Source organism: Dehalobacterium formicoaceticum, assembly GCF_002224645.1.
Lineage (GTDB): Bacteria > Bacillota > Dehalobacteriia > Dehalobacteriales > Dehalobacteriaceae > Dehalobacterium > Dehalobacterium formicoaceticum.
Genome location: NZ_CP022121.1, coordinates 1,583,874 through 1,814,559, shown reverse-complemented (window position 1 = coordinate 1,814,559; position 230,686 = coordinate 1,583,874). Strand labels below are relative to the sequence as shown.

General features: G+C 43.7%; 210 protein-coding genes, 7 pseudogenes, 1 riboswitch and 2 other annotated features (1 of these 220 running past the window's edge). Of the genes and pseudogenes, 37 read left to right on the top strand and 180 right to left on the bottom strand.

Features of this window, described 5'->3' with window-relative positions:
- Positions 1 to 62: 62 nt before the first annotated feature.
- The 11 genes and pseudogenes from CEQ75_RS08880 to yqeC all read right to left on the bottom strand — a co-directional run bounded on the left by CEQ75_RS08880 (position 63) and on the right by yqeC (position 9,392).
- The gene (locus tag CEQ75_RS08880) at positions 63 to 1,463 is read right to left on the bottom strand and encodes an APC family permease (protein ID WP_242965427.1); all 1,401 of its coding nucleotides are present in this window, start codon (positions 1,461 to 1,463) and stop codon (positions 63 to 65) included.
- 47 nt (positions 1,464 to 1,510) lie between these two features.
- Positions 1,511 to 1,636 (bottom strand): hypothetical protein, encoded by a 126-nt coding sequence (locus CEQ75_RS19205; RefSeq protein WP_257912090.1) that lies wholly within the window; start codon positions 1,634 to 1,636, stop codon positions 1,511 to 1,513.
- The gene (locus CEQ75_RS08875; protein ID WP_242965426.1) at positions 1,633 to 1,926 is read right to left on the bottom strand and encodes a hypothetical protein; all 294 of its coding nucleotides are present in this window, start codon (positions 1,924 to 1,926) and stop codon (positions 1,633 to 1,635) included. Before CEQ75_RS08875 ends, CEQ75_RS19205 begins: the two co-directional genes overlap by 4 nt.
- A gap of 21 nt (positions 1,927 to 1,947) precedes the next feature.
- The gene (locus tag CEQ75_RS08870) at positions 1,948 to 2,226 is read right to left on the bottom strand and encodes a hypothetical protein (protein ID WP_089610013.1); all 279 of its coding nucleotides are present in this window, start codon (positions 2,224 to 2,226) and stop codon (positions 1,948 to 1,950) included.
- 168 nt (positions 2,227 to 2,394) lie between these two features.
- Positions 2,395 to 3,780 (bottom strand): annotated as a pseudogene (locus tag CEQ75_RS18935) (monomethylamine:corrinoid methyltransferase).
- A gap of 19 nt (positions 3,781 to 3,799) precedes the next feature.
- The gene (locus CEQ75_RS08860) at positions 3,800 to 4,444 is read right to left on the bottom strand and encodes a cobalamin B12-binding domain-containing protein (RefSeq protein WP_089610012.1); all 645 of its coding nucleotides are present in this window, start codon (positions 4,442 to 4,444) and stop codon (positions 3,800 to 3,802) included.
- Positions 4,445 to 4,862: 418 nt separating this feature from the next.
- Entirely contained in the window at positions 4,863 to 5,882 is a 1,020-nt protein-coding gene (locus CEQ75_RS08855; protein ID WP_089610011.1) for a molybdopterin-binding protein, read from the bottom strand.
- 38 nt (positions 5,883 to 5,920) lie between these two features.
- Positions 5,921 to 6,217 carry an XdhC family protein gene (locus CEQ75_RS08850; protein WP_089610010.1) on the bottom strand — a complete coding sequence of 99 codons (297 nt, stop codon included), beginning with the start codon at positions 6,215 to 6,217 and terminating at the stop codon, positions 5,921 to 5,923.
- Entirely contained in the window at positions 6,214 to 7,863 is a 1,650-nt protein-coding gene (gene yqeB, locus CEQ75_RS08845) for a selenium-dependent molybdenum cofactor biosynthesis protein YqeB (protein WP_089610009.1), read from the bottom strand. Before yqeB ends, CEQ75_RS08850 begins: the two co-directional genes overlap by 4 nt.
- 47 nt (positions 7,864 to 7,910) lie before the next feature.
- Entirely contained in the window at positions 7,911 to 8,555 is a 645-nt protein-coding gene (gene mocA, locus CEQ75_RS08840; RefSeq protein ID WP_089610008.1) for a molybdenum cofactor cytidylyltransferase, read from the bottom strand.
- Between the two features lie 60 nt (positions 8,556 to 8,615).
- Entirely contained in the window at positions 8,616 to 9,392 is a 777-nt protein-coding gene (yqeC, locus tag CEQ75_RS08835; RefSeq protein ID WP_089610007.1) for a selenium cofactor biosynthesis protein YqeC, read from the bottom strand.
- Between the two features lie 254 nt (positions 9,393 to 9,646).
- Between yqeC and CEQ75_RS08830 the strand changes: the two genes are divergently transcribed.
- The gene (locus tag CEQ75_RS08830) at positions 9,647 to 9,973 is read left to right on the top strand and encodes a winged helix-turn-helix domain-containing protein (protein WP_089610006.1); all 327 of its coding nucleotides are present in this window, start codon (positions 9,647 to 9,649) and stop codon (positions 9,971 to 9,973) included.
- 36 nt (positions 9,974 to 10,009) lie between these two features.
- Here CEQ75_RS08830 and CEQ75_RS08825 read toward each other — a convergent pair whose 3' ends face one another.
- The 4 genes from CEQ75_RS08825 to ileS all read right to left on the bottom strand — a co-directional run bounded on the left by CEQ75_RS08825 (position 10,010) and on the right by ileS (position 15,362).
- Positions 10,010 to 10,708 (bottom strand): sulfite reductase subunit beta (hemoprotein), encoded by a 699-nt coding sequence (locus tag CEQ75_RS08825; protein ID WP_089610005.1) that lies wholly within the window; start codon positions 10,706 to 10,708, stop codon positions 10,010 to 10,012.
- Between the two features lie 69 nt (positions 10,709 to 10,777).
- On the bottom strand, positions 10,778 to 12,145 hold the full coding sequence (locus CEQ75_RS08820; protein WP_089610004.1) for a PFL family protein: 1,368 nt from the start codon (positions 12,143 to 12,145) through the stop codon (positions 10,778 to 10,780).
- A 46-nt stretch (positions 12,146 to 12,191) separates the two neighbouring features.
- Positions 12,192 to 12,467 carry an ACT domain-containing protein gene (locus CEQ75_RS08815; RefSeq protein WP_242965425.1) on the bottom strand — a complete coding sequence of 92 codons (276 nt, stop codon included), beginning with the start codon at positions 12,465 to 12,467 and terminating at the stop codon, positions 12,192 to 12,194.
- A 120-nt stretch (positions 12,468 to 12,587) separates the two neighbouring features.
- A complete protein-coding gene (gene ileS / locus CEQ75_RS08810; protein ID WP_089610002.1) occupies positions 12,588 to 15,362 on the bottom strand; it encodes an isoleucine--tRNA ligase in 2,775 nt (924 codons plus the stop codon).
- A 713-nt stretch (positions 15,363 to 16,075) separates the two neighbouring features.
- Here ileS and CEQ75_RS08805 point away from each other — a divergent pair.
- The gene (locus CEQ75_RS08805; RefSeq protein ID WP_089608955.1) at positions 16,076 to 17,308 is read left to right on the top strand and encodes an IS110 family RNA-guided transposase; all 1,233 of its coding nucleotides are present in this window, start codon (positions 16,076 to 16,078) and stop codon (positions 17,306 to 17,308) included.
- A gap of 216 nt (positions 17,309 to 17,524) precedes the next feature.
- Positions 17,525 to 17,732: a binding site (T-box leader), on the bottom strand.
- 195 nt (positions 17,733 to 17,927) lie between these two features.
- On the opposite strand, the gene CEQ75_RS08800 is transcribed toward CEQ75_RS08805, so the two are convergent.
- The 9 genes and pseudogenes from CEQ75_RS08800 to mttB (CEQ75_RS18930) form a co-directional block, all read right to left on the bottom strand.
- Positions 17,928 to 18,215, bottom strand: a complete 288-nt coding sequence (locus CEQ75_RS08800) for a DUF167 domain-containing protein (RefSeq protein ID WP_089610001.1) — start codon at positions 18,213 to 18,215, stop codon at positions 17,928 to 17,930.
- 35 nt (positions 18,216 to 18,250) lie between these two features.
- Complete coding sequence (locus tag CEQ75_RS08795; protein WP_089610000.1) at positions 18,251 to 19,048, bottom strand: YlmH family RNA-binding protein; 798 nt, start codon at positions 19,046 to 19,048, stop codon at positions 18,251 to 18,253.
- Positions 19,048 to 19,305 (bottom strand): YggT family protein, encoded by a 258-nt coding sequence (locus tag CEQ75_RS08790; RefSeq protein ID WP_089609999.1) that lies wholly within the window; start codon positions 19,303 to 19,305, stop codon positions 19,048 to 19,050. Before CEQ75_RS08790 ends, CEQ75_RS08795 begins: the two co-directional genes overlap by 1 nt.
- 15 nt (positions 19,306 to 19,320) lie before the next feature.
- Positions 19,321 to 20,130 carry a pyrroline-5-carboxylate reductase gene (proC, locus tag CEQ75_RS08785; protein ID WP_089609998.1) on the bottom strand — a complete coding sequence of 270 codons (810 nt, stop codon included), beginning with the start codon at positions 20,128 to 20,130 and terminating at the stop codon, positions 19,321 to 19,323.
- A 14-nt stretch (positions 20,131 to 20,144) separates the two neighbouring features.
- Positions 20,145 to 20,603, bottom strand: a complete 459-nt coding sequence (locus tag CEQ75_RS08780) for a cell division protein SepF (RefSeq protein ID WP_089609997.1) — start codon at positions 20,601 to 20,603, stop codon at positions 20,145 to 20,147.
- 156 nt (positions 20,604 to 20,759) lie between these two features.
- Complete coding sequence (locus CEQ75_RS08775) at positions 20,760 to 21,455, bottom strand: YggS family pyridoxal phosphate-dependent enzyme (protein ID WP_242965424.1); 696 nt, start codon at positions 21,453 to 21,455, stop codon at positions 20,760 to 20,762.
- Positions 21,456 to 21,473: 18 nt separating this feature from the next.
- Positions 21,474 to 22,454: a biotin/lipoyl attachment domain-containing protein gene (locus tag CEQ75_RS08770; RefSeq protein ID WP_089609995.1), complete on the bottom strand. Its 981-nt coding sequence runs from the start codon at positions 22,452 to 22,454 to the stop codon at positions 21,474 to 21,476.
- Positions 22,455 to 23,285 carry a peptidoglycan editing factor PgeF gene (gene pgeF, locus CEQ75_RS08765; protein WP_089609994.1) on the bottom strand — a complete coding sequence of 277 codons (831 nt, stop codon included), beginning with the start codon at positions 23,283 to 23,285 and terminating at the stop codon, positions 22,455 to 22,457.
- A gap of 392 nt (positions 23,286 to 23,677) precedes the next feature.
- A pseudogene (gene mttB, locus CEQ75_RS18930) lies at positions 23,678 to 25,093 on the bottom strand ([trimethylamine--corrinoid protein] Co-methyltransferase).
- 696 nt (positions 25,094 to 25,789) lie between these two features.
- Between mttB (CEQ75_RS18930) and CEQ75_RS08750 the strand changes: the two are divergent.
- Complete coding sequence (locus CEQ75_RS08750) at positions 25,790 to 27,241, top strand: sigma-54 interaction domain-containing protein (protein WP_089609991.1); 1,452 nt, start codon at positions 25,790 to 25,792, stop codon at positions 27,239 to 27,241.
- A 173-nt stretch (positions 27,242 to 27,414) separates the two neighbouring features.
- Here CEQ75_RS08750 and CEQ75_RS08745 read toward each other — a convergent pair whose 3' ends face one another.
- Positions 27,415 to 28,872 (bottom strand): APC family permease, encoded by a 1,458-nt coding sequence (locus CEQ75_RS08745; RefSeq protein WP_089612566.1) that lies wholly within the window; start codon positions 28,870 to 28,872, stop codon positions 27,415 to 27,417.
- A gap of 427 nt (positions 28,873 to 29,299) precedes the next feature.
- On the opposite strand from CEQ75_RS08745, the gene CEQ75_RS08740 reads away from it, so the two are divergent.
- Positions 29,300 to 30,763: a sigma-54 interaction domain-containing protein gene (locus CEQ75_RS08740; RefSeq protein WP_089609990.1), complete on the top strand. Its 1,464-nt coding sequence runs from the start codon at positions 29,300 to 29,302 to the stop codon at positions 30,761 to 30,763.
- Positions 30,764 to 30,789: 26 nt separating this feature from the next.
- On the opposite strand, the gene CEQ75_RS19350 is transcribed toward CEQ75_RS08740, so the two are convergent.
- The 11 genes from CEQ75_RS19350 to CEQ75_RS08690 form a co-directional block, all read right to left on the bottom strand.
- On the bottom strand, positions 30,790 to 31,509 hold the full coding sequence (locus tag CEQ75_RS19350; RefSeq protein WP_338032012.1) for a hypothetical protein: 720 nt from the start codon (positions 31,507 to 31,509) through the stop codon (positions 30,790 to 30,792).
- Positions 31,464 to 31,907 (bottom strand): hypothetical protein, encoded by a 444-nt coding sequence (locus CEQ75_RS19345; protein WP_338032011.1) that lies wholly within the window; start codon positions 31,905 to 31,907, stop codon positions 31,464 to 31,466. The genes CEQ75_RS19350 and CEQ75_RS19345 overlap by 46 nt, the downstream gene beginning before the upstream one ends.
- Before the next feature lie 231 nt (positions 31,908 to 32,138).
- Entirely contained in the window at positions 32,139 to 32,870 is a 732-nt protein-coding gene (locus CEQ75_RS08730) for a VWA domain-containing protein (protein ID WP_089609989.1), read from the bottom strand.
- A gap of 148 nt (positions 32,871 to 33,018) precedes the next feature.
- Entirely contained in the window at positions 33,019 to 34,575 is a 1,557-nt protein-coding gene (locus CEQ75_RS08725; RefSeq protein ID WP_089609988.1) for a sensor histidine kinase, read from the bottom strand.
- A 6-nt stretch (positions 34,576 to 34,581) separates the two neighbouring features.
- A complete protein-coding gene (locus CEQ75_RS08720; protein WP_089609987.1) occupies positions 34,582 to 35,283 on the bottom strand; it encodes a response regulator transcription factor in 702 nt (233 codons plus the stop codon).
- A gap of 443 nt (positions 35,284 to 35,726) precedes the next feature.
- Entirely contained in the window at positions 35,727 to 36,515 is a 789-nt protein-coding gene (locus CEQ75_RS08715; RefSeq protein ID WP_242965423.1) for a poly-gamma-glutamate hydrolase family protein, read from the bottom strand.
- Between the two features lie 26 nt (positions 36,516 to 36,541).
- Positions 36,542 to 36,766: a hypothetical protein gene (locus tag CEQ75_RS08710; RefSeq protein WP_089609986.1), complete on the bottom strand. Its 225-nt coding sequence runs from the start codon at positions 36,764 to 36,766 to the stop codon at positions 36,542 to 36,544.
- A 40-nt stretch (positions 36,767 to 36,806) separates the two neighbouring features.
- Positions 36,807 to 37,259, bottom strand: a complete 453-nt coding sequence (gene pgsC, locus CEQ75_RS08705; protein WP_089609985.1) for a poly-gamma-glutamate biosynthesis protein PgsC — start codon at positions 37,257 to 37,259, stop codon at positions 36,807 to 36,809.
- Positions 37,260 to 37,280: 21 nt separating this feature from the next.
- Complete coding sequence (pgsB, locus tag CEQ75_RS08700) at positions 37,281 to 38,501, bottom strand: poly-gamma-glutamate synthase PgsB (protein WP_089609984.1); 1,221 nt, start codon at positions 38,499 to 38,501, stop codon at positions 37,281 to 37,283.
- A 354-nt stretch (positions 38,502 to 38,855) separates the two neighbouring features.
- Positions 38,856 to 39,602 carry a poly-gamma-glutamate hydrolase family protein gene (locus tag CEQ75_RS08695; RefSeq protein WP_089609983.1) on the bottom strand — a complete coding sequence of 249 codons (747 nt, stop codon included), beginning with the start codon at positions 39,600 to 39,602 and terminating at the stop codon, positions 38,856 to 38,858.
- A gap of 75 nt (positions 39,603 to 39,677) precedes the next feature.
- The gene (locus tag CEQ75_RS08690; protein ID WP_242965422.1) at positions 39,678 to 41,804 is read right to left on the bottom strand and encodes a C40 family peptidase; all 2,127 of its coding nucleotides are present in this window, start codon (positions 41,802 to 41,804) and stop codon (positions 39,678 to 39,680) included.
- A 278-nt stretch (positions 41,805 to 42,082) separates the two neighbouring features.
- Between CEQ75_RS08690 and CEQ75_RS08685 the strand changes: the two genes are divergently transcribed.
- Together CEQ75_RS08685 and CEQ75_RS08680 are read left to right on the top strand one after the other, a co-directional pair.
- On the top strand, positions 42,083 to 42,757 hold the full coding sequence (locus CEQ75_RS08685) for a cobalamin B12-binding domain-containing protein (protein WP_089609982.1): 675 nt from the start codon (positions 42,083 to 42,085) through the stop codon (positions 42,755 to 42,757).
- Between the two features lie 245 nt (positions 42,758 to 43,002).
- Positions 43,003 to 44,316, top strand: coding sequence for a PocR ligand-binding domain-containing protein (locus CEQ75_RS08680; protein ID WP_089609981.1), 1,314 nt, complete (start codon positions 43,003 to 43,005; stop codon positions 44,314 to 44,316).
- A 161-nt stretch (positions 44,317 to 44,477) separates the two neighbouring features.
- Here the strand turns inward: CEQ75_RS08680 and CEQ75_RS08675 are convergent, their stop codons facing one another.
- The 16 genes and pseudogenes from CEQ75_RS08675 to CEQ75_RS08595 all read right to left on the bottom strand — a co-directional run bounded on the left by CEQ75_RS08675 (position 44,478) and on the right by CEQ75_RS08595 (position 61,481).
- A complete protein-coding gene (locus tag CEQ75_RS08675) occupies positions 44,478 to 45,116 on the bottom strand; it encodes a cobalamin B12-binding domain-containing protein (RefSeq protein ID WP_089609980.1) in 639 nt (212 codons plus the stop codon).
- A 132-nt stretch (positions 45,117 to 45,248) separates the two neighbouring features.
- A pseudogene (gene mtbB / locus CEQ75_RS08670) lies at positions 45,249 to 46,628 on the bottom strand ([dimethylamine--corrinoid protein] Co-methyltransferase).
- A 93-nt stretch (positions 46,629 to 46,721) separates the two neighbouring features.
- Positions 46,722 to 47,522, bottom strand: a complete 801-nt coding sequence (locus CEQ75_RS08665) for a methyltetrahydrofolate cobalamin methyltransferase (protein WP_089609979.1) — start codon at positions 47,520 to 47,522, stop codon at positions 46,722 to 46,724.
- 440 nt (positions 47,523 to 47,962) lie between these two features.
- On the bottom strand, positions 47,963 to 49,111 hold the full coding sequence (locus tag CEQ75_RS08660; protein WP_089609978.1) for an NAD(P)/FAD-dependent oxidoreductase: 1,149 nt from the start codon (positions 49,109 to 49,111) through the stop codon (positions 47,963 to 47,965).
- A gap of 1 nt (position 49,112) precedes the next feature.
- Positions 49,113 to 49,379, bottom strand: a complete 267-nt coding sequence (locus tag CEQ75_RS08655) for a (2Fe-2S)-binding protein (protein WP_089609977.1) — start codon at positions 49,377 to 49,379, stop codon at positions 49,113 to 49,115.
- Positions 49,369 to 49,872 carry a 4Fe-4S binding protein gene (locus CEQ75_RS08650; RefSeq protein WP_089609976.1) on the bottom strand — a complete coding sequence of 168 codons (504 nt, stop codon included), beginning with the start codon at positions 49,870 to 49,872 and terminating at the stop codon, positions 49,369 to 49,371. Before CEQ75_RS08650 ends, CEQ75_RS08655 begins: the two co-directional genes overlap by 11 nt.
- Positions 49,866 to 50,960: an NAD(P)/FAD-dependent oxidoreductase gene (locus CEQ75_RS08645; RefSeq protein ID WP_242965421.1), complete on the bottom strand. Its 1,095-nt coding sequence runs from the start codon at positions 50,958 to 50,960 to the stop codon at positions 49,866 to 49,868. The genes CEQ75_RS08650 and CEQ75_RS08645 overlap by 7 nt, the downstream gene beginning before the upstream one ends.
- Positions 50,957 to 51,262 (bottom strand): (2Fe-2S)-binding protein, encoded by a 306-nt coding sequence (locus CEQ75_RS08640; protein WP_089609974.1) that lies wholly within the window; start codon positions 51,260 to 51,262, stop codon positions 50,957 to 50,959. The genes CEQ75_RS08645 and CEQ75_RS08640 overlap by 4 nt, the downstream gene beginning before the upstream one ends.
- A gap of 387 nt (positions 51,263 to 51,649) precedes the next feature.
- Positions 51,650 to 53,404: a sigma-54 interaction domain-containing protein gene (locus CEQ75_RS08630; protein WP_198306672.1), complete on the bottom strand. Its 1,755-nt coding sequence runs from the start codon at positions 53,402 to 53,404 to the stop codon at positions 51,650 to 51,652.
- Positions 53,405 to 53,464: 60 nt separating this feature from the next.
- Positions 53,465 to 53,944 (bottom strand): anaerobic ribonucleoside-triphosphate reductase activating protein, encoded by a 480-nt coding sequence (gene nrdG, locus CEQ75_RS08625; protein ID WP_089609972.1) that lies wholly within the window; start codon positions 53,942 to 53,944, stop codon positions 53,465 to 53,467.
- A 52-nt stretch (positions 53,945 to 53,996) separates the two neighbouring features.
- On the bottom strand, positions 53,997 to 56,015 hold the full coding sequence (gene nrdD / locus CEQ75_RS08620; protein ID WP_089609971.1) for an anaerobic ribonucleoside-triphosphate reductase: 2,019 nt from the start codon (positions 56,013 to 56,015) through the stop codon (positions 53,997 to 53,999).
- A 17-nt stretch (positions 56,016 to 56,032) separates the two neighbouring features.
- The gene (gene nrdR / locus CEQ75_RS08615) at positions 56,033 to 56,488 is read right to left on the bottom strand and encodes a transcriptional regulator NrdR (RefSeq protein ID WP_089609970.1); all 456 of its coding nucleotides are present in this window, start codon (positions 56,486 to 56,488) and stop codon (positions 56,033 to 56,035) included.
- A gap of 223 nt (positions 56,489 to 56,711) precedes the next feature.
- Complete coding sequence (locus CEQ75_RS08610) at positions 56,712 to 56,999, bottom strand: YlmC/YmxH family sporulation protein (protein WP_089609969.1); 288 nt, start codon at positions 56,997 to 56,999, stop codon at positions 56,712 to 56,714.
- A gap of 96 nt (positions 57,000 to 57,095) precedes the next feature.
- Positions 57,096 to 58,301: an MFS transporter gene (locus CEQ75_RS08605; RefSeq protein WP_089609968.1), complete on the bottom strand. Its 1,206-nt coding sequence runs from the start codon at positions 58,299 to 58,301 to the stop codon at positions 57,096 to 57,098.
- A gap of 83 nt (positions 58,302 to 58,384) precedes the next feature.
- The gene (locus CEQ75_RS08600) at positions 58,385 to 59,848 is read right to left on the bottom strand and encodes a trimethylamine methyltransferase family protein (protein WP_089609967.1); all 1,464 of its coding nucleotides are present in this window, start codon (positions 59,846 to 59,848) and stop codon (positions 58,385 to 58,387) included.
- A 175-nt stretch (positions 59,849 to 60,023) separates the two neighbouring features.
- A complete protein-coding gene (locus CEQ75_RS08595) occupies positions 60,024 to 61,481 on the bottom strand; it encodes a trimethylamine methyltransferase family protein (protein WP_089609966.1) in 1,458 nt (485 codons plus the stop codon).
- A 454-nt stretch (positions 61,482 to 61,935) separates the two neighbouring features.
- Here CEQ75_RS08595 and CEQ75_RS08590 point away from each other — a divergent pair, with 454 nt between their 5' ends.
- Positions 61,936 to 63,369 carry a sigma-54 interaction domain-containing protein gene (locus tag CEQ75_RS08590; RefSeq protein WP_089609965.1) on the top strand — a complete coding sequence of 478 codons (1,434 nt, stop codon included), beginning with the start codon at positions 61,936 to 61,938 and terminating at the stop codon, positions 63,367 to 63,369.
- Positions 63,370 to 63,614: 245 nt separating this feature from the next.
- Here the strand turns inward: CEQ75_RS08590 and CEQ75_RS08585 are convergent, their stop codons facing one another.
- Together CEQ75_RS08585 and relB are read right to left on the bottom strand one after the other, a co-directional pair.
- Positions 63,615 to 63,974: a type II toxin-antitoxin system RelE family toxin gene (locus CEQ75_RS08585; protein WP_089609964.1), complete on the bottom strand. Its 360-nt coding sequence runs from the start codon at positions 63,972 to 63,974 to the stop codon at positions 63,615 to 63,617.
- A 2-nt stretch (positions 63,975 to 63,976) separates the two neighbouring features.
- Positions 63,977 to 64,201, bottom strand: coding sequence for a type II toxin-antitoxin system RelB family antitoxin (gene relB, locus CEQ75_RS08580; RefSeq protein WP_198306671.1), 225 nt, complete (start codon positions 64,199 to 64,201; stop codon positions 63,977 to 63,979).
- A gap of 352 nt (positions 64,202 to 64,553) precedes the next feature.
- Here relB and CEQ75_RS08575 point away from each other — a divergent pair, with 352 nt between their 5' ends.
- Complete coding sequence (locus CEQ75_RS08575) at positions 64,554 to 64,871, top strand: nucleotidyltransferase family protein (protein WP_089609963.1); 318 nt, start codon at positions 64,554 to 64,556, stop codon at positions 64,869 to 64,871.
- Positions 64,849 to 65,172: a HepT-like ribonuclease domain-containing protein gene (locus CEQ75_RS08570; protein ID WP_089609962.1), complete on the top strand. Its 324-nt coding sequence runs from the start codon at positions 64,849 to 64,851 to the stop codon at positions 65,170 to 65,172. Before CEQ75_RS08575 ends, CEQ75_RS08570 begins: the two co-directional genes overlap by 23 nt.
- Before the next feature lie 97 nt (positions 65,173 to 65,269).
- Here CEQ75_RS08570 and CEQ75_RS08565 read toward each other — a convergent pair whose 3' ends face one another.
- Positions 65,270 to 65,713, bottom strand: coding sequence for a hypothetical protein (locus CEQ75_RS08565; protein WP_089609961.1), 444 nt, complete (start codon positions 65,711 to 65,713; stop codon positions 65,270 to 65,272).
- A 99-nt stretch (positions 65,714 to 65,812) separates the two neighbouring features.
- A complete protein-coding gene (locus tag CEQ75_RS08560; RefSeq protein ID WP_089609960.1) occupies positions 65,813 to 66,352 on the bottom strand; it encodes a 4Fe-4S binding protein in 540 nt (179 codons plus the stop codon).
- A 305-nt stretch (positions 66,353 to 66,657) separates the two neighbouring features.
- Here CEQ75_RS08560 and CEQ75_RS08555 point away from each other — a divergent pair, with 305 nt between their 5' ends.
- From CEQ75_RS08555 to CEQ75_RS08545, 3 genes are all read left to right on the top strand, one after another.
- Positions 66,658 to 67,257: a Crp/Fnr family transcriptional regulator gene (locus CEQ75_RS08555; protein ID WP_089609959.1), complete on the top strand. Its 600-nt coding sequence runs from the start codon at positions 66,658 to 66,660 to the stop codon at positions 67,255 to 67,257.
- 188 nt (positions 67,258 to 67,445) lie between these two features.
- The gene (locus CEQ75_RS08550) at positions 67,446 to 69,122 is read left to right on the top strand and encodes a 2-oxoacid:acceptor oxidoreductase subunit alpha (protein ID WP_089609958.1); all 1,677 of its coding nucleotides are present in this window, start codon (positions 67,446 to 67,448) and stop codon (positions 69,120 to 69,122) included.
- Positions 69,123 to 69,983: a 2-oxoacid:ferredoxin oxidoreductase subunit beta gene (locus CEQ75_RS08545; RefSeq protein WP_089609957.1), complete on the top strand. Its 861-nt coding sequence runs from the start codon at positions 69,123 to 69,125 to the stop codon at positions 69,981 to 69,983.
- A gap of 26 nt (positions 69,984 to 70,009) precedes the next feature.
- Here CEQ75_RS08545 and spoIIR read toward each other — a convergent pair whose 3' ends face one another.
- Both spoIIR and sigG read right to left on the bottom strand, forming a co-directional pair.
- Entirely contained in the window at positions 70,010 to 70,678 is a 669-nt protein-coding gene (gene spoIIR, locus CEQ75_RS08540; RefSeq protein ID WP_089609956.1) for a stage II sporulation protein R, read from the bottom strand.
- A 100-nt stretch (positions 70,679 to 70,778) separates the two neighbouring features.
- Positions 70,779 to 71,552 (bottom strand): RNA polymerase sporulation sigma factor SigG, encoded by a 774-nt coding sequence (gene sigG / locus CEQ75_RS08535; RefSeq protein WP_198306670.1) that lies wholly within the window; start codon positions 71,550 to 71,552, stop codon positions 70,779 to 70,781.
- Between the two features lie 205 nt (positions 71,553 to 71,757).
- Here sigG and CEQ75_RS08530 point away from each other — a divergent pair, with 205 nt between their 5' ends.
- Positions 71,758 to 72,615, top strand: coding sequence for a DegV family protein (locus tag CEQ75_RS08530; RefSeq protein WP_242965420.1), 858 nt, complete (start codon positions 71,758 to 71,760; stop codon positions 72,613 to 72,615).
- 21 nt (positions 72,616 to 72,636) lie between these two features.
- On the opposite strand, the gene sigE is transcribed toward CEQ75_RS08530, so the two are convergent.
- The 17 genes from sigE to mraZ all read right to left on the bottom strand — a co-directional run bounded on the left by sigE (position 72,637) and on the right by mraZ (position 91,331).
- Positions 72,637 to 73,365: an RNA polymerase sporulation sigma factor SigE gene (gene sigE, locus CEQ75_RS08525; RefSeq protein WP_276327722.1), complete on the bottom strand. Its 729-nt coding sequence runs from the start codon at positions 73,363 to 73,365 to the stop codon at positions 72,637 to 72,639.
- Between the two features lie 57 nt (positions 73,366 to 73,422).
- A complete protein-coding gene (gene spoIIGA / locus CEQ75_RS08520; RefSeq protein ID WP_157677383.1) occupies positions 73,423 to 74,322 on the bottom strand; it encodes a sigma-E processing peptidase SpoIIGA in 900 nt (299 codons plus the stop codon).
- Between the two features lie 274 nt (positions 74,323 to 74,596).
- Positions 74,597 to 75,649, bottom strand: coding sequence for a cell division protein FtsZ (gene ftsZ, locus CEQ75_RS08515; protein ID WP_089609952.1), 1,053 nt, complete (start codon positions 75,647 to 75,649; stop codon positions 74,597 to 74,599).
- A gap of 30 nt (positions 75,650 to 75,679) precedes the next feature.
- Complete coding sequence (gene ftsA / locus CEQ75_RS08510) at positions 75,680 to 76,915, bottom strand: cell division protein FtsA (RefSeq protein WP_157677382.1); 1,236 nt, start codon at positions 76,913 to 76,915, stop codon at positions 75,680 to 75,682.
- A 155-nt stretch (positions 76,916 to 77,070) separates the two neighbouring features.
- Positions 77,071 to 77,838, bottom strand: a complete 768-nt coding sequence (locus tag CEQ75_RS08505) for a cell division protein FtsQ/DivIB (RefSeq protein ID WP_089609950.1) — start codon at positions 77,836 to 77,838, stop codon at positions 77,071 to 77,073.
- A 102-nt stretch (positions 77,839 to 77,940) separates the two neighbouring features.
- Positions 77,941 to 79,269, bottom strand: a complete 1,329-nt coding sequence (murA, locus tag CEQ75_RS08500) for a UDP-N-acetylglucosamine 1-carboxyvinyltransferase (protein ID WP_089612562.1) — start codon at positions 79,267 to 79,269, stop codon at positions 77,941 to 77,943.
- Between the two features lie 160 nt (positions 79,270 to 79,429).
- On the bottom strand, positions 79,430 to 80,842 hold the full coding sequence (murC, locus tag CEQ75_RS08495; protein WP_089609949.1) for a UDP-N-acetylmuramate--L-alanine ligase: 1,413 nt from the start codon (positions 80,840 to 80,842) through the stop codon (positions 79,430 to 79,432).
- A 90-nt stretch (positions 80,843 to 80,932) separates the two neighbouring features.
- Positions 80,933 to 82,054 (bottom strand): undecaprenyldiphospho-muramoylpentapeptide beta-N-acetylglucosaminyltransferase, encoded by a 1,122-nt coding sequence (gene murG / locus CEQ75_RS08490; protein WP_089612561.1) that lies wholly within the window; start codon positions 82,052 to 82,054, stop codon positions 80,933 to 80,935.
- Positions 82,055 to 82,059: 5 nt separating this feature from the next.
- Positions 82,060 to 83,187, bottom strand: a complete 1,128-nt coding sequence (gene spoVE / locus CEQ75_RS08485) for a stage V sporulation protein E (RefSeq protein WP_089609948.1) — start codon at positions 83,185 to 83,187, stop codon at positions 82,060 to 82,062.
- A gap of 11 nt (positions 83,188 to 83,198) precedes the next feature.
- Entirely contained in the window at positions 83,199 to 84,563 is a 1,365-nt protein-coding gene (murD, locus tag CEQ75_RS08480; protein WP_089609947.1) for a UDP-N-acetylmuramoyl-L-alanine--D-glutamate ligase, read from the bottom strand.
- Between the two features lie 25 nt (positions 84,564 to 84,588).
- Positions 84,589 to 85,572, bottom strand: coding sequence for a phospho-N-acetylmuramoyl-pentapeptide-transferase (gene mraY / locus CEQ75_RS08475; protein WP_089609946.1), 984 nt, complete (start codon positions 85,570 to 85,572; stop codon positions 84,589 to 84,591).
- 16 nt (positions 85,573 to 85,588) lie between these two features.
- Entirely contained in the window at positions 85,589 to 87,061 is a 1,473-nt protein-coding gene (locus CEQ75_RS08470) for a UDP-N-acetylmuramoyl-L-alanyl-D-glutamate--2,6-diaminopimelate ligase (protein WP_089609945.1), read from the bottom strand.
- 141 nt (positions 87,062 to 87,202) lie between these two features.
- On the bottom strand, positions 87,203 to 88,705 hold the full coding sequence (locus tag CEQ75_RS08465; RefSeq protein ID WP_242965419.1) for a penicillin-binding transpeptidase domain-containing protein: 1,503 nt from the start codon (positions 88,703 to 88,705) through the stop codon (positions 87,203 to 87,205).
- Positions 88,699 to 89,358, bottom strand: a complete 660-nt coding sequence (locus CEQ75_RS18925; protein WP_242965418.1) for a penicillin-binding protein 2 — start codon at positions 89,356 to 89,358, stop codon at positions 88,699 to 88,701. Before CEQ75_RS18925 ends, CEQ75_RS08465 begins: the two co-directional genes overlap by 7 nt.
- A gap of 30 nt (positions 89,359 to 89,388) precedes the next feature.
- Complete coding sequence (ftsL, locus tag CEQ75_RS08460; protein WP_089609944.1) at positions 89,389 to 89,901, bottom strand: cell division protein FtsL; 513 nt, start codon at positions 89,899 to 89,901, stop codon at positions 89,389 to 89,391.
- A 3-nt stretch (positions 89,902 to 89,904) separates the two neighbouring features.
- A complete protein-coding gene (gene rsmH, locus CEQ75_RS08455) occupies positions 89,905 to 90,864 on the bottom strand; it encodes a 16S rRNA (cytosine(1402)-N(4))-methyltransferase RsmH (RefSeq protein ID WP_089612560.1) in 960 nt (319 codons plus the stop codon).
- A gap of 29 nt (positions 90,865 to 90,893) precedes the next feature.
- A complete protein-coding gene (mraZ, locus tag CEQ75_RS08450; RefSeq protein ID WP_089609943.1) occupies positions 90,894 to 91,331 on the bottom strand; it encodes a division/cell wall cluster transcriptional repressor MraZ in 438 nt (145 codons plus the stop codon).
- 182 nt (positions 91,332 to 91,513) lie between these two features.
- Here mraZ and CEQ75_RS08445 point away from each other — a divergent pair, with 182 nt between their 5' ends.
- Positions 91,514 to 91,693 (top strand): hypothetical protein, encoded by a 180-nt coding sequence (locus tag CEQ75_RS08445; RefSeq protein ID WP_089609942.1) that lies wholly within the window; start codon positions 91,514 to 91,516, stop codon positions 91,691 to 91,693.
- An 83-nt stretch (positions 91,694 to 91,776) separates the two neighbouring features.
- Here CEQ75_RS08445 and CEQ75_RS08440 read toward each other — a convergent pair whose 3' ends face one another.
- From CEQ75_RS08440 to CEQ75_RS08405, 8 genes are all read right to left on the bottom strand, one after another.
- Positions 91,777 to 92,928 (bottom strand): M20 metallopeptidase family protein, encoded by a 1,152-nt coding sequence (locus CEQ75_RS08440; RefSeq protein WP_089609941.1) that lies wholly within the window; start codon positions 92,926 to 92,928, stop codon positions 91,777 to 91,779.
- Between the two features lie 80 nt (positions 92,929 to 93,008).
- Positions 93,009 to 93,773, bottom strand: coding sequence for a tetratricopeptide repeat protein (locus CEQ75_RS08435; RefSeq protein ID WP_089609940.1), 765 nt, complete (start codon positions 93,771 to 93,773; stop codon positions 93,009 to 93,011).
- A gap of 111 nt (positions 93,774 to 93,884) precedes the next feature.
- Positions 93,885 to 94,088, bottom strand: a complete 204-nt coding sequence (locus CEQ75_RS08430) for an FmdB family zinc ribbon protein (RefSeq protein WP_089609939.1) — start codon at positions 94,086 to 94,088, stop codon at positions 93,885 to 93,887.
- Positions 94,089 to 94,132: 44 nt separating this feature from the next.
- Complete coding sequence (locus CEQ75_RS08425) at positions 94,133 to 95,419, bottom strand: vWA domain-containing protein (protein WP_089609938.1); 1,287 nt, start codon at positions 95,417 to 95,419, stop codon at positions 94,133 to 94,135.
- 1 nt (position 95,420) lies between these two features.
- A complete protein-coding gene (locus tag CEQ75_RS08420) occupies positions 95,421 to 96,332 on the bottom strand; it encodes an AAA family ATPase (protein ID WP_089609937.1) in 912 nt (303 codons plus the stop codon).
- Positions 96,329 to 96,754: a Fur family transcriptional regulator gene (locus tag CEQ75_RS08415; RefSeq protein WP_242965417.1), complete on the bottom strand. Its 426-nt coding sequence runs from the start codon at positions 96,752 to 96,754 to the stop codon at positions 96,329 to 96,331. The genes CEQ75_RS08420 and CEQ75_RS08415 overlap by 4 nt, the downstream gene beginning before the upstream one ends.
- A 52-nt stretch (positions 96,755 to 96,806) precedes the next feature.
- Positions 96,807 to 97,166, bottom strand: a complete 360-nt coding sequence (locus CEQ75_RS08410) for a YlbF/YmcA family competence regulator (protein ID WP_089609936.1) — start codon at positions 97,164 to 97,166, stop codon at positions 96,807 to 96,809.
- An 83-nt stretch (positions 97,167 to 97,249) separates the two neighbouring features.
- Positions 97,250 to 98,053 (bottom strand): histidinol-phosphatase HisJ family protein, encoded by an 804-nt coding sequence (locus tag CEQ75_RS08405; protein ID WP_157677381.1) that lies wholly within the window; start codon positions 98,051 to 98,053, stop codon positions 97,250 to 97,252.
- Positions 98,054 to 98,281: 228 nt separating this feature from the next.
- Here CEQ75_RS08405 and CEQ75_RS08400 point away from each other — a divergent pair, with 228 nt between their 5' ends.
- The gene (locus CEQ75_RS08400) at positions 98,282 to 98,593 is read left to right on the top strand and encodes a DUF6951 family protein (protein ID WP_089609934.1); all 312 of its coding nucleotides are present in this window, start codon (positions 98,282 to 98,284) and stop codon (positions 98,591 to 98,593) included.
- A 168-nt stretch (positions 98,594 to 98,761) separates the two neighbouring features.
- Positions 98,762 to 99,523 carry a sulfite exporter TauE/SafE family protein gene (locus tag CEQ75_RS08395; protein WP_089609933.1) on the top strand — a complete coding sequence of 254 codons (762 nt, stop codon included), beginning with the start codon at positions 98,762 to 98,764 and terminating at the stop codon, positions 99,521 to 99,523.
- 113 nt (positions 99,524 to 99,636) lie between these two features.
- On the opposite strand, the gene CEQ75_RS08390 is transcribed toward CEQ75_RS08395, so the two are convergent.
- The 8 genes from CEQ75_RS08390 to CEQ75_RS08355 all read right to left on the bottom strand — a co-directional run bounded on the left by CEQ75_RS08390 (position 99,637) and on the right by CEQ75_RS08355 (position 109,480).
- Positions 99,637 to 100,476, bottom strand: a complete 840-nt coding sequence (locus tag CEQ75_RS08390) for an FAD/NAD(P)-binding protein (protein ID WP_089609932.1) — start codon at positions 100,474 to 100,476, stop codon at positions 99,637 to 99,639.
- The gene (locus tag CEQ75_RS08385) at positions 100,469 to 101,470 is read right to left on the bottom strand and encodes a 4Fe-4S dicluster domain-containing protein (protein WP_198306669.1); all 1,002 of its coding nucleotides are present in this window, start codon (positions 101,468 to 101,470) and stop codon (positions 100,469 to 100,471) included. The genes CEQ75_RS08390 and CEQ75_RS08385 overlap by 8 nt, the downstream gene beginning before the upstream one ends.
- A 14-nt stretch (positions 101,471 to 101,484) precedes the next feature.
- Complete coding sequence (locus CEQ75_RS08380) at positions 101,485 to 102,342, bottom strand: 4Fe-4S dicluster domain-containing protein (RefSeq protein WP_089609931.1); 858 nt, start codon at positions 102,340 to 102,342, stop codon at positions 101,485 to 101,487.
- Positions 102,339 to 102,767: a hydrogenase iron-sulfur subunit gene (locus CEQ75_RS08375; protein WP_157677380.1), complete on the bottom strand. Its 429-nt coding sequence runs from the start codon at positions 102,765 to 102,767 to the stop codon at positions 102,339 to 102,341. The genes CEQ75_RS08380 and CEQ75_RS08375 overlap by 4 nt, the downstream gene beginning before the upstream one ends.
- Complete coding sequence (locus CEQ75_RS08370) at positions 102,758 to 104,737, bottom strand: CoB--CoM heterodisulfide reductase iron-sulfur subunit A family protein (RefSeq protein ID WP_089609930.1); 1,980 nt, start codon at positions 104,735 to 104,737, stop codon at positions 102,758 to 102,760. The genes CEQ75_RS08375 and CEQ75_RS08370 overlap by 10 nt, the downstream gene beginning before the upstream one ends.
- Complete coding sequence (locus tag CEQ75_RS08365) at positions 104,734 to 105,624, bottom strand: CoB--CoM heterodisulfide reductase iron-sulfur subunit B family protein (protein WP_089609929.1); 891 nt, start codon at positions 105,622 to 105,624, stop codon at positions 104,734 to 104,736. Before CEQ75_RS08365 ends, CEQ75_RS08370 begins: the two co-directional genes overlap by 4 nt.
- 2 nt (positions 105,625 to 105,626) lie before the next feature.
- Complete coding sequence (locus CEQ75_RS08360; protein WP_198306668.1) at positions 105,627 to 106,181, bottom strand: 4Fe-4S dicluster domain-containing protein; 555 nt, start codon at positions 106,179 to 106,181, stop codon at positions 105,627 to 105,629.
- Between the two features lie 707 nt (positions 106,182 to 106,888).
- Positions 106,889 to 109,480, bottom strand: coding sequence for a DUF4127 family protein (locus tag CEQ75_RS08355; protein ID WP_198306667.1), 2,592 nt, complete (start codon positions 109,478 to 109,480; stop codon positions 106,889 to 106,891).
- A gap of 225 nt (positions 109,481 to 109,705) precedes the next feature.
- Here CEQ75_RS08355 and CEQ75_RS08350 point away from each other — a divergent pair, with 225 nt between their 5' ends.
- Positions 109,706 to 111,733: a catalase gene (locus CEQ75_RS08350; RefSeq protein WP_242965416.1), complete on the top strand. Its 2,028-nt coding sequence runs from the start codon at positions 109,706 to 109,708 to the stop codon at positions 111,731 to 111,733.
- Here the strand turns inward: CEQ75_RS08350 and CEQ75_RS08345 are convergent.
- Positions 111,698 to 112,105 carry a hypothetical protein gene (locus CEQ75_RS08345; RefSeq protein WP_242965415.1) on the bottom strand — a complete coding sequence of 136 codons (408 nt, stop codon included), beginning with the start codon at positions 112,103 to 112,105 and terminating at the stop codon, positions 111,698 to 111,700. The two genes, CEQ75_RS08350 and CEQ75_RS08345, sit on opposite strands and share 36 nt — an antisense overlap.
- Positions 112,106 to 112,224: 119 nt before the next feature.
- Positions 112,225 to 113,433 (bottom strand): NADP-dependent isocitrate dehydrogenase, encoded by a 1,209-nt coding sequence (locus CEQ75_RS08340; RefSeq protein WP_089609924.1) that lies wholly within the window; start codon positions 113,431 to 113,433, stop codon positions 112,225 to 112,227.
- A 519-nt stretch (positions 113,434 to 113,952) separates the two neighbouring features.
- Here CEQ75_RS08340 and CEQ75_RS08335 point away from each other — a divergent pair.
- Positions 113,953 to 114,132, top strand: a complete 180-nt coding sequence (locus CEQ75_RS08335) for a small, acid-soluble spore protein, alpha/beta type (protein ID WP_089609923.1) — start codon at positions 113,953 to 113,955, stop codon at positions 114,130 to 114,132.
- A 64-nt stretch (positions 114,133 to 114,196) separates the two neighbouring features.
- On the opposite strand, the gene CEQ75_RS08330 is transcribed toward CEQ75_RS08335, so the two are convergent.
- From CEQ75_RS08330 to CEQ75_RS08300, 7 genes are all read right to left on the bottom strand, one after another.
- Positions 114,197 to 115,336 carry a DUF362 domain-containing protein gene (locus CEQ75_RS08330; protein ID WP_089609922.1) on the bottom strand — a complete coding sequence of 380 codons (1,140 nt, stop codon included), beginning with the start codon at positions 115,334 to 115,336 and terminating at the stop codon, positions 114,197 to 114,199.
- 145 nt (positions 115,337 to 115,481) lie between these two features.
- Positions 115,482 to 116,672, bottom strand: coding sequence for a LysM peptidoglycan-binding domain-containing protein (locus tag CEQ75_RS18610; protein WP_198306666.1), 1,191 nt, complete (start codon positions 116,670 to 116,672; stop codon positions 115,482 to 115,484).
- Between the two features lie 105 nt (positions 116,673 to 116,777).
- Positions 116,778 to 117,689, bottom strand: coding sequence for an Hsp33 family molecular chaperone HslO (gene hslO / locus CEQ75_RS08320; RefSeq protein WP_089609921.1), 912 nt, complete (start codon positions 117,687 to 117,689; stop codon positions 116,778 to 116,780).
- A 56-nt stretch (positions 117,690 to 117,745) separates the two neighbouring features.
- The gene (locus tag CEQ75_RS08315) at positions 117,746 to 118,327 is read right to left on the bottom strand and encodes a flavodoxin family protein (protein WP_089609920.1); all 582 of its coding nucleotides are present in this window, start codon (positions 118,325 to 118,327) and stop codon (positions 117,746 to 117,748) included.
- 193 nt (positions 118,328 to 118,520) lie between these two features.
- Complete coding sequence (locus CEQ75_RS08310; RefSeq protein WP_089609919.1) at positions 118,521 to 119,072, bottom strand: YhcN/YlaJ family sporulation lipoprotein; 552 nt, start codon at positions 119,070 to 119,072, stop codon at positions 118,521 to 118,523.
- 144 nt (positions 119,073 to 119,216) lie between these two features.
- Positions 119,217 to 120,542 (bottom strand): ATP-binding protein, encoded by a 1,326-nt coding sequence (locus CEQ75_RS08305; protein WP_089609918.1) that lies wholly within the window; start codon positions 120,540 to 120,542, stop codon positions 119,217 to 119,219.
- Between the two features lie 61 nt (positions 120,543 to 120,603).
- Positions 120,604 to 120,882, bottom strand: coding sequence for a hypothetical protein (locus tag CEQ75_RS08300; RefSeq protein ID WP_089609917.1), 279 nt, complete (start codon positions 120,880 to 120,882; stop codon positions 120,604 to 120,606).
- A 183-nt stretch (positions 120,883 to 121,065) separates the two neighbouring features.
- Between CEQ75_RS08300 and sfsA the strand changes: the two genes are divergently transcribed.
- The gene (sfsA, locus tag CEQ75_RS08295; protein WP_089609916.1) at positions 121,066 to 121,758 is read left to right on the top strand and encodes a DNA/RNA nuclease SfsA; all 693 of its coding nucleotides are present in this window, start codon (positions 121,066 to 121,068) and stop codon (positions 121,756 to 121,758) included.
- 75 nt (positions 121,759 to 121,833) lie between these two features.
- Positions 121,834 to 122,580 carry an epoxyqueuosine reductase gene (locus CEQ75_RS08290; protein ID WP_089609915.1) on the top strand — a complete coding sequence of 249 codons (747 nt, stop codon included), beginning with the start codon at positions 121,834 to 121,836 and terminating at the stop codon, positions 122,578 to 122,580.
- Here the strand turns inward: CEQ75_RS08290 and CEQ75_RS08285 are convergent, their stop codons facing one another.
- Positions 122,581 to 124,482, bottom strand: coding sequence for an APC family permease (locus CEQ75_RS08285; protein ID WP_089609914.1), 1,902 nt, complete (start codon positions 124,480 to 124,482; stop codon positions 122,581 to 122,583).
- A 264-nt stretch (positions 124,483 to 124,746) separates the two neighbouring features.
- Between CEQ75_RS08285 and CEQ75_RS08280 the strand changes: the two genes are divergently transcribed.
- A complete protein-coding gene (locus CEQ75_RS08280) occupies positions 124,747 to 125,382 on the top strand; it encodes a DedA family protein (protein ID WP_157677379.1) in 636 nt (211 codons plus the stop codon).
- Positions 125,383 to 125,513: 131 nt separating this feature from the next.
- Here CEQ75_RS08280 and CEQ75_RS08275 read toward each other — a convergent pair whose 3' ends face one another.
- Complete coding sequence (locus CEQ75_RS08275) at positions 125,514 to 127,373, bottom strand: IS1634 family transposase (protein WP_089609912.1); 1,860 nt, start codon at positions 127,371 to 127,373, stop codon at positions 125,514 to 125,516.
- 640 nt (positions 127,374 to 128,013) lie between these two features.
- Between CEQ75_RS08275 and aroF the strand changes: the two genes are divergently transcribed.
- Together aroF and pheA are read left to right on the top strand one after the other, a co-directional pair.
- Entirely contained in the window at positions 128,014 to 129,027 is a 1,014-nt protein-coding gene (gene aroF, locus CEQ75_RS08270; RefSeq protein WP_089609911.1) for a 3-deoxy-7-phosphoheptulonate synthase, read from the top strand.
- Positions 129,028 to 129,051: 24 nt separating this feature from the next.
- Entirely contained in the window at positions 129,052 to 129,879 is an 828-nt protein-coding gene (gene pheA, locus CEQ75_RS08265) for a prephenate dehydratase (RefSeq protein WP_089609910.1), read from the top strand.
- On the opposite strand, the gene CEQ75_RS08260 is transcribed toward pheA, so the two are convergent.
- Positions 129,876 to 131,084, bottom strand: coding sequence for an amidohydrolase family protein (locus CEQ75_RS08260; protein WP_089609909.1), 1,209 nt, complete (start codon positions 131,082 to 131,084; stop codon positions 129,876 to 129,878). The genes pheA and CEQ75_RS08260 overlap by 4 nt on opposite strands.
- A 132-nt stretch (positions 131,085 to 131,216) precedes the next feature.
- Between CEQ75_RS08260 and CEQ75_RS08255 the strand changes: the two genes are divergently transcribed.
- Together CEQ75_RS08255 and CEQ75_RS08250 are read left to right on the top strand one after the other, a co-directional pair.
- Positions 131,217 to 131,717, top strand: coding sequence for a superoxide dismutase family protein (locus CEQ75_RS08255; protein WP_089609908.1), 501 nt, complete (start codon positions 131,217 to 131,219; stop codon positions 131,715 to 131,717).
- Positions 131,718 to 131,826: 109 nt separating this feature from the next.
- The gene (locus CEQ75_RS08250) at positions 131,827 to 132,657 is read left to right on the top strand and encodes a histidinol-phosphatase HisJ family protein (RefSeq protein ID WP_089609907.1); all 831 of its coding nucleotides are present in this window, start codon (positions 131,827 to 131,829) and stop codon (positions 132,655 to 132,657) included.
- Between the two features lie 243 nt (positions 132,658 to 132,900).
- Here the strand turns inward: CEQ75_RS08250 and CEQ75_RS08245 are convergent, their stop codons facing one another.
- The 6 genes from CEQ75_RS08245 to sdaAB form a co-directional block, all read right to left on the bottom strand.
- Positions 132,901 to 133,983 (bottom strand): MFS transporter, encoded by a 1,083-nt coding sequence (locus CEQ75_RS08245; protein WP_242965414.1) that lies wholly within the window; start codon positions 133,981 to 133,983, stop codon positions 132,901 to 132,903.
- The gene (locus CEQ75_RS18605; RefSeq protein ID WP_089609905.1) at positions 133,977 to 134,171 is read right to left on the bottom strand and encodes a hypothetical protein; all 195 of its coding nucleotides are present in this window, start codon (positions 134,169 to 134,171) and stop codon (positions 133,977 to 133,979) included. The genes CEQ75_RS08245 and CEQ75_RS18605 overlap by 7 nt, the downstream gene beginning before the upstream one ends.
- Positions 134,172 to 134,422: 251 nt before the next feature.
- Positions 134,423 to 135,139: an isochorismatase family protein gene (locus CEQ75_RS08235; protein ID WP_089609904.1), complete on the bottom strand. Its 717-nt coding sequence runs from the start codon at positions 135,137 to 135,139 to the stop codon at positions 134,423 to 134,425.
- A 234-nt stretch (positions 135,140 to 135,373) separates the two neighbouring features.
- Entirely contained in the window at positions 135,374 to 136,789 is a 1,416-nt protein-coding gene (locus CEQ75_RS08230) for a sigma-54 interaction domain-containing protein (protein WP_242965463.1), read from the bottom strand.
- 157 nt (positions 136,790 to 136,946) lie between these two features.
- A complete protein-coding gene (gene sdaAA / locus CEQ75_RS08225) occupies positions 136,947 to 137,831 on the bottom strand; it encodes an L-serine ammonia-lyase, iron-sulfur-dependent, subunit alpha (RefSeq protein WP_089609902.1) in 885 nt (294 codons plus the stop codon).
- A 63-nt stretch (positions 137,832 to 137,894) separates the two neighbouring features.
- Positions 137,895 to 138,563, bottom strand: coding sequence for an L-serine ammonia-lyase, iron-sulfur-dependent subunit beta (sdaAB, locus tag CEQ75_RS08220; protein WP_089609901.1), 669 nt, complete (start codon positions 138,561 to 138,563; stop codon positions 137,895 to 137,897).
- Between the two features lie 335 nt (positions 138,564 to 138,898).
- On the opposite strand from sdaAB, the gene CEQ75_RS08215 reads away from it, so the two are divergent.
- Positions 138,899 to 139,513 (top strand): hypothetical protein, encoded by a 615-nt coding sequence (locus CEQ75_RS08215; RefSeq protein ID WP_089609900.1) that lies wholly within the window; start codon positions 138,899 to 138,901, stop codon positions 139,511 to 139,513.
- Positions 139,486 to 140,139 (top strand): DUF3298 and DUF4163 domain-containing protein, encoded by a 654-nt coding sequence (locus CEQ75_RS08210; RefSeq protein ID WP_242965413.1) that lies wholly within the window; start codon positions 139,486 to 139,488, stop codon positions 140,137 to 140,139. The genes CEQ75_RS08215 and CEQ75_RS08210 overlap by 28 nt, the downstream gene beginning before the upstream one ends.
- Positions 140,140 to 140,329: 190 nt before the next feature.
- On the opposite strand, the gene CEQ75_RS08205 is transcribed toward CEQ75_RS08210, so the two are convergent.
- The 13 genes and pseudogenes from CEQ75_RS08205 to CEQ75_RS08140 form a co-directional block, all read right to left on the bottom strand.
- A complete protein-coding gene (locus tag CEQ75_RS08205; protein ID WP_089609898.1) occupies positions 140,330 to 141,697 on the bottom strand; it encodes a phosphomannomutase/phosphoglucomutase in 1,368 nt (455 codons plus the stop codon).
- 157 nt (positions 141,698 to 141,854) lie between these two features.
- On the bottom strand, positions 141,855 to 142,226 hold the full coding sequence (locus tag CEQ75_RS08200) for a ferredoxin-thioredoxin reductase catalytic domain-containing protein (protein ID WP_089609897.1): 372 nt from the start codon (positions 142,224 to 142,226) through the stop codon (positions 141,855 to 141,857).
- Positions 142,216 to 142,467, bottom strand: a complete 252-nt coding sequence (locus tag CEQ75_RS08195; RefSeq protein ID WP_242965412.1) for a glutaredoxin family protein — start codon at positions 142,465 to 142,467, stop codon at positions 142,216 to 142,218. The genes CEQ75_RS08200 and CEQ75_RS08195 overlap by 11 nt, the downstream gene beginning before the upstream one ends.
- 72 nt (positions 142,468 to 142,539) lie before the next feature.
- Positions 142,540 to 144,438 carry an ABC transporter ATP-binding protein gene (locus CEQ75_RS08190; protein ID WP_089609895.1) on the bottom strand — a complete coding sequence of 633 codons (1,899 nt, stop codon included), beginning with the start codon at positions 144,436 to 144,438 and terminating at the stop codon, positions 142,540 to 142,542.
- Entirely contained in the window at positions 144,431 to 146,167 is a 1,737-nt protein-coding gene (locus CEQ75_RS08185; protein WP_089609894.1) for an ABC transporter ATP-binding protein, read from the bottom strand. The genes CEQ75_RS08190 and CEQ75_RS08185 overlap by 8 nt, the downstream gene beginning before the upstream one ends.
- Positions 146,168 to 146,359: 192 nt before the next feature.
- Positions 146,360 to 146,980: pseudogene (gene prxU / locus CEQ75_RS08180) on the bottom strand (thioredoxin-dependent peroxiredoxin); the annotation flags it as partial.
- A 326-nt stretch (positions 146,981 to 147,306) separates the two neighbouring features.
- Positions 147,307 to 147,504 carry an anti-phage BREX system Lon protease BrxL gene (locus CEQ75_RS19520; protein WP_089609893.1) on the bottom strand — a complete coding sequence of 66 codons (198 nt, stop codon included), beginning with the start codon at positions 147,502 to 147,504 and terminating at the stop codon, positions 147,307 to 147,309.
- A 25-nt stretch (positions 147,505 to 147,529) separates the two neighbouring features.
- Complete coding sequence (gene pglZ, locus CEQ75_RS08165) at positions 147,530 to 150,112, bottom strand: BREX-1 system phosphatase PglZ type A (protein WP_089609892.1); 2,583 nt, start codon at positions 150,110 to 150,112, stop codon at positions 147,530 to 147,532.
- Positions 150,113 to 150,242: 130 nt separating this feature from the next.
- Positions 150,243 to 150,524, bottom strand: coding sequence for a nucleotidyltransferase domain-containing protein (locus CEQ75_RS08160; RefSeq protein ID WP_089609891.1), 282 nt, complete (start codon positions 150,522 to 150,524; stop codon positions 150,243 to 150,245).
- Positions 150,525 to 150,626: 102 nt separating this feature from the next.
- Complete coding sequence (gene pglX, locus CEQ75_RS08155; RefSeq protein WP_089609890.1) at positions 150,627 to 154,295, bottom strand: BREX-1 system adenine-specific DNA-methyltransferase PglX; 3,669 nt, start codon at positions 154,293 to 154,295, stop codon at positions 150,627 to 150,629.
- A 19-nt stretch (positions 154,296 to 154,314) separates the two neighbouring features.
- Positions 154,315 to 157,893, bottom strand: a complete 3,579-nt coding sequence (gene brxC, locus CEQ75_RS08150) for a BREX system P-loop protein BrxC (RefSeq protein ID WP_338032010.1) — start codon at positions 157,891 to 157,893, stop codon at positions 154,315 to 154,317.
- Between the two features lie 29 nt (positions 157,894 to 157,922).
- A complete protein-coding gene (locus CEQ75_RS08145; RefSeq protein ID WP_089609889.1) occupies positions 157,923 to 158,501 on the bottom strand; it encodes a DUF1788 domain-containing protein in 579 nt (192 codons plus the stop codon).
- Positions 158,502 to 159,098 carry a DUF1819 family protein gene (locus tag CEQ75_RS08140; protein WP_089609888.1) on the bottom strand — a complete coding sequence of 199 codons (597 nt, stop codon included), beginning with the start codon at positions 159,096 to 159,098 and terminating at the stop codon, positions 158,502 to 158,504.
- A 283-nt stretch (positions 159,099 to 159,381) separates the two neighbouring features.
- On the opposite strand from CEQ75_RS08140, the gene CEQ75_RS08135 reads away from it, so the two are divergent.
- Positions 159,382 to 160,104: a radical SAM protein gene (locus CEQ75_RS08135; RefSeq protein ID WP_089609887.1), complete on the top strand. Its 723-nt coding sequence runs from the start codon at positions 159,382 to 159,384 to the stop codon at positions 160,102 to 160,104.
- Positions 160,105 to 160,154: 50 nt separating this feature from the next.
- Here CEQ75_RS08135 and CEQ75_RS08130 read toward each other — a convergent pair whose 3' ends face one another.
- From CEQ75_RS08130 to CEQ75_RS08075, 12 genes and pseudogenes are all read right to left on the bottom strand, one after another.
- Positions 160,155 to 161,345: an MFS transporter gene (locus CEQ75_RS08130; RefSeq protein WP_089609886.1), complete on the bottom strand. Its 1,191-nt coding sequence runs from the start codon at positions 161,343 to 161,345 to the stop codon at positions 160,155 to 160,157.
- A 4-nt stretch (positions 161,346 to 161,349) separates the two neighbouring features.
- Positions 161,350 to 162,030: an NUDIX hydrolase gene (locus CEQ75_RS08125; protein WP_157677378.1), complete on the bottom strand. Its 681-nt coding sequence runs from the start codon at positions 162,028 to 162,030 to the stop codon at positions 161,350 to 161,352.
- Between the two features lie 485 nt (positions 162,031 to 162,515).
- Positions 162,516 to 162,812, bottom strand: coding sequence for a hypothetical protein (locus CEQ75_RS08120; RefSeq protein WP_089609884.1), 297 nt, complete (start codon positions 162,810 to 162,812; stop codon positions 162,516 to 162,518).
- 123 nt (positions 162,813 to 162,935) lie between these two features.
- Positions 162,936 to 164,168: an NAD(P)-dependent malic enzyme gene (locus CEQ75_RS08115; protein WP_089609883.1), complete on the bottom strand. Its 1,233-nt coding sequence runs from the start codon at positions 164,166 to 164,168 to the stop codon at positions 162,936 to 162,938.
- A 72-nt stretch (positions 164,169 to 164,240) separates the two neighbouring features.
- The gene (locus CEQ75_RS08110; protein ID WP_089609882.1) at positions 164,241 to 164,798 is read right to left on the bottom strand and encodes a Fe-S-containing hydro-lyase; all 558 of its coding nucleotides are present in this window, start codon (positions 164,796 to 164,798) and stop codon (positions 164,241 to 164,243) included.
- A 12-nt stretch (positions 164,799 to 164,810) separates the two neighbouring features.
- Entirely contained in the window at positions 164,811 to 165,650 is an 840-nt protein-coding gene (locus CEQ75_RS08105; RefSeq protein ID WP_089609881.1) for a fumarate hydratase, read from the bottom strand.
- 116 nt (positions 165,651 to 165,766) lie between these two features.
- Positions 165,767 to 166,129 carry a CGGC domain-containing protein gene (locus CEQ75_RS08100; RefSeq protein ID WP_089609880.1) on the bottom strand — a complete coding sequence of 121 codons (363 nt, stop codon included), beginning with the start codon at positions 166,127 to 166,129 and terminating at the stop codon, positions 165,767 to 165,769.
- Positions 166,130 to 166,239: 110 nt separating this feature from the next.
- Complete coding sequence (gene cooS, locus CEQ75_RS08095) at positions 166,240 to 168,150, bottom strand: anaerobic carbon-monoxide dehydrogenase catalytic subunit (RefSeq protein WP_420828392.1); 1,911 nt, start codon at positions 168,148 to 168,150, stop codon at positions 166,240 to 166,242.
- Positions 168,151 to 168,251: 101 nt separating this feature from the next.
- Positions 168,252 to 169,031: a 2Fe-2S iron-sulfur cluster-binding protein gene (locus CEQ75_RS08090; protein WP_089609879.1), complete on the bottom strand. Its 780-nt coding sequence runs from the start codon at positions 169,029 to 169,031 to the stop codon at positions 168,252 to 168,254.
- 10 nt (positions 169,032 to 169,041) lie between these two features.
- Positions 169,042 to 170,900, bottom strand: a pseudogene (locus CEQ75_RS08085) (NADH-ubiquinone oxidoreductase-F iron-sulfur binding region domain-containing protein).
- Positions 170,875 to 171,390: an NADH-quinone oxidoreductase subunit NuoE family protein gene (locus CEQ75_RS08080; RefSeq protein WP_242965410.1), complete on the bottom strand. Its 516-nt coding sequence runs from the start codon at positions 171,388 to 171,390 to the stop codon at positions 170,875 to 170,877. Before CEQ75_RS08080 ends, CEQ75_RS08085 begins: the two are co-directional and overlap by 26 nt.
- Positions 171,383 to 171,883 (bottom strand): 4Fe-4S dicluster domain-containing protein, encoded by a 501-nt coding sequence (locus CEQ75_RS08075; RefSeq protein WP_089609878.1) that lies wholly within the window; start codon positions 171,881 to 171,883, stop codon positions 171,383 to 171,385. The genes CEQ75_RS08080 and CEQ75_RS08075 overlap by 8 nt, the downstream gene beginning before the upstream one ends.
- A gap of 425 nt (positions 171,884 to 172,308) precedes the next feature.
- On the opposite strand from CEQ75_RS08075, the gene CEQ75_RS18315 reads away from it, so the two are divergent.
- Entirely contained in the window at positions 172,309 to 172,479 is a 171-nt protein-coding gene (locus CEQ75_RS18315) for a hypothetical protein (RefSeq protein ID WP_157677377.1), read from the top strand.
- Between the two features lie 145 nt (positions 172,480 to 172,624).
- Here CEQ75_RS18315 and CEQ75_RS08070 read toward each other — a convergent pair whose 3' ends face one another.
- On the bottom strand, positions 172,625 to 174,175 hold the full coding sequence (locus tag CEQ75_RS08070; protein ID WP_089609877.1) for an FAD-dependent oxidoreductase: 1,551 nt from the start codon (positions 174,173 to 174,175) through the stop codon (positions 172,625 to 172,627).
- A 127-nt stretch (positions 174,176 to 174,302) separates the two neighbouring features.
- On the bottom strand, positions 174,303 to 174,737 hold the full coding sequence (locus tag CEQ75_RS08065; protein WP_089609876.1) for a MaoC/PaaZ C-terminal domain-containing protein: 435 nt from the start codon (positions 174,735 to 174,737) through the stop codon (positions 174,303 to 174,305).
- A 220-nt stretch (positions 174,738 to 174,957) separates the two neighbouring features.
- Here CEQ75_RS08065 and CEQ75_RS08060 point away from each other — a divergent pair, with 220 nt between their 5' ends.
- Positions 174,958 to 175,518, top strand: coding sequence for a nitroreductase family protein (locus CEQ75_RS08060; protein WP_198306665.1), 561 nt, complete (start codon positions 174,958 to 174,960; stop codon positions 175,516 to 175,518).
- Between the two features lie 236 nt (positions 175,519 to 175,754).
- Here CEQ75_RS08060 and CEQ75_RS08055 read toward each other — a convergent pair whose 3' ends face one another.
- The gene (locus tag CEQ75_RS08055; protein WP_089609875.1) at positions 175,755 to 176,936 is read right to left on the bottom strand and encodes a class I SAM-dependent methyltransferase; all 1,182 of its coding nucleotides are present in this window, start codon (positions 176,934 to 176,936) and stop codon (positions 175,755 to 175,757) included.
- Positions 176,937 to 177,273: 337 nt separating this feature from the next.
- Entirely contained in the window at positions 177,274 to 177,762 is a 489-nt protein-coding gene (locus tag CEQ75_RS08050) for a hypothetical protein (protein ID WP_157677376.1), read from the bottom strand.
- A gap of 353 nt (positions 177,763 to 178,115) precedes the next feature.
- On the opposite strand from CEQ75_RS08050, the gene CEQ75_RS08045 reads away from it, so the two are divergent.
- A complete protein-coding gene (locus tag CEQ75_RS08045) occupies positions 178,116 to 179,015 on the top strand; it encodes a 1,4-dihydroxy-2-naphthoate polyprenyltransferase (protein WP_089609873.1) in 900 nt (299 codons plus the stop codon).
- Positions 179,016 to 179,042: 27 nt separating this feature from the next.
- Here CEQ75_RS08045 and CEQ75_RS08040 read toward each other — a convergent pair whose 3' ends face one another.
- From CEQ75_RS08040 to cdaA, 16 genes are all read right to left on the bottom strand, one after another.
- The gene (locus tag CEQ75_RS08040) at positions 179,043 to 179,792 is read right to left on the bottom strand and encodes an ABC transporter permease (protein ID WP_089609872.1); all 750 of its coding nucleotides are present in this window, start codon (positions 179,790 to 179,792) and stop codon (positions 179,043 to 179,045) included.
- A complete protein-coding gene (locus CEQ75_RS08035) occupies positions 179,785 to 180,573 on the bottom strand; it encodes an ABC transporter ATP-binding protein (protein ID WP_420838521.1) in 789 nt (262 codons plus the stop codon). The genes CEQ75_RS08040 and CEQ75_RS08035 overlap by 8 nt, the downstream gene beginning before the upstream one ends.
- Positions 180,557 to 181,174 (bottom strand): TetR/AcrR family transcriptional regulator, encoded by a 618-nt coding sequence (locus CEQ75_RS08030; RefSeq protein WP_089612552.1) that lies wholly within the window; start codon positions 181,172 to 181,174, stop codon positions 180,557 to 180,559. Before CEQ75_RS08030 ends, CEQ75_RS08035 begins: the two co-directional genes overlap by 17 nt.
- Positions 181,175 to 181,236: 62 nt before the next feature.
- Positions 181,237 to 182,205: an ABC transporter ATP-binding protein gene (locus CEQ75_RS08025; protein WP_089609871.1), complete on the bottom strand. Its 969-nt coding sequence runs from the start codon at positions 182,203 to 182,205 to the stop codon at positions 181,237 to 181,239.
- Positions 182,195 to 183,229 carry an ABC transporter ATP-binding protein gene (locus tag CEQ75_RS08020; protein ID WP_089609870.1) on the bottom strand — a complete coding sequence of 345 codons (1,035 nt, stop codon included), beginning with the start codon at positions 183,227 to 183,229 and terminating at the stop codon, positions 182,195 to 182,197. The genes CEQ75_RS08025 and CEQ75_RS08020 overlap by 11 nt, the downstream gene beginning before the upstream one ends.
- A 40-nt stretch (positions 183,230 to 183,269) precedes the next feature.
- Positions 183,270 to 184,349, bottom strand: coding sequence for a M24 family metallopeptidase (locus tag CEQ75_RS08015; RefSeq protein WP_198306664.1), 1,080 nt, complete (start codon positions 184,347 to 184,349; stop codon positions 183,270 to 183,272).
- A 156-nt stretch (positions 184,350 to 184,505) separates the two neighbouring features.
- Positions 184,506 to 185,318, bottom strand: a complete 813-nt coding sequence (locus CEQ75_RS08010; RefSeq protein ID WP_089609869.1) for a nitroreductase family protein — start codon at positions 185,316 to 185,318, stop codon at positions 184,506 to 184,508.
- A 211-nt stretch (positions 185,319 to 185,529) separates the two neighbouring features.
- Entirely contained in the window at positions 185,530 to 186,819 is a 1,290-nt protein-coding gene (locus CEQ75_RS08005) for a glycosyltransferase family 2 protein (protein ID WP_242965409.1), read from the bottom strand.
- Positions 186,820 to 186,966: 147 nt separating this feature from the next.
- The gene (gene nagB, locus CEQ75_RS08000) at positions 186,967 to 187,794 is read right to left on the bottom strand and encodes a glucosamine-6-phosphate deaminase (protein WP_338032009.1); all 828 of its coding nucleotides are present in this window, start codon (positions 187,792 to 187,794) and stop codon (positions 186,967 to 186,969) included.
- 75 nt (positions 187,795 to 187,869) lie between these two features.
- On the bottom strand, positions 187,870 to 188,544 hold the full coding sequence (locus CEQ75_RS07995) for a helix-turn-helix domain-containing protein (RefSeq protein ID WP_089609867.1): 675 nt from the start codon (positions 188,542 to 188,544) through the stop codon (positions 187,870 to 187,872).
- 23 nt (positions 188,545 to 188,567) lie between these two features.
- Positions 188,568 to 190,286, bottom strand: a complete 1,719-nt coding sequence (gene ade, locus CEQ75_RS07990; RefSeq protein WP_089609866.1) for an adenine deaminase — start codon at positions 190,284 to 190,286, stop codon at positions 188,568 to 188,570.
- Between the two features lie 137 nt (positions 190,287 to 190,423).
- Entirely contained in the window at positions 190,424 to 191,101 is a 678-nt protein-coding gene (locus CEQ75_RS07985) for a M48 family metallopeptidase (RefSeq protein WP_089609865.1), read from the bottom strand.
- Positions 191,102 to 191,205: 104 nt separating this feature from the next.
- Positions 191,206 to 192,543, bottom strand: a complete 1,338-nt coding sequence (glmM, locus tag CEQ75_RS07980) for a phosphoglucosamine mutase (protein WP_089609864.1) — start codon at positions 192,541 to 192,543, stop codon at positions 191,206 to 191,208.
- 2 nt (positions 192,544 to 192,545) lie between these two features.
- Positions 192,546 to 194,192, bottom strand: a complete 1,647-nt coding sequence (locus CEQ75_RS07975; protein ID WP_089609863.1) for an NAD(P)/FAD-dependent oxidoreductase — start codon at positions 194,190 to 194,192, stop codon at positions 192,546 to 192,548.
- Between the two features lie 3 nt (positions 194,193 to 194,195).
- Positions 194,196 to 195,398 carry a CdaR family protein gene (locus CEQ75_RS07970; RefSeq protein WP_089609862.1) on the bottom strand — a complete coding sequence of 401 codons (1,203 nt, stop codon included), beginning with the start codon at positions 195,396 to 195,398 and terminating at the stop codon, positions 194,196 to 194,198.
- On the bottom strand, positions 195,395 to 196,216 hold the full coding sequence (gene cdaA, locus CEQ75_RS07965; protein ID WP_089609861.1) for a diadenylate cyclase CdaA: 822 nt from the start codon (positions 196,214 to 196,216) through the stop codon (positions 195,395 to 195,397). The genes CEQ75_RS07970 and cdaA overlap by 4 nt, the downstream gene beginning before the upstream one ends.
- Before the next feature lie 227 nt (positions 196,217 to 196,443).
- Between cdaA and CEQ75_RS07960 the strand changes: the two genes are divergently transcribed.
- The 3 genes from CEQ75_RS07960 to CEQ75_RS07950 are packed head-to-tail and all read left to right on the top strand — an operon-like array spanning position 196,444 to position 198,250.
- Positions 196,444 to 197,187 carry a DUF881 domain-containing protein gene (locus CEQ75_RS07960; protein WP_089609860.1) on the top strand — a complete coding sequence of 248 codons (744 nt, stop codon included), beginning with the start codon at positions 196,444 to 196,446 and terminating at the stop codon, positions 197,185 to 197,187.
- A complete protein-coding gene (locus CEQ75_RS07955) occupies positions 197,188 to 197,562 on the top strand; it encodes a small basic family protein (protein ID WP_089609859.1) in 375 nt (124 codons plus the stop codon). It abuts the gene before it with no gap.
- Positions 197,549 to 198,250: a DUF881 domain-containing protein gene (locus CEQ75_RS07950; RefSeq protein ID WP_089609858.1), complete on the top strand. Its 702-nt coding sequence runs from the start codon at positions 197,549 to 197,551 to the stop codon at positions 198,248 to 198,250. The genes CEQ75_RS07955 and CEQ75_RS07950 overlap by 14 nt, the downstream gene beginning before the upstream one ends.
- Before the next feature lie 172 nt (positions 198,251 to 198,422).
- Here the strand turns inward: CEQ75_RS07950 and CEQ75_RS07945 are convergent, their stop codons facing one another.
- Genes CEQ75_RS07945 through CEQ75_RS07935 form a run of 4 tightly spaced genes read right to left on the bottom strand, consistent with a single transcriptional unit; the run spans position 198,423 to position 201,438 of the window.
- Complete coding sequence (locus CEQ75_RS07945) at positions 198,423 to 199,241, bottom strand: ABC transporter ATP-binding protein (RefSeq protein WP_089609857.1); 819 nt, start codon at positions 199,239 to 199,241, stop codon at positions 198,423 to 198,425.
- The gene (locus tag CEQ75_RS07940) at positions 199,234 to 200,340 is read right to left on the bottom strand and encodes a FecCD family ABC transporter permease (protein WP_089609856.1); all 1,107 of its coding nucleotides are present in this window, start codon (positions 200,338 to 200,340) and stop codon (positions 199,234 to 199,236) included. The genes CEQ75_RS07945 and CEQ75_RS07940 overlap by 8 nt, the downstream gene beginning before the upstream one ends.
- Complete coding sequence (locus CEQ75_RS18310; protein ID WP_157677375.1) at positions 200,315 to 200,626, bottom strand: hypothetical protein; 312 nt, start codon at positions 200,624 to 200,626, stop codon at positions 200,315 to 200,317. Before CEQ75_RS18310 ends, CEQ75_RS07940 begins: the two co-directional genes overlap by 26 nt.
- Positions 200,557 to 201,438, bottom strand: a complete 882-nt coding sequence (locus tag CEQ75_RS07935) for an ABC transporter substrate-binding protein (RefSeq protein WP_089609855.1) — start codon at positions 201,436 to 201,438, stop codon at positions 200,557 to 200,559. The genes CEQ75_RS18310 and CEQ75_RS07935 overlap by 70 nt, the downstream gene beginning before the upstream one ends.
- A 410-nt stretch (positions 201,439 to 201,848) precedes the next feature.
- On the opposite strand from CEQ75_RS07935, the gene CEQ75_RS07930 reads away from it, so the two are divergent.
- Positions 201,849 to 202,121, top strand: a complete 273-nt coding sequence (locus tag CEQ75_RS07930) for a type II toxin-antitoxin system Phd/YefM family antitoxin (RefSeq protein WP_089609854.1) — start codon at positions 201,849 to 201,851, stop codon at positions 202,119 to 202,121.
- Positions 202,108 to 202,362 (top strand): type II toxin-antitoxin system RelE/ParE family toxin, encoded by a 255-nt coding sequence (locus tag CEQ75_RS07925; RefSeq protein WP_089609853.1) that lies wholly within the window; start codon positions 202,108 to 202,110, stop codon positions 202,360 to 202,362. The genes CEQ75_RS07930 and CEQ75_RS07925 overlap by 14 nt, the downstream gene beginning before the upstream one ends.
- Before the next feature lie 99 nt (positions 202,363 to 202,461).
- Here CEQ75_RS07925 and CEQ75_RS07920 read toward each other — a convergent pair whose 3' ends face one another.
- The 17 genes from CEQ75_RS07920 to CEQ75_RS07835 form a co-directional block, all read right to left on the bottom strand.
- On the bottom strand, positions 202,462 to 204,225 hold the full coding sequence (locus CEQ75_RS07920) for an ABC transporter ATP-binding protein (RefSeq protein ID WP_089609852.1): 1,764 nt from the start codon (positions 204,223 to 204,225) through the stop codon (positions 202,462 to 202,464).
- Positions 204,226 to 204,461: 236 nt separating this feature from the next.
- A complete protein-coding gene (cimA, locus tag CEQ75_RS07915) occupies positions 204,462 to 206,042 on the bottom strand; it encodes a citramalate synthase (RefSeq protein ID WP_089609851.1) in 1,581 nt (526 codons plus the stop codon).
- A gap of 32 nt (positions 206,043 to 206,074) precedes the next feature.
- Positions 206,075 to 207,145, bottom strand: coding sequence for a 3-isopropylmalate dehydrogenase (gene leuB, locus CEQ75_RS07910; RefSeq protein WP_089609850.1), 1,071 nt, complete (start codon positions 207,143 to 207,145; stop codon positions 206,075 to 206,077).
- Positions 207,138 to 207,641, bottom strand: coding sequence for a 3-isopropylmalate dehydratase small subunit (gene leuD / locus CEQ75_RS07905; protein ID WP_089609849.1), 504 nt, complete (start codon positions 207,639 to 207,641; stop codon positions 207,138 to 207,140). Before leuD ends, leuB begins: the two co-directional genes overlap by 8 nt.
- The gene (gene leuC / locus CEQ75_RS07900; RefSeq protein ID WP_089609848.1) at positions 207,642 to 208,907 is read right to left on the bottom strand and encodes a 3-isopropylmalate dehydratase large subunit; all 1,266 of its coding nucleotides are present in this window, start codon (positions 208,905 to 208,907) and stop codon (positions 207,642 to 207,644) included. It abuts the gene before it with no gap.
- Positions 208,908 to 208,931: 24 nt separating this feature from the next.
- Positions 208,932 to 210,464 (bottom strand): 2-isopropylmalate synthase, encoded by a 1,533-nt coding sequence (locus CEQ75_RS07895; RefSeq protein WP_089609847.1) that lies wholly within the window; start codon positions 210,462 to 210,464, stop codon positions 208,932 to 208,934.
- Complete coding sequence (gene ilvB / locus CEQ75_RS07890) at positions 210,461 to 212,143, bottom strand: biosynthetic-type acetolactate synthase large subunit (protein WP_089609846.1); 1,683 nt, start codon at positions 212,141 to 212,143, stop codon at positions 210,461 to 210,463. Before ilvB ends, CEQ75_RS07895 begins: the two co-directional genes overlap by 4 nt.
- 14 nt (positions 212,144 to 212,157) lie before the next feature.
- The gene (gene ilvN, locus CEQ75_RS07885) at positions 212,158 to 212,649 is read right to left on the bottom strand and encodes an acetolactate synthase small subunit (RefSeq protein WP_089609845.1); all 492 of its coding nucleotides are present in this window, start codon (positions 212,647 to 212,649) and stop codon (positions 212,158 to 212,160) included.
- Positions 212,650 to 212,853: 204 nt separating this feature from the next.
- Positions 212,854 to 214,515 carry a dihydroxy-acid dehydratase gene (gene ilvD, locus CEQ75_RS07880; RefSeq protein WP_089609844.1) on the bottom strand — a complete coding sequence of 554 codons (1,662 nt, stop codon included), beginning with the start codon at positions 214,513 to 214,515 and terminating at the stop codon, positions 212,854 to 212,856.
- A gap of 92 nt (positions 214,516 to 214,607) precedes the next feature.
- Positions 214,608 to 214,848, bottom strand: a binding site (T-box leader).
- A gap of 278 nt (positions 214,849 to 215,126) precedes the next feature.
- Positions 215,127 to 216,959 (bottom strand): FAD-dependent oxidoreductase, encoded by a 1,833-nt coding sequence (locus CEQ75_RS07870; RefSeq protein WP_089609842.1) that lies wholly within the window; start codon positions 216,957 to 216,959, stop codon positions 215,127 to 215,129.
- Between the two features lie 178 nt (positions 216,960 to 217,137).
- Positions 217,138 to 217,536, bottom strand: coding sequence for a nucleotidyltransferase substrate binding protein (locus CEQ75_RS07865; protein ID WP_089609841.1), 399 nt, complete (start codon positions 217,534 to 217,536; stop codon positions 217,138 to 217,140).
- Positions 217,511 to 217,822 (bottom strand): nucleotidyltransferase domain-containing protein, encoded by a 312-nt coding sequence (locus CEQ75_RS07860; protein ID WP_089609840.1) that lies wholly within the window; start codon positions 217,820 to 217,822, stop codon positions 217,511 to 217,513. Before CEQ75_RS07860 ends, CEQ75_RS07865 begins: the two co-directional genes overlap by 26 nt.
- A 218-nt stretch (positions 217,823 to 218,040) precedes the next feature.
- Entirely contained in the window at positions 218,041 to 218,451 is a 411-nt protein-coding gene (locus CEQ75_RS07855; RefSeq protein WP_089609839.1) for a hypothetical protein, read from the bottom strand.
- A 38-nt stretch (positions 218,452 to 218,489) separates the two neighbouring features.
- Positions 218,490 to 219,263: a cobalt-precorrin-4/precorrin-4 C(11)-methyltransferase gene (locus tag CEQ75_RS07850; RefSeq protein WP_089609838.1), complete on the bottom strand. Its 774-nt coding sequence runs from the start codon at positions 219,261 to 219,263 to the stop codon at positions 218,490 to 218,492.
- Between the two features lie 19 nt (positions 219,264 to 219,282).
- Positions 219,283 to 220,065 (bottom strand): ABC transporter ATP-binding protein, encoded by a 783-nt coding sequence (locus CEQ75_RS07845; protein ID WP_089609837.1) that lies wholly within the window; start codon positions 220,063 to 220,065, stop codon positions 219,283 to 219,285.
- A 5-nt stretch (positions 220,066 to 220,070) separates the two neighbouring features.
- The gene (locus CEQ75_RS07840; protein ID WP_198306663.1) at positions 220,071 to 221,123 is read right to left on the bottom strand and encodes a FecCD family ABC transporter permease; all 1,053 of its coding nucleotides are present in this window, start codon (positions 221,121 to 221,123) and stop codon (positions 220,071 to 220,073) included.
- Positions 221,124 to 221,135: 12 nt separating this feature from the next.
- A complete protein-coding gene (locus CEQ75_RS07835) occupies positions 221,136 to 222,284 on the bottom strand; it encodes an ABC transporter substrate-binding protein (RefSeq protein WP_089609836.1) in 1,149 nt (382 codons plus the stop codon).
- A 289-nt stretch (positions 222,285 to 222,573) separates the two neighbouring features.
- Positions 222,574 to 222,743, bottom strand: a riboswitch (cobalamin riboswitch).
- A gap of 256 nt (positions 222,744 to 222,999) precedes the next feature.
- Here CEQ75_RS07835 and CEQ75_RS07830 point away from each other — a divergent pair.
- Positions 223,000 to 223,233: an RNA polymerase sigma factor gene (locus CEQ75_RS07830; RefSeq protein ID WP_089609835.1), complete on the top strand. Its 234-nt coding sequence runs from the start codon at positions 223,000 to 223,002 to the stop codon at positions 223,231 to 223,233.
- 118 nt (positions 223,234 to 223,351) lie between these two features.
- Here the strand turns inward: CEQ75_RS07830 and CEQ75_RS07825 are convergent, their stop codons facing one another.
- The 5 genes and pseudogenes from CEQ75_RS07825 to CEQ75_RS07795 form a co-directional block, all read right to left on the bottom strand.
- The gene (locus CEQ75_RS07825) at positions 223,352 to 224,287 is read right to left on the bottom strand and encodes a DMT family transporter (RefSeq protein WP_089609834.1); all 936 of its coding nucleotides are present in this window, start codon (positions 224,285 to 224,287) and stop codon (positions 223,352 to 223,354) included.
- A 154-nt stretch (positions 224,288 to 224,441) separates the two neighbouring features.
- A pseudogene (gene mttB, locus CEQ75_RS07815) lies at positions 224,442 to 225,923 on the bottom strand ([trimethylamine--corrinoid protein] Co-methyltransferase).
- Positions 225,924 to 226,082: 159 nt separating this feature from the next.
- Positions 226,083 to 227,315: an MFS transporter gene (locus CEQ75_RS07810; protein ID WP_157677374.1), complete on the bottom strand. Its 1,233-nt coding sequence runs from the start codon at positions 227,313 to 227,315 to the stop codon at positions 226,083 to 226,085.
- A gap of 134 nt (positions 227,316 to 227,449) precedes the next feature.
- Positions 227,450 to 228,925: pseudogene (gene mttB, locus CEQ75_RS18920) on the bottom strand ([trimethylamine--corrinoid protein] Co-methyltransferase).
- A 387-nt stretch (positions 228,926 to 229,312) separates the two neighbouring features.
- Positions 229,313 to 230,686, bottom strand: partial view of a sigma 54-interacting transcriptional regulator gene (locus tag CEQ75_RS07795; protein ID WP_089609828.1) — the 3' portion only. It continues 144 nt past the right edge of the window; 1,374 of the gene's 1,518 nt are visible here — the last part of the coding sequence; its start codon lies off the right edge, out of view — the gene reads right to left on this strand; it ends in the stop codon at positions 229,313 to 229,315.

The following is a 230,686-nucleotide window of genomic DNA, read 5'->3' as shown; positions in this document are numbered from 1 at the left end:
AAACTTTAAATATTAAATTAGGGAAACCCCAAAAATGTGTAAGATAAAGCTATTAATACCTTTTAATACCCTTTAGGACGGGGCCAACGACCGATGCCGGCTTCAATAAATTTCTTTGTATCCATAAATTTGGATCGATGCATGGTAAACCACAAAGAAGCTAAGAAATAGAAGACAAACCCGGCAAGCATGTTGCTCCAATACCCAAGGTACATACCTCCCAGAGTATCCAGTGCTAAGACAAATAACACCAAAGCAGGTACAGGATGCCATGGTGCTACATATCCTCTCTCAATGGTTCCTATGGGATACATGGCCCGGAATTTAAACATCATATAGGCTGTAAGTACATAGACTAAAAGGGCTGATAGAATAGAGAAAGTAATTACCTGATCCAAGAGGCCGGTAAAACCAAAGGCAATGGAAATGGGCAAAAGGAACAAAATAGCCCGATAAGGTGTTCTGTATTTGGGATGGATCACGGCAAAGACTCCGGGAATTAGGGTATCTCTGGACATGGCAAACCAGGCTCGGCTTGAATCGTTGATACAACCATTGGCACTAGCCAAACAAGCTAAGATAGTGCCTATGAAAAGGGCTACTATCACAAAAGGTTTTCCTGTGGCCAAGGCAGCATCATAGAGAGGGTATACAGATTCCCCCAGATTTTCAGCACCCACTAATCCAGAACATACAAACCAGGTAATGGTGGCTCCTATGAGTAATGTTACAAATCCGACCAATGCTCCTATAGGCAAGGCCCGACTTGTAGATCGACATTCTTCTGCAGCCAGGGCAGTTCCTTCAATTCCCAGGTAAAACCAAATGCCAAATTGAAGAGCGGCTAAGATACCAATCCATCCATAGGGTAGACCATTCGTCAGTTGGTTAATCTGCAGCAGACTTTCCGTAGGTGAATAAAATTTAGTTCCAAAGAGCAAGACAAAAATCGTAATAAAAGCGACAGCTGTGATAAAGAAATTTAAGGTTAGGGTAGCGTAAACGCCCCGATAATTTAAAAATGTCAAAAATAGTAGACTCAGGATTATATAGGGCAGGGCCTGAACATCCGGATGGAGTGACTGAAGAATTTGCCCTACAACTAGGGCATCTGCCGCTTCCAACATTACGTATTCAAAAACTAACATCAGTCCGACATTAAAAGATGCCAGCGGGCCTAGAAGGTATTTGGCCATGGTATATTGACCTCCGGCCTCAGGCATGACAGACCCCATTTCTGTATTGATCATGACAAGTGAAATATACAGGATCCCGATCACCCAGCAGGCAATAATAGCCCCTAAGGACCCTCCTTTGGCGATGGTGAAGTTCCAGCCCATGAATTCGCCGACCAATACGATCCCTACTCCTAATGCCCAGATGTGCATGGGTCCCAGCACTTTCATCAGATGGGATTCCTTGGTTTTTTCTTCTAATTCATTAGGGGGGGTGTTTTGTTCCAAAGTCTTCACCTTCCTTTCCGTATCCTAATTTTATCTCCATAAATTTATTAATTTTTACTCTTTTTTTCTTTAAATCTGTTCCTTTCCACTATAACAAAGTCTACGGCAATCCAGGTGAAGAGTACCCCACACAATCCCCAGGCAACCCAGTTCATTACTGCCCAAAAACTCATAGTTTTGCCTCCTCTTTTTTATTTTCTTTTTCACCAAAAATATGATTAACCATCTTCCTTAGTTCTTTATCGCTGTGGGGTATGATGTAAACCATATAAATGACTAGTCCGGCTACCACCATGAGGAAACTGGCAATATTAAAGCTATAATGCATGCCTGAGGCCGAGCCTCCGACCAATACAGCACCCTGCATCAACATGGTAGTAAGGAGGGTGGCAAAACACAAGATCATGACGAACAAGACATCAAAAGCTTCCATAAACCAACTGCCATTTTTCTTTTTAGTCATTTTTCGCTTACCTCCTCTTCCTTATTTTTCTTCTCCCATCGCTGGGGCGCAGGTTATGTCCTCAGTATAGAGTTCAGTTTTATTGTTTTTCAAATGGCTGATTAACGCCACTAGTCCTATTGTCGCTGAGACTCCGACAATGATCCCGGCACCTAAAGCCACTATTTTTTGCGCCGGGAGGATATCGGTCATCCCCGCTACTACTGTCATCACATAAACCAACACCACCCAGAGAAAAGCGAGAGACGTTATGATCAATGTTCTGTCCACGAAAAACATTTTTCTGATCTTCGCTTCCATTTGTTTCCCTCCTTGCGTTCCCGGTTTTGGTTTTTCCAAAAGCTAAAGCCATCTGTAATAGTTGCCGCCCGTGGATGATTGCCACGGGCAGCAATTGTCATTAAGGGAACCTGTCCTATTACCAATTTGCCAACTTTTTGGCGTCTTCTACCATAGCCAATAATTCGTTTATTTCCCTAATTTAAGACCCAGTTTTTCCATGATAGCTGCTGCTTCGTCATAAACCTTGACATATTCATCAGAAGGGGTCAAGGTGACAAGGTCATAGCAATCGTCGAATATTTTGCCTGCAGGAGCTGTCTTGTAATCTTTTTCATACATGCCGATCAACTCATCCAGGATTGGGTTAATAACATTGAGATCCACACCTGCGGAGGCACGGGCAACTTCCGCCATAAAACGTGCTTCCATTGGTGTATTGCAGTTGGTCGTTACCCCTTTAGCGGCGGCAACACCGGAGAGCAGCTCACGGCCGCTTGCCGTATCGGTGATCGCCTGGGCTGCCGTTTCCAGCAAGCACATAACAGTACAGGGACCAGCCATGGTATAGTATTGGTTAGCAAGCATCAGTTCTGTATTGGCGTTAATTGCCATGGCACAGTGGCCTGCCACTGCCAGAGCCTCTCTGGCGGTAGTAATTCCCCAGCGCACATGAACGGGACCATCCAACACATAATTAGCTTGGGCCATCACAAAAGCATTTAGCGTACTGGCTACGTCGCTGATGGTCGTCTCCTCGAGACCTCCGGCATAGCCTCCGTAGATGGGCATATGCTCACACATGATAGTTTGGTCACTCAATACATAATATGAACAGAAGGTGAGTGCACTGACATCAATCTTCAGTTCATTCAATTGAGAGACTTCATGGCTATCGGTGCGGCGCATTCCACCTTCGAAATCTGATGCAATGACACCTGCTGCGGAAAGAGATGTTTCACTCCCCTACAACCCCATGCCGCTGCGTCCGGCACGAGTTTGGGCTAAGCGCAGCATTTGAACTTCAGAGCGAACTGCCGCAATTTCCCAGGGACTGTTGGGTACAGGGTCATGGCCGTGGATTTTCTGGAGCACACCGTTTACAATCGTATCCACGAGAGGTTCTTTGGCATAAGCTTCATGCATATTAAGAAATTGTTCTTCAGAGACAGGTGCGCCGGTGGGGCCGCCTTGAATGATGGGCGGGCGGCTGTCGGTATGTTTACGGTCCTTCATCAAAACAGCATCATTGCCCTCGCCCAGGTAGAACTCTTTGGGAGCATCTTTAATGGCGGTAAGGATTTCTTCCTCGGTGTATTTGATCACGCGACCGGTATCAATGCAATAGACGCCGGTTGTGGCAAGCATTTCAAAACCAGCTTTGTACAGATTATTAATCAGTTCCGGATCTGTGGGGATAATCTGCTTTTTGTCCATTTTAATATTGTATTTTTCTTTCAGGCGCGTAAGGTTCTCGGGAATAATCTTGTTATCCCACTCCGACTCACTGACCCGGGGACCTGTGATAGCACGGTGGTAAGCTTCGAATATTCCTACTCTTTGCTTATAAGTCATGGTCTCAACACCTTCCTTTTTATTTCACTAATTCTTTAGCTATTCTAACAGCATCGGCAGCATTGTCACCATAAGCATCAGCACCAATTTCTTTACACCATGCCTCTGTTACAGGGGCGCCGCCGAACATAACCTTAAACTTGTCGCGCACTCCGCGTTCAATCAGGCCATTGATTACATCACGCTGGGCAGGCATGGTTGTGGTCATAAGGGCAGAGCCTGCCACAACATCTGCGCCCCACTCAATGGCAACGTCAATGACGGTGTCAGATCCCACATCACGGCCCAAATCTTTTACTTCAAAATTATTGGCCATCAGCATGGTCTTGACAATATTTTTGCCGATATCGTGAATATCACCGGCAACTGAAAAGAACAATACCTTGCCATTGCTCATTTTGGCAATATCTTCTTTGGAAATTCCGCTCTGTAATATTTCACAGGCATTTTGGAATGCTTGAGCAGCAATCAAGATCTGGGGCATGAACAGTTCCCCTTCATCAAAACGCTCTACAATCACACTCATACCTTCCGACAGTCCCTTATCGATCCCGTCCACCGGATTTATATTAGCTGCCATAGCTGCTTTGGCGGCAACAATAGCCGCATCCGGATTTAAATCTATTACAGCATTTTTTAAATCCTCAAATATTTTATCTGACACAATAACCCCCCCTTAATTTAAATAATGATACACTGCAAAAAAAGGTCTTTGCCCCTCCTTCCTTTCAGGGTTAGAAATCTTGTCTTGTCATATGAATAATAATAGCAAAATTTTTGCATTGCTTATTGTATTCTGTTTAGAATCTATTGTATTCTGTCTAGAATATTTGTTAGAATATTTACACTATATATAATGTCTTAATTATTATCGCATAAAGCATAGTAATATAAGCATACTATCAGCACTTTAGACCTTTTAAGATGTTTTAAATAACAAGAGCTTGATAAATTAATTACAGAGTTTTATACAACATAGCAACAAAACAGGGTGTCTCCTTAAGATCATAAGGATCCACCCTGTTTTTGATTTTAATCTATTCTTTTTGTTTTTCTCAAAGAACCTTTTCTTTATCTGCTCTTTATCTGCCAAAATAGCACTGGGGATACGTACATTCCTTGCAAGCAGAGCAAAGACCCCCTTCGCCCATCTTAATAAAATCAGCCTTAACTAATTCTTCCCCGGCAAAGATACGGGGCAAAACCACATCCAGCACCGTGGTGCGGTTAAACATGGCACATCCGGGCACTCCCACCAGCACGGTTTTTCCTAAATAAGCGCAAAGAAACATGTTTCCCGGCTGAGCAGGAACGCCATAGGTGACAATACGGGCGCCGCTTTTTTTAATGGCGCCGGGAGTAAGATCATCTGGATCTACCGACATCCCTCCCGTTAAAATAATCAAATCCGCCCCCTGATTAACAAAATTGTGAATGGAGCTTTCGATCATATCCAAATCATCGTCACAGAGCACATGTCCCAGAAGCTCGCTCTCGAAGGCAGCGATTTTTTCTTTCATCACCGGGCCAAACTTGTCTTCAATCCGCCCCTTATAGACCTCGCTGCCGGTAGTGATAATCCCGGCTTTCAGCTTGTGATAAGGCTTGACCTGAAATGCTGCCCCCTGTTCCCGGCACAGCTTTTCCACCTGAAGCACCTGCTCCTCGGGGACAACCAAAGGAATGACCCGGGCCCCGGCCAGCTTCTGATCTTTTTCCACAGGGAAATTCGTGGGCAGGCTGGCAATGGATACCATATCCACCGAATTGATCTCATAAAGCAACTGGGAATTCACCTTGAATAATCCCTTGACCTCAGCCGTCAGGGAGCATTTTCCTTCATTAGGTTCGCCAAAGGAGATATTTTGCCCTGCGGTGGCCTCTGCCAATCGTAAAGCAGCATCATTTTCATGAATTTCCCCCGGTTCCGGTGCCCATACATAAATATGCTCCTTGCCAAGATTTAACAATGTTTCTACGTCTTCTTCCCGTATGACATGGCCCTTTTTAAAGGCCCGGCCTTTAAATTCACCTGGGATAATTTTGGTAATATCCTGGCACAAAATTGTCCCTACGGCATCCTGAACCGCAATTTTTTCCATAACAGCACCTCCGCTAAAATAACGCCAAATCAAAATGGTTAAATATATTCAATTAAGACAGAGCCCTTTCCACCGCAGGCCATGCCCAAATCCTCCAAATCACATTTCCAATAAACAGACTGCTTGGTCTCATAAACCTCCCGGGCTTTTTTGATGGCCTGGAATTCAAAAGCTCCTCCGCCGATAGTCCCGATAATCGAAGCGTCAGGATAAACAATCATGTTGGTACCTGCTTTTCTCGGCGTGGATCCGTCTGTATGGGTAAGGGTAACCAGAACGATATTTTCTTCCTTGTTCAGGGCTTCCCTGATCCCATCCATTACTTCCTTATTCATGGCAAAATCACCCCTTTCAATTCCTTGACAGGCTTTCCGCTGGCCCCATATTGAGATGCAACAATCTCGGCCAGAATACTTAATGCAATTTCAGCCGGGCTTTGTCCGCCAAAATCTAATCCGATCGGGGCAGAAATTTTGCTTAGTTCTTCCCGGGTAAAACCGCTTTCCAGCATCTTTCGGAAAGTACTTTGCACCTTGGGTTTACTGCCAATCATGCCAATATAGGCCGCATTGGAGCCGATCACATATTCGGCACAGGCTCGGTCCTGAAGATGTCCCCGGGTCACGATGACGATACTGGTGGCAGGATCAATCTCACCCGCCAGGAGATCTTTTTCAATCAGCTCTGAAAAATTACAGCAAATTGTTTTCTCCGCTCCGGGGAAACGCCGGGGATTGGAAAACTCCTCCCGATCATCTACGACAAATACCCGGAAGCCTAAAATCAAAGCCATTTCCGCCAGGGGCAAAGAAATATGTCCGCCGCCAAAGATAATGATTTTTTTCTGGGAGACCACCCATTCCCGGAGGATCTGCACCCTTTGGTCTGAAGAAGATCCGTTCAATCCGGTCATTTTACTCCAGGGCAGAGGCCAGGGGATCATTTCTGCTCCTTGGGCCATCTTATCTTTGCTTTGACCCATATGCAGCATATCACGATCCAAGGCAGGAAGACCCAGGGTACCGACACTTGCCCCGCTGGGGAGCACCAGCATTCGTGCTCCCGGCTCCAGTTCTTCCAAATCATCTGCCTCCAACAAGGTATAAAGAACCCCGCCTTTTCCTTGTTTCATGCATTGTTCCAGCTGAGAAAAAAGCTCCCGCTTTTCCTCTCTTGGCGACGGGTTGTTTTTCTTCCTTAATGTCAAAATTGCCCGTAGCACTCCTAAGCCAATGATCCAAGCCTTATCCGTGACCTGATCTGCCACAGCTACGCCTTTTTCCGGATGGATATCCCCTGCTTTCATCCCAGCTTTCACCTTTAAGCCAGATTTTAAAAGACCCCGTATCGTCCCGGAAATCTGTGCCCTGACCGGCTGGTCCTCCACATAGGCCACAATATCTCCTGCATCCACCTCATCACCGATAGCTTTAACCTCCTGAAAAATGCCGTCTGCCGATGAGCGGATCAGCCTTTCTGCGGTATAACCTAATACATCCCCGGGAATTCCGCTGTCCGGAATCGCCCGGCCGGAAAAAATGATTTCTCCTAAATGGGGTCCTCTTTGCGTCTCAATAACAGCATGAGAATCCTTGCCCGCCTCAAAACCGGGCCCTAAAGCAATGACAATTCGTCCCAGGTCCGGACGGCATCCCCTGTTTTTCTTCATCATGGACGCATCAATGTAGATTTCCGGTGGATGCTCCTGGGCCGTCTTGCCCTGAGGGTCAATAATGATGGCAACTGCTCCCTTTTTTGTTACCTCCATGGCCTCGGAAAAAGATTTCACTAAAATACCTTGCACCCCTTCCACCTGGGTTTCACCCTGGTAAACAGCATCGGCAAATGAAACGAGTCTCCGCACACAGGTAGGCTGATCAAGCTCCGTCATAACAACAGGGAACCCTGCCTGATGCAGCAGAGATGCCACACCACTGGCCAGATCCCCGGCTCCTTTGATCAATACATAGTTTAAGTACACTTCCAGCCCTCCCCTAATATCTCCTTAATATCTTTAATGTCTCTGATTTATCTAATATCAAAAATGTCCTTAATTTCCTTAATGTCCTTGGGATTTAACCCTGAATCGCGCCATTTATCATATTCCTCCGGTGCATCCATATCAATCAGAATCCCCGGATCATCTACCTCCAGAAAAAAACATTTTTCCGGATTGCTGCGAATCACACCCCGGGCACCCATGTCTCCGGATACAGCCAAAAGCTGAGGCATGAGTTCCTTAGCAAAAAAAACAGGATGTCCTCTTCTCCCTTGATAAACAGGAATAATAATAGGATAAGCAAATTCCCGAAAGATCTTGATAATACCATCTACGGTTTTGGCCTGAATAAAGGGCATGTCTCCGGGGGTGATCATCACCCCATCCAGATCCTGATCCCCTTGCAGCTGCTCTATGCCTGCCTGCACAGAAGTGCTCATACCCTGTGAAAAACGAGGGTTTTCGATGAATTGCACCGGATAAGGGGTTAAAACCCTGGCTATTTTTTCTTTATCATGGCCCAGTACCACAGCCACACCATCTACCTCTGACTGAAGAAATCCCTGGAGGGTATTTTCGATAATCGTCATCTCCCCCAGGGGCAACAGCATTTTATTTGTCTTCATACGGCTGGAGAAGCCGGCCGCTAAAATCATGGCTTTAATCTTACCCAATTTCCTTACTCCCTTATTGATATGACCGGTTTAGCCCGGGCAGCTTTTTCCTGAATCAGCTCACACCACTTCCACCGGATTATTTTCCCGCCTCAAAGAGCCAAAGACCACCCTTGCCACGCCTTTTTCTTTCAGGATCCCTGCCAACTCCTGTGCTTTTACCTCATCTTCCCCCGTATCCGCCTTATTAATAAAAGGGATCCAACGTGCCGAGTCAGGAACCCCTTTTTGATAACCGTCCCCGTGTAAGAACACCTGGGCTACATCCTTCCCTCGAATGATGCCTCCCCGGGGAACGTCGGTTAAAGCAGAAATTTGCTCCCAGGCATGAAAATATTTATCATCTAAAGGTTTATCCAAAGCATCGATCCCGACAACCGGAACCACAATAGTGGCTTTTTCCGGGATCACCGGTTCATAATCTCTGGGTGCTTTAAAGGGCTTGCCGTTGGCCCCGTCCCCTTCCACTAGAATCACCAAGTCCGATGCCGCTCCCATCAGCCCATTGACTTGATCTTTGTCCAATCCGACGATCTTACCCATTGAGTTGATTTCCTTGCCCAGGACCACCATACTGCCCGGTTGGGGCACAATCCTTTCCCATAGCAAAGAAGTTTCCAAATCTCCAATTAAATGAAGCTCATTAGCAAGTTCTGTTGGAAAAATTTTCGTTGTCGTAGTATAGATGACTCTTTTCCCCAAAGCCATTAATTCTATGGCTAAACGATTCATGGAGCCGGTCTTGCCCCCGCCGCCCACAAAAATCACCAGATCACCGGAGGATACAGAGAAGGCTTCCTGCAATGTTTGTTTTACCCCAAAATGCCACCACCTCATATTATCAAGTTTGCCTAAAAATAAATTTTATACTTTCAGAAAGGATAAATTTAAAAAGTTTGCCTTTGGCCTGACGGAAGCCAAGTTTTCTTTATGATCTACGCTATATTCATAATAATATATCGGGTGCGACTAAGAATCAATGTTTTATTAAAAATTCTTTGGGAGCCTGCCTGTGCTTTCCCCTTCCATTTTTAAAAGCAAACCGTTAGAATAGGATTAGCTTCCAACAATTTTGACTGAGGTGATCAAACGTGCAAGTAAAATATAAAATCTGGTTAGAAAAAGAAGGTAAGGCTTTTGGACTGGGACCTTACCTTCTTCTAAAGGGCATTGAGGAAACAGGTTCTTTAAATCATGCTGCCCGGAGGATTCATATGTCTTATAGTCAGGCCCATAAATTGATTAAGGACATCGAAAAACGTCTGGGCTTTCCTTTAATCATCAGTCATGCGGGAGGACATGATGGCGGCGGGTCAAAGCTTACAGACGAGGCGAAAACGATCATGGATAAATACCTGGCCTTTGAAAAAGAATGCGGTGCAGCCATTGAAGCTGCATTCCACAAACATTTTGACTGACAACTGACTTCTTCCGAACCTTCGCCCGGGACCCTGTTATCCTATAACAGCCTCTTCAACTGCAGCAAAACCGATTCTTGAGACCATTTTACCTAACCGTTCACCAGGCAGGCTATGCTCCCGATAATAGGAAATTATCTTTTCCATGATTTCCATAGCCTGATCCACGGTATAAAGTCCTCTTAACTCCTGTCCCGTAGATTGTTCGTTGCCATCCATGCCCCCCATGATGATGGCTACCTGATCCGTTTTTTTGCCCATTAAGCCGATACAAGCCATATGAGTCACGGAACAATTATGAGGGCAGCCGGTGATACTAATCCTTAGCTTGGCGGGCAGGATCTCATGGTAATGTCCTTGATAAAACCTTTCATTTAATTTTGCTGTCAGTTCAAAGGTATCAAACAAACCAAATCTACAAAGGGTTCCTTTGCAAGAGGTAATCGGTCTGACCCGATTGCCTGTTCCGCCAACGGCCAGGCCTGCATCTGCCAGCTCTTTTGTGACCTGGTCCAAATCCTCATACTTTAGCCCCGGAATCTCGATTTGCATTCTTTGGGTTAAATAAATATCACCTTGCCCGTATTTTTCGCTGATCTCCGTTATTTTTTTCGCTTCCCCGGCCTTAAGTCTCCCCGACGGTGTAACGATCCGACAGGAAAAATGAACATCGTCTTTATTAAGGATGTACCCCTTCCCTTTTAATGCTTTGATTTGATCATTTGATAATTCCATTGTCAGGTCTCCCCCTTTATTTATCAAATTCGAGACTCCCACTTCTATGAGTGGGAGTTCCTATTTTCACTAATTTGTTAAGGCATTGAGGGGTGCCGGAATGCGCCCCCCTCTTTGCACAAATTTAGCGGAATCATACTGATGCACGGCCATCACCGGTCCCTTCCCTAAAAGACCGCCAAACTCAACATAATCTCCCACTTTTTTTCCCGGCGCCGGGATGATGCGCACAGCCGTGGTCTTATTATTAATCATCCCGATGGCTGCTTCATCGGCGATGATGGCGGCAATGGTTTCCGCCGTGGTGTCTCCCGGTACGGTAATCATGTCCAGCCCCACGGAACAGACGCAGGTCATGGCCTCCAGCTTATCAATGGACAAGGCCTTGTCCTCCACCGCCCGAATCATCCCTGCATCCTCACTCACGGGGATAAAGGCGCCGCTTAACCCGCCTACATATGAGGATGCCATGGAACCGCCTTTTTTTACGGCATCATTGAGCATAGCCAAAGCGGCGGTGGTGCCATGAGTGCCGCACCTTTCCAGACCCATGGCTTCCAAAATATCCGCAACACTGTCCCCAATGGCCGGGGTTGGGGCCAGGGATAAGTCAACGATACCAAAGGGCACATTGAGTTTTTGAGAAGCAACCCGGCCCACCAGCTCGCCGGCCCGGGTCACCTTAAAGGCTGTTTTCTTAATTACCTCCGCTAATGTCCCCAGATCTGCCTCCGGATGTTTGCGCACGGCATTTAAGACCACCCCCGGTCCGCTTACCCCCACGTTGAGCACTACCTCCGGCTCGCCAATGCCATGAAAAGCACCGGCCATGAAGGGGTTGTCCTCAGGAACATTGCAGAAGACCACTAATTTGGCACAGCCCAAGCCCCCGTCTTGGGCCGTCAAATCAGCTGTTAACTTCACCACACGGCCCATTTCCAAAACCGCATCCATATTGATGCCGGCTTTGGTCGTTCCGATATTTACAGAAGAGCAGACTCTTTCCGTGGCGGCCAAAACCCCGGGGATGGAGCGGATCAATTTCCGGTCGCCCTGGGTAAACCCTTTATGAACCAAAGCCGAGAAGCCGCCAATAAAGTTCACCCCCACGTCTTTGGCCACCCGATCCAGCACCTCGCCAAAGGCCAAATAATCTTCTGTTTCCGCCCCTTCTGCCACCAAGGCAATGGGGGTCACGGAAATTCGTTTATTAACAATAGGGATGCCATAATCGGATTCGATGCTTTCCCCCACCGGCACTAAGTTTTGGGCATAGCGGTAAATTTTATCATAGATTTTTTGACAGCTTACCTTTACCTGGGGATGGACACAATCCCTTAAACTAATTCCCATGGTAATGGTGCGTACATCCAAATTCTCCATCTGGACCATATGGATGGTTTCCATAATTTCATCGAGCTGAAAAGAAATGGGCATATTTACTCCTCCCTTCAGAAGCTATTTCCTGTATACAGTATCTTAGTTAAATCCTGTGCATATACTGGAAAATTTCTTCATGCTGCACCGTAATTTTGACGCCGATGCGCTCCCCCACCTCATTCAAAGCCTTTTTCAAACCGGCTAAATCCACCTGAGCGGCAGACATATCACAAATCATAATCATGGTGAAAAAATCCTGCATAATGGTCTGGCTGATATCCAGAATATTAACTCCCGCATCAGCCAAAGCGGTAGTAACACGGGCAATAATACCTACTTTATCCATGCCGACTACCGTTACGATGATTCTATCTTTCATCCCTTTGCTCCTTTCCCCCATTATTGATCAAATTCCAAGACTTCCACTTTTGCACTTCAGGTGGGGTAGATTCCCCATCTGAAGCCCCGATGCAGAGCTTACTTAACTTAGTTCACAAATTTAAAGCTGGTGCACCACCTGGGAACAGCGATGGCAGATGGTAGGATGCTCTTGATCCTCCCCGACAGAAACACTATAAGTCCAGCAACGTTCGCATTTCTCTCCGGCAGCCGGGGTAACGAGAATTGCCAGATCCATATCTTCCGCTTTTCCTGCCTCTGCCGGTGCTGCGGTACCCGGATCATGCAAAGTGGCCGCAGAAACAATAAAGATCGTGCTCAATTGATCGGCCACCGGTTTTAAGATCTGATAGATTTTTTCATCCGGATATAAATCCACGGCAGCATTGAGAGAATGGCCGATCACCTTATCTTGCCTTGCAATTTCCAATTCTTTGGATACCTTTTCTCTCACATCTAAAATCCGGTTCCATTTTTCAGCCAGCTGATCATTAAGATATTTCTCTTCCACCTGGGGCATGGCTGCCATCTGAACACTCTCGGGGGCATCCCCTTCTTTGGGCAGATAAGGCCAGATTTCTTCTGAGGTAAAAGTCAGAATTGGGGCAATCAAACGCACCAGGGCATGGATCGTATCGTACATCACCGTTTGCGCGGCACGCCGTCCCTGATCCTGGGCCAGGGAGGAATAAACCCGATCCTTGACAATGTCTAAATAAAAGGCACTCATGTCCACCACGCAGAATTTGTGAATGGCATGGTAAACAACATGGAACTCATAATCTCGATACGCTTTTAAAGAACGATCAATCAAATTCGTCAGCTGGTGCATTGCCCAGCGGTCGATTTCCTCCAAGTCCTCATATGCCACCCTGTCCTTTACGGGATCAAAATCATAAAGATTGCTCATTAAAAAGCGGGCGGTGTTGCGGATTTTACGATAGGCCTCAGCAATCTGTTTCATAATTCCCGGGGAATTGGCCAGATCGGAACGGTAATCAGCGGAGGCAACCCAGAGCCGCATCACATCCGCCCCCATTTGGTCGATAACCTTTAAAGGATCCACCACATTGCCCATGGATTTGGACATCTTCCGCCCTTTTTCATCCACGACAAAACCATGGGTTAACACGGCCTTATAAGGAGCTTTGCCTCTGGTTGCCACAGCGGTGGAAAGAGATGAATTAAACCAGCCCCGATGCTGGTCGCTTCCTTCCAAATAAAGATCTGCGGGCCACCTTTGGTCTTCCCTTGTTTCCAACACAGCGGCATGACTGGAACCGGAATCGAACCAAACATCCATAATATCCGTTTCCTTCCTGAAATGATCATGACCGCACTGATCGCATTTTAATCCGGGCGGCACCAAGTCTTCCGCTTCTTTGGCAAACCAAATCTGAGAACCGTGTTCCCGGAAAAGATGCTGAATGTGTTTGATGGTATCGTCATTAATCACCGGATGACCGCAATCCTGACAATAGAAAATGGGGATGGGTACGCCCCAGGTGCGCTGTCGCGAAATACACCAGTCACCCCGGTCCTTAATCATATTATAGATGCGGTCTCTGCCCCAGGCGGGAATCCACTGTACCCGATCAATTTCTGCCAAAGTCTGCTCCCGGAACCCGTCAATGGAAGCAAACCATTGCTCCGTAGCCCGGTATAAAATCGGATGTTTGCAGCGCCAGCAATGAGGATACTGATGGTTGATGGTGACCTGTTTCATTAAGGCACCTTTTTCCGCCAGTTCCTTAATTACTGCCTTGTTGGCTTCCCCGGTCTTCATGCCCTGAAATTGAGCCCCTTCCGCCGTAAATACGCCCCGGTCATCCAAAGGGGAAATCACGGGCAGATGATATTTCTTTCCCACTTCAAAGTCGTCCGCTCCGTGTCCCGGCGCGGTGTGGACACAGCCGGTACCTGCCTCCAAGGTTACGTGCTCACCTAAAATCACCAGAGAATCCCGGTCCATAATAGGATGACGGCACACAATGTACTCTAATTCAGCCCCTTTAAATTCTTTCAGGATTTTATAATTTTCTTTTTCCAGCAGCTGCATGAAGCCGGGTAATAATTCCTTGGCCAGAACAATCTTTTCCCCTTCAACCTCAGCCAGACAATAGTCAAAATCAGGATGGACGCTGATCGCCACATTGGCGGGAATCGTCCAGGGCGTGGTGGTCCAAATGACAAAACTAGCGTCTTGGTCCAGGATACCCTTACCGTCCTTGACCTGAAACTTGACATAAATGGAAGGTGATTTAGCATCTGCATACTCCACCTCGGCTTCCGCCAAAGCAGTTTCACAATCGGCACACCAATAAACAGGTTTCAGCCCTTTATAGATATATCCTTTCTTTGCCATTTCACCAAAAACGCCGATCTGAACGGCTTCATATTCCGGCAAAAGAGTGATATAAGGGTGTTCCCAATCTCCCCGCACCCCTAAGCGTTTAAATTGTTCCCGCTGCAAATTAACATATTTCATGGCATAATCGGCACATTTCTGGCGGAATTCCACAACACTCACTTTGTGGCGGTTTAAGCCCAAATCCTTAATCGCTCTTTGCTCAATAGGCAGTCCATGGGTATCCCAGCCGGGGATATAAGGGGCATCAAAGCCATCCATGGATTTGAATTTAACAATTATGTCCTTCAACACTTTATTTAAGGTATGACCCAGATGAATATCTCCATTGGCATAAGGGGGACCGTCATGCAAGATAAATTTGGGCCGTCCTTTAGTTTTTTCCTGTACTTTTTCATAAATGTTTAAATCTGCCCAAAATTGCATCATTTCCGGTTCTCTTTTGGGCAAATTTCCCCGCATGGGAAAATCAGTTTGAGGTAAATTCAGTGTTTTCGAATAATCCATTGTGAAACTCCTCGTATAATAGTATTAGATCCACCGGATAGCATAATTTCCAGTTGAAGAATAGCGATCCGGGGAACCGGTTCCCAGTTTTGAAGAATCTCTTCATTCGCAAACTTGTAGTCCATGTTTAATCTGTAAGGCGCGCGATTATAGATTGTGGTCAAATCATTTTGTTGTTTGATTTGTTTCTTCAAAACTAGATGGTAAAACTTTTTAATTGAATATAGAGCACTTTTGGAAATCAGTAATCCTGGTTACTATGGCGTTTAAATATAATACGCTCAGGGTATATGACCCATAACAGGATGCTTGAATTCCTTAGTGATTGGAAACCAGCCAGCCAGAGTAGAAATACTAGCTGTTGCTTGGCTGGTTTTTTGTTGCCTTTTTGTTCTCTTTTTGCTGTCTTTTTTATTGCTTTATTCTGTCTTGTTTCTTGGACCTGCTCATGGGACAATGGGATCGACAGGTACTTTTCGGGAGATTTCTGTCACTCCTTGCGGATCCTGCTGGATACTGCTTTATAAAGCCTGCCACCCGTGGTCCATCATCGAGTATCTAACCGCTAGTTGCACCGGGTCAGGAATTCGGGGGTAGCACCCAAGCTGTCGTTTTCCTGTTCATGAGTTCTGATGACGAGGCTGCTTTAGATGGTTCCCATGGGCACCCAGGTCTGAGAAGTATTTGATTATTTATCGAAGGGAGGTGTGGATATGGCAAATCTTATGGTAGGAATTGACGTGAGCCTCCGCTCTCATTCTGTGCAGTTCATGAATGATTCCGGTGATGCTCTTGCTTCCTTTTCTATTCCCAACGATTTAAACGGGGCTGAAACTTTATTGCAACGTATCCTTCAATCTGCTGTCAAATATCAGACTAGTCTTGTTCGTGTTGGTATGGAGGCTACTTCTAATTTGGGCTGGCATTTAGCCCATTTTCTCAATGCCGGGCTCCACGAAGTTACTGATTTTCAGTCTCAGGTTTTTGTACTTAATGCAAGAAAGGTAGCTCGTTTCAAGAAAGGATATGATTGTCTTCCTAAAAATGACCGTATTGATGCCTGGGTGATTGCGGACCAACTTAGATTTGGCCGTCTTCCTCATGAATTGACTTCGTGCATTCAATATGAAGCTCTTCAGCGACTTACACGAACCCGCTTTCATCTGATGCAAAGTATCGCCCGAGACAAAACCTACTTTCTCAATCAGGTCTTCCTTAAATTCAGTGGTCTGCGCCAGGACAACCCTTTTTCCAATATGTTTGGGGCTACCTGCCTGGCAGTTTTGCAAGAACTTGAGCCTGAACAGATTGTTTCCATGTCCATTACTGAATTGGTGGATTTTCTAAAGGAAAAAGGGAAAAACCGTTTTGATAACCCTGAAGAGTTAGCTTTATTCTTACAAAAACTGGCTCGCTCTTCATATCGCCTTGATAAGGCCATGGCTGATCCTGTTAATCTTTCTTTATCGGTCATGCTTACTGTAATTCAGACCATGGAAAAAGAAGTCACTAAGATCGATAAAGAAATTGGAAAGATCATGAAATCTGTCCCTGAAACTTTGTCTTCAGTCAAAGGCATTGGTCCTGTATTTGCTGCCGGTATTATTGCTGAAATTGGTGATATTAATCGCTTTGACAATCATAATGCCCTGGCTAAGTATACAGGCCTTGTTTGGTCCCAATATCAATCCGGAGAATTTGAAAGCGATGAAACTAAGCGATTACGTACCGGCAACAAGTATCTGCGTTACTATTTGGTACAAGCTGCCAACCTTGTTCGTCGCTATGATAGTGATTACGCCGCCTTTTATGCTAAAAAGTATTCTGAAGCTTTGAAACATCAGCACAAACGTGCTCTCGTCTTAACTGCCCGAAAATTGGTACGGTTGGTCTTTATGCTACTAAAGACCAACAAACTGTACACACCACCAGAAAGGAGAGATTAACTCTTTTTCCTAACTGGGTCTTCTTATATCCTTTCACCGTCTTACATTTATTGGTATTTGGTGCGAGGTTTATTTGGGTTACCCTTTTTTAGCAGAACTTTTCATGTTCCCTTATTTTTTTTCCAATTTCTCATTTTTTTAATGTTGACATTTTACCGCTAGGCTTTCAACATAACAAATTGAGTAGATAGTGTATAAAAAAATCTCTCCAATCCCCAAAGGGACGGAAAGATCCGCGGTACCACCCTAGTTGCGCTAATTACACGCCACTTACTTTTTCGGATAACGGCCGAACCCGTAAAACCCTACTATTTTCAGGTTATCGCTCCCGGGTGATCATTTCAACAGTGGGCTTACCCGGCTTCCACCTCCCCGGATTCGCTGATCAACCTCTCTGCTTACTTATCCCTATCATCGCTTTCTCGTTATTTTAAAATCTTGTATAATCCTGAGCAATCATGTCAAACCAGAACAACAAACAGAGTTCTTGGTTTTCGTACAGTTTGCAATCGGACAATTAGTTCCGCACTTCTAATTCAGTATTATTATATCCAAATTCAGCAAAATTTCAACCATAAATCTGTTTGTGGATCTTTTTTTGGCAATATTTAACTAAAATTTAACCATTAATCTGATCTTCTACCTCTTTCAAGGTGACTCCGGTCAATTCCACTACCTTATTCCGGGAGGTGTCCCCTGAGATAATCTGCACACTGGTTTGGGGAAGCTTAAATAAACGGGCAAAAAACCGGATCACTGCTTTATTCGCTTCCCCCTCCACCGGGGGCGCCGTAATCCTTAATTTTACAGCATCGCCCAAAATCCCGGCCAGTTCATTTTTGGAAGCCCGGGGCTGCACCTTTACTTTCAGGATTACGTTGCCGTCCTTTTCGGTCAAATTGAGCATTTCTATCATCCTTTAATCAAATTCCGAGACTCCCACTAACAATACCGGGCAATGCGCACAAAAAACCGTCCCTTTTGGGTGGGACCTGAAATTGACTCCATCTCAATGCGCCCTTTGCCCCGACAGGAAATGTGATCACCCTCTTTGATTTGATAAGCAGGATCCGTGATTGTTTTCCAGTTGACCCGTACTTTGCCGCCTTTAATCTCCGGCAAGGTCTTTGTGCGGGAACTGGCAAAGCCTACACTAAGAACCGCATCCAGACGAGGTGAGGCCACTGTTGATTTAATCTCCTTTTTTTCCCCCTGGGGCACTGTCAGATCCTCCCGGGAAATTTCCCGGACCTGAACAGAGACCGCGTTCACCTGTGTCCAATTGAGCCGGATATAAGACAAAATATCCTGCTCCAGAATCACCTGACAACCCTTTTCCCCTACTAGGAGATCGCCGATTTTTTCCCGCCCCAGGCCCAATGATAAAAGGGAACCCAAATAGTCCCGGTGGCTGACCTCGCGAAATTTAAAATGGCCCTCCACCTGGAGATAGGCCAATTTGAAATCCTCATCCCCGGCCGAAGCTTCCCCGGGAATGATGGCAATTCTTTTTCTTTCCGCCTCTTCATAGCCGCCAAAAGGGGCAAAAGACATCTCCGGGAGACCCCGTAGAATATCCATGGCCATCTGCTGGGTATAGGGATAATAAAAATCCGTAACTTCAGTGCGGTGACGAAAAAACGCCCGTTCCCAGAGATCCAACAGGCGCATCATCGATTGCTTCAATTCCTGATCTCTAATATGAGACAGGCATTTTTCCCGGTCCAATTTTCCTCTCATTACAATAAAAACCTATAAACAAATTGCTCTACCAACATGAGCAGTAAAATGGCCACAAAAGGAGACCAATCAATGGGCATCCCCGGCCGTATAGGGATCAAACGACGGATGGGAGCCAAAATTGGTTCCGTAATTTCATAAATAAAGCGAATCAGCGGATTACGCGGATCATGCCTGATCCAGGAAAGTATCACTCTGATAATAATCAACCAGTTTAAAACCTCAAAGGCCGTGCGCACAATAGAATAGACCGACATCGTCTTCCCCCTTTTTTATTCTGTGCCCAGTTCCCGGGATCTTTCAGCTGCTGCAATCACAGCATCCATAAAAGCTACCCGCACACCGGCACGTTCCAGAACATGCAAGGCAGCAATTGTGGTTCCGTCAGGTGTGATCACCTGATCCTTAAGAATCGCAGGGTGGGTTTTGGTGATGTCCGCCATGGTGGCCGACCCAATCATCGTTTGCACCGATAAATCCAGGGCAATATCCCGGGGGATACCCGCCCGGACCCCGGCATCACATAAGGCTTCAATTACTAAAAATATATATGCCGGCCCGCTGCCCGACAGACCTGTCACGGCATCGAGCAGTCTTTCCTGCAAAATATGAACATTACCTACCGAACCCATAATATTCAAGGCGATCTCTTTTTGTGCTTCACTGACATTATCCGAAAAAGCCATACAGGTAACACCTTTCCGGATCAGGCAGGGGGTGTTGGGCATCGCCCGAATGACACTTACTTTTTCAGATACATATTGATAAATGGAATCGATGGAAAAACCGGCGACAATGGAAATGATCAAGTGTTTTTCCGTAAAATCATCTTTCAGAGATGATAAAACCTCCCGAATATTCTGTGGCTTGACTGAAAAAACAATGACCTCACATTTTGCTACCAATTCACGGGGGTCTTCATAAGTTTGGATGCCATATTTTTCTTTCAGATAAAGCAGCCGCTTCTCTTTGATATCATGAACATGTACCGTTTGAGGAGAATATTCCTCCGTCTTCAATAATCCGGAAACAAAGGCTTCCCCCATTGCACCGGCACCAATAAACCCGATATTAACTGTCACATTGCGCCTCCATCTTATTTCTTGTTCCAGGCAAATCCTTTAAAAAAATTGTTTTCCTTATATTCTTCCACATATTCCGCCGCAATTTGACCCACCACGTCCAAATTGGTAGTCGCAAATAGGAATGTGCCCATGGAAACCTTCTGCACCGAGCCATCCAAAGCAAAAACTGCGCCGCTTAAAAAGTCGATCATGCGCTGGGCCGTTTCTTTATCCACGTCATCAAAATTGACAATGACAGGACGCCGTTCTTTGATATTCTGTCCGATGGATTCTACCTCATCATAAGACTCAGCCTTAACCAGCATCATCGTAACCGGCCGCTGACTGGGCAAGCCTAAAAGGTTAGCCTTTTTCTGTCTTTTTTCCCGGTCATTTTGAGCGTAGTTTTCTTCTGTGGTCTCAATAATTTCCTCTTCTTCAGCTACTTCAAAACCAATGGCACCCATCATTTTATCTAAGATTTTACTCATGGAAATTCCTCCTTATTGTATGTCACGGGGACGTTTCGTTTGCCAGCATTATCACGGGTATCTTCGTGGGACGTTGTTGTGGAGACGTTTCACTTGCCACTATCCTTTAGCTCCCGTATATATTGGGGTAATTTCCCCCAGAGGCTTGTCCCCAAGTTAGTTAGGCAATCTTGCTCCGAAAATCCCGCTGCCAATGCGCACGATGTTGGCACCTTCTTCAACGGCGATTTGATAATCATTGGTCATCCCCATAGATAAATAATCCATGGAAACACCGGGTAAGTTCATTTCCTGAATCTGATCCCTGAGTTCCCGTAATTGCCGAAAAACGGGACGAACTTTTTCAGCCTCATCTACCAATGGCGCGATGGTCATCAGACCGGAAATTTTCAGATGGGGTAATGCCCGGATTCCTTGAATCAAGGGGATCGCCTCATCCGGCGTTACGCCGAATTTGGTTTCTTCATCCGCAACATTAACCTGCACCAGCACCGGCATGACCAGGTTCACCTGCTGCGCTCTTTTATTAATTTCCTCTGCTAAAGCTGTACTATCTAAAGAATGAATCAATGCTACCTTATTAATGATGTATTTTACCTTATTTTTCTGGAGATGTCCAATTAAATGCCATGATGCCTCTGTAGGGATCTGGTCATATTTCTTTTCGATTTCCTGAACCCTGTTTTCCCCAAATGCCGAAATACCTGCGGTCATGGCCTCCTTCATACGTTCGGCATCTACATTTTTGGTCACAGCCAAAAGCAAGACATCCTTTGCCCCATACGGGCTTCTTTCTTGTGCGCTTTTAATCTCATCTTGAATCCGGTTGATGGCCGTCCTAATCTGAGACAAATCTTTGACCCTCCGCATCTAATTTATTATTTGACCCTTCTTTATGAAGGAAGGATTGATAATATATTGTTCCCCAACTTCTAAACCGGAAACAACAGTTTCGTTACCTATTGATCCCATTATCTCTACCTTTTTCCACACGCAGACCTTTTCCCGGGAAATAAAGACCCCGTCTTCATCATTTTCCTTAACCAAAGCATTCTTTGAAATCACAACACCCTCATAAGAATCGAAAATCAGCTCTATGGGAAGTTCTCTTGTTGTTAAATCCAGATCCGGTGCATTCAACGCTTTGACCAGAATAATAAATTTATGGTCACTTTTTTTCACTTCCTGAACCACAACCTGGGAGGCCAACCCATTAGGAAAGCGCACACTAATTTTTTCTCCTTTTTCCACAAACCGCTCCAGATTCTGATGATCCGTTTCGATGTAAAAATAGGGGTTAACAAGATTATCAACTATTTTGCAGATTGGTTTGCCCTGGGCAGTTTGGGGCAGGTGCACCGTCTCTTTTTGTTGTTGAGAGATAATAGAAGCAATTTTGTCAATATGTAAATTATTGAGCAAATCCGGTTTCAAAACATCCTCCAAACCATCGGTATGGTAGGATAAAAGTCCTGCTTTAGGTGCTTTCACAGGAATCTTCAGGGCATCAGCCTGAGCTGCAGCTCCCCGGGTTTTGATGTAGCCGATAATCTGACCCACTGCCACCTTCCCGTTATCTGCCGCAACCGTTTCAAAGGTTCCGTCAGAGGGTGCGGTAATCACATTTTCCTCCCGGATTATAAGCGCCTCTTCTTGGGTGGATTGCTCCAAAACTTTCCACTCTGCCGTACCGAAGCGCACCATTTTACTTACGGCAAAGTTTTTCAAGGGATGATAAAGAAATAAAACAGCGATCAATAACAATGCCCCAGCCAGCACCTTTTTTTTATCCGGCTGGACTTTATGGCGATGCCACACTCGCTTATGATTTTTTTGAGGACGTTTCTTCATTTAACCAGACTCCTCATTCAGCATGATCAATGCAGCCTGCCGGCCGGTTCTGCCTTGTTCCTTACGATGTGAAAAAAATAAATCAATATTGCAGGAAGTGCACAGATCGCTTTTTGTGATATGCTCTGGCTGCACACCGCTCTGGATCAAAAGTTGCTCGTTGACCCCGGGCAAATCAATGGTCCATTTATCTTCACCTTGGGCCTTAGTGTATTGTTGGTAAAAATCAAAAGAGGAAGCAAATACATCCAATACCTTTTGATCCACCTGAAAACAGCAGCTGCCAATGGAGGGACCAATGCCCACCAAACATTTTTCCGGCCTTGTCCCATATGTTTCCGACATTTTTTTAAGAGTAATTACTCCCATATGCAGCACGGTGCCTCTCCATCCGGCATGGGCCAGGGCTATCACCTGATGCTCAGGATCAAGAAAGAACAAGGGAACACAATCCGCATAATAAGAGCTTAGCATCACCCCGGGAACATCTGTGATTAACGCATCGGTGCAGGGTATGGCCGTTTCATAGGTATCACTGCCCCGTCCCTGATCCGATGCTCCCACCACAAAGACCTGATGATCATGCACCTGCTCTGACGCGACCAGGGATTCCAGTTTTCCTCCTAAAAGATGCACAATTTTCTTCCGATTGGCAATAACATGGTCAGGATCATCTCCCACATGAAAAGCCAGATTTAAAGATGAAAAATCACCCTGGCTGACGCCGCCCAAGCGGCAGGTAAAACCGTGTTTTACCAATCCGGAACGGGAAAAGTCGGGAATGGTAAAAATATATGTATCTTGGATAGGTTCTTTAACAAAATTTTTCATAGAATTTCTCCTGATAAAAAACTTATAATTTATTATACCATTTGTTGAATTTTGGTACAATAGGTGCCTTTTTCTCCCCTCTTTTCACTGCTTTAGGATTTCTCATAAAAATCCCCTTCTGTACGCAAAAAGGGTAAGCATAAATTCAAAAAAGCTTAACCTTGGCCTTAGTTGCACTTATATTTTTAACCTTTTAACCTTTTAACCTTTTAAAAGTTATACTCCCTCATTAAAGTAAAATAACAGAGAGGAAATGCACCTACATTTCCTCTCTGTTAATGGTTTTTAATCTCACAGTGCTTGTGCTGCGGAAAAAGGGATCCTACCCTCTTTCTGCATTTCCGGCACTGTTTATTAATTTAATTGCATTATGGGGTATTTTGAAATCAAGCTTATTTTTCTAAGCTTTCTACGATCTTTCTCATTTCGGCAGCAACGTCCTTATCCAAGGGCTCCGGTTTGTATTCGTTTAAGATCTCTCTGGCTTTATCAGCAGCACGTTCGCCGGCATCTTTACCACCGGTTTCTGCTTCCCAGGTTAGACGCATTTTACGGTCAAAGAGTTTCCCTCTGGATTGTTCTGTTCTGACATGTTCCATGGTGTGCTCTTCTAATAAATAATGTTTACCGGTGCCGCCACCGACCTTCCTGATCAGATCAACGGCTAAGGTCGCATCATTTATATCCACACCGCGCACTACTCTCTTCACCATGCGGGCAATTTCATCATCAATGAGAAGTTGAGCATAGCTGAAGGTTACCCCTAACTCCAACATACCCATACCATAAATCAGGTTCACACCTGCTAAAGCAGGAAGCAAAGCTGTGATGGTTTTTTCAAATCCGGCTTGTACGTCGGTTAATTTGCTGTCAGCCTATGTCCCTGCGGTAAAGCTGGGCAAGAGATAGAATTGGGCTAAAGCAGCAACTCCGGCGCTGCAGATCCCCAGTTCCGGGGAACCAACAGGAGCGGTAGCAAATTGCAGGTCAAAGGTGGTAGTGGAGCTTCCGTACATAACCGGGGCTCCCCTCTGTGCCAATTGGGATAAGGTGATTCCCGCAAGAACCTCCGCATTATGGATGACTAAGGTTCCGGCAATGGTTACCGGTGTGGTGGCGCCGGACATGGCCATGGATAAAATATTACATGGAATACCTGCTCTGGCAAACTCAATGATAATTCCGCAACATTCCGAATGCAGCTGGAGCGGACTTTGAGGACAAGTTAAGGCAGAGATCACAGGCCGTTTTCTCAGATTATCCATCCCGCCCATAATGGCGGCACCCATTTCGATATATTTCTTGGCATGTTCACCGGATAGAAGGTCAATATGCATGCAGTGCTTGGTGGTATTGCTTAAGAAAGCTTCCGCTTCATGCATGTCAACGGATACTGAGGGACAATCCCGCGCTGAAACTGAATGGGAGTAAACATCTACACCCTCCAGATAGTCTGCAACCAATGCAGTCCCGGCCACGTCAGCCTTAACGGTATTTCTGACTTCTCCGGTATAGGGGTCGATCATTTTCACACCGGCGCCAAAGGTCGTAAAGTTGACTCGGGTGTCTTCCAGAACACAGTCATTTTTGGGATCCCGCCCGCCTAAGACAATGGAGCTGGGAGCTGAACGGATGGCATCTTCTACCAAATAAGAGGGAATGCGTACTAAGGATTCTTTGCGGTCTACCACAGCACCTGCATCTTCGAAAAGATCCAAAGCTTCTTTAGATGTGAAATGAACTCCTTCCAGCCACAAAACTTCTAATGTCGCATTATGAATTTGTCTCAGTTCATCATCGGTGTACATGTTAATGCTAAAACCGCTTTTTTGTGTGTAATTTGATCTGGGATTTCTGATTGTCATTTTTTAACCACCTTTCTGAAATAATTGATTTATAATCCTGGAATGCTTGTACCATCCCTTAACTGGGCAATTTTTACAAAGTTCACCGACTGAAGATGCATCCGGTTTTAATTAAATCCTAAATCCCTCCTTCGGTTTCAATATTTCTCACCAGGATTGAATTTAAAGATAAACCTGTGAAAAGCAACCCTTGTTTCCATGGGAAAATTATAATATAATTGAACTAATATAATACATTTATTATACTTTTTGTACTTTTCTGAAAATAGGATCTGTCAATTAAGTAAAATCAATCTTTAATACTATTTTTACGATTATTAGTTCATTTATACTATTTATACATTTATTAATAAGCAAATATCATGCCATATTCATCATATCCCTAAAAGCCTTGAAATATCAGTGTTTTTCATAAAAATATTTGCCAAAATCGGAGAAGTGGACGAGCATTGTAACAATATTGTTACACGCATGGCTTTGAACTTAATGAAAATAGGCGTCATAAAATCTTACTCCGAAAAATTTTGTTACACTTTTTGCGCAAGATATTACTACCTCGGTTTAGATCATGACAAAAAAATTAATCTTTTTTCGAAATGAATATGAAAAGATTAACAGAATTGATGGGGAGGTGTTTAAATGCCGTTAACCGGGCATTCTAAGGCGGAAATTGCTGATCAACCGGATATGCTGGAGGAAGAGAATCTGCTCTTTAGAAAAATAATTGACAGTATCCATGAAGCGGTCTATGTGGTTCATAAAGATGGTAAAATCACCTTATATAACCGAGAGTCAGAACGAATGGAAAACCTGGACCGCAAAGAAGTGTTGGGAAAAACTGAAAAAGAGGCCTTTTTCCAGCCTTATTATTTTGCTGACGAGGTGACAAAAAAAGTTTTTAACACCGGCAAGCCTATTCTGGAACAGCCTTACTGGTACTATCTAACCAATGGCAGAAAAACCAATATGATCTACAGTGCCTTTCCCTTCTTTTATAGGGGCGAGGTTACTTCTGTTTATGTCATCTTCCGAAATATGAATCAAATGAGTGATTTTATCGCCAATACCATGGAATTACAAAAGAAATTTACCAAGGAAACTAATTATTACCGTAAGGATGCCCTATATCTTCTGGACGATATTGTCGGGAAGAGTGTTCAAATGAAAAAAATTGTCCGGGAAGCCCGGCAAATTGCTCCCCGTCAATCCCCTGTTCTTATCTTTGGTAAAACCGGCACCGGGAAGGAGCTTTTTGCTCAAGGGATTCACAATGCCAGTTTGTTTGCCAAGGGTCCTTTTATTGGGATTAATTGTGCCGCGATTCCGGAAACATTATTAGAAAGTATGCTTTTTGGCACGGTAAAAGGTGCTTTTACCGGAGCGACCGATGTGCCCGGATTATTTGAGCAGGCGGAAGACGGTACTATTTTTCTGGATGAAATCAACTCCATGCCCCTGTCCCTGCAAGCAAAACTTTTAAGAGTTCTTCAAGAAAAGAAAGTGCGCCGATTAGGAGGCAGTGTGCCCATTCCAGTAAATTGCCGCGTCATCAGTGCTACCAATGTAGACCCTACCCAAGCGGTGCAGGAGCAAACCATACGCTCCGACCTATACTTCCGTCTGGCAACCATCACCATCAATATTCCGCCCCTGGTGGAAAGACAAGAAGATATTAAAGTATTGACCATGCATTTTATCGAAAAATTCAACTTGGAGTTCGATCTCTTTGTTCATGATCTTTCAAACGAATTACTTTATGCCTTTGAGAAATACGCTTGGCCGGGCAATGTCAGGGAATTGGAGAATTTTGTGGAAAGTGCCATGAATTTTATTCAAAGGGAGGATACCATCCTGGAGCTTGACCATTTGCCGGAATATTTCCGAGAAAGACTGGAAAGCAATAAAGACTGCGCCCACCCGGCAACACATACCGGAACATTACAATCAATTTTGGCAGAAACAGAAAAAAATCTGATTAAACAGTACCTTGCCCAAAACAGGAACAATATTACCAAAACAGCCCAGGATTTAGGTATCTCCAGACAAAATTTATACTATAAGATAAAAACCCTGGGTCTTGATAATAAGTGAACTCGTTCAGCTAAAGCTGAACATCGGGGCTTCAGATAGGGAATCTACCCCACCTGAAGTGAAAATAGGAGCTCCCACTTATAGAAGTGGGAGTCTTGGAATTTGTTAAATTGCATATCGTAAAGAGTAAAGAGAAGACCCCGACAACGTCAGGGTCTTCTTTTTACGGGAACTTAATTACTGCCACCCAGGTTCTTTTGATGATCCATGATCCTCCGGTCTCTGGCTTCGCATTTAGAATAATACCATAATGGAACATAGAGCAAGAGAACGATAAGTCCAATTAAAGCTGACTGTAAGCCAAAATCCAAGATGTTAATCATCGTAATACCGATAAAATATAATGGAATATTTAAGATCCCACAAGCAAGAGCCAAATACTTCCAACCCTTGGGTGCTTTAAAATATTCATCATCTTTTACCTGAGGAGCAGTTTTGCTTGCTTTAAAATAAGCAAACAGACTGATACCATTGGCCACGGAATAACCCAAGGCTGATGCCGCTAAAATGGTGGAAGGATTGCCTAAGCCAATTAATACCAAATTAAATAATGAAATAATTATCATCGCTACAATCGGCACATTATGTATATTAGATTTACCTAATATTTGAGGCAGATTACCCTCCTGCGCCATAGATTGCATCGCTTTGGACGAGCCCAGAAGCCCGGTTTGAATAATTAACACCATTGATGCCAAAAGCATCGGAATTGCGATCAGAACACCGATATCACCTAATGATATCTGGGCCAGACCTAACATTGGGGAATAAGGTTCGGCAATAATTGCCTCAACCCCCAGTGTGCCAACACATGCCATTTGGACCACAACAAAGGTAAAAATGCAAAAGATACCACATACGAATAAAGCTTTGGGAATATCCTTTTTAGGATTTTTATATTCGGGTGCATAAATAGCCGCTGTTTCCCACGCACATGCGCTCCATTGAGCCATAGCCATCAGACCAAGTAAGATAATAATATGCGCTGAATCCCATTGCCAATCTAAAGGCAGCATATAATTGGTAATATTACCCACATGGAAACTGCCGGTAAAAAAAGTAGAAATCGAGATGAACATGAGAGGTGTAATTGAAAACACGGCAAGAATATATCCTAATTTAGCTCCCCCCGCAACCCCCTTCCAGTTAATTAAAATCAGGAAACCAAAAATAACGATGCCGGAAGCTAAAGACAAGAAATAGACAGGAACATTATTAAATGCCGGAATCAACCCATGAAGATAAGTGCCAATTAATATGGAATATATTGCCAGTACAGGGTTCCAGGCAAACCAATATCCCCATGCACTAAAGCCACCGATAAATTTGCTTGCGCAATATTCATTATCTGTATTACCTTTAAAGATTACTTGAACAAAACCCGGTAAACCACTCGCCTCCGGATACCTTGAGGCTAACTCACCATAGGCAAAATTCTGAATAAAACCCTGGGTAATCGAAAGAATCCAAATAATAATTGAAAACCCCCACACATAACTTGTAAAATAACCGATAGAAGGCAAGATCAATAAGGGTACGCCCAGAGCAATTGCCAAGCCTTGTTTCCAATCTAATGTTCTTTCCAATATATACACCCCTTTATCCGGTTTAATAGAACCGCTCATTACCATCCATAACACTTGTCTCTTCCCGTCTCTTACCGACTCATCCTAAAAACTAACAATCCTCAACCCTCTTCTTATCATTTAATCCGGAGCAATAAAATATCACCTCCTTAAAATCAAAAACAAGAATTCAGCACACCTTCCGCAAAATTTAATTTTTAATTAATATAAATTAATAGTTTATTTTAATAATCAAATAGTTTTCAACATCAAGCAATCATCTACCCTTGTAATTTTTTTTGGATATGAAAAATTTATTGTTCAATTGTGTTTAATATCTTGTCTTATGTATTTTAAATCTATATTTTCATATAAATTTTCTTCGATTGTAAATATTTAGCGGACATCATATAATAAATGCACAAGAAAATTAATGATTAGTATATTTATTCTCGTGATTATGAAACCGGGCTGATGTTTGGAGGTAATCGATTTGAATAGATCAGATGATGGTGATCGGGCCAAAAGACTGGAAGAGGAAAACGAGGCTCTGGGAAGAGAAAATCAATTATTGAAAACAATCCTGGATAAAGTCCATGAATCGGTACTCGCCGTCAATGAAAGGGATGAATTCATTCTCTACAATCGGGAAGCGGAAAAATTGGAAGGTTTCAACAGAGAGGATATATTGGGAAAAAAAGAGGATGAGGTTTATCCCCAACCTTTTTATTTTTCAGATGAAGTGACAAAAATGATCTTGAAAACCGGAATCCCCGTCACTGAACAACCTTATTGGTTTCGCTCCAAAGACGGCAGAAAAACCAATATGATTTTCAGCGCTTATCCTTTTTTTGATCAAGGTAAAATCGCAGCAGTTTTTGTCATTTTCCGCAATATGAATCAAATGGGTGATTTTATTGCCACGACCTTAAACATCCATAAACAATTCTTTGATCAAGATCAAAAGCTCTCCCTGGAAAATGGGTATCATCTGGAAGATATCATCAGTGTCAACCAGAAAATCCAGGAAATAATTGCAGAAGCGCGCAAAATTGCGGTACACAATTCCCATGTCTTAATCGTAGGGGAAACAGGAACCGGCAAGGAGCTTTTTGCCCATGGCATTCATAATGCTGCTCTTCATAGCGGGGAACCATTTATCCCTATTAATTGTGCCGCCATTCCGGATACGCTCCTGGAAAGTCTGCTCTTTGGCACTGTAAAAGGAGCGTTCAGCGGTGCGACGGATATGCCCGGCCTTTTTGAGCAGGCAGCAGACGGCACCGTTTATTTAGATGAAATTAATTCCATGTCCCTGCCCCTGCAATCGAAATTATTAAGAGTTCTCCAGGAAAAAACCGTACGCAGACTGGGGAGTGAAAAGCAAACCGCCCTCAATTGCAGGATTATCAGTTCCAGCAATACCGATCCCCTGGAAGCGATAGAAAATCAAACATTTCGTCCAGACTTGTACTTTCGTTTGGCGACCGTTACGATTAATATTCCTCCCCTCAGGGAGCGCAAAGAAGATATCGGTATCCTGGCCATCCATTTCATCCAGCATTATAATCAGGAGTTTGGTCTGTTAATTAATCAGATTTCAGACGATCTTCTGCAACAGTTTTACCAATATGACTGGCCGGGGAATATCCGGGAATTAAAGAACTTCATTGAAAACGGTATGAATTTTGTCCAAGCCGAAGATAAGGTCTTAAACATAAGCCATTTGTCGGAGTCCTTCCGGGAAAGGCTAGGTCAATCAGATCGTCTTCCAGAAGCCCCGGTCCATCAAGGAACCTTAAAAAGCACATTGCTGGAAACAGAAAAAAACCTGATTAAGACCTCCCTGGTCCAACATCAAGGAAATATTACAAAAACAGCCTTGTCCCTGGGCATTTCTCGGCAATACCTGCATCAGAAAATCAGAACATATCATCTTGCCGGTTTAAAGGGATAATTCCTTTGTCCAGGAAAGGGATACCTTTAGCCTAAGAGTTCTCTTCCATAATCCAATTCGGGCCGGACCAAACTTGTTCTTTGATCGAGCCAATACATGTATTCATCAAGGGAGGCGGGTGCTAAATTCAGTTCTTCCAGAATGTTTGTGACCCGATATACCGTTCTGTTCCCATCCTCAATATCCAAATCGGAGTTTGACACCCCAGCCAGTCCCGACTGGGAAGGGATAATGGAGGTTACAACATTGGCCCCTGCTGCCAGCCTTTGTTTCAGGCCGTTGATGCCATCCACATCCAGGGAGGCGGGAATCAAACGATCGGGAAACATAATTCTCATAATAGCGATAATCAAAGACTCCCGGACCCGGGGCGGGGAGAACCAATTTTCCATGGGTGTCCTTTCCTGAGGAATAAAACTCATCACCCTGACCTGTTCCGCCCTTAAATCTTCCATCACGAGTAGAGAATTTACCACATCCTCACCCTGATCCCCAATACCCGTAAGCAATCCTTCTTCGATAAGCATCCCGATTTGATGAGCTGTTTTTTTTGCCTGGAGACGTTGATCATAATCCTGCTGCAACCTTAATTTGGCGTACAATGAACGGGTATGGGTTTCCTGATATAAAGCATACCAATTGACACCGATATCCCTGAACCTTTTAAGCACGGTTCCTGAAACTACACCGGGAGAAACCATTAAAGGTAAACCGGTATTTTTTTCACCTTTTCGATCACGCCGCAAAGTTTGTCCACCCCTTCTTGATCCCGGCACAAATATTGAGGATCTTCCCCCATGGTCAAGTCAAGCAAATGAACACCGGACTCTTTTAAAGAACAGGCAATCTCCAGGATTTCTGCCTCACTTTTCCGATAGCGCTGTAAGCTATGATTTGATTTTCGATAAAGGCAAAAGGCGCAATCCTTTTGGCAATAGGTAGAAAAATAGACAAACCCATACATAAAGATTTTATCTCCGAAATACCTTTGGCGCAGGGTCTCTGCCATCTGAAAGACCTGGTTCATTTCTTCCCCCTGCTTTAATCCTAATAAATAAGTAATCTCTTTTTTTGATAAAGTGATTTCTTGATAAGCCTTTTCCAGTATTTGTTCCAGATACCTTGCTCGATGCGTTGACATCATCCCAATCACCCACTTTGTTTTTTATAATCTTTTATACTCTATTTGTTTTATGATCTTCTATACTTTTACCGGGATATCCTTTGAAATTTTAGCTTTTAATGTAAACAAAACCGAGTGTTGATGTGTACTTTTTAATCAAAAAATGGCTTAAAGATCGTCTTTGTTAAGACGATCTTTAAGCCAAGTAAACAATACCTCTGTTAACTGCTTGCCAAACCTTATTTAAGCAAATTAAGCAACCTGAGATCTTCTTGAAATAATTCCTTTCAGTCTGGCTTCTTTTTCCCAGAGTAAGAATTTGTTCAAAAAGAGATCGTAGAATCTTTTATGAAAAACAGGTCTGTCAATAGGAAATCCTAAGAAACCGATGTTATTGGCTCCTTGACCGGCCAGGAGCTCTTTGTTAAGAAGATTTCCTTGCAGGGCAGTTTCCAAACTGATAAACTGCCAAAAGATATTTTTGTGGGAACTTTCCAGAAGGAGTTCCTGATAACGATCCTGGTCATAAGCATTGCCGTTGGTTACGATGAACACCAATCGGGTACAATCCTGATTGTCCGCTTCTTGATCTCTGGTGAAAATATCATGCATCAAAGGATAGAATTCTCTTCTGCCGCATAAGGGGAACTTTCGATTTTTAAAGATTTCATCTAAGGTATAGTTATATAAATTGGACTCTGTAACCGACTTATGCTTTTTTACATCATGGGAAAATGTGCATAAATTTAATTCTTTTTCTTGATTAAAATATGATGCAAAGGGGAATATTGCCTCAATGATTGCTTGAACCGTACCGTTTCGATAGAGGGGAGGCATGGATCCTGAACTATCAAAGGCAATTTCCACCTGAACTTTCAGATCAAGGGCATTCTTTTGGGCTGCACTTGTTTCAAAAATACCTTTTCTTATATTTAATTCAGTGAGCACTTTTTCTTCAAGCACGTTTTTGTTTTGATTTGTCATTTCTTTTCACTACTCCATTAATTTTTTTATTAAAGTACTTTTATTATAGGATGCCAATGTAAAAATAAGATTAAATCCAGGTAAATCTTTCGTTAATATTTAATAAAAAAAGCACTGCAGTGTTTCAGCAGCGCTTTGATAGGACAAATCATATCACCCTGGGAAAACTTAGACGAAATATTGTTCCTTTACCTAATTGACTTTCAACATCAATTTTCCCATCTTGGAGTTTAACAAGTTTGTTAACAATTACCAGCCCTAACCCAGTCCCTTTCACCTCTAAATCAGTGTTTCGTTGATGCTTAGCCCGATAAAACCGATCCCAAATATGGGGTAGTTCTTCCGGAGATATTCCTACCCCAGTATCTTCAATGCTAAAGAGGATATCACTTTCATTCGAATCTATTGTGACCTTTATATTGCCATTTTCAGTTGCATTGATGGCATTTTTAAGCAGATTTCTAATAATTTGTTCCATTCTGTCAACATCACCTATCATAATAGCATCATCTGAATTTTTATTAAACGTAATTGTGGTGTTATTATTGTTAGCAAGATCCTCCATGGACATTATTACCCCATGAGCCAGTGCTACTAAATCTAAAGGTAATTTTCCTACAGTGACATCACCGCTTTCTATGCGGCTTAAGGACAATATATCATCTACCAGTCTGTTAATATGTATTGTTTGATCGTAAATCATATCTAAATATTTTTTCTGCAGCATTTCATCTTCAACAACATCGTCACGAATGGCCTCAGTAAATCCTTGAACAGCAGTAAGAGGTGTGCGTAATTCATGAGATATTTCTGCAAATAATCTTGTTCTTTCTTCTTCATATTTATTACTTTTGGACTGAATTTCTTCTAAGTTGACAGTTAGCTTTTTAATTTGATCTGCCAGATCATTTATTTCATCAAAGGATTTGTTCTCATCGCTTATTACGTAGTTACCCCCATTAAACTCTGCTAAACTGGTAACTAATCGTGAAATAGGCCTTGAGATACGATTTGCTAAGTAAAGAGAAATAAAAATAATAAATATTAAAACAATTATTCCTCCCAAAAGCATCAGCAACCTCATTTTATTTAGACTTGCATCAAGATTAGCCGGTTTAGATTCTAAAAATATGCCTTTTTCAACTGTATGTTCAGTATCTTCAACATTTCCCATTGGAATGGAAGCTGTAAAAGTAAGCTGACCCGTTTCCTTATCAGTTATACGTGCTACTTTGGTTTCACCACTTATCAGCATCTCCGTATATTTGGCATCTATTTTGCTTAGGGGGACTAATTCCTGCTCCTCAGATGTACTTAGTATTGTTCCATCTTTGTCAAATATAATAATCTTGATGTTAAAACTATCTGCCAAAAACCTTAATAGTTCTTTTTCATTTGCAAACTGATTACCGCTCTTGGGTTCAGCTGAAATATTTTTATTAGTTAAGGCATAATTAACCCTTTTTGATTTACGCAGTAAATCCTGCTGAACTTGGTCATATACGGAATGCGTTACTATAAAATTTGCAAAATTTATTAACACGAAAAGGGCTATTGTAAAAACTACAACATTGGTAAAGAGTATCCTGGTATAAATGTTCTTATTATATTGTTGTGACAGATTATGTTTAATCTTATTTAAAAAAACTATTATATTATTAAAAACTCCTTGACCATTTCTCTTGTCCTGCATCGATTGATTCAAGTAGGATCATTCCTCCTTTGATGGAGGTGTAAACTGATATCCAACACCCCAAACTGTTGTAATACATTCATAGGGCAGATTTTTTAATTTTTCCCTTAACCTGCGAATATGAACATCAACAGTACGCTGATCTCCAAAATAGTCATATCCCCATACAGCTGTTAATAAATCTTCTCTTTTAAAGACACGGCGTGGATTCTGGGCCAGATGATAAAGTAAATCAAATTCTCGGGGTGTTAAATCTACGATTGAATCATTGACATGCACCCTTCTAATATCTCCTTCTATTTCTAATCCAAGGTATTTTAACTTATTAAATGTAGTTAAAGCATCTAACGGCTGAGTTCTCCGCTGAACAGCTTTTATTCTTGCGACAAGTTCCCTCGGGCTAAAAGGTTTCGAAACATAATCATCTGCACCCATTTCAAGACCTAATACACGATCTGCCTCTTCCCCTTTCGCAGTTAGCATAATTATCGGAACCATACGTATCGACCTTAACTTACTGCATAATGTAAGACCATCGATCCCAGGGAGCATGATATCAAGAATTACAACATCAGGATTTTCTCTATCATAAGCTGCCAGCGCCAGATCACCGTCATCTATCCCTATAACATTAAAGCCTTCTCTTTCCCCATATAGTTTAATTAATTCCAGAACATTCTGATCATCATCAATTACTAATACTTTTCCCAAATAAGACATTTTTTATCTCCCCGTATTCGTTTGTCATAATTGCATTTATGATTGTTCAAATAACTGTTCTACTTTATCTAATATACATAATACGCCCGACAAAAAGAATATATGTCTTAATGCCGGGCTAATATTGGGGACTTTAAGTTATTAATATATTGACCAGAGCTTCTTTATACATTGATTTTATCATATAGTTGCTCCATTTCAGAAATTTTCCATTTATAATCATATTTTATTGGATGATTATTACCAGCCATTTACAATGATATTAAAAAGTATTTTTAATTTATAAACAAATATTACAGTTCCGTCATACATGGTTGATTAAAAGGCCGGTCAAGTTATTGATAAGTACTTGACCGGCGTCTGTTAACTGTGATTTTTCGCTTACTCTTCTGTTACTTCTTTAACATTTTCAATTAATTCAGTGGGATTATTTGCGCCTTTTTCTAATGCTTTATTGACTTTTTATCAAAGTTTTTCTTTTCGGGGTTAAAACGATTCATAAACCCATTATAATTATTATTTTTACTAACCTTATTCATCAGTTTAGTCATTGTTGGCCAGCTTTGGCTCAGTGCTTGATCGATGGCGCCTGAATAATTATTTAAGGAACCGGAATCAGATACTAACTTATCTCTTAATCCATTGGAGATAGCAATCTGAACACCGCCAAGTTCATAATTTCCATTAAACAATTTATTCTTATTCACGATATTGCTGTCCATAACACCAGCAATACGATCAGCAATACCCAAGGTTTTTACATTATACCCTTTAGTAGTCAGATGCAATCTCACCAATTCTGCCAATAACTTATTCTGACCGCCAACATATGTAACTTCGTCATCGCCGGCAGCTCCGATCACAGTAACAGTATAGTTTGACTGATTAACTAAACTAACAGCTTTTGGTTCGTCAAAATTTATGGCCTTTATAAATAGACTGCCATTATCATTCGCTTTAAGTCCTTCAAATGAGTAAGTGTTATATTTTCCTGTCCTACCCAAGGCCTGTACTAATTCTGAGGTGCCTCTTTCAATACCTCCCCCGTGGATAGCTAAAATTGTGGTATTGCTGCCCACAACACTGGTTTTAACGTTATAGCTTGAAGGATCTTCCGCTGCAGCCAGTTCCGCAAAACTACTATAACCTGATGTAAAGGCATATCCACCTAAAGCAACTCCAAAGGTCAACAAAGTAACTAAAGCAATTGTTTTGATAAATTGTTTATTCATACTTAGTTTGCTCCTTTCTTAAACAATCATATTAACAGGTAGTCAACAGTAATAATCAACAGAGTTAATCCCATTAGCCCAAGTGCTTGAAAACGGGTATTCTTCTTGCTGATTTTAACGAGATACAGGCATTTTTCTTTCATTGTCAGTGCATTAAAAATCCCAGCAGCTTCATGCTTACTTTTTTCTCTAACAGGTTTCGTTCTGTTCAGGTAGTGTTTGTTATTTACGATCTCGTGTAAAGTGCTCATTTTACACCTCCTTCCTCATATTATTCACCTCCTCTCTCATTCAAACTTTAATGTTTAATAATAATGTACCGGCATAAGTGACAGCACATAACAAACCCGTACTCATAAGTGTTGTCGCAACGCCTTGACGTTGAATTGTGTTTGCTATTAATCCAGGCACAACAATACCAACTGCTGCCAATCCGGAGATATAACGATACTCCAGGGGCAGTGTTGCATACAAAATAAACTGCAGCACTATTGCCACTGTTATCATTGCGACAAATTTTCTTTTGCCGTATAGAATTGTAACCTTGCTTACTCCTAAGTCAACTACTAAATAAGTCAAGAGGCTAATGAGCAATGTTAGTAATATTGCCTGGGGACTATTAATAAGCAATACTAAATATCCTGGTACAATCAGACCGGCAGGTAAAATTCCACTAATTTCTGTAAACAATAGGCTGAAAATTACACCCAAAATTAAAATTGTGCCAATTTCCGTAACAAGCAACTATAAACCCTCCTTTAACAATTACATACCTTGTGCCACCTGCTCCGTCTCCAGGTTGAAGCGAGTTCTTGTTTCTTTGGGGAAGTCGTGAATGATCAACTCTGCCAGTTCTTCGCCGCCGCCATGAATGTTTCCAATGGCAAAAATTACTCTGTTTCTAAAAAAATCCTTAATTGTTTTATAAACCTCAGGAGCAGACAAACCTTCAGCATTTACGTATTTCTCGGGAGATATCTTTTTGCTGTTTACTCCTTCGGTAACTGGATTTACTGTCTGGCCCATTGCAACAAGAATACCAATTTCCATATTTGTTAAGACCTCTTCCGCTAATTGCAATGTCCTGTCAACCCTGTCAGGCCTGCAATTTATGATTACCATAGGATTTTTTGTCGGATAACCAAGCGACGTAATATGCTCCCAAATCATGCGGGTGGAACTTGGATCATTGGCAGCAAAAGCATTGACAAAATATGTGGTTCTTCTTTTGTCTAAGGCATGGATCATTAATGCTCCCGGGTCAGGATTAGCGTTTAACATGCCCCTTAACGCAGTATCTTTGTCAATGTTTAGGGCTTTAGCCACAGCCATTGCAATAGCAACATTTTGCGGAAAAATCACATATTTGAATTTCTCCAGATAACCATCCGGGATTTCTTTTTCATTGGCAATTAATACCCGGCATTTTCTTTTTTCAGCTTTTTCAATGAAATAGTCATTATATTTGCTATCATCAATAATTAGGGTTCCGTTTTTTGGAATTGTAGCCGTAAAGGACTCGGCAATAAAATCTAAAGTCGGGCCGCACACATCCATATGATCTTCACGCACATTAACAATAACTCCTATATTGGCTTTCACCAGCTTTTCCTGAAAAATAATCTGATAATCGGGATTTACAGCCATGCATTCTGTTACAAAGGCAGATGCACCAAGTTTTACTGCTTTTTTTACGACAGTTTTTTGTTCGATAATATTTGGACCTAGAGGACCTCGTATGATTGGTTCTTCTTCTTTCTTGTCCCAATAAATTATTCTCGCACTGGTTCCCGTCGTTTTTCCGACAACCTTAGCTCCTGCTTCTTTTAAAATACCGGTAATTAATCTTGTTGCAGTTGACTTACCTCTTGTACCATTTATATTAATTCTAAGATTGATGCGGCTTAAATTTTTGTTATGGTTTATTTGTTCATAAACACCTAAGGCTATAACAAAAATCATAAGCACAATAACGAAACTGCACATTGGTCCTTTCCTTTCTTTAAATGAAATCCAGTACATCAGATCCCCATTCTTGTGCCTTTACTTTTTAGACAATTTGTCAAATATTCATATAAAAGATGAGCTTGTCCACAACACCTCCCCTCCAAAGTAAGTATAGTATAAGAATATGAAGCCTTCTTTTCTGAGAGATAAATATTCTTTGCAATCTTATGTATAATTGTTACAAAATAGGAACCTCGCCCAAGTCTTAGTTAGAACACTAAATACTTTCTGAAAACATAAAAACAACCAATTCTATCTTCGAATTGGTTGTTTTTATGTTGTTTTTATGATGATAGGCAGGAGGAAGCATAGTGGCAGCGCGATGATATATGCTTACCAATTGTCGAATGCCTCACTTATTGCAAGAACATAATCGGTTAAAGACTTATCAGATGACAAAAACTCTATTCTTAGGCCATTTGATATTTCGATCTGTACCCCCCGGCCGTAGATATTATTATTTACTATGTTATCTAGCGAGGTACCATCCAAACCTTTGGGAGCATCTTTCACCACAAAACCATACTCAGTCAGAGATTTTTTTATTCTTTCTGACAACTCAGTATCCTTACCTCCAACATATGTGAATTCCTCTTCCCCTTCACAGCCGTGGATTGATAATGTAGTTGTTGATTTAGAAACCATATGCAGGGCAGCTGCTTCGGCAAATTCGTCTGATGGAACACGCAGTGAAAGATTATCTGTACTTTTGGAACCCAGAAAAGAATAATAGTTGAAATTATTTTGGGTAGCTAAAGCATATGCTAATTCGGTAGTACCTTTTTCAATTTTACCCCCATGAATCGCTATAACTGCTACATTAGAATCTGTAACATTAGCCTCAATTAAATAATCAACATCCACATCTGTTTGAGCTTCCAATACAATTTTCAAATCATTCAGTTCATTCTCTTGTTCTTTTATTTTTTCATTTGCTGTGGTTAATTGGTTTTCCAGTGTTTTATTCTCATCTTTCAATTTTACTCCATCTAGTTTTACATAAGCTGAATAAATGATCAATAAAATAAAGAATAGCATCACAAATACATTAATTGTTTTAGCATGCTTTCTTAAATTCATCTTTTCCTCCCTCGTGTTTTTCGGTACAAAAAAACCCTCATTTGAGGGCTTTTTTTGTCACTTTAATCCATCCGACTACTCAGTGATTTTTTCATAACGTCTTGTGCCAACATATCGTGAATTCCAGTAACTACCTGAGACATTAAGATCACGAATTGCTACACCTTCAGATTCTGTAACGATGAAAAATTGACCATTGCCAATATACAAACCAGGTAGTAGTATCTTGCTGGATCCCTCAAAGAATAGCACATCTCCAATCTTTAAATCTTCCCTTGCTATTTCAGTTCCTAAAGCCCATTGCTGAGATGAATATCTGGGCAGATCAATGCCTAAACCTGCTTTCATCACGTATTGAATAAAGCCGGAATGATTAAAGCCTTCAGGGGTATTTCCCCCTGCTAAGTATGGTGTACCCAGGGTTTTATATGCTTCTTCAACAACTTTTTCATCTAGCCGCAAACTAAGCGAATCAAAGCGCTTTACTACAACAAGCTTATCCAGTAAATTTTGTCCTAAATAGCTGATTGTAGTCATGCGTTCGTCGTAGGAGGCATGGATGATATAATTACCTCCCAGATAAATTGCACCATGATGTGATTCTCCGTCCTCCGGCAATACTTCAGAAAAATAAAGCACGTCTCCGGGGACCTTATCTTCAAAATTTATAGTTTCGCCGACTTCCCACTGTTTATATGTTATGCGGGGCAAATAAGCTTTTTTAGCGTCTCTGAAGACTGTCTGAATTAAATAAGAACAGTCAAAACCCTCCGGTGTTTCTCCGCGCAGCAAATAAGGAGTTCCCAAATACTTTATTGCTTCCTGAATAACCGGTTTATCATGATTCCTGTGATTTTCAGGCTGTAAATAATATATGTCCTCCTCTGTAAGCCGTTTTGCGACTTTATATATCCCTGACCAATACGCGCTCTCCAGATCCCTTTCCATAACTCCTTCTGTTGTCTGAACGATAAATCTGCCATTTCCTTTATAAATACCGGGGATAAGACTGTTTCCCTGGAAAAACACCAAGTCTCCTGGCTGCAGATCTTGTTTGAAAATCGCTCCGCCCATTTCGTAGATCCTTTCAGCTAAGACAGGGAGCTGTATGCCCAATACGTCTTTATAAACATAACGTACAAAGTTCGTCGTATTAAAGCCTTCACTTGGTGAATTCCCCACTGGGTTATAGGGTGTATCAATCAGCTCCATGGCTCTTTGCACAATTGGATTGTTTACGGCGGCGGAACTTTCAATAATACCCCTGGCAAACCGCCTTGCCCCCAGCAACCTGGAATTCCAATAATCGCTTGTTTCAAGATCCAGGGCAGCGACTCCAGTCGTTGTAACAATTACAAAAATCCCATTATCGATATGTATTCCCGGCAGCAGTACATCGCTTCCCTGAAAGAACAGGACATCACCGGAATCAAGATGAGCAGGGTCTACTTCCATACCTATTCGCCATTGCTCATTCGATGTTCTGGGAAAATCAAGTTTGTAGATATTACTAAAAACGTATTGTACAAATCCGGAGTGATCAAAGCCATTTGGATCATTACCTCCAGGTTTATAAGGAGATCCCACTAATTCAAGAGCTTTTTGGGCGGCAGGATTTAATTCCTCAGCTATATCTGTATAGCGTCTTGCACCTTTATACCGTTCCCTCCAATAGGAATCCTGTACGATATTCCGTTCTACTACCCCTTCAGTAGTCGATACAACAATCATGATATCGTCGCCCGTATATATTGCTGCTATCATGTTATTGCTTCCATTAAAGAAAAGAACATCCCCGGGCTGTATTTCACTGCGTTCTATAGGTTTACCCAGCTTCCATAATTGTGATGGCGATCTGGGGAGGACAATATTTTCTCCCTCTTTATATATGTACTGAATAAACCCGATACTGTCAAACCCCTTCTCCGGTGTATTTCCCCCTGGCACATAAGGTTTGCCTATTAAACTTTCCGCAAGCAAAACTGTTTGAATATCTGTCTCATTATCATATCCATAGGACGGACTTGCAACAGTTAACAGGATCACTAGGATTAACCATGGGAATAGGACATTTATTCTTTTCAATTGGTTCAGTATCAAAATCACCCTCTCTCCTAAATTAGAGCTACTAAGAATTCCTGCGTTAAATCTTACTGGTTTAGCATTATTGCATAAGACAATATAAAGTATTCGCAACTTCATAATTGAATTCCTCCCCCAATCCTCCTTGTTAATAATATTTAATATTTTCCTTAGGTCATCATTTTCCTTACACTTTTCACTAAACGTAAAATAATAGACTGCTTTCCATACCTCGCCAAATAAGCATCCAAGGAACTAGAATTCATAATCAAATCTACCCAAAACCTTTGAAGACGGTGGTTTTATATGATTGTAAATGTCCTCACTCTTGATAATCTTTTGCTGACCATACTATAATAAATAAGAAACATCAATATTAACAAGAGGGAGCAATTACCATGGAACATCAGGATCAGTTGATTTGCCGTTCCATCACCCAGGCTGTTTTATCCGGCTTGGCACAGGAAGTAATCAATCTTATCAATCGTCTGCGCGAAAAAGGTATGAATGATCAGCAGATTTTATTAGAAGGGCTTACCCCTGCCTTAAAAGGTTTATCGGAAAGATATTGTGATGCGGACTATTCCGTCCCCCACATCATTGTTGCTTCCCGTGCCGCCTCGGCCGGTTTAGCGCATTTGAAGATATCACCCAATTATAAAAAGAATTCCAAAACCATTCTCCTGGGCACCGTAAAAAATGACTTTCATAGTTTGGGCAAAGACCTGGTTTCCCTCGTTTTGGAATGTCACAATTTTAAAGTCATTGATCTTGGTGTTAATGTATCCGCCGCTCAATTTATGGATGGCATTAAGGAACTTAAGCCGGAGATATTGGGCATGTCTGCCTTGCTTACTTCTTCCATGGGGGAAATGGCTTATGTGATCAATGCACTCCATAAAAACAACCTGCGTCATGCCGTCAAAATTATCGTGGGAGGCTGCCCGGTAACCAAAGCCTTCGCAGAATCCATCGGAGCCGACACTTACGCAGAAAATGCCCAGGATGCGCCCAAAAAAATTGATCTTCTTTTCAACACTAAGTTAAAATCATTTTTAGAACCACTTTCATAAGATGTAACTTTTATTGTCATGAAAAATTTGTTTACACCTTTAATTTCTTGACATAATCAACTTTACTGTCAACAATAGATTACAGTTACGGGACAATTTTTTTATCATAAAAATTCTATCAAGAGAACTTATCCTTGTCCTGCTTGACTTTTCCCCAATTTGCACGATCATGGCATCAAATTTGCAAATATTCTATTAATAATTAATATTAAATAGTTTATTTTTGCAAGGGAAGGAGAGTCAATATGCTTGGATTAACGATCTCTGAACAAGTGAACGATGTAAACATGGACACTTTAGCAGACTCAAATCTGCAGTATTTGTTAAATTCCTTTGCCGTCGCTACCGACTTACCCGTCTCGGCAACTGATATCAATGGCAATTGTATTCTTTCAGCCCAGGGGACGGAGCAAAACTTCTGCACTTTTATTAAAGGAAGCTGCGAATCAAAACGGTGCCAGGAAACATATAAGGAAGCCGGCAAACAAGCTGCCAAGTGGCGGGAACCCTACATTTTTCAATGTCATGCCGGTTTGACGATCTGGGTATGTCCCGTTTATGATAAAAATCAGCATATTGCCAACCTTACGGGAGGCCGGGTACTGATGTGGCAGCAGGATGATTATTTCTATCAGGAAATCAATTCTTTGGCATCAAAACTGCAATTAAATCCGGAGACACTTTTATCAAAGGTGCAGGAACTGAAAATTGCAACTCCATCTCAGGTACAGTCCGCGGCCAACCTGCTTTCCGTTACCGCCACATATCTTTCCCGGGGAGGATCTCAGCTCATGAATGAGCAAAGAAAGCTGCGTCAGGTAAGTTCCTGGCTGTGGAACAAAAATCACCGTCAAAAAGATCTTTCTTTTCAGGAGCAGGATGCTTCCCGCCATTCCATGCTGGAGCTGGAAGGGAAACTCATTCAGGATATTCGCTCGGGTGATTCTGCCAATGCCCGAAAAAATTTGGAACAGTTGGTGTTCAAAGCTTTCCTTTTAAGCAAGGGTCACCTGGAAACCCTTAAAGGCCTATGCATGGGATTTACCAGCCAATTAATTCGCTTGTCCACGGAAAACGGACCGATCTGTGACAATTCTAATAAAATTGCTTTTCCCAAACTAGGAGAACTGGAAGATGCGGATACCCCGGAGAAAGTAATGCTCTGGCTTCTGAACACCGGAAATTCCTATATTGAACAATTTTCAGCTCAAAACCCAGCGGGAATTGGTAATGAGATCATTCAAAAAGCAATTGCCTATATACAAAAAAACTTTAGTTTGCCGGAACTTTGCTTAACAGAAATTGCCCAAGCCTGTTTCGTCAGTTCCTCATATCTCAGCCGTTTATTTAAAAAAGAGAAGGGCTATTCCATCATTGAACACATCAATCGGGTGCGCATCCGTCAAGCAAAACTTCTACTGCAAACTCCTGAAGCCACAATTATGGAAGTAGCCCATCAGGTAGGCTATAACGATCGCAGTTATTTTAACAGAGTTTTTAAGCAAATAACCGGTGTGAACCCCAGGGATTACCGCCATCAGTTTGAGCTTGTTGTTTGAAAGTAAAATTTAAAATAAAAAAAGAAGAGCAGGTGCGGTACCGCGCCTGCTCTTCTTTTTTTCTATCTGTTTGTCCGATAACCAACTGCCACTAAGTTCCTGAATAACGATTTCTAAGCATCAGATGGAGTAAAAACTCCACCTGATGCCAAGAACTCCGTTTATCCCATCATTTCAAATACTTTTTTCACACCATCGTTGGCATTTTCCGCATAAGCGTTGGCGCCAATTTTATCAGCATATCTTTGAGTCACAGGAGCGCCTCCGATAACGGTCTTAAATTGATCCCGTACCCCTCTGCTGCTCATTTCATCATGCAGCTTTTTCATTTGTTTCATTGTGGTATTAAGCAATGCGCTGACCCCGATCACATCAGCATTATTCTCAATGGCTGCGTCAATAATTTTACTGGTGGGAATATCGTTGCCTAAATCAATGACATCCATGCCATGAACTCTGAACAAGGAAACCACAATACCTTTGCCGATATCATGAATGTCCCCTTCTACAGTGGCGATGATGCATTTAATGTTCTGGCTCTTGCTTTCAGCCGGAATGGCGTCATTTAATACGGCAGTAGCAGCCTTCATGGCATCGGAGGCGGTCATTAATTCCGGCAAGAAATATTTACCCCGGTCAAAAAGATCTCCCGCTTTATTAATACCCACCGCGAAACCTTTTTCGATCACTTCTAATGGGTTTAACCCCTCTGCCAGGGCTTTTTTAGCTATTTCTACGGCCTGATCCACTTGTCCGTCCAAGATACTCTGTGCCGCTTGTTCCAAAATTTCATTACTCATTTATACATCGCCCTCCCATCATAATAGACAACTGCTGGTTTTGAAGGTCTTAATGCGCGGGATTTAATGATAGGCCAGCCAGACCCTGCTGACTTCCCTATCTAGTAAAATCCGGCCTCTTAAGCGCCTTTCTTAACGTGACGTTCTCTTGTTATAATTTTCTACACAGTTAATTTTCAAATCAAGTATTTTAGAAATATTTGCTTTTGCTTCAAGGCCCTTTGATGCACCGGCAATGCTGTGGGTTCTGCCGATATCCAGGTCTTCTCTGACCTCGTCCATCACAACAGAGTCCACTAAATCCGGGACAGAAACTTTTAATTTATCTGCCACATATTTTTTGGCATCATTTAAGCGCATTCCTTTAGCCATTTGCATGCGTGCTACCAGATCTCCGGCAGTACGAACTCCGCCCATGCCTGAAGCCATAGCGTGACTGATTGCCATTCCGAAAGGATCGCCCACACCAACCTACAAACCATCTAATTTGGCAATTTCAGCCATGGCAACAGATGCCCTGCTTAATGCATCAACAGGAGGCACATCAACGATAGGAATTCCTCCTACGCCCATACCCATGTTTCCATGAATGGGAATATTGGATGCTTCCGCACATGCTTTGTACATGGTCACGGCTCTGGTAATATCAAAGGCGAAAGAATGACTGGAATTAATATTCACAACCGGCCCAAAGATGGTAACACCGGCCTTCTCAGCAATTTTTACCTGCTCATGAGGATACAAACCGGCCAGTCTGACCCCGTCATAAAAAAGTTCCCCATGCATCCCCAAAACGTATTCCCCGGCCATACCCATTTCGATACAAATATCCGGATATTTCTTTTTAAGTTCTTCCGACGCCTTCAAGGTAGCATAAAAGTCAGCATCCCCGGCGGAACCGGTAGTATCAAAGTTAATGCCGTCCGCACCGGCTTCATACATTTTGCTGCCGGCAAAAACCAGGTCATGAATCATCATTTCGATGGCTTGTTCATAGGCAGCCTGGGCTTCTTTAATTTTCCCTGCCGGCAATAAGTCGATGGGATTTGGTGCCGGTCCGTCAGGATAGCTGTACAGAGCCATATTGGGCATGGCCCCGTAGAATAAAGGCAAAACGGTAACCAGCTGAGCCTGTTCCATGGTGATTTGTTCTTCATGGATGATTGATTTTAAAGGACGATAACTATAATCCACGTGGGCTAACTCTGCGGTATCCCCGCAGAAACATCTTTCATAGATCTGTAAATCCTGGATTCTGCCGATGGAAATGCCCAAACGCATCAATTTAACACTGCCTTCGTCATAGGTCAAAACCAGTTCATTACCGGGTTCCACCCCGACAAAACGGCCTTTTCTCGTGACAATTTCCAATAAACGTTCCTGATCTTCTGAAGAAAGGGGAGCAACTCCCGCTCTTTCTGCGGCATCATTTGTTGCTTCTTCAATGTCTTGCTTGATTTCATCAACGGACATTTCAATAACCGAACCGTCACCTAGTCTGGTAAAAACCATAAACTCTCCAACTCCTTTCAAAATTCAATTCATAGGAACAGCAACCGCAAAAACCATCATCACCTCCCGCGGGAAAGTTTTGCTTTGCTCTTATTAAGCAGAAACAACGCCATCACGGACTGCTTTCAGATACTTAGCACATTTTTCATCTCTATCTACCAGGACTTCTGAGGCATACATCAAAGACATAATCCCCTGATCCAAAGGATCGATAATCACAGAATCCATACCCCGGGAAATGCACATAACAAAGAAGGCTTGGTTGAGTAATTTTCTTACAGGCAACCCGAAGGAAACATTGCTTAAACCACAGGTGGTGTGAATGTCCGGATATTGTTTATTGATCGCATCTAGGGTATTTAACACCTCATTACCAAAGCTGCCGTTGACACTGACGGGTTTTACCAAAGGATCAAGGAAAACATCACTTAAAGGAATTCCTTCTTTGGTAAAACGGTCACAGAACCATTTCACGATTGCCAAGCGTTCGTCAGCAGTAGAAGGCATGCCGTCATCATTCAAACATAAAGCAATGGTTTTGGCATTATATTGTTTAATCAAAGGCAAGATCGCTTCAAATTTTTCCACTTCGGCAGTAACGGAATTAATCATCGGGGATGCACCTTTATGAGCTTTGAGCCCTGCCTCAATTGCTTCCGGATCTGCACTGTCTATAGCCAAAGGAACGTCGGTAACAGCCTGAACGACATCAATCAGCCATAGCAAATGATCTATTTCATCATCGACAAAGGCTCCGGCATTAACATCCAGATAATCCGCCCCTGCTTCAACTTGTTTTTTGGCAATTTCCTGAATTAAAGCTGTATTCCTTTCTTCAATAGCATTTTTAATTTCTCTTCTGGTTGAATTAATTAATTCACCAATGACGATCAATCAAACCAGCCTCCTTCTTATTTTTATGATCAACTAATTACTCTATCAACAGATTACTCCACATCAGATGGAGCCTTCTCTTTTTATGCCTCCTTTCATTTCACCTTTTTAATACTGTCAGCTTTTTAATACTGCCAGACTGATGTAATTTGTGATGAATCTGGGGTAACACCAATTCTTAATGATTAAGGTTTCGCCCCCAAGGGTTTTCTTGCCTTTGAATTATTTATTTGATCTGTGGACTAAAACGCACATTAATGTTCAGTTTTTTGTTCTTGTAGTGGACCCGGTCATCTAAAGCTGAGCATCGGGGCATCAGGCGGAATGAAAACTCTACCTGATGCCAGGAACTCTGTTTGTGTCCAAAAACCGACACTGGTGCCGACCATAAAAAAACGATCCCTTAAGAAATTTACTCTTAAGAGATCGGTTCAAGTATCTTAGCACACCGCCGGTTCAATAAGCAGTTCTCCCCGCCGGAAGCGATCCAAGCCAAATTTTTCAATGGGCATAAAGCATTCCCCACCTGTGATTTTTTGTGCCACCAATACTGCTGTTTGGGGCGCCACCATAAAGCCATGACCGCTGAAACCGGCTAAAACCCACATCCCCTGGGCATCAGGCACCTGATCCAGAATAGGATTGGCATCGGGACTCATATCATAAAGACCGCCCCATTGACGCACCACCCGGAGATTCTTGAGAATTGGTAAGACGGTGGTGACCTGGCGCGCCATATCCTCAAGAAATTCCCAGCTGGAGTTGATATTTTGACCGATGGGCTCGTTGGGATCCCCTACGCCCATGACAAAACTGCCATGGGGTACCTGCTGACAATAAAGACGATGGCTGAGGGACATGACCATGGGGTCCTGCATATGTTCCACCGGTTCCGTCACCAGTGCCTGGTGTCTCTGGGCATAGAGGGGCAAATCAAATCCCACCATATTACAAATCAAACCGGCGGCACCGCTGGTGGCATTAATCACCAAAGGAGTAACGATGTCACCCTTAGTGGTTTGAACAGCATTAACCCGGCCTTTTGCCGCTTTAATGCCGGTTACTTCCGTGTAGGTTTCAAAGACCACACCCAGACGCTTCGCCGCTTTATAATAGGCATCTACCACATGAAAGGGATTGGCATGGCCGTCCGTACCACAGAAGGTGGCACCAATTAATCCCTCAATATTGAGATGTGGCACGATTTCCTTTGCTTCTTCCGGCGTAACCTTTTGGACGGGAATGCCAAGTCTTTGCTGTAATTCCACGTTTTTTTCAAATTGTGTCCACACGCTTTCCGTGTAGGCACACATCAGGTAGCCCCCTTGCTTAAACTCAATATCCTGATCGTATGCCAATTCTTCATTCATCTGCTCAAATCTTTTGACACTGTCCCGGGACAAAGTTGCATTCAATTCAGTGCCCCATTGCTGCCTGATCCCGGCGCCGCAGCGTCCCGTGGCACCGGAACAAAGATAATTTTTCTCCACCACCAGGATCTCCTTCATCCCCCGCCGGGCCAGTTCATAGGCCAGGGCACAGCCGATGATCCCGCCCCCGATGATCACTGCCTGAGCTGCTTTTTGCATTTTATTCACCTCCTGCAAAGGTGCCTAATTTAACTGCTTTTACCGGCGGTCGGAAGGTAGGCATGATCACCTCTTCCATGCTGACCCCCAATGCCTTGGCCAATTCCTGGGCGATAAGCATACGGCAAGTACGGCCCTGGCAAGGCCCCATACCGGCACGGCTCACCCGTTTAATTTCATCAATGGTACGGTAACCCTGATCAATCAAATAATGTATTTTTTCCAGGGTAATATCTTCACAGCGGCATACCAGCACCTTATGCTCCATGTTTATCCCCTCCCAGACGAATATTGCGCACTTCCATAGCCAGCTCCCGGGGCACCACCAGCCAGATGGTATAAGTCATATTTTTCTTACCACCAGATTGCACCTTTTTTACCTCAAAGGTTCCCAGCACTTCGCCTGCACGATTCAATCCCATCACCTTTTGCCCGGCCTCCGGCAGAGGAACAAATTCATAAGGGATGCGCACCACGGCTTCCGTGGGACGATAGGAAAAGTCCACGATAAAAATGGCCAGTCCCGGGCAGCGGCTGATGCACAGGCCGCAGCCATTGCATTTTTCAAATGCCATTTTCGGCAGATCATTGATATCCTGCATGGGCAAGATGGCTCCCTGCTTACATGCTTCGGTACAAGGATTACATGGGATTTCCTGAAAACATTCGATAATCGCCACCGGCCCCTGGAGCATCCTTTCCTCTGATGGCAGGACCTTTCTTAGATCCGCGGCACCGGGAATTCCTGTTTGATTCAGCATATCGCCCCCTCCTTACCGGTAAGCTTCCATAATCCCTGCATGGTTTTTTCCCCCGTGGGACCGGAACGTAATTCCTTTAATTCCTCCATGGCATCAGCCTGCATTTTACATCCCACGTCCTTGCCATAGCCTAGGCTTAAGGCGGCGGAAACACCAGCCAGTCTTCCTTCCACCATGGCGGCGCTGGCTTCCTCAACCCCGCTTACGTCTCCGGCCACATATAAGCCTTGTCGGGTGGTTTCCATGAATCGAGAGCGCACCGGGACATGACCGGAAAGCTCCCCGACATATTTCATCTTACAGTCCGCCTGCCATAATAACTCCGTCAACGGGCTTAAACCGACCGCGAGACACATGACATCCGCCTTGATATCCTGCTCCGTGCCCGGAATCGGCTGCCATTTTTCGTCCAATTGACACACAATGGCTCCTTCTAATGTTTCCTTGCCATAGGCTTCTTTGACGGTAAATGAGGTCATGATAGGCACTCCCGCCCGGCGCACCTTGGAGGCATGAACGAGATAGCCCCCGATGGTAGGCGCCCCTTCAATAATGGCCGCCACCTCCACCCCTGCCTGTAATAATTGATAGGAGACAATCAATCCGATATTTCCGGCCCCCACCATCAGCACTCTCTTGCCCGGGACCACACCGGCCACATTCATTAAGGTTTGCACGGCACCCGCTCCATAGATACCCGGCAGATCGTTATTGGGAAACATTAAGGCCTTTTCCGAAGCTCCCGTCGCCGCAATAATCCTCGCCGGTTTGATTTTGAGATGCTGATTGTCCTTTTCTGCGGTAACAACTCCGTCTTCATAAATGCCTAAGGCTGCGGTATCGGCCCAAACTTCCACCAAAGGACTTTCAGTAACCTGTTCCAAAAGAAAATCCCCGATATGAATTCCCCGGTCTCCGGCGTATTGTTTTTTGGAACCGAAAAACTTATGGGTTTGCTTGACCAATTGCCCCCCCGGTTTGCTATCCCTTTCCAGAACCAGCACATGGGCGCCCAGTTCTGCCGCAGCCGCTGCGGCACAAAGGCCGGCCGGTCCCCCGCCAATCACGAGAATTTCGATTTCTTTCATCTGAGGCACCCCTTTCCCTGCTGTGTTTCTACCCGCATGCCCGGCTGCACCTTCTCCACGCATACCCTGACATTCGGTTCGCCGTTGACCACCATCAGGCAGGAAGAACAATTGCCAATGGCACAAAAAAGACCCCGCGGGCGATGCAGCTCCGGACTGTGCCCCAGGACCCGGATCCCGGCAGCATGCAAAGCGGCAGCAATAGTCTCTTCCGTATAGCCTTCTATCAATTGTCCGTCATAGTAAAAAGATACCTTCTGCCCCCGCTGAAAATCCAAAATTGGATGTGCTCCAATACGCATCTCTGTCACTCCCCTTTACTTAAGTGAACTTCTAAATCTTTATGGGCTGATCTGATCTTATCTGAAATTATTTCATTTACTTATGTTCTTATGTTCTTATGTTCTTATCTTCTTCTGTTCTTCTGTTGTGCTTTCATCAGAAAATTCTATTGAGAAAATTCTAATGTTAAATAGAGCAATATTTATGCCAAAAGACAAAAACATAATGCATACATCCCGGCTGCATGCCAAAAGGGCACAAAACTGCCGGTAATAAATAATTTCTCTTCCAACATAATCCAACATAAAAGGAGATTCCCTTTTGGAATCTCCTTAATATTTACATTTTTCAGAAAACACTGTTTAATTAATTGACACCTCTGTCGAAAATTAGACAGAAATAGGTGGTCAAATCTTAATATCAAGTTTTTTCATCTTATAGTACATGGTGCTTCTGGGAATTCCCAAACGCTTGGCGGCTTTGGATTTGTCCCCTCCTGACTCCTCTAAAGCCTGTAAAATAATTTCCTTTTCGGTACGATCCGTAATATCCGTTAAAGAAACGTCATCCTGCATTGGCTCCTTTTCCTGGAAGGATTTTTTCTTACTGATGGACGGAGGCAGATGATCCTGGAGAATCATATTATCTTCCGCCAAAATAACCATGCGTTCCACCACATTGCGCAGCTCCCGAATATTCCCCGGCCAGGGGTAATTGAGCAGGGTTGTCATTATCTCCGGGGCAATCTGCACCATCTCCCGATTCTGCTGCAGGCAGAATTCCTTGATAAAAAGATAGATCAACTCAGGTATATCCTCTTTGCGCCGGCGCAAGGGAGGGATCTCCAGGGAAACCACATTAATGCGATAATATAGATCTTCCCGGAATAACTGCTCCTCAATCATCTGCTCCAAATCCCGATGGGTGGCAGCAATGACCCTTACGTCCACATCAATGGGCTCGTCCCCACCTACCCTATAAAAGCGTTTGTTTTGCAGGACTCTTAGGAGCTTGACCTGCAGATCCAAGGGCATCTCACCGATTTCATCCAAAAATATGGTTCCCGTATGGGAAATTTCGAATTTTCCCGGCCGTCCCTTCCGGTCTGCCCCGGTAAAGGCGCCGGACTGATAGCCGAAAAGCTCACTCTCAAACAAAGCTGCCGGAATCGCACCGCAATTAATCACAACAAAAGGCTTTCCTTTACGGGCGCTTTCCTGATGGATGGCCTCGGCGAAAAGCTCTTTGCCCGTGCCGCTCTCCCCGCGAATCAAAACGGCGGCATTGGTATTGGCCACCCGGCGGGCTAGACGCACCGCATCATTCAGCCTCTTACTATGACCGAATATTTTTCCAAAAGCATCATCGGAGGGCTTTCTTTTCGTTATTTCACTTTTGAGTTGACGCACTTCGGAACTTTTCTGAGATAATTCATTGTGCAGGCTGACGGTCTCTGTAATATCCCGCTCCGCGCAAACACTCCCTAAAACCTGATCCTGATAAAGAATGGGGGAGGCATTAATTAAAACATGGGTGCCGGGAACAGGTTGATGATAGTCATTGCGCACACTCTTGCGCTTCATCACATCCTCGCTGATCACATGGGTCACCACTAAACTGGAAAAGAAATGTTTAATATCCTGATCCAAAATCGTCTCGGCAGGGATGCGGTATAATTCTTCCGCCCGTTTATTCCAGCCCACCACCACATTTTCATTGTCAATCACCGTGACGGCTTCGCTGACAGTATCCATCAGGGTATTCATAAAGGATTCCACATGGTGCATCCTTTGCCATAACAAAGTGATCAGCATCCCAGGATCAATTACGCCCTGAGGAATCCCATCCCGGTCCACTACGACGCCCCCACGTCCGGAGGCATTGGCCAGGATCTGAAAGATTTCCTGCACCGGAGTGGAAGGAGAAATGGAGATACCCGGGAAAACCAGATCCTCTAATGGAACCTCTACAGCTTTTTTTAAAACCTCCGAGACCAAAACCACATACCATTCTGTTTTTGATTTTGGCCAAAGGCAGGCTTTAATCCCATTTCCCTCCATCTCCTTGGCCCATGGAGGGGAGCAGGTTTGGGGGTCAATGATCGCAACCGGTTTCAGGAGTATGTCCTTCATACTTAATTTGTCACTTGCGCCTTTAAACATCTCAGCACCTCAAATCTCCAAAAAATCGTTGCTAACGTTGCTAATATTCTTCGCCAGGCTTTAAAAGAATCCTTCTTCACCAGGCTTAATCAGACGCTGATTGGCCGATCCTCTGAAGGGTAAGTTCAAGTCACGCTGTTCCTGAAGAAAAGGGCCGTCGATTAAAATTTCAGTGGCGGAAAGAAGAGCCTGGATATGGTGATCCCCGACCGCCATTTCCCGGAGCTGTTCGTAGGTGTAGCCTGAATACACAATTACATCCTTGCCCAGTTTTTTCACTTCATGGGCTAGAGTGCTGCAGGCCTGTCCCTGACAAAAGGGCTCCCCTCCGCTAATGGTAACCCCCCTTACCGGAGGTAATGCCTTAATTTGAGCCACCAGATCAGAAACCTGGGCCACTTCCCCGCCATTAAAATCATGGGTATCCGGGTTATGACAGCCGGGACAGTGATGAGGGCAACCTTGGACAAAAACCACAAACCGGATGCCCGGTCCATCCACCACACTTTCCGGAACAATACCGGCAATACGAAGTTCCATTTTCCTCTCCCGCCTCTCTCATTCATCTATAGCAATGTTTTTCATCCAATAATTAACTGCCGCTATGAGCAACCCGATCTTTTAATTCCGCAAGCTTGGCGTCATTAAACCGGTCCACGGTACTGAAGTAACCGGTGATCCGGCGCACCCTGCGAATGGCACTGCTGCCGCAAACAGGGCAGGAATCCTCATTGATAACGCCTAAATGACTGCACCCAAGGCAAAAATCAATAGGAAAATTAATCCCGGCATAACCGATATCACTGGCCGCCATATGACGAATAATCGTTTCCACCGCCTCCAGATTATGGATAGGGGGCGATGCTAATTCCACATAGCTGATATGTCCGGCATTACAATATTTATGGTAAGGCCCTTCGATAGCCATCTTCTCAAACATGGAAATAGGATATCCCACAGGGATATGGAATGAATTGGTATAATATTCTTTGTCCGTCACTCCTGGAAGAATACCGAATTCTTCCCCGTCATGCCCCACAAAGCGTCCCGATAAGCCTTCCGCCGGTGTGGCCAGCAGAGTATAGTTTAAATCATAATCATCGCAGTATTGGTCAATTTTTTTCCGCATATAGGCGATGATCTCTTCCCCCAGCTGCCGGGATTCCGCCGCTTCCCCATGATGCTTGCCCGTTAGAGCCGTTAAGGCTTCCGCCAAACCAATAAAACCGATAGATAGAGTCCCGTGCTGAATCGCTTTTTCCACAGGATCGTTCATGCCCAGCTCTTCAGAATCAAGATACAAATTCTGCCCCATCAGGAAAGGCATGTCCCGCACCTTTAAGTTCGCTTGGATCTGATAGCGGTGATATAATTGCCGGGCCGTTAAATCCAAGGCTTGGTCTAAATATCGGTAAAACTGATCAACATTACCCCTAGCCTTAAGGCCGATGCGGGGCAGATTAATTGTGGTAAAGGAAAGATTGCCCCGTTTCTCCGTAACAGCCGGACCTCTCCGGTTGGCCATCACCCGGGTACGGCATCCCATGTAGCTCACATCCGTGCCATACTCTTGATTAAAGCTGGCATCCATAAAGCTGAAGGTGGGGTTCATGCGGCGCGCCGCCACCCGCATGGCCAATTCAAATAAATCCCGGTTGGGATCTCCCGGATTTAGGTTAATCCCTTCCTTCAAGCGGAAAATAATATTGGGGAAGATGGGGTTTTCCCCTCGGCCCAAACCTTTTTCATAAGCTAGGAGCAGATTCCGGGTCACCTTCCGGGCGGACTCTCCGGTCTCTGTGCCTACATTCAAGCTGGAAAAGGGGACCTGGCTGCCCGCCCTGCTATGCATACTATTTAGGTTATATATCAAGGCTTCCATGGCCTGAAAGGTTTCTTCCTCCGAGGCCTGCTCCACGAAAGGCGCCATGTCCCGGTCAAAGAAAGCGAAGGACTGTCCACCGTGCATATCATTTTGGGAGCTTTGTAAGATAATTGCCGCCAAGGCCGCAGCCGAGCCGGGACGTTTCGGCGGACGAATATAGCCATGTCCGTTATCAAAGCCCTGCTGCAATAACTGACCTAAAGGGATTTGCACACAGGTTAAGGTTTTGGCATAAAAATCTAAATCATGAATATGTATCTCCCCTTGACGATGAGCTAAAGAAAACTCCTCCGGGATCAAGCGAGATAAATAATAGGTACGGCTGGCAGCGCTGGCGATTTGCAGCATTTTGGCCGAGGGGGAATTGCTCACATTAGCGTTTTCCCGGCTGGTTTCCACCAGAATCTGTTTCACCGCCTCCATCAAATCCGATTTGCCCTCCCGCACCCGATTTCGCTTAGCACGGTATAGAATATAGGCTTTCGCGGTACGGGCATGTCCTTTTTCAATTAATATTTTTTCCACCGCGTCCTGCACATCTTCTACACCGAAAATATTACCATTATATGTTTCTTTTAAGTACTTCATCACCTCCAAGGTTAACTCCATCGCCGTCTGACGATCCTCCCCGCCTTCAGACTGGGCCGCTTTAAAAATGGCATCGGTGATTTTCTTTTCGTTAAAAGCAGCCCTGCGGCCATCTCTTTTTTGAATCGTAGTAAACACAGATACTCCCCCAATTTCTATGATTTTTTTTGCAATTGCTGAATTTCTTCGATAAAGGTGTTCACATCCTCAAATTGACGATAGACGGAAGCAAACCGTACATAAGCCACTTCATCCAAATCCTTTAGTCGTTTCATAACCGCCTCACCGATTAAATCAGAGCTGATCTCCCGCTCCAAAGCATGACCATATTCCTTTTCGATACCGGCCACGATCTCTTCTAATTGTTCATAAGAAACAGGCCTTTTTTCGCAGGCCTTGACAATACCGTGTAAAAGCTTTTTACTGTCAAAGAATTCCCGTCGACCGTCTTTTTTGACCACAATTAAAGGACGCTCCTCAATTTTTTCATATGTAGTAAACCTGCGTTGACAACCCAGACATTCCCGTCTCCGGCGAATACTGCTTCCTTCATCAGCCGAACGTGATTCCAGTACTTTTGAATCTGCATAATGACAAAATGGACAACGCATCTAATCCCATCTCCCCAAAAATTAATAAAAGAAATTACCCCTGACCTCAAACTATGTTATAATGTCTATTGTAACAATTGAAACCTAAGCCTATCCTTAAAACAAAGAACCAGACGCTACATGTAGCGTCTGGTATTATTATACTCCACTAGATATGTGCCAGTCAATGACTCTCATGCCAAATCGCAAAATGTTCCGGGTAGTACTGTAGTACCTACCCCACTCAATATGGCGCGTCTAAATCTTCCGGTGGTTCTTGATTCCTAAGCTCAGAAAAGGACTGCACCTCCACCAGAATTACATCAGCACCCACCTTTTTAATCTGATTCCAGGCGATGGCCACATCATCACATCGGCCGAATATTCCCATAAATTTTGTGGTGCCGGGCAAAATAAGGGAATGAATACGCCCTGCCGCCAGATTCAATTCTATATCCTTAATATAACCTAATCTTTTCCCATCCACGATATTAATAATATCTTTCACTTTCAAGTCGGATACCTTAATCATTTTCAGCCACCCCCCCTAATTAATATATGTGGCTATTGATAAAACTTCCCTCTTTTTTTTATCTTCGCATCTCACTTTTCCAATTTGATTATGAAATTATGCTTGGCCTTTCATGTCCTGGCTCTCTATGACAGGTAAGTTTTTACTGTGACGCATAGCTAAAATGATCGAGATAACCCCACAGACAACCAAAGTCAATGCCACATACAGGAAAGTCCCTTTTAGCGTTGGAACATTAAATATTTCTTGATACCAATTGATCGCAGATGGTGCAAGATAACAGCCCAGTCCAATGGATGCATTAGTGATACCTGTTGAAAGGGTAAGAACAGCGGGCGGTACGATCATCGTTGCTGTCAAGAAGTAATAGGACATACTGAGGTTATATGTCCAGCCTGCAACAAAAACAGCAATCCCCACAATCAATAAATTTACATCCATACTCAGTACAAAATAGCATGCTGCCAACACTAAGAAGAAAGTAGCAGGAGTAAATCTTTTGACCTTGCCATAGAAATTAGCGAAAATCATTCCGGCAACAAAGCTGCCTACGGTCCCAACTGATGACATGATGCCGGCAGTAGACGCATCACCTAAATTTGCTTCTTGCAAATATACCGCCACAAAGTAGAAGAGTATCATGTATAAGGCATTATATACGATGGCTGACACTGACAAAGCCCCTACCTTCAGATAAGGCATCTTTTGCTTTTCATTCTGATCCCCATCTTGCTGAACCTTTCCTTCAGGCGGAGTAACCGGTAGGACAAAGATCATCAGCAGCACGATCGGTATGGCCGCGATATTAATGAAAAATGAGTAATGCCAATTGGACACGGCAATATATCCTGAGGCAGTGGCGATCAGAACTCCGAAAAGTGCCGTCATTGAATTATACCAACCCATAACGCTGCTGCGTTCTTTTTCTTCCTTGAACAATTCTGCAATGAGACCGAAAGCACTTGCGGCTAGGAATCCAAATGTTATTCCTAATAAACTTCTAAAGAGTACAAATAAAAAAACTGAATCTACAAAGGCAATTCCAATGCCGGCAAAAGCCGCGATCAAATAGGAAAAAATCAACAGATATTTCTTACTGATGAATTGGGCCAGTTTCCCGCAGATTAAAGTCGCCGGAATGGCAATGAGCATTGGCCCTGAGATGATGAAATTTTGTAGAAAGGGACTGGCATCCGGGAAGGCTTCAAAAATATTGGGAACGATGGGAACTATGACACTGTCTCCCATCATCGCAAAACTCATTAAAAGAATAACTATTTTTAATAAAAAATTGTTTTTCATTGAAGCACTCTCCTACTTTCTCTTAAATTTTAACGAACGACATTACTTTCCCTAAATAATGTCGCTCGTAGATAGTACAAAACTTATTTCTGATATCTCTTTTCTGCTTCTGCCACAATAGCGTCTAATTCTGCCAAGACCTCCGGAGCCAAGGGTTTCCTGATTTCCTGAGCCAGAATGTTTTTCACCTTTTCATGAGCTCTGACTTTTAAATCTTTTCCGCCGTCATCAGCCCACTTCTCATAAGTGGTTCTGATAAAGTTGGTGGGTACCCATCTTTCTTTGAAGTGGTTCATGGTATGTTCTTCACCCAGGAAATTGCCGTTAGGGCCTACGTTATTAATAGCTTCTTCCGCCAGTGTTTCGGCACTTACTTCAATCCCCTCCACAATACGACGACAATAGCCAATAACTTCATCCCCAAAAACCAAGCATTCCAGAGATGCCGACATGGCGGTTTCCAGATAGCCCAGGAACATATTCAGGTTCGCACCGCTCAAAATTCCGGTGTAGATTTGCACGCCGATATCAAAGGCCGCTTGTTGGTCAAAGACCGGAGAATCCGTAACCCCAAGATGTACGCTGAAGGGCAGATCCAAATAACGGAAAATGTCTGCAGTGGCCGCCTGCCCCAAAGCAACTTCCGGGCCGGTCAGGCAAAATGCCATGGATTTCATATCAAGAATGTCTGTATAGGTTGTGGCAATAAAGGGACATCCTTCATTGGTTAGCTGGGAAAGGAGAAGTCCCACTAAAGTATCCGCCAACCCCATGACAAAACTGCCCGCCAAAGTTGCAGGAGCGGTACCGCCTAACATGGTGGCCGCAACGTAAGGGCCCGGCAAGCCCAGTTTGAACATATACAGCATCTTATCAAGGGCATCTTCCGAATGGGCAAGAGGGGTGCTGGCAGCGCCCCCGGCGAGGATAAAAGGTTTGGCCAGGAATTTATCCATACCGCCGGCAACTGCAGCACACATTTCAACCTGGGTTTTGATACCATCTAAATCAAAGTTCCACACAATAATTGGTTTTGTGGTGTTTTCCAGCAAAATACGCGCTTCATAAACGTCAGCCATCTGGGGGGTACAGTCAGAAATGCATGCCAGACCGCAAGCTACGTCCACATTGGGCAGGGCATCAATTACCTTACCCACATTGGCCACATCCTGTTTCGTGGTGAGTCTTTTTTCTCCGGTGTCCGTATCGATCAGATATTGATTTTCCATCCCGGCGATAAAATGACTTTTCCCGCTGGCGGCACCAAGGTGCAAGGCAGGATTGCCTTCTCGGTCATAAATGGTGATCTGGGTGGGAGCTGTTCTGATGGCTTTTTCTAACAAATGGGTAGGGATTCTTACTCTGTTACCGTCTACGTTACATCCGGCATCCTGCAATAGTTTTAATGCTTCTTCATGGTGAACGGTGCAACCGGTTCTTTCCAATACTCTAAAAGCAGCATGCACGATTTCCCTGCATTGTCCGTCATTCAGAACTTTAAATTGCACACTTTGTTTGGTGACTGAATTTGCTCTAAGGGTATTCATTTTTTCCTCCCTTGGTTTTTTATTTTACTTTCAGAAATTTAAATTTTAAATGTTGGAAGTATAAGTGCAACTAAGGCTTCCCCTAAAGGACTGGAATTTCTACGCATTGTAAAAAACACAATGCAAGAAATTCTGGCGCGCCTTAGCCTTCGGCTTGACGCAAGCCAAGTTTTCTTTATTTGATTCTGGCTTCAGCTTTTGCGATAATGGCATCCAATTCGGCAAGAACCTCAGGGGCAAGTGGTTTACGGATACCGGCTGCAACGATCTGATCTACCTTTTCAACAGCCCGAGCTTTGAAATCTTTTTTACCATTTTCAGCCCATTTTTCATAAGTGGTTCTCACACAATTTTTTGGAGTCCATCTTTCCTTAAAGTGGTTTAAGGTATGTTCTTCTCCCAGAAAGTTTCCACTGGGGCCGACATTATGGATTGCGTCCTCCGCTAATGTTTCAGCGCTTACTTCAATACCACCCACAATGCTGCGGGCATAATCAATTGCTTCATTGCAAAATACCAAGCTTTCCAGAGAAGAGGACATGGCCGCCTCTAAAAAGCCAAGGAATTGGCAAATATTCCCACCACTTAGTGTACCCATCAGGATCTGAGTACCCATGTCAAGAGCAGCCTGCTCGTCAAGAATAGGAGAATCAGTGCAGCCAAGATGAACGACAAAAGGAAGATCCAAATAACGGAAGAGATCTGCTGACCCAGCAGCGCCCAAGGAGGCTTCAGGACCTGTCATAGAAAGAGCCATCGTACTCATATCAAACATATCTGTCCAGGTACAACCGAGATATGGACAACCTTCATTAATCAACTGACCAAGCACCAGACCGAAAAGAGTATCTGCCAAACCTAAAACATAGCTGCCGGCGATGGTGACAGGAGTAGTCCCGCCCAGCAAGCAGGCAACTACATAAGGTGTGGGAATTCCAATTTCGTTCATGTACATGACTTTTTCCAAAGTATCTTCTGCGTGACAAAGAGGTGTAGAAGCTGCACCACCGGCTACGACAGAAGGTTTCGCCAGGAATTTATCCATGCCGCCGGCACAGGCGGCAAACATATCCATCTGAGCCTTGAGATTTTCAATATCAAACTGCCACAGCCAAATGGGTTTTGTGGTGGTTTCCAGTAAAAGACGGGTTTCGTATACGTCGGCCAGCCTGGGATCACAGTCAGAAATATAGGCAAGGCCTGTGCACATATCGATATTAGGCATTGCATCACAGACCAGACCGGTTTCATAGACGTCTTGCTTGACTGTTAATCTCTTTTCTCCAGTCTTCCTATCAATTCTGTACTGGTTTTCATAACCGGGGCTCCAATAACTTTTACCGTTATTTCCCAGGTGTAATGTCGGATTGCCTTCTCGATCATAAATCGTAATTTGGGAGGGAGCTGTGCGGATCGCTTTTTCCACTAAATGAGTAGGAATTTTGACTCTGATACCGTCAACGCTGCATCCAGCGTCCTTTAAAATCTTCCGGGCACGTTCATGATGAACATCACAGCCGGTTCTTTCTAAAACCCTAAAAGCAGCGTGCACGATTTCCCTGCATTGTCCCTCATTTAAAACCTGAAACTGAACACTTTGATTGGTTACTGAATTTGCTCTAATGGTATTCATTGTTTACCTCCTAATTAAATATGGATTTTTGATCTCTGTTTTCCAATAGCGCGCTATTTAGGCTTCATGCTGTTAATAAAAGCAATAAACGTGCCAGAATGTCTAAATAGTAAAAAGCTTTTAAAATGACCCAAAATATGCTGAAATTATAGGTTTTCATTAATTGTTATTGATTTGCAAAAGTTAAATATCTTGCTATACTGTAATAAGATATTCCACGCAGTTAGTTCTATTTTATTGAATTTTCAAGGTTGGAATATATAAACAGAAACATATTACACTGTAATATGTTATTACAGATAGCGCAGCACCTGTTTCTGCAAATACCTACCAGCATTACTTATCAATACTCTGAGAAAGTAATAACTTGGTATAAAGTGGAACTCTTTCAATAAGGGATAATGGACGGTTAGTGCGTGATAAAAGCAAAATAACTTTTGAAGGTGATTTTAGAATGGAAAATATGCAAAATCAGCTGATGGAACTTAAAAAACGTAATCAACTGTATGAAGCTATCCTTGATATGGTTTTACAAGGTATCTATGTTGTTGATCCGGAAGAAAATATCGTCTGGCTCAACAACATTGTAGAAGAGATGGATGGAGTGAAAAGAGAAGAAATTATCGGTAAAAAAGACAGTGAAGCCTGGAAAAATCTTGATCTTAAAGTTAATGCCACCCAGTATACCATAGATACAGGGAAACAATCGGAAGAACAGATCGCTATTTATAATAATAAAGACGGATATAGAACAGCTATGTTTATGCAATCCTACCCTTTTTATTATGAGCATAAATTAGAATATGTTTATTCTCTGGCTCATTTTATCGATTATTCAGAAAAACAATTAATCAAGATTTCCGAGTATAAACAAAAAACGACAAATATTAATGTAAAATTATCCAATAATACATCTTTTACCCTTTATGATGTGGTGGGTAACAGCAAAAAAATGCGTGCACTGGTACAACTCTCCAGAAAAGCCGCTTTAAGTAAGTCCCCTATTTTGCTATATGGTAAAACAGGCACCGGGAAAGAAATTATTGCTCAAGGAATTCATAATGCTAGTTTATTTAATAATGGACGGTTTGTGGCTATTAACTGTGCTTCCATTCCCGAAAATCTCCTGGAGACAATTTTGTTTGGGTCAGTTAAAGGAGCTTTTACCGGGGCTGTGGATAAACCCGGTCTGTTTGAAGAAGCCCAAAACGGTACACTATTTTTAGATGAACTCAACTCATTACCCCTGTCGATTCAAGGAAAATTATTGCGTGTTTTACAGGAAAAACGTGCCAATAGAGTGGGCAGCAATCATGATTACCCTATCAAATGCCGCGTGATTAGTGCCACGAATCAGGATCCCCGTCAATTGGTCAGGAACGGTAAGCTGAGACAAGATTTGTTTTTCCGGCTAGCCGTTGTGACCCTGGAAATTCCCTCTCTGGCAGAAAGAAAAGATGACATCCCGGAGCTGGTAAAACATTTTATTGATAAGTTCAATGCCGAATATCAACTTCATATTAAAACAATCGACGATGAGATTCTTGATGTTTTTAACCGTTATTCCTGGCCCGGCAATGTGCGGGAATTGGAGAATGTCATTGAATATATGGTGAATTTTACCGATTCCCCCAACGGAAAACTATCCTTCAATGAATTGCCCTTATATTTAAAAGAGATCTCATACAATCAAGAGGAAAATACGATAAAAGACCTAAAAAGCGAAGGTTCTTTACATGAGATGTTAGAAGAATTCGAGAAGAATGTTTTGGAACGTACTTTAGCAGAAACGAAATGGAATGTCTCTCAAGCAGCCAGGAATCTGGGGATCCATCGTGAAGCCCTTCATTATCGCATTCGAAAATTTGGCTTAAGAAAAAAGAGCTGATCAAAAATAAAAATTGTCTTTTGTTTTGCCCGAAAAAAGCCCAACAATCAGAAAATTACTGATTGTTGGGCTATATTTATCATGCACTAACCTGCCGTAAGACCCCTGCTGATAGAAGTTTCACTTCATATTAAAAATAAATTCAATGAAAATTCAATATCAATTGATTCCACTTTCACATGTTTCGGTTCATTAGTATCAATAAGGTAATCAGTTAAAGGGGCTTTTACGAAACCATGAATAAACTAGATTTCGAGCTTAGTGTCTATGACTTTTAAATCTGCTTTCCGCTTCACAAGTGAATAAAGGTGCCTGTCCCCCCGGTTTTTCCAATCAGAGCTTTTTATAAATATTTTTCTATGACCTATTTCAATTATTAATATCTTAACTTCATCATCATTTATTTCAGCGATTATTCTATAGTCTCCAACTCTATACCGCCAGTAATCTTTTAAATTACCTTTCAGGGATTTACCAAATATTCTTGGGTTATAAGTATTTTCTAAGTTATTGACTAGCCAATTAACTATAATTCTTTGTTGAGTTATATCTATTTTTCTTAATTGCTTATCTGCATTTTTATCAAAAAGTATTGAATATTTCACAATTACATTTCCAATCTTTTCTTTATTTCATCAAAAGAAATATATTCAACTTCATTGTTTTCAAGCCTTTGTTCATAAGCTAATATTGCCTTTAAATCAATCTCATCTTCAATTTTTTCCTGAAGAGCCTCTTTCATTAAGGTTGACAAAGGAACATTTTTAAATTCAGCATATTCTTTATAGAGTTTTTCTTCGTCGCTATTCAATCGAACTGTAATCGTACTCATAAAAATCTCTCCTTTCATACTCCATATTGTACCACATTGTACCACAATGTGCAATATGAAAATGCAAATTTTCAGAGCTGAAGCATAACTTTACATCCTGCACGAAATAAGGGTTAATAATTATCACGGCTGCTTGTAAAATGGAGGAAGCAAAAGAAAGAACCCTTCAAGGATTTCAAAATACAGCCAGAAGTAAGATAAATCTATAAAATCAAAGTATACGACAAGGGAGGCAGTGATAATGGCTTCCCTTGTCGTATGGACAATTTACTTATTACAAATTTTGGCGTATAATTAATTATTAAGATTAGGTATGAAATTAAAGTAGCTTAGGGTGGGAAGGAGAGGTCTTATGGAAAAGGTTTATACTACTGATGAAATAAAAGCAAAGCTGCTACCGGTTTTTAAGGCTGCTCCTATTTATAAAGCTATTCTTTTTGGCTCTTACGCAAAAGGAAATCCAACACGGCTAAGTGATATTGATATCGTCATTGACAGTAGAGGAAAAATTCGGGGGATAGATTTTTTCGGTGTTCTTGAGGATATTACCGAGGTACTTGATATTCCAGTAGATCTGATTGAAGCATCTCAAATTATCGATGGATGTCGTATACAACAAGAGATTGCAAAAACGGGAGTAGTAATTTATGAAAGAGAAAGCTATTCTTGAAAAATTAAAAGACTATGCATCACAAGCCATACAATTCAAAGACGATATGACTTTTGAAGAATTTTCAAACGACTTAAAAACCATATCGGCCTGTGTTTTCAGTCTGAGCCAAATCGGAGAATTAGTAAGTCGGCTGGATGTAGAATTTGTGGAAGCAAACAACCAAATTCCATGGCGAAAGATAAAAGGCATGAGGAACAGGATTGTACATGACTATGAGGGAATTCAGCTTAATATCGTTTGGGATGTTCTGGTGGACTTTCTGCCGGAACTGATTAAAAGCATTAATAAAATTTTGTGATGAATGTGAAACAATTAAACAACCCTTTTTTTCCTGAAGCAAATTGTTCTCTAGATCCAGCTCTACCACTTTTATTAACTGGTCATTTTCATCTGGATTATTGAGGAAATTGTTTATATTGGCTGTCCTGATAGAATTTAATTAAGTAATCTACTTCTTCTCTTGCAGCCCCAAGTTCTTTTATTAAAACCTTTTGGATATACCCTTCTTCAATGCTGGAACCACTTGGGGGAGAATAAGGCGCATTAAGATGAAAAATATTTTTGCGTAATTTTATTCTTGCCAAATCTTTTTCAGTGGGGTTCTGGCCTTTCCCCCAGATCCATTGTCCTTCTATTTGGGCCGGATAGTCATAAATTACATAATCTGAATCGGCATCCTGGTATTTGCTAAGCGCAACTGTACCTTGAATCTCATAGTATTTAGCATCAATAGATAAATAGTAATGAAACTTATCTGAAACAATTTTTAGATAATGTCTCATCCGCCGTTCCCAGGATTCTGTTCCGCCAAAATCATAAGGTTCTTCAGGATAGTCCATAGATTTCAAGTAACTCCAAACCTATGGACAACTCACTTTTTCCACAAAATAGGTACTTTCTTCTTCTCATATATTAAGACGAAGAAGGGAGGCTTTTTATCATCGAGCTTCAGTCCGATAACGAATCGACTTTTGCTTACATCCTCTGGAGCAATCCATACAAACAAGACAGTCTTTTTTGAGGATATCATAATGGTGCTCACCTTTTTCCACGGCTTTGGCCGGGCAGATCCTCATACATCTTCCGCAGCTGTTACATGCGCCGGGATCAATATCCATGGCGTATTTTGCTTTTCGAGCAGGAAAACTCATCAGTGCCCCATAGGGACATAGATAACGATGCCATAGTTCTTCCGGAAAAAAGAGTGCCACGATAATGCCGATGGAAAAAAAGGTAGGAAGAACAGGCAGCTGTTTCCCGGATACCATAATAAAAATGAACAAAGCGATAAACAACCCAAAAACAGAAATACGTACCCATGGTTTGGTCAGGGATACCGGAATCCTAAAGCTTTTGATGTGCAGTTTCTTTTTGATCCAAGTAATACCTCTCGTTACGGTATGGATGGGACAAATCCAGCCGCAGTAAATACGCCCAAATAAGAGGGCCAAAAGGACTGAGATAAGAAATATCCCCATCCATAACTGTGCCCTCCCGCTAATCGTCAGGAAAAGAAAGAATATTAGAAATGCTATTTGCAGAGTAAGCTGTATGTATTTTTGCAAGAGACAAACCTCCTTTAAAGTTGTAAAGCCTATGTGTTTTCCCGTATAAGAAAAGATTCCTTTCCCTTTTTTCCTTTCTTTCAGTATACTTGAAGCTAGAAAATAAAAAAGTTACCATAGTAACTAATTGGGGTGGGAGTAAAATTTTAATTAATACTTTTTATATCGATCTTTTATCGAACCTTAACCTTTTCAGCTGCTTCTCACAGGACGAGTTGATGCGCTTATTTAATTCAACAAATTCTTGGATCACTCAATACAATAAAGGTCAAATCATTCACCTGCAAAATGAAATGTGCCGCACCATGGATATTGTATTGGAGGGTAAAGTAGCTGTGCAAAAAATTGATGAAGATGGCGGAATCTTAAAAATCAACGTATTTTCCCAAGGAGGCATTTTAGGAGCCAACCTCTTGTTCGCCAGGGAAAATTATTATCATATGACGGTGGTTTCCGAATCCCCAAGCGTGCTGCTCCATATTTCTAAGGATCTGATTCTGGAATTAAGTCAAACCAATGTCCACTTTATGACCGGTTTGATGACTGTTATTTCTGACAGGACGCTGCTCTTGACAGATAAGATCGACGCCATTTCCCTGAAGACCATCCGGCAAAAAATAATTGACTATCTAAGATATGAGTACTCCCTGCAAAAAAGCAATATTCTTAAAATGAGTATTACCAAAAAAGATTTAGCAGAAAGATTTGGTATCGAGCGCACTTCTCTTAGCAGGGAATTAAATAAAATGCGTAAAGATGGTTTGTTAGAATATAATGCCAACACCATCACCCTGAAAAAGATCGATCTTCTTAAGTGACAAAAGGGAAAATAGCCCAAGGGGATGTTCCATAATTGAATTGAGAGAGACGTAATCTGAGATGGGATTATGAAAAGACATTACAAAACCTTAGTAAAATGATATACTAAAACTCGAAGGAACCATTTTGATGCAGAATACATCCAAAGAAATTACTCGTTGAAGCATTTTAAAGGAGGTTTAGATGGATGGAATATAGTATTTTAGTTGGCGGTGCCGCCGGGCAAGGGATCGAAACGCTGGCCGGTGCTTTGGAAAAAATAATCAAAGCCAAGGGTTTTTATCTTTTTTCCAACAAGGATTATATGTCCAGGGTGCGGGGCGGCCATAACTTTACCCAGATCAGATTCAGCGACAGCCCTTTAACCGGTTATTGGCCGGAATTGGATATTATTATGGCTTTTGATGCCGAAACCTTAAAACTCCACAGTGAACGCCTCAAAAAAGGCGGATATATCATTTGCGATGAAAAGCTGGCCGGGGAAAAACCTGGTCTCTTGGGACTGCCCTTGGAAAAATCAGCCAAAGAACTGGGCAATCCCAGGGTAGCCGGCACCATTGCCATGGGGGCCGTGGCCAAGCTGCTGGGTTTCAGCACAGAAGGTCTGGAAGAGGTTTTCCAAAAAGAGTATAAGGAAAAAATCAGGGAAATAAATATCAAAGCTTTTCATGAAGGTTATCAAATGGTGACCCCACTTTTTGATTGCGGCCCGGAAAAAGAGGACCGCCAGATCCTAATCAGCGGTAATCAAGCCCTTGCCCTGGGTGCTTTGGCGGGAGGAGTGGCTTTTTATTCCGGTTATCCCATGACCCCCTCCACCAGTATTATGACCTATCTTTCGGAAAAGCAAGCGGAGACAGGAATTGTCGTCGAGCAGGCCGAGGATGAGATTGCTGCGATTAACATGGCAATTGGTGCCTCATACGCCGGAGTGCGGGCAATGACTGCCACTTCCGGAGGAGGTTTTTCGCTGATGACGGAGGCCTTGGGGCTGGCCGGGATCACTGAAACTCCCCTAGTGGTCATTAACTCTATGCGGCCCGGTCCGGCAACAGGCTTTCCCACCCGGACAGAGCAGGGGGATCTAAGCTTTATCCTCTCCGCCGGACATGGGGAAATCCCCCGAATGGTAATATCTGTGAAAAATCCTGAGGACGGCTTTTACCAAATCCAGCGCGCCCTCAATCTGGCGGATAAATACCAGCTACTGGTAATTGTCCTCTCCGACCAGTTTTTCGGCGACAGCAGCCGTACTTGTCTCCCCTTTGATTTTGACAGTTTAAAAATAGAAAGGTATCTCCAGAAGGATCTGCCTGAGGATCATGAGCACCATCTTCGTTACCGTCTTACGGAAAACGGAATTTCTCCCCGGGTAATCCCCGGCAAATTCCCTGGTGTCACAGTGCTGGCCGACAGCGATGAACATGATGAGCGGGGCAATATTACCGAATCAGCGGAGATGCGTATCGCTATGATGGAAAAGCGCATGAATAAATTAAAGCTGCTGCAAGAGGAACTGCAGGAGCCGGAATACCTGGGTGTGGAAAATCCTCAGTATCTATGTATCGCCTGGGGCTCAACCCAGGGACCGGTACAAGAAGCCATAGAAATCCTTAATAAGGAAGGAATAGCCATTGGGGCATTGGTTTTTGGCGATATTTGGCCCTTGCCGTTAAAAAATCTGGAAAAGTATGCTGCCCATGCCGAGAAGATCATAAATATCGAGCAGAATTACCTGGGTCAAATGGCCCGGCTGATCCGTCAGGAAACAGGTATTAAATGCACCGACAGCATCTTAAAATATGACGGCCGTCCCTTTAATGCTTATGAAATTGTGCAGCGGTTGAAAAAGGAGGTTTTTTAAATGGCTCTTGACATTAAAACCTATGATATGATCGGCGACAACGCCTGGTGTCCCGGCTGCGGCAACTTCGATATTTTAGCAGTCCTAAAACAGACCTTGGCGGATTTAGAGCTGGCACCCCATGAAGTTTTGATGGTTTCCGGAATAGGACAGGCGGCAAAAACCCCCCATTATATTAATGCTAACGGTTTCAATGGACTCCATGGACGGGCTGTCCCACCGGCTGTGGGAGCAAAGCTGGCCAACAAAGATCTGCAGGTCATTATTAGTACCGGAGACGGGGATACCTACGGGGAAGGTGGCAATCATCTCCTTCATAATATCCGCCGAAATGTGGATCTGGTCCATATTGTGCACGATAATCAGGTCTATGGACTGACCAAAGGCCAGGGTTCACCCACTACCTCCTTGGGACAGATTACCAGCATGCAGCTTGACGGGGTTAAGGTTAATCCCTTAAACCCTGTATCCATGGCCCTGGGGCTGGGCTGCACCTTTGTCGCCCGGAGCTTCTCCGGTGCCAGGGAGCATTTAAGCGGTGTTTTGAAGGAGGCCATCAAGCATCCAGGTTATGCTTTGGTAGATGTTTTGCAAAACTGTGTTTCTTTTAACAAGGTCAACACCTATAAGTGGTATCAAGATCACACTTACTTTATTGACCCGGATCATGATCGGACAGATTTACAGAAGGCTTTTAAGCTGGCTCAGGAGTGGGAACAGGGTATCCCCCTAGGGATTTTTTATAAGGTAGAGCGACCCACATTAATTGACAGAATCCCTTGGCTTAAAGAAGGCAAGCCCTTAATTGACAGGGCTTGGACGCCTCAAGATGCAAAAAGATTTCTGGCAGATTTTCAATAAAAGAAGGGGCCGGTGCGGCCCCTTCTCTAATTGTGCAATATCGACTCATTTTCATTTGCTTTCGCCAAGGATCTTCTTTCCAGTAAATCCTGTACTTCCTCCCAAAGCTTGAACTTGATCACAACCTTTGCCGGTTGAGCATTCACCGGATGCACTTCTGCATCGGCTTCCGGTATGTCCACGGAACGAACGGCAATAGTACTGGAAATATCAACGAAACATAGGGGAGGATAAAGTACACACCACCAATTTTTCCCTTCCCCTGCTCCCAAAACGATGCGCAACGCTTCATATTCTCCTGATGGCAGAACTAAATTTCCGTAGGCTTTGGTGGGAAAATTAAAATCCCCTAATTCCGCTTGGGCGGAATAATTTTCTCCTAAAGAAGCCAAGCGGTTTTCGGCACATTTTTGGATCTCCGGCAGCTGTTCCTGTACCTTTGCTCTCGCCTCTGCTATGGTTTTCGCTTCCTGAAAATAAGGTGTCATATACTTAATCACTTCATCCCTTACCAGAAGCTTCACCTTTTGGTCATAAGCAGAATCACTGTTGGCCAGTACATGCAGTCTGATCAAATCATTATTGGGCAGAGGTTTGGCATTGTATTCCTGATAACCATAGATAAATCCACCCGCCCCGATTCCTAAAAGAAGCAATAACCAGCCCCATCTTTTCTTTATTTTCATGCCTTTCATGCATATCACCTCTCCGAATTTTCGCGCCCAAAATATTCCTTCACATCTATTGACATTGTTGTTATAGACATCACTTTTATTTACTCTTCAGTTATTGACCTTACATTTGTTTCTTTAAATGCATTAAGGCACCTTTTTCCAAACGGGATACCTGGGCCTGAGAAATACCGATTTCCTCTGCTACTTCCATTTGTGTTTTGCCTTCAAAAAAACGCAAGGTAATAATTTTTTTCTCCCGCTCGCTCAGCTTTCTCAGCGCCTCCCGAACGGCAATCCCCTCCAGCCACTGAACATCGTGATTCTTCTCATCCCCGATTTGATCCATAACAAAAATGGGATCACCGCCGTCGTGATAAATCGGTTCAAATAAAGAAATTGGTTCTTGAATCGCATCCAAGGCAAAGACTATTTCTTCCCGAGGAATATTAAGTTCTTTGGCAATTTCTGTAACCGAGGGCTCCCGGGAATTTTTATTCACCAGTTTATCACGTACCTGGAGGGCTTTGTAAGCTACATCCCGTAAAGATCTGCTAACCCGAATCGGATTGTTGTCTCTTAAATAACGCCGGATCTCACCAATGATCATCGGTACGGCGTAGGTAGAAAACTTCACGTTCTGGGACAGATCGAAATTATCCGTAGCCTTCATCAGCCCGATGCAGCCGACCTGAAATAAATCATCAACATTTTCTCCCCGATTGGTAAATCTTTGAATCACGCTAAGCACCAGACGCAGATTACCGCTGATAATTTTCTCCCGGGCACTTAGATCTCCATTTTGCATATCTTTAAAAAGCTTTCTCATCACATCATTTTTTAACACGGGTAATTTGGAAGTATTAACGCCGCAAATTTCAACCTTATTCATTAACAAGGGCACGAACCCCCTTCACAGGGAATTTTTATAATCTTAACTTAATTATTACCATTGCTTTAAGGAAATATACCGTTAGACACTGCCATCAATTTACATTTTAATCTTAATAGAACAATAAAATTGCCTCCTTCCCATAGAGGGAGAAGGCGGCTGATGTCGAATTGATTACATGAAACATTAAAAATATGCCATGCAAAGGGGAATGAATTTGTCCATCAAAATAGTCACAGACAGTACCTCCTGTCTGGAAAAACAATTGCGCCAGGATCTCGATATTTCCGTGGTTTCTTTAAGCATTAACATGGCGGATCAGTCATATTTAGAAGAAACAATCGATCCAGTTTCTTTTTTCAGGCAAATTGAAAAATATCCTGCCCTCCCCACTTCTTCTCAACCGGGAATTCAGGATATTTATGATATCTTTGAAAAGCACATTGGAAACGGTCATGGAGTGGTGGGTATTTTTATTTCCGCAGAATTAAGCGGTACCTACGCCACAGCTTTAACAGCGAAAAGCATGATCAGGGAGAAATACCCGGAAGCCAGGATTGAAATCATCGATTCCAGATCCACTTGTATGCAGCAGGGTTTTGCCGTATTGGCTGCGGCTAGAAGCGCACATAAAGGTGAATCCCTGGAGCAGGTCATAGATGCGGCCCGAGAGGTGATGAAAAAAAGCAAATTTTTATTTATTCCTCAAACATTAGATTATTTAAAAAAAGGCGGAAGAATCGGCGGGGCGTCTCATTTATTGGGCACGGTGCTGAAAATAAAACCGATCCTGACAGTCATTGATGGAAAGGTGGCTGTGCTTAAAAAGATCCGCACTTCGGAAAAGGCGATCCAGGAGATTTTGAGGATTTTCTATGAGGATGTCCAAAAGAAGGGTTTCGGGGAAGGGGTGGTGCATCATATCAATGATGAAAAAGGCGCCCAAACATTATCTGAAAAGATTGCCGTTCATTTAGGTGTTTCCTTGCCTGTCTCGCCCGTCAGTCCCGTCATCGGTGCCCATGTGGGACCAGGGGCTTTAGGCATCGCTTATTATACCAACAAATAACTATTTTCTCATTTCCAGTTCTCATTCCATTTTATGAATCTCCTTTTTCAGTCTTTTAATGATTCTTTTTTCCAGGCGGGAAATATAGGATTGAGAAATCCCCAAAAAATCAGCTACTTCTTTTTGGGTTTTCTCGACCCCATCCCCGAGACCGAAACGCAGCTCCATGATTTTCTTTTCCCGAGGGTTTAATTTAGTCATAGCGGTATTTAAAAGCTTCTTCTCCACCTCTTCTTCAATAGATTTGTAAATCACATCATTTTCCGTGCCTAAAACATCAGAGAGTAATAATTCATTGCCATCCCAATCGATGTTTAAAGGTTCATCAAAGGAAACTTCTGAACGGGTTTTATTGGTACGCCGCAAATGCATCAAAATTTCGTTTTCAATGCAGCGGGAAGCGTAAGTGGCCAGCTTAATCTTTTTTCCGGGATCAAAGGTATTAACTGCCTTAATGAGACCAATGGTGCCGATAGAAACCAGATCCTCAATTCCCACACCCGTGTTTTCGAACTTACGGGCAATATAAACAACTAAACGCAGATTTCTTTCTATTAAGACCTCTTTTACCGACTGATCCCCCAATTCCAGGCGGGATAGCAAAAAGATCTCTTCATCGCTGCTTAAAGGGGGCGGCAGCGCTTCACTGCTCCCCACATAAAAGATATCTGCTTCCATGTGCAGTTTCTGCAGAATACGCAGATATCCTACCTCCATGGCAAATTTAACTTTGATCCAGTTTCTTTGCACCTTGTTATCCTCCTTTGTTATCATCCACTAACCGTTCGTATGATTCACGCTTTCACCTTAAGCCGCTCTTTCAAATACTTCAGGATTCAAGACCGCCCGATAAGCTCCGGAAGTACTCAAGGGCTTATGATAAAGGCAGATCATGACATCTTTGGTAACAATTTTCTCTTGCCCAAAAAGCACCACTAAATCCGGTTTATATCCCAAAAGCATACCATGATGTTTACCGATAGAATGAAAGGGAACCATACGTACCTGGGTAATCCAGCTTGCATTATTGCAGTTTTCCAATACTTTTGTCACATCATCACCCCCATATCTTTCAAAGCATTGTTGAAAATCGACAGGGAGCATTTTTTTTATGGCTTGATATTCCACGATGATAACAGGTTTTCGGCTTAAGGGGTCTTTCAAATCATTTCCCGTATCAATTAAGGCTTCCAAAGTCAAAGATTTTTTATCGATGAAGACCTCCACTGAGATTTTGAACTGACTTTTTTGCCAATGGCGCCGCAAATAAATCAACCCCCAGCGTCCTAAAATCACCGCCATGGCGACGCCAAAAATAAGGGCGGTACTTTTGATGTTAAGAAATTGAAAGAGATCCGGACTCTTTGACAAAAAAGAGCTTCCTCCCAATACGGCACCGGCCATGGCAAAGCTGATCCCATAAAAGCAGGCTGTGGCCTGGAGGTATTTTTTAATCGTTAAGCGAGGAAAGACCAAAATCACGATTAAAAAAGAAAAAAGCACCTTAATGGTTAGCTCATAGAGAAATTCCAGCTCCGGATAAATCATCAAAACACCATAACAAGCACCCAGTAAAGCACCGAAAAAGATGCGTAAATGACTTGTTCCAAAATGACCGAACCGGGCTGTCGCCCAAAGAATAACGTAATCAAGCAAAAAATTCGTGATGAAAAGTACATCTGCATAAACAATATAGGTTGATCCCATGCCCATCACCTTTCTTTTCCCTTGGAAAGGCATATCTAAACTCTATATCAATATATGTACAGATCCATGAGCCTATTCTTCGTCAAGGACATATTCATTATAATAAATTGAGTTACAAAAACTTGTCATTTGACGCCTGATATATGGGAAAATATCCCTCATAAATCGATCAATTTCTTTCAAGGACCAAATTCTGATCCATAATCATTTACTGAAAATGAAGATAAAAAAAACCGATTCCTGAGAATCGGTTTTTCCTTCATCTTAAATCATATTAAATTTTTCTGCGCAAAAATGCGGGAATGTCCAAATCATCTACGGTAAATGATTTGAGATCCACATTATCAGGTGTTTCAATTTTTTTCACGCTTCTGCCGTCGAATCCGGTTGCGATCACCGTCACCCGGATGGAATCATCAATGTTATCATCAATGACGGCACCAAAAATAATGTTGGCTTCCGGATCCGAAGCGGCCGCAATGATTTCCGCTGCCTCATTAACTTCAAAGAGGCTTAAGCTGCTGGAACCGGTGATGTTTAATAATACGCCCTTGGCCCCGGTAATGGAGGTCTCTAACAAGGGGCTGGAGATGGCCGCTTTGGCCGCCTCGGCGGCTCTATTATCGCCTGTTGCCGATCCGATACCCATCAGGGCGGAGCCGGCTTCTTTCATAATGGTCTTTACGTCGGCAAAGTCCAGATTAATCAGTCCCGGTACAGCAATTAAGTCGGAGATGCCCTGAACACCTTGACGCAGCACATCATCGGCGATGACAAAGGCATCAGTGATGGTTGTTTTCTTATCAATAACCTGCAGCAATTTATCATTAGGAATCGTAATCAGGGTATCCACTTTACTTTTTAAATCGGTAATTCCCGCTTCAGCCTGCTGAGCTCGGCGCCGGCCTTCAAAGGTAAATGGCCGCGTCACAACGCCCACGGTAAGGGCGCCTAATTCTTTCGCTACTTCAGCTACGATCGGCGCTGCTCCTGTGCCGGTACCGCCGCCCATACCGGCGGTGACAAAAACCATATCGGCACCATTTAATATTGAGGATAATTCTTCCCGTGATTCTTCCGCTGCTTTCTTGCCAATCTCCGGATTGGCCCCGGCACCCAAGCCTTTGGTCAGTTTATTGCCAATCTGCACCACTACTTCGGCATGGGAGTGCTGTAAGGCCTGGGCGTCCGTATTGACGCCAATGAACTCCACACCTTTTAGATTACTTTTGATCATTCGGTTTACTGCATTATTTCCGCCGCCCCCAACACCGACAACTTTTATTTTAGCGAATTGTGCAATTTCATAATCATCAAATTCAAGCATTCATAATCCTCCTTAACGTTCTCACTTTTCTTATGCAAAAAAATCACCAAACAGGTGCTTTACCCTGTTAACTACTCCACCGAAAAAACGTTCTCCTGCAGGTGCAGCCTGAAGATAAGACAGGTTACCGGCTCCATACAAAACCAAGCCGGCTGCAGTGGCATAAGCCGGACTATGCACTGCTTCACTGACGCCTTTGATCTCCTTGGGATAACCGATTCTAACCGGCAGATCCATTTCTTCTGCTGCCAGTTCTGCCAGTCCCGTAAGCTGTGCAGCGCCCCCGGTGATAATCATCCCACCGGGAAACACACCCCGATATCCGACTCTTTTAACCTCATCCTTAATTAAAGATAAGATTTCCCGCATGCGCGGTTCAATAATTCCGGTCAATGTCTTCGGAGCAACCTTTTTGGTTTCCTGAACAATAATATCCGGTAAAGCGATGGTTTCCTGAGCGATCACCAAACTGTGGGAAACACAACCGTGATCTATTTTTATTTCTTCCGCTAATTCCACCGGTATTCTCAAACCAATAGCAATATCATTAGTGATCAAATTGCCTCCTACCGGAATAACACTGGATGCCCATAAGCGACCCTGATCAAAGATGGCACAATCCGTGACGCTGCCGCCAATATCAACCAGCAGACAGCCTAAATCCTTTTCCTCAGGTAAGAGTACCGCTTCAGCGGAAGCAAGGCCGGCGGGCAAAAGTTCTTCTTCCTGCAATCCTGCTTTATTGACACAGCGTAAAAGGTTCTGTAATGCCGTTCCGGATGCACTGACAATGTTTATTTCCACTTCCAAACGAGCACCTGCCATCCCAACAGGATCCACAATGCCTTCATGGCCGTCTACTGTATATTGCCGGGGATGGATATGTATGATCTTGCGATCCTGAGGTAAAGCCACCACCTTAGAGGCCTGCAGTACCCGGGTCACATCATCGGAAGAAATTTCTCTGTTTCTATTGGTAATGGCGATGACACCTTTATTGTTCATAGATGAAAGATGGGTTCCGGTAACCGCCAGATAGACATTACGCAAATGGCAGTCACACATGCGTTCCGCTTGTGCCAAAGCCTGGCGAATGGTATTTGTCACACCTTCAATATCAACGATACTGCCCTTCCTCAGACCTTGAGTAGAATGTTCTCCGGCTCCGATTATATTCAATTCACCGTGATCATTCATTTCTCCTACTAAAATAACGGTTTTGGCAGCTCCAATATCTAAACCTGCCACTAAATTATAGTTGTCCAATTCTCGCACCCCTTTTCGGTACGACACCGAAAATATTTTCTACTCGGCTGAAAAATTTATGACTAAACATTTAAGTTCCACATAAATTTCTAATTCCCTGCAAAAAACCGTTATTTTTTATTGGTAAAATAGCCCCGAATATGGCAGAATTCCGATCATTTTCGATAAAAAATCACTGGTTTGCCACTGAAACTTACATCAATATATTCAATGTTTTTTAATTGATCCCCATCCTTTACTTCTTTAAGCACCTGCAAGAATCTTGTAAATTTTTCCTGGAAATCTTCTTGGTTTCCAAAACGTACTTCTGTTCCCTCCACAGTATAAGCAAGAATTTTTTGAGGGTTAAAAACATTTATTTCGGCAATGGTTTTTCTGGCCTCTTCATCCATTTGGGCGATCATAGCTAAACCCATTTCCAATTTCTCAGAAGAAACCTTTTTGCCCACTGCCATGGTACTGGGAATATCCATACCGGTAATAATCGTCCGTGACTCCTGATTGATTTGGCTTACCTTTTTTAACACCAGCCCCTCATGATCAATCTCGATCAGTCCCCCGGTCACCGGAATCAAAGCCACCGGGACTCGTTCCAAAATGTTTATTTGGATAGAGCGGGGTAATTTTCTTTTTACCTCCACACCGGCAACCATCGTGTTGAGAGCAATCTTACTTTCTGCAGCACTGCGATCGATTTGAAAAATATTCTCTCCTTTTGATAAACCGGACAAAGCTACGATCTGCGCTGAAGTCAGTTCCTTGATCCCCAACACCTCAATGGAGGATATTGCAAAAAAAGAGGAATGAATAAAATAATATCCGGAAAACAAACAAAAGACCAGGATTAAGGTCTTGATCAGCCATTTGACGTTTCCCGGACGATTTTTCCGACGTACATAACGGACCCTTTTACCCTCTTCCATGAAAATCACCTCAACGACTCATTAACCATTATTATAACATCTTTCCTGTTGTCTTGTCCTGAAAACCATTAAAAAAAAGCACCTGCGTGCTTCCAATTTAAATTATGTTTTACAGTATATCCCTTCATTTTTATCTTCCGGAGAAGGGTAGAGAGAGGGTGGCTCCAAGGTTGAATCCTTGGATCTTTCTCTGATAATATTTGCCCCGATGGCACGATATTTTTCTTCCAAGGCATGATACCCTCTGTCAATATGTTCGATATGATGGATGACCGTCGTTCCTTCCGCCGCTAAGCCCGCTAACACCAACGCGGCACCGGCACGTAAATCGGTAGCTTCAACCTCGGCTCCATAAAGACTTTTTACCCCTTTGATCACTGCCATTCTGCCTTCCACGGTGATCTGAGCACCCATCCGCCTGAGCTCGTCGGTATGCTTAAACCGGTTTTCAAAGATATTTTCCAGGATAATAGAGGTGCCCTGGGTCAGAGTCAGCAAAGCCATCATTTGCGGCTGGATATCCGTAGGAAATCCCGGATAGGGCATCGTCTTGATATCTACGGCTTTCATATTGGGTGTTCCCCGGATCTGAATCCCCTGGCCGTTTTTGCGTACTGATATACCGGAAGCCCTGAGCTTGGCAATAAGTGGTTCCAAGTGCTCAGCCATTGCATTTCTGAGAATAAGATCTCCCCCGGTAATGGCTGCAGCCAGCATATAAGTTCCCGCCACAATCCGGTCCGGGATCACCGGATGTTCAACTCCGTGCAAGCGCTTAACACCTGTCACATAAATAGTACTGCAGCCGGCTCCTGTTATTTTGGCCCCCATTTTGATCAGAAAATTGGCCAAATCGACAATTTCCGGTTCCCGGGCCGCATTTCTGATCACTGTCTCTCCGGAAGCCAGAACTGCTGCCATCATCACATTTTCTGTGGCGCCAACGCTGGGAAAATCAAAATAAATTTCATTTCCTCGGAGCTTTTCAGCAGAGGCCTCAATGTAGCCGTTGGATTCGTCGATGGCTGCGCCCAGCTGACGAATTCCTTTAATATGGTAATCCATCGGGCGGGATCCAATAGCGCATCCTCCGGGAAAAGGAATCCTGGCATACCGGAACCTGCTTAACAAAGAGCCCATGACCAGATTAGAGGCCCGCATTTTTTTCATGATTTCCTCCGGAACCTGGGTGGGATTAATGGTCTCAGCTTTAATGATCAAGGTATTCTTTTCCCATTTTACCTGGGCGCCCAGATGCTCCAGAATATCCACCATTAAAAACACATCCTGCAATAAAGGAACATTATGAATGACACAGGTTTCGGGGCAGAGCAGCGTTGCTGCCAAAACCGGTAAGACAGCATTTTTTGCCCCGCACACATCAACCATTCCCTGTAACCGGGTTCCTCCCCTGATGACATATCTTTCCAAATTAGCTGCACCCCCATCGGTTACCTTGCTTCTACTCATATGTGCATCCAATTTCTAACCATCAAATGGATTATCAAATCCTCCTGATGCCAAGAACTCTGTTTATGCCATTCTATGCGCAAATGACCCTTAAGGTCACCTTATGCCCTATGTAATTTTTCTAATCCCCTTCAGCCCAGCTGTCGGTTCCTTTTAAGGCCCGATAGGCCTCAGCAAAATGAATCCCGGCCTGACGGATGTTTCCTGCTCCCATGGTAATAATTAAATCCCCCGGTTTTCCCTCCCGGCACAAAAACTCCACAATCTCATCCTCTGTTGCACAGAAAACTACTTCCAGGTCAGGATTTGAATTTTTTATGGCCCGCACAATCAGCTGAGCGGAAACACCAGGCATAGGTTTCTCCGAGGCCGAGTATATTTCGTTGATGATCACCAGGTCGGCACCGGAAAAAGATTCCCCGAATTCGAATTGCAATAATTTCGTTCTGCTGTAACGATGGGGTTGAAAAATGGCAATAGTCCTTTGAAAACCGGCGGCTTTGGCAGCACTTAAGGTTGCCTTTAATTCTGTGGGGTGGTGGGCATAATCATCATAAACCGTAATCCCTGCCACCTCATCAATAAAATCAAAACGCCGCTTGGCCCCGGTGAATTCTTTTAATCCGGCCGCCGCCTGTTCAAAGGTAAGTCCTAACTTTAGACCTAGGGCAATGGCACCCAAAGCATTTAATACATTATGTCTCCCCGGCACCCGGAGCTCCATGGAACCTAATTTTTCGCCCCGATAAAAAATATCACTTCTGGAATGGGTACCGCTGAACTCCATGTTTTCCGCCCGGTAATCCGCATCCGGATGTTCAATCCCATATGTAATATAGTTTGCCGGAACCTTAGCCATGATTTCCCTTAAGGGTTCGTTATCAAGGCAAATCACGGCAAAACCGTCTTGGGGAAGCTGCTCGACAAATTGAACAAAAGCGGTGACGATATTCTGCACGGAGCGGTAGTAATCAAGATGGTCATTCTCGATATTGGTAATCACCGCCATTTTGGGAAAGAGCTTGAGAAAGGAACCGTCACTTTCATCTGCTTCCGCCACCAGATATTTGCCCAGTCCTAATTTTGCATTGCTGCCAATCTGTTTTAAGACGCCGCCAATAATGATGGTAGGGTCCAAACCATTGATTTCCAACATCAGGGAAATCATTGCAGTGGTCGTGGTTTTCCCATGGGCACCGGCTACGGCAATACTTTCCTGTCGGGCCATCAACTGAGCCAGCATTTCTGCTCGGGGCAAAATCTGCAGACCACGGCGTTTTGCTTCCGTCATTTCCGGATTATCTCCTGTAATCGCGGACGAAAAAACAACGGTTTCCACATCCTGGCCGATACGGGCTGCATCATGACCGATAAAAATCTCCCCGCCCATATCCCGTAACTGCCTGGTCGTTTCGGATTCCTTCATATCAGTTCCGGAAACCTTCCCGCCTAATTGCAGTATGATCCTTGCAATGCCGCTCATGCCGATGCCCCCAATACCGATGAAATGAATGGGGCTTTTAGTTAAATTCATATTGCCTTCTCCTCTCAGAGACGCAGGAATCTGAAAAATTTCGTAGCATACAAATATCATATGCCGCGAAGATCAGAGTGTGACCCCGGTCTATTTATGTTCTGTTTTACTGATTTCTGCAATCGTTTTGATGATATCATTCAGGGCGTTTATTCTGCCCATTTGCTGCGCTGCTTTACCCATTTCAACCCGCCGGAAATCCTGATTAAGAATTGTTTCCAAGGTGGGCAGCAATTTCCCTGCGCCCAAATCCTGATCCAGGATTACAGTGGCCGCGCCCCGTTTTTCCATGGCCCGGGCATTATATTCCTGATGATTGGCTGCCGCATAAGGGTATGGAACCAGAATAGAAGGAATCCCCCGCACCATGATTTCGGAAAGAAAGGAGGCTCCGGCTCGTCCGATAATGAGATCAGCCGCGGCCATTGCATCTTCCATTTGATAGAGATAGGGCACAATCTTAAAGCGTTCCTTTTGCGATAAGTTAATCTGATGTTTTTCATAATAAGCCAGGCTTTCTTCAAATCCTGCCTGCCCGGTAATGTGATAGAACTGGATCTTGTTCTCCTTTTCAAACCTTTGGTAGATCGGTGCCATGGCATAATTTAAACTGCGGGCACCCAGACTGCCTCCTGTTACCACCACTGTGACCTTCCCTTTGGACAAGCCTAAGTTTTTCAGGCCATCATCCTTTTTTCTGGTGATGATTTCTTCACGCACAGGCAATCCGGTTAAGACAATGTTTTTTTTCCGAGGAAAATGTGGGATGGCATCTTCAAAGGTGACACATATTTTGCTGGCAAAACAAGATAAAATGCGATTGGTTAATCCCGGGAAAGCATTTTGTTCATGAATGACCGTGGGAATTCCCATGGTTGCTGCTGCCAACACCAAAGGGCCGCACACATAACCCCCTGTCCCCACCACCACATGAGGCTTAAAATGACGTACTATTTTTCTGCCCGCAAGGCTGCCCTGAACCGCTTTCCCTACACTTACCAAGGTACGGTAGGAAAATGGGCGGGATAAGCCTTCCACGGGAATCGTTTGAAAAGGAAGTCCGGCCTTGGGTACAATATCCGCCTCCAGACCCTTCTTGGTGCCCACATACAAAAGCTCCACTTCCGGTATTCTTTGCTGTAATCCCTTAGCAATGGCCAGGGCAGGATAAATATGGCCTCCCGTCCCGCCGCCTGTAATCATTATGCGCATCTTATTCACCGATCCGATCCTGCATATCTAGACACATTCAACAATAATCCTACCCCGGCCAATGAAAAGAGCAATGAGGACCCTCCGTAACTGATAAAAGGCAGGGTAATGCCGGTAACCGGCAAAGAACCTGTAACCACCCCTAAGTTAATAATCGCCTGAATTCCGACCATTGACGTCACCCCCACTGCCAACAGGCTGCCGAAAGATTCCGGAGAAGAAACAGCGACCTTTAAACCGCGCCAGACAAACAGCAAAAACAAGAGAATCACTGCTGTACCGCCAATAAAGCCCAATTCCTCTGCAATCACAGCAAAAATAAAGTCCGTATGCCGTTCCGGCAGATAGAACATTTTGGCTCTGCCATAGCCTAAGCCTACTCCGGCTAACCCCCCGGAACCGATGGCAAGCAGGGATTGCACTGTTTGAAAACCGGTGTCCTGGGGATCCTGCCAGGGATCTAAAAAGGCAAAGATCCGCGCCATCCGATAAGGCTCCAAAACGATGGCGGCCACAACTAAGACCAGTCCGGCTGCCACCAGCATCGCCAAATGGCTTTTACGGGCTCCTGCCGCCCACAGCATCACTATGGTCGTACCTGCTATCGTCATGGCTGTGCCCAAGTCAGGTTGCTTCATAATTAAAAGGCAGGCGCCTCCCATCAATGCCAGGGGAAGTAATAATCCCTCTTTAAAGGATTTCATGAGATGTTGTCTTTCACTTAAATATTTTGCCAGAAACAAAACCAGGGCGAGCTTAAAGATTTCTGAGGGCTGAATCTGAAAGGGGCCCACCCCCAGCCAACGGGTCGCACCATTTATTTCAATGCCAACCCCCTTAATCAGTATAACAGCAAGTAAAATAAAGGATATGATGATCCCAGGTTTGGCGAATATCTTCAGCTTCTGATAATTAATTTTCATGACAAAAACCATGGCAATGATGCCTAATAAAGCATTAAAAAGCTGTCGGCGTAAAAAAACAAAGGCATCCCCTGTTTTTAATCCCGGGTCATAGGTCTGATAATAGGCCACATACTGACTGGAGCTAAAAACCATAATAATGCCAATGCCCAACAAGAGCAGCACCGAGAGAAATATCAAAAAATCAGGAGATTTTTTCTTTAATGCCATCTTCCTACCTCCTAAGGCAATTCGTGAACCAATTTTTTAAAAAGATCGCCCCGCTCTTCAAAATTCTTAAACATATCCCAACTGGCACAGGCGGGAGACAACAAAACAATGTCCCCGGGCTGAGCCATTTTTTGAGCCAGGGAAACAGTCTCGAAAAAATTGTTTACCGGGTAGATGTTATGAAATCCTTCCGCCCGTACCGCCTGCTCCATGTCCGGGGCGGCTTCCCCCACCAGGATTAAGGCCCGGGCTTTTTCCCTGATCAAGGCTGCTAATTTGGTAAAATCGCTGCCTTTGTTTTTCCCCCCGGCAATGAGAATAATTGGCTGATCAAAGGCTTCCAAGGCTTTAATGGTGGAGTCCGGATTGGTACCCTTGGAATCATTTATATAGGTAACACCGGCTGATTCTTTGACAAACTCCAGCCGATGGGCAACCCCAGGGAAATTTTTAAGGGTATGGGCAATACTCTCCGGTGAAACACCCAGACAAAAAGCTGCCCCTGCAGCCGCCAAGGCGTTCTCCAAATTATGCTTGCCCTTTATATATATGTGATCAATATCGATGACATGCATCGTATCTGCCCCGGTTTTAATGGTCATGATACCATTTTTGACAAAAATCCCCTGAGCTAATTCCGTCTCCTGACTGAAAAACAACACTTGCCCCGGCGTGCTTTGCCCCAGTTCCCGTACCCTGAGATCATCATAATTTAACACTGTGCAGTCATTGGCCTCTTGATTTTCAAAAATCCGGCTCTTGGCTTTGGTGTATTCTTCCATCGTCTTATGGCGGTCCAGATGATCCGGGGTGATATTTAAGATCACGGCTACCTTGGGACGAAAGGATTCAATGGTTTCAAGCTGAAAGCTGGAAACTTCCGCAACCAGAATCGTTTCCGCCGATAAGCTTTCTACCTTGGTAACCATGGGGATACCGATATTCCCCCCCACAAAGACAGGCCTCCCCGCATCGGCAAAAATTTGTCCCAAAAGGGAGGTGGTGGTGGTTTTACCGTTGGTTCCGGTGATGGCAACAAAAGGGGATTTACTGTACTGATAAGCCAGTTCCATTTCCCCGGTTACCGGGATCCCGGCCTGATTAAGTTTCTTGACCAAAGGTGTATCCAGGGGAATGCCCGGACTGATCACGGAATAATCAAAACTCCCCGGTTTAATCTCCGGTTCAGCTCCCAGGATGTATTCCATCGGCTTATTTAAGAGTTGGGTCAAAGCATTCTCCAAATCATCCCGGGATTTGCTGTCTGTCAGCGTCACCCGGGCACCCTTGTCACTTAAAAAGCCGGCTACAGCACAACCGCTGATCCCTCCGCCCAGCACCAGAATTTTTTTATTGTTTACGTTTTTCTCCCACATCACGAAAACCTCCACTGATTTTACCTTACACCGTTACCAAAAAAAGACCTAACAGCACAAATAAAATTGTAAACATCCAAAAAACACGAACCACCTTCGTTTCCCGCCAGCCGACCAATTCAAAATGATGGTGCAAAGGACTCATGCGGAAAATCCGCTTCCCTGTCAGGCGGAAACTGATGACCTGAAGGATCACCGATAAGGCTTCAATGACAAAGATCCCGCCTAAAACCGGCAGCACCAATTCTGTCTTGGTAAGAATCGCCAAAGCGGCAATCCCCCCTCCCAAGGCCAGAGACCCGGTATCTCCCATAAAGACCTTGGCCGGATAACGATTAAAAATAAGAAAAGCGAGACAGCCGCCGCACATGGCCGCGGCAAACAGGGATAACTCCAGGTAATTGATGCCTAAAACAGGCGATCTGCTTACCGCCAGAAGACAGATGATCAAATAACCTAAATAAACGAAAAAGCTGCATCCTGCGGCCAAACCATCCAATCCGTCGGTAAGATTGACCGCATTGGTCGTGCCCACCACCAAAATGGCGCCAATCACATAATACCAAAACCCCAGTTCCCACTTTGTTCCGGTCAAGGGCACCACCAAATCCGTCCCCCTGCCAAAAAACTCTACCCCGGTGTAAAGGAGAAGAGCGGACAACAAAAGCTGCCCCAGAATCTTTTCCCGGGCGCGCAGTCCCAAAGGTCTTTTTAACGCCACCTTGATAAAATCGTCTAACAAGCCGATCAGGCCAAAACCCAGAACCATACCCCCGCAAAGAAGCACCTCAGGACTCAAATCGCTCCAGATGAGCAGGGTGCCAACCATGGCCAGGATAAAGATGATACCGCCCATGGTAGGAGTGCCCACCTTTTTAAAATGTCTTTTGGGCCCGTCATTACGGACCAATTGTCCAAACTTCAGCGTCCTGAGCAGGGGAATAAGGATGGGGCCGATCACCGCCCCAATGATAAAAGAAGTCAAAATACAGATTAATGCTATCTTCATTACAGAAACCGCCTTGCTATCGTTTTAGTCGCAGTACCTCTCGGGCCACTTCCCGGTCGTCAAAATGAAGGGTTTTTCCTTGTACTAATTGGTAATCTTCATGTCCCTTTCCGGCAATGATTACCAAATCACCTGCTTCTGCCATTTGAATCGCTTCTTTAATGGCTGTCCCCCGATCCTCAATCATTTTATACCGGGAGGTCACGGCAGAAATCCCGGTTTCAATCTCCTTCATAATAGCCATGGGATCTTCGGTGCGGGGATTATCAGAGGTGACAAAGGAAAAGTCGCTATATTTCCCGGAGATTTCCCCCATGATCGGTCTTTTCCCCCGATCCCGATCACCGCCGCAGCCAAAAACGGTAATCAGTCTGCCCTGGGTGATTTCCTTTGCTGTAGACAGAATATTCTCCAGACCATCCGGGGTGTGAGCGTAATCCACAATCACAGGGAATTGCTGTCCCTCATCCACCAGTTCAAAGCGTCCGGCCACCTGTGGTGCATCTTCCAGATATGCTGTAATATGGCCGAGAGAAACTCCTTCTAACAGGGCAACAGTAATGGCGGCCAGAACATTATAGACATTGAAGGTGCCCACCAGGGAAATTTTGATGGGAAAAGCACCTTGCCGGACTTTCAAATTGAAAGTACTGCCCCGGGGGGAAATCTTAATATCTTCTGCCTGTACGTCCGCCTGCTCCCGAATCCCGTAAGTCCATACCGGAACCTGGGCGGCGCGTTTAAAATCCTCAGCCTTGGGATCATCTCCATTAATCACGGCGTATTTGGCGGTACCTTTTTTCCCTTGATGCAAATTTTGAAAGAGCATCAGTTTACTCGCTAAATAATCATCAAAGCTGGGATGGTAATCCAAATGATCCTGGGTGAGATTGGTAAACACCCCTACATCAAATTCACAGCCTGCCACCCGGTGTTGTTTTAAGGCATGGGAGGAAACCTCCATCACCACTACTTCCGTTTCTTGAGCAGCCATTTGATCCAGAAGTCCCGTCAATTCCCATGATTCAGGCGTGGTGTGGGTGGAGGGAAGCATTTCCTTGCCAATCATATTATGGATCGTTCCGACCAGACCGACCTTTTTTCCTTCCTGCTCCAGAATGCCTTTAAGCAGGTGGGTGGTGGTGGTTTTGCCATTGGTACCGGTAATCCCAATCACCTGAAGCTTTTGGTCGGGGAAGCCGTACCACAATGATGAAACCTTGGCTAAGGCTACCCTGGTATCGGGCACCCTGATTTGGATCATATCTTCAGATAAAGCATCCAGGAAACGCATCACCAAAAAAGCTGCGGCCCCTTGCTCCTGAGCCTTAGCCGCAAAGTCATGGCCATCACTTTTTACTCCGGCGAGACAAACAAATAAATTGCCCGGTTGGACCTTACGAGAGTCGTAGCAAATACCGGTTATTTCCGGATTGCCCTTCCCCTTTAATTCTCCATTCAGATGCTCTGCGATTGCCGAAAGCAACATATCTCTCACCTCTATCCATATCTTTCCCTCATTCCTGCCCGTTAATCAAATCCGTTTAAAGAAAACTATACTTACTGAAGTATAAAGAGTCGGGTAAATTCAAAATAGGAGTTGTTTAGAAGGCAACTCCTATTCGATCCATCACGGCCCCAGAGTTTCCTGGGTTTCTTCTTCCGCAAAAAACACCTTTACCTCTTGACCCGTCTGAATTTTTGTTCCCGGGACGGGCTCTTGCCGCACCACTTGCCCATGGCCGTCCGGATTCAGTTTCAGCCCCATGGCACCTAATAATTCTGCTACCTCCCGGACCCGTTTCCCCGTCAAATCCGGTACGGTAACCGCGCCCGGAACGAGAGAGGAGTCCCCTTCACCTAGATTTAAGATGACTTCACTCCCGGCCTTAACCTTGGCCATGCCGGCAGGTGTCTGGCTGGTGACAACTTTTCCCGAACCCTTGATCTTGGCCTTTAAGCCTTCGATTTTTAGAACCTTCTCGGCTTCTTCCGGTGTTAGGTTAATCACTTCCGGCACGGAAACCTGCTTTTCTTGCCCTGCTGCCTTATTGTTCTCCTCCTGCTCAACGGTATATTGGGAAACCACGCCCAAATATCTCAGGGTATCCTCCACAACCGCTTTGAATACAGGGGCTGCAATCTGACCCCCTTGATTGGGATATCCTTGAGGTTCATCCATAATGACCAGGCAGACAATTTCAGGATCATTGACCGGAGCCATGCCAATAAAGGAAGCGACGTATTTCCCGGCCAGATAACCGCCAGAACCTGCTTTTTGGGCCGTACCCGTTTTTCCACCCACCCGGTATCCGGGAATATAGGCGTTTCTTCCTGTTCCCTTAGAAACAACGCTCTCTAAGATTTCCCTTTCTGTTTCCGCCGTTTGCTCTGATATTACCCGGCGAATTTCTTTAGGTTGGAAATCCTGCAGGACATTGTTGTCTCCGTCCACCACCTGACGTACAATTTGCGGCTCCATAAGAACGCCGCCATTAGCCACCGCCGACACGGCGGTGATCAGCTGTATGGGTGTCACGGCAATCCCTTGACCAATAGAAATCGTTCCAATATTGATGGGCTTTAAGTTTTCTTCCTTAATCATAATCCCATTGGCCTCACCGGGCAGCTCAACCCCTGTTTTTCCACCAAAACCAAAGGCATTGATATATTTATAAAAAATGCCTTTTTCCTTATCTTCCATCTTTAAGCCCACTTCCACAAAGCCGGGGTTACAGGAATTCTCCATTACCTCTGTGAAGGACTGACTGCCGTGGGGATTATAGGATCGCCAACATTTGATGCGATGGCCTCCTACGGAATAATAACCGGGATCATAAAAACGATCCTCCGGTTTCACCACGCCTTCTTCCAAAGCTGCCGCAGCAGTAATGATTTTGAAGGTGGAGCCCGGTTCATAAGTGTTGGAAACAGCAGCATTACGCCAGTTTTCCGATGCAAACTCCCCATATTTGTTGGAATCATATCCAGGGCGATTGGCCAGAGCTAAGATTTCCCCAGTTTTTGGCTTCATCACAATGACCGTTGCTCTTTTCGGCATGGATGGTCCGGCCATGGCCTTATCCAATTCCCGTTCCGCAAAATATTGAATAGTTTCATCAATGGTCAGCACAAGACTTTTCCCATCCACGGGGGGTTATATTTATGTACCGCATGAGGCAGTTCCCTCCCCCGGGCGTCATACTCAACTAAGATATTGCCGGGCACACCTTTTAAATCCTGATCCCGGACAATTTCGATTCCTTCCAGGCCTTGATTATCGACACCGGAAAAGCCCAAGACATGAGCGGCCAGGTTATCCTTGGGATAAAATCTTTGTGATTCTTCCACAATCTTAATGCCCGGTAAATCTAATTCCCGGATTTTTTGCGCCTTTTCAAAATCTATTTTTCTTTTCAGCCATTCAAATGAACGGGCAGCCGTAATTTTTTCCAGAAGCTTTGCTTCTTCCATTTCCAAGATCGGCGCCAGTTGTTTGGCAGTTGCTTCAGCCTTGCCCGAAGCTTTAACCTCCGGCGGAAGAGCATAAATCGAATCTGCGCTAACACTGATGGCTAGTTTATTCATATTGCGATCAAAAATGGTCCCACGCTTCGCCGCGATGGGAACTTCTCTCATGCGCAATTGTTCTGCTTTTAATTGCAGCTCATCTCCTGTCACAAATTGCAGGTAAGCTAAACGGACTGACAAAAGAAAGAAGGCAGCGATTACTCCAAAAAAGAGATATGCTATCCTTCGTCTCATTAATATAGTAGTAGTTTGCACAGTGCCCCTCACTCCTCAGGGGTAAATTTTTTATAAATCATAGGCATACTGATTAATCATTTTGTTTATAGTTAAGACAATGGGATGTACTTTCGCATTTGAAGCGGATTCCACAACCGACCTGCTCTCCTTTTTTGGCGCGGCAGCATCTTTCGTACCCTCTGCAGCCTTGTCAAAGGCAACATACTTGATGTCATTAATGCCCGGCTGAATCATACCCAACTCCTTGGTTGCGATACTCTCAATGCGATCCAGAGATTTCTTGCGCGCTATTTCTAATTTTAACCTTTCGTTGGCATTTTGCAAGTCGGAAATTTCATTTTTTATCTGGATAATGTTACTATTCCGATAAGTGATTTGAGCATGGGTCGCAGTAAGCATTAAACCGGTCACCACAGCCAGAAGTACACTTCCTACAACGATTATTTTTGCGAGCATGACGCCGGCTTTCCGGGATTTGGCCTTGCGTCTGATCACCTTACGGGTGATTACCGGCTCCTGCTCATAAATATAATCCTCGGAAATTTGCCTTGCCTCTAACAAAACTTATTCCTCCTTACGATCATTTAGAACCCTTTCTGCGATCCTTAATTTTGCACTTCTGGCTCTGGGATTTTCATTAATTTCTTTTTCAGATGGTAAGATCGGCTTTCTGGTGATGATTTTCAGCAGCCTTTCGTGACCACAAACACACATAGGCATACCGGGGGGACAGGTACACGCCCCGGTAAGCTTTTGAAACTCTTTCTTGATGATCCTATCTTCCAGGGAATGGAATGTGATGACACAGATCCTTCCCCCAGGTCTCAAAAAAATGGTAGCATCTGCTACTACCGATTCTAAGATTTCCAATTCGTTATTTATGGCAATCCGCAGTGCCTGAAAGGTCCTTTTGGCGGGGTGGGGACCTTCTTTTCGGGCACCTGCCGGAATCGCTTTCTTAATGATGGCGACCAATTCACCGGTCGAGGTTATTCTATTGGTCTGCCGAAATTCCCCGATAAATTGAGCGATTCTTTTCGCCCATCTTTCTTCTCCATAGGTAAAAATAATGCGGGAGAGCTCCTCCACACTGGCGGAATTAACGAGCTCCTCTGCGGTTAATCTTTGATGCTCCTTGTCCATTCTCATGTCCAAAGGTGCATCCTCCATATAGGAAAAACCCCGTTCCGGGTTGTCCAACTGATAAGAGGATACCCCCACATCAAAGAGAAATCCATCCACAGCGTCAATCTGCAATTTTCTCAAAATGTTTTTAATATTGCCAAAGTTATCATGAACAACAGTAACCCGATCTCCGTATTCCTTCAAACGCTCCCGGCCGGCCAGTACTGCTGTTTCATCCTGATCAACAGCTATTAACCTGCCTTCCGGGGAGGTACGTTTCAAAATCTCCCGGGAATGGCCTGCTCCTCCCATGGTGCAATCAACATAGATGCCGGAACTCGTAAGCTTGAGTCCTTCCATACACTCTTCCAATAAAACGGGGATATGATAAAATTCCACGACCAAACCACCTGTCATAATATTTCCCGCTATAGATCCAAATCAAAATCTACTAACTTTTCAGCCAGGTTTTCATATTCCGCACCCACCTGTTCGTTGTACTGATCCCAACGTTCTTTGCTCCAGATTTCAACCCGGGCGGAAACACCGATGATGACTGCATCCTTATCCAACTTGGCATATTCTCGTAAATTAGCGGGGAGTAATATTCTTCCCTGTTTATCCAGTCCACATTCCATGGCGCCGGAAAAGAAAAGCCTGGTGAATGCTCTGGCATCCGCTTTGGTAAAGGGCAAGGCCTTTAATTTTGCTTCCAGACGCTGCCATTCATTATGGGAATAGACAAAAAGACAGTTATCCAGTCCTTTGGTAACCACGAAGGTTTCACCCAAGTCTTCACGAAACTTGACTGGAATAAATAACCGTCCTTTAGGATCAATCGTATGTTGGAATTCTCCCATGAACATGTTCCCGGCCTCGTTTCGATTAACTCTTCACCACAATTACCCACTTCACTCCACCTTATTCTCTATCCACCCCACATTTCCCTTCTTTTAAAGCAAAAAAAATATTGTTTTTTTGCATTTAGCTAATAGTTTTTTAAACTCCAGGAAAAATAAGTGCAACGAACCAAAAAGAGGTGAAATTTTTGGAAATCAGTTATACCACCATCCTGTTGTTCGCCCTCGCCGGGATCATCGTTTTTAGTCTGATGATCGGTTGGCGTAAAAAACCATCTTTAAAGCCTAATCTGGCTCAAAGGAGACATGAGACGGAAGCGGAGATCTTAGAGGATCAGGACATGACCCCAGAAAAAGAAGAGAAATAATAAAAAAGACCGGCCATTTTCAAGCGTTGTTGCTTGGTATGGCCGGTCTTTTACTTATTATCATAAAATTTGCTTTTCAAAGATTAATCTTGCAAAAACCTTCGTACTGCTCGGGTCATGATCTTCACTCCTAAAGGCAAGCAAGCTTCATCAATATCAAAACAGCTGTTATGAAGGGAGGCGGTCTTTTCCTGGCTGCCGCATCCTAAAAAGAAAAAGCCGGCAGGAACAGACTGACCGTAATAGGCAAAATCCTCACCAATCAACACTGGTTTTTCCATCACTTTTAATGTTAATTCCGGGAGTTCCTTTGCTACATCCATGATCAAACGGGTGATTTCCGGGGGATTAATAACAGGAGGATAGCCATATAAATAATGGAGCTCGTAGGCAGCGCCCCAGGCATCAGTAATTCCCTTGATGGTTTGATGCATAAGATCAATTATTCTTTCCTGCACCTGCCGATTGGTGCTGCGCACCGTTCCCGTCAGAACTACCCGCTCGGGAATAATATTCTGGGTGCTGCCGCCGTGGATTGTCCCGAAGGATATTAGGGAGAGCTCGGCAGGATCCACCCTGCGGCTGATCACATGCTGTAATCCCTGGATGACCTGGGCGCTAATGGTAATGGGATCCGCCGTCAAATGAGGCGCCGCCCCATGGCCGCTTTTCCCTTTGATCACCAGTTCAAAATTATCGGCAATGGCCATCAGCACCCCTTCCTTAATAGCGATGGTCCCCACAGGATAAAAAGGAGAAACATGAAGCCCCAAAACTGCATTTACATCAGGGTTTTGCAAAACTCCGGCTTCGATCATAAATTTCGCGCCGCCGGGGGGTTTTTCCTCACTGGGCTGCAGAATAAACTTCACCTGCTCCGGGGGAGGATCAGCCGCCAATTGAGCCGCTGTGCCCAAGAGAATTGCCATATGGGCATCATGGCCGCAGGCATGCATCACTCCGGGGAAGCGGGACTGAAAGTCCAGGCCTGTCTCTTCCTTCACCGGCAGAGCATCCATATCAGCTCTTAGGGCAAGGCATTTCCCGGCTCTTTTTCCCTTTAATTCAGCCACCAAACCATAGCCAAAAACATTTTCCCGCACCGCCAGCCCCAAAGCGGCCAATTCCTGTGCTAAAAAAGCTGCAGTATCCTTTTCCTGCCCTGTTGTTTCCGGATGTAAATGAAACCACCTTCTCCAGGAAATCAGACTTTTTTGATCGATTGCTGTATTCATAAAAATTCCCTCTCCCTGTTAGCACAGATTATAATTTATTTTAAAAAAGCCTTGGTGCTGTGACCAAGGCTTTTTTGTGGTTATTTTTTTGTTTCTCCGGTCCCTTTATCCTGACCCTGGGTGGTATCCTTTGCAGGGGCTTGATCTGTTTTTTCAGTGGACTTTGCGGATCCTTCAGTCTTGCTTCCCTGTTCCAGGGATTCGATCAGACCCGACAATTGATCCGCTTGGGCGATCCGCCCATCCCCTTCCGGAAGAAGTCCTTTGTAAGCGGTAATTTCTTTCTTGGCCCCTTCTATATCCCTGAGATAGAAGGCCTGGTAAATCACATAATTTGATCTGGCATTAAAATCCTGGGGTGCCAATTGAACCGCCTTTTGATATAAGGGACCGGCCGTATTTTCCTGTTCGGCGTTGGAAGCACAGTAAGCGGCAGCTACCATCAGGTCAGCCTGGCCTTGATTGTTCAGTTCCTGGGGTTTATGCTCAAGGGCGAGTAAATAATTATCTAATCCTTTGGCAAAAACCTCCTTGCTTTTATCTTTATCATTCAGCTGGAGATAAAACCCACCCTGTTGGGATCTGACCTCACCCAAATTTTTCAATGTGGTAAAATCCTGAGGATTCTTCGCTAAATCCTTCTCTAATTGGTCGATGCTGGTTTGCAGACTATTGACCATAGCTTGGGGATCAACTTCTCCTTTGCCCTGGGCATTGTTCAGGTTTAGGTTTGGTGAACTCCAGATCGCAAATGAGCCGACCAACCCAAAAGCCAAAATCGCCACCATTATAATTAAAGGTACGCGCATCTTATTTTTACTGCGTCTGATTGCTTGCATTACCATAAAAAATTCCCTCCCAAAAAATTATAACATCAAGTTCCATCATATATACTCAGGGGAAAACTGTCAACTCATAAATTTTAGCATCCTGCTAAAATTCTAATGTACCGCACCTCAGGGCGACCCGCTGGACGGGCACACCCCTCCGGCCTTTCTCGTAGGACAAGCTGCCCCTGTCATCAGACCTACCGAGCTATAATCAGAGCTTTTATCCAGACTCCCGCATTGGGGACAAACTGCCTTTTCTTTTTCTTCCCAGGGAACATTGACAGAAAAATTCTCTCCACATTTTTTACATTGAAAACTATACTTTGGCATAATAAATTTCCTCTCTAAAATTTAAATTGAAAAATAACTCCTGGTCATCCCAGTTGATAGCGTAAAGCATTTGATAAATGGGCCAATGAACTGCACTCCCACATGGCCGCCTGTTGTTGAAAAAGCTTCACCGTAGAATATTTGGACCATTGATTGCCGGGTAAGGGATTGAGCCAGATGACCTCTTTAATCTTCCTTTTGACGAATTGCAGCTGCCGGAGCGCCGCATCCGGTTCCATTGTTTTCGTATCGCTTAGGACGATGAAAACGGTTTGGGGTTTAAGCAGTCCGTGATGATTTTTCAGCAGCTGCTGCAAAGAAATATTAAGATTCGTACCCTCGCCCCAGCGGTCACTTTGAGCCAATCCTTCCATGGAAAAATTCATTAAATCGATTTTTTCCAGTGATTCGGCAAAAGCAAAGGCCTGCATGCGGGGTAAAACCTCCGCCAGTCCGCTCATGAACTGGAGGGTAAACTGGGAATACTTAATCATCGAACCGGAAACATCACACAAAAGCAGAATCTCGGGTTTCTGCACCTTCTTCTGCCGATACTTCAGATCCAAAAGCGTACCCCCGTATTTGATTCCGGCCCGGATGGAACGACGTACATCAATACGCTTGATTTTTGAGCTTTGCTTATAACGGCGGCTGATTCTGGAAGCCAAACGCCGGGCCAGCTTGCGAATTAAATGGGTCGCTTCCTGATAGTCTTCCTCTTGAATAGATGCCATGTTTTGAAAGTACAAATCCACCATTTCCTGATCATGGGAAATCTCGTGCAGCACAGCATCAATTTCTTCCTCTCCGGTCAGTTCCACAGGAATCAGCTGCGGCAGATTGCTATGGGTGCGATGATACTCCAGGGCACCTTTGATCACATTCTCGACAATGGGTTTAAACTTAGGGGAAACATTCTTCCCCTCCGAAGTTTTTTTGAGAAATTCCTTGAACTGCTGACGAGATTCCTCTGGCAGCTGACCATATAAATCCAGGTATTGCTGATCCAGATCTAAAGGCTGTTCCTGAAATTCCAGCTCTTTTTTTGCATCCTCCATACCCTGTACATACTCTTTTTTGGCATCTAGCTGAAGATCCCGGAAAGGGGACTCCACAAAATATTTGGTAAAGGCAGAGTTGAATAAAGGATCATGGACGGCATCCTTGACCAAGGTAGCCTTCAGCGCCGCATGAAACTGTTTTTGGTCCGTCAAATCAATATGCTGCACGGCGGTCAAGGCATCCATAGCTTCTGAGGTCCCTGCCGGGATGCCCAAACTACGCAGGATTTGCACAAAGCGGATAATATTATTTTCTAAAAAGTTTTCCACACTACACCTTCCCGTGGGTATGGCCGGAGGCACTGCTTTCCGCAGAAGCTGTTTGTTTCAGCATGGCCTTGGCTCCGCCTTTTTCCCGGAATAAATCCAGGTCATCCTTATCCTTGAGAAGCAGGCTAATAGTCTGATCCACCAGATGTTCCGTCATCCTTTGGGCGTTTAAGGTTAAAAGAGCCTGGGCCCAATCCAGGGTTTCCGAAATGGAAGGTTTCTTTTTCAGTGCCAGTTGGGTGCGCAGATAGGCGACGCCCCTTGCCAGCTGCCAGGTCAGCTCCGTGCCCAGTTGCGGTACTTTTGCTTTAATAATTTCCGTTTCCTTTTCCGGGGAAGGAAAATCAATATGGAGAAAGATACAACGTCGTTTTAACCCGTCCGATAAATCCCGTTCTCCGTTGCTGGTCAAGATCACAACGGGAATCTCCTTGGCCAGGATGGTTCCGATTTCCGGCACCGAAACCTGGAAATCAGATAAAACTTCAAATAAAAAGGCTTCAAACTCAGCATCGGTTTTATCGATTTCATCAATCAACAAAACTACCTTCTTTGGCTGGGAAATCGCCTTCAGTAAAGGACGCTCCAAAAGATATTCCTTGGAGAAAATCTCCGTTTCAATACTACTGCTGTCCTTATTGGCCTGAATATGCAGCAGTTGTTTTTGATAGTTCCACTCGTACAGAGCCTTATTTTCATCCAGCCCTTCATAGCATTGCAGACGGATTAACTCTGTATCCAGGATGCGGCTGAGTACCTTGGCAATCTCCGTTTTACCTACACCCGGCGCACCGGTAATCAAAAGAGGTTTTTCCAGTTTCAAGGCCAGATAGACCGGCACCAGGATATCCTGATCAGAAATATAATTTTCCTGTCGAAACTTCTCCTCCAGTTCATTTACTGAAAAATTCATGTCAAGCACTCCTTTTTTTCCTCTATCCCCTGGTTTTTATCAAGGCATGATCTGCAGATGCCATAAAACTCCAGACGATGATCTTCAACCAATCCCCCAACTACCTGTGCCGCCTCCCCATTCAGATCCCTGAGGACCGGCATATCTACATCCATAACCTGTCCGCAGCTGCGGCACACAAAATGATAATGCAGCCCCGTATTGCCATCAAATCTGCGAAAGGTACTCCCATAATTCAACTCCTGAATCTCTTCCTCCTGCACCAAATGCTGCAAATTGCGATAGATGGTACCCAAGCTGATATCAGGAAGTTCTTTTCTGGCTTGTTCATAGATCCAATCTGCGGTAGGATGGCAGGTGGTGCTCTGCAGCACATCCAATATGATCTTTCTTTGTTTGGTCATCCTTTTTAATGGCTTCACGATGTACCACGATCCTTATTTATGATTTATTAAAACGGTACCTGCCTTTAAATTAATTTAAATACTTTTTGGAATAATCCGGTTCATGCCAGAATTCCAATGCTTCCCCGATAATCTTTTGGACATCCGTCATCAATCGAGCTAACCGGTATTCAGCCGTCAGGAATTCATTCACAATAGGATTTAGACTTATTTTTTGATAAATATGTTCCAATTGTTCCAAAGTACCCTCCGTATCTTCCCCTGAGATTTCTGCGATTTGCAGTTCCAGCTGGATGCGGCGAAACTCCTGAAACAAAGTGGCATTTCCTTCATCTTCTTGAAGCTTTTCCTTCGCCGCCAGGTACTGTCTGTATTCTTTGCTTTCCTGAAGTGTTCTGGCTAATTCCATCGCCTGGTCGTTCACACTCATGCGCCCACCCCCTTAATTCTAATCGATCAATAAAAAATTTACAAATTCTTCTGTTATCATCTTCTCTTACCGGCTTTATCAAACTAAATGACCCTTTTCACCGAGGTGATCGCTAATTGGTCTAAGTCTCTGAGTATCAGCTCTTTTTTATGAAAGGTAGCAAACTGACGATACCCAACCCGATAGGCAAGGGCCGCCGCTTCTTCAATCTTCCTGCCTACCTGGTCGCACTGATGGGCATCGGAACCAAAGATTACAGGGATATCCATTTTGCAGCTTGCTTGTAAAATCTCACATGACGGATAGATTTCTCCCACAGGTTTGTATAAACCATTGGTATTCAATTCGATAGCCAAGGATTTTTCCCTGATAATTTCCAATAATCCGCCCATCAGGGTTAACACCGATTTTTGGGGGCGATAGCCAAAAACCTTGATCAAATCCAGGTGGGGCATCACCTGATAAAAACCGGATAAGGCAGCCTGCTCCACAGTTTGAAAATATTGCCGATATAGCTCATCAATATCTTTGTCCTGATAACCCATTTTATAGTCTGGATGGTCAAACATCCAATTATTCTCGCCTAAATGATGCACTCCGCCTAAGACATAATCAAAAGGCTGGTCCCTCAGCAATGAAGCGATTTCTTCTTCTCGTCCCAAGATGTGGTCTATTTCGATACCAACCCGAGTTTCAATCCCCGGATACTTTTTTTGCATGGCTTCAAATAAAGCAAAGTCCGGTTTTTTTTCTACCCAGTCGTGGTCACAAAATCCAATTTCTTTGATCCCCTTCCTGATTCCCTGAAGAATGAAGGATTCCAAATTGTCTGCTGTTTGGGTTCTTTCCCCATGAGCTAAAGAATGTATATGATAATCAACCAGCAAATCAACATCTCCAATCTTTGCATAAAAACATGATCATAAAAGCTTGCTAACATTATATCAAAATTTTCTTTAAAAAGACGCAAAAATTGAATTCTTACCAGGAAAATTTTCATCTTGCCTTTTTTATAAAGAGGGAGTATAATTTTGTTATTACATCATACCCCCAGTGGGTATCCGATTTTTTCAATGTATTAAATGTGTTAATTATAAGAGGGAGGTATTTTTATTATGGCTGAAGCATGCATTTCTGCCGGTATTTGCGGTTTTGAAACAACAGTGTCCGTAGAAGATCTAGGTGACTATCAATTTAAATTGAAATTTATCACCAAGTGCCCCAATATCCCCAAAATGGCAGCCGATATTGAAACAGTGAATGTGATGGACGAATTGTTTAAAAAGGGTGAATCTAAAGTCCTGAATGCGGCGGTGAAACATCTTCCTCATGTTTCATGTCCGGTGCCCTCCGGTACTTTAAAAGCATTAGAAGTCACAGCCGGTATGGCATTACCAAAAGATGCCTCCATCACCATCAAAAAATAAACCAGGCATCACGAAACACTTTAAATTATGAAGGTATTAATAAACCCCGGCAGGAGATCCTGGCGGGGTATTTCTTGAAAACCAAGCATTAAGTGACATAGCTTTTTTAGACATCATTTATTCGATGTTAATCCGATGTTAATCAAAGTTTAGGAGAGTTTTTGCTATATGGAGCTATCAATCATAAATCTGCTTTGGGTGATGATCCCTACATTTTTGGCCGCTTTTTTACACAGTCTTACCGGCTTTGGTTTTAGTATCGTGATTATGATGTTTTTGCCCCTCGTTTTTTCCATAGGACAATCTGCAGCTTTTGCCCATTGCCTATTATTTGTTATCGCCCTCTCGATTTTATATAATTATCGTAAATCCGTTAACCTAAAATTGTTGTTGCTGCCGTTGATCTTCTATTTTCCTATTTTCTTTGTCGCTCTAACATTTGCCCTCCGTGTCCAAGCTGATTTTTTGAAGCCCGCTTTAGGCATTACTTTTTTAGGTATCGCGGTTTTTTATATTTTTTTATCAGACAGATTCACCCTGCACGCAAATGTGCCTACTGCCCTGATCTGTACCGCGCTTAATGCAATCGTAGATGCCTTCTTCGGCATCGGAGGTCCTTTCATAGCTATCTATCTTCTTGCCATTACTAAGACAAAAGAAGAGTACCTGAGTACTCTTCAAGCCTACTTTATGATTAGCGCCACCTATAGTGTGATCATGCGGATCATAAAACAACAGATCACCCCTTCCATGATTCCATTAATTGTCGCTGGTGTATTCGCTTTGCTGATTGGTTTTTATCTGGGCAACAAGGTTGTAAATCGTATTGATGGGCAGACAATGAAAAAAATAGTTTATGTTTTTATCGGCGTTGTCGGCGTCATCACATTTATCTCGAGCCTGCCCATGTTGTTTGCCGTAATACTATAATGATCTGTTCCGCCTATCCTTCTGCTCTTCCTCGCCTTATAAACAGGGTAACCATCAATAATTAAACCCCGGTAGTTATTGCACCACCGAGGTTCAAAATTCACTTAAACATTTTAGAATTCGTTAGGCAAATTATTTAACTCCGCCATGGTAAATACCGGACCGTCCAGGCAGACATACTTGCTGCCAATATTACACCGGCCGCATTTACCAATGCCGCATTTCATTCTCATTTCCAAAGTGGTAATTACCTGATCATCCGTATAGCCCATCTTGGCTAAGGATTGGAGACAGAACTTAATCATAATGGGCGGCCCGCAAAGTACCACGATCTTGCCCTTGGGATCGGGATTGACCTGCTCCAGAAAGGCCGGAACAAAACCCACATTCCCTTTCCAGTCATCATCCCCTTTGTCCACTGTGATATGAACCTGGGTATTCTTTTCCTTAGGCCAGTTTTCAAAAAGGTCTTCTTTGAAGCATAAATCCGCCGGGGATCTGGAGCCATAAACAATATCAATTTTTCCAAAATCATCCCGATGCTCAAAACTATATCTGATCAGGGAGCGCACTGGTGCAAGTCCGATCCCCCCGCCGATATAAAGCATATCCTTTCCTTTGCACATGTCAATGGGGAAACCATTACCATAAGGTCCTCTGACACCCACTGTCTGCCCTTCCATGATATCATGGAGGGCATCGGTCAGCATGCCGCATTTTTTAATGGCAAACTCAATATGATTTTCCCCTTGAGCTGTGACGGAAAACATACCTTCCCCAATATCCAATAATGAAAACATCCCCAGCTGACCCGGCATAAGGTCGAAAGGTTTTTTCCCATCCTTGGTACTTACATGGAAGGTTTTTACATCCGGGGTTTCCTGGACAATTTTAAAAACTGTTCCCAGGGTAGGCACCAAAGGATTGCTATTTTCACAGCTGCAATTACTCACCGGCAGGCACCTCCTTCAACTTATCGATAAACAAGGTAATGTCCACATTAACAGGACATTTGGCCACACAGCGGCCACAGCCCACGCAAAGATTTTTGCCGTATCTTTCATTGAAGAATTCTAATTTGTGCAAAAATCTGTTGCGGATGCGTTCACCTTTGCTGGGACGGGGGTTGTGCCCCCCGGCCATCCGGGTGTATTCAGAAAACATGCAGGAATCCCAGCATCGAAAACGATAACCTTCGTTACCCGCGTTTTTCACATCAATATCAAAGCAGTAACAGGTAGGGCAGACATAGGTACATGTGCCGCAGCCGATACATTTCCGGCTGATATCCTGCCACATGGGGCTTTCAAACATCTTGGACAATTTCTGGGGTACATCGGTCATGTCAACCTTTAAGGTGCATGATGTTTGAGGAATTTGCACCTCCCCTTCTCCCAGCAGGCTTTGCCATTTGGCCACCAGAGACGTGCCTGCGTCCGACTGGGCTTCGATACCATAGGAATCCCCCAAATCGTACATTTGGACATCAGCAGAATCATGTTTTCCCGGTTCGCCCCCCATGGAATCACAGAAACAGGTAGGGGCAGTTTTGGCACAGCCAATGCAAACCGTAACCATTTTCTCCCGTTTTTCCCGATAAAAATCATCGACAAAGGATTTGGTCAAAAAAACATCGTCCATGCATTTAATGCTTTGCATGTCACAAGGCCGGAGGCCAAAGATAACTTGATTTTCTGCTTCATTATGCACCGTCAGATCAGTTACTTCCTGATTGGCGATCTTGTATGAATACATCTTTTCCGTATTGGGGAATAACACATCCTTCGGCGGCAGCAGAGTATTCACAGCTTCAAAATCCAATGTTCCCGGGCTGCCCCAAGGGGCAAACTTACTGACGCCGTCCACCTTCATCGGTACTAAGACATTGGCATCTTTGGTCAAAATTTCTATAGCTTCGTTTAACTTATTCTTTGCTAAAGTTTTCACTGCTTACCACCTCCTTACATATATTCATCCGGATCGTCATTTTTATAAAAGCCTAAAGGGGGCTTAACTTCCAGGTCCACCCCTGACTCATAAGGACCGAACAGTTCATTCAAGTCTTTAATCAGCTTGCGATTCAATTCCATTAAAGGTAATCCCATGGGACAAACCCGCTCACACTCGCCGCATTCAACACATCGGTCCGCAATGTGATAGGCCCGGGTTAAACCAAATACCTGATTTTCCGCCCGGTTGTTCTGTTTGCCCTGCCAACCAACCTGATACTGGTCCACGAAACACTCCCGGCAATTGCAGGCGGGACAGACATTGCGGCAGGCATAGCAGCGGATACATTTATCAAACTGCTTGGCCCAATATTCATATTTTTCATCGGGAGATTTTTGCTCCAATGCGATCACATCATTAAAACGTTCCGGTTTATCTGTTTCCGGCACCTTTTCCCCCAGCAGAACATCGAATACCACCGGATTGGGATGGGTGCATTCCCGGCATTTCTTAGCCATTTCACCGGTATCAGGATCCTTTTTCCCGGCACAGGGAATGCCGATCAGATACACATTTTCCCTTTTTACCTGATTATCCTGAATCAGTCTGTTGACACCCCGGGAATCACATCCCCGGACAAATACCCCGATTTTACCTTCAGGAAATTTATCATCCAACAGGTATTTCGACGTTCCTGCCAGGCAGTAGTCATCCCATGCCAAACGGTTGGCATCTTCAGGTGAGGTGATAAAGGCCGGAGGAGATTGGTTGGGGAATCTGCCTTTTTCCCAGCCGATCACATATTTGATTTCCCCTTTTTCCAGGAGGTCTTTTGCGGTCTCCTGCATTTTTGCTTGTATATCACTCATTCGGCTTCCCTCAACTTCCTGTTCGGCCCAAGAGCCTTAATATCATCGGCAATATTTGTCATCGTCTGTTTGAATTTCTCCGCTTCGGAGCCGGAAATCCAGCGGGCTTGGAAACGATTGGGGTCTATCCCGTTGTACTCCAAAAATCTCTGCATCAAGAGGAAACGGCGGCGGGTAAAGTAATTGCCACTAACATAGTGACAGTCGCCCGGGTGTCAGCCGGCCACCAAAACGCCGTCAACACCTTTCTGGAAAGCTCGTAAAACAAATTGAGGATTTACCCGGCCGGAGCATGGAACCCTAAGAACCCTCACATTATCCGGATATTTCATCCGGTTTAAGCCGGCCAAATCCGCTCCTGCGTATGCACACCAATTACAGCAGAAAGCTAGTATTTTGGGCTCCCAGTTGTTTTCTACAGACACAGCGCATCCACCTCCCGAAGAATCTGAGCATTGGTAAATCCATCTAAATCAATGGCACCCGGTCGGCAAGCTGCAGTGCAGGCACCACAACCCTGGCATAAACCGGTATTAACCGAGGCAACTTTTCTTTCTACCGTCTTGCCATTATGTCTTTCATGGATTGGTTTCAGTTCAATAGCCTTGTATGGGCAGCAAGGTACACACATGCCGCAGCCGGAACATTTATCTGTATTCACTCGGCTGATCATGGGATCAGCTTCCATCTCATCCTTGCTCAAAAGGCCGCAGACTTTGACCGCGGCAGCACTGGCCTGGGCAACGGTATCAGGAATATCCTTCGGTCCCTGACACGCACCGGCTAAGAAGACGCCCCCGGTATGGGTCTCTACAGGACGCAGCTTGGGATGAGCTTCCTGGAACCAGCCGTCTTGATCCGTGGAAAAACCGATCTTTCCGGAAATCTCTTCATAACCCTGGGAAGGTACCATTGCGGTAGCCAAGACCACCAGATCGGCCGCTACGGTAACATTTTCACCGATTAAAGTGTCTTCACCCTTACAGATCAGTTTATCCCCTTCAGGATAAATCTTTGATACCCGGCCCCTAAGATACACGGCACCGTCATCCAACGTTTTGTTATAGAACTCATCATAGGCTTTACCCGGTGTTCTCACATCCATATAGAAAACATAAGCCTGAGAATCAGGGATCTTATCTATCACCTGATGGGCATGCTTCGCGGTATACATACAGCAGGCCCGGGAACAATATTCTTTACCTTTCACATTGTCACGGGAACCGACACATTTAATGAAGACAACCGTCTTCGGTTCCTTGCCGTCGGAAGGACGGATGATCTTCCCGCCGGTAGGCCCGGCGGCATTGGACATTCTTTCAAAATGCAGTCCGGAAATCACATCTGGATACTGACCATAACCATACTCCCCATAGGATTTTTCCCATTCAAAGAGGTCAAAACCGGTGGCCATGACAATAGCCCCGAATCTTTCGGTGATCAATTCATCTTTATCTTCATAATTAATGGCCCCGGTGGGACAAATCTTCGCACAAACACCGCACTTGCCGTTAACGAGCTTGCGGCAGTTCACCGGATCGATCACCGGTTTACTGGGTACGGCCTGGGCAAAAGGCTTATAAATACTGGGTCGTTTGCCCAACCCCAAGTCATATTCACTGTCCACTTTCGAGGGGCATTTGGTTTCACAGAGCCCACAGCCGGTACATTTATCATAATCTACATATTTCGCTTTCTTCCTGATGGTGACATCAAAATTGCCGATATAACCGGCCACATCTTCGATTTCAGAATAAGCGAGCAATTCAATATTAGGGTGCTGCGCCGCAGCAACCATCTTTGGTGTGCTAATTCAGGCAGAGCAGTCCAGGGTGGGGAAGGTTTTGTCCAGCATCGCCATTTTTCCCCCGATGGTTGCCTCTCTTTCCACCAAAGTAACCTGATGACCGGCATCGGCAATGTCCAAAGCCGCCTGCATGCCGGCAATCCCTCCGCCGATAACCAGAGCCCGCTTGGTGATGGGAATCGTCGAGGTAAACAATTCCTCATTACTGGAAACCTTAGCTACTGCCATTTTAACTAAATCAATTGCTTTTTCCGTGGCTTTTTCCTTATCCGTATGCACCCAGGCACATTGTTCCCGTAGGTTGGCAATCTCCAGCAGGTACGGATTCAAACCCGCACCGGCGATGGCGTTCCGGAAGGTAGCCTCATGCATTCTGGGTGAGCAGGCCGCTACCACAACCCGATTTAAATTATGCTCTTTAATCGCATCCCGAATCACTCCCTGACCGGGCTCGGAACACATATACTTATAATCCATGGCAAGTACAACATTAGGCATGGATTTGGCAACCTCCGCCACTTTGGCCACATCCACCATGGCAGAAATATTGGTACCGCAATGACAAACAAATACGCCTACACGTCTCATGCTTCTTCCCTCCTAGAGCGCCCAAAGACCTCCTGAATTAATCCTTCTGCCGGAACAAAGTGCTTCTCCATGCCTACATCTTTCGGCTGATAGCCAAAGGACATGGCCATTAATTCAGTAAAATAGTAGATGGGGATATTAAAGTTAGTGCCTTTTCTGGCATTGATCTGTTTTTGTCTCATATCTAAATTCAGCATACACAGAGGGCAGGCCGTGGCAATGGCTTCCGCCCCGCTGTTTTGGGCATTCTTAATAATCTCATAGATCATTTCTTTGCCGATCTCAGGCTTGGTCACCACATGACTGGCACCGCAGCATTCGGTTTTAAAAGACCAAGGCACCGGTTCCGCCCCGATGGCTTCCATGATATTATCCATCACCATGGGCATTTCCGCATCATCACTTTGGGCAATCTTGGGCGGACGCACCAACAGGCACCCGTAATAACAAGCCACTTTCATATTGGTTAAAGGCTTCGTCACCTGGTTTTTAATCTTTTCCAGCCCGATTTTTTTACCCATGATATCCAGCATCGACAAAACTTCACTTTTCCCTTGAAAATCCATTTCAATGACATCTGATATTTTTTGCTGCATTTCCGGGGAGGATTTCACCGCTTCCGAAGCGGCTTTACTACGCAAGAAACAGGCTGCACAAGGAATAGCCACCGTATCCAGACCTTCTTTTTCGGCAATGGCTAAGTTTCGTGCCGGCAAAGCCAGGGAAAAGAGATGATCCGCCAAATGGGCAGAGGAAGCACCGCAGCAATTCCAATCGGGAATTTCCCATAACTCCATCTCCAGATTTTTTGCGACCAATTTGGTGGACAAATTATATTCAATCCCGGTGGAATCTAAAGAACAACCGGGATAATAAGCATATTTCAATCCTATTCCCTCCCTTCAAGACATTTTTCGAAGATTCTTTGCACAGTTTTTTTATCTTTCACAAGTGAAGGTTTGAGATGAGCCTTGCCTGTCAGAAAGAGACGGGGTGCGGAATCGACATCTTGGAACAACTTCCCAGACCTTAAATTATAAAAACCACTTAAAAATACCTCCTGGGATTTGCCAAAGCTTTTAACATTACTAAGAAAAATATCATGGAACTTATCCATATTTTTCTCAGCTACGAAACCTTTTTTCTGTGCTGTTTGGCGTAAAACCTCCAATAGCGAAGCCAAATCAACATCCCGGGGACATCTGGTACTGCATGTTTGACAAGTTGCGCAAAGCCAAATTGTATGCGTCTTCAGTGCTTCATCCAGCATACCCAACTGAAGAAGACGAATAATTTGCCGCGGCGTCTTATCCATGGCAAACGCCACCGGACACCCGGCAGAGCATTTACCGCATTGATAACAATCAGTGATTTGCACACCGGACTTTTGTTCAATTTCTTTAATGGCATCACGATTGCTGGCTGCGGCTCTAGATAGTTCCATTCCCTCCATACATTACCCCTCTTTCCTGAATAAAGTTATCGTGCATTTCCAACCTGAACCTGTAGATCCCTTTCATTTTAAAACTTTATAAGTTGCTTAAGATCTAGAAGTAAAAGTGCAACTTAGGCTTTTCATCCATGAGACCTGTGAACTGAATCACAAAAAGTAATGAGAACCTATCCCTTCCTAAATATATTCTAAAAATAGCATACTTATTAATAATACAATAATACATCATAAAAGTTATCTTTAAAAGAGATTTTTAATCATTTTCTCTGTTTTTCTATCAAGATATTCTATCATGGTTTTTACAATCCCTGCAAGGTCTTTAGTTGCCGTTATCAATATCTGATCATGAAGAACAATCTTTTCATCCCGTGATCATACAGAACCAAAATAATCGAATCATATCCAAATATGCTTATTGTAACATAAACAAAAAGTTTCGATCACTTACAAAATGTCTAGTAAAATCCGCATAAGAATTACATGATACAAATTATTAGAAAACTTATTGGAAATCTGGTTACACTGATATCATCTACTTTTATAAATTGAATCTTTAAGAATTTAAAAACCGGGAATACCAAGTGATCTACCTGACTTCCCGGTTTGACGCTCTTCAATATTTAATCTAAATGATTTGCAAAATTCCTTGATCAACACCCCAAATACCTGATTTGATCAGAATAATTGAACCATCGCTTTTATTTTTCTAAAAAGCGCTTAAGTACCGCCGCCACTTCCGCCCGTGTTGCCGAAGCCTTAGGCAACAGCTGTTTAGAATCGATGCCTGATCCTGTCAGAATGCCGGTAGTGCATGCCCAATCTACTCCCTCCAAAAAGCCTTCCGAAAGGTCGGAAACATCTGGGTAGGTATTTGCTCCCGGATATTTGCCTTTGCTGACATCCATATTTTTATACTTTGCATAGCGCCATAATACGCTGGCCAGCTGCTCACGGGTTATCGGGTCATTTGGCCCAAAACTTCCATTTACATAACCTGAAACTATTTTATTAGCTAGAGCCCATTTTACTCCAGGCTCGTACCAGCTTTTGCTTACATCGTGGGGCATCTCATACCAATAATCTGATTTCGGCGTTCCGGCTATTCTGTGCAGGACACTCATCAGCATCCCCCGGGTCATGGGAGTCTCAGGCTCAAAGGTATTGCTGGATGTACCGCTGAAAATTCCCTTCTCATATACATATAACACATCATCAAAATACCAGGCAGACTCAGAAACATCAGTGAACAGTCCATGAGCCTTCTCTGCATCCATACTCAATGTATCTAAAAAGAAGGAGGATAGACTGCCGGTGGTAAACGTGATCCTGCCTGTAGCCTTGTCATAGGTAGAAGGAACCTTATGGAGTTTGCCTGTCTCATCCCGAAAATAAAGAGTTACAGCATATGTCCGTTGGCCTTCTGGGGGGGTATATGGCATACTGATCATCACAGTATCCTTGAAACCGTTGATTGTAATTTCACTTAAGTCCACATCAATATCAAACCTGATTTCGTAGGAACGCATAAAGGGAGCCGAGTAGTTGGACAGTCTGATACTGCCAATAATGCCGCACTCTCCGCCCAGTCCTTTAAAATACCTGCAATCTGTCAGGTTATCAATGATATCATTAACAGTAACATTATAGTCAGAGGTTTTAAAGATAACTTCAATGTCATTGTTTACTTTTTTTACCTGCTCATCATTCTGATAAAAATTACTGGCAGACCAATTTTTTAATCCCAGATAGTTATTAAATAACTCTTTTCCTCCGCCGCGCAAATAGCTGATATCCTTTTCATATGAAAAAATCAATCCTTTGAGGAAAGCAATGTCGGCTCTGTCACTGCTGTTATCCCGGCTTTGCAGATACAAGTAGCGTGAAATGCCATTACCTAATGCCAGTCCGATGGCATTACCCACAGTCCCCCAGCTGCTGTAAGAAAGCAGCATGCTCATCTCACATTCCCTGATCATCCGGTATTCAAAGTTGCCGCTATATGCACTTGGCGCCGAATTAATAACAATCGTCGGAATCCCCTCAGCAATATTTTTATTGATATAGTCAATCATTCTGTTGATATACTTTACGTTCATGATGGATTGAGCGGGCAGGGTCAGCACCACGATTTCCAGATCTGCCTCCTCTGTATCCACTACATTCACCCCAATACTATCTAAATGTTTTTCCAGATTCTCCCGCACGGTTTCCATGTCATATATTGATCCTGAAGAAGATTTTTCAGTACTGCCAAAGTATACAACTCCTGTATCGACCTTGTGACCATAATAGTCAATCATCAGGCTGAGCACCGCCATCATTCCCAGCTCATCTGCACCCGAATAAATCAAGCCCCGGCTGCCCATCTTCTTTTTGATGAAGTCAATCTCGTTGGTCTGAATTGTTGTTTTCGCATTTGAATCGTCGATGCCGATAAAATATTTTATCCTGCCTGAATCATCAGCAGTCAGTATATAATCTATGAGAGACATCTTTCTTACTCGGGTTTGCAGAGAGTTTTTTACCTGATTGGCGTACCCGGGATCAACGAGAATCTCCCTGTTTTCTTCATCTTTACTATAACCTTCTGCAATATTTGCCACCGTAAGGTTTTCATCTGTCAGCAGAGCTCTGGATTGAAGATTATACTGACGGAGATAATTATATGTTTCCAGTGTTGCCTCCTGATAACCTACCGTGCAAGTGGCAAGACGGGCAACCGTGTCAATGATGTAGACATGATTGTTCCGGGCAAGATTAATAATCGCATCAATCATCCCATATTCTTCGGAAAAATCGGTATTATGGAGTGTGCGGGAATTAACCAGGCCTCCCGAAAGGAGCTGATCGAGAGAAATTACAAAATAATCAGCAACCTTGTCTGTCTCAAGGATCCAATTAAGAATTTTCTTACCATCACCGAACTGTGTCCCATTAGAATTTAATGGTTGTCCGTCAAGGCGGGTAGTATACAGATCTGCATCAGGCATCATCACCTTAAAGCCTGCGGATTCCGCTTCATAGATCACTCTGTCGATGTTGACCGGACGGTTATCCAGGGGAACATAGGCCAGAATAGGCTCCCCGGTCGTCTTTGTGTCACTGCTTACATCGGAAATGATGGTGCCTTGTCCATCAGAGCCGGTTTTATCTGACTCCTTGTCAGTAACAACCGGTGTGACAATTGACGTCTCCTCTTTAGTATCGGCCCAAGCAGCTATTGTCATTCCCGGCGTCATTGTCAGTAATAATGTCAGGCAAAGTATAAGGCTCAAAACTTTTCTTTTCATTATCCTGTCCTTTCCAAAAACAATACTTTTTCTTTTAATCTTTTGAATTATCATGATAGTTATCATGATAATTTTCTACATTCTTTTCCTGATTCCTTTCAATTTTTTTAACAATCCTAAACAATATTACCATCTGAATGATCCTAAATCCTGCGCATAATATTCCATAGTTTATACAAACTACCTTTATTATTATAATTAAAAATGAAGGAGAAATCTTTAATTATGGATAACAAGAAGCAGGAACAACTTAACACTTTCAGAACTGATAATTTGGGACAGACACTGACAACAAACCAAGGATTAAAGATGGCGGAAGACGAGTTTTCACTTAAGGCCGGGGATCGTGGCCCTACATTAATGGAAGATTTTCATTTCAGAGAGAAAATCACACATTTTGACCATGAACGAATTCCGGAACGAGTAGTTCATGCACGTGGTTTTGGCGCTCATGGAGAGCTTCAGTTATATAAATCCATGGGTGAATTCACCAAGGCAAAATTTTTACAGGATCCGGCTGTGAAAACACCGGTTTTTGTACGCTTTTCAACTGTTGTCGGTTTTCGGGGATCCTCTGATACGGTGAGAGACGTGCGAGGTTTTGCGACAAAGTTTTATACCGAGGAAGGCGTTTACGATCTTGTGAACAATAATATGGGTGTGTTTTTTATTCAAGACGCCATTAAGTTTCCTGATATTATTCATGCCAATAAGCCGGAACCCCATAATGAAATTCCTCAGGCGACAGCAGCCCATGATACTTTTTGGGATTTCATCGCAAATAATCAGGAGACTGCCCATCAAGTTATGTGGATCATGTCTGACAGAGGAATACCGCGCAGTTTTCGCATGATGGAGGGCTTCAGCATTAATACCTTCCGCTTTATCAATGAAGAGGTAAAGTCTCATTTTGTAAGATTCCACTGGAAACCTATGCTTGGTGTCCATTCCCTGGTATGGGATGAAGCACAAAAAATATCAGGTAAAGATCCCGATTTTCATCGGCGCGACTTATTTGATGCAATTGAACAAGGGAATTTCCCCGAATGGGAGCTGGGGGTTCAATTAATCAAAGAGGAAGATGAATTTAATTTTGGTTTTGATATCCTGGATCCCACCAAAGTGTGGCCTGAAGAAGAAATACCTGTTAATATTATCGGAAAGATGACTTTAAATCGTAATGTTGATAATTTCTTTGCCGAAACCGAACAGGTAGCTTTCCACCCCGGTCATTTAGTGCCCGGTATTGATTTTTCCAATGATCCTCTCTTGCAGGGAAGATTATTTTCTTATACAGATACCCAGTTAATTCGACTGGGCGGCCCCAATTTCCATGAAATACCGATTAATAAGCCAATCGTTCCCGTGCATAATAATCAGCGTGACGGCTATCACCGGCAAATGATCAATTCGGGGAAAGTAAGTTACCACAAAAATTCACTGGCTAATGATACCCCGGCTCCAATTCCTGCCGCAGAAGGCGGATATGAACATTACCACGAAAAAGTTGAAGGTCAAAAGGTACGCGCCAGAAGTGAAAGCTTTAACGATCACTTCTCTCAGGCGGTTATGTTTTGGAATAGCATGAGTGGTCCCGAAAGGGAGCATATCATCAGCGCTTTCAGCTTCGAAGTAGGCAAAGTAAAGGACAAAAATGTCCGACAACAGGTTGTAGAGATGTTTTCCAATGTCAGTGTGGAGCTGGCAACAAAGATTGCGGCAAATCTTGGGGTAAACCCACCGCAGAATCAAACGGAACCAAATAGCACGAAAGTATCCCCGGCACTGAGCCAGGAAAATACCATTAAAAAACTTGATACCCTAAAGATCGCTGTCATACTGGCAGATGGATTTCAGGGAGGTATCATCGAAACCTTGGATTTCCTAAGATCAAAGAAACTTAATATTGAAATCATCAGCGACCAGCTGGGCATGGTCAAAGGATCTGATAATCGGGAACTTGAAGTGCAACACACCTTTTTGACAGCATCCTCTGTTTTATTTGATGGTGTACTGGCTGTAGGCGGCAGCAATTTAAATCTGAAATTCGATCAAGACGCCACGAATTTTGTCAAAGAAGCCTTTATGCATTACAAGCCGATTGGGGCAATCTATGAAGGTGAAAAATGGCTGCAAGAAAATAACATGACGAGCGGCATCGGGGTTGTCGTAAACAGTAATAACGACCAGTTTACAGATCAATTTATCAACTCTGTTTCAACTCATCGTCACTGGGATAGGGTGATATACTAAATTTAAGATCTTGAAAGAGCTGCGGTAAAAGCAGGGTGTCAGGGGGACGGGGTTGGTGACATTCGGACGAATGTCACCAACCCCGTCCCCCTGACACTTCCTAGCATCATGCACCGGGATATGCTCCGGCAGCAGTACCAGTACTTTAACCCCGGCCCGAATGGCCTCAAAGGCACAGTCTTTGGCAAAAGCTGCCGGCACAAAAAGGATGGATGCATCTACATGCTGGTGTTCCATGGCTTCCCGAACAGAGTTGTATACCGGGATATCGTCTACCATCTGGCCGCCTTTCCCAGGAAAAGTCCCTCCTACGACCTTGGTTCCATAGGTTTCCATCTGCCGGGCATGGAATGTACCCTGATTGCTCCCCACTATTTTTAAGATAACGCCACAATAGACTATTGTGGCGTTATCTGAAGATCAACAAAATTTTCACTGTACAGCATTGCCATCGGTAAAGGGTCCATGGCCGCAGGGTAAATACTATCCTCTTAAAGCATTGCTGCCAAACGCGTATTAACCTCTTTCAGAAAGTCAATGGTATTGACTGCTTTTTTCTCCTTCAAATCGGAAAGGATGGCCAGGTCCTTAGTCATGACACCTTCCTCAATGGTTTGAAGAGCCGCCTTTTCTAATTTTTCCCCAAAAGCTGTCAGCTCAGCAATCCCATCTAATTCGCCTCGTTTTTTTAAGGCCCCGGTCCAGGCAAATAAAGTCGCCATGGAATTGGTCGAGGTTTCCTTTCCTTCTAAATGCTGATAATAATGCCTTGTTACCGTGCCATGGGCTGCTTCATATTCAAAATATCCATCCGGGGAAACAAGCACAGAAGTCATCATGGCCAGACTGCCGAAGGCAGATGCCACCATATCTGACATCACATCCCCATCATAGTTTTTGCAGGCCCAGATGATGCCTCCTTCGGAGCGCATGATCCGCGCCACGATATCATCAATCAAAGAATAGAAATATTCAATCTGGGCATCGGCAAACTTTTCTTGATATTCATCGTCAAAAATCTCCTGAAAAATATCTTTGAAGCGGTGGTCATATTTTTTGGAGATAGTATCCTTGGTGGCAAACCAAAGATCCATTTTTTGGTCCAGAGCATAATTAAAACAGGCTCGGGCAAAACTGGCAATGGATTTATCAATATTATGCATCCCCATAATCACGCCGGGGCCTTTAAAATCAAAAATAGTTTCCTTTACAACCTGACCGTCTTCACCTGTAAAAACCAATTCGGCTTTACCGGCGCCCGGCACCCGCATTTCCACATTTTTATAAATATCGCCATAGGCGTGTCTGGCAATAGAAATCGGTTTTGTCCAGGGTTTAACATAAGGCTTAACACTGCTCACAATCAGCGGAGTGCGAAAAACCGTACCGTCCAGAATAGCCCGGATGGTGCCATTGGGACTTTTCCACATTTGTTTCAGGTTGTATTCTTCAACCCTTTGGGCATTAGGAGTAATGGTGGCGCATTTCACGGCCACCCCATATTTCTTGGTTGCCAAAGCAGAATCAATGGTAACCTGATCGTTGGTTTCATCACGGTTTTTTAATCCCAAATCATAGTACTCCGTTTTTAAATCAATATAGGGGTTGATTAATATTTCCTTAATAGACTGCCAGATAATCCTGGTCATTTCGTCCCCGTCCATCTCAACCAAAGGTGTTTTCATTTGAATTTTTTCCATCATGCTGCCTCCTGTTCATTCTATCCTGAACCCTTAGTATTCGCATCCCGGATTCTTTAATCCTGCTTTCTTTAAGCATTTTGTTTTTTCATGTAATTCAGGGTACCGCCTCCGGCAAGAACATTTCTCTGACGATCAGAAATGGGCAGCTTCAACTAAAACCGGCTTTCGTCCGCTGGATAATTGACGTATCGCACACGAAACGGTTACATTTCTTTAGCATTTTACAGTAAAATCGTATTTGACTGTTTATAATAAATCTTACCATAATCCCAATAGTTTCCAATAGGGTAACCCCAAAACAATCAGACAAACAACACCCGCGTTTGCTGTTGACCGATCCTCAATTCAGGCAGCTAAATTTCTGACATCATATCCAAATTCTTTTTATCATAAGTTAAATTTTTTTACACAAAATAAGAACAGATTTCTTGGCGTCAGGTAGAGTTTTTCTTCATCTGATGCCAGATATCTTAGTGCGTTGTCAAAAATGATAAAAACCGTGAGGGGGTTTTAGACATGGCAAGGCGGAAAGGTGTAATGTCTGAACAGCTGAAAATGGAAATCGCCAAGGAATTGGGAATTTATGATACCGTACAGGCTGAAGGATTTGGGTCCGTTCCGTCCCGAGAATGCGGTAATATGGTGAAAACGGCCATAGAAATCGCCGAACGAGCTATGACTTCCGGTACAAAATAACTTGAAACGCACTAAAAAATTGGAGTCATTTCTTGATGAGATGGCTCCAATTTATTTTTTAATTTTACCCCAATATCTTCTTTAAGAGCCAGGAACGTTTAATCTCTACAGCATGCTGGGGACAAAGCTCCTGACAACAGAAACAACGGATACAAGCGGACAAATCCGCCACCGGCTTTCCGTCTTTCATTTGGATCACACCCGGGGGACAGCTTTTTTGACACACAGCACAGCCGGTACAGCACTCATGGTGAAAAATTGGCTGTGGAGTCAGCCAATTGTCCAGATATCTGGCCAGCCACTGGGGCACTTTTCCCCGATAAAAATGAACGCTCCTGATGATAGGGATTTTAAAGTCGGAAACCTTTAAATCAGGTAATGATGCTCCTGTGATTTCAAATTTTTCCGGGAAAAGCTGTCTTTCCTTTGCTGCCCGCAAGGTAGGCGCTTTGTCCTGGTCCAAACCAATCAAGGAGGCACCCACCCAATCTACTTGATGCGGATTGCAGCCGCCCACCAAGGCGCGAATCGGCCGGGGCGTGCCGGAAGACGGACCGGCTCCCTCCATGCCGACAATGCCGTCCAGGAGGGAAAAACGGGGATTGATTTTTTGACAAATATCGACTAAAAGATGGGAGAAATCCTGCTGATCCGGCATCTTAAAATGGTATTCGGCTTTAATGAGACCGGGAATCCCCCCAAACATATTCTTTACCGCTCCGGTAAATACGGTCATCCCATGGGTTTTTAATTTTGCCAGGCTGACCACCCCATCCGCTTCCCACATTGCCCGTACCAGGGTCAAGGATTTCACAATATAACCCTTCTCCACAGGCACCGTTACCGTTGACACATCATAATTTAAGGTACAGCCCAGGTGTTCTGCCACTTGTTCCATGCCCGTAGTCCGATAAACGCTTTTTAACAAAACAGGTGTAAAAGGTCCGCCGGGGCTATCCCCAATAACCACCTGGCATCCCGCAGCAAGAAGCCGCCGGGCCACCGCTTCAACAACAGCGGGGTGTGTCGTTACAGCATCCTCCGGTTTCTTTTTCATTAAAAGATTGGCTTTTAAGAAAATCTTTTCTCCCGGATGAAAGATCTTATCTACTCCGCCGCAAGCATCAAACATTTCTTCTACCATGCGGTCTACATCTGCCTGACGGTAGGTTTCACATCTGCCTAAAAAAACTTTATCCATCATTATTTCCCGAATCCTTTTTTATTCATTATTTGATCATAGTTTTCTATCATTTTACCCGATATCATCAAAAAGTCCAAACATCTTTTTCTGCCCAGAAAAAAAGAGCCCCATGGACTCTGGACTCTTTCCGAATTTTTCCCAATGACTATCTGCGTTTCTTGCAGCTTTTATTCTTGCTTTGCTTCATATCTTGCTGTACATGCTTTTGTACCTGCTGTACCTGTTGCTCCTGCTGTACTTGCTGCTCCAGCTGTACCTGCTGCTGTATTTGCTGTACTTGCTGCTCTTGCTGAACCTGATGTACTTGTTTGGGCTGATCCTCTTCCTCCATCATCATCCCCGGACACATTCCCAGGCAGCATGGTACCTGCATTTGATGCATAGGCTGCATCATTTCCATCATCTGCATCATATGATCCATATGGTCCATATGATTCATGTGCATCATGTGCATCATATCCATACAAGGACAGTGGCACATCATAGGACACTCCATATCCATAGCTGGCATCATGGGCATAGGAGGCATTGTCGGCATCGGCATCATTTGCATGGGCGGCCTCGTTGGCATCGGCATCATCTGCACAGGCGGCCTCGTTGGCATCGGTTTTACCGGCATGGGCATGGGCATCACCCCCATTTTAGGCATTTCCACTTCTGCCTCCGGTAGTGAAACCGCCGGGGGAGATACAGGGATTGTGATCTTATTACCCGGGTAAATTTTATCCGGATTTTCAATATGTTTATTGGCGTCAATCAATTTAGGCAAAGAAACCCCAAACATTTTGGCTATTTTAAATAAAGTATCCCCTGTTTTCACAACGTAATGCATATTCTTCAAGAAATTTGACTGTCCCTTCTCCTCATGTACGGCAGACTGCAATGGTTCGTGATATGTAGGCTGCATAGGCGGCTGCTGTTGAACAGGCATCACCGTAATGGGAGAGGTGTCTTTCTGAGCTGTATTTTTATAATTGATATGCACCTGTTGTTTAGCGTATTCGTCATTTTCGTTTTCTTCGTTATCTTCATCCATTTCCGGTTCCGGCAGATGAATGACATCTCCTACGTTAATCCGATTGGGATCGGAAATCTGGGGATTTGCGTCGATCAGATCATCAAGACTGACCCCGAATCTTTTGGCGATCAGCCACATGGTATCTCCTCTTTTGACCACGTAATCATTATTGTTTCTGGGTATCTCAATGATTAATCCCACTTGAATATAGTTCGGATCCGCAATAATTGGGTTAGCCTCAATCAGATCATCCAAACTGACACCATACCTTTTGGCAATTAACCATAAGGTATCTCCGCGTTGCACAGTATACTTCACAGTCAAGTCCTCCTTTCATTGATTGTCAGTACAATATATGCCTGAAGAAATCAATGGTTACAAAGAGGACAAATCAAAGGCCCGGCCTAATTTGTTTTTTTATTTTTATTCTTCTTTTTCTTCCTTTTCTTTTCTTTCCCGGTCAGCCTCATCAATCATCTCTTTTAGCTCTGCTTCCGAAAACAGATATTTTTCACCGCAGAAATGACAGGTTAACTCCCCGCATCCCTGGTCCTCTAAAAGAGCGCACAGTTCTTCACGTCCAATGCCTTGCAAAATATGCTGCACCCGTTCCCGGGAACATTTACACTGAAAAGATACCGGTTGTTTTTCCAGTACCTGGAGGTCCATCCCCGCTAAAACCTTTGCTCCGATTTCTTCCGGGGTGATTCCCTCATCAATCATCTGACTTACGGGCAGCACGGAAGCGATATTTTTTTCCAATTGAGTTATATCCTCATCTGAAACCCCGGGCATTAACTGCACAATATACCCCCCGGCAGCTTTCACCGTATTATCAGGATTTACTAATACCCCCAAGGCGACTGCGGAGGGTGTTTGTTCCGACTCGGCAAAATAACGGGTCAAATCTTCACCGATCTCTCCGGACACCAAAGGAACAGAGCCTGTATAGGGTTCTTTCATGCCTAAATCTTTCACCACATATAAAAAGCCTTCTTTACCCACAGCACCGCCTACGTTTAACTTGCCCGGCGTAATGCTGGGCAGATGAACATGGGGATTTTCTACATAGCCCCGTACTTCTCCCAGTGCATTAGCCACAACCACAATCGCTCCTAAGGGACCGTCACCCAAAACCCTTAAAGTAAGGATATCCTCTCCTTTTAGGTTCAGACCCATCATCACACCGGCGGTAAGCAAACGGCCCAAGGCGGCACTGGCTGTGGGATAGGTGTCATGACGGCGTCTTGCCTCTTCACAAAGATTCGTTGTCGTGGCAACCCAAATTCGAATCCCGCCGCCTGCTCCCGTCCCTCTGATACAATAATCTGACATAAAACAGCTCCTTTCTTCTGCTCCTGCAATAACTCATTGTTATTATGCCCTAAAGGTTAAAAATGAATATCCTGATTAAGAATCTTCACTAATTTGGCGACATTTTCCCCAAACTTGTGCACCGTTTTCATCCCTTCCTGGTCTTCCAGGGCTTCCCCCGGATTTCTGCCAAAGACAATATTCCAATAGGTCGATCCCGGAACAATCATCTCATTAATAAAATAGAACATGAGCATTTCCTGAATCGAAGCTGTATGCCCGCCTCGCCGCGCGACAGCGATGGGACCGCCTACCTTCCAGGATAAAAATTGATCCGTTGCCCCGGAAACCTTACCGATCCTTTGCAAGGCAGACATCATATCACCCCGGGCCGTACCATAGTAGACCGGTGCTCCCACAATGAAGCCTTTGGCTTCCCGCACCTGATCAATAATTTCATTCAAACCGTCCTCCAGGACGCATTTTTTTAGCTCAACACATTTATTACAGGCAATACAGGACTTAATTTCCTTACCGGCAAAGGAGATTACTTCTGCCTCCACACCGTTTTCTTCAATTACCTGAGCACAGGATTGCAAAACCTGCATGGTATTGCCCTTAGGGCGGGGGCTGCCGCATAATAATAATACTTTATCCATAACCGAAACCTCCTAAAATTTCATGATAAAATTTCTCAAAGCAATGTGCTTATTTTATCATATTTAAGGAAATTTTTCTTTCCTGGGGCAGAGATATTTTGGGAAACCCGTCAGATTAGATATGGATAAAGGCTGCCGCTAAATCATCGACAGCCTCTTTTTTCTCTTCTATATGCTTTACCAAGAACTTCGTTTATCTTGATCTTACATTTTCTGTTTTTGTATCCGGCATAATTCTTCTGCCGATTTCCTCCAGTTCTTTGCCAAAGGTGGATAGGGGGGTGCCATTTTTGATTCCTTGATATATATTTTCCAGACGACTGACGGTATCCGCATCGGAGGACACCACACATCGTGTCACGGCAGAATCCGCTGCCAAAACCTTGTTTTGAACTTCGTTTTCTACTTTTTTCGTTTCCGCTTTTTCCAGATTTCCTTTCACATCTAGGCCCACATAGCAGGTATTTCCGGAAATTACTACGGTTGCTTCCTCTACCCCGGATACTCCTTCACATACGCGCACCAGTTTATCAGCTCTGGCTTGGGCATCATTGGTTCTTTCCATTGCCCCATTATTTCTTTGATCGGGCAGGTTATTTCTTTGATCGGCAGGATTATTTTGGGGCGCGGGATTAGGGGTATTTTGTTCCGGAATAGGTTTTTTGGCAGTAGAACAGGCACTGACGAGCAAAGTTAAGACGACCAGCAGTGCCAACATTAAAACTAACAGACGATTTTTCTTCATTGATAAGCACCTCTTTCTTTGAAATTACTTTCCATTTTGCTGTGTTTATTATGTGGGATGCGCAAAAAAAATATCCCGAAATTCCAGTGGAATTTTCAGGATATTCTTTGACTTTTTTTAATTGTTAGTAAAGGTTAGCAAGGGTTAGCGCTTCATTAAACTTTGAATAAACTGTTTTGCTGTCCGCCCGGAGCGGCCGTTATGCCACCGTTCCCACATTAAAGCTTTTTCTTTCAGCACCTCCGGCGGAATATCCAGACCATTTTGTTCCGCCAAGCCCATGACAATTTGTAAATATTGATCCTGGTCGGGAGAAGTATAGGTTACGGTAATACCAAAGCGGTCGGCCAAAGAGAGTTTTTCCGAAAGGGAATCATGGATACGGACCTCTCCCCCGCCTTCTCTGTCCTGCCAATTTTCCCGAATCAAATGTCTCCGATTGGAAGTGGCATAAATGACCACATTGTCCGGTAATACTTCCATTCCACCCTCGAGCAGATATTTAAGATATTTATATTCCGTTTCGTTGGCTTCAAAGGACAAGTCGTCCAAAAAAATCAAAAACCGCTGGGGATAATCTCTTAACTTACGTAAGATTACCGGTAAAGAAGCAAATTGTCCCTTATGAACCTCCACTAAACGCAGCCCGCGGTGACGATATTCGTTCACCAATGCTTTAATCGTCGATGACTTACCGGTACCCCTTTCCCCGTATAAGAGCATATGATTGGCTCTATTGCCCCCCACAAAGGTCTCAGTGTTATCAATAATCCTCTTTTTTTGATCCTCGTAACCAATTAAATCCTTTAAACGAATAGGGTCCGGATATGGAATACCCGCCAGTCCTGCTTCATCCTGCCAATGAAAGGAGGAAAAAAGGCACATAGGACCAAAACCGGCCTTGCGATAAAAATAAGCAAGAATTTTCACCAACTCTTTGGGATCCTCACTCTGGTTGAAAGAATCCTGCAACGCCGACATATTTTCCTCGGAGTAATTGCCTTCCCAATCTTCGTGCTGAAAAGGAAGAGAAAAATCTTCAATGGTATCCACAATTTCTGCCGGAACCCAATTCCCCAGGCTGCGGAAATCAAAATGATAAATGCCCTGGATCAAGCTCAAATCATGCCAGGCCAGCTGCAAAATGCTGCCTTCTATTTTGCCCTCGCACAAGCGGGCACCGACCCGACTAAAAGCATTTTCTGCCAAAGCTAGTAAGCGGGTGAGATAATGGTGCCATAAATTCCCTGACCAATGGTGTTCTTCCGCCTCTTGAACCAAATCCGAACATATTCGGTAAAATTTTTGATCCCTTAAAAGAACCTGATCCGGTTGCAGCGGGTCACGGCCAATAAACTCCAGCAGGCTTTTAAATTCCTTCAACAAAGGGTCTGCTCCAATATTACGAAATAAAATCAATCTTTCCAAATGAAAAAATTTCTCCTGTTTTGATTGCACTTCTTTATTCATCTTCTTTCTCTCGATTGATCTGTTTTTGTTTATCTAAGATTTACTTTATGATCTAAGTCTATCAATCCATTTTTAACCGCCATAGGCTCTGCCCCTTCTCCGTTTTCTTTTCCACCAGGCTCTCCTTTAGTAAGGAGTCCAGGGAAATATTTACGGCGGTAATGGGACTCATCATCATACCACAAGTGCTTAAATGATATTCCTCCTGAAATTGTTTCATCACCTGGTGATACTGATCTGGGTATTCCACACGCAGCTCCTGGACCAGATAATCAATATTCTTAAAATAGTCTTTCTCCAGCAATGATAAAATTAATTGATTAAATTCTGAAAAATCCACTGTACCATACCTCTTTATTGAGTGTTCTTGTGTTATTATACCCTTCCCCTCTCAAGAGCTCAAGAAACTTTTTTTACGATCATAGGAAGGAAAATTTGTTATAATAAAAAGAGTAAATTGCTCTGCTTATCCCAGTATTTCCTTGTTTTATTTTCAAGAATTTAATCGACTAAGGAGTACAAAATGGAATACGGAAACATCACCAAAGCTACCTTTTTGCATAGACCGAACCGTTTTATTGCCCATGTCCTGATCGACGGCAAGGAAGAAATCGTCCATGTAAAAAATACGGGACGCTGCCGGGAATTGCTGCAGCCTGAAGCCCAAGTGATCTTAGAAAAATCATCCAATCCCAACCGCAAAACGAAATATTCCTTAATTGCCGTTTATAAGGGGGGTCTTTTAGTGAACATTGATTCCCAGGCTCCTAACACTGTTGTTTTTGAAGGCATCCAGGATCATCAAATTCCTGAAATCAATGAAGTCATAACCTTAAAAAAAGAAATGACCTTCGGCCGATCACGTTTTGACCTTTACTTTGAAAATGGCCGGGGGCAACAGGGATTTATTGAAGTGAAAGGAGTCACCTTAGAAAATCAGGGCGTGGCCATGTTTCCCGATGCTCCTACCCTACGGGGTACAAAGCACATTCGGGAAATGATCCGAGCGGTAGAAGAAGGATACCAGGGCTATATCTTCTTTTTACTCCAGATGAAGGAAATCAAATATTTCACTCCCAACACTCTGATGGATCCCAAATTTAGTGAAGCAATATCTGCGGCCCATGACGCCGGAGTAAAAATCTTGGCTTATGATGCTCTGGTCACGGAAAAGAAACTCATTTTAGGGAATAAAATAAAAACAGTCCTCCCATAAAGGGAAATTATTTAATATCTCGAATACCCTTTGATACAGTAAATATCAACCGAAAGACAAAGGAGGCAGCTTGCCATGGAATTAAAAGAAAAAATAGAAGGCATCATCAATGAGATGGTCCAGGATGCCAATACCCAGACCTGTTATCGTCCGCCCCTCATCGGTTATGCTTCTGCTCATGATCACCTTTTTACCCAAATGAAAAATATTATCGGTCCCCATGTGGTTCATCCCCGGGAAATCCTGCCGGAAGCCAAAACAGTGGTCGCCTTCTTTGTTCCTTTTTCTGAAGGAATTGTCCGGGCCAATCGTTCGGCCCAAGGGGTTCCCGTGGAATGGGCTCGGGCTTATATTGAGGCTAACACACTAATTGGAGATATTTGTGCCCGCCTAAAAGATGAACTGGAAAAGGAGGGGATCCCTTCCGGTTTTCAAAAAGCAACCCATAATTTTAATGAGGTGGATCTTACCGCAGCCTGGTCCCACCGCAGTGCCGCCTATGTGGCCGGTCTGGGTACCTTTGGGCTCAATCATCTTTTAATCACACCTGCCGGCTGCGCCGGGCGCTTCGGCAGTATCATCATTGCACGAGAAATCCCCCCTACCCCAAAGCCGACGGAAGAATACTGTCTTTATTATCAAAAAGGCACCTGTACAGCCTGTGTCAAAAATTGTCCGACCGGTGCCCTGCAAATCGACAGCTGGGATAAACAAAGATGTTATGCCCAATTACTCCAGGTAGCTGAAGATTATCCCCAATTAGGACTATGTGACGTTTGCGGCAAATGCAATTTAGGACCTTGTGCCCTGTCCAGCTGTTAGCTACTCTCTATGCTGATCACTTTGTTTTACGGTAGTTTGTTGGCGCATAGCACGAGCTTCTTCAATCTGAAATGGCATAATAGAGACAACTATATTTCTTTCATGCAATAATGAATTTATTATAAGAAAAGATGTGTTATTATGCAGGGACATCTGCCAACTTTTTTTTACTACAAAGTGGGGCAACAGAACTGTAATCATATCCCCTGGTTGAGAGGCATGCTCCTCTGATTCAATATATTCCACAAGAGTTTTAACTGTTTCCCGGAAAGGAGATTCTTTAATAATAAGAGGTATGTCTGTATTTAACATGGACCACTTTTTCCGGAGTTTGTCAGCCTCACCTTCGTAGGTCTCAATGTGAAAGACTTCGATGTTAGGTGTAATACTTTTGGCATATTTTATTGCCTTAAGCACCATTTTATTCAAACTGTCAATGGGAATAATAATATGGGGAGTTGGTTTTTGTCTAATTACAATCTGCTCTAATTTCTCTTTGGGGATATCCAATTCTTGGGCAACAGCATTGTAGTGGCGCTTAATCCTCTTCATAAAATATATTAAGAGGGGAATGGCAATAAAAACTATCCAGGCTCCGCTTAAAAATTTAGTTACACTTACAATTATTACGGTCACAAAAGTAACCAAACAGCCGATCCCGTTAATTGCCGCCTTATATTGCCAGCCTTGAGGTTTTAAGCGGATCCAGCGCATAAACATACCTGCTTGGGCTAAGGTAAAAGAAGTAAACACCCCCACAGCATACAAAGGGATCAGTTTATGTGTTTCACCTTTAAAAATAATCACCAGCAAAGCTCCCCCCAAGGATAATAAAACAATCCCGTTGGAATAGCTTAACCGATGCCCTCGGGCAGATAACTGTCTTGGAGCATAACCATCTCTGGAAATAACTGAAATCAAAGTAGGAAATCCCGCAAAAGCTGTGTTGGCCGCCATCGCAAGAATTATAGCCGTAGCAACCTGAATTGCATAAAACATAAAACCTTTGCCAAAGACAGCGGTGGCAATTTGTGCCAGCACGGTCATGTCTTCATTGGGAACTGTATGAAACAATACTGCCAAATAAGAGGTGCCAACAAAAGTGATAAGAACCATAAGCGCCAAAAATACGTATGCTGTTTTCGCATTTTTGGTAGAAGGTTCACGGAAATTAGGTACAGCATCACATATGGCTTCCACACCGGTTAATGCTGCACAGCCAGAAGAAAATGCTCTCAGAATTAAAAACAGGGATATTGCCTGGGTGCCCAAATCAACACTGGAAGCAGCGGGAGCAGGCAGAGGTGTGACATCTCCTTTTAGGGATTTGAGCACACCAAAAATGATTAATAAGATAATTGATACAACAAAAGCGTATGTGGGTATGCCAAATAATTTTGTTGATTCTTTTACTCCTCGCAAGTTTCCTAAAGTCATTAATAAAATTATGATAATAGCAATTGCCACCTTATGAGTATGCAAAAAAGGAATAGCCGATGTGATCGCCGCAGTTCCTGCCGAAATACTCACGGCAACCGTCAGGGTATAATCAACAGAAAGAGATGCCCCGACGATTAATCCAAAAATTGTTTGCAGATTATCTTTGGCGACAATATAAGCCCCACCACCATTAGGGTAAGCGTCAATAATCTGGCGGTAAGATATGGTTAAAATAATTAACAGAATAATTACAGCTCCTGCGATTTTGGGCAGCAATAAATACGACATGATGCCAATTACCGGAATCAAAACTAAAAGGATTTCTTCTACTGCATAAGCCACGGAAGAAATGGCATCACTGGATAATACGGGCAGTCCCCAAAATACATTAAACTTTTCCTCACTGATTTGGTTGGAAGGAAGCTTCTCTCCCAACAATCGTGATTTTATGCTCTTACGCAAATATTATCACCTCTTTCTTCTTGTCGGTATAAATATTCTAATCTCATTTTGGCAAAAAGCAACATTTTTTTTTGCAAAATCAAGTTTATTATTATCCACTCAGTTAAAACATATTATGTTACATTTTTTAAAAACTGATTCTGCAAACCGGATGATTGACGTGTCTTATTGTTTATGAAAATTTAATAGTTTAATAAAAAATTTTTGCTATAATAATAAGACATAAGAAAATCAGCGAAATCATCGAAAGAAGGTACCATGTCCATGGCAATTTGGGATTTTGAGTTTGCCAAAATTATTCCTCTGATCAGTCAATTGGGATATGCGGGCGCCGCAGGAGCGCTCTTTATGGAAGGATTGTCCATTCCTTTTCCAGGAGGCATTTTCTTACTTATTTATGGCTTTCTCTCCTCCCAGGGAGAAATGTCGCTTCCTTTGGCCATCCTGATTTCTTCCATCGGTTATACCGCTGCCACTACTTTTCCTTATTACATCGGGAAAATCGGCGGACGGCCTTTGTTGTTAAATTACGGTCCCTATTTCGGCATATCTCATAAAAAGTTTACCATCACGGAAAGTTGGTTTAAGAAATTCGGCGCCTTCTTTGTTGCCTTGGGACGGCTCATGTTCTTTCGAAACTATGTTTCTTACTTTGCCGGTATTGCCAAAATGCCCGCCTTACGTTTCTATTTTTATACCTGGATCGGAATCCTGCCTTGGGTGGCTTTCATGACGATTTTAGGCTATGTCCTGGGCAATAACTGGAGTTATGCCCTGACTCTCCTGAGCCGTTACTCCTGGATCGGTGTTTTGATCTTCCTTTTAGGAGGCGTCATCCTGTACTTTCTGATCAAAAACCGGCTGCTAAAAAGGCTTAACAAGTGGCTGGAAAATGCATAATATATCTTGACAACAGGAAAATGTTCTGATAAAATCCCGTTTTCGACAGTTAGAAGAAAAAGAAAGCTGGGAACCCGCGTGTTTAGCAGGTTCCCAGCTAATTATTGAATTTGAAATGTTGTATGTAATTACTAGTTTAATAATTTTTTAATTTTCCCGTTTAATTCCTTTGGTCTATAATGAAGCCTATCCAGATTAAGTGATGTTAATTCCATTAATGTATCAAGGGCCTTGCTACTATGATAGAGTGCCATGTATTCAATATCGTGTACGTTGGTGACATTCATATTTTTAAGTGTAGTAATTAGGTTTTCTGGAGTTATATGAGTATGTTGTTCGTCCAATTTAGCCTCTAATAGGCGATATACCAATAGGGCTGTAAAACAGATCATGAAGTGGGCCTTGATACGATTAGGCAATCTGTGATTTATAGGCCTCCCGGTGAAATTGGTTTTCATAATTCTGAAACACTCTTCAATCTGATATCTTTTGTGTGATATTGCGAGAATATCTTGAGCACGATCTTCGAGATTAGTCGCCACTGCATAATAGCCATCGTATTTTTCTTCCTCAGCAATTTTCTCCTCGTCCAGGACATAATTAATAACTGCCTTTTCACCAGATTTTGTATGAGAGATTCTTTTCATGAATCTTTTTACATCATTCGGTCCCTTCTTAATTTCTTCAGGATCCTTTCTAGCTAATAGTTTTTTTGCCCGCTCTATCTGGCTTCTCCGTACTGATCTTTGATACTCCATCATTTTTCGTGAAAATCTTATGATTAAGCGTTGCCTTAAAAGTCCGGTCGATTTCCTAGACTTAACACTACCATTTTTTAATGTTATTTCTTCGCTTAAACCAATGTCAAGGGCTTTGTCAGCAAAAATTACTTTGTAAGCAAAATCGTTATACAAAGGTAAATTTTCTTTTGAGTACTGATCAAAGGTTGTCATTTTTTTGATTGTGACAGGGGAGTCGTTTGACAATAAATGATAGTCATAGTCATTAAAAACTGCCTCCTTAAGAGTATTGCTTAATTTTTTAATTGATTGAGTGACAATAAAAGCCCTGCCACCCATGCTATTAAATTTACGGATGCTATAAGAACCAAGTCCCGCATCGGCACAATAAATAAATTTGGCTCCATTCAGCATCTTTAAGACTTCTTTTTCCAGGGGGATGGCAGTAGTTTGTTCACTTGTGTTCCCGGGATGCAGGGACATGGTGATGGGAATACCTTGGCTATCCATGAAAAGCCCCATCTCCACAATCGGATTAGGGCGATGCTCCTTACTTATCCCGAATTTTCTTAAGCCACAAATAACTTCCCCTGTAACTTCATCAACAATATCCTCGTCAGGTTGTTCGCATTCACAATAGAAGTTTGTGCAATCATAGTAGATAATAGAAGAATCTCTTTTGACGACAGCATTACTGTTTTTATAAAGCCATGTTAAGTAAACGTCATAATGCTCCTCTAAAATATCCATAAACCGAAGAATATGCTGGTAATCAAATTCTGGCTGCTCATAATATGAATTCAAATCATTCCAGGTGGAAAGTTTAGAACCGGGTTTTAGTATTCTAGCGTACGTTAGGAAACGGAGGATTTTAAAACTATCATAGGTGTTCTTGCATTCTGAAATATTTTGCTTAAAAAAAGTTTTAAGATTAAGACCTTTCATAATATCTTGCAGAACAAAATAACCTATGTTCAAACAAGTGGATGCCGATGCCTCGTCTTGTGTATGCTTGACTTTCTCATTAAAATTAGCAGTTAGGTTAAATGTGACACTGCCAACGCGGTATTCCTCGTTCATCTTTTTAATTTCTTCTCTTACATAGGTTTCGGGGTCATCAGTTATTTTCAAGAGTTCGGAATGTTTTCCGAAATTCTTGATATTTTTGGTAGTAGTTTTTTTGCCGTTTCTTATTCCTTGCTGCGCATAATAAGTAGGATCTTTAAGCCGTTTATCATAGTATAGTTTCAAGACGCATCACCCATATATATTATACCGTATACATACACCACATACAACATTTATTTTAAAAAAATTGACAAAAAAATAAGCCTATTTAAAGGCTTTGAGGGATTTTGATAGGCCTGTAAGTGTCGAAGACCCGGCTGGAAAATGCATAATATATCTTGACAACAGGAAAATGTTCTGATAAAATTTGTCTTAATTCAAAAACAAGAGGCTGTGACGGAGAAAAGTAATTGGGATTCTGTTTTCCCAGGGAGTATGTGTCGGCGACTGAAAGCACATACAAAACGTGACCTGATGAAGTTCCCTCCTGAGCCGCAAGGTGAACCGATGTGATCAAAGACATCGCAAGTAGCCGCAGCCGGGATGCTTCCGCCGTTATCAAGGAAGAGGGTATCGGATAACTTCCCGTACCTGACCAAGGGGGCATGAAAATGCCTAATAGGATGGTACCGCGAGACATTTCGTTCCTAACAGGATGAGATGTTTTTTTATTGAAGTTTTCCCGTACTTAAAAGTTGGGCTTGTTTTTGCATTGCCAAACAGGGTGGTACCGCGGATTCTCCACAGATTCGTCCCTTTTCAGGATGAATTCTGTGGTTTTTTTATGGAAAAATAAAATTTATTAAACTTAGGAGGATGAAAAATGATTATTGTGATGAGTAAAAAAGCGACGGAAGAAAATATCAATGCTGTAACAAATAGATTGGAACATGATGGCTTCAGCACTCACATTATCCGTGGGGTGGAAAAAATCGTTATTGGCGCCATCGGTGATAAAAAGGCGATCTCTTCTATGGGCCTGGAATTGATGGCTGGGGTGGAAAATATTGTGCCCATTATGAAGCCCTATAAACTTGTGAGCAGAGAGGTAAAATCCGAGGATTCTGTCATTGATATTGACGGCGTAAAAATCGGCGGGGATAATTTCATAGTGATCGCCGGTCCTTGCGCCGTGGAAAGCCGTGACCAGCTTTTAACCGCCGCCGAGGGGGTCAAGGAAGCCGGAGCCCATATTTTAAGAGGGGGCGCTTTCAAACCCCGTACCTCCCCGTACAGCTTCCAGGGACTGGAGGAGAAGGGTTTGGAAATTCTGGCCGAAGCACGAGACTTGACCGGTTTGAAAATCGTCACCGAGATCATTGACGCCTATAGCCTGGATATGTCCTTAGCTTATGTGGACCTGATCCAAATCGGTGCACGCAATATGCAAAATTTCCACCTGCTGCGCCAGGCTGGGAAATCAGGAAAACCTGTGATTTTGAAAAGGGGGCTCTCCGCTACCATTGAAGAATGGCTCATGGCAGCCGAATATATTATGTCGGAAGGTAATTATAATGTTATTCTCTGTGAAAGAGGCATTCGTACCTTTGAAACAGCTACCCGAAACACTCTGGATATCAGTGCCGTGCCCTTGATTAAAGGATTAAGCCATTTGCCCATAATTATTGACCCCAGTCATGCCACCGGTGATTGGCATTTAGTCACGCCTCTTGCCAAAGCGGCTTTGGCCGTTGGAGCGAACGGTATTATGGTGGAAGTCCATCCCAACCCGCTCCAAGCAATGTGTGATGGTCCCCAGTCCTTATCTCTGAAAAAATTCTCTCTCTTGATGGAGGAATTAAAACCTTTATCTCAACTATTGAAAAAAATTGTTTAGAATCGGAAGGGATGATGCGTCATCATGAAAGAAAGAAATGTAGGTTTTCTGGGACCCAAGGGCACTTATACGGAAGCAGCGGCTCAACAGGTTTTTCCGGGACAAAATCTGATTCCCTATAGGGATGTGACAGCCATTCTGACTGCTGTATCCGCCGGAGAGATCCACCATGGCATCCTGCCCATTGAAAATCTTCTGGAAGGCACTGTCCTCCCGGTACTGGACGGACTAACATCCTTTCCTGAACTAAAAATCCAGGGGGAAACCTTGATCAGGATTGAGCATCATCTCCTGGTCAAACCGGGCATGAAAAAGGAAGAACTGACCGCCGTATTCTCCCATACCCAGGCTTTGGCCCAATGCCGGAATTATCTTAGGGAGGAACTGCCCCATCTGCCCTGCCAGGCTATGTCCAGTACCGCAGAGGCCGCCCGGCGGGTGGCCTTTGATCTCCACACCTGCGGGGCCATCGGGAACAGAAAGGCGGCGGAAATTTATGGGCTGGAGGTTTTGGATGATAATATCTCTGATGCGCCGGAAAATACCACCCGCTTTATTGTCATCGGACTGGAAATCCCGCCCCCCACGGGAAAGGATAAAACTTCCTTGGTCTTATCCCTGGAGCATCAACCGGGCAGCCTCTCTCAACTCTTGATTTTATTCGCCCGAGAAGGGATCAATCTGACTAAAATTGAATCCCGCCCCTCCCGAAAGGTGATGGGAGAATATATCTTCTATCTGGATTTTGAAGGTCATATCACAGATGAACGGATTCAAAAAGTAATAAAAGAAGCAGAAAATTATGTCACATCTTTGTCCATTATGGGCTCCTATCCTAGGGCCGGATCTTAAGAGGCAGGGATTACAATTCTTTCAACCCGTTTTAATGAAGATAAATCCTGAAGAGGATTCCCTTGTACGGCAATAAGATAAGCAGGACTTCCTGGCTCCATCCGCCCCCAATTAGGATCCAGCCCTATAATTTTTGCTCCGGTAAAAATTGCGGCTTTGAGGATTTCTGTATGGGATAAACCGGCAGCATGATACAATGCGATTTCTTCATAATAAGAAGAACCATGGGGAGCACCGATGGCACCGGCATCGGTACCCACCCCCAAGGGGACCCCTAAGGAAGCGGCTTTTTTTACCTGAGTCATATGACGCAAATATGTTTTCTCAATGACATGCAACCCTTCCCAATCATGAGCTTTAGCACAGGGTTCCCTGGTTTGTGCTGCTACCGGAATAATCGTCGGCACCCAGGCGATCCCTTTTTTCTCCATTAGTTCTAAAGAAGTATCGCTGATAAAATAACCATGCTCCACGGAATCCACTCCTGCATCAACGGCCCGAGCCACCCCTTCAACGGAATTGACATGGGCCATCACCTTCAGCCCCAAGGTATGGCTCTCTTCTACCAATTCCTGCAATTCTGCCAAACTAAAATGGAGAGGGCCGACCTTTTCATATTGGGAAAAGCTCACAATACCGGAAACAACAATCTTGATTTGATCCACCCCTGAGGCAGCCAATTCCCGAATCTGCTTTTTCCCTTCCTCAGCTGTGTCAACCCCTCCTCCTAAAAAGGTCCCATACAGCCCCTTGCGGCGCAGAGCATGTCCCGTTGCTTTTACCAGCAACCCAGGTCTTAGCCTCCTTTTTGCCTCCAGACCAATCCCTTCCAGATCCCCTCCGTCCCGGACGGCAAGAATTCCCTTTTGCAGCAGATGACGGCCAAACTTAAGTGTCTGCTGCTCAATCAGATTTTGATCCGGCCAGCGAGCTAAACATTGTTTAAAATCCACACTATCCAGGGCAAAATGCACATGGCAATCCACTAACCCCGGCATTAAGGTTAATCCCGCCAGGGAAATGATTTCCCCTTGATGCTGCTTTGCCCAGACCGGAACCTGCTCCAAGGACAAAAGAGCGCTGATCTCTCCCTCTCTTACGGCCAAAGCTTTGCCTTTCAGAATGCGGTTTTCTTTAAGATCCAAAATGCCCTCCGGTATTAGCAGGACAGATTCTCCGCTGTTAATCATATTTGGTAAACTCATAGTTCCTCCTTGTCAATCCATACTTGTCAATCCATGTTTGTAAATCCATGCTGAGATTTCTTTTAATCCTGGTCTAATTAATCTTATCCTCTCATATTTTCTTAATAAAAACAATTCTGGAGTTGATGTGGATTGAATAATCAATATCCCTGTAATGCCGCCACTGCTCAAATCATCGGCGGCCCTCTAGCCCCATACATCCGGGGCATCGTCTATTTAAGAGATGTCTCGGGAGGAACAGAAATCTATGTTAACGTTTCCGGACTCCCCCCCTATCGTCCGGCCCAGGGGAATACAGCACCCATTGGTCCCCACGGCTTCCATCTCCATGAAATGGGGGACTGTACCGTGGGAGACCCTACTAATCCCTTTCAAAATGCAGGAGGGCACTGGAATCCCACCAATCAACCCCATGGCAATCATGCCGGGGATTTTCCCGTTTTATTTTCTAATCACGGCAATGCCATGATGATTTTCTTTACCGATAAATTTCATGTGGCGGATGCCTTGGGACGGGCAGTGATCATTCACGAAAATCCTGATGATTTCAGAAGTCAGCCTTCCGGGAATGCCGGCAAACGATTGGCCTGTGGTTTGATTCGCTGTCTTTATCCGACAACTAACTGCCTTTAATACCGCCCCTTCTTTGGATGATTCCTGAAATCTAACAAATCGCTTACCTTCTCTTAACAGGATTTTAACATGCTATTGATACAATGTAACCAAAGGAGGTGAGCAAATTATGTTTTCCGACAATCATGTTCATTCTAGTTTTTCTCCCGACGGTACGGCTTCGATGGAAACCATGATTAGAAGTGCCATCAGCAAAAATTTCCGAGAGCTGGTCATTACAGATCATTTGGATTTTGATTTTCCCAATCCCGAGTTTTCACAGCTCAACCTGGAGCAATATGTGACAGCATTCCAAACATTAAAAGCCAAATACGAAAAGAATATCCAGCTGCGCCTGGGGATTGAAATCGGCATCCAGTCCCACGTCACCCATCTCATTAACCAGGTTTTGGAGAAGTTTCCCTTTGATTTTGTGATCGGTTCCACCCATACCGTTTACGGCATCAGTTGCAGCAGTAATGAATTTTTTGACCAGACTTTGACCCGGACAGCTTATCTCAGATATTTCGAGGGGCTTTTGTCAAATATTAAACATCTGAACAATTATGATGTCTGCGGCCATTTGGATTTTATTGCCCGTTATAATCCCCGGGGCAGCAAAGAACTTTTTCCCCATGATTTCGCAGAAATTCTGGACACGATCCTAAAAACTATTATCGAGACAGGACACGGCATCGAACTAAATACCGCCGGTTATCTTTATGGCTTGAATCGTACCCACCCTTCTCTTGATGTGCTACAAAGATACCGGGCACTAGGGGGAGAAATCATCACTGTGGGCTCGGATGCCCATGCACCGGAGCATATTGGGGCCAATTTCAATTTAGCCTATCAATTATTAAAGGCCGCCGATTTTAACTATATCACCCAATTTAAAGAAAGAAAACCATCTTTCATTAAAATCGATAAGCTTCCCAAAGAACACTCCAATATTGCATAAAAAACTTGTTGAGATCAAGAACAACACTGATCCAACAAGTTTATTTTTTTAAACTAAGATTTACAATCCCGCACTATAAGCATTGCAATATATTTACCATTAGGGGAATAATTTGGTTAATACTCTCAAATTATTATTTTCTTAGCTCAAAAGAACAAACTGACGGTAAAATATTGTCCGCCAGTTTTAGATTCTTATTTTATTAAGATTTTTGAAATCTTTCTATGTCTATTCACCTATTATTTAAGTTGTTATAGATTTGGGAGAAGACTCTTTTCCCTTCTCATTTATTGACAATGCAAAACCAGCAGAAACAAGACTGGAAATAGCAAGGAATGTGAAAGCAGTTTTATAGGATCCTCCTGATGCTTGAATCAGAAATCCCATAATTATTGGAGAAATAATCCCTGCAATTTGACCGCCTGTATTAATAAATCCAGAACCTGAACCCATAACTTCAGCAGGTAAAATATCCATTGGTATTGCCCAGAAGGCTCCCATTGTAGCACATACAAAGAATCCGGCTACAGTCAGGAAAGTTATTGCCAACACTTCAGAAGGAGCGTTGTAAGTTAAGAATAGGAAAAGGGCTGCTGCTACCTCGCAAATAATTATAAAATTTCGGCGTTTACCAACAAAAAACTTATCTGAGATATATCCGCTTACCCAAGTTCCAATTGTGCCTGCAAAATAAGGCAATGATGCAATTATTCCCATCTTGACCATTACAAAATGACGTTCATTCACCAGATAGGACGGTATCCATGAACCGAAGCCCCAGAAAACAATGTCGAATGTCAGCCATAGAAAGAATAATTTCCACATAACAGGAAGTTTAATAATATCTTTAAAAGATAATTTATTGACTGCTCCTTTATTGGCTGCATCTTGTTCATTAATAGAATTATCTTCTTGAATCACACTTAGTTCCTCAGGTGTGATCATTTTACTTTGTGCAGGGTTATCCCTAACAAAGACCCAGATTAACGCAGCAATTATTATGCCTGGAATAAATAGGAAAAGTAAAACGCTGCGCCAGCCAAAATATGACATGATTCCAACCACAAACAAAGGTGCAATTGCAGGCCCTATAGCACTTGCCGCCATCATCATTGAATTTGCAGTTGCCCTTTCCTTCTTCGGGAACCAGGTTGAAATAGTTTTCCATGAACCGGAAGGGAAGCTAGCTTCACCTAATCCAAACAAGACACGAACAACCAACAAGCTTGTATAGGATGTGATCATACCTGTAAAAGCGGTGAATGCTGACCACCATGCAATAGCAAAAGTCATAACTTTTCTAGCACCAAATTTGTCGCTTAACATACCTCCTGGAAGCTGGAAAAACGTATAGCCCATAAAAAAGCACTCATCACAACACCCATTTGCACCGATGTAAGATTAAATTCCTTGGAAATGTATGGTATAGCAACCGTCATTACCATTCTATCCATATAACTTATTGTCCAGGTTAAAAACAATATCGCTAACACTATGTTTCTTTTCTTTCCCATAAATACTCCCTCCTGAACTTAGTAATAAAAAATGCTCTGGATGTAGCCTCAGTTTCAGTTAAGACCGATCTTCTCTCCTTCTACGAGAACATCTGCCACATACTCATTTTCGGATGTTAGGATATTTCCATTTCTGATTAATATACCCATATCCATCCCCCTTAAGATTCAAGCTGAAATCGGATAAAGAGAACCGAAGGGAATACCACTTAAAATTAGTAAGTATTCCCTTCCTTTAATCAAATTTAAATCTATCTTCTGTATAGGCTGGCATCGATTCCTTCTAAATATTTAACAACATTTTCTAAAGGTTCCACGTCAGCGAATTTAGCGTCCATATCGAATAAGTTCCATTCAATAACACCCGGTACTCTATCGCCAATTGTTCCAATAGGAACGATAGTTTTAAAGCCATATCCGGTTGAATCCATTACAGTATGTCTGACACATGCACAAGCAGTTGCTCCCATTACGATAACAGTATCTACACCTAATTTGTTTAAGGTTACCGCCAGATGAGTTCCGAAGAAGTTACTTGCATATTTTTTGTGGATCACAGGTTCTTCCGCTCTTGGCTCAAGCTTCGGATCGATATCCATCCACTCTGAATTGATATCCAATGTATGCATCGGAATTTTTTCATCCCACTTAGTCATATCCCATTGTTCTTTTCCCGTATAACCGGTGGTTGTATGGAAAATAGGAACACCTGATTTTCTGGCAGCATTTAAAACCTTAAGTGCATTAGCGCAAATTTCATTGTTATTTTCACAAGTAAATGGGTGACCATCTGACATCCAAGCTTTAGCCATATCAACAGTCGTTACAGCAGGGACCTTCCCATAGCCCATTCTTCTTTGAAATCCTCTTTCTTTGTAAATCTTGCTTGCTTCTTCAAAAGCCTTTTTTAACAACTCCTGATCAAATGCATAATTTCCACCTTTGTCTACATATCTGCTATCTACCACTAGAATCCACCCTTTCGATTTTTATTTAACAATCTGTTTAGTTACTTGCCAATATATATAGCAAATTACATGCCAAACTTCGAAAGGGCTATGTTGCTTGTTTTTTTAAAATTATTAATTTCTGATATGTTGAAATTTTGAAACACCTTACTTGTCATGCATGGATTTACCTAGATAAATATACTTTTGCAGAAATGAAACACTTTTGCTTACTGTTTTAATCCTGGCGCAGAATTATTCCCGGTTATTTTTAATTTCCTGGTTATTTTCAATTTCTATCTCAAATTTTTTTAGTCTTCTGCATAAAGTCGATGGACTAATCCCTAAAGCCTGAGCCGCCTTACGAAGAGATGGGAAGCTTTCCATCGCCTCCTTAATGATATACTTTTCATATAGTTCTAAGAGATAGGTTAGCTTTGGCACCTCATCATTTTCATCTTCAGTTCTCTCATAATTATTGATAATTTGCTTGGATAAAATCCTTGTCGGCAGATCCTCGATCTGAACTTCTTCCTTATTTGCCATGATAAACAAATACTCAATGATATTTTCCAGTTCTCTAACGTTACCAGGCCAGGAGTGAGATGCCAAAGCCTCAATTGCTTTTTGGGAAATCGTTACGGTTCTCTTATATTTCCGGTTCAATTTCTCCAAAAAATGGATTATCAGTTCTGGTATATCCTCTCTCCTTTCTCTAAGGGGAGGGATCGTTATCGGGATCACATTCAATCTGAAGTATAAATCCTCTCTAAAATTCCCATCCTTTACTTCCTGTTTTAAGTCCCGATTGGTAGCGGCAATTATTCTGACATCAAGATGCACAGGAATTTTCCCGCCTACTCGATATACTTCCCTTTCTTGAATAACCCGAAGCAGCTTTGATTGGATCGGTAAAGGCAATTCTCCTACTTCATCCAACAGGATTGTCCCATTGTTTGCCAGCTCAAACATGCCGGGTTTGCCCTCTTTCTTCGCACCGGTAAAGGCACCTTCACTATATCCAAATAGTTCGCTTTCAAATAAGTCCTTTGGGATCGCAGCACAGTTCACCTTGATAAATGCTTCTTCCTTTCTTGGGCTTTCTGAATGAATAAATTTTGATAATATCTCTTTTCCCGTTCCGGATTCACCCTGAATCAAAACAGTAGAATCATAACCTGATACTTTTGATGCCAGTTCTATCGTTTCTTCCATGACCCTGCTGCGGTAAACAAAATCTTTATCTTTTACGAGATGCTGGCGAAGTCGTTTTATTTCCTCAGAATATTTAAGGGTCAATTTCTTGGTATTGGTTAAATCATTTTTTAAATGAATTAACTCCGATATATTTCTTGTATTGTTGACAACTCCGATTAATTCATCATTGGCATTGTTAATAGGGCTTGCAGTGGACAGGGCGGTCTTTCCTGAGACATATTTATGGATCGTTGATACACGTTTTTTATCCTTGATAACTTCGAGTGATAATGCTTTGTTGATGACACCTTTTTCTAATAAATCTTTAAGATTTTTACCAATCATTTCTTTGCTCTCAAGTCCGGTGATTTCTTCATAAGCCTCGTTGATGTACACAACCATACCATGGGCATCAGAAATTAAAATCCCATCTGATGATGAATCCATTGCGCCAATTAATAAATCATTATCCATTATCAATTATCCACCTCCTTGCAAGCAGATATTAAATTCTTCACAGAACATATTCCCTATTTTGTCCGATAACTAACTGCCACTAAGTTCCTGGATAACTTTCTCGGCATCAGATAGAGTAGAAACTCCACCTGATGCCAAGAATTCTGTTTATCCTTTAATTCATAGGCTTATGGAAAATCTCCAGTTTTAATCTCTGTCCTGTGGGTGTTGCCGCTAAACCCCCTTCGGCAGTTTCCCTTAGGGCGCAGGGCATGGCACGACCCACCTGGTGCATAGCCTCTACCACCTCATCAAAAGGAATGATACTCTCGATCCCCGCTAAGGCCATTTCCGCTGCTACCAAGGCATTCGCCGTACCGACGGCATTTCTTTTAGAACAGGGGGCTTCCACCAATCCGGCAATGGGATCGCAGACAAGACCTAAGAGATTTTTTAAGGCAATAGCTCCGGCATGCAGGGCTTGCGCTGGAGAACCGCCCATGATTTCCACTGCTGCCCCTGCCCCCATGGCAGAGGCAGAGCCGACCTCAGCCTGACATCCTCCTTCCGCGCCGGAAAGGGAAGCATTTTTAGCAATCACCAACCCGATGGTTCCCGCTGTAAAAAGCCCCTCGACCAACTGTTCATCACCAATCTGATGAGATTCTGCCAGACTGAATAAAACCCCCGGCAATACACCGCAGGAACCGGCCGTGGGCGCCGCTACAATCCGTCCCATGGAGGCATTCACCTCCGTCACGCTGAGGGCAAAGCTGACTGCCCGCGCCATCGTAGCGCCGCAGACGGGTTGTACCGTTTCATAGCGTTGCCGCATTTTTTTCCCTTGTCCGCCGATGATTTTCCCAGCGAAAGCTGCGTCTTCCTCTAATCCTTGATAGGCACTCCTTTTCATCACTTGCAGGTTTACTGCCATGGTACCTTTTATTTCCTCCGGTGTTTTTCCGGTTTTATCGCTTTCATATAAGAGCATTAACTGGTGCAAAGACAGATTTTCCTCGTCACAAAGGGCTAAAAGATCGGCGCCGTTTCTAATCTTCACTTCCCTTACCTCCTTCAGTCTTGTTCTTAAAATCTAGTTATTCAGTTTAACAGAAATAGTTCACTAAATTGCCTGTAATACCTTGACCTGAAAAATATGTGGGTTTTGGGCGATCTCAGAAAGGACTAAGGGTGAAATATCCTCATCCGTTTCCGCAATTAATACCGCATTGTCCCATTTATTTTCCCGAAAAACTCTCATAAAAGCAACGTTGATCCTATAGTTGGCTAAAATAGAGGAAATAAATGCAATCACCCCTGGACGGTCCCGATGATAGGTGATTAAAGTGGTGTACTCCCCTGCAAAATCCACCTCCAACTCATTAATACGAATAATTTTTACCTTTCCTCCCCCAATTGATGAGCCGGTAATCTCCCACCTGGCACCTTCCTGGGTGTACATGACGATTTTTACCGTATTAGGATGAACTTCCCCTAAATCTCTCTCTTCAAACCGATAGGTCAGACCACGCTCCCGTGCTATGGTAAAGGCTTCCCTGATTTCCTCATCATCCGGCATAAAGCCCATGACTCCAGCCAATAATGCTTTGTCCGTACCGTGACCGGCATAGGTTTTGGCAAAAGAACCATGGAGGTAAAAAACCACCTCTTTGATTTCATCACCCGCGATTTTCCGTGCCATATACCCGAGTCTAGCAGCTCCTGCTGTATGTGAGCTGGAAGGACCAATCATCACCGGCCCAATAATATCAAAAATACCGTACTCTTTCACCCTGTTTCCCCCTTTGCGCTCAATATGTCCACTCAACTTTTCTTTCTCTCAAAAATAATCTTTATCATTTCAAGTATTTTGCTTAAAAAATCTTCTTATGCCCAATTTAATCCTTGGCTCATTAACCACCTCGATCACGATTACAGATAATTGCTATTAACGCTGATTTCGACATTTCTTCCCCAATTCCTTGTTATTTAACACCTTAATTTCCAAAATATTGTTAAATTTTCTCAGTGAATTTTCTCTCCCAGCTTTGATTTCTTAAGAAGCACCTGTCACTTGACCAAGCTGGAGAATCATATAATAAAAAAAATGATAAGAGGTGAATATTTATGATGCCCTGCCACTGGTATGGAATGTGTCCCTATAGCCAAGGAATGCAAGGAATGCAAGGCATGCAATTAATTCAGGAAAGCAACGAAGTAAGATTATTAGAGGAGGAAGAAGAAGAGGAAAACCTCCAATTAATGCGCCAGGGTCCTCAGCCGATCCTCAGCAACCAGAACCCTTCCCGTGTATTGGTGTTCAGAAAAGAACTTACCGGTTACCCCAACTATGGCAATCCCAGCGGAAATGCCGACATTCTGTATACCGGCACCCAAGGAACCTGGACCTTTAACATGCCTCCATTAATGGCCGTTCTCCTGAATAATACCCAAAGAATTGAATTGGTCATTCGGGGTGCTTTAGACGACCATTACAATGTAGCGGAAAACCGTTACAGCGCCACAGTTACCTTTAACGGGCAACGGCAAAATGTGGGTCAACTGCCCTTTGTCCATGGCAGACCTGCCGGACAACAGTTCACCAACTGGAATGAATTGGTGTTGAATATTAATCCCCGTTTAGCTCGTCTGAACAACAGAGTAGTCATCCGTAACACCTCCAATGTTGGCGCCAATGATTGGATTGCCCTGGATTGGATGGAACTCCGGTTTATTGTCTAGCCATGGCGACGAATAACATTACCAAGCTGCCGGTCTGCGTGCGCACCGTGCATTTAAAAAGTCAGAGATTAGATCTTTATTACCCGATTATCAGCGGTCTCCAGGATAAAGGAATCCAGCAAACCATCAACCAAGAGATCTTGCAAACCGTATATGATTTATTACAGGAGCAAGGTTATTTTGAAAATCCCCTTACCACCGTTACCGCCTCTTATGAAATCAAGACCAACCAACGGGGCATTTTAAGCCTCACCTTTATCAATTATGCCTTTTCTGGAGGTGCTCATGGATTAACCCTGCTCCGCTCTCTGACTTATAATGTTGAAACGGGTACTCTCTACCGCTTAGAGGATCTCTTTCAACCCAATGCGGACTACGTGGGCCGCTTATCAGAAATCGTCAAAGCACAAATTGAAGCGCGCGACATTCCTGTATTTGAAGAATTTGACCAAATCAACCCGGATCAATATTTCTACATAGGGGATAAAGCATTGGTGCTTTATTACCAACTCTATGAACTTACCCCTTATGCCTACGGCTTTCCCTTTTTCCCCATCTCCGTCTATGAAATTGAAGATATTCTGGACGAAGAGGGGCCTTTAGGCCTGATGTTGGGTTCCTTCTAATAGTAGTGAACTCGTTCAGCTAAAGCTGAACATCGGGGCTTCAGATGGGGAATCTACCCCACCTGAAGTGAAAATAGGAGCTCCCACTTATAGAAGTGGGAGTCTTGGAATTTTATAAATCAGCCAGGTGGAGCAGATCACTGTCCCTCACCTGGCTTTTATCTTTAAGCAAAACTATGTATTTGACTTTCTATTCCTTCAGAACCAGAGGATAAATGGCCTCTGCGATTTGTCCCTTGATATCGGCCAGCACTTCCTGTCGTACCCCTTCACAGCGTACAATCAGCTCCGGCCCGGTATTGGAAGCCCGGACCAACCCCCATCCTTCCGGAAATTTGGCTCTGACCCCATCCACCTCAATCAGCTCCACATCCTGTTCTTTAAAATAAGCCCTGGCCTTGGCCACGTAAGAAGCTTTTAATTCTTCCGGACAGGAAATCCTCAGTTCCGGAGTGGTATATACCTGAGGAAGATCAGATAATAGCTTGCTTAATGGTTGACCGCAGGAAGCAATAATTCTCAGTAACCTGCCGGCGGCGTAAATGGCATCATCAAAACCATAATACTCATCAGCAAAAAACATGTGTCCGGACATTTCCCCGGTAAATACGGTGTTGAGCTCCTTCATTTTTGCTTTGATTAATGAGTGTCCGGTTTTGTAAAATTGAGGATGACCTCCAAGTCTGGAAATCTCTTGCACCAATAAATCAGAGCATTTCACTTCCACAATGCCGGTGCTGCCCGGATATTGAGGGAGGATTTCCCGCCAAAAAAGAATCATCAACATATCACCCCAAACAACATGACCCTGATCATCCACTACGCCCAACCGGTCTCCATCCCCGTCAAAACCCAGCCCCAAGTCTGCCTTTTCTTCCCGCACCCGATGAATTAAATCCTTTAGATTTTCCCGGCACACTGGATCCGGAAAATGATGGGGAAAGTTCGGATCTGATTCACAAAAAAGCGGAATCACCTCACAACCCAACTCTTGCAAAATGCCGGGGGCAAACATTCCTGCCGTCCCGTTGCCGCAATCCACCACCACCTTTAATTTCTCTCCCTTTAATTGAATTTTGTTATTTATCATCTCCCCATAAGCTTTAACAGGAGAACGATGATCCAAAATTCCTGAGCCGCACAGGAAATTCCCAGCTACGGCTTTCTCACGAAGGAGTTGGATGGTATCACCGAAGATGGATTCTCCCTCCAACTGGATTTTCAAACCATTGTAGGATGCCGGATTATGACTGGCCGTAATCATTAATCCGGAAGGGATCTGAAAAAGAAGAGTTGCATAATAAAAAATCGGAGAAATTACAACGCCGATATCCAGAACATTGACCCCGGTGGATAGGAGTCCTCGGATCAGAGTTTGATATAAAGCAGGAGAAGATTTTCGATTATCCCTCCCGACAACCACCCAGGTTTCTCCTTTTTCCTGAACCATGGTACCAAAGGCCTTGCCAATTAGTTCTGCATCCTGATCGGTAAAATCCTTTTCATAGATGCCCCTGATATCATACTGGCGAAAAATACATTCCTTTAAACTACCCAATTCCCTGGCCTCCTTGAAACATTACTTTTTTCAGTATATGCGTTCAGGAGGTCTGATGTTAAAGAAGGAAAAACGGGAGGATCATCTCCCCCCGTACATCCTACTCTCTATCCTTCTACCCTAGCGAAATCACCTATTCCGCTTTATAAAAAAGGCCTCACAAACAACTGCCCTCTCTGTTGACATAGCCCTGCCTCGTTTCCTTACAGGGGCAGACATTCTCCTGGATATTATCAAAGCGGCAAGGGCAGAAAAAATCCCCGTAACGTTCATTCTTTGCTAATAAGCCGTCGATAATCTCTTGCTTGTTTTCCTTAAAAATATAACCTTTTAATTGGGCATAATTGTCTATGCGCTCTACAATCTCATTCAAGGGCGGTTGGGGAAAACGCGATGCGCTAAGAGGCTCTTCCCCATCAACTACCAGTTTTGCACCGCACACGGGGCACACTACCGTATCGCCTTTTTTGAGCGGATTTTTGAGGATAAAGCTAACCTCACAGACGGGGCAAAATAATTTATCTTTCATTTTGGATTGCCTCTTTAAGCTCTTCCGGTTTATACCCCTGTATCACCAAATCATTAATCACCGTTACAGGAAAAGCCCTTTTCCCTGTTAATTTTTCCACCTCTGCCAAAGCATCTTCCTGTTCTTGTCCTGTCATAATATCCACATCCAGCACTTCGTAGGGAATGCCTTCTTCTTTTAGCAAAGCTTTCACTTTTTTGCACCAGGGACAGGTTGTTAATGCATATACCTTGACCATCATTCATCGCTCCTTTTTTTATAATTTCAGTTCATTGCTTCATCTCTATCATAAGTTTGTCACACACTATTTGTTTTATTCGATACAAGGGCGGCAACTTCCTTTTTCCTGACCGGAAGTACTTCTTATCCCGGGGAGTTTTCCGGCCTGGCTGTGATAAAGCTGAGCATAGAAGCCTTGGGACTGAAGAAGTTCTTCATGGCTGCCCCGTTCGATAATCTCCCCGTCCTTCAGCACCAATATCAGATCGACTTTACGAATCGTACTTAAGCGATGAGCGATAACAAAGCTGGTGCGCCCTTTCATCATCGTTAACATCCCCCGCTGAATCTGCACTTCCGTCCTGGTGTCTACGCTGCTGGTGGCTTCATCCAAAATCAGAATGGAAGGATCCGCCAAAACAGCCCGGGCAATGGTCAGAAGCTGTTTTTGGCCTCCACTGAGACGACCCCCTTCGCCGGAAAGAATGGTATCATAACCCTGGGGTAAACGTAAAATAAAGGATTCCGCATTGGCTATTTGCGCCGCTTTTTCCACCTCTTGGTCAGAGGCATCCAATCGCCCATAACGAATATTTTCCCGCACCGTATCAGAGAAAAGATAAGTATCCTGAAGCACAATACCTAGTGCAGAGCGCAGACTATCTTTGGCAATATGCCTGATATCCACCCCATCAATTAAAATTTCTCCTTGATCAATTTCGTAAAAGCGGGTGAGCAGATTAACAATGGTGGTTTTACCGGCACCGGTCGGCCCCACCAAAGCGATGGATTGCCCAGGATGGGCATGGATACTAATATTTTTTAGAACAGGACGTTCTTTATCATAACCAAAGGTCACATGATGAAAATCCACCTCACCGGCTGTCCCGGAAAGCACCCGGGCATCTTTTTCATCAGCTAACTCCGGGATTTCATCCATCAGCTCAAAAACCCGTTCCGCTCCCGCCAAAGCAGATTGAATGATATTAAATTGATTGGCCAATTCGTTAATGGGGCGGGCAAATTGGCGGGAATAGCTAAGGAAGCTGGCAATCGCCCCCACGGTAATGGCTCCTTGTACTGCCAGCAAACCCCCGCCGAAAGCGGCGATGGCAAAACTCATATTATTAACCACATTCATAATCGGATGCACTAACCCGGACAGGATCTGCGCTTTTAACCCCACTTTTTTTAATTGGGTATTGACCTGATCAAAATGGGTCAGAACATGCTCTTCCCGGCCAAAGGCTTTGACCACCCTTTGTCCGGTGATGGTTTCTTCAATAAAGCCGTTGAGTGCCCCCAATTCCTTTTGCTGCTGAGAAAAATGTTTTCGGGTTTGGGCGGCAATTTTCCCTGTCGCAAAAATCCCCAGGGGTATGGTTAGGAGACTGACCAAGGTTAGTAAGGGACTTAAGTAAAGCATCATCGTGAGTGTGCCCAAAATGGTCAGCACCGAGGAAAATATCTGGGCGAGTCCCTGGGACAAACTGGTGCTGACATTTTCCACATCATTGGTAAACCGGCTCATAAGATTACCATGGGAATGACTGTCAAAAAACCTGAGGGGAAGCACCTGCATTTGACTGAATAAATCATTCCGCATATCCCCTACTGTTTCCTGGGCAATCCCGGAAATGAAATAGATTTGCAGCCATTGCATGAAGGAAGCGGCCAGGTATATGATAAAAAGAGTTAAAACGATTTTCCCCAGGGCCATAAAATCCACCTGACCCGGACCCTTGACCATCAAATCCACCCCGCGGCCAATCAACAAAGGGCCCAGCAAAGATAAAAGTGTCACAACAAGAATCAGAAAAAATACGGCCGCTAAGCTAACCCGACGCCGACCTAGATAATCCCATATTCGTTTCATGGTACCCATACGATCCTTGGGGCGTTCTCCGGGGCCTAAGAGACCTGCTTTTCTGGCCGGTATACCAACCCCTTGATTTTTTCCCTGATTATTTTTCAAGATTTCATCCTTACTCATGAGTGATTTCCTCCCCACCCATTTGGGAATCATAAATATCCTGATACACCGGGCAGCAGGCCAAGAGCTCATCATGACTGCCGGATGCCACCAGTTCTCCATCCTCCAAGACTAAAATTTTATCGGCATCCATTACACTGGAAATCCTTTGGGCAATGATCAAAAAGGTGGTGCCGGGCAAACCTTCCTTCATTCCATTACGGATTAATTGTTCGGTAGCGGCATCTACAGCGCTGGTACTGTCATCCAGGATCAAGATCGGAGCTTTTCTGATAATGGCTCGGGCGATAGCGATACGCTGCTTTTGCCCGCCGGACAAATTGACTCCCCTTTGTCCTAAAAGGGTATCATAGCCGTCGGGGAGGGCCAGGATAAAATCATGGGCCTGGGCCATTTGGGCAGCGGCAATCACCTCATCATTGCTTGCTTCCCCTTTGCCCCACCGGATATTTTCCCAAACTGTACCGGAGAAAAGCAGGGATTTCTGGTCAACCAGACCAATACCATGACGCAACACTTCAAGGGGGATATCCCGCACATCCCGGCCATCGACCAAAACCCTTCCCGATGATACATCATAAAACCGGGAGATCAAATTAATCAGTGTGCTCTTGCCGGAACCGGTTGACCCCAGTATGGCCACCCTTTCGCCGGGGAAAGCCGTAAAAGTCAAATCCTTGAGGACCGGTGCTCCGCTGCCCTGGGGATAACGAAAATCTACCTTTTCAAAGTCGATTCTTCCTGCTCTGATCGGAGCTTCTGCTGCATTCTGGCTATCCTGGATCGATGGCTCCCTGCTTAAAACCTCTTGAATGCGATCCCCGGAAACCTTGGCCCGGGAGGTCATCATCAGCATAAATCCGGCCATCATCAAGGAAAACATAATTTGAGTCATATAATTGATGAAGGCCATAACTTCCCCCACCTGCATATTTCCCCGATTAACCCGAATCCCCCCAAACCAAATGACCGCGAGGACGCTGAGATTGATAATCAAAGTGACGGAAGGCATAATCAGACCCATGACCCGTGCCGCCCTTACACCGGAATCAATCAATTGTTGATTGGATTGGTTGAAACGCTGTTTCTCAAAGTTACCCCGCACAAAGGCTTTCACCACCCTGATTCCGGCCAGGTTTTCCCGCACCACAGCATTGACTCGGTCTAAGGCCTTTTGCACCGCTGTATATAATGGAATTCCTTTTCTGATAACATAAAATAAAATCAGCGCCAAAAAAGGAATGGATCCCAATAAAATTTTGGATAAACCGGGATTCACTAGGATCGCCATGATGATACCACCAGTGAACAGCAAAGGGGCTTTAATCATCACCCGTAAAAGCATCATCACAAAGGTTTGCACCTGTCCCGCATCATTGGTCAGGCGAGTAATCAAAGAACTGGTATCAAAGTAATCCAGTTCGGCAAAAGAAAAGGATTGGACCTTACGAAAAACATGGACACGTAAGTCAGCACCAAAGTTCTGGGCACTGATGCTGGAAAATGCCGAACAGCCAAAGCCCCCCAGCATGCCGACGATGGTGACGGCAATCATCATCAGCCCCGTTTGCACAATCAGAGGAATGTTGCCCAGAGCAATCCCCTGATCCACAATACGCGCCATCAATAAGGGCAAAAGTAATTCCGAAACCACTTCCACCATCATCACCAGAGGAGCGGCCAAGGCAGTTTTCCAATAAGGTTTTAAGTATTTTATCAGCTGCAGCACAATCTTCCCCCCATTATTTCTTACCTTAGTGTATAATATTCAGATTGATAGAGTCAATTACTTGGGGTGATAGTTTTTTCATCAGGCAGCGCACAACAAAAGAGCCCTGGATCTGATTCCATGGCTCTTTCAAATATATTGTTGTTACATTAATAATATGAAAGTAATATGAGTAAGTTGGTAAGTTTCGGTTTAGTCTTCAAAAGCCTGGCTTACTTTCCATGTCTTCCATACATTTCCTACTAAATCGATACCGGGTTTCAACGTTTGTTTGCCCGGTTTCCAACCGGAAGGAGTCACTTCAGCCCCTTTGGTAGCTCGTACCAGCTGGTATGCTTTTATTTGTCTCAAGGCTTCACTGACATTCCTGCCTACCGGAGGTGTCAGCACTTCAAAAGCCTGAATATTTCCGTCAGGATCAATAATAAATCGGCCTCTTGTTGCTGTCCCGCCTTCTTCATCATAAATACCATACGTTTTTGCGATGCTTCCATCCGGATCGGAAAGCATGGGATATGGGATATCTTTACCGATCATCTTTGATAACTCAAAATCATTCCATATTTTATGTACAAAGGTGCTGTCCACGCTGCATGAAAATACTTCAACCCCTAAATCCTGAAAATCCTGATATTTTTCAGCAACTGCTGAAACCTCCGTCGCTCAGACAAAAGTAAAATCACCAGGGTAAAAACATAATAATACCCATTTACCCAGATTCTCGGATAAGGTAAACTTCTTGAATTTTCCTTCATGAAATCCCGCTGCTGTAAAATCGGGAGCCGGTTTTCCCACTGTCACCATGGCTGTCTTCTCCTTTACTGAAATACAATCAGTCGTGTTTTTTTCCTCAGTCGCCTTTTTAATTAATTTGGCTCTACTGCATCCTGCAAATTCCTCAGGCACGCTACTCCCTCCTTCATAAAATATTTTTATTAGGATTTATTCCTGATAAGGTAATTATATAGATAAATTTACCATAGGTCAACCATAAATATGATCAGATTATTCATTTCTGTCAACCATTGTTACTGTTCACACCCCAATGTCATTTAGTTAACATGTAATACATGTGGTTCTCCTTCAATCCCCTTTCCATTCTTCCGTAACATAAGTATCCTTACTCTACCCCCAACGCCTTAAACACCGCGAAAGATTTCTGCCAAATCCAAATTTGGCATTTGAATAGGTTTCAGGCTGTCAATAATAAAAACGGGTACATTAGCCCCTTCTTTAATTTTTATGGTTAAATCCTTGCGTACCACCCTGCCAGGAAAATAGGTATTTAATTTTTCATTCAAACCCACATTTTGGTCCATTTGACCCATTTCATCCATACCTAGTTCACCTTCCCCCACTATTTTACAAACCAAAATCATCACTAATTAATAAATCAATGGTAAAGGGGATTCTTTCATAGATTTTTTCCACTGGCTCTTCCTCGTCTTCCAGGATTAAATAGTATTTTTGGTTTTTATCATAGGCCATGTCTAGTAAGGTAAATTTCTCTCTATAGGTTCGCTCCTGGGGGTTTTTCGATTTACTGTCCGCAATAATGACATTTTCATTGGAAATGCGCTTTCCCTCTTCATCTACAAAATACAATTTCAGCCGTAACGGAAGTTTTTTATTTTCCACGATATCGGTTTGAAAGAACTCCAAAAATGTGATCCGGTTAGTGATTTTCCGAGAAATATTGGTTAGCTTCACTTCCACCTTGGCAGCTTTATACTCATCTTTCCGGATATTTTTAAACTTAATTATCGGAATGATTACTTCCTCCAAGGACAGCCCCCCGTGCACGTAATTTGCCCCGGACCCCGGCAGCTTATATCTAATCACACCTTTGGGGAGATAGGCTCTTAAGTCGTTCTTTTTACCCTGCAAATATGACATGTTAATTGCTAATGTGCCTGATAATTCATGGGTGGGGGATTCACCCCTGCCTAGGATATATCTTCTCCCTGCTTCTACCGTATCCCCTGCCCCAGAAATTCCAGAATCATGCTTTCCTATTTTATCGATTAATTTTAAAGGAGAGCGTCGGTAGAGAAACCCATGATCCGCCGTGATCATAATATTAGTGGCGCTAACATGATTCACCAGGTTCTTTACTAATAGCCTTAAGTCTTCAAAGGCTTTTCCTACTGCGGAAAAAACCTCTCTTTCCGTTAGCCTGTTGTCTCCCACGGCGTCAATGACATTATGGTAAATATAAACAAGCTTTCGGCCTTCAAATGTCTCTTTATAGTCCGGCCTCTTCATATCCACCATATCCTGGTAGGAAATAGCTAAAGCATCTTGGCTAAAATTTCTCAGGATCTTCCCCCTATTTTCCGTGCCCTGGGTATTGAGCCCGTCCACTGCTATTTCGCCCTTATCCCCAATTTCTATGGACCTTCGGGGCAGGAGGCTTGCCATGCCAAACTTAGTAGTCGATGGGACTACCCCCTGCATAAAGCCAATTTCCACCGCTCCGCGCACTTCCTTGTTTAATAGTTCCCCCAATTCTTTCCCGGCCTCGTATCGTAAAGCATCGGAAATAATGACAAAGACCCGGTCCTTGTTTTTGATAAAATGGGAGATATAATCCCGGTAAAAATCTTTTTGCTGAGGAACCCCAGGCACAGGATAGTCCTCTTGTAATTCTTCTGAGGCCACGCCTGACCATTTAACAGACAGTTCATTTAAAAACCAGTGGGTATAGGTATTTTCCACACGTTCCACCAGCTTTGAAAATTTCTCCTTTTCCACTATCTGGTCATAATAAAAATAAAACTTCCGGTAAAACCGGTCTAGTAAGTAGTATTCTTTAGTGTAGTTTTCCACCAATTCAAAGGCAGATTGACCCCGGATTACTCCCTCCATACTTTTTTCCTTTTCCAAGAGTGCCATGGCAAAATAAACCGCTTCATATTCATTTTCATAACTTTTAAACCAATGGCTTGTCCTTCTGGCATTGATGACTTTACGGTATTGGTCAAACTCCCCGATATTTTCTAATAGATGATTAATTAAACTCTGGATAATTTTCTTATCAAAAGCCCGGAAGGTATCGGAAAAAATATACTTATCCAGATCCCACTTGGCAAGATAGCCTTCTACATTTAATATTCCTTCCCCCATATCTGCCCAGGCATCATAAACCTCTCCGTCCAAGCCATGGTTCATAAAGTTACTGACAAAGACTACACAATCAGATTTTTTCGGAGAGATGTATTCCTGCCACGTTTTTGGTAAACTCTCCTCCAGCGTATAGCTTAAATGGGTGGTGAGAAACATTACCATCAGTTTCTGCAAGGATTTATCCTCATAAGTATAGCCGTATCTTTTTTCTATCAGATTCCAAAAGGCCCCTAGATCTCCATTGAGAGAGATTTCCCGATACCACTTATTCTCCCCTTCTGCCTCTCCCATCAGGACCTTTTTCACCACCTGTTCCAAGTCCACCACGGGCAGCTTGCATAAGGCGGATAGGACAGCCATATCCACCTTTTCTTCCGTAAAATTTTCTATATGATAAGAGGCAAATTTTTTATATCTTTCCTTATGATTAAAGAACCTAAGATATTTTTTAAAGACATTTTTCAAAGAAACATCAGAAACGCCAAAATCCCTCATAATCAGCTCCGCCTTATCGGTGGAAAATTCCATGCTGTATTTTAAAATATCCAGCAGCCAATTATCTCGGGACATGGGCTTGGCAAAAGAAGAATAAACCAGGTAATTAGAATTAGTGTCTTCCTTTTCCAATCGGTATTTGGTATAGAAAGCATTATGCTCGGTGAGTTTTAATATTTTGGCATTATCTAACTTCAGCTCATCAATGTCTTCAACAAATTCCCCTTCACCATCGTACCAAAATATGATATGTCTTCTTTGCCCCTCCCGGGGTTCATTATTAAAATTCTCTTCCAGTATTTTTTTTACTTGAATTAAATCCATATTAGTCACCTGCATTTTCAAATAATTGTCTTATTTTATTCCCCAGTGCAGATCTTATTTACATATCCTTGCTGTCTCCAGGTCTTGCTTTGCTTTTTCCAGCCGGTAGTTTGACAAGGCTTTTATTTTTTCATCCATAAATCTCAATCCCTTCTCTCTCCACATTCTTGAAAAAAGGAAGTACATCTACCCACTCGTAGAAATAATTATAATTATTTTCTATGATGGATAAGACTATGCCATATCTAGTTGTTAATGTAATAGTTACATCCAAAACCTGATCGTGTACCTTTTTAAGTTCTTTTTGATCCATATCAACCAATACCATAATATCCAAATCTGAGCCCTCAACATTCTTCTTCGTGGCATATGATCCATATAAAATGATTTTTTTAAGTTTATTTCCAAAAATATCCTTTAATTCTTAGTTCAATTCATATAAAAGATCGTCTAACCCAATTTTTCCGCTACCTATCATTCTACTCATTTAAAACATCCTTTCTTAGGTATTCTCTTATATCTTCGCCAGCAAATCTGCTTTAAAAGGTTTTTTCCCTTCCCCTTGAGGAATTTCAACCCCTTGGAACTTAGCGTAATTAGTCACTACTCCGTCATCTAAATCCAGCTCTATCTTCTGATTTGCCACATGGGCAATTGCCTGGTCATAGGTACGGCACTCCTGAATCTGTTTCATAATATTTTCTTTTCTTTTTCTGGCCAGAGCTTTTTCCCTGTCTGATACATTAGAATCTATGAGAATATCTAAATGGTTAACCTCCGCCTCATATTTTTTCTGCAGCTTGTGGAGATAATCCGTCCTTACCCTTGCAACGATAAAGGGGTCGTAACGATGCAGATAAATTAGGGCTTTAAAGCCGTTTTGTTTGCCGCTCTCAAAAAGCCAGTAAATAGGCCGCTTCTTATAGGTTTTTACATGATTCGGATAAAAATCTTTTAAGAAGTATCTTCTAATGGCCTGGCGTGAGGTTTCATTGTTCTTTTTGCCCAAGGTTTCTGCTATGTAATCTAGATTCTCTTCCAATGTTTCCGAGCTGAATGCTGCCTGCATAAATTGGATAAACCGCTCAAGGATGTCGTCCTCAAAATAATCATCATCAGCAATGGGAATCACATTGTCCGTTGATATCTTAATAGTAGAATCAACCCAGCCTAATTTTGTGTTGATTTTCCATTGTCCATTGTCAAGAAGGAATTTTTCCTTAAAATCGCCACCTGCATAGATTAACCCTTCCTCATCCAGGGAATAGCGGCCAAACATACAACCTACAGCATAGGAAATAAATGATTTTATATCCCGCTCCCGATCGGCTTTGCTGATGGTAATATCTTTGTCCTCAACCTCGGGTGTTAGTTCGTCCTGCAAACCATATATTTCGATGAAGATGCGGTTTAGTTCTTCTTCATTTTGTTTAAGTTGGTAGAATTGTTGTTCCGCAAAATTTGACCAGTTGGTAAAAGATTTTTCTATTGTAGTTGCGTTACCTTTATGGGTTAAAAGTGGATGCTTTTGAAAGTCCCATGATGTTTCGAAGGAATCCCAATCAGTTTTGGCACATTGAATAGCCTCCTCAGTCATCTTATCAGCGGATTTTGGGTGCTCATTTATAAATGATATAAAACCGACATTTCCTGTCTCGAAGGTTGAAACTTTACCAAACATTACCTCGTATAAATAACTAAAAACTCTTGAGTTTAAAAAACCAAGTAACCCAATTTTATTCTTTTTTAGTGCTATTATTGGACCTACTCCCAAACTCGTAAAACCATCTCCAATGTATCGTGCATTAAATTTACCACTACCCATTGATGTATATGTATAAGTCAGAGATTCAAGAAAGAAGTAATCCAAATTCCTAAGTGTCGCATGAATGATGTTCTGATTATGATATTTCTTTATTAATTCACCATTATTTTCCCAGTTCAATACATCCCCAGTATTACCATACCACTTTCTAAATTCGCCCCCGTTAACTACCGGAAACCATTTAAAATCATTCTTTTTGATACTATGTTTTTTAAACCATATTTTTTTATAGACAATTTCCGGCCAATACCTTATAAACCATTCGTCTTTTCCAGTTGCTAAGCATCTTTTTACATCAACTACTTGACTTAAATTTTTACAATTTACTAATCCCATTATTCTTTCATTTATTTCATACGAAGGCAATATTTTCTTAGAGTTCAATATGAAATTTTGTGTGATTGAACTAAAATAGTTATTCTTATTAAAAAACCCCTTATGTTTTAAATTATGATTATCATATTGTATTAATTTAACAAACACAGGTCTATTTTTAATATTTGCTATTTTTTTGGCTACATATGCTACAGTCTTAACCTTTTCACCTTTTATTTCCTCAAATGCTCTACTGCCTAAATGCAGAACAGACTTTACTTGATAATTTTTAAATATAAATTTTCTTAAGTTCTTAAACATTGGTAAGTACATCCAAGATTGCATAGTAATCATTGATATATATTTATAACTCTTAGCAAACTTAAAAGATTTTTCAATGAAAACAGAAAATAAATCACCTTTTGATTTAGGGTAATAATCTTTTGTAAAATCAAGTAGATTTATATCCATTCCATTTCTCCCCATATACGGTGGATTAGTACAAACAACATCATACCTCTGACTCATAATTCTTCCCTGTTGAATCAATGCTGGTACTTTTTCCAAGATACCATCAACATAAGGATACTGAAATAAATCCGTTAAACCTCCGTTCCTGATCTTCTCAATCCTTTTCTCCAAAGCATTAAAATCAATCTCTTCAACATCTAGAATTGATCCATATTCTTTGGCATCATTAAATACATTAATTAAATACTCAGCCTGTTCTCTATGCACCACCTGTTCTATTTCCATTTCTTCCGGATCAACTAAATAATCAATAGCTTCTTTAAGAATGCCATTGCTTTCCTGAATGGCACAAAGATTCAACTTCGGTCTATTCTTAAATATCCTCCTGTTTTTACTCCTGGCTTTCATCAAGAGAGCGAAAGATGCCAGTTGTCCCGCCCGGTCATCAATATCCAATCCAAAAAGATTTTTTTCCAAAATTAATCTGGGAATCTCCCTTTCCGCATACCCGGCACTAAGATAGATTTCATAAAGCACATCAAAGGCATATACAAGAATATGGCCGCTTCCCATAGCCGGATCCAGAATTTTGATTTCTTCCGGGTTTAAGTTCGGATTTTTTAATGCCTCTAACTCCTTTTGTACTTCTGGTTCCTGCTCCGCTTCCTCCAGGAAATACTTCCATCCGGCCTTTAATTCCTCATTGGGATGGGATTCCAGCCAAAGTCTGCCTAAAGAGTTTTCCACCATATATTTGACAATCCACTTGGGAGTAAACAGCTGGGTGGCGGCAGGAATATTTTCTTTGGTAATCTTTTTGTTTTGCTTCAGCCCGGCAAATACTTCGTCCTTCTTTTCCGAAATATAGTATTGATAGAGCCAGCCGATTATTTCAATACCGTGCTCACCCTTTTCCTCTTCCCTTTCCTTTTCTTCATCACTTAATTCAATTTTCCAGTCATATTCCTCGATACTTTCCACCAGATCCCGGATAACAGAACCTTCCGCCAGCAGCCGATCCGGTAAAAGCAGCTCCGTATAGTCGGCTATTTCCTCGAAAACACTGGGCATGATTTTCCCCAGCTGGTTGCATTGCTTCACCAGCAGGTATTTATAGAGATCTTCCGTATCATGGCTGTCTTGCAATCGAAAGATAATTTCCCGGTCAACTTCCAGATCAACATTAAGTGCCTCCCGGATCAAATCCGGCTCTGTCTTTCCAGATTCCGTTGAGGACAACACCCGTACCCCTGTGGGCAGGTAATCATTTACCTCCATAAACCTAAGAGCAATAAAGCGGTTAAACCAGGTGTAGGCAACCTCCTCCATTACCTGGTCAAAACCTTTAGCCTGGATAATCTGGATCAGCTTTTCCCGCTGTTTAATTTCGTATTTCTTAAAGGTCCGACCCTTTTCCCAGCCTTTTACCTTAAAGCCCCCGGCAAATATTTCTATGTCCAATCCCCGGGGGGTTTCTTTTGTTATCCCGGTTTCATAAGCTTTATGGGTCACTTCTTCAATGAGCTTTCTTCTTGTCCGCACCGCAAAGTTTTTAATCCTTGTTTTGTCCACTTTTCCCTCTCCCTATCATTTAGATCAACTTCAGGATGGTATTTTCATTGAGTTCTTTTTTCAACTTATGCCTCAGGTAATCAAGGAGTTCTTCAATATCTTCCTCTTTTTCGATGGTCTTTGCTCCATGGAAGATATGGGCAATGCTCACATTGACAGTTTTTCGCATCTTATATATAGGCTGATCGTTTCCCCCGCCAATGATATCCGGCTTTTCATCCTTTTTTGCCTTTTCCCTATCCTTTAACTCCTTTAATTCCTTTAATTTCCTGATTTCCTCAAAACAGCGCATTTTCAAGCGGTCAGATTCTTCTTTCATGGCAATGGCCTCATAGAAGTTATGAGAATGGTCCAATCTATTTAAAAGATCCTGAAATTTTTCGTTAAACTTGCCGGACAATTCATCTTTAAAATCATAGAGAGACACTTCATCCCTTACCTTTTGCCGATCATTTTCAATAACGGCGCGCACCGGCCGGCACTCTTCCTGTAGAAGCCGGACAAACCTTTCGTTAAAATTATTAATGAAATGGGGTAGTTTTGCGATTTCTGAATATGGTTTCGGGGATTTAACTATTTTCTCTATCGTGAGCACCATCTGGATAGTTTCACTGTCTAATATATAAGTCTTATTTTTTTCATAGATCTTCAGCTGTTCTATCGCCCGGTCAAACTGTTCCCGCTGGTTTTCAAAGAATTTCTTCACATCAAAAACTGCTTCTTCGTAATCCAAGAGCTGATCCTTTACCTGATAAAGCTTTTCAAAGAATACCAGCCCATCCTTTATCTCTAGGATTTCTGCAAAAACGGCTTTGCCTCTGTCTAATACATCTTTCCCCGGATAATTGCTTTTTTCATAGCGCACTAAAAGCTCCCGCACCACCGACAGCTCGAAGCCAGTTAATTCTTTAAAGCGGTTCATCAGCCCGTCTTCATCACTAGGTACGGCGGCATAATTAAAGACCTCTTTAATTAGTTCCCGGGCATTTTTTAAATATTTTTCCGGAGTTTTTGCTCTTTTTTTGATAAGTAGTCTGTCTGCATAATCCTTCTTGGTCAGATACTGAATCAGGTTTTTATCTCCACTACTTAGATAATCATTGCCTAACTGGATTTTTATTTCCTGAGCCTTAAAAAGCCGGATGATCAGGCCTCTGATATCATCAGGCAGCCAGCCATAGGGGGGCTTAGCATATAAATCTAAAATAGTTTTTAAAGTAAGGGGAATATGCCTTTGAGTATTCCGGTCAATAAAGTCCATTAATTCCCCCAAAGCCAGTTTATTGGGCACATCCTCGTTTTCATTAAAAATCTTTATCTGGTTGTCCTCGCGAAAAAACAGGTCATGGAGATCCTTAGTGCTTTCCAGAAACTCGGTAATGTAAGAGAGCTTATTATAGATATTGTCTATCAGCACCATCAACCCACTGTTAATCTTCTCCACCGGGTTTTTTGATTTCAGCTCAATTTTTTGCATGTTTACATAGCAGTCTGCTTCCTTTAATCCTTCAATCAGCAGATTTTTTACTCTGTCTTTTCTTTCTCCTACTTCCCGTGATTTTCTGATTTTTATCTCTTCAATCACCTCAGTGGAAGCTACCCCGCCCTTTCTTAACAGATAGGTTTGGATTTTTAAGATATCTTCCATTTCCTCCATAATGGTGGTGTCTGAAGGCAGCTGAATAATCAGGTTCCTTTCTCGGGCAGACATCATTTTCAATTCATGTTCTGAAAGATCCACCCCGGCATCAAAATAGGGAGTAATCACTTTTACCCCTATTTCATATTTTTGGAAGGATAAGAATCTATCATCAATGATTTTGTTAAAATCAAAATGATACCGGGCATTGTAGCGAAATTTCTTTTCGTTATAAATGCCATTATAGATTTCTTCCCCGATTTTGAGAATGATTTCCCCCATATCAATAGAAATATTTTGAATCTCTTTATTTACATCCTGTTCTTCATCCGTTAGGAAAATATATTCATTGCCGTTTTTCTGAATCAGAGTTTCTTTCAGGAGTCTCGCCAGGGATTTCTCAATCTCCGTCTTCAATTCTATCTTATCCTCATCAATATGCTTGACCAGTAGTGTGGCGATGTTTTCCAAATTACCGGGCATGATTTTCACCCATTTAATCAAGAAGAGCACCTTTAAGACTTCTAAATCATTGGGCAATAGTTTCTCGTTGCTTTCCCCATAAATAAAGACGCCCCGAATGTTATGGTCCAGGAAGGTTTCAATGGTTTCGTAGAAAGCGGAAAAAGGAATGAGAGCTCCCGCTTCCTGCTCCGCATATTGCACAGCGGCCTCCTGAAAAGCACTCAAAAGAGATCGTTCTCCTTCGGAAAGGTGCTTGCCGCTGGCACCATGCTGCCGAATGGCCGTAAAAACCGCCTGGAGCAGTCTAAACTGATAGGGAATAAAAGGATAGACCTGGATAAAGTCCTCGACTGTCTTATATGTCTTCATTTCCGGAGTATCCGTGGAAAAAGTAATCAGATTTTTTAGAATGGCCTCTTTTTCAAAATAGAGAAGCTTCAAAGTATCTTTGGCTACTTCCTTTTTATCCAGGATTCTCTTGTTAATGACTTCGTCCACGTTAGCGCTGGACAGACTAAGCCTGGTATTAAACCTGCCTTGAATTTTAGAAAAGTCATTGCCTTTTACCCTGGTAATGGAATCAATATCCTGCTGTGAGGTGACAATCACCCAAGCCTTTCCCCCGCAAAAAGTGCCTAAATCCTCCACCACTGTTTGTAGGTTGAGCATTAAGCCTACATCGTCCCCAATATACTGTCCCATTTCATCCGCCAGGAAAATTACACGATGCTCCTTTCCTTTGGATTCCACATACTCTTTCACCTTATTAGCGAACTTCTCAATACTTAAAGAATAATTCTCTTCCGCCTTTTGATACCAGTTGCGGGCGGCGTCAATGCTCATTTTTGTGGTATCAGCCAGGGCCTGGACCAGATTATCCTCTACAAAATAGAAATCCTCTCTCTTATCCTCCCAGGGGTTTCCCTCCAGTTCTTGAAACCTGGCCTTAAAAGCTCCATAAGAACCTTCTTTAACCAATTGTCCTTCCAACTCGGCAAGCCAGGGCAAAGAACTAGAGAAGCCCTGCATTTCATTGAAAACCTTGTTGAATACTTTGACAATGGACTCCTTGCTGGTCTTGGAATCAGTATCGGATTTGGAATCAATGTTAAATAGAATCACATCGGCACTGACATCCCCTGCCTTTTTCATGTCGGCACGCACTATGGAGTCTTTTATTTTATCATCGAAGTAGGATATGGCTTTTTTATCCTTAATTTCTTTGTTAGACAATAAATAAGATAAGATCTTTAAAAAGTGGGATTTACCACTGCCGAAGAAGCCGGAAATCCAGACACCCATTTTATCTGTATATGTATCTATACTACCTTTGTAAGCATCAAAAAAAGTACTGAAATGCTTACTCAGCTCTTTAGTAACAACATATTCCTCCAGTTCCTGATAAACATTTGTATCGTCATTCTGGCCAATTTTAATTACACCCTTGATATCCCTGTCAATTTCTTTGGCAAACATATCCCTTAGCTTCATCATCCAAAATAACCTCCCCTTTTTCTATCTTTCTATCTTTCTACCAGTTTAAAAGCCCTGTAGTAGTTTTGGTCCGAAATATCATCAAAGAGATGCAGTTCCTGACCGGAATAAGTACCGGGATAAAACATGATTAAAGGCACCTGGTCAATTACAGCATGCAAGACGTTCAATATGGTATGGGAGCGGATAATAGGCCAAATTTTCCCGACCCCGGTTAAAAAAACGATATCATTGTCTTCTACCCGCTCCCGGATATATGCCACCACCAGGTCATTCTCCTGGGTGAGCCGGAGGGTATTTTTTATCGGCTTTAAAATCTGAGAGGTCCCTTTCTTTTCCTCCATGTCAAAAACCTTTTCCAGGTAGCCCTTCCCAGCCAATATTTCCAACATAATCTCATACAGGTCAAATTCTTTGATTTTAACACTTGTATGATCACTTGTTTTTTCCTTTAAAAACCCCATATGCTCCCGGACCACCATCTCATCTCTGGGGTCATAATCAAAAATATAAAAACCGATTTCGTTTCCCAAGCCTTTGTTCTCCCGAAACCTTTTGTCCATAATAATAGAGAGAATTCTATCTAATCTTTCGTAAATATTACTCATCTATATATCTCCTAACATGGCTTTCAGGTAGATCTCATCACCTTTATTTTTTAGGTGTTCAATTACATCCTTTTCCACCATCGGCCTGATGATTTCAATATTCTTTTTTTGCTTTTTCGCTAGTCCTGCTTCCATTAGGATTCTTTTGTACACTTGCTGCAGCTTGTAATAAGTATAATCTGTCCATGAAGCCACCGTTTGGCTTTGTTCTGCCTTTCTTTGAAAGAAAATATTAAAGTCTTTATCTGTAATGATATAGTCCCTGAGAAGATACTTCTCCCGGAATACTTCCTGCATAAATTCAAAAAACAGCCTGTCCGTCTTTAAGATAGCATAAAGAGCTAACTGCTTGCTCGTTTCCAAGCTGCCCATTGTGATTTTTTGGAGCAAGGGCCGATCTAAAACCTCTAACCTTTCAGTAATTGTTGAAGCAATTTCCTTGATTCGTTTTTCTGTTTTTAATAAGAATAAGTTTTCGTCCAGTGCCTTCTGCTTGATTTCTTCTCCTGAAATCCCCTGCAATCTAAGTGATGCGGCTTTTTTTAGCTCCAGATACAGAAAAGATCTTGTCTTAAGTATGGTACTATAATTTTGCATGATTAAAAAATTCACCCCATCTTACTGGCCACTTTTGCTATTATGCATATTATACCACCTTTTTCTTCAAAATACCTGAAAGGGGTAAGTCTTTATAGACTTTGTCAATTAAATATTCATCCTGAATTCGGCAGACAAGGGGACAGGATTGTCTTCTATTCATTTCTGATGATTTAATCACAAAATATTAGCCTGATTTATGCTATTTCATGATAGAATAAGGTAATAACTCCACATAATAAATAAGACTGAATAAATGCACTCAGACAAAGGAGGTTTTTCTATGAAACAACGATATCATTATGGTCCTGTCCGTTCCCGTCGCTTGGGGCGTTCCCTAGGTGTGGATGTGATGCCGCACAAAACCTGCAGCCTGGATTGTATATATTGCGAATGCGGCGCCACCAGTCTGCTCACCCTGGAACGCAAAGAATACTTGCCTACTCAGGAAATCATTGATGATTTGGATCAGTATTTAAAAAAAGGGCCGGAACTGGACTACATCACTTTTGCCGGATCCGGTGAACCCACCCTCCATAGCGGGCTGGGGAAAATCATTAATTTCTTAAAAGAAAAATATCCTCAATTTAAGGTGGCCGTACTGACGAATGCCACATTGCTCAATGATCCTATGGTAATTGATGATCTTCAGAAAGCCGATCTCGTCGTTCCTTCCCTGGATGGCGTATCGACTCAGGCATTCGAAAAAATGAACCGCCCGGCTGCCAATATCACACCGGAGACCATTATTTCAGGCATCAAGAATTTAAAGGAAAATTTCTCCGGTGAAATTTGGCTGGAGATCTTCATTATTCCTGAGATCAACGACAGTGAGGAAGAACTGGCCCTTTTTAAAGAAACCATCGAAAAATTAGGTATCAAAAAAGTGCAGCTGAATACCCTGGATCGCCCGGGAGCCGTCGAAGAGCTGAAGCCTGTCTCCCAAGAGTACAAAGATGAAATTGCTCAAAAATTGGGTCAGGTAGAAATCGTTAATCGCAAATAAACCGCCTATAAAGGCGGTTTATTCATACTTGTAAAAGGAATAAGTTTTTATTATTGCACAGCCTGTTGTCCCAGCAGCTTAGGTACAAAATACATCAAGATAACCGCCAAAACGGGAAAAACAGGCAAAAAATGAAAGACCGCCGCTACCCCCGCGAAATCCGCCAGTTTACCCCAAAGGGGGGCAACAAAACCGCCGACACTGACCGCTAACCCGATTGTGATCCCTGAGGCAAAGCCCGCCCTCTTGGGCAAAAATAACTGTCCCATGACAATCATTGGACTGAAGGAAACAAAGACGGTAAAACCAATGGTCATTAATAAGATCGTGGCTGCGCTAGCATTGGTCAAATTTGAGAAAATAAACAATTGGGGAATGAGCAGTAAAAAAGCCACCAAGACAGTCCTTTGATAACCAAAACGATCTCCCAGCCGGCCTCCTGCCAAATTGCCTAATACACCCATACCCAGCATAATGGTTAAAGCAAGGCTGGCTCCTTCTTTAGAAGCATGAAAGACCTCGATCCAATAGGAAGGAAGAAAGGTATTCATCCCCTGATGAATGATGGAACGGCAAATAATGGCCAAGGTTAATAAAACAAAAGCACCCCAGGCGTCATGAAGTCCATCATCCTCATCAGGCTTATTCTGATCAGCCCGCAACTCCTCCCCATTTTGATTTCCTTGAGGCGAAAACCGGGATAATCTGCCTACGGCTTGAAATAAAATCAAAGACATGATCACAGCCGGAACCAAATATAAAGAAATACCTTTTAAACCCAAGAGTAAGATAAGTCCCGTGGTGACCATGGGGCCTAAAGCAAAACCGGCATTCCCTCCCACGGAAAAGAAACTCATGCCGGAAGCCTTTTTCTCTCCGGCCACCTTACCGGCGATGCGGGCTCCTTCCGGATGAAAAGCCGCCACGCCTAGGCCGCAGATAAAAATTCCCGCTACAATGATATAGTATTGATGAAACAACCCGGCAATGGCAATGCCTATCCCCGCCAACAGAGGTCCTAAGGCCACAAACCAGGGAAGAGACTTTTTATCTGCCAAATAGCCAAATACAGGCTGCACGATAGATGAGGAAATCGTCAGAGCCAGAATTAAAAACCCAGCTGCGGAATAGTTCAAACCGTATTCTGCAATAAAGTGAGGTAACAAGGCCGGCACCATTCCCTGGGTCACGTCAGTGATTAAATGGCCGGCAAATAAGAGAAAAAGAATTTTATACTGCACTTACTTAGATCCTTTCTGCATTTTTTTGCGCTTGACATTTTTGGATAAAACCATAAACAAAAGCAGCGGTAATCCCCCAAATAACCTCCCCCTGGTAACGATACACAAAGACCTTATGTTTACGACCTTGCCAGGGTCCGTGATATTTGCCGGGCACCTGAAGCTCCTCTGCGGGAAACAATATCTCCTTTTGTCCATTGTCATCAATGCGGGAAGGATTAATCGTAATATCCAATAGATACTCTTCCGGCACCTGTTTTTCGAAAAATGAAACCGGCACCGAAAATACATATTCCACCTCTTGGGGATCCGTGATGATCTCCTCAAAAGAAATCTCCGCCAACCCCAAAAATCCTTCCACTAAAACACTGTGGGGTGTAATCAGCGTACCCAATTTACCCATTACCCGAATTTTATCATCTGTAATGCCTAATTCCTCTGCGGTTTCCCTTATTGCTGTCTGTTGAAAATTCCGGTCAAGAGCCGAATCAAATCGACCGCCGGGAAAACATACTTCGCCCCCCTGCCTGATCTGAGAACTTCTTTTCTCAAAAACAAAATGATATTCCCCGCAGCGAAAAACCAACAACAATAAAATCGCTGAGTTTAAATAGCGTTCCCGAAACATGATATCCGAAGGTTCCGAAAACAACTCCGAAAATTCTTCAATATTACAATGCTTCACCTTTTTCACCTGCATATAATAAAAATTTTGCTTTTTTGTAACTCACAACAGTCTCATTATACTATGAAGGGACGGAAAAGTTCCATCCCTAATCACCCTGCCGATATTCCGATTTTAAAAAAACGTATATTAGTCTTTTCTTATCATTAGCCTTTCAAACTACAATATTTGAAACATGATGTAAATATTGCAATTCCCAGAGTAATCAATTATAATGTAATCAAGGTAAATTTTATATATTCATTAGCATTTTTTTATATAACTTTCATAAGGAGGATTTTATCATGAGAATTGAAGATTATGCGTGCTACAATTGGGTGATGGTTGATTATTCAGCCCAGGATGCTGGAGAGAAGTATACATCCCTTCTTCATAGATCTAAACGCGAACTCGTAAAGTTCTTAACTTGTTTTTCCCGATAGAGAACGTTAACTCAACTGACACGGAAAAAGGAACCTGCTTATGCAGGCTCTTTTTTTTATTCTTTAAAGGATGCTTAATATGGCTGCTACCATCAATGCTGTCCCCAATGCATAAGGTAGATTCCACATGGTGCCGATCACCCCGGTTTCACTGTGCAGGCGATGGGCTGTGATCACATTGGTTACTGAAACGGGTGATACAGAAACACCCAGACCCCAGCCACACAGAATCAGCATGGCAAAACTAAGGGTGGATAAACCACTGGAAACAGGATCAATGGCCGTCATCAAGATCGTACCGCTGGCGATGGGATGGATCCCCAAGACAGATGTAAAAATAAATAATAATAAAACCATCAAGTGACATGTATACCTTAAAGCTATTTATACATGGCTTTAAGAAAATAAACACGCCCGGCGCACCTGAGTGAACCGCAGCGTGTTTGCTGAATAGTAGCTCATCTGTAACCGATTAGGGGATGGTTATTTTACGATGGTGCACATTTCCTGACAGTGCTTTACCACCCACTCCGGATCCACCTGTTTTCCCGCCACTCCGCTTGTCATGGCAGCTTTTGCCACAGCTTTGGCCACGGCAGGCCCCACATGGGGATTAAAAACTTTGGGAATGACATATTCCGGTGATAATTCTTCCGGAGAGATTTGGGAGGCAATGGCATAAGCTGCCGCAATCTTCATCGCTTCATTAATTTCGGAAGCCTCCACATCGAATGCCCCCCGGAATAAACCGGGAAAAGCCAGGACATTATTCACCTGGTTGGGATAGTCCGACCGACCGGTGCACACAATGGCCGCTCCCGCTTCCTTGGCTTCATCCGGCATGATTTCCGGTGTGGGATTGGCCATGGCCATGACAATGGCTCCCGGATTCATGGAAGCAATCATTTCTTTGGTAACGAGACCAGGCCCGGAAACGCCGATGAAAACATCCGCTCCGACAAATGCATCCGCCAATGAGCCTTTGATCATATCCCGATTGGTGATACGGGCAATTTCCTCTTTGATCGGGTTCATGTCATCTTGACGTCCCTCATAAATCGCACCCCGCCGATCACACATAATGACGTTTTTAACCCCCATATTCATGAGAAGCTTAATGACAGCAATTCCGGCTGCTCCCGCACCGCAGGTGATGACTTTGATTGCTTCAATTTTTTTATTGACAATTTTTAAGGCATTAATCAAACCTGCCATGGTAACAATAGCGGTACCATGCTGGTCATCATGAAAAATCGCCATTTTCGTTTCTTTCTTTAAACGCTCCTCGATCTCAAAACACCGGGGTGCGGAGATATCCTCTAAATTAATCCCGGCAAAGGTAGGCTCCAGGCGTTTGATAAATTCCACAATCTCGTTTACATCTTTGGTATTAATACAAAGGGGAAAAGCATCAACTCCACCGAAGGCCTTAAATAAAAGAGCTTTTCCTTCCATAACAGGGAGACCGGCTTCGGGACCGATATCCCCCAAGCCCAAAACAGCAGAGCCATCGGATACGATCGCTACCAGATTCCAGCGGCGGGTATATTTGTTAACGGCTTTTACATCCTTGCTGATTACCATGCAGGGTTCTGAGACTCCAGGGGTATAGGCCAGACTCAGTTCTTTTTCATTGGACACCGGTACCAAGGGAGCTACTTCAATCTTGCCTCTTTTCTCTTCATGAAACTGCAAGGATTCCTGAAAAATATCCATGGAACTTCCCCTTCCTTATGCTCTGATTATGATTTTATTATTTTTGATTAATATACAACAATACCCCCGCTTTTACTCAACCCGGTATTTTTTTACGCCTTCCTCATAGAGATCTCCCCCATAAATATCATTGATCACAGTAAGGGGTAGATTCTCCACCTCCAGTCTGCGGATCGCTTCCGGTCCCAGTTCCGGATATGCGATTACCTCTGAGGACTTAATGCATTTGGCCAAAAGGGCGCCGGCGCCTCCCGTGGCGCCAAAATAAACAGCCTGGTATTTCTTAATTGCCTCTTTGACCTCATTATTTCGAAGTCCCTTACCAATCATGCCTTTGAGGCCTTTTTTTTCCATCAATACCGGAGCATAAGCATCCATCCGGTAACTGGTAGTGGGTCCGGCAGAACCGATCACCTGCCCCGGTTTTGCCGGAGCCGGTCCCACATAATAAATCACCTGGCCCTTCAAATCAACCGGAAGTTCCTGCCCTTGATTGATTAAATCGACTAATCGTTTATGAGCTGCATCTCTGCCGGTGTAAATCACTCCGTTCATATAAACCAGATCCCCAATTTTCAACCGGCTTAAATCGTCATCCGTCAAGGGAGTGGTTAAATGATGTGTCGTCATCTGCTTCCCTCCCTATAATATTACACTTTTATGCCGGGCAGCATGGCAGTTGATGTTTACCGCTACCGGTAAACTGGCAATGTGGCAGGGGTGCATCTCCACAGCTACGCCTAAAGCGGTCACCTTTCCGCCCAGGCCGGCAGGACCGATGCCCAGCTTATTAATCCTGGCCAGCAGGTCTTGTTCTATCTCGGCCACCTCGGCAAAAGGATGGGGTTCGCCAAGGGTTCTTAATAAAGCCTTTTTCGCTAAAAGAGCAGATAGTTCAAAATTCCCGCCCATACCCACCCCTACCACAATCGGGGGACAAGGATTAGGCCCTGCCTGCTTTACTTTTTCAATGACGAATCTCTTGGCCCCTTCGATTCCGGCGGAAGGAGGCAGCATGGCAATACCGCTCATATTCTCACTGCCGCCTCCTTTAGGTGCCACCGTAATTTTTAAATCCTCCCCCGGAATCATTTCCGTGTGAATAATGGCGGGAGCATTGTTGCCGGTATTTTTTCTGCTTAAAAGGTCACAGATGGATTTTCTTAAATAGCCTTCTCCATATCCCTTGATCACGCCTTCAGTAATGGCATTATTAATAAAACCGCCGGTAATATTAACATCCTGGCCTAACTCTACAAACACCACGGCCACACCGCAGTCCTGACACATGGGCACTTGTTCCGTCCGGGCAATATTTGCATTCTGGATTAATTGGTTTAATACATCTTTGCCGGCAGGTGATATTTCTTCCTCCAGTCCTTTTTTAAAAGCAGTTAAAACATCCTCACCTAAATAGAAATTCGCTTCCTGACAGAGCCTGGCTACCTCATCCACAATGGTTTGGTATTCAATTGTTTTCACAAGACTCCCCCCTTTCTACCCAACAGGTCGTTCCTCCCTCAAGATGACAACAGCGATTGGGCCTCCATGCATAAACATAGTTCTTGGCATCAAATAGAGCATTTATTCTGGTGCATTTATCCTTCTGATGTTTGCACTTTAGGTTTTTTTGTGCGCATTATCGTCTCTCTCTTCTTCCCCTCAGCTGAACCATGTGTGTAACCAACAACATCAAAATGCTCAGCCAAGCGCTCGGCCAAAGCCTCATAGTCCGGTGATTTAGTTCTGAGACAGGAAGATAAATGTACCACCGAGATCTCATTATTAATCATTCTTGTTATTTTATGCTCCAACTCTCCGCCCACATGGGTAAAAGCCAAAAGCTCCAAAGGCTCATCATAACGGGCAAAGGAATCCTTTCTTTTCTGAAAAGCACTTAAACAGCCCTTGCCTGTACATTTTTGCATCGTTTCCTCACGTACTAAAATTCCAATTTTCATGCTGCACCTCAGATCAATGATTTTAATTATTTTTGATGTTCATCCTTTTCGACGTTTCTATTATAGTATGATTGAAATCCGATGCAAATAGTAAAAAGAGGGACAACTCCTTAGATTCCCAGACCAATGCGCCTTTCGTCAATGGCCGCCAGTAACTTCTCGGCGGCGGATTCAGGATCCAAATCAACAATAAAATATCCGCCGGTAAGATCCCCGATTTTCTCCGTCAACACTTTGGTCACCAAGGGACTGCCTAATACCGGAAGCATCACCCCTACATGAGTAGGCAGACCTGCGGCCACAGCATAACAACCAATGGAGACGGCCTTTTCCGAAACTGCTTCCGCAGCCGATGCCACCACGGGCAATTTATCTGTATCTACCCCCAGATAATTAGCCACGGCTACCGCCACCGCAACCGGGCGAGAATTATCCACACAGGATCCCATGTGTAATACGGGAGGCAAAGGACCGCCCAAGCCATTGGCCTCACCAATCGCGGTCAGCACCCCTTTAATTTTGTCGCCGCAAAGCTGGTCCACATTGGCCGGATCCATAAAACCATGGCGCATTAAGGCTCCGGCACCGCAACCTGTGGCCAGCACCAAAACATTTTCCCTGAGCATTCTTTTGGCGATAGTAATAAAATTATGATCCTGAGGCACCTTGGCATTATTACATCCGGCAAACAAACATACCCCTCTGATATTGCCGGAGACAATATTGTCTACCAAAGGTTTTAAAGGATTTTCCCCGTCTAATTTAGCCAGAGCACCAATAATGGCTTCGGTGGAGAAACCAGCCGCCACCGTTTCTTTTTTTGTGGGAATACTGGTCTTTTTCCCTTGACGGCGCTGAAAATTCTTTATGCCGATGCGAATGACTTCCCGGGCATTCTCTGCCGCCGTTTCCTCTTTGAACTCCAGATGCGTGGCTCCGGGAATTTTACAAATATCCATGGTAGTGATCAAAGTTGTGCCCATACATTCCGCCACTGTTGCTAGTGATGGCATAATACATTGATAATCAACCACCATGGCATCCACCGCACCGGTAATCAGCGCCATTTCCGAACTGACGGAATGCGTACAGGAAGGGATACCGTGACGCATCATGATTTCATTCCCCGTACAGCAAATACCCACCAGATTGACTCCTTTGGCCCCAGCTGCCCCGGCCTCATCTGCCATTTCCCGGGCAACAGTCACTAAAATATCCGACAGCACCGGATTATGTCCGTGGACGGCAATATTTACCTGATCCTCTTTGATAGTACCCAGATTTGCCTCTGTAACCACCGGTGTGGGCGTGCCAAACAGGATATCCGACAAATCCGTGCCCATATAACTGCCGGCCAAATCCGCCACGGCGCATCTTATACCGCCCATAAGAAGATTCAAGGGATCCGCATCCACGCCATAAAGGGTACGGTGCATAATCTCCGAAATCTCATGATCAATCCCCTTAGGTACCAGATCCAGGTCTTTCAGCACCTGTACCCTTTTTTCTGTTACCGTCGTGGCCGCCCACATCACCGGGGTATCCTTTTCATGGAAATCTGCCAAAGCTGCTTCTGCTAAGTCCAAAGCGATCTCCTGAGCTGGCCGTTCCTTTGTTTCAATGCCCATTCTCTGGGCTACACCAAGAAGTTTTCCCTCATCTTTAATGCGGTAATCCTTGACCTCTCCTTTAGCCATTTTCTTTAAGGTATGGGCCAGATGCTTGGCATGACCGGAGTGGGCGGCAGTGCCGGCAGCAATGGCCCGGTCGAGACCCCGGGCCACCATGGTATCTGCGGTCGCTCCGCAAATACCGGCCTTAGGTTCCTCACCAAAGGGATTAATGCGGCATGGCCCCTGGAGACAATGGCGGCAGCACAAACCCAGATTACCAAAACCGCACTGAGGTTCTTGACTTTCAAAACGATCCCAAACCGTTTCAATCCCATCCTTTTCTGCCTTTTGAATCATCTCCTGAACCGCCGGGTCCGTACTTCTTTGATTTAATCTATCAATATCCACGGTTTCTCCCCCTTTATTCCTTTGATTGCGAACTATTTGGATCTTGATTTTTCCCTTGCAAGTTTCTATTTGCAATCTGCTGCTTTCCTATTTTTTAAAGATCAAAGATGCCTCCAAAAGTTTTGCCCCTTCCTGAGCACACGCTCCCCCGTATGTTTGCGGCGGCAATCAGGACAAAGGGTCTGGTAATCCTCCGGAATACCCGGCTTTCCTTTCATTAAATAAGATTTTACCTTCTGAGGAATATAGGAAACCCCGCACTCGGTACAATGAGCCAGGTCAACGGCAGTTTTCCAGGGCACCAGATATTTTTGATCCTTGTGCGTCTCTACCTTTATGGCCCAGGCAGGACAAATAAAGCTGCATGATGTACAGCCGATGCAATCCTCCGACTGCATGTCGAAAGGGGCGGAAACTTTACGTTCATTCCCCCGGTAGACAAAGCTGACGGCGCTTTTCCTGATCACTTCTTTGCATACCCGGACACATTTGCCGCAAAGAATACACCGTTTTTTGTCCTGATCCATGACCGGCATCCCTCCTGGTTTGATGCCCAGCTTACGGGCGATATCCTTTAAAACCATTACTTCCGGACATCTGGCAATGAGCAGCTCCAGGATAGTCTTACGCAGATCTTGAAGCCGTGGAGAATTGGTGCGTACCACCACACCTTCCTCTGCCGGATAGGTACAGGCTGCCTCTATCTTGGTTTTTCCGTCTTTTTCAATCTCAACGATACAGATGCGGCAGGCCCCAAAATTACTTAAGGCGGGATGGTAACAAAGCTGGGGAATATAGATACCCTGCCGATTTGCCAGTTCCAGGATGGTCATGTCCTCCTTTGCATCGAGCACCTGACCGTCTATTGTTAATTGCATCATCTAATCACCTCTATTCCAGCTTGACGGCATCAAATTTACATACCTCCAGGCAGGTACCGCATTTGGTACATTTTGTCTGATCGATGGTGTGGCTTTCTTTTTTCATGCCGATAATGGCCGACACCGGACAATTTTTCAGGCATCTGCCGCAGCCTGTGCATAAATCTTTGTCGATATGATAGGTTATCAATGCTTTACAGACCCCGGCAGGACATTTTTTGTCCCGGACATGACTCAGGTATTCCTCCGGAAAATACTTCATGGTGGTGAGCACCGGGTTCCCGGCCATTTTTCCCAATCCGCATAAAGAAGCATCCTTCATCACCTGAGCCATATGTTTTAAAAAGTCCAGATCCTCCAGGGTTCCTTCCCCCTGGGTAATCCTGGTCAGCACATGAAGCATCTGCTTGCCCCCTTCCCGGCAGGGGGTACATTTACCACAGGATTCATCCATGGTGAAGGACAAAAAATATCTGGCCACATCTACCATGCAGGTAGATTCATCCATGACGATCATCCCGCCGGAGCCCATGATGGTTCCTGCCTCAGCCAAACGCTCATAATCGATGTTCAAATCCAGAAATTCCTCCGGGATACATCCCCCGGCCGGTCCCCCTGTTTGCACTGCTTTAAACCTTCGATTGTTTGAAATGCCGCCTCCGATTTCATAAATCAGTTCCCTTAGGGTGATGCCCATAGGCACTTCTACCAGACCGGTATTATGAACCTTGCCCGTGAGAGAAAAGACCATGGTACCCTTGCTTTTTTCTGTCCCCTGACGGGAAAACCAAAGAGCACCCTTTTCAATGATATGGGGAATAAAAGCCCAGGTTTTTACATTATTAATCACCGTAGGCTGGCCCCACAAACCCTTTTGAGCCGGATAAGGTGGTCTGGAACGGGGGTTAGGCTCACCGGAAAGCCCTTCAATGGAACTGATTAAGGCCGTTTCTTCACCGCAAACAAAAGCACCGCCCCCCCGGCTGATTTTAATCTCAAAAGAAAATCCACTGCCTAAGATATTTTCTCCCAAAAACCCATAGGACTGGGCTTGTTTCAAAGCCTGCTGTAAATGTTCAATCGCTAAAGGATATTCATCCCGCACATAAATATAGCCCGTGTCGGCACCCATGGCAAAAGCCCCGATGATCATTCCCTCTAAGACACTATAGGGATTTCCTTCCAGGATACTGCGATCCTGAAAACAACCGGGATCCCCTTCATCGGCATTACAGATAAGATATTTTTGTCCCCTTTGGGCCTTTCTGCAAGCCTCCCATTTCAGCCCGGTGGGAAAACCTCCGCCGCCCCGTCCTCTAAGGCCGGCGCTTTTCACCTCAGCGATAATGCTCTCCGGGGTGAACTGCGTTAAAGCTTTCCCCAGAGCGGCAAACCCCCCTGAGCGAGATAATCTTCAATACTGATCGGGGAAATGGTTCCATTTTGGGCCAGGAGAACCCGGGTTTGTTTTTGATAAAAGGGGATTTCACCTTCCCGGGCAATTTTTTTCCCTGTGGCGGGATCTGTATAAAGCAATCTTTCAATGACTTCCCCCCGGAGCAGGGTTTTGTCAAATATCTCCTGTACATCCCCAGGCTGCACCTTACAGTAAAGGATATGACCGGGATCAATGGTCATTAAGGGGCCTTGTTCGCAAAATCCATGGCAGCCTGTCATTTTCGTGGAAAGCTTAATCTTCAGCTGATATTTCTCTTTTATTTTTTTCAGCTCTTCCACCACTTCCAAGGCTCCTCCTGCCCGGCACCCGGTGCCGCAGCAGATATTGATGTGGTGATCCTGGTCCGAATTCTCTTGGGAGAGCTGTGTTCTAAAGTCGTTCAGCTCATGAAGATTCTGAATTTTTTTCATAAAGACCTCCCACCAGCTTTTCTGCATCCTTAGGCTTTAGTTTTCCGGTATATTTGCCGTCAATGGTCACCAGAGGACCTAAGGCACAGGCACCCAGGCAATTCACCGTTTCAAGAGTGTATTGTCCGTCGGCAGTTGTTTCCCCGGGCAGGATGTGCAGTTTTTGAGTCAAGGTATCCAGGATCTTCTGGGCGCCTCGTACATGGCAGGCCGTACCCATACAAACATGGATTTCATGCTGCCCGCTGGGTGTCAGTTTGAAGCTCTTATAAAAGGTCGCCATACTGTAAAGCTGACTTAAGGGAATGTCTAGTTTCTCCGCTACCCGTAGCAAAGCTTCCTTAGGAAGGTAACGGAACTCCCGGTTAATTTCCTGGAGCAACCGGATCAAAGCGGAGGAATCTTCTTGGTATTTGCCGATGATTTGATCTACTTTTTCGATGTTTATCTGCATCGTAACCTGGAGACCTTTTTTGATTTCATCAACCAAAAAAGTCTACCAGAAATCCCCTCCTCTTCTCCTTGGTAAACTGATCAACTGATAAATATTTTAAGGCTTTAGTTGGGCATGCGTCCACACAAGCAGGCTGCAACCCTTGTTCCGTTCTAATAATACACAGGTCACATTTTAAAATCGCCTTTTCCCCATCTCCTAAAGTAATGGCACCAAAAGGGCAAGCCTGAAGGCACCATTTACAGCCGATGCACAGTTCTTCATTGATTAAAACAGCATCGGCTCCTGCTTCCCTATGCATCGCTTTGGTGGGACAAATTTGTACGCAGGGTGCATCCTCACAATGACGACATTGAAGAGGCACGCTGAATGCGCCATACTTCTCAACTACGACCCGCTTTTTGGCTAAGGGTTTTTCAAAAATAGCCTGATAAATATTCTTTGACTGGGAATGAGCTATACAGCAGCTAATCTCACAGCTATGGCAGCTGACACACTTTTGGGCATCAACAACAATAATATTCTTCATTCTAAAACCTCTTTTCCCCCTTTATTTTTCTTTCGGAGAGTTCAGAACAAGGTTATTATTAAGATCCTTTCCCCCTTTCATCATCTTCATAAGTATCTTCTTTTTTAAGATTTGATTTTGCTTTAATTATAGCATTATTAGAATGAAAGTGTTATTTTTAAGAATATTTAGTTTTCTGCCCTGAATATCTTGAGATTACGGCACTTTATCTGATAACTAGCTGCCACTAATACCCACGCGCCAAGAACCCTGTTTATCAGGAGGAATCCAATTATCAATTTACTTATCCATAAATTGGATTGTTTGATCGGAAATGATTTCTTTTAAATCGGTCAAACTAAAGATAGCACCCCAATGAGAAAAGAGAAAAAAATGAGGAAAATTACCATTATCATCAAAACGGAAGAGATTGGAGGTTATTAGCAATGACCCATAATAATGGCAGCCCTGATAATGCGGAGTTGTTTTTTAAATGTGCCCAATGCGGTAATATGTTTGAACCGCAAAAAAAGGGCCCATCAAATTGCCCCCTTTGCGGTAATTCCTGTACTCCGGATTCCTGCGAATTAATCAATAGTTCCAATGAAGGTTACTAAATCTGTTTTTATATTCTGAGCTAAAAAAAAAGGAACAGAGAGGTTTATATTTCCTCTTTGTTCCTTTTATGCTTATGGCTTATATTTATGACATATTTTATGGCCTTCCTTATTTAAACAGGTATTACGGCTAGAAATGATCCTATTATGGTTCCTGTGGTTCCAATGGTTCCAATGGCTTCACGGTAGGTCCGTCAATAATTGCTCCCTGATACGAGAATCTGGAACCATGGCAAGGACAATCCCATGATTTTTCCGCTGAATTCCAGTTTAATTCGCAACCTAAGTGGGTGCAGGTGGTATCCACCAGATGGAGAACTCCCTCTTCATCCCGATAAGCACCGGTCCTCTGCCCATTTTTTTCGATGATTTTTCCTTCCCCCGCTTCGATTTCCACATCCTGGGGTAAAGGAGCTGTTTTTCCTCCGATGAAATGCTTGGCAACATCGAAATTTTCCACAATAAAATTTTTAGCAGAAGATGTAATCGTCCCTCTGCTAGGATGATACACATCCTGCCAGGGACTCTTTCCGGTGATAATTAAATCCCGCAGCAGCATTGCTGCAACGGTACTGTTGGTCATTCCCCATTTGGCAAAACCGGTGGCAAGATACATATTTGGCGTCTTGGACGTAAATTGCCCGATATATGAGATCCCATCCAGGGTCATGCAATCCTGGGCCGACCATCGATAAGGAATCCCTTCCACCTGAAAATGATCCCCGGCAAATTGAATCAAGGCACCATAATGTCCTTGGGTATCCACCCCTTGGCCGGTCTTATGGGATTCTCCCCCTACCAAAATCAGCTCACCCAAGTCTGTTCTTTGAGCACGGAGAGAACGTGCCGGATCCTCTGCTGAAATGTACATACCCCCGGGAAATTGGTCCCGGGATTTGATGGCTATCACATAGGAACGATCCTGGTAAATACGGGTCATATATAAGCCGGCTTTATTGTAACAAGGATAATGGGAAGCAATAATCAGCTTTTCTGCCGTCACCCGTTTTCCCTGATCGGTGATGATCACATAAGGTTTTCCCCCATCGATATCCACCACTCTGCTTTGCTCAAAGATATGACTTCCCCCTCCGGGAATACTTTCTGCTAAAGGAAGGAGGTACTTCCGGGGATGGAATTGAGCTTGACCGTCAAAACGTATTCCAGCTTTGATGGGGATGGAGGGGAAGGGGATATCCTCCACATAGGAAGCTTCTATCCCTATACCGGAAGCCGCATCAACTTCATCCTGAATTTGCTCTACATATTGATCCTGTTGAGTATATATAAAGGCAGGCTGGGGCACAAAATCACAGTCAATATGATGTTCCCGAATGATGGTTTCGATCATGCGGATCGCTGTTTCATTGGCCTCCCCATACTGACGGGCCAGCTCTTTACCCATTTGATTCTTGATCTTAGCGTAAATCAGATGATGCTGTGAAGTGATTTTGGCTGTGGTATGGCCTGTTGTTCCCGTGAGAACATGATCTCCCTCCAGAACAGCTACCTTCAGACCTTCTTTTTTGAGAAAATAGGCGCAGGAAATTCCCGCCATACCTCCCCCGATAATCGCCACATCAACCTTGATATCTTCTTCTAAACGGGAATAATTCGTTGTTGGAGTTGAATCCAACCAATAGGATTGAGGTGACTTGATAAACGTCTCCTTGATCATTTTTCTATCGATCTCCATTATTTTCCTCCTTGTAACAGCTTCCCATTTTCGATTCCGCTCAATGAGCAAAAAAAAATCGGGTGTTTTTAATACCTTTACCCGATTAGTATGGTTAATCTTATGTTTTTTTATTACGCTTCTTAGTTTATGACCGGCTTTTGATTAACGCCTTAATCTGACAAGTGATCACCATCTGATTTTCCTGATTCCAAGCGGTAATCTTCATGCCAAAGATGCCACGTCCTTTTTTTGAAGAGGGAATTTTGTCGACAATCTCCCACTCACCGTGCAAAATATCATTAGCCCGCACCGGGGCTGTCCATTTCAGATAATCAAAACCCAGTCCGCCGATAATTTCCCCGGAAATCATTTTCGTTTTTACCCATTTACCGTAGAGTACACACAAGGTATGAAAACCGGAAGCAATAATCCCTCCGTAAATGGATTCCTTGGCAAATTCCGGATCCACATGAATGGGTAAGGGGTCAAACTCCTCGGCAAATCTGTGAATTTCTTCCTCAGTCAAAGTAATCTCTCCCAAGGAAAACTTTTGTCCAATAATCAGATCCTCAAAATACATCTACTCTTCTCCATTCTGCATTATGCTGATATCTAAAACCATTTATTAGATGTTATTTTATCACAAAGACTCCTGACTTGTCTTTAAAATATCATTTTTGCCATTTTTGCCTTGCATTGCTCCCTTGCATGGTTCTTATCTGCAGAATCACTTGCATTTTGGATAAAATTGTCTTAAGATTAATATATGCCAAAATATTCTTAATAAGGAGCTGAACTATATGGATGTATTTGAAGCCATTGAAAAAAGAAAAAGCGTCCGTGCTTATACGCCGGAGCAAATTTCCCAGGAGGCTTTGACCAAAATCGTTGACGCCGGTCAATGCCCGCCCAATGCCGGGCCATATCAGATTTCTGTTTTGCAGAACTCTGAATTTATCAAAAAGCTGAACAACTTAACGGCTGATGCTATGCGTAATTCCGGTAATGAGTTTTTTATCAGCAGAATTTCCCTCCCTGGATACGAACCCCTTTATGGAGCTCCTACCGTGATCCTCTTGTCTGAACCCATAGGCAGCCCCTTTAGCGGCGTAAATACCGCTTTAGCTGCTGAAAATATGCTTTTAGCAGCAACTGGTCTTGGTCTGGCAAGCTGCTACCTCTTTACCCCCACATTAGCCTTCGCCGGAGATAAAACAGGCGCCCTGGCGAAAGAAGCAGGCATTCAAGAAGGCTATGCCGTTACCTGCGCTGTCATTGTCGGTTACTCGGGGGAGAAGCTTTTACCTCACCCACCAGAGAGAAAAAAGGCGTCGTCAATTACGTCAAATAATTTCGTGTAGATGAACCATATGAATAAAAGATCCTATGGATCATAAACAATTAAATTTTTGACCGACACTCTTCAAACAGTGACAAAAAAAGACCAGTCATGCACAGGCAAAATTGCTTGGTGTGGCTGGTTTTTTCTATTTGATTGCTTTCAATGCAGAAGACAACAATATCATCGAACCCAGAAGTTATAACTCATATCCCTCCACAACCTCTACTTGGCTGCACCGAAATTTAAGTTATTAAGTTATTTATAAAGAAAGGACCTGGTCATTTCCAGACTATTATTCAATCCTTTAGAAAAGATGATCTGATGAATATTTAATCCTGATTTCCGGAAAGAAGCGGCACAGGCATTTAAATATAAGCGCCACATACGTACAAAGCGTTCTCCGTATTTTTCCTGGACAAAATCCACATGCTTTTCAAAGTTTTTTGACCAATGATCAAGAGTCTGGGCATAGTGCAAACGCAAACTTTCCACATCCAGCAAGTGAAAATTATAATCCGGAAGCTGCCCGATTAATTCACGAATTGAAGGAATATAGCCCCCCGGGAAAATATATTTAATTATCCATTTATCGACGGGGCCTTCAATCAGACCGGTAATGCTATGTAACATGGATAATCCATGAGGCGCCAAAAGCTTATCTACCGCGGCAAAGTATTTAGGTAAATTTACATGACCCACATGCTCGATCATGCCTACACTCACCACCTTGTCAAATTTTTCTCCGCTTTTCGCCAAATCACGGAAGTCCATAAGTCGTACATCTACCTGACTTGTTAAACCCAGTTCCTCAATACGCTCCTTAGTTTTTTGATGCTGCTCCTTACTCAAGGTAATACCCAATGCCTCAACCCCATATTGCTGGGCCGCCCGGATAATTAACCAGCCCCAGCCGCTCCCAATGTCCAAGATTTTTTCCCCGGGATGGAGCTGGAGTTTTTTTAAAATATAGCCAATCTTATTTAGTTGAGCCTGGTATAAAGTATCCTCTGGGGTCTCAAAGTAAGCACAGGAATAACTCATGGTTTCATCCAGCCAAAGAGCATAAAAATCATTTCCTAAATCATAATGATGTTGAATGTCCTTTTCCTGCTGCTTAAGGGAAGTCCCTTTTGGACGAAAAAAACCTTTAAGCTCCTTAAATGTTTTCTTTTCTAAAAAAGAATTGCTTCCTTGATAGACCGCTTCAATAATTTCCTGCAAGTCACCTTCAAAATCGATCACCCCATCCATGTAAGCCTCCCCAAAAGCTAAGGAAACATCTTTTAAAAGTTTAGTTTCAGGAATCTTATCATGGAAAATAACTTTAATCCCCGGCTCTCCCTGACCGTATTTTTCCTCCGTACCATCCCAGTACCGAATTGCAAACGGCTCTGTCTGCATCCCTTGGAAAAAGTTATGGAAAATCTTTTTTTCCATAAAAATCACCCCCGGACCTAATTATTTTACTCATGTTATTAGTATTATAAAATCAAACAAAAAATATTTCCATTATCTTACTCCCTATAATTAGGTAAAAAATGATAAAATTCCCCATATTATTTCATTACGCTCTTTCTTTCTCACTTTATCTATAGAATAATAATTATGTAACTTCTGGCACCTAAAAAAACTACCGCCGCGGGTAGTTTATTATCCTCATTTTTCCCTTTGTCTTCTTTTTCCGGAGATGTCCGGTTATATCCTGAGATGCCCATCTGGAAAATCATTCAAAATTGATAATTGATGAATCGAGGTATTTCTCATTTTATCGCCTTTATGATTCATTTTTTTGATCTAGTTTTTTGAGCACAAGCCCCAATACAATGCCCCATATGAATATCGCCAACAGGTTAGACATACGACCTGAAAAAGGCTGCTCACCGGGACCGGATAAAAATGGAACCTGACAAATATTAATAATAACTTTAAAAGTAAACCAAAGAAGCGCACTATATAATGCTGATTTATAAACAATAGCTTTCGAAGTAATTAAAACAACTAGATGAGCAAAAACGATACCGAGAAATCCATCCCATACCATCGTCTGTAAAATCAGGGAGATAACGGCTTGCAGACCGTTTTCCGGTTTAGCCCATGTTTGTAAAACTGAAAACCAATCTAAAAACCTAATTTCTGTTAAATGCAGAACATAGTAGTCAAAAAGATTCCAGGTATTCATCGCAATACCGGCAATTATTCCGGCCAGTAGTCCACAAATTGTTCTGTCCATGGTCTCACCCCAAATATGTTTATCAAATTCCAAGACTCCCACTTCTATAAGTGGGAGCTCCTATTTTAACTTCAGGTGGGGTAGATTCCCCATCTGAAGCCCCGATGTTCAGCTTTAGCTGAACGAGTTCACTTGCAGTTTTCTTGTGTGTCGTTTTTTATGTTGGAAATCCCGTTTTAATATGTCACCCCTTGATTTATTTTATGCAGAACCATCGTTCCGGCACATCCCGTAAGAATGAACCGATATAAATACATCCCTTGCTCTGGTTTCGATGAACCAAAGATGATTTTTTTGACAGCAGGAAAATGGTGCAAAAACTCGAATACCATAGAAAAAGAAAAAACCATACCCTATGGAGGAGGTATGGGGGAGGGTTTCAGTATATGACATCATCCGTAAAAACATACAGTTATTTAAAAATTTGGTTCCTGGCGATTCGGCCCAAAACCTTACCGGCGGCCATGGGCCCGGTCATTGTGGGAACGGCATTGGCCTTTGGTGATCAAGCTTTTCGTTTCGGCCCGGCCTTTGCCGCCCTTCTGGGCGCCCTCTTACTCCAGATTGGCTCCAATCTGGCCAACGATGTCTTTGATTTTAAAAAAGGCACCGATACCGAAGAAAGAACCGGCCCTTTAAGAGTCACCCAAGCGGGACTCCTAACCCCCCGCCAGGTAATGATGGGCATGGCAGTCATTTTTGCTCTCGCGATACTGATAGGTTTATATCTGATTTGGGTGGGAGGATGGCCGGTACTGGCCATTGGGGTCGCCTCGATCATCTGTGCCATTGCCTATACGGGAGGCCCTTTTCCCTTAGGCTACCTTGGTTTGGGGGAGGTCTTTGTTTTTATCTTTTTTGGCCCGGTCGCCCTATGCGGCACCTATTATGTTCAAGCCGGGGTGGTCGTTCCCGCTGCCTGGTGGGCTTCCATCCCAATGGGCCTATTAATCAGCGCCATCAACGTGGTGAATAATTATCGGGATTTGGAAACGGACCGGAAAGCGGGCAAGAGAACTCTGGCCGTTCGCTTAGGACCCTTTGGGGCCAGGATGGAATATTATCTGCTGCTGGCGGCGGCCATGATCATTCCTTTGGTGATGTGGTTTCTGGACCTGACCTCCGGATGGATTTTTTTGTCCTGGCTTGCCCTTCCCCTGGCTTTTCCCTTAATCAAGGATCTCCAAACCAAACAAGGTGTACCATTAAATGCCACCTTAGCCGGCACCGCCCGTTTGTCCCTGGTTTTTGGGTTGCTGTTCTCCCTGGGGTATATCATGGGCTAAGAGAGTTTTGGCTACTCATAAATGATCTTACAAATGCTTCCAGGTGCAAAGTTTTTTTTCGGCCAGATCCAACAGCAGATAGAGCAAAAAGCCCATCAGGCTCATGGCAATAATGCCTGCAAACATCTCCTCATAATTCATGCGGCTTAAACTATCCATAATGAAGAAGCCAATCCCTTTTTGCGTGGCATAGGTTTCCGCCAGAAAAAGCACGGCCAGAGCTGTGCCTAAGCCCAGTCGGAGAGAGGTTAAGATCACTGGGAGACAAGCAGGAAAATAAACATGATAATACAAGTCGAAAGTACTTGCTCCTAAAGATCTTACAGAGGAAACATAGCCTTGATCCAGATTTTTGGCGCCGTCCCGGGTTGTTACCAGGATTTGATAAAAAATGATCAGGGTAATGAGCACAATTTTTGACAGATCTCCCATGCCCAAAAGTATTAAAAAAACAGGCATCAACACTACTTTGGGAATGGGATAAGTAAGATAGATAAAGGGGGCTGCTTTCTCATCAATCTCAGGGTTTTTCCCTAAGAATAAGCCTAAAGGTACTGCCAGTGCTGTTGCCAGGAACAAACTCACCAGCACTCGGTACAAACTTACCCCCAAATGAATGAGCAAATCTCCCTGCATACTTTGCCCCAAGCTTTTAAGCGCTTCCTGGGGCAAAGGAACAGCCGGGCTGTCCAAGGCGAAGGCCAAAAGCCACCACAGCGCAATCAGTGCTGCTCCGCTATAGATAAAAGAGAATATCCTTGTGTTTTTTTTAATCATCCCGGCTGCACCTGCCTTTCCCCGGCTGATGGAGCAAAGAACGAAGATAGGTACTCATTTCTAAAAACTGCACCTTACCCCTTAAGTCGTGATTCCCGGCCAATGGATTTTCCACCTTTTCCAAAATCCGGCCCGGACAAGATGACATGACAAATATTTTTTGTCCTAAAAAAACAGCTTCTTCAATATTGTGGGTGATGAGGAGGGTAGTTAAATGAGTTTCTTGCCAGATGGTCAACAAAAAGTCCTGAATTTCTTCCCGTGTCAGCGCATCTAAAGAAGAAAAGGGTTCGTCCATCAAGAGCAGCTTCGGCTCCAAAACCAAAGAACGGGCAATGGCTACCCGCTGCCGTTGACCGCCGCTTAACTGACTGGGGAAACGCTCTGCCAAATTAATTAAGTTCATCTTCCTTAATATGGATTCCACTCTTTGTTTAATCTCCCCAAGACTTTTCTTCCTGAAGCGAAGCCCCAGGATGACATTTTCCCGCACGTTTTTCCAGGGTAAGAGTCCATAATCCTGCAGAATTAATGAAGTTTCTCCCCCACTCACCGGTGTCTTGCCAGCAATCTCCGCCTTGCCCGCGTAATGAGGATTGAGACCGGCTAAAACGGTCATCAAGGTACTCTTACCACAGCCGGAAGGACCGATGAGCACACCCATTTCTCCCTGATCAAGAAAAAGATGCACCCCAGCTAAGGCGGAAACCCCTTTCCCCTGATGAAGATAATCTACTTTCAGATCCTTAATTTCCAGGTAATGCTCAGCTTTCATGGCCATGTCCTAGTCCTCGTAAATTATATTTTTTTAAATCGATATAGGCTGTCTCTAAGTCTTGGGGTTCGCCTTCCATCAGATAATGGAAGAGCACTTGACGAAAGCTGCCCACAAAAGCCAGGGCGCTCACCAAAGTATCCTTTTCCGGCAAACGTCCTTCCGCCTTCAACTCTTCCAGATCCTTTTGTGTCCAAAGAACTAACTCATTTTCAATTTGATGCAGTTTTTTTTGAAAGGCGCTATTAACCCCGGGAACCTGCACCAAAAAAATTCTAGCCATAGTTTTTTCTTTCATAAAAACCCGAAAGCAGGCATCCATAGAAGCTTGCAGTTTATCAAAACCATCGCAATATTTTTCCCGTTCATTTTTAATGATGGTCAAAAGTTCCCGAAACATTTCATCCACAATACTACTCATCAGGACTTCTTTGTTGGAGAAATATAAATAAACCGTGCCCGTAGCGATCTTCGCTTTTTGTGCCAATGCTTTCATGGAGGTTCCCTGATAACCTTTTTCCGCAAAGATTTCACGAGCCGCCTTGATAATGTCTCTTTTTTTCCGGGCCATTTTCTCTTGGGTTCGTTCTGTCTCACGATAAGCCAAAAAGCGCACCTTCTTTTTATATAATGAATATAAATTCATTTTATTTGATGATAAAATCCTTGTCAAGAAAAGTGTCCATGGCAAGCCACAAAATGCCCCGGTGCTGCTTCCTTTAAAAGGGGTTTTTCCTGACGGCAAATTTCTGTTCCATAAGAGCATCTTGTTACAAAAGGGCAGCCAAAAGGAGGATTAAAAGGGCTGGGCACCTCCCCGGAAAGCACCATTCTTTTTTTCTTCCCTTCTTGTTGAACATCAAGATAAGGTACCGCGGCCAAAAGTGCCTGGGTATATGGATGGAGAGGATGCTGATAAAGGTCTGCGGCACCGGCCAGCTCCACCAGATTGCCTAAATACATCACGGCGATGCGCCGGGCTAGATAGCGCACCAGCCCCAAGTCATGAGAAATAAACAAATAGGATGTTCTCATCTTTTCCTGCAAGTCTTGCAGCAGGTTGACGATTTGGGCCTGCATGGACATATCCAAGGCCGAGACCGGCTCATCACAGATGATGCATTCCGGTTCCAGGGCAAGGGCACGGGCAATGCCAATACGCTGTCTTTGGCCGCCGCTGAATTCATGGGGGTAGCGCCGGCCATCCTCCTGGTTCAGTCCGACCAAATGTAATAATTCCCGAATTCTTTCCCGCCGCGCCTTCCCCGGATAGAGGTGATGGATATCCATGCCCTCCCCTACGATCCATTCCACTGTCATCTTGGGGTTCAGGGAGGCATAAGCATTTTGAAAAATAATTTGTACCTTTTTCCGGAAATTTTTCAGTTCCCCGCCCTTCAGTTGATGAACATGCCGTTTCCGATACCACACCTGACCATCCGTGGGTTCAAAAAGACGCACTATGGTCTTGCCCGCAGTAGATTTGCCGCAGCCGCTTTCCCCTACCAAGCCCAAGGTCTCTCCTGGGTAAATGGAGAAGGAAACCCCGTCCAATGCTTTTAAGACAGAATTTCTTTTGGGATAAAAATATTTTTTAAGATTTTCCACCCGGATCAGGGCTTCCTGCTCAGCTTTCATGATTTTCTCCTCCCCCGTCTCTGCTCTGATCCCTTTTTGATTGGGGATGATACTGCCAGCAGGCCACCCGGTGTTCTGCCCCTTTCGTAACCCTGAGGTGAACCTCATGAGGGGCAGTCTGAACACAAACCTTCATGACATCAGGGCATCGAGAGGCAAAAGGACAGCCTGGGGGCGGGAGAAATAAATCAGGAGGCTGGCCGGGAATGATAAATAATCTCTCACCATCTTCCGGATTTATTTGAGGACGGGATTTTAAAAGACCCCGGGTGTAAGGATGCTGGGCATGATCAAAAATATCCTCTTTCCTTCCGGCTTCCATGATTCTCCCGGCGTACATGACCAGTACCTGATCCGCCAATTGATCTGCTACGCCAAAATCGTGGGTGATCAAGAGCAGACCCATCTGCAGCTGCTCCTTTAAATGGCGCAGCAAATCAATAATCTGGGCCTGAATCGTTACATCCAGAGCGGTGGTGGGTTCGTCTGCAATCAAAAGCTTGGGGCGGCCGGCCAGAGCCATGGCCAGCATCACCCGTTGTTTCATCCCGCCGCTGAATTGATGAGGGTATTGATCAATGCGTACTTCACCTTGGGGGATACCGACTAAATCCAAAAGATCCAGGACTTTCTTCCGGGCCGCTTTTTTGCTGATATTTTCCCTGTAAAGGAAGGATTCTCCGATTTGCCTGCCAATCTTCATGGTGGGATTAAGGGATGTCCCGGGATCCTGAAAAACAATTCCCATTTCTGCCCCTCGATAATTTTCCATCTGCCGATCCGTGAGCCTCGTCAGATCCACTCCGTTAAACAGGATTTCTCCCCCCTTAATCTCTCCAGGGGGTACAGGAATTAGGCCCATCAGGGTTGTCGCGGTGACGCTTTTCCCTGAGCCTGATTCTCCAACGATGGCCACGGTTTCACCGGGTTTAACGGTAAAGCTTACGCCTCGTACCGCTTGTACCGTACCACCATACGTGTTGAACGATACCTCCAGATTTTTTACCTCCAGCAGGTTGACCATGAAACCACCCCCTTCCCCCTAGCTGTCCCTTGATGATTGACTAAAGAATAATCAAATCCTTGGTAGTATGGGTAATAATCTCACAACCTTCCGGCCTTACTACCACACTGTCCTCAATACGTACGCCGCCCCAATCAGGCAGATAAATACCCGGCTCTACAGTTACCACGGACCCGGCAGTTAGGAGATGGTCGGAGCGGGGATTCAAAACCGGCTCCTCGTGAATTTCCAAACCGATGCCATGACCCAGGCCATGACCAAAATACTTGCCATATCCGGCCTTTGTGATCACATGCCGAGCCGCTTGATCCACTTCTTTCCCCATGACACCCGCCCGGACGGCTTCCACTCCCCTTTCCTGGGCTTCTTTGACCAGCCGATAAATATCCCGCTGTTTCTGATCCGGCTGCCCCACTACCACCGTCCGGGTCATATCGGAACAATAGCCCTCGTAAAGAGCCCCAAAATCCAGGGTGATAAAATCCCCCTTGCTTACTTTTCGCTCCGTGGGAATGGCATGGGGCAGGGAACTTCTGGGTCCGGAAGCCGCAATAATGGGAAAAGAGGCAGAGAGGGCCCCTTTCTTTTTCATCAGGTATTCCAGTTCTCTTTCAAGATCCTTTTCCGTCACACCCGGTTTAATCAACGGCAGGACCTCGGCAAAAGCTTCATCCCCAATTTGAGCAGCTTTTTTGAGCAGCTCAATTTCCAGATCATCCTTTTTACGACGTACCATCAGTACGATCCCGGCAGTGGGAACCAGCGTTACATCCTTCAGCTGATCTTGTAATTTTTGATACCTGGCAAAGGTGATGATATCTTCTTCAAAGCCCAATTGCCTGATCTGATATTTGGTGCAAAAATAGGCCAGTGCTTCTTCCAGACCGGAAAAAGAGCTGCGATAATCAACAATTTCAAATTCCGGGCACTCCGCCTCCGCCTGTTCCGTATAGCGGGAATCCGTTAAGAGAATCCGGGCTGCCCGGGATAAAAGAACATAAGCATCGGTACCCATGAATCCACTAAGGTATCGAATATTGGCCTGCCCCAGCAGAAAAAGAGCTTCACCCCCGGTTTTCTCCAAAATCTTTAATACCTGTTCCCTTCTTGATTTCATCATACGACTTACCACCTCCATTAATCCCCATATATTACCTTTTCAAAAGTTTTATCAAATTCCAAGACTCCCACTTCTATAAGTGGGAGCTCATATTTTACTTCAGGTGGGGTAGATTCCCCATCTGAAGCCCCGATGTTCAGCTTAAGCTGAACGAGTTCACTTCCAGCTGATTTTCGCCTTTTTGCGGGGGGCAGTTCTTAAATAGCGGACATCGGGATAACCAATGACCAGACAGGTGATTACTTCTTGGGTTTGATCCAGCCCTAAAACCTCTTTTATTTCAGAATTATTGACGGCTGCCCGGACAAAATACCCGCAATAAAAGCAGCCCAACCCTAAGGTGAAGGTCATTAATTCCATATTTGATGCCGCTAAAGCAGCATCAACAGGGGAGCGGGCAATGTTCAGTACCAGGGCAGGGGCATTAAAAAACAAACCGTCTTTGCCTTCCTGATAATATTCCTGACTCAATTTCATCCAGCGCCGGGCATAATTCTTTAAATCTTCCGGCTGTGCTTCATCCTGAAGCACCTGATCAGCCATTTCCTGCAGACGCTTAAAGGCTAGCTCTTTGACCAGGGCAATATTTTCTTGAACCACGATATAAGAAACCCCTTGCAAATTGCTTGCCGTGGGGGTATATCTTCCTGCTTCAATAATTTTCAGCAATTTTTCCCGTTCAACCTGCTTGGGTAAAAAATGACGGATGGAGCGGCGATACTTAATAAAATTTAGAAGGCGCTCGGGTTCGATGGTAAACTGATCTTTCTGGTAAGACAAGACATCTCTCATATCATAATCATCCATGGAGACAGCATTTTTAGGACAAATTGCAATACAATGACCGCACCTAAAACATTGATCAGCTTTAAAATATGCTTTTTCATTTTTAATTCCAATTACTTGAGGTAAGCAGTCTCTTACGCACAGACCACAACCGATACATTTTTCCTGGTCAAATTGAATCATTTCCCCATCCCCTTTCAAACCGCTTCTATTAATTATACTATAAATGATCATCTCAGTCCTGTTTTCCAAACCGGCTTTTAAAAATTAAGCGAAATAAAAAAGGAACCCAAACTTATTGAAGTGGGGGCTTGGAATTTGATAAAAATGTAAAAAAAACGGCAGAGGTATCAAAACCTCTGCCGCGCTTATTAAAGGTTAAAAATTCAATTCCTCAAGCGGACTGTTGCTCCCGGATATCCTGCAAAGATTTAACGCAGGTATGTTGAATCGGTTTCCATTCCACCTTCTTAAATAAAGCCGCCAAAGCGATAGGAACATAGGTAAACATAAAAAGAGGAAAGGTAAAAAGATAAATGATTTTCTGCCAGGCAAAACAATGAATCCTATGCCATTCAGTTATGGTCGTGATCGTCCCCAAGGTAAACAGGATGGTGTAATAAATTCCAAAGGACGAAAGGATGGCAATAAACGTAACCTGCAAGATCTGATCGCCAAAATTGGGATTGATCAAACCCATAAGGAAAAATAAACCATTGACAACAAAACTGGTGATCGAGAGCAGCAAGGCCGGCATGATGGTCATCATCAAATCATAGCAGGAGAAACTTTGTTTCTTCCCTTGAAGACTGCATTGAAGAAGATTTTTGCCGTAGCGATGAAAAACCTGATAGAATCCTTTGGCCCAGCGCATTCTCTGGTTCCAGGCTTGCTTAAAGGTTCCGGGCTGTTCATCATAAAGTACGGCGCTGCCGCAATATCCGATGGTTTCCCCTTTGATCACTTCACTTACGGAAAATTCAATATCTTCTGTTAAAAGATAATGTTTCCATCCGCCGTTTCTAAGAATGATATCCTGATGAACTAGGAATCCCGTCCCCGAGATGGCACAGCTTTTTCCCAAAATCATTCTAGGATTATTGAGATATTCTGCTTCATGAAGAAACCACAGAGCGTATCCGGCGGAAATCCAATTATGTCCATAATTTTTGGAATTTCGGTAGCTGGTAAGGACCCGATAACCTTTGTCAAAAACCCGATTCATTTCCGCAATATAATTTTCCTCCAGCAGATTATCGGCGTCAAAAACAAAGTACCCTGCATAATGCTTTAAGCCGCACTGTTTCGCAATTTTCCCGAAGAGGAAATGTAAGGCATACCCTTTTCCCACAAGGTCACGATGAAAGCGTTCGTACACAATCGCGCCCATTTCCCGCGCCCTTTGGGCCGTTTGATCCGTGCAATTATCAGCCACGACAAAAATATCCAGCAGTTCCTCGGGATATTTTTGATTTTTAAGACTCTTGATCAGTTCCCCAATTACAGCCTGTTCGTTTCTGGCCGCGATCAGGACAGCATATTTATGTAGTTTCACAGGTTTCAGTGCGTCCCTTTTCTTCTTTTTGGAATAAAGACCGATTAGTACATAAACAATGCGATAAGAATATGCTACGCTAAAAAACAAAAAGATTAACACATTAAAGTGCTCGATGAATGAAAGCACAGTAAACCATTCCTCCATTTTAAGCAATTTTAGGCAATTATTCATTAGACGGAATTTGTTTCAAATTTGTTCCCTAAAAAAACAGAAGAATGAAAAAAAGTTCAGGGAGGTGTCCCTGACTCTTTTCCCATTGCCTAAAAAATAATTTTATAAGTTATATTCCTTTTTCATTCGCTCCACGTGGATATAATGCTCCTTATGCTTTAATTTTGAAGCTGCATCTTCATCCAGTACCACAGTAATACCCCCGCTGTGCAATTGGATGGCCGAAGCCGTAATCTGCGCCGTGACCGGCCCTTCGATCCCTTGGGCGACTACATTCGCTTTTTTCAGCCCGTTGGCGATCATTATGATGTTTCTGGCCTCCAGAATGGTGCCCACACCCATGGTAATGGCAAAATGAGGCATATCCTTTCTTTCGAATCCGGCTTTGGCGTAGAAGCTTTTATAATTATCATCCAGGGTCTGTTTCATTAAAGCCTGCACCCGGGTTCTGGAGCCCAAGGAAGATCCCGGTTCGTTGAATGCCCAGTGACCGTCGCCGCCAATGCCCAGGAGCTGCAAATCAATACCGCCCGCATCCTTAATGGCTGCTTCATATTCCTGGCAAAACCTCCCTGGATCTGTAGCCAAGCCGTCCGGCACATGGGTGTTTTCTTTTTTAATGTTAATATGCTTGATTAATTCTTCATACATAAAACGGGCATAACTTTGATCCAGACTGTAAGGCTGATCCAGATGCACGCCCAGTCCCAAATACTCATCAAGATTAAAAGTTGTCACCTGAGAAAAGTCCAATCCCTCCTCCCGATGGCATCTGATCAGCTCCCGGTATGTGCCAATAGGGGTACTTCCTGTAGCCAGACCCAATACACAATCCGGTTTTGATTGCACCAATTGGGCAATAAATCCGGCTGCCGTCTTACTCATTTCATTATAGTCTTTTCTGATTAAAATATCCACTGTGAGTTTCATCTCCCCATCCAGATTAAATAACACAGAAAAATTCTATACATTATTGACAGAAAAAGCAAGTTTTTTTTGGGAAAATCACTTGATGACAATTTCGTTGCGCACGACCCGGCCGATTACTTCGACCTGGCTAAGCTCCGCTGTATCGACGGAACCATCGTTCATGCTTTTACCCATCGACAGCTTGTTTCCTTCTTTTTTCATGAGTCTGATCAGCTTTTGTCCTTTCCATTCCAAGAGGTAAATCCCGCCGTTCATGATTTCTTTGGTCAGATTAACGGTCAATACATCACCTTTTTCGATACGGCAGGCAGACATGTCGTTATCGGAAACTTTGATAAAGAGAATTTTGTCCGGATGAAGACCGGCAACTTTTTTATTAATCAGGGGAAGTTCCCTGAAATCCACCCCTTTGCCGCTTTGCATATCATATACAGGATATTTCTTGATGACGCCCGCCAAAGCATCCATCCAGGATTCGGTGGGTTCCACCGAAATGGTTTCCTGCGGAACGGGTTTTGGCTTGTGCTCAGTTTTTTTTGGTTCTTCTGCCGGCTTTTCCTCATCAAAAAATTTCCCCTGAACACCCAACACCTTAAGAATCTTTTCTCCTGCTTTTTCATTGATAATTTTCTTGCCGGATTCTATTTGCATGAGATAGCTTACGGTCAGACCGCATTTTTGCGCCAGCTCTTTCTCCGAAAGCCCGGCCTTTTTTCTGGCCGCGCTGATTGTTTCAGCTAATCTGTTCATCGGCACCACACCTCCTCGCAATTTCAAAAAACAGCCGGTACTAATTTCTGTTCATCAACCTTGATCAGTCCCCGGGGGGTAAGCTTCAGTTCCGGGATCACAGGCAAAGCCAAAAAAGAAAGCATCATAAAAGGATCCAGATCTCTGGGCACGCCCATGGTCCAGGCCAGTTCTTTCATAGCCTGAAGCTTAAGGTCCACTTTTTCCACTCCGTCGGTACTCATCAGTCCGGCTATCGGCAGAGGCAGGATCGCCAGCACCTGATCCCCATCGGCAATGGCAAGCCCCCCCTGATGAGCGGCTACGGCATTGGCGGCCCGGCAGATAGCCTGATCTTCTGTGCCGATTGCCACCAGATTGTGGGAGTCATGGGAAACGGAGGAGGCAATGGCGCCTTTTTTTAAGCCAAAGCCCTGGACCAGGGCTGCTGCTGTCAGCCCTGTATTTTTATGGCGTTCAGCCATAACCAGCTTCACCAGATCCTGTTCAGGATCCCAGGCAATGATCTCCCCGGGTTGATGAGGCAAATCAACAATGATCTCCCGGGTAAGAATCTGTCCGGGCACCAGACCGATGACGCGCATCTTGGTGCCCGAACCGGAAAGGATCAACTGTTCCGGCTTTACTTCTTGGATATGAAAAGAATTTAAGACTGTCGGCGCAGACACCGCCGGTATCTCAAAGGGCAAGGCTTTGCCCTTTTGCGCCGCCAGCCGGCCGTCTTTGTAGACCTCTTTTATCTTAAAACTTTCCAGATCCGAAAGCACCAGAAAATCAGCCCGATAGCCAGGTGCTATGGCACCCAGATCACTCAAGCCAAAATACTGGGCCGGATTAAGGGTAGCCATGCGGATGGCCTCCAGAGGACGCACCCCTTGGGCAATCAGGGTCCGGATCATACCATCCAAATGACCTTCACGCAAAAGATCGCCGGGATGCTTATCATCCGTGACCAGCATTGAGCGCCGGGATTTTTCCGATAAAAGCAAGGGCAAAAGATCCTGCATGTTTTTGCCCGCCGTTCCTTCCCGCACCATCACCCATTGGCCCAGACGGATTTTTTCCAGTCCTTCCGAATATGTAGTGCATTCATGATCCGAGGTGATACCTGCCGCCACATAAGCACATAGATCCTTGCCGGAAAGTCCCGGGGCATGGCCGTCAATGATTTTCCCTTTTCTTTTGGCAGCGTCCAGCTTGGCCAGCACATGGGGGTCGCCGGTGAGAACCCCCGGGTAATTCATCATTTCCGCCAAACCCAAAATTCGCTCCCGGTCTAAAAGTTCCAGAACATTCTCGGCAGTGATTTCCGCACCATTATCCTCAAGACTGGTGGCCGGTACACAGGAAGGCACCATAAAAAATACATTCAGGGGCAGGTTTTCGGTACTGTCCAGCATATAAGTGATACCATCCAGGCCGCAGACATTGGCAATCTCATGGGGATCTGTTACCACCGAGGTGGTGCCCCGTGGTAAAACTGTTTTGGCAAATTCCCCCGGCGTGACCATGGTGCTTTCCAAATGGATGTGCCCGTCAATCAGCCCCGGACAGAGGCAGCACCCGGCAAGATCCTTTTCCTCAACACCGGAATAACTGCCGATGCCTACAATCCGGCCCTGATCCACGGCAATATCCGCCGGATATATTTCTCCGGAAAAAACATTGATCAGTTTAGCGTTTTTTAATACCAGCGCCGGTTTGATTTCCCCCCTTGCTGCCCGGATCATATCGTATAACATGAAAACCCCCTCCTATTCCTGGATCCTAATTATCCTGATATCCCGTCTAAAGAAAACCTGGCTTGCGCCAAGCCGAAGGCTTAGCGCGCAAAAAAATACCGCGCTTTCAGCACGGTTTTCTTTGTTTTTCTTTCCACCTACAGAATTAAACCGGCGCCGTATTTCTTTAACCAATCCCGATGCTCCTGATAGCTCGGACAAAAATCCGCCACCATCTGCCAAAATACGGCGGAATGATTCATCTCCTTCAAATGAGCCAGTTCATGGATAATAACATAGTCGACCACCTCTATAGGAGCCATGATCAGGCGCATATTAAAACTGAGATTCTTGCTCCCGGAACAGCTGCCCCAGCGGCTTTTTTGATTTTTTATGTAAATGCGCTGATAAGAAACCCGCATTTTTTCCGCCCAGTGTGGGCATCTTTCCTCAATGAACTGCTTTGCGGCCCAAGGATACCAAGCCTGAATCACCTGCTGGAGAAGCTCCTCCCGGTTTTCCGGTAAGGTGAAAAGAGCCTTGTCGCCGTTAAGTTCTACTCGAATCGGGGCATCAGAGTCCAAAATGACCACAATAGGGTATTCCTGGTCTAAATAGCGAATTCTGGACAAGAAATTCCCTTCTGCTGCCTCCTTAAGGGCAGTTTGTTCCGCCATCAGCTTCATCTTGTCCAGAATCCATACTTCCTTTTGCCTTAAAAAATCCTCAATTTGGCTGATCTCCCCCAGGGAGTATTGATGCGGCAGCACCACCTCCAGGCCATTTTCCTCACTGATGCTTAAACGAAGATTTTTGGCCCGGACACTTTTTCTCATCCGGTAGGAAATCGTCTGCCCCCCAGGGTAATTTCATCTTGTAATATGATTGATTCTTCCTGTTTCTTCAAGGGGCAAGACTCCTTTCCCCACCGATTTTCCGCTTAATCTAACTCTTTTTTGATCACATCCACAATGCCATGGACTATCTCTTTTAATTCCTGTTCTTCCGGGCCTTCCGCCATGACCCGAATCAAAGGTTCCGTTCCCGAAGGACGCACCAAAATCCGGCCGCGCCCTTCCAAAGATTTTTTCCCTTGTTCAATAGCTGCCTGAATCCCAGGATTTACTTCCCAGCCGTCCTTTGATTTTACCCTGACATTTACCAATAGCTGGGGTAATAGTTCCATTTGGGCGGCCAACTCCGAAAGGGGTTTTCCGGTTTCCGTCATCACCTTTAATAATTGCAGTGCGGTGGCGATGCCGTCTCCGGTGGTATTATAATCGCTAAAAATGACATGCCCGGACTGTTCTCCCCCTATAATCGTACCTGTTTCCAACATTTTCTCCAGCACATAACGGTCCCCCACTTTGGTTTCCAAAACATCAATGCCAATTTTTTTCAAGGCCAGATGCAAGCCCAGATTACTCATCACCGTAACCACGATGCGATTGCCGGGAAGTTTTTCCTTTTGGAAGAGATCAATGGCGCAAATTACCATGATTCTATCCCCATCCACTAAGGCACCCTTTTCATCTACCGCCAGCATGCGGTCGGCATCTCCATCATGGGCAATGCCCAAATGAGCTCCATGGTCTTTTACTGCTGCCATCAGTTGTTCCGGATGGGTGCTGCCGCATCCATCATTGATGTTGCTGCCGGTAGGATGATTGAAAAGAGGAATTACCTCCGCCCCTAAATCCTTTAAAATAACAGGTGCGATATGAGATGCGGCACCATGGGCACAATCCACCACAATTTTTAAGCCGGACAGGTCCGAACCCAATGTCTTTTTTAGATAGTCGATATAAATTGCTCCTGCCTGATGCTGATACTTGATTCTTCCCACATCTTTTCCCACAGGAGAAGGCAATTCCTTTCCGGAAGTGATAATTTCTTCGATTTCATCTTCCATTGCATCCGGCAATTTAAATCCGGTACTGCCAAAAAATTTTATTCCGTTATCCTCCATGGGATTATGGGAGGCCGAAATCACGACTCCGGCTTGAGCCCCCATATGTCTGGTCAAATATGCCACCCCAGGTGTGGGAATCACCCCCAAACGGATCACATCCGCCCCAACTGAGCAAATGCCCGCCGCCAAAGCGCTTTCCAGCATATCACCGGAAAGGCGGGAATCCTTGCCGATCACAATCGTTGGTCTTTGATGCTCTCGTGCCAAACAATATGCCCCGGCCCGGCCCAGCTGAAAAGCCAGATTGGGCGTCAACTCCCGATTGGCCAAGCCTCTGACACCATCTGTGCCAAAATATATACCCATGCTTAATCTCTCCTCGAAGTCAATTTATCTATTAAAGCGGAGGGAAAAAATTCCTTCGGCTTTTCATAGTGTGATATAATAGCTTCCGCCGCCTTTAACCCATCAACAGCAGCACTGATAATGCCCCCTGCATATCCTGCCCCTTCCCCTGCCGGGTATAATCCGGGGGTATTCATCGATACTAATCTTTCATTACGCAGGATGCGCACAGGAGCTGAGGTTCTGGTTTCTACTCCTGTTACCACAGCTTGGGGATGGATAAAGCCTTTGATTTGTCGATCCCAGTGCTTGATTGCAGCGGCGATGGTTTCCCCCACCTCTTGGGGCAGGCAATCACGCAGGTTCCCTGGGGTTACTCCCGGCCGATAAGAAGATCCGATGGTTCCTGCTAAATCAGCGGAAGGCCGGTTTTGCAGAAAATCTTCCAGCTTTTGAGCCGGGGCATAATAGTTGCCACCACCCCTATAAGAGGCAATTTGTTCCCACTTGCGCTGAAATTCCATCCCTTTTAAACAACCATCCCCAAAATCAGGAATATCCACCGTTGCCACGATGGCAGCGTTGGCCCGCCCCGAAGCTCGGGCATGTTCGCTCATGCCATTGGTTACCACCCCGCCCGTTTCCGACGCTGCCCCCACCACAACCCCTCCGGGGCACATGCAAAAGCTGTAGGCACTGCGGCCGCGTTCTTTGTCTTGAAAAGATAAGGCATAGTCCGCCGCGCCCAGCTTAGGATGACCTGCATTTTTGCCATATTGATTTTGGTCAATAAAACTCTGGGGATGTTCCACCCGGAGGCCCATGGCAAAGGGTTTGGCTTCCATGAGCACGCCCTGATCAAAGAGCATTTGATAGGTGTCCCGAGCACTATGGCCAATGGCAAAAACACCGACAGAGGCAGGGATTTCCCCTTGTCCTACCTCCAATCCGGCCAGGGAGCCCTCCGGGGAAAGCTTCAGTCCCGTTACCCGGCAGCCAAAAATCACCTGACCGCCCAAGGAGATTAACTTCCGGCGCAGATTCTTCATCACCCCGCGCAGCACGTCTGTCCCGATATGAGGTTTATTGAGATAAAGAATTTCCTCGGGAGCTCCAGCTTCTGCCAGTTGCTCCAGGATGCTCCTTACCCGGGGATCTTTCACCCGGGTCGTCAGTTTGCCGTCGGAAAAAGTGCCGGCACCGCCTTCACCAAACTGCACATTACAATCCGGATTCAAAACCCCGGTCTGCCAAAACCGCTCAATTTCCTGAAAGCGGCGGTCCACATCAAAGCCTCGTTCCAATACCAGAGGGCGATAACCCCAGGCTGCCAATTTTAAAGCACAAAAAAGACCGGCGGGGCCGCTGCCCACCACTACAGGAGGACAAGAAAGCAATGCGTCGCCCCTTTTCAGTTGTTCCCGGAAAGGCTCCGGAGCAGGCTGGACAAAAGGGGGATTCATTTTAATCCCCTTAATATCACCCACCTGGATATCAACAGAATAAACAAATTCCACCCTTTCATTTTTCCGGGCATCCAGTGCCTTTTTGATAATATGTAAAGAAGTGATTTTCCCTGGGGCGACCCTAATTTTCCTGGCTGCAAGGGTAGCCAATGCTTCCTCATTCATATTCAGATCTAAGCGCAAATTCGTTAATCTTAATTTCATGTATTACGGCTCCTGTTTTAATAAAACTTTTATTTCAGAAGGATTCACCTCTCCCAAGTTCACACCGGGGGGCAAATTCAACTGTACCGGCACCTGATGCTCCCCGGCAGTTAAACCTGATAAATCTACAGATACAGTTATGTCTGCTGTCAATAATTTTTCCATCAGGGACTCTGCCCCGGAGACAGTGAGTTCCATTGCAGGATCAAGGATTTCCATGGTTAAGTTCTCCCCCAGGTTATGGGGTACCACCATTGGTCCGGTAAAGGTCTTCTCCATAATTTTTTCAACACGTACAATGGCGGTCACCTTTGCTCCCTGGGTCAGGCGAACACCCTCCGGGAGAATCAGTTCCACTGTTTTCACCACATCCTGAGTCGCACCGTTTATTCTTACGGGCTGGGTGGTCAGGCTTTGAATGCCTTGCAGGACTTTTTCATCACCCATGATGCCAATTAATTCCGGTGCTGTCACGGTTCTGGCCATCACATAGCCGAGGGCGACCTCTCCTTCAATAGGAACCTTGACCGGAACGGTTTTCGTAGGAAGCTCGGAAATTACCGGCACCAAAACATCCACCTGTGAAGGGGTCACTGTAATCCAATCCAGCAATAGATTGCCCTTATCATCCTCAATTTTAACCGGGAGTTTCTGATTATAATTAAAGGTATAATCCCCCAAATCAACCTCTACATACACTTGTTTCACTTCTTTTAATTTTTCTTCCGGTCCGGAAAGAATGACCTGGGAAGGGGTGAGCACCGGTTCTAAGGCCATAAATCCTGCGGCCGGTGTATTATCCTTATAGGTCACATTAACGGAAAATTGACTTGTTGTCAGTACCTCAACATCCAAATTTACGCTGCCGGGTGTCACAGAAACCAGCTGTGTTTTTTGCGGAACTGAAACATGCACCTCCGCCATATGCTGCCCTACATCCAAGCCGCTCATTTCAAGAAATGCCTGGATGTCTCGAGCTGTCACCTCATCGAGGAGCCTTCTTTGACCCTGTAAGCGGACCTTCACAAAAGAAGGTCGTTCCGAAATGGTCAAATTTTGTTCCAGGCCTCGCACCTCCAGGGGGATGGTAAAAATTTGGTCGGTCACAGGATTTTCCTGATGGTTTACATATAGCCAAAGCAGAAGAGCCAGAACAACGGCAATAATTTTATAAAGGAGATTATTTACTGTCAGTAGTCTCTTCATGATGGTACCCTCCTACTCCAAAAGCGGGAATTGTCGGCAGGTTTGGGAATGAGAAGATCCTGCAGCTTGTCTCGCAGAGTTTTTTCTTCCAGGTAGCGCACCAGTTTCCCCCCATAAGCAACAGAGATGGTACCGGTTTCTTCAGAAACAATCAACACCACCGCATCAGAAATCTCTGAAATCCCCAAGGCCGCCCGATGCCTGGTTCCTAAACTGCTGTCTAGGTAAGGATTATCACTTAAGGGTAGAAAACATCCTGCTGCCACCACCCGATCCCCGCGAATGATCACAGCACCATCATGGAGGGGGGTATTGGGGACAAAAATGTTCATTAATAATTCGGCAGAAACGATGCCTTCTACTTTAATGCCTGTTTCTATGTAATCATTGATTCCTGTTTCCCGTTCCACTACAATTAAAGTACCTGTCTTTGTTTTCGCCAATTTCAAAGCGCAGCGGGTCAATTCATCCACAAGACGCAGGCGGTCCCCGGTGCCCATTTCTGAATTGGTGCGCAGAAAAAATTGCCCCCGGCCCAGCTGTTCCAAAGCTCTTCTTAATTCAGGCTGAAAAATAACAGCCAAAGCTACGAAAATTGTCGCCCAGATTTGATCCAATATCCACTTAATAGTAAATAACCGAAGGATATCGCTGACATTTAAAGCTATCAAAAGCATAATAATGCCTTTAATAAGCTGCACTGCCCTGGTGCCTTGAATTAACATTAAAAGTTTATAGATCACATAAGAGACAATTAAAACATCAATAATTTCGGTAAACACATATAAGTAATCAACATTCAGCAAAAAATCCTTCATCCTATTCACCTTCTTCCCCAATAACTTATGATAGAAACGAAAAAGAAATATCTAAAAATCTTCGACGCACAAATTGAAAAAACCTCCAAAAATACTCCTTTAATCCTCTTATTTTAAAAAATTTCCATGTTTATTTGAGCCCGATCAGATTTACCACCTAGCAACAATGAGAACTTTATAGTACAATAAGTAATTATAGCATATCCTGAAAAAAGGGTGGAATCAAGATGATCTGGAAAAAATATCTTCCCATTACCATTGCCTGTTTGCTCACAGGATTTCTTTTATCTACAGCATTGCAGAACCAGAGTGCCGGTCAGGAAGATCCTGAAATCGTGCAGAATAAAACCCTCATTGATATTATAGACAATTTAGAGGCAGAAACCAATATCTTAGAAACATCAATTACTGATCTCAGGGATGAAATTGAAGAAATTCAAAAAAAGGAAGCCCCTGATCGGGACCAAATCGTTCAAATGCAGGATGAGATTGATCAACTGGAATTATATTCAGGGCGTTCTGATGTAAACGGTCCGGGTATTACTATTGAATTGGATGATAATCTAGCCGGGGCCGAGGCTGCGAAATCAAAAAATCCCGGTCTGTATAATCCGGAGGAATTTATCGTTCATGATAAAAACATTCTCTATCTGGTCAGTGCCCTCCGGGGACAAGCGGAAGCCATTTCCGTGAATAACCAAAGAATCGTATCCACCTCCGATATTCGCTGTGTGGGCACCGTGATCATGGTAAATTCCAGCCGATTAGCACCCCCTTTTGAAATTAAGGCGATCGGTGATCCGGATCGTTTGGAAGCTGCCGTAAAAAATTGTGAAGAATATGATTATTTGAAAAGCAAGGATATGCCCTTTTCCCTTATTAAAGGAGAGGATGTTTCCATATCAGCATATAAAGGAAGTAATACTGTGAATTTTGCCCAACCTGTAAAAGTTGAGAAAGGGGATTCATAAATGTGGTTTCCAATTTTGGGGCTGCTTGTCGGACTGATCATTGGCTCTGTTTTCACCTTACATGTACCGATTGTATTCGCAAAATATTTATCCATTGCGGTACTGGCAGCCTTGGATTCAATTCTGGGAGGTATCCGGGGAATTTTAGAAGAATCTTTTGACGGCACCATTCTTCTGTCCGGTTTTTTTACCAATGCGTTGCTGGCGGTTCTCCTCGCTTACATGGGTGATCACTTAGGCGTAGATCTATATTTGGCAGCTGTGGTCGCTTTTGGGATCCGTCTTTTTAATAACCTGGGCTTTATCCGCAGAGATCTGCTCAATCGTTACAAGAAAAGACAACGAGAAAGGAGTGCTGCAGATGAAATTGATTAAAAAAGAATGGCGCATTCCGTTGTTTATCGCACTTCTTATGTTCGGGTTGTTGGTTTCCACTCAATACAGCACCAACCAAGCCTTGGAGAACTCTTTAGCCTCTCAGTCCGAAGCAGACCTGGTAACATTAGTCAAAAGTCTTAATGAAAAAAGGGTTCAGCTGGAAACAGATTATGCAGAATTATCAAGTACAAAACGTTCTTTAGTTGAAAAAGCAACGGCGGGTTCTAACCTGGCCAGCAGTTTAACAACCGAGCTCTCCCGTTTTGGGGTCGTAAGCGGAACCGTACCTTTGCACGGACCCGGTTTGGTGATCTCCATCACCGGGGATTCCAATCTCATCGATTATGATTTAATTGATCTGGTAAATGAACTGTGGGTTAGTGGTGCCGAAGCGGTGGCAATCAACGAACACCGGATCCTGTATCATACTCTGATCTCCCAAGGAACAGATGAAAATGGCAATTTAGTTATTACTGTCGACAATAAGCCACTTTTAAGTCCAGTCATTGTCAAGGTCATCGGCGACCCCGATACATTGGAAAAAGGGCTGACTTTTACCGGAGGTATTATTGATAATTTCAACACCCTATTTCAGGTATTTCCGGTGATAAAGAAACAGGAGGATGTGGTAATTCCCGCCGCCGCCCCTCCAAAAAACTTTAGTCATTTAAAGGAAGCAGCTTAAATTTCTTGTATCAAGACAATAGCTGGGCCCATAAAAACAAAATAAATTGTTGATATCCTTGGATATGAATTGGATATGAATAGGAAAAAAGAAATTTTAAAAGGGATAAGAACCGTAACTGTTCTTATCCCTTTTAATTTATACTTTCATCAAGGATAAATTTTAACAGATATTATATAACTTTCCTTTGCTTGTCAAAGAATTGTTCTCTGTGCTCCTCTTTCACTTTCTCGTCGGGAAAGGGCACAATAACAGGAATACCCTTGTGTTCAATGATGTGGACATGAATACGGTAGACCGCTTCAATAATTTCAGGTGTAACGCTTTCCAGACCTCCGTAAGAAAAGACCTGAGCATCCTTTAAGAACAGGAAACGGTCACAAAAACGTATGGCGAGATTGAGATCGTGAATCACGATCGCCACACAAATATTTTTCTCCCGGGCAATGTTTCGTACAATTCTCAGCATTTCATGTTGATTGTATGGGTCAAGATTACTTGTGGGTTCGTCGAGCAAAAGCAACCTGGGTTCCTGGACCAAGGCTCTGGCAAGAGCTACTTTTTGCGCCTCCCCGCCGGAAAGCTCCGATACATTCCGCAGGATATAATTGTCAAGATGTAATTGATGGATGATATCACGCACGATTTCCCTGTCTTTAGAGGACACATCCCATTTGATATATGGCTTCCGGCCCAGGAGCACGGCATCATACACCGTCATATTTGCCGATCTGGTGTTTTGCGGTACATAAGCAATATTTTGGGCCAATGAGGAACCTGAAAGGGTAAAAACATTGGAATCTTCAACAAACACAGCACCGTTTTGCACCGGAAGTATACGGTCAATGCATTTCAAAAGCGTACTTTTTCCGCAGCCATTATTCCCCAGGACTGCGATGCATTGACCTTCATCGACATCAAAACCGACTTCTTCCAGCACGTTTCCGACAGCGCGGTTATACATATAGGTGATGCCATCAACCTTAACCATATTTTTTACCTCCCCTAAAAAGTAGAAAAAGAAACATTGGAGCACCTAGAAAAGAGGTGATTGCGCCGATGGGCAATATCACGGGAGCAATCACAGATTTGCCGAAAGTATCAGCCACAACAAGCAGCAGTGCTCCTGCTACGGCTGAGGAAGGCACCAAATAACGGTAATCGTTGCCCACAAACAGACGCATGATGTGAGGCGCGACCAGCCCGACAAAACCAATAATACCAACAAAGGAAACTGCCACAGCCGCTGAAAGAGAAGATATTCCCATACTGATCATCATGGTTCTTCTTGTATTGATGCCCAGGCTTTGCGCTGTATCCGCGCCGCTTTCCATGGCGTTATAATTCCAGCGATTCCAGATGAAGTATACCATTGAGGCGGCAAACACCACCGCGAGAATAAGAATTTCCTTCCAGTTAGCACCTCCAAGATTACCGAATGTCCAAAAAACAACAGCCCCGATTTTCTGTTCATCAGAAAAATATTGTAAAAGTGTGCTTCCGCCGGAAAAAAGAGAGCTAAGGGCGACACCGGCCAGTATCAAGCCGCTGGGACCGATGTCTTTCTTAAGCTGAGAAATAGCAATGATCACAATCGTGGAAATGGCGCCAAAGACAAAGGCGCACAATGTTACGATATAAGGGTTATTTATGGTAACAGCCGATGCCGCGGACGCAGAATTGACTACTCCTCCTCCAAATGCAATGATCCCCAGAGCTGCGCCAAAGGCTGCTCCCTGAGAAACGCCTAATGTTGATGCTGATGCCAGTGGGTTCTGCAATACACACTGCATCACGGCTCCCGAGGTTGAAAGCAGTGCACCCACAAGAACAGCGGCAATTACTCTAGGCAGCCTGATGCCCATAATCACTGTTTTTGATTGGGCATCGCCGTATCCAAAAATGGTTTTCAGTATTTCTGTAATCGAAATGTTAATTGAACCAACACCAACAGAAAATAACGCCACCACCAAAGTTATCAGAGTAAGCAGAATCAGCACGATTTTTTTTCTGCGCACAAATTGATTATATTTTTGAAATTGATCCTGGCTTTCATGCTTCATGTTATTCTCCAAGTACAACTTTGCCATAGCCTGCTCCTACCGACTCCAGTGTACTGAGATAATCTGCCTCCCCGAGGAAAAATTCAAAAATTTCCCTTGCTTTTTCCTCAAAAACAATATCGGAAAATGCTTCCGGATAGAGCATAAAAGATAGATAATATGCGCTGACCAGGGGAATCTCCACATTTGACCAGTGCCATGTTGAGTTAGGCCATTGGTATACATTTCCGTTCGTTACTGCTTTCAGTTGTGCGTAATAATCAGGGTTCTCAGCATAATCGTTTTTGACCAGTTCAACACCGCTGAAATCCAAAAAATCATATCCGGATTCCAATCGATAATTTTCTCTTTGTCAACCAAAACACCGCCAACTTTATCAGTAACACCTATAGCAACATCCTTTGCGGCGATTGTTTTAAAAACAGGGTAGTTTGCATAAATGCCCTCAATCCCATGGCTGCCTGCAAAAGTTGCTGCGGCAGCAAGAACAGTTGGCTTTTTATCATCCGGAATATCAGCAGTTCTCCTTTGTAGATCATTAAGACATTGATCGATAAAACTAATAATTTCTTCTGCTCTGTCAGAAACATGGCATACTTCACCCAAAATACGCAAGGACTGATTAAAATCTTCATCGAATAAAGTGCTTGGTGCAACCGCTACCACGGGCAGGCCGGTTTGTCTTTCAAGATCTTCAACCACATCCAGAGTATAGGTACACAGAATGACATCCGGATTAGCCTCGATGATAGCTTCCGGGTAATAAGATGTCTCACCCATGGCATCTGTACCGACATTAGGAAGACCTTTCCATTTGTCAATATTTATATAGGCATAGGCCATAACAGGACTTTCTGCAATCTCACATGATCCAATTCCTACAACCTTGTCCGCCAGTCCCAGATATGTAATCATGCGCGGAGTGTTACCGAGGGGAACGATGGTTTCAACTGTCGCCGGTATTTCCACCTCACGCCCTAAACTGTCTGTGATCGTGCGCTTCCCGTCCGTTTCCGGTACGCCTTCGCTCTCTTGAGAGTTATTGGCTTCACTACCGCAGGCAGCAAGACAAATCATCAGCATTGCTGCAAGCAAGAAAAACACAAGGCGATTAGCCTTCTTCATTATGGGTACCCCCTTTTTTAGCTTTAATTTCGGCAGCTGATACTTGTTAAACAATATTTAATCTTTTTGACTCTACCTCTTAAAATAAAAAACCATGAAGAAAACAGCCGGGTTCATCCCGCCATTAACCTTCATGGTTAAAATTTATTTATCAAGTTTTAATAATATTTCAAAAAGTTAAATCTCAATATTTATTGCATTTCTCTGCTTCTGCAGAGTACTTTATGCTTTAAGAATAAACCATTCAACCATCCCTGTCAAGGTCAGAATTATTGTGAAAGGTTAGTAGATTTTGGGCGTTTTTCACGTTTTTCAATTCCTCAGCCGTCGTTTAATCCATTATGTTGACTATGTTCTCAATATGTTGATATAATATGGGTATAAATATTGATACAAGGGGGCATTTAAATATGCCGAATATTAGACCGATTTCTGACCTAAGAAATAACGCCAATGACATTTCAGAATTTTGCCATACATCACGAGAACCGGTTTTTATTACAAAAAACGGTGTCGGTGATATGGTTGTGATGAGTATTGAAACCTACGAGAGGCAGCAAGCACGCATAAACCTGTATATTAAACTTGCCGAGGCAGAAGAAGAAATTGCAAACGGTGCAGAGGGTGAAGATTTTTTGGAGTTTGCAAAACAGTTGAGGAACAGCGTGCATGGGCAAGTATAAAATCAGAATATATTCACATGCCAAAACGGACTTAAATGATATTGTCAGCTACCTCAATACAATGTCACCACAGGCTGCAATCAGATACTATGACTTGATTGTTGAAAAAATCGGTAGTCTCTCTGAAATGCCCGGACGATGTCCATTTGTACGAGATATCGTTCTGAAGGCTAAAGGCTACCGATACTTGATTGTAGAGAACTATATCGTGTTCTTTGTTATTAAGTCTGATACAGTATAAATCCGCCGCATCATTTATGGCAGGCGCAATTATAAATGGTTGCTAGGGTAACACGGTAACACCAGGACCGTCCCCGCGTTATTTTCTCTTCGCATTATTTTAATATTGGTCAAAGTCAGGTGTCGTATTCTCCAGCCCTTCGAATTGCATGTGGTAATACCTGGAATAGATGCCGTTTTCGAAGATAAGCTCCCGGTGGGTTCCCCTCTCCTTGATTCCCTCGTCGGTGATGACAATGATTTCATCTGCGTTCCTGATGGTACTTAAACGATGGGCGATAACAATGGTCGTCCTGCCGGAGGATAGTTTCTCCAAGGATTTCTGGATGTAGCGTTCGCTTTCATTATCCAGGGCTGAAGTTGCCTCATCTAAGATCAGGATAGGCGGGTTCTTCAAAAAGACCCGGGCGATAGCTAGTCTTTGCTTCTGCCCGCCTGAAAGACGTGCTCCCCGTTCCCCGACGAAGGTCTCATAACCTTCCTCCAGGGACATGATGAAATCATGAATATTGGCATTACGGGCAGCCTCCATAATCTCTTCATCGGTTGCTCCCCTTTTGCCAAAAGCGATATTTTCTTTGATCGTCCCGCTGAACATATAGATATCCTGTTGGACGATACCAATAGCACAGCGCAGGGATTTCAGAGTCAGATCCCGGATATCCTGGCCGTCAATGGTAATCGAACCGGCTGTCACATCATAGAAACGAGGCAGGAGAGAGCAAAGGGTTGTCTTGCCGCCGCCGGATGGCCCCACCAGAGCGATATTTTTCCCGGCGGGAATCCGGATGCTGACATCATGCAGGACATCATCTTCATTGTTATAGCGGAAAGAAACATTATGAAATTCAATCTCCCCTCGGACCTCATCCAAGGGAACAGCATCGGGTTTATCAACGATTTCAGGCTGAGTTTCCAGGATGTCTGTAAGCCGCTTAAAACCGGAAAATCCTTTTTGGAACTGTTCGGTAAAGTTAATCAAGACCTCCAGGGGATTGACATAGATATTAATATACAGGATATAAATGACCAGTTCGGTAACGCGCAGTGTCCCTTCTGCAATAAAATAACCCCCCGAGACAATGACGACAATATATAACAAACCTGTAAACAGGGAATTCCAGGCATGATAACCCCCCATCATCTTATAGCTTCTCGTTTTGGATGCGAGGAAATCTTGATTACTTTTGCGAAATTTTCCTCTTTCTACTTCTTCATTGGCAAAGGATTTGACTACCCGGATCCCGGCCAAACTATCCTGCAGGCTGGCATTGACCTTGGCAATTTTAACCCGGTTATCCATAAATACCGCTTTCATTCTGAAGTTGCGTTCAATGCTGAAACCAACCATAATCAAGGTGACCAGGAAAAGCAGCAATGTCATTTCCACATTGATCATCAGCAGCAGGATAAAAGAACCGGCAATCTTAAGCACGGAGATAAAGATATTTTCCGGACCGTGATGAGCAAGCTCAGTGACATCAAACAAATCGTTCACCAGCCGGGACATCATCTCCCCCGTATTATTTTTATCATAATAAGAAAAGGAAAGCCGCTGATAATGATCGAACAAATCCAAGCGCATATCCGCTTCCATCCTGGCTCCCATGATGTGCCCCCAGGACGTAATGAAATACTGACAGAAATATTTTAGAATATAGAGTGCCAACAGCACCAGACCCGCATACCCGATGTTGCTGAGAATTATATCCCGGCTCTGAGTAAAGACATTCTTGCTTAGGAAATTAAGCACTTGAGGAAACGCCAAATCAACGGCGGATACCAGCACTGCACAGAACATATCAGCAAAAAACAGCAAACGGTATGGTTTATAATAAGAGATGAATCTTTTTAGGATCGTCATAAGCCGGCACACTCCAATAATCATGATCAGCCTTTTAGGGTTGAGATCAGATGCCTTAACATAAGACTGTATTATATCCTATCATGCCGGAAAATGTCTGTTCTTGTCAAGTGCTCCATACCCTTAAAAATAAAACGACCCACCCTGGGACACATTGTTAAGAGGTGTGGGCGGGATCTGTTAATATTATTATATTCAAAAGCAACCTGGGGTGCAATACTTTTAGCCAAGTTGATCTATTGTGTAGATTGTTGATGATCTTTTTTATACAAAGCGTAGGTAATACCATCGGTCAAAGCCTGCCAGCTGGCCTCAATAATATTTTCGTGGACACCCACCGTATTCCAGCTGGATTCCTGATCCATGGTTTCGATTAAGACCCGCACCGTGGCTCCGGTGGCATCCTTTTCATCCAGCACCCGCACCTTATAGTCGGAAAGATGGATGTTTTTGATGTCCGGATAAAACTCTTCCAGTGCTTTTCTTAAGGCATTATCCAGAGCATTGACAGGACCGTTCCCTTCAGCAGCTGTATGCACCGTTTCTGTTCCTACCTTCAGCTTAATCATAGCTTCGGAAGTTATGCCCATGTTTTCCCTTTTTTCCATAATCACCTTTAATGATTCCAGCTGAAAATAATCCTGATATTGATTCAATGCTTTTCTTAATAAAAGCTCTAAAGAAGCCTCTGCCCCTTCGTACTGGAAACCTTTGTGTTCCAATTCCTTAATGCGTTTGATAATTTCCCTGCTTTCCGGTGTTTCCAGGGGCAATTCAATATTCAGTTCCTGCGCCTTATATTTTAGATTGCTGACACCGGATAATTCAGATACCAGTACCCGGCGTTTGTTACCCACCAATTGAGGATCCATATGTTCATACGTAGCTGGATTCTTTGTCACTGCACTGACATGAATCCCACCTTTATGGGCAAAAGCACTCATACCCACGAAGGGCTGTTGGGACTGCTGCGCTACATTGGCCAGCTCACTGACATAGTGGGCGGTCTCAGTCAGTAAGCTTAAGTTATTTTCCGGCAGACAGGAATCACCCATCTTTAATTCCAGGTTGGGGATGATGGAGCAAAGATTGGCATTACCGCATCTTTCCCCCAAGCCATTGATCGTCCCTTGCACCATCTGCGCCCCGCTTGCCACAGCCTGCAAAGAATTAGCCACCGCCAGGTCTCCGTCATTATGGGCGTGGATACCCAGAGGCACCGATACATTTTCCCCTGCCACAGTAACAATTTCCCCAATTTCAGAAGGGAGCATTCCTCCGTTGGTATCACATAAAACCACCCAATCGGCACCGGCGTCCGCTGCAGCCCGAATTGTGGTCAGGGCATACTGAGAATTGCTTTTGTAGCCATCAAAAAAATGTTCCGCATCATAGATTACTTCCCGGCCTGCTGCCTTGAAAAAAGAAACCGTATCTTTGATCATGGCTAAGTTTTCTTCCAGCGTGGTGTTTAAGGCCTGGACAACATGGAGATCCCATGATTTGCCAAAGAGCGTCACCGCCGGGGTGCCCGCCTTTAATAATTCCTGAATATTAATGTCTTCCTCCACTTGGACCCCTGGCCTGCGGGTACTGCTAAAGGCTGTAATTTTTGCTTGCTGCAATGAAAGCTTTTGTACCCGCTGAAAATATTCAATATCCTTGGGATTGGAGCCCGGCCAGCCTCCTTCAATATAGGGAATCCCCAAGGCATCAAGTTTAACCGTGATTTTTAATTTATCTTCCACCGACAAGGAGATTCCTTCCCCTTGGGTGCCATCTCTTAATGTCGTGTCCAAAACGACAATTTTCTCCATGCCGCCCATTCCTCCTCTCTCTTCTCCCGGCCTTAGATTTCAGCTAAAACCAAAGCACCCATCTCTTTAGTGCCCACAACTTTTGTACCCTCCTGGGCTAAATCTCCGGTTCGATACCCTTGTTTTAAAACCTTCGCCACCGCATTTTTGATTTTTCCCGCACCTTGAAGTTCTTTAAAACTATACTCCAGCATCATGGCGGCAGAGAGAATCGTTGCCAAAGGATTGGCTCTGTCCATACCTGCGATATCAGGGGCCGAACCATGGGAAGGTTCATAGAGACCAACTTTGCCCCCAATACTGGCTGACGGCAGCATACCGATGGAACCGGAAATCATCGAGGCCTGATCTGTCAGGATATCACCAAAGGTATTCTCCGTCACAATAACATCAAATTGCTTCGGGGCGCGCACCAATTGCATGGCGCAATTATCCACATACATATGCTCGACTTCCACATCAGGATACTCCTGGGCCAGACGAGTCACCGTTTCCCGCCACAACCGGCCGCTTTCCAAAACATTAGCCTTATCCACCGAGGTAAGCTTTTTTCTTCTGTTTTGAGCGTTTTCAAAAGCCAGGCGGGCAATGCGTTCAATTTCCTCAGTGGTATAGACCAGGGTATCTACCGCTCTTTCACCGATAGCTGTTTTTTCCCGTTTCTTTTCTCCGAAATAGAGGCCACCGGTCAATTCCCGAATCACGACCATGTCGGTTCCTGTGACCACTTCTTCTTTTAAAGTAGAAGCGGAAACCAGTTCGTCATATAAAATCACCGGTCGGATATTGGCGAAAAGTGCCAGCTCTTTTCTTAGAGGCAGAAGCGCTCCTACCTCCGGCCTCAAATGGGTGGGAATATGATCCCACTTCGGGCCGCCAATAGCGCCTAAGAGCACAGCATCACTTTTCTTACAAAGATCCAGGGTTTCTTTAGGCAAAGGAACGCCCGTTTCATCAATGGCAGCACCGCCAATTAAAGCCTCCTGAAATGTAAATCCCAGGTCCAACTGTGTGCCCACCTTTTTCAGTATTTCCACGGCTGGAGGAACAATTTCCACGCCGATCCCGTCTCCCGGCAATACGGCAATCTGATACTTACGCATGATTTTCTTTCTTCCTTTCTTTGACATAGGCCATCAGTCCGCCGGCTGCGATCAGCTTTTGCATAAACTCGGGGAACGGCTGAGCCTGAAATTCAGCACCGGTAGTGATATTCTTAATCACACCGGTATCCGTATTGATCTCGACGATATCGCCTTCTTTAATACCAGCGGCTGCTTCCGGGGATTCCAGAATGGGCAGGCCGATATTAATGGCATTGCGATTAAAAATTCGTGCAAAGGTGGGGGCGATAACAGCAGCAACTCCGGCTGCTTTGATGGCAATGGGGGCATGTTCCCGGGAACTGCCGCAGCCAAAATTTTTGTCGGCGACAATGATATCCCCCTGGCCGACCTTTTGCGGAAATTGGGGATCCGCATCTTCCATCACGTGTTTGGCCAATTCCTCAGGTACAGAGGTATTCATATAACGGGCAGGTATAATTGCATCCGTATCTACATTTGCGCCAAATCTCCATACTTTACCTTTGATGATCATTTACATTACCTCCTGAGGATGAGCAATACGCCCCATAATAGCAGAAGCAGCAGCTACTGCCGGATTGGACAGATAAACTTCACTTTCCGGATGACCCATACGGCCGACAAAGTTTCTGTTGGTGGTGGCAAGAGCACGTTCCCCTTTGGCCAGGATTCCCATGTGTCCTCCCAGACAAGGTCCGCAGGTGGGGGTACTCACCGCCGCCTGGGCATCGATAAAGATATCCATTAAACCTTCTTTCATGGCCTGACGATAAATTTCCTGGGTGCCGGGAATGATGATGCAGCGCACATCCGGATGAACCTTTTTCCCTTCCAGTAGGGATGCAGCCACCCTTAAATCTTCCAAGCGTCCGTTGGTACAGGATCCGATGACCACTTGATTTAACCAGACCTCACCAGCATCAGTAACATTACGGGCATTCTCCGGCAAATGGGGAAATGCCACTTGGGGCTGGATATCTTTTACCTGGTATTCTAACACCTGAGTATATTCGGCATCGGGATCACTTTGATAAACTTTAAATTCTCTCGTCGCCCGGCCTCTTACGTAAGCCAGAGTGGTTTCATCCGGGGCGATAATGCCGTTCTTACCGCCGGCTTCAATGGCCATATTGCACATGGAGAAACGGCTGTCCATGCTTAAGGCACCGATCCCGTCCCCGGTAAATTCCATGGCTTGGTAGAGGGCGCCATCCACACCAATTTGTCCGATGGCATAAAGGATTAAATCTTTGCCGCTCACCCAGGGATTAAAATCTGTGCCCTTAAAGACAAACTTGATAGAAGAAGGAACCTTAAACCAGGCTTCTCCCGTGGCCATACCTGCCGCCATATCGGTGCTCCCTACTCCCGTGGCAAAAGCGCCCAAGGCGCCGTAGGTACAGGTATGAGAATCGGCCCCGATAATGACATCTCCCGGTAAGACCAAACCTGCTTCCGGCAGCAGACAATGCTCTACCCCCATGCGCCCGATTTCAAAATAATTGGTGATCTCATGATTTTGAGCAAATTCTCTCAGAGTTTTGGACAGTTCTGCCGATTTAATATCCTTATTGGGGGTAAAATGATCCGGTACCAACATAATACGATCCCGATCAAAAACTTCCTGAAAGCCTAATTTATTAAATTCATTGATGGCCACAGGGCCGGTTACATCATTACCCAGCACCACATCTAAGCGGGCATTGATAAACTGACCCGGCGTGACCTTCTCTTCTCCCGCGTGCGCGGCGAGAATTTTTTCTGTGATTGTCATTCCCATAATTCAAACCTCCGTTTTTTTTGACTAGCCAACCAATCCGGCATTGACCTGATTTTCATAAATAATCTTGTTGATGGCATTAAGATAAGCCAAGGCCGAGGCCTCTAAGATGTCGGTGCTGATACCATGTCCGGAAAAAACCCGATGGTTGTATTCCACCAGCACTGAAACCTCTCCGATGGCGTCTATTCCGCCGGTGACGGCGTTAATGGAATATTGTTGTAATTTGGCTTCGATTCCGGTAACCCTTTCCAAACTCCTAAAGGCGGCATTAATAGGACCGTCTCCGCAGGACGCTTCTTCCACCACCTCGTCCTCGCTGACCACCCGCACAGTAGCGGTAGGTGTCACCCCGGTGCCACTGCAGATGTGAAGATATTCCAAAGTCCATTTTTCCGGGATTTTACGAATCTCGTTTTCTACCAAAGCCTCCAAATCTGCATCAGTAATCTGCTTCTTTTTATCCGCTAAATCTTTGAACTGCTTAAAAGCCTTATCTATCTCTTCATCAGTGAGCTGATAACCTAATTCCTCCAAACGCTGTTTAAAACCATGGCGTCCTGAATGCTTGCCAAAAACCAGATTGCTCTGAACGATACCCAACATTTGGGGATTCATAATTTCATAAGTAGTCCGTTCCTTAATCACCCCGTCCTGATGAATGCCGGACTCATGGGCAAAGGCATTCTTGCCCACAATGGCCTTGTTGGGCTGCACTGCAATCCCGGTGAGGTTGGAAACTAAACGGCTCGTGCGATAGATTTCCTGATAATTGATGCCGGTTTCGTAACCAAAGGAATCCCGTCTCGTATACAAGCTCATCACAATCTCCTCTAAAGAGGCATTTCCGGCCCGTTCTCCTAAACCGTTTACGGCGCATTCCACTTGGCGGGCTCCGTTTCTGACGGCTGCTAAAGAGTTAGCCACAGCCAAACCCAGGTCATTATGACAATGCACTGAAATCACTGCTTGATCAATATTAGGCACCTTATCATTAATATCGGCAATAAATTTGCCATATTCTTCCGGCGTGGCATAACCTACCGTATCAGGCACGTTGACCGTAGTCGCTCCGGCAGCAATGGCCGTTTCCAGCACCTGACACAAAAAGTCCAGGTCACTGCGGAAAGCATCCTCCGCCGAAAATTCCACATCGGAAGTATATCCTTTCGCCCGCTTAACTCCTGTTTCTACCATGGCCAAAACTTCTGCCCGGGTTTTATTCAACTTATGCTTCAGATGTATGTCTGAAGTAGCTACAAAGGTATGAATCCGGGGACGTTCCGCATACTGCACGGCTTCCCAGGCCCGGTCAATATCTCCGGCACCGATTCTGGCCAAGGCGCAGATCACAGGCCCTTTTACATTCTTGGCAATGGTCTTTACCGCCTCAAAATCCCCGGGGGAAGCAATGGGGAAGCCTGCTTCAATCACATCCACCCCTAACTTTGCCAATTGCATGGCAATGTCCAATTTCTCTTTTGCATTTAAACTAATCCCCGGAGACTGTTCTCCATCACGTAAAGTCGTATCAAAAATTATAACTCTGTTGTTCATGAATTTCCTCCTTTTCCCAGAACCATTTCATCCAGTCCTTTTCCTGCCAGTACATTAGGATTCACATACTCCTCATGTCGAATCTCACATTCCACGATGGTCAATTCATCCTGAGCAAGGGCTTGTTGTAATACCTGATCGATCTCCCTGGGATGACTGATCCGATATCCTTTGATGCCATAGGCTTCGGCTAATTTAACGAAATCCGGACTTCCCGTAATATCCACCGCCATCTGACGCCGGTCGCAATAAAAATGCTGCAGCTGGCGTACCAGCCCTAAGCAATGATTATTAAAAAGAAGAATGATAATGGGTAAACCCTGTTCCCGGGCGGTAGCCAATTCACTCATGCTCATTTGAAAGCTGCCATCCCCGGTAACACAGACAACTCGCGCTTCAGGTTTGGCCATTTGCACGCCAATCGCTGCGGGAAAGCCGTAACCCATGGTACCTAATCCGCCGGAAGTAATAAAGCTTTTAGGGTGCTTTAAACGGATCAGCTGAGCGGCAAACATCTGATGCTGCCCCACATCGGTAGTTACGATCATGTCACCCGAGGTTAATTGATTTAGTCTTTGCAGCACCATGGGAGTTGTTAATTGCTCTTCATCTGCCAGGTACAAAGGAGGATCTTCCGTCTTCCACTGACGGATCTTATCAAACCATTCCTGATGCTGTACCGGTTCTAACCGTTCAATGATGGACTGGAGTACCAGTTTAACATGACCCACAATAGGTATATTTACCCGGACATTCTTCCCGATTTCCGCCGGGTCAATATCAATATGAATAATTTTCGCATGGGGGGCAAATTTCCCGACTGCTCCCGTTAGCCGGTCATCAAAACGCATGCCCACGGTAACTAGCAAGTCACACTCCATAATGGCCTTGTTCGCCGATGGATGACCATGCATACCCGGCATGCCTAAATATAAATCATGGACAGTAGGAATGGAACCCAAGCCCATTAAGGTGGTCATCACGGGAGCCTGAATCATTTCTGCCAGCTGCACCAATTCCTCTGCCGCATTAGCCAGGATCACCCCGCCTCCGGCAGCAAGCACAGGTCTTTTGGCTGCTATCATCATTTGAGCCGCCGTCTTTACCTGAGCGCTATGACCCTGCATCGTTGGCTTATAACCGGGCAGGTTAACTTTATCCGGTACTTTTCCTTTACAGATCTCCTCTGCCACATCTCTGGGCACGTCGATAAGTACCGGTCCCGGACGTCCTGTCGAAGCGATATGAAAAGCTTCTTTTATAATGCGGGGGATATCATCGGCTTTCTGTACCAAATAGCTGTGTTTGGTAATGGGATGAGTAATGCCGGTAATATCTACCTCCTGAAAAGCATCTGTTCCTACCATGGAACGGGCTACCTGACCGGTAATCGCCACCAGGGGAGTGGAATCCATATAAGCATTGGCCAGCCCCGTCACCAAATTGGTCGCACCGGGACCGGAAGTAGCCATACAGACTCCTGTTTTACCGCCCACCCGGGCATACCCGCTGGCGGCATGAACGCCCCCTTGTTCCTGACGCACCAGGACGTGTTTAATTTTTGAATTTCTTAAAGCATCATATACAGGCAGAATGGCTCCCCCGGGGTAACCAAACACAATACTGACCCCTTCCGATACCAGCCCTTGCACCAATGCTTCCGCACCTGTTATTGTCAATTTGGTCCCCTCCCTTATTCTACCTTCGATTTTACCCCCCGCACCATGGCTACTTTGCCGCAGCGCACCATTTCCTTAATGCCAAAAGGTTTCAGGGATGCTTCAATTGCGGATATTTTCCCTTGATCACCGGTGGCTTCAACCACCAAAGACTTCGCTCCCAGATCCACAATGCGCGCCCGGAAAATATCCACAATCTGCATGATTTCTCCTCGCTGTGAGAGTTCGGCATGTACTTTGATTAAAACCAGTTCTCGGTCAATATATTCTTCTTTGGTAATGTCGCTCACTTTAATGACTTCAATCAGCTTATGGAGCTGTTTCGCAACCTGTTCAATAACATGAGCATCCCCCTCCACCACAATGGTCATCCGGGAGATTTTTGGATTTTCTGTAGTTCCCACAGTTAAGCTTTCAATATTATAACCCCTGCGGCTGAACATTCCAGCTACCCGGGTCAAAACCCCAGCCTGGTTTTCTACCATCACAGACAGTACATGTCGCATGATCATCCCCCCTATCGTTTATCAAATTCCAAGACTCCCACTTCTATAAGTGGGAGCTCCTATTTTCACTTCAGGTGGGGTAGATTCCCCATCTGAAGCCCCGATGTTCAGCTTTAGCTGAACGAGTTCACTGATACCGCAAACTGTCCCAGCATCACATATTTCCTCGGTTTATCCTGATCCTAAATACAGGTTCCAAAAATGCTAACGCACAATCACAGCTCCTGTAGCGGCTGAAGTCACACGCTGGCTATATTTTGCCAGATATCCGGTGGTAATCTTCGGTTCAGGTTTGACCCAGGCCGATCTTCTTTTTTCAATAATTGCTTCATCTAAAACAAGCTCCAGTTTGCCGCCGGGAATATCAATGCGAATAAGATCGCCCTCTTCTACCAGGCCAATCAAACCGCCCTCGGCCGCCTCCGGAGATACATGTCCGATGGCAGCACCCCGGGTTGCTCCGGAAAACCGTCCATCGGTGATCAAAGCCACCGCTGCACCCAACCCCATCCCCTGGATGGCGGAAGTAGGCGCCAGCATTTCCCTCATGCCGGGGCCCCCTTTGGGGCCCTCATAACGAATCACAATCACATCTCCCGGGTTAATTTTGCCCCCATAGATGGCTTTTGATGCTTCTTCTTCGCTGTTAAAAACCCGGGCTGGTCCCTGATGCTGCATCATTTCCGGCGCCACCGCCGCTTTTTTGACCACGGCACCATCCGGAGCCAGATTTCCTCTTAAAACAGCCAGACCCCCTTTATCGCTGTAAGCTGTTTCCTTACTATGAATCACATCCGGGTTTAAAATCTTTTTCCCTTTAATGTTTTCTCCCATGGTTTTTCCGGTCACGGTGGGTACATCCGTATGAATCAGGCCATGGGAAGCCAGTTCCGCAAGGAGCGCGGGCAATCCCCCGGCCTCATGTAAATCCTGGATATGATGGAATCCGGCGGGAGCCAGTTTACATAAATGGGGTGTTCGTTCACTGATCTCATTGACCAGATCTAAATTTAATTTCACGCCGGCTTCATAGGCAATAGCCGGTAAATGCAAAATGGTATTGGTGGAACAGCCTAGGGCCATATCTACGGTCAGGGCATTATGAAAACCTTTGTCCGTCATCATTTGAGCAGGTTTAAGATCCATCTCCAGCAACTCCATTATCCTCATGCCCGCTTGTTTTGCCAGACGAATACGTGCCGACTGTACAGCCGGAATGGTACCGTTACCCGGTAGTCCCATCCCCAGCACTTCCGTAAGACAGTTCATGGAATTGGCGGTAAACATTCCGGAACAGGAACCGCAGCCCGGGCAGCAATTGTTTTCGATTTCCTCCAGTTCCTCATCAGTCATCTTACCGGCCCGGACAGCCCCTACAGCTTCAAAAGCTGAATTTAAGTCCAGCTCTTTGCCGCGAAGACGTCCGGTCATCATCGGTCCGCCGCTGACAAAGATGGAGGGGATATTGATCCGGGCGGCAGCCATTAGCATCCCCGGAACCACCTTATCGCAATTGGGGATAAAAACCAAGGCATCAAAAGCATGAGCTAAAGCCATAACCTCGATGGAATCCGCAATCAGTTCCCGGCTGGCCAAGGAGTATTTCATACCTTGATGGCCCATGGCAATGCCATCGCACACAGCAATTGCGGGAAATTCCAGAGGTGTTCCTCCAGCGATTCGCACACCGGTTTTCACCGCCTCGGAAATATTGCGCAAATGCATATGTCCCGGTACCACTTCATTAAAAGAATTCACCACTCCGATCATGGGACGGTTCATTTCTTCATTTGTTAATCCCAAAGCTTTTAAGAGAGAGCGATGGGGGGATTTTTCCAAACCTGTTTTCATTTGATCACTTCTCATGATTTTCACCCCTGCATTTTCTATGATTTTAATTTTAAAAATTTTTTAAAGATTTAAAAAAACCCTTTCGTACGACAGGCAAAGATCAGTCTGTCAGGGACGAAAGGGATTTCCGCGGTACCACCCTGCTTGCTGCATATTTTATATGCAGCCGCTTGTTGTGTTAAACAAAGAAGATAACGGTCTTCGCCGGCCCCTTTCTACTCAAATTAAAATTCTTTCAAGGGGGCAACTCTTCAGTGAGGTTACAAGATTGGCCGAAACCGGTTCTCAGCATCTCCGGCTCTCTGAATCCGCCCAAATCAGGCAACATGTCTGCGTCATCGTTTTTATAAGGCTATTAGCAATAATTAAACTTAAGTATATAAAAGAGAAAGAAATGTGTCAAGAGGAAAAATTTCGCGGCACAAGACTGCCCTCATTTAAAAATAATTTGCAGGAACTTTATTTTTCTGTAACAAATCATCTTTTTCAATCGTCTCTATAATATTAGGAAAGAAAATAATGCTAAACTTATACTAAAATTAAGCAGTAACACAACCTAATCATGTTAAATAACAATGATTCTGCTGCAAAAAATGAAGTTTTTGCAGCAGAATCAACAATAATCGTTATTTATCTGTATTCCCCGCGATATGCTGAGCAGCGATGTAACCAAATGTCATAGCAGGTCCAATAGTGCTGCCCCCACCCCAATAAGCATTGGCTGTGGGTGATGCGATACAATTTCCCGCACCGTATAATCCTTCAATAACCTGACTTCGCACATCCAGCACTTGGCTATTTCTGTTAATCATCGGGCCGCCGTTGGTATCAAGGGTGCTGGAAGCCAAAATCACGCAATAATATGGACCTTCCTCACGGAGGGGAGCTAAGGTATAGTTTTTAGTCATATCCTCAGGCCATTTGCCGGCATCCGGTTTGGTAGGAGGAAAGGTGGTCCATTCTCTGTCGTAGGCAAATTCACCCCGCTGAAAATCCTCATCCCGGCCTGCCCTTGCAAAACCGTTGAACCGCTCTACCGTGACTGCAAAGTTTTCATTAAAATGCTCATCCAGCATAAAGCCGCCGGTATGATCTTTTAGTTTGGACAAACGCTCTCCGATGGCATTTCCCAGCTCTTCCAAGCTATCTCCCTTGATCATATAGGAAGCCTCCTGGCCTTCTGCCGGGTAAGGGGGCATGCCCTGCCAGAGATCAGCCGTTCTTGCATCAAAAATCATGAAGAGAAGCATATTGGTCCATTCGGCCCGGTTTGGATCCCAAACGAAATGAACCATACCCCGATCCGAATAGTTCCGCTTTTCATTCATCACCCGATGGCCGTAGCGATTAACCTCCAGCACACTGTCTCCCGGAATAAAAAAGAGATTATTGGAACCTCCCGGATTTTCCAGGACACTTTCAAAGACACTCTGCGCTCGAAAAGCACCGCCCATATTGCCTAACTTTGCACCGATCTCTCCTGCCAGGGTAATAAAGTCCCCGGTATTAGAGGGAGCAGAGCAACCGCCGAAGATGGGGCCTTTTCCAAAATGCAGCATCAACTCAGGATTGTGGGAAAAACCACCGCTGCCGAAGATCACACCCTGGTATGCGGTATAGGAAATTGTCTGATCACCAGATTTTGCTTCCACACCAATGACCCTACCCCGGTCATCTTTGCGAATCCGGACCACCTCATGATTGACCAGCATGGGAATGTTGTGATCTTCCGCCCAAGCTTTAAAGCGGTTGATCAGGTTAAAACCATAGCCCACTTCGCCCTGATCATCCTTGGTGAAAAGAAGCCGTCCGCGCAGGGATTTATTCTCCGGGAGATGATCCTGATAATCAAGATGCATCTGGCCTGTCCAGTTGATTTGCTCCGTCAGCTCAAATACACCAAGATTCTCCAAATATTCAGTCATTTCGGCCGCATGATCGACCATGGCCTCCATCAGCTGGAATTCATTCTCCGGAACCCCGTAGCGTTCACCCTCGGGCTGGTAGAGATGGGGATAGGAATAACGAGCCATATATCTCAGGGTTTGTTCCCGATCTTCTTTGATGCCCCAAGCTTTTTGAAATCGATTGTTGGGTGTCCAGAATCCGCCGCCGGAACGCTTTGTCGTGCCGCCGATCTCGCCTGCTTTCTCCAGCATAATAACCGAGCAGCCTTCGTTTTTTGCTGTGATGGCTGCGGCAAAGGCTGCGGCACCGGAACCTACAACAATGACATCTGCCGCTGTATCTGCAGTCCCGTGACCTTTTCCCTCATTATTTGGAATCGTGGCCGGTAACAGCTCCCTTTTCGTTGCTTGCGCCACCAGTTTACCGTCTTTCAAACCTTGATCCTCCATAAGCTGGAACTCTGTTTTTGGCGCACCACATTGGGGACACTTCTCTGGTGGCTCTTCACCCATATGGATATACCCACAAACCTTACAAATCCACCTTTTCATCCTTCTCCCTCCTCCTTATGTTTAGGAAAATTTCACCGCGTATTTCTGACAAAATTTTCATTGTTTGCGGTAATTATACCATGGATTCCAATAATGATCTATGGATGTGTTGTCCGGTAATATTCGGTTGATTACCCTTTGCCAGAAAAATACTGTTGCATTTGAATTACCTGCACCACTATTCAAAATACCTAATTCTAATTTTTGATGCTAGACTTTCAAAAGCATCTGCATATTTCTCAATAATTTTATTACAGATTTCAATCGCCAATGATTCGCTATATATATGAGAGGTAGAATTTCTGTCATTTAACATTTCTAGCCATAGTTTATCATCATCTAAAAGACCTGTTGAAAAAGCTTCCCGTAATACAGATTTAGGAGAGTTAATTCCTAGTAGTCCTTCATCTTCAAAACATACTTTAAGGGTTTTCCACGCAAGTTCAAAGGTAAATTCGAATCTCTGAATCAATCCATCCCTTAACAGGTCATTTTCCGCACTAAACATTGAAACCCCATTTTTTAGTTGTTTAATTGCGTATGTAAAATTATCAAATTTGGTTCGATGCTTGCTCATATAATAGTACTCCTTCTTTTTCAATATTTTTCAGTAGTTTTATATCTGTATCTTTATTAATAAATACAACATCTATTTTAAGAAGCGTATTAAGATCATCTATGTCACTAGTCAAATATCCTTTGTCAGAAAACCCCGGCAATGTGAAAATTGCAAGGTCGATATCACTATTAAATCTATTATCCCCTCTTGCACGGGAGCCGAACAATACAATTTTATCTATTTGATATTTTTTCCCAAGTTTTTTTATATTGGAAATTAAGCCTTCATCTAAGATGTTATTCATTTAAATCCCTCCCTTCCACTATTAGACAATTATATTATACCAAATTCTTTAACAAAAAAATTCCCTAAACTTAGCATTTAGAGTGTTCTGGGTAGAACAGGGGACGGTTCTCTATTCTGTCACTGATAGATCTTATCACAGTAAAACTGTTAAGTCTGGATATCTGCCTCGAACAAGGAACATCCCCTGTTTTTCATTGCTATTGAATCACTCCCTCATTAAAATTGTTCCCCTAATTGATAAAACCAAACTCCATCGTCATACCCTATCGGCAGAAAGCGATCATAGAATTCTTTTAATCTCTCATCAGGGTTGATATCTTCAAATTCATTTGGATAAAAAATCTTAGCCATTTTTAATGTAGGATAGAATCCAAATTGATTTTGTGCTTGATTGTGAAAAAATGCGAATACATTATTATTTTGAACAGCTTTCAGCTTGTCCCAACCTTTTCTTTGAACATATTCCCCTACAGTGGAATCCATCTTTTCTTGAGCCTCTTCAGGAGAGTAATATCCCATTTCTTGCTCTCCTGCGTTTCCTGTTTCTACAGAATCTGTAGTACCACATGCAGATAGTGAAAATATCAATAACAGCGACATGAGAATTAATCCAATTTTTTTCTTCATTTTAGCCCTTCTTCCTTAAAGATTTTTACTTGATACCATTATTTATTTTTGCCTGCCGCCTCACGCTCTGCTGCCTCCTTTTTCTTCCTTTCCGTAAACTCCTTCTCCAAAACATAGTCGTATTCCTTATCAATGAATTCACCGACCAAAATGAGTCCGTCGGTAATTTTTTGCTCTGAAACTAAATCACTAATCGTCAGCAAATTACCTTGGGCAATTTGCTGTTCCGGCCAAGTGGCACGGCAAATGACAACAACCGGTGTAGTCATGGGATAGTATTTCTTCAGCACGTGGATTACCCGGTCAAGGAGCTCTACGGACATAAAGATCGCCAGACTCGCACCAAGGGCGGCAACCAGGTTAAAATATTCCTCTCCATCTTCTCTATCTCGTAAGGTGGTACAAATTGCCGTATTGGGAAGTCCCAACCCCGTCATGCCTCTTTTAAGCAAAGCTGTAGCAGCATTGAAGGAACTAACACCAGGGATGACTTCATAATCGATCTGTTCATTTTCAAAACGATCTGTTAGACCGCCGATCATCCCATACAGGCAAGGATCTCCCATGGTTACGAAAGCCGTGATTTGTTTTTTGCTGACTGCCTCCTTGACTAATTGTAATTTTTCATCATAAGAATAAGCAAAGCTATCATAAAATTTGCAACTACTCTTAGTATTGCTGAACATCTCTTGCGGAGTAAAACGGGTACTGAAAAAAATACGATCGGCGCTGTCAATAATTCTTTGTCCTTTCAACGTCATAAGCTCAGCATCCCCCGGACCTCCCGCCACGATAAATACCTTTGTTTCCATATCTCTTCTCCCTTCTCCCCTATTGTGCAATCGTATCTTTTACTGAACGAATCGGTGATACTACGGGAATATCATTTTCGTTTAACATCACATAAGCTTCGATGCCATAAACTTCTTTCAGCATTTCTTCTGTTACAATTTCTTTCGGATTTCCCTGGGAATAAAATTCCCCGCCGCTTTTTAAGACGACCAAAGAATCGGCATAGCGACTGGAAAGATTAATATCGTGCATCACAATAATAAACATCATATCTTTTTTAATAGACACTTCTTCTATGATCGAGAATAATTCTAATTGCTTTTGCATGTCCAGACTATTTGTCGGTTCGTCCATCAAGATCATCTTCGGATCCCTGACCAAGGTCTGAGCAATTGATACTAATTTTCTTTGTCCTCCAGAAAGTTGATTCATTTTCCGGCGTGCAATGCTATCAATATTTAAGGCTTCTAAAGCTGTTAAAGCCTTTTCTAAATCATCATCACCTACCTTCCATGCTAAAGATTCTAATCTTCCTAATAAAACGGTCTCAAAAACAGTCAAAGTTGTTTCGGCCATGTCTTGTTGAGGAAGATAAACCATTAGATTCATTTTTTCTTTTCTGGGGATTTCTGATAGCCGCTTATCGTCCCAAAGAATTTCCCCTTTAGCAGGAAGCAAGCCAAAAATGCACTTTAATAGGGTGGATTTTCCTGCGGCATTAGGTCCGACGATTATATTTACTTTATCTTTTAATGATAAGGATAAATCTGTGAATATTGGATTTTTATCGTATTTAAAATAAAGGTTTTCAATTGTTATCATAGATATCATCCCTTTCTTTTTAAAATTAAGAGGGCAAAGAATGGTATCCCAATAAGGGAAGTCACCAATCCAATGGGAATTATAACGCCAGGAACAAGGGATTTACTGACAATCGAAGCAACGGATAGCAGCAAGGCACCTATCAATGCTGATGCAGTCAAGAAATATCTCTGTTCTTCTCCGCAAAGTATTCTGGCAATATGGGGCGCTACCAAACCGACAAAGCCGATCGTTCCGGCGAAACTTACGGCAGTTGCCGTCAGCAAGGCCACGATAAAAATAATATTTCTGCGCGTTTTTTTGACATCAACACCCAGGCTTATCGCTGATTCATCGGATAATGACATGGCAGTCAATTTCCAAATATTCCGGCTAAAAACAAATGCGCAAAGTATCGTCACGATTGTGATAATTAACAGTTTAATCCAATCAATCTTGTTCAGGCTGCCAAAGCTCCAAAATACTAAAGATTGTAAATCTGATGCGTCAGCAACAAATTGTAATAATTGGGTTAAAGAGCTAAATAAAAAGTTCATCACGATACCGAATAATATTAAAGTATTCCGATCTGCGTCTTCCCTTTTTGAAAACAGATAGAGCATCCCTGCCGCCAGTAAAGAAAATATAAAGGAATTTATGGTTATCAAAAATGTACCGACACCTGGAACGATGGAAAGCTTTAATATAATCGCGATCGCGGCGCCCAATGATGCTGCTGAAGATAATCCCAATGTATAAGGGCTTGCCATGGGATTTCTTAAAACTGTCTGCATCTCACATCCGCCCATCCCTAATGCAGCACCGATCACGACCGCCGATAGCGCCACCGGCATACGCAGCCCCCAAATCACAAACATTGAAACCTCATCTTCTGTAGTTCCCAAAAGTGCATCTATTGTTTCTGTAAAATTATAATCTGCACTTCCCACAAATAAATTGACAACTATGCTGATCAGGATAAGAGCTATCAAAGGGAAAATAATCAATGATTTTTTCTTAATGATACCTGCATAAATTTGTCTGGCTTTTAAAGTGCTTTTTAAATTACTCTCGCTCATTTGGTTGTTCTCCTAAAGTTGTTCTCCTAATTGATAAAACCAAATTCCATCTTCATACTCTGTAAGCATAAAGCGGTCAAAGAATTCTTTTAATCGCTCATCAGGGTTGATATCTTCAAATTCACCGGGATAGAAAAGCTTTGCCATTTTTAATGCAGGATAGAATCCACATTGATTTTGTGCTTGATTGTGAAAAAATGAGAAGACATTGTTATTTTGAACGGCATTTAGCTTGTCCCAACCTTTTCTTTGAACATATTCTCCTACAGTGGCATCCATATTTTCTTGAGCTTCTTCAGGAGTGTAATATCCTAATAAATATGTCACAAAGATATAGTCGGGATTTGTTGTTAGCAAATATTCAGGATCTATTTTACTATTATCACCCACATTGCCAACTGCAATATTTTCTCCGCCGGCCAGCTCTATCAAAGCAGCCCAGCCATCAGTTATTCCGGTTGAACTATATTCTTCTCTGGTACCCCAACCCATTTCCTCATAAACTGTTGGTTTATCTGTTTTCTGAGATAGGTTTTTACTTTTTATGATTGCAAATTGTTCATCTAAAAAACCTGCCATTTCTCGTGCCCGATCTTCTGTTCCGAAGATTTTACCAACGAGCAATACGGCTTCTTGGGGCGAAGTAGATGGATCTTCTGATCTGGTTAAAATTAAAGTAGGAATCCCTGCTCTCTCTAGTTTTTCTGCAGCATCTAAGGCTATTTCCGATAAATGACCAAATACATTGGCAATAAAAAGATCTGGTTTTAATGAAATTATCTTTTCAATATCATATTCATTTTGACCACCTCCGCCTACTAAAGGCAGATCTTGGAGTTGTGGATATTTTTCTTCGTATATTCTTTGAAATTGTTCCCCGGTACCGGAAAATCCAACTCCTACCGGCATATCAATAAAATCTTCTCCCACAACAGCGATACAGAATTCTAGTGCTTCCCAATAATTTACTACTACTCTTTCAATGGGTTTTTTAATACTAATTTCCCTCCCCAACATATCTGTAACCGTAATTTCAGAGCTTTCCCCTCCCTCTGTTTCTTGCCCTCCTGCCTTTCCTGTTTCTTTAGTATCTGTTCCACATGCAGATAGTGAAAATATCAAAAGCACCGACATTAAAATTAATCCGATTTTCCTCTTCATTTTAGCCCCACCTTTCTAAGAATAGCTCTATCATTGTTTTGAGCTATTTCTTTACTAATCTTAGTAATTTTTCTATTTTTCTTCCTTCTCATTGAGTATGTTTTCCTTTTATTTTTAATTCTTCACCTCCATCCTGCCAACATTGCATACTCTTTTGAGTTGAAAAAAATATACTGAGCATAAAAAAACACCTGCATTTTCTACATGAAAATACAGGTGTGCTATGTCTCAATCAATCTTTAGCCGATATATGGCTTTATCCTGTACATTATTTTTCATTGGAAAATAATAATACATCATTATTTAAACATGTATCCTGACTTTGCTTCATCGCTTTCTCCGCCTTCCCGCATTCAGCAGTGGCATAATGGAGTTGCTCCGCATTACAGTAACCAGATTGTTCAGGATTTGCACCTGATTCCATGATTTAAATAAAATATTAAATTAAAAATGTTTTACAATACAACAATAGTCTACTGCCATAATAATCAAATGTCAACCTAATTATCTACTAATTATTTCTAAATTATTGCTCTTCTTCCTTTCGATTATAATCACATTGTAGTACGACGATTTGTTTTTACCCGGTACAATGTAAAAACAGCAAATTATATTTTCATATGTGCCCTTTCACCCGGTCATAATAGAAAACCTAATAAAAAGCAAAACTTATTTCCTGCTTCATTAGTCTAAGCATATGTGAGGAGGAGCATAGATGAACAAAAAACAGCTGTTTGAAAATTACTTAATGGAAAATATCGATAGCGCTTATCGTTTTGCCTACACTTACGCAAAAAACCGGGAGGATGCGGAAGATATCGTGAATGAAAGTGTTGTCAAGGCAATAAAATCAATAAATCAGTTGCAAATGCCTAAGTATATAAAGCCTTGTTATATCAAAAAAATGAAAATGGAGCAATTAAAAAAGTATAGAGGATACGGTTTTTAAAGGGATCAATGGGAAGTTTAGTACCAAACACAAAACAGCTCAACAATCAGAAAATTGCTGGTTGTTGAGCTGTTTTTTTGTTCTATCCATGCGTATCAGGAGGGAAAGAGGCAAAAAATTAAGTGACAATCATCTTGACGGGATCTTGATGTTCCCTGAACTGTTTTCTTTCCAAAGCCCGTTCTGTTAGCTGCAGCCAAACGAGGGCAGCTAAAACAAGGAAGATCCCGAAGATTTGAAAAGGAACCAGACTTTGCCCAAATATCAAAAATCCTAAAATAGAGGCAACCACCGGGTCAAGACTGTACATAATGATCACCAATGGAGCTTCCAAATAACTATAAGCAGTCATCAGGAAATAGTAGCTTGACACCATAGGAATCAGTCCAAACCCCAAAATTGCCATAACTGCCGGGATTCCATGCACCCCCACGTTGATTTGAATTTCGCTGACCACAGCCCAGGGGGGATTGATAAAGGATAAAATTATCACGGCAAACAAATTAGTATACATTAAATATGCATCATAATCATATCCCAAATCCACGGCATATTTGCAAAGAAGAAACCCACCGGCAAAGGAAAGGACCACGATTGCCATCCAAAAAAGCCCTTCGGCCGGGGCGGCAAGTGTACCAAACACATTCAGAATAAAAGCAATACCAATAATTGTAGCAATCCCTGAGACAATTTTGATAGGGGTAATTTTATTTTTCCAGATAATACGCGAGAAGAGCACAACAATAAAATAATTTAGGAAAGTTAAAATTGAAGTGACTCCCAAAGGCACTCCTTTACTTAGTGCCACCGCATAGCACCAGGTTGAACCTAAAACACCAACAACACCAACAACACCCACTGAAATATACAAAACTAACCTTCTGACATCGACCTTTAATACCTGGGGTTTACGAATTAAAATTCTGGTTAAAAAAAAGATGACCATTAACCCGGGACCTAAGATGCCAATAGCTGTTTCACTGAAACCAAAACTACTTAAAAATTCCGACGAAGGTGCCAAAGGTACCCCAACACACACCTGCCAATGTTGCAAACACAAACCCTCTCATGGTATTCGTCATGGATAATTCCCCCTACTTTATTATTTCACTTTTGTCAAATGGGAAAATTTAAGTAGTAAGCTGTGTTGCCCGAAGAATGGAACCCTGCCCATTATGCCGGATAACACAGCCTATTTGAATCCTGGTTTATTTTTTCTTTACAATCAGTTCTTTCTCTGCATCTTGGACAATTTGATGGATCATCTCTTTTTGTGCATCCGACAATACTTGAGGATTATGGGTTTCCATAATGCGGCGTGCTTCTTCATCCGCCTTTAGCGCCATATCCTTGGCACCCATTGTGCTCCATTCCTCACGGTTATGGCGGTCCATAATTTTGGGTGCGGACTGCAGTTCTTTAAAGAGCTGGAATGTGTGTTCTTCTCCCAGATATTGTCCTTTAATGCCTACATTATGGATGACATCCAATGCGAGGGTCTCTTCATTAACCGGAACACCCTCCAAAACCATCTTAATCATCCGCACAAAATCAGCATCGGCAACCACTTGGCCGAGACTCATAGTAATCCCACTCTCCAACATGCCCGGTCCATAGATCATATTAGCACCTGCTAACATGGGAAGGAGGGCGGTGAGAGTCTTTTCGTGTCCGGCCTGCATATCGGGAACCTTGCTGTCAGTCTACCCACCGGCAACTAAAGTTGGGATATTATACATTCTGGCAATACTGGCTACCCCGGCACTGATTAACCCTAATTCCGGGCATCCTACCATGGCAGCAGCATTATGCCTCATATCCAGGGTACCGGTAGAAGATCCATATATAAAAGAAGTTCCCTTATTAACCAACTGGGAAAGGGTTAGGGCTCCCAATATTTCTGCGTTCATGACAACTAATGTTCCGGCTAAGGTTACAGGACCCATGCCGCTAGACATGGCCATGGAAAGAATCATCACCGGGACACGGGCTTTTGCCCCTTCAATCACGGCGGCTACCGTGCTGTCAGGAATCGTTAACGGACTGATTGTGCACCCACCCAGCATCATGATGGGACGATCCTTCAATTGATCCATTCCGCCGGCAGCAACAGCACCCATTTCCAGTAAGATTTCAGCGGTTCTTTTGTCTTCCGGACTGGCTAAAACCGGCTTTTTGGTATTGACCAATGGCGCCTCAAAGCCATGAATACATGCTACGGCAGGATCAACATCTCTGGCTACCATGGTATCAAAGACGAAATCGTATTCATCAATGTAATCCACTATTCTGGCACAATCAGCAATATCTTGTTTGGTAGTATTTCGCAGTTCGCCTGTATAAGGATCGACAATCAAAATGCCCAATCCAAAGGGACAGACATAAACCCGGCCCTCTTCCAGGATGATATCATATTGAGGATCCTTACCTGCCAAAAATACACTGGCAGGAGCACTTTTAATAGCATCTTCCACCATGTAAGCAGGAATTTTCACAACATTGCTTTTACGGTCAACGAGGGCGCCCCCTTTTTCAAAATATTCCAGGGCTTCTTCATCGGTAACATGTAATCCGGTTCTCTCCAACACTTCTAATGTGCCTAAATGCAAAAAGTGCAGATCGTTTTCTGAGAATAATTGCAAGCTTGCTCCGCTAAAAGAAGCATATCCGGCATTCTTATTTCGTTTCATAATCAATCCTCCCCTTCTCTAATTTCAATTAGCAATACTTTTTGTAACCCTCCCTTTATTATCTCCTTCCCTCATTTATTGTTCATTGAAAATGCTTTTAACATCTTATATCCTAATTCTATCGCTCGACTAAAATCTTTTTCTCATATCTGTCTGCGGTTAGATAACTGCTCCTTTGTTTGGCACCGGTTCGCTGCCGCTTATTTTAAAATAGATTCCCACCCCGATAGCACATATAATCATCACGATGCCCAATACATCAAACATAAAGCGCAAGGAATCGTTGTTAAAGATACCGGCTATTAAGGGTTGGACAAAGGTAGAAAGTACATAGGAAAAGAAGATCGTGCTGTTAATAAGGGCACCGGTGAAGGTAATCAAGACTTTTGGCGGAGCCATAGTTGCTTCCTGATAGAGATAAGGCACCGATAGCCCAAAGCCAATCCCCCAAACAACCGTTGATAGAATGACCATTGATAAGCTATGTGATCGAGCCAACATCAGATAACCAACACCGAAAGCAAGGAAAAACAGCGTGGAAGTATATTTATTAAATTTGCTGTAAAGGAATCCGAATACAAGGCTTACCACAACAATAGAGGCCGTAAGTAAACCATTGACCATTCCCGTGGCAGCAGCGTTGCCAATGCCTTCCCCTTCAATAAATATGGATAAGAAAAGATATAGGGTATTTCCAACTACTTGGGAAAGGATCGTAATCACTACCAAAACCCACACTGCTTTTCCTAAACGAGGTTTTTGTCCTAATGCAGTTGCGTTTGCTTCCTGCATTGCCTGCTCCTCTTCTTCTGCAAGCAGCTCTTCAGATTTAGGCGGGTTCTTTTTCAATACGATGGCATGATAGACTACAATCAGAGCACATAAAAGATACACAGCAAAAGGCAGGCGCCAGCTAATCACAGCTAAATATCCCGCCAGAACCGTCAGCCCAATGGCAAGCAAACTTCCCAGCGCATTATACAAGCCCATCACGTTTGCTCTGGCCTGACCAGAGAAATAATCGGCTACAATAGATGCTACCATCGCGGTAGCAAATCCGTTACCGATCCCGACAATAGCTCGGGTAAACAAAATATAGTTGATATTGGCGAATAAACCCCCAGCTGCTCCCCCAATGGTAAAAAGAGTGAATCCAATCAACAGCGCACCTTTTTTGCTTAATTTGTTCTGTTCAACCAATTTACCTGCAATTAAGCTGGAGGGAATGACAAATAACGATGATATGGTCAGGATGAAGCTGATTAACGTAGAATTAGTTGGAGGCAAGGCATTGACAATGCCTGACATATCGGGAATTAAGATATAAGTATCTGCCATCGGAGCAACACAAATTAATACAATAGCTATTAAAATCGATATTTTCCCTTTCATCCATATCCTCCTCGTTTTTTCCTTAATGCTTATCTGTTTTCTGTAACCCTCCATTTCGTCCGGTTAAGATGCTGGTTCAGGCAGAGTCCGCCTGGACTCTACCTGCCTGGCCATAATAATCTGAGAACCCCGACTTACTTTCTAATTCCCAGTTCCTTTTCAATTTCTTCAATGGTTGACCTTATTTCTGACGCCGCCTTTTCCGGAAGGGGTTTTGTTTGATGCGTTTCCAAGATATTAATCGCATCTTGACGTCCTCTTGAGATCAAGCTGGCAGTTTCACTCGCCGCCCATACGTCTCTGGAATCACGGTTCATAAATTTGGGATATACCTGAGCAGTTTTCATGTTTTCCATGGTATGCTCTTCCATTAAGAAGTGTCCTCCGGCACCTACCTTTTGGATCACATCAACGGCCATACTCTGCTCATGGACAGGAATTCCCGGAAGTAGGCCCCGCATCATCCGGACAAATTCATTGTCCACGACATATTGTTCATAGCTAAAGGTCATACCCATATCCAGCATACCTGATCCGTAAATAATATTAGCGCCTGCTAACATTGGCAACAGATAGGTCAAGGTTTTTTCATGACCAGCTTGCACGTCGGATTCTTTGCTGTCTGCCTACCCACCGGCAACAAAACTGGGCAGATTATAAAATCGAGCTAACTTTGCTACCCCTGCACTAATGAGGGCAAGCTCCGGACTTCCCACAGTAGCAACAGCTTTTCTCAAATCAAGGTTGGTCGTAGAGCTGCCGTAAATGATGGGAGTGCCTTTCTTGACCAATTGGCTTAGGACGACACCTGTCAATACTTCCGCATTATGTGTCACTAATGTCCCGGCCAGAGTTACCGGCGCAGTCCCCCCTGCCATAGCCATGGAAAGACAAAGAAAAGGAAGTTCTGCCTCAGCGTATTCAATCATACTTTCACATAAAGCATCGGAGTAGGTTAAAGGACTGATGGGACAGCCGCCCCCGGTAATAATGGGACGTTCCTTTAATTTTTCTCTGCCGCCGACAACTTTTCCCGCCATCTCAATCAGCATTTGTGCCGAATAAGTATCTTCCGGGCTGGTAAACAGGTGTTTTGATGAATTATTGATATGCCCTTCAAATGAATGGTAACAGACAGTCCGGGGATCAACATCCCTGGGGATAACCGTGTCAAAGCAGAAATCCATTTGATCCAAGGCATCGGTAATAGTAGCCAGCTGTTCAATATCTTTTTTTGTGGATTTTCTGTAATCTCCGGTATAAGGATCGATCACATTAACGCCGGTTCCAAAGGGAATAAAATTCACCCGACCATCTTCCAAAATAACATCGTTTTTCGGATCTCTCCCGGCCATCAATACTTTTCCCGGGGCGGTTCGGACCGCCTCTTCCACCATGTGACCGGGAATTTTTACATTTTTCTTCTCTCTGTCTACTTTAGCTCCGCCTTTTTCAAAAATATCCATAGCCTTTTCGCTCTGAACATTAATTCCGTTTTTTTCCATGATCTCTATGGTATTGGAATGCACCGCTTCCAAATCATGATCAGAGAATAATTGAAGACCGCAGCCAACAAAAGTGTTATATCCCGCCGCATTATTACGAATCAACGAAGACACCTCCTGTAATAATCTGTTTTCTAAAACCCGTCTCAACTTTAGATCAATCATCCATTAATATCCTATAGTTCGAAAATGATTATTATTTTTTCCCAGCCTCCTTTTGTTATCCTTTTCTCAAGATATGATTGTTGTTTTGATGGGATCATTCAATAAATCAGATGATTGAATTCTTCGAACTATTATTGCAAGACCTATGCCAAAAATGAACAAAATAAAAAATCCTTGATACCAAAGGGTTTCAAGGATTTTATGAAAATTGAATTTCCAGCACCAAGAGGCTTAGTGCATGTTATTTTTGCATCACATCAAAAATTCACGATAAGTGTAGACCGCAAATCTTAAATGCATGCAAATATAAAATGCACCTGTTAAGTCTTACCGGTTTTCTTTTTGCAAATTCAACACCTTAATTTTATGCTGTAAGTTTTGTCTTAAAATGCCTAACTCTTGAGCTGTTCTCGTAATATTCCAGCTATTGCGCAGAAGGGCATCATAAATCAATCTTTTTTCAAACTCCTGTAAATTGCTGCGCAACGTACCTTGAATTCCAGGCATATATTTGGATATCTCCTTCGTCTTAAGTAAACGCTCTTGAAAATACATGGGCAAATGCTCCAAATCCAACTCGTCGTCTTGATGCTCAACAAAATTCATGCCGCTTTCAATGATATTTTCTAATTCCCTGACATTTCCCGGCCAATAATAATGTTCAAATGGCTTAATCAGATCACGGGAAATTCCTTTGACAAATATTCCGAATTTGTCATTAAATTTTCTGATAAAATAGTGGCCGAGAACATGAATATCATTTTTCCTTTCACGGAGCGGAGGGATATCTATTGTGACCGTTGCCAAGCGAAAAAACAAATCCGACCTAATCACCTGCTCTTGCACTGCCACAAAAGGATCCACATTGGTGGCACTAATAATCCTGGTGTTAATGGGCGTTTCCGTTTTGCTGCCAATTCTCCTGACCACTTTGTCCTGCAGCACTCTTAACAATTTCGCCTGCAGGGAGAAAGGCATGGAATTGATTTCATCCAAAAAAATCGTACCGTTCTCCGCTTGTTCAAATAATCCGGGAATATCAACCGCTCCGGTAAAGGCTCCTTTTACCGTACCAAATAATATGCTTTCCAGCAGGGAATCGGGAATAGCAGCACAATTGACCGGTACAAAAGGGCCCTTGGCAAATAAACTGGCGTTATGAATTCCTTGAGCAAAAAGTTCTTTGCCCGTTCCTGTTTCCCCAACAATTAATATGGGAGAACTATGTCCGGCCACCTTTCGAGCCAAAGCAACTGTTTCCTTCATTTCCTTGCTGTCACCAATAATGTGATCCAAGAGATATCTAGCTCCCTTCACATTTGCGGGATTATTTTCTTCCATGGTCAGTTTTCTTTGCATCACAAGGGTATTGGATATAAATTCGCCGATGGTTTTAACATCACGTCCGACAGTATAAACACCGGCAAGTTTTTCTTGATAAAAGAAAGGAAAAGCATTGATTAATATATCGTTTCGTTTCCCGTTTGGCAGATAATACTTATAATGATGCTCAATCAAGGGCTTTACAGTCTTCATAACCTTCTCAGTAACGGCTTCATAAAAGTTGTTTTCACTAATATAGGAATAGACATCGGTTTCTTTTTTTCCTAAAACATCGGATCTTTTTAGCCCTTCTGTTTTTTCCACCTCCCGATTATATAAAATAATTTTCCCCTTTTCATCGGTAGCATAAACGCCCTC

Coding starts and splice junctions, on each gene's coding strand:
- CEQ75_RS19205 (WP_257912090.1), bottom strand. CDS start 1,636: ATGAGTTTTTGGGCAGTAATGAACTGGGTTGCCTGGGGATTGTGTGGG.
- CEQ75_RS08875 (WP_242965426.1), bottom strand. CDS start 1,926: ATGACTAAAAAGAAAAATGGCAGTTGGTTTATGGAAGCTTTTGATGTC.
- CEQ75_RS08870 (WP_089610013.1), bottom strand. CDS start 2,226: ATGGAAGCGAAGATCAGAAAAATGTTTTTCGTGGACAGAACATTGATC.
- CEQ75_RS08855 (WP_089610011.1), bottom strand. CDS start 5,882: ATGGAAAAAATTGCGGTTCAGGATGCCGTAGGGACAATTTTGTGCCAG.
- CEQ75_RS08850 (WP_089610010.1), bottom strand. CDS start 6,217: ATGAATAAGGAAGTAATGGATGGGATCAGGGAAGCCCTGAACAAGGAA.
- yqeC (WP_089610007.1), bottom strand. CDS start 9,392: ATGAGGTGGTGGCATTTTGGGGTAAAACAAACATTGCAGGAAGCCTTC.
- CEQ75_RS08825 (WP_089610005.1), bottom strand. CDS start 10,708: ATGGAATTATCAAATGATCAAATCAAAGCATTAAAAGGGAAGGGGTAC.
- CEQ75_RS08820 (WP_089610004.1), bottom strand. CDS start 12,145: ATGCCCATTTCTTTTCAGCTCGATGAAATTATGGAAACCATCCATATG.
- CEQ75_RS08815 (WP_242965425.1), bottom strand. CDS start 12,467: ATGAAAGATAGAATCATCGTAACGGTAGTCGGCATGGATAAAGTAGGT.
- ileS (WP_089610002.1), bottom strand. CDS start 15,362: ATGGATTATTCGAAAACACTGAATTTACCTCAAACTGATTTTCCCATG.
- CEQ75_RS08805 (WP_089608955.1), top strand. CDS start 16,076: ATGGCAAATCTTATGGTAGGAATTGACGTGAGCCTCCGCTCTCATTCT.
- CEQ75_RS08800 (WP_089610001.1), bottom strand. CDS start 18,215: ATGCTCAATTTGACCGAAAAGGACGGCAACGTAATCCTGAAAGTAAAG.
- CEQ75_RS08795 (WP_089610000.1), bottom strand. CDS start 19,048: ATGAGAGGAAAATTGGACCGGGAAAAATGCCTGTCTCATATTAGAGAT.
- CEQ75_RS08790 (WP_089609999.1), bottom strand. CDS start 19,305: ATGTCGGTCTATTCTATTGTGCGCACGGCCTTTGAGGTTTTAAACTGG.
- CEQ75_RS08780 (WP_089609997.1), bottom strand. CDS start 20,603: ATGAGTAAAATCTTAGATAAAATGATGGGTGCCATTGGTTTTGAAGTA.
- CEQ75_RS08770 (WP_089609995.1), bottom strand. CDS start 22,454: ATGAAGAAACGTCCTCAAAAAAATCATAAGCGAGTGTGGCATCGCCAT.
- pgeF (WP_089609994.1), bottom strand. CDS start 23,285: ATGAAAAATTTTGTTAAAGAACCTATCCAAGATACATATATTTTTACC.
- CEQ75_RS08750 (WP_089609991.1), top strand. CDS start 25,790: ATGCCGTTAACCGGGCATTCTAAGGCGGAAATTGCTGATCAACCGGAT.
- CEQ75_RS08745 (WP_089612566.1), bottom strand. CDS start 28,872: ATGGTAATGAGCGGTTCTATTAAACCGGATAAAGGGGTGTATATATTG.
- CEQ75_RS19345 (WP_338032011.1), bottom strand. CDS start 31,907: ATGATGTCAACGCATCGAGCAAGGTATCTGGAACAAATACTGGAAAAG.
- CEQ75_RS08730 (WP_089609989.1), bottom strand. CDS start 32,870: ATGACAAATCAAAACAAAAACGTGCTTGAAGAAAAAGTGCTCACTGAA.
- CEQ75_RS08720 (WP_089609987.1), bottom strand. CDS start 35,283: ATGTCTTATTTGGGAAAAGTATTAGTAATTGATGATGATCAGAATGTT.
- CEQ75_RS08715 (WP_242965423.1), bottom strand. CDS start 36,515: ATGAATAAACAATTTATCAAAACAATTGCTTTAGTTACTTTGTTGACC.
- CEQ75_RS08710 (WP_089609986.1), bottom strand. CDS start 36,766: ATGAGCACTTTACACGAGATCGTAAATAACAAACACTACCTGAACAGA.
- pgsB (WP_089609984.1), bottom strand. CDS start 38,501: ATGTGCAGTTTCGTTATTGTGCTTATGATTTTTGTTATAGCCTTAGGT.
- CEQ75_RS08695 (WP_089609983.1), bottom strand. CDS start 39,602: ATGAATTTAAGAAAGCATGCTAAAACAATTAATGTATTTGTGATGCTA.
- CEQ75_RS08690 (WP_242965422.1), bottom strand. CDS start 41,804: ATGAAGTTGCGAATACTTTATATTGTCTTATGCAATAATGCTAAACCA.
- CEQ75_RS08685 (WP_089609982.1), top strand. CDS start 42,083: ATGGAACATCAGGATCAGTTGATTTGCCGTTCCATCACCCAGGCTGTT.
- CEQ75_RS08680 (WP_089609981.1), top strand. CDS start 43,003: ATGCTTGGATTAACGATCTCTGAACAAGTGAACGATGTAAACATGGAC.
- CEQ75_RS08675 (WP_089609980.1), bottom strand. CDS start 45,116: ATGAGTAATGAAATTTTGGAACAAGCGGCACAGAGTATCTTGGACGGA.
- CEQ75_RS08660 (WP_089609978.1), bottom strand. CDS start 49,111: ATGCAAAAAGCAGCTCAGGCAGTGATCATCGGGGGCGGGATCATCGGC.
- CEQ75_RS08655 (WP_089609977.1), bottom strand. CDS start 49,379: ATGGAGCATAAGGTGCTGGTATGCCGCTGTGAAGATATTACCCTGGAA.
- CEQ75_RS08650 (WP_089609976.1), bottom strand. CDS start 49,872: ATGCTGAATCAAACAGGAATTCCCGGTGCCGCGGATCTAAGAAAGGTC.
- CEQ75_RS08645 (WP_242965421.1), bottom strand. CDS start 50,960: ATGAAAGAAATCGAAATTCTCGTGATTGGCGGGGGACCGGCCGGCCTT.
- CEQ75_RS08640 (WP_089609974.1), bottom strand. CDS start 51,262: ATGCGTATTGGAGCACATCCAATTTTGGATTTTCAGCGGGGGCAGAAG.
- CEQ75_RS08630 (WP_198306672.1), bottom strand. CDS start 53,404: ATGTTTAAAGGCGCAAGTGACAAATTAAGTATGAAGGACATACTCCTG.
- nrdG (WP_089609972.1), bottom strand. CDS start 53,944: ATGGAACTTCGTATTGCCGGTATTGTTCCGGAAAGTGTGGTGGATGGA.
- nrdR (WP_089609970.1), bottom strand. CDS start 56,488: ATGCGTTGTCCATTTTGTCATTATGCAGATTCAAAAGTACTGGAATCA.
- CEQ75_RS08610 (WP_089609969.1), bottom strand. CDS start 56,999: ATGATTAAGGTATCCGACTTGAAAGTGAAAGATATTATTAATATCGTG.
- CEQ75_RS08605 (WP_089609968.1), bottom strand. CDS start 58,301: ATGAAAAACAATTTTTTATTAAAAATAGTTATTCTTTTAATGAGTTTT.
- CEQ75_RS08600 (WP_089609967.1), bottom strand. CDS start 59,848: ATGAATACCCTTAGAGCAAATTCAGTCACCAAACAAAGTGTGCAATTT.
- CEQ75_RS08595 (WP_089609966.1), bottom strand. CDS start 61,481: ATGAATACCATTAGAGCAAATTCAGTAACCAATCAAAGTGTTCAGTTT.
- CEQ75_RS08590 (WP_089609965.1), top strand. CDS start 61,936: ATGGAAAATATGCAAAATCAGCTGATGGAACTTAAAAAACGTAATCAA.
- relB (WP_198306671.1), bottom strand. CDS start 64,201: ATGAGTACGATTACAGTTCGATTGAATAGCGACGAAGAAAAACTCTAT.
- CEQ75_RS08575 (WP_089609963.1), top strand. CDS start 64,554: ATGGAAAAGGTTTATACTACTGATGAAATAAAAGCAAAGCTGCTACCG.
- CEQ75_RS08570 (WP_089609962.1), top strand. CDS start 64,849: ATGAAAGAGAAAGCTATTCTTGAAAAATTAAAAGACTATGCATCACAA.
- CEQ75_RS08565 (WP_089609961.1), bottom strand. CDS start 65,713: ATGGACTATCCTGAAGAACCTTATGATTTTGGCGGAACAGAATCCTGG.
- CEQ75_RS08560 (WP_089609960.1), bottom strand. CDS start 66,352: ATGGGGATATTTCTTATCTCAGTCCTTTTGGCCCTCTTATTTGGGCGT.
- CEQ75_RS08555 (WP_089609959.1), top strand. CDS start 66,658: ATGCGCTTATTTAATTCAACAAATTCTTGGATCACTCAATACAATAAA.
- CEQ75_RS08550 (WP_089609958.1), top strand. CDS start 67,446: ATGGAATATAGTATTTTAGTTGGCGGTGCCGCCGGGCAAGGGATCGAA.
- CEQ75_RS08545 (WP_089609957.1), top strand. CDS start 69,123: ATGGCTCTTGACATTAAAACCTATGATATGATCGGCGACAACGCCTGG.
- spoIIR (WP_089609956.1), bottom strand. CDS start 70,678: ATGAAAGGCATGAAAATAAAGAAAAGATGGGGCTGGTTATTGCTTCTT.
- CEQ75_RS08530 (WP_242965420.1), top strand. CDS start 71,758: ATGAATTTGTCCATCAAAATAGTCACAGACAGTACCTCCTGTCTGGAA.
- spoIIGA (WP_157677383.1), bottom strand. CDS start 74,322: ATGGGATCAACCTATATTGTTTATGCAGATGTACTTTTCATCACGAAT.
- ftsZ (WP_089609952.1), bottom strand. CDS start 75,649: ATGCTTGAATTTGATGATTATGAAATTGCACAATTCGCTAAAATAAAA.
- CEQ75_RS08505 (WP_089609950.1), bottom strand. CDS start 77,838: ATGGAAGAGGGTAAAAGGGTCCGTTATGTACGTCGGAAAAATCGTCCG.
- murC (WP_089609949.1), bottom strand. CDS start 80,842: ATGAATTTAACTAAAAGCCCCATTCATTTCATCGGTATTGGGGGCATC.
- murG (WP_089612561.1), bottom strand. CDS start 82,054: ATGCGCATAATGATTACAGGCGGCGGGACGGGAGGCCATATTTATCCT.
- spoVE (WP_089609948.1), bottom strand. CDS start 83,187: ATGGCATTAAAGAAAAAATCTCCTGATTTTTTGATATTTCTCTCGGTG.
- murD (WP_089609947.1), bottom strand. CDS start 84,563: ATGTGGGAGAAAAACGTAAACAATAAAAAAATTCTGGTGCTGGGCGGA.
- mraY (WP_089609946.1), bottom strand. CDS start 85,572: ATGAAGATAGCATTAATCTGTATTTTGACTTCTTTTATCATTGGGGCG.
- CEQ75_RS08470 (WP_089609945.1), bottom strand. CDS start 87,061: ATGTTGCTTTCGGCAATCGCAGAGCATCTGAATGGAGAATTAAAGGGG.
- mraZ (WP_089609943.1), bottom strand. CDS start 91,331: ATGTTCATGGGAGAATTCCAACATACGATTGATCCTAAAGGACGGTTA.
- CEQ75_RS08440 (WP_089609941.1), bottom strand. CDS start 92,928: ATGAATACAGCAATCGATCAAAAAAGTCTGATTTCCTGGAGAAGGTGG.
- CEQ75_RS08435 (WP_089609940.1), bottom strand. CDS start 93,773: ATGGTAATGCAAGCAATCAGACGCAGTAAAAATAAGATGCGCGTACCT.
- CEQ75_RS08430 (WP_089609939.1), bottom strand. CDS start 94,088: ATGCCAAAGTATAGTTTTCAATGTAAAAAATGTGGAGAGAATTTTTCT.
- CEQ75_RS08420 (WP_089609937.1), bottom strand. CDS start 96,332: ATGAATTTTTCAGTAAATGAACTGGAGGAGAAGTTTCGACAGGAAAAT.
- CEQ75_RS08410 (WP_089609936.1), bottom strand. CDS start 97,166: ATGAGTGTGAACGACCAGGCGATGGAATTAGCCAGAACACTTCAGGAA.
- CEQ75_RS08400 (WP_089609934.1), top strand. CDS start 98,282: ATGGCTGAAGCATGCATTTCTGCCGGTATTTGCGGTTTTGAAACAACA.
- CEQ75_RS08395 (WP_089609933.1), top strand. CDS start 98,762: ATGGAGCTATCAATCATAAATCTGCTTTGGGTGATGATCCCTACATTT.
- CEQ75_RS08380 (WP_089609931.1), bottom strand. CDS start 102,342: ATGAGTGATATACAAGCAAAAATGCAGGAGACCGCAAAAGACCTCCTG.
- CEQ75_RS08360 (WP_198306668.1), bottom strand. CDS start 106,181: ATGGAACTATCTAGAGCCGCAGCCAGCAATCGTGATGCCATTAAAGAA.
- CEQ75_RS08355 (WP_198306667.1), bottom strand. CDS start 109,480: ATGAAAAGAAAAGTTTTGAGCCTTATACTTTGCCTGACATTATTACTG.
- CEQ75_RS08350 (WP_242965416.1), top strand. CDS start 109,706: ATGGATAACAAGAAGCAGGAACAACTTAACACTTTCAGAACTGATAAT.
- CEQ75_RS08340 (WP_089609924.1), bottom strand. CDS start 113,433: ATGGAAAAAATTCAAATGAAAACACCTTTGGTTGAGATGGACGGGGAC.
- CEQ75_RS08335 (WP_089609923.1), top strand. CDS start 113,953: ATGGCAAGGCGGAAAGGTGTAATGTCTGAACAGCTGAAAATGGAAATC.
- CEQ75_RS08330 (WP_089609922.1), bottom strand. CDS start 115,336: ATGATGGATAAAGTTTTTTTAGGCAGATGTGAAACCTACCGTCAGGCA.
- hslO (WP_089609921.1), bottom strand. CDS start 117,689: ATGTCAGATTATTGTATCAGAGGGACGGGAGCAGGCGGCGGGATTCGA.
- CEQ75_RS08315 (WP_089609920.1), bottom strand. CDS start 118,327: ATGGATAAAGTATTATTATTATGCGGCAGCCCCCGCCCTAAGGGCAAT.
- CEQ75_RS08310 (WP_089609919.1), bottom strand. CDS start 119,072: ATGAAGAAAAATCGTCTGTTAGTTTTAATGTTGGCACTGCTGGTCGTC.
- CEQ75_RS08305 (WP_089609918.1), bottom strand. CDS start 120,542: ATGAATAAAGAAGTGCAATCAAAACAGGAGAAATTTTTTCATTTGGAA.
- sfsA (WP_089609916.1), top strand. CDS start 121,066: ATGGAATACGGAAACATCACCAAAGCTACCTTTTTGCATAGACCGAAC.
- CEQ75_RS08290 (WP_089609915.1), top strand. CDS start 121,834: ATGGAATTAAAAGAAAAAATAGAAGGCATCATCAATGAGATGGTCCAG.
- CEQ75_RS08280 (WP_157677379.1), top strand. CDS start 124,747: ATGGCAATTTGGGATTTTGAGTTTGCCAAAATTATTCCTCTGATCAGT.
- aroF (WP_089609911.1), top strand. CDS start 128,014: ATGATTATTGTGATGAGTAAAAAAGCGACGGAAGAAAATATCAATGCT.
- pheA (WP_089609910.1), top strand. CDS start 129,052: ATGAAAGAAAGAAATGTAGGTTTTCTGGGACCCAAGGGCACTTATACG.
- CEQ75_RS08260 (WP_089609909.1), bottom strand. CDS start 131,084: ATGAGTTTACCAAATATGATTAACAGCGGAGAATCTGTCCTGCTAATA.
- CEQ75_RS08250 (WP_089609907.1), top strand. CDS start 131,827: ATGTTTTCCGACAATCATGTTCATTCTAGTTTTTCTCCCGACGGTACG.
- CEQ75_RS08245 (WP_242965414.1), bottom strand. CDS start 133,983: ATGTTAAGCGACAAATTTGGTGCTAGAAAAGTTATGACTTTTGCTATT.
- CEQ75_RS18605 (WP_089609905.1), bottom strand. CDS start 134,171: ATGGGAAAGAAAAGAAACATAGTGTTAGCGATATTGTTTTTAACCTGG.
- CEQ75_RS08230 (WP_242965463.1), bottom strand. CDS start 136,789: ATGGATAATGATTTATTAATTGGCGCAATGGATTCATCATCAGATGGG.
- CEQ75_RS08215 (WP_089609900.1), top strand. CDS start 138,899: ATGATGCCCTGCCACTGGTATGGAATGTGTCCCTATAGCCAAGGAATG.
- CEQ75_RS08200 (WP_089609897.1), bottom strand. CDS start 142,226: ATGAAAGATAAATTATTTTGCCCCGTCTGTGAGGTTAGCTTTATCCTC.
- CEQ75_RS08195 (WP_242965412.1), bottom strand. CDS start 142,467: ATGATGGTCAAGGTATATGCATTAACAACCTGTCCCTGGTGCAAAAAA.
- CEQ75_RS08190 (WP_089609895.1), bottom strand. CDS start 144,438: ATGAGTAAGGATGAAATCTTGAAAAATAATCAGGGAAAAAATCAAGGG.
- CEQ75_RS19520 (WP_089609893.1), bottom strand. CDS start 147,504: ATGGATGAAATGGGTCAAATGGACCAAAATGTGGGTTTGAATGAAAAA.
- pglZ (WP_089609892.1), bottom strand. CDS start 150,112: ATGGATTTAATTCAAGTAAAAAAAATACTGGAAGAGAATTTTAATAAT.
- brxC (WP_338032010.1), bottom strand. CDS start 157,893: ATGATGAAGCTAAGGGATATGTTTGCCAAAGAAATTGACAGGGATATC.
- CEQ75_RS08145 (WP_089609889.1), bottom strand. CDS start 158,501: ATGAGTAATATTTACGAAAGATTAGATAGAATTCTCTCTATTATTATG.
- CEQ75_RS08140 (WP_089609888.1), bottom strand. CDS start 159,098: ATGCAAAATTATAGTACCATACTTAAGACAAGATCTTTTCTGTATCTG.
- CEQ75_RS08135 (WP_089609887.1), top strand. CDS start 159,382: ATGAAACAACGATATCATTATGGTCCTGTCCGTTCCCGTCGCTTGGGG.
- CEQ75_RS08115 (WP_089609883.1), bottom strand. CDS start 164,168: ATGGATATTTTTCAGGAATCCTTGCAGTTTCATGAAGAGAAAAGAGGC.
- CEQ75_RS08110 (WP_089609882.1), bottom strand. CDS start 164,798: ATGACGACACATCATTTAACCACTCCCTTGACGGATGACGATTTAAGC.
- CEQ75_RS08100 (WP_089609880.1), bottom strand. CDS start 166,129: ATGAAAATTGGAATTTTAGTACGTGAGGAAACGATGCAAAAATGTACA.
- CEQ75_RS08090 (WP_089609879.1), bottom strand. CDS start 169,031: ATGATGCAATTAACAATAGACGGTCAGGTGCTCGATGCAAAGGAGGAC.
- CEQ75_RS08075 (WP_089609878.1), bottom strand. CDS start 171,883: ATGAAGAATATTATTGTTGTTGATGCCCAAAAGTGTGTCAGCTGCCAT.
- CEQ75_RS18315 (WP_157677377.1), top strand. CDS start 172,309: ATGACCCATAATAATGGCAGCCCTGATAATGCGGAGTTGTTTTTTAAA.
- CEQ75_RS08070 (WP_089609877.1), bottom strand. CDS start 174,175: ATGGAGATCGATAGAAAAATGATCAAGGAGACGTTTATCAAGTCACCT.
- CEQ75_RS08065 (WP_089609876.1), bottom strand. CDS start 174,737: ATGTATTTTGAGGATCTGATTATTGGACAAAAGTTTTCCTTGGGAGAG.
- CEQ75_RS08060 (WP_198306665.1), top strand. CDS start 174,958: ATGGATGTATTTGAAGCCATTGAAAAAAGAAAAAGCGTCCGTGCTTAT.
- CEQ75_RS08055 (WP_089609875.1), bottom strand. CDS start 176,936: ATGGAAAAAAAGATTTTCCATAACTTTTTCCAAGGGATGCAGACAGAG.
- CEQ75_RS08045 (WP_089609873.1), top strand. CDS start 178,116: ATGACATCATCCGTAAAAACATACAGTTATTTAAAAATTTGGTTCCTG.
- CEQ75_RS08040 (WP_089609872.1), bottom strand. CDS start 179,792: ATGATTAAAAAAAACACAAGGATATTCTCTTTTATCTATAGCGGAGCA.
- CEQ75_RS08035 (WP_420838521.1), bottom strand. CDS start 180,573: ATGGCCATGAAAGCTGAGCATTACCTGGAAATTAAGGATCTGAAAGTA.
- CEQ75_RS08025 (WP_089609871.1), bottom strand. CDS start 182,205: ATGAAAGCTGAGCAGGAAGCCCTGATCCGGGTGGAAAATCTTAAAAAA.
- CEQ75_RS08020 (WP_089609870.1), bottom strand. CDS start 183,229: ATGGTCAACCTGCTGGAGGTAAAAAATCTGGAGGTATCGTTCAACACG.
- CEQ75_RS08015 (WP_198306664.1), bottom strand. CDS start 184,349: ATGATGAAATCAAGAAGGGAACAGGTATTAAAGATTTTGGAGAAAACC.
- CEQ75_RS08010 (WP_089609869.1), bottom strand. CDS start 185,318: ATGATTCAATTTGACCAGGAAAAATGTATCGGTTGTGGTCTGTGCGTA.
- nagB (WP_338032009.1), bottom strand. CDS start 187,794: ATGAAACTCACAGTGGATATTTTAATCAGAAAAGACTATAATGAAATG.
- CEQ75_RS07995 (WP_089609867.1), bottom strand. CDS start 188,544: ATGAACAGATTAGCTGAAACAATCAGCGCGGCCAGAAAAAAGGCCGGG.
- ade (WP_089609866.1), bottom strand. CDS start 190,286: ATGTTATACGATATGATCCGGGCAGCAAGGGGGGAAATCAAACCGGCG.
- CEQ75_RS07985 (WP_089609865.1), bottom strand. CDS start 191,101: ATGAGAAAAAGTGTCCGGGCCAAAAATCTTCGTTTAAGCATCAGTGAG.
- glmM (WP_089609864.1), bottom strand. CDS start 192,543: ATGGGTATATATTTTGGCACAGATGGTGTCAGAGGCTTGGCCAATCGG.
- CEQ75_RS07975 (WP_089609863.1), bottom strand. CDS start 194,192: ATGAAATTAAGATTAACGAATTTGCGCTTAGATCTGAATATGAATGAG.
- CEQ75_RS07970 (WP_089609862.1), bottom strand. CDS start 195,398: ATGAAGAGACTACTGACAGTAAATAATCTCCTTTATAAAATTATTGCC.
- cdaA (WP_089609861.1), bottom strand. CDS start 196,216: ATGAAGGATTTTTTGCTGAATGTTGATTACTTATATGTGTTTACCGAA.
- CEQ75_RS07960 (WP_089609860.1), top strand. CDS start 196,444: ATGATCTGGAAAAAATATCTTCCCATTACCATTGCCTGTTTGCTCACA.
- CEQ75_RS07955 (WP_089609859.1), top strand. CDS start 197,188: ATGTGGTTTCCAATTTTGGGGCTGCTTGTCGGACTGATCATTGGCTCT.
- CEQ75_RS07950 (WP_089609858.1), top strand. CDS start 197,549: ATGAAATTGATTAAAAAAGAATGGCGCATTCCGTTGTTTATCGCACTT.
- CEQ75_RS07945 (WP_089609857.1), bottom strand. CDS start 199,241: ATGGTTAAGGTTGATGGCATCACCTATATGTATAACCGCGCTGTCGGA.
- CEQ75_RS07940 (WP_089609856.1), bottom strand. CDS start 200,340: ATGGCAAAGTTGTACTTGGAGAATAACATGAAGCATGAAAGCCAGGAT.
- CEQ75_RS07935 (WP_089609855.1), bottom strand. CDS start 201,438: ATGAAGAAGGCTAATCGCCTTGTGTTTTTCTTGCTTGCAGCAATGCTG.
- CEQ75_RS07930 (WP_089609854.1), top strand. CDS start 201,849: ATGCCGAATATTAGACCGATTTCTGACCTAAGAAATAACGCCAATGAC.
- CEQ75_RS07925 (WP_089609853.1), top strand. CDS start 202,108: ATGGGCAAGTATAAAATCAGAATATATTCACATGCCAAAACGGACTTA.
- CEQ75_RS07920 (WP_089609852.1), bottom strand. CDS start 204,225: ATGACGATCCTAAAAAGATTCATCTCTTATTATAAACCATACCGTTTG.
- cimA (WP_089609851.1), bottom strand. CDS start 206,042: ATGGAGAAAATTGTCGTTTTGGACACGACATTAAGAGATGGCACCCAA.
- leuB (WP_089609850.1), bottom strand. CDS start 207,145: ATGCGTAAGTATCAGATTGCCGTATTGCCGGGAGACGGGATCGGCGTG.
- leuD (WP_089609849.1), bottom strand. CDS start 207,641: ATGATCATCAAAGGTAAAGTATGGAGATTTGGCGCAAATGTAGATACG.
- leuC (WP_089609848.1), bottom strand. CDS start 208,907: ATGGGAATGACAATCACAGAAAAAATTCTCGCCGCGCACGCGGGAGAA.
- CEQ75_RS07895 (WP_089609847.1), bottom strand. CDS start 210,464: ATGAACAACAGAGTTATAATTTTTGATACGACTTTACGTGATGGAGAA.
- ilvN (WP_089609845.1), bottom strand. CDS start 212,649: ATGCGACATGTACTGTCTGTGATGGTAGAAAACCAGGCTGGGGTTTTG.
- ilvD (WP_089609844.1), bottom strand. CDS start 214,515: ATGAGAAGTGATCAAATGAAAACAGGTTTGGAAAAATCCCCCCATCGC.
- CEQ75_RS07870 (WP_089609842.1), bottom strand. CDS start 216,959: ATGAAAAGGTGGATTTGTAAGGTTTGTGGGTATATCCATATGGGTGAA.
- CEQ75_RS07865 (WP_089609841.1), bottom strand. CDS start 217,536: ATGAGCAAGCATCGAACCAAATTTGATAATTTTACATACGCAATTAAA.
- CEQ75_RS07860 (WP_089609840.1), bottom strand. CDS start 217,822: ATGAATAACATCTTAGATGAAGGCTTAATTTCCAATATAAAAAAACTT.
- CEQ75_RS07855 (WP_089609839.1), bottom strand. CDS start 218,451: ATGAAGAAAAAAATTGGATTAATTCTCATGTCGCTGTTATTGATATTT.
- CEQ75_RS07850 (WP_089609838.1), bottom strand. CDS start 219,263: ATGGAAACAAAGGTATTTATCGTGGCGGGAGGTCCGGGGGATGCTGAG.
- CEQ75_RS07845 (WP_089609837.1), bottom strand. CDS start 220,065: ATGATAACAATTGAAAACCTTTATTTTAAATACGATAAAAATCCAATA.
- CEQ75_RS07840 (WP_198306663.1), bottom strand. CDS start 221,123: ATGAGCGAGAGTAATTTAAAAAGCACTTTAAAAGCCAGACAAATTTAT.
- CEQ75_RS07835 (WP_089609836.1), bottom strand. CDS start 222,284: ATGAAGAGGAAAATCGGATTAATTTTAATGTCGGTGCTTTTGATATTT.
- CEQ75_RS07830 (WP_089609835.1), top strand. CDS start 223,000: ATGAACAAAAAACAGCTGTTTGAAAATTACTTAATGGAAAATATCGAT.
- CEQ75_RS07810 (WP_157677374.1), bottom strand. CDS start 227,315: ATGAAAGGGAAAATATCGATTTTAATAGCTATTGTATTAATTTGTGTT.